The 221,292-nt window shown below is 58.7% G+C and carries 231 protein-coding genes, 1 tRNA gene and 3 pseudogenes (2 of these 235 cut by a window edge); 103 read left to right on the forward strand and 132 right to left on the reverse strand.

Translation table 11 applies throughout. The features are described 5' to 3' along the window. On the reverse strand, positions 1-709 hold the 5' portion of the coding sequence (locus ACO079_RS08845; RefSeq protein ID WP_421789361.1) for an aspartate-semialdehyde dehydrogenase. It extends 308 nt beyond the left edge of the window; 709 of the gene's 1,017 nt are visible here — the first part of the coding sequence; the start codon lies at positions 707-709; its stop codon lies beyond the left edge, outside the window. Between the two features lie 65 nt (positions 710-774). Here ACO079_RS08845 and ACO079_RS08850 point away from each other — a divergent pair, with 65 nt between their 5' ends. Continuing rightward, a complete protein-coding gene (locus ACO079_RS08850; protein ID WP_421789363.1) occupies positions 775-930 on the forward strand; it encodes a hypothetical protein in 156 nt (51 codons plus the stop codon). Positions 931-1,068: 138 nt separating this feature from the next. On the opposite strand, the gene ACO079_RS08855 is transcribed toward ACO079_RS08850, so the two are convergent. Next, on the reverse strand, positions 1,069-1,425 hold the full coding sequence (locus ACO079_RS08855) for a hypothetical protein (protein WP_421789365.1): 357 nt from the start codon (positions 1,423-1,425) through the stop codon (positions 1,069-1,071). 226 nt (positions 1,426-1,651) lie between these two features. Between ACO079_RS08855 and ACO079_RS08860 the strand changes: the two genes are divergently transcribed. Beyond that, positions 1,652-1,867 (forward strand): cold-shock protein, encoded by a 216-nt coding sequence (locus tag ACO079_RS08860; protein WP_420435037.1) that lies wholly within the window; start codon positions 1,652-1,654, stop codon positions 1,865-1,867. A gap of 62 nt (positions 1,868-1,929) precedes the next feature. On the opposite strand, the gene ACO079_RS08865 is transcribed toward ACO079_RS08860, so the two are convergent. Further along, the gene (locus ACO079_RS08865; RefSeq protein WP_421789366.1) at positions 1,930-2,901 is read right to left on the reverse strand and encodes a glycerophosphodiester phosphodiesterase family protein; all 972 of its coding nucleotides are present in this window, start codon (positions 2,899-2,901) and stop codon (positions 1,930-1,932) included. Positions 2,902-2,964: 63 nt separating this feature from the next. On the opposite strand from ACO079_RS08865, the gene ACO079_RS08870 reads away from it, so the two are divergent. After that, positions 2,965-3,492, forward strand: a complete 528-nt coding sequence (locus ACO079_RS08870; protein ID WP_421789368.1) for a hypothetical protein — start codon at positions 2,965-2,967, stop codon at positions 3,490-3,492. Here ACO079_RS08870 and ACO079_RS08875 read toward each other — a convergent pair. Together ACO079_RS08875 and ACO079_RS08880 are read right to left on the reverse strand one after the other, a co-directional pair. Next, entirely contained in the window at positions 3,489-3,794 is a 306-nt protein-coding gene (locus tag ACO079_RS08875; RefSeq protein WP_421789369.1) for a hypothetical protein, read from the reverse strand. The genes ACO079_RS08870 and ACO079_RS08875 overlap by 4 nt on opposite strands. Positions 3,795-3,882: 88 nt before the next feature. Further along, positions 3,883-4,071: a hypothetical protein gene (locus tag ACO079_RS08880; RefSeq protein ID WP_421789371.1), complete on the reverse strand. Its 189-nt coding sequence runs from the start codon at positions 4,069-4,071 to the stop codon at positions 3,883-3,885. A 151-nt stretch (positions 4,072-4,222) separates the two neighbouring features. Here ACO079_RS08880 and ACO079_RS08885 point away from each other — a divergent pair, with 151 nt between their 5' ends. Both ACO079_RS08885 and ACO079_RS08890 read left to right on the forward strand, forming a co-directional pair. Further along, positions 4,223-6,163, forward strand: a complete 1,941-nt coding sequence (locus ACO079_RS08885) for a transglycosylase domain-containing protein (protein ID WP_421789372.1) — start codon at positions 4,223-4,225, stop codon at positions 6,161-6,163. 80 nt (positions 6,164-6,243) lie between these two features. Further along, positions 6,244-7,923 carry a hypothetical protein gene (locus ACO079_RS08890; RefSeq protein WP_421789373.1) on the forward strand — a complete coding sequence of 560 codons (1,680 nt, stop codon included), beginning with the start codon at positions 6,244-6,246 and terminating at the stop codon, positions 7,921-7,923. Here ACO079_RS08890 and ACO079_RS08895 read toward each other — a convergent pair. Then, entirely contained in the window at positions 7,920-9,044 is a 1,125-nt protein-coding gene (locus ACO079_RS08895; RefSeq protein WP_421789375.1) for a PQQ-dependent sugar dehydrogenase, read from the reverse strand. The two genes, ACO079_RS08890 and ACO079_RS08895, sit on opposite strands and share 4 nt — an antisense overlap. 64 nt (positions 9,045-9,108) lie before the next feature. Between ACO079_RS08895 and ACO079_RS08900 the strand changes: the two genes are divergently transcribed. Further along, positions 9,109-9,561, forward strand: a complete 453-nt coding sequence (locus tag ACO079_RS08900; protein ID WP_421789377.1) for a hypothetical protein — start codon at positions 9,109-9,111, stop codon at positions 9,559-9,561. Between the two features lie 41 nt (positions 9,562-9,602). Here ACO079_RS08900 and ACO079_RS08905 read toward each other — a convergent pair whose 3' ends face one another. The 4 genes from ACO079_RS08905 to ACO079_RS08920 all read right to left on the reverse strand — a co-directional run bounded on the left by ACO079_RS08905 (position 9,603) and on the right by ACO079_RS08920 (position 12,433). Continuing rightward, positions 9,603-10,088, reverse strand: a complete 486-nt coding sequence (locus tag ACO079_RS08905; protein WP_421789378.1) for an SRPBCC family protein — start codon at positions 10,086-10,088, stop codon at positions 9,603-9,605. Then, positions 10,081-10,416 (reverse strand): ArsR/SmtB family transcription factor, encoded by a 336-nt coding sequence (locus ACO079_RS08910; RefSeq protein WP_421789380.1) that lies wholly within the window; start codon positions 10,414-10,416, stop codon positions 10,081-10,083. Before ACO079_RS08910 ends, ACO079_RS08905 begins: the two co-directional genes overlap by 8 nt. Positions 10,417-10,502: 86 nt before the next feature. Beyond that, positions 10,503-11,726 carry a polyhydroxyalkanoate depolymerase gene (locus ACO079_RS08915; protein WP_421789382.1) on the reverse strand — a complete coding sequence of 408 codons (1,224 nt, stop codon included), beginning with the start codon at positions 11,724-11,726 and terminating at the stop codon, positions 10,503-10,505. A gap of 56 nt (positions 11,727-11,782) precedes the next feature. Continuing rightward, on the reverse strand, positions 11,783-12,433 hold the full coding sequence (locus tag ACO079_RS08920; RefSeq protein WP_421789384.1) for an SCO family protein: 651 nt from the start codon (positions 12,431-12,433) through the stop codon (positions 11,783-11,785). 111 nt (positions 12,434-12,544) lie between these two features. Between ACO079_RS08920 and ACO079_RS08925 the strand changes: the two genes are divergently transcribed. Both ACO079_RS08925 and ACO079_RS08930 read left to right on the forward strand, forming a co-directional pair. Further along, positions 12,545-13,870 (forward strand): ActS/PrrB/RegB family redox-sensitive histidine kinase, encoded by a 1,326-nt coding sequence (locus tag ACO079_RS08925; RefSeq protein WP_421789386.1) that lies wholly within the window; start codon positions 12,545-12,547, stop codon positions 13,868-13,870. 18 nt (positions 13,871-13,888) lie between these two features. Further along, positions 13,889-14,437 (forward strand): ActR/PrrA/RegA family redox response regulator transcription factor, encoded by a 549-nt coding sequence (locus tag ACO079_RS08930; RefSeq protein ID WP_421789388.1) that lies wholly within the window; start codon positions 13,889-13,891, stop codon positions 14,435-14,437. Here ACO079_RS08930 and ACO079_RS08935 read toward each other — a convergent pair. After that, positions 14,434-14,880, reverse strand: coding sequence for an MmcB family DNA repair protein (locus ACO079_RS08935; protein WP_421789389.1), 447 nt, complete (start codon positions 14,878-14,880; stop codon positions 14,434-14,436). The genes ACO079_RS08930 and ACO079_RS08935 overlap by 4 nt on opposite strands. An 85-nt stretch (positions 14,881-14,965) precedes the next feature. Between ACO079_RS08935 and ACO079_RS08940 the strand changes: the two genes are divergently transcribed. Further along, positions 14,966-15,358 (forward strand): metallopeptidase family protein, encoded by a 393-nt coding sequence (locus ACO079_RS08940; RefSeq protein WP_421789391.1) that lies wholly within the window; start codon positions 14,966-14,968, stop codon positions 15,356-15,358. 45 nt (positions 15,359-15,403) lie between these two features. Continuing rightward, positions 15,404-16,120 carry an NAD-dependent deacylase gene (locus ACO079_RS08945; protein ID WP_421789393.1) on the forward strand — a complete coding sequence of 239 codons (717 nt, stop codon included), beginning with the start codon at positions 15,404-15,406 and terminating at the stop codon, positions 16,118-16,120. 12 nt (positions 16,121-16,132) lie between these two features. Here ACO079_RS08945 and ACO079_RS08950 read toward each other — a convergent pair whose 3' ends face one another. Then, positions 16,133-18,352, reverse strand: coding sequence for a patatin-like phospholipase family protein (locus ACO079_RS08950; protein ID WP_421789395.1), 2,220 nt, complete (start codon positions 18,350-18,352; stop codon positions 16,133-16,135). 165 nt (positions 18,353-18,517) lie between these two features. On the opposite strand from ACO079_RS08950, the gene ACO079_RS08955 reads away from it, so the two are divergent. Further along, positions 18,518-19,813 (forward strand): hypothetical protein, encoded by a 1,296-nt coding sequence (locus tag ACO079_RS08955; protein ID WP_421789397.1) that lies wholly within the window; start codon positions 18,518-18,520, stop codon positions 19,811-19,813. 45 nt (positions 19,814-19,858) lie between these two features. Then, on the forward strand, positions 19,859-20,170 hold the full coding sequence (locus tag ACO079_RS08960) for a DUF1475 family protein (RefSeq protein WP_421789398.1): 312 nt from the start codon (positions 19,859-19,861) through the stop codon (positions 20,168-20,170). On the opposite strand, the gene ACO079_RS08965 is transcribed toward ACO079_RS08960, so the two are convergent. Genes ACO079_RS08965 through ACO079_RS08975 form a run of 3 tightly spaced genes read right to left on the reverse strand, consistent with a single transcriptional unit; the run spans position 20,167 to position 22,981 of the window. Further along, positions 20,167-20,562, reverse strand: a complete 396-nt coding sequence (locus tag ACO079_RS08965; RefSeq protein WP_421789400.1) for a DUF1801 domain-containing protein — start codon at positions 20,560-20,562, stop codon at positions 20,167-20,169. The two genes, ACO079_RS08960 and ACO079_RS08965, sit on opposite strands and share 4 nt — an antisense overlap. Then, on the reverse strand, positions 20,562-21,569 hold the full coding sequence (locus tag ACO079_RS08970) for a peptidase M14 (protein WP_421789401.1): 1,008 nt from the start codon (positions 21,567-21,569) through the stop codon (positions 20,562-20,564). The genes ACO079_RS08965 and ACO079_RS08970 overlap by 1 nt, the downstream gene beginning before the upstream one ends. After that, positions 21,557-22,981: a glutamate-cysteine ligase family protein gene (locus tag ACO079_RS08975; RefSeq protein ID WP_421789403.1), complete on the reverse strand. Its 1,425-nt coding sequence runs from the start codon at positions 22,979-22,981 to the stop codon at positions 21,557-21,559. Before ACO079_RS08975 ends, ACO079_RS08970 begins: the two co-directional genes overlap by 13 nt. A gap of 237 nt (positions 22,982-23,218) precedes the next feature. On the opposite strand from ACO079_RS08975, the gene ffh reads away from it, so the two are divergent. The 11 genes from ffh (at position 23,219) to rplS (ending at position 30,916) form a co-directional block, all read left to right on the forward strand. Continuing rightward, on the forward strand, positions 23,219-24,748 hold the full coding sequence (gene ffh / locus ACO079_RS08980; protein WP_421789405.1) for a signal recognition particle protein: 1,530 nt from the start codon (positions 23,219-23,221) through the stop codon (positions 24,746-24,748). Between the two features lie 41 nt (positions 24,749-24,789). Beyond that, on the forward strand, positions 24,790-25,254 hold the full coding sequence (gene rpsP / locus ACO079_RS08985; protein WP_421789407.1) for a 30S ribosomal protein S16: 465 nt from the start codon (positions 24,790-24,792) through the stop codon (positions 25,252-25,254). 41 nt (positions 25,255-25,295) lie between these two features. After that, the gene (gene rimM, locus ACO079_RS08990) at positions 25,296-25,802 is read left to right on the forward strand and encodes a ribosome maturation factor RimM (protein ID WP_421789409.1); all 507 of its coding nucleotides are present in this window, start codon (positions 25,296-25,298) and stop codon (positions 25,800-25,802) included. A gap of 61 nt (positions 25,803-25,863) precedes the next feature. Further along, on the forward strand, positions 25,864-26,478 hold the full coding sequence (locus ACO079_RS08995) for a hypothetical protein (RefSeq protein ID WP_421789410.1): 615 nt from the start codon (positions 25,864-25,866) through the stop codon (positions 26,476-26,478). Continuing rightward, entirely contained in the window at positions 26,475-27,098 is a 624-nt protein-coding gene (locus ACO079_RS09000) for a hypothetical protein (RefSeq protein ID WP_421789412.1), read from the forward strand. The genes ACO079_RS08995 and ACO079_RS09000 overlap by 4 nt, the downstream gene beginning before the upstream one ends. Before the next feature lie 136 nt (positions 27,099-27,234). After that, complete coding sequence (locus ACO079_RS09005) at positions 27,235-27,855, forward strand: hypothetical protein (protein ID WP_421789413.1); 621 nt, start codon at positions 27,235-27,237, stop codon at positions 27,853-27,855. Next, a complete protein-coding gene (locus ACO079_RS09010) occupies positions 27,852-28,469 on the forward strand; it encodes a hypothetical protein (RefSeq protein ID WP_421789414.1) in 618 nt (205 codons plus the stop codon). Before ACO079_RS09005 ends, ACO079_RS09010 begins: the two co-directional genes overlap by 4 nt. 86 nt (positions 28,470-28,555) lie before the next feature. Next, positions 28,556-29,143 (forward strand): hypothetical protein, encoded by a 588-nt coding sequence (locus ACO079_RS09015; RefSeq protein ID WP_421789416.1) that lies wholly within the window; start codon positions 28,556-28,558, stop codon positions 29,141-29,143. After that, positions 29,144-29,767: a hypothetical protein gene (locus tag ACO079_RS09020; RefSeq protein ID WP_421789418.1), complete on the forward strand. Its 624-nt coding sequence runs from the start codon at positions 29,144-29,146 to the stop codon at positions 29,765-29,767. Positions 29,768-29,813: 46 nt separating this feature from the next. Continuing rightward, positions 29,814-30,524, forward strand: coding sequence for a tRNA (guanosine(37)-N1)-methyltransferase TrmD (gene trmD, locus ACO079_RS09025; RefSeq protein WP_421789419.1), 711 nt, complete (start codon positions 29,814-29,816; stop codon positions 30,522-30,524). After that, a complete protein-coding gene (gene rplS, locus ACO079_RS09030) occupies positions 30,521-30,916 on the forward strand; it encodes a 50S ribosomal protein L19 (RefSeq protein ID WP_421789420.1) in 396 nt (131 codons plus the stop codon). The genes trmD and rplS overlap by 4 nt, the downstream gene beginning before the upstream one ends. Before the next feature lie 73 nt (positions 30,917-30,989). Here the strand turns inward: rplS and ACO079_RS09035 are convergent, their stop codons facing one another. The 6 genes from ACO079_RS09035 to ACO079_RS09060 all read right to left on the reverse strand — a co-directional run bounded on the left by ACO079_RS09035 (position 30,990) and on the right by ACO079_RS09060 (position 35,217). Then, on the reverse strand, positions 30,990-31,550 hold the full coding sequence (locus tag ACO079_RS09035) for a hypothetical protein (RefSeq protein ID WP_421789421.1): 561 nt from the start codon (positions 31,548-31,550) through the stop codon (positions 30,990-30,992). A 40-nt stretch (positions 31,551-31,590) separates the two neighbouring features. Beyond that, positions 31,591-32,205, reverse strand: a complete 615-nt coding sequence (locus tag ACO079_RS09040; RefSeq protein WP_421789422.1) for a hypothetical protein — start codon at positions 32,203-32,205, stop codon at positions 31,591-31,593. An 18-nt stretch (positions 32,206-32,223) separates the two neighbouring features. Beyond that, positions 32,224-33,498 (reverse strand): dicarboxylate/amino acid:cation symporter, encoded by a 1,275-nt coding sequence (locus ACO079_RS09045; protein ID WP_421789423.1) that lies wholly within the window; start codon positions 33,496-33,498, stop codon positions 32,224-32,226. Between the two features lie 61 nt (positions 33,499-33,559). Then, positions 33,560-33,868, reverse strand: coding sequence for a hypothetical protein (locus ACO079_RS09050; protein ID WP_421789424.1), 309 nt, complete (start codon positions 33,866-33,868; stop codon positions 33,560-33,562). Positions 33,869-34,046: 178 nt separating this feature from the next. Beyond that, the gene (locus ACO079_RS09055) at positions 34,047-34,580 is read right to left on the reverse strand and encodes a carboxymuconolactone decarboxylase family protein (RefSeq protein ID WP_421789425.1); all 534 of its coding nucleotides are present in this window, start codon (positions 34,578-34,580) and stop codon (positions 34,047-34,049) included. Between the two features lie 85 nt (positions 34,581-34,665). Beyond that, positions 34,666-35,217, reverse strand: a complete 552-nt coding sequence (locus ACO079_RS09060) for a peroxiredoxin (RefSeq protein WP_421789426.1) — start codon at positions 35,215-35,217, stop codon at positions 34,666-34,668. Between the two features lie 139 nt (positions 35,218-35,356). Here ACO079_RS09060 and ACO079_RS09065 point away from each other — a divergent pair, with 139 nt between their 5' ends. Continuing rightward, a complete protein-coding gene (locus ACO079_RS09065; RefSeq protein WP_421789427.1) occupies positions 35,357-36,256 on the forward strand; it encodes a hydrogen peroxide-inducible genes activator in 900 nt (299 codons plus the stop codon). 72 nt (positions 36,257-36,328) lie between these two features. Here the strand turns inward: ACO079_RS09065 and ACO079_RS09070 are convergent, their stop codons facing one another. Continuing rightward, on the reverse strand, positions 36,329-38,533 hold the full coding sequence (locus ACO079_RS09070) for a prolyl oligopeptidase family serine peptidase (protein ID WP_421789428.1): 2,205 nt from the start codon (positions 38,531-38,533) through the stop codon (positions 36,329-36,331). Positions 38,534-38,616: 83 nt separating this feature from the next. On the opposite strand from ACO079_RS09070, the gene dapF reads away from it, so the two are divergent. From dapF to ACO079_RS09110, 8 genes are all read left to right on the forward strand, one after another. Next, positions 38,617-39,435 carry a diaminopimelate epimerase gene (dapF, locus tag ACO079_RS09075; RefSeq protein ID WP_421789429.1) on the forward strand — a complete coding sequence of 273 codons (819 nt, stop codon included), beginning with the start codon at positions 38,617-38,619 and terminating at the stop codon, positions 39,433-39,435. Continuing rightward, entirely contained in the window at positions 39,432-39,896 is a 465-nt protein-coding gene (locus ACO079_RS09080; RefSeq protein ID WP_421789430.1) for a YtoQ family protein, read from the forward strand. Before dapF ends, ACO079_RS09080 begins: the two co-directional genes overlap by 4 nt. Next, positions 39,893-40,435: a DUF4166 domain-containing protein gene (locus tag ACO079_RS09085; RefSeq protein ID WP_421789431.1), complete on the forward strand. Its 543-nt coding sequence runs from the start codon at positions 39,893-39,895 to the stop codon at positions 40,433-40,435. Before ACO079_RS09080 ends, ACO079_RS09085 begins: the two co-directional genes overlap by 4 nt. 34 nt (positions 40,436-40,469) lie before the next feature. Beyond that, positions 40,470-41,783 carry a tRNA (N(6)-L-threonylcarbamoyladenosine(37)-C(2))-methylthiotransferase MtaB gene (gene mtaB, locus ACO079_RS09090; protein ID WP_421789432.1) on the forward strand — a complete coding sequence of 438 codons (1,314 nt, stop codon included), beginning with the start codon at positions 40,470-40,472 and terminating at the stop codon, positions 41,781-41,783. After that, a complete protein-coding gene (ftsY, locus tag ACO079_RS09095; protein WP_421789433.1) occupies positions 41,780-42,721 on the forward strand; it encodes a signal recognition particle-docking protein FtsY in 942 nt (313 codons plus the stop codon). Before mtaB ends, ftsY begins: the two co-directional genes overlap by 4 nt. Further along, positions 42,718-43,563 carry an EamA family transporter gene (locus ACO079_RS09100; protein ID WP_421789434.1) on the forward strand — a complete coding sequence of 282 codons (846 nt, stop codon included), beginning with the start codon at positions 42,718-42,720 and terminating at the stop codon, positions 43,561-43,563. Before ftsY ends, ACO079_RS09100 begins: the two co-directional genes overlap by 4 nt. A 19-nt stretch (positions 43,564-43,582) precedes the next feature. Then, positions 43,583-44,266 carry an inner membrane-spanning protein YciB gene (locus tag ACO079_RS09105; protein WP_421789435.1) on the forward strand — a complete coding sequence of 228 codons (684 nt, stop codon included), beginning with the start codon at positions 43,583-43,585 and terminating at the stop codon, positions 44,264-44,266. Positions 44,267-44,354: 88 nt separating this feature from the next. Beyond that, on the forward strand, positions 44,355-44,927 hold the full coding sequence (locus tag ACO079_RS09110; RefSeq protein WP_421789436.1) for a MarR family winged helix-turn-helix transcriptional regulator: 573 nt from the start codon (positions 44,355-44,357) through the stop codon (positions 44,925-44,927). On the opposite strand, the gene ACO079_RS09115 is transcribed toward ACO079_RS09110, so the two are convergent. From ACO079_RS09115 to ccmA, 6 genes are read right to left on the reverse strand one after another with little or no spacing between them, the layout of a single operon-like run. Then, positions 44,924-45,445 carry a DsbE family thiol:disulfide interchange protein gene (locus ACO079_RS09115; protein WP_421789437.1) on the reverse strand — a complete coding sequence of 174 codons (522 nt, stop codon included), beginning with the start codon at positions 45,443-45,445 and terminating at the stop codon, positions 44,924-44,926. The genes ACO079_RS09110 and ACO079_RS09115 overlap by 4 nt on opposite strands. Next, complete coding sequence (gene ccmD, locus ACO079_RS09120) at positions 45,442-45,600, reverse strand: heme exporter protein CcmD (protein ID WP_421789438.1); 159 nt, start codon at positions 45,598-45,600, stop codon at positions 45,442-45,444. The genes ACO079_RS09115 and ccmD overlap by 4 nt, the downstream gene beginning before the upstream one ends. Then, positions 45,597-46,325, reverse strand: coding sequence for a heme ABC transporter permease (locus ACO079_RS09125; RefSeq protein WP_421789439.1), 729 nt, complete (start codon positions 46,323-46,325; stop codon positions 45,597-45,599). The genes ccmD and ACO079_RS09125 overlap by 4 nt, the downstream gene beginning before the upstream one ends. Positions 46,326-46,382: 57 nt before the next feature. Continuing rightward, positions 46,383-47,237, reverse strand: coding sequence for a DUF3298 domain-containing protein (locus ACO079_RS09130; protein WP_421789440.1), 855 nt, complete (start codon positions 47,235-47,237; stop codon positions 46,383-46,385). A 28-nt stretch (positions 47,238-47,265) separates the two neighbouring features. Beyond that, a complete protein-coding gene (locus ACO079_RS09135; protein ID WP_421789441.1) occupies positions 47,266-47,931 on the reverse strand; it encodes a heme exporter protein CcmB in 666 nt (221 codons plus the stop codon). Then, positions 47,928-48,584, reverse strand: coding sequence for a heme ABC exporter ATP-binding protein CcmA (gene ccmA / locus ACO079_RS09140; protein WP_421789442.1), 657 nt, complete (start codon positions 48,582-48,584; stop codon positions 47,928-47,930). Before ccmA ends, ACO079_RS09135 begins: the two co-directional genes overlap by 4 nt. An 85-nt stretch (positions 48,585-48,669) precedes the next feature. On the opposite strand from ccmA, the gene acnA reads away from it, so the two are divergent. Beyond that, entirely contained in the window at positions 48,670-51,348 is a 2,679-nt protein-coding gene (gene acnA, locus ACO079_RS09145; RefSeq protein ID WP_421789443.1) for an aconitate hydratase AcnA, read from the forward strand. 24 nt (positions 51,349-51,372) lie between these two features. Here acnA and ACO079_RS09150 read toward each other — a convergent pair whose 3' ends face one another. After that, entirely contained in the window at positions 51,373-51,741 is a 369-nt protein-coding gene (locus ACO079_RS09150) for a DUF6768 family protein (RefSeq protein ID WP_421789444.1), read from the reverse strand. Further along, positions 51,734-52,279, reverse strand: coding sequence for an RNA polymerase sigma factor (locus tag ACO079_RS09155; protein ID WP_421792937.1), 546 nt, complete (start codon positions 52,277-52,279; stop codon positions 51,734-51,736). The genes ACO079_RS09150 and ACO079_RS09155 overlap by 8 nt, the downstream gene beginning before the upstream one ends. A gap of 142 nt (positions 52,280-52,421) precedes the next feature. Here ACO079_RS09155 and ACO079_RS09160 point away from each other — a divergent pair, with 142 nt between their 5' ends. Next, entirely contained in the window at positions 52,422-53,162 is a 741-nt protein-coding gene (locus ACO079_RS09160; RefSeq protein WP_421789445.1) for a DUF1223 domain-containing protein, read from the forward strand. On the opposite strand, the gene ACO079_RS09165 is transcribed toward ACO079_RS09160, so the two are convergent. The 5 genes from ACO079_RS09165 to ACO079_RS09185 are packed head-to-tail and all read right to left on the reverse strand — an operon-like array spanning position 53,159 to position 57,861. After that, positions 53,159-53,539 carry a VOC family protein gene (locus tag ACO079_RS09165; RefSeq protein ID WP_421789446.1) on the reverse strand — a complete coding sequence of 127 codons (381 nt, stop codon included), beginning with the start codon at positions 53,537-53,539 and terminating at the stop codon, positions 53,159-53,161. The genes ACO079_RS09160 and ACO079_RS09165 overlap by 4 nt on opposite strands. Then, positions 53,536-54,564, reverse strand: a complete 1,029-nt coding sequence (locus tag ACO079_RS09170; protein ID WP_421789447.1) for a hypothetical protein — start codon at positions 54,562-54,564, stop codon at positions 53,536-53,538. The genes ACO079_RS09165 and ACO079_RS09170 overlap by 4 nt, the downstream gene beginning before the upstream one ends. Further along, positions 54,561-56,390: a GldG family protein gene (locus tag ACO079_RS09175; RefSeq protein WP_421789448.1), complete on the reverse strand. Its 1,830-nt coding sequence runs from the start codon at positions 56,388-56,390 to the stop codon at positions 54,561-54,563. The genes ACO079_RS09170 and ACO079_RS09175 overlap by 4 nt, the downstream gene beginning before the upstream one ends. Beyond that, positions 56,387-57,136 carry an ABC transporter permease gene (locus tag ACO079_RS09180; protein ID WP_421789449.1) on the reverse strand — a complete coding sequence of 250 codons (750 nt, stop codon included), beginning with the start codon at positions 57,134-57,136 and terminating at the stop codon, positions 56,387-56,389. The genes ACO079_RS09175 and ACO079_RS09180 overlap by 4 nt, the downstream gene beginning before the upstream one ends. Then, positions 57,133-57,861 carry an ABC transporter ATP-binding protein gene (locus tag ACO079_RS09185; RefSeq protein WP_421789450.1) on the reverse strand — a complete coding sequence of 243 codons (729 nt, stop codon included), beginning with the start codon at positions 57,859-57,861 and terminating at the stop codon, positions 57,133-57,135. The genes ACO079_RS09180 and ACO079_RS09185 overlap by 4 nt, the downstream gene beginning before the upstream one ends. A gap of 326 nt (positions 57,862-58,187) precedes the next feature. Here ACO079_RS09185 and ACO079_RS09190 point away from each other — a divergent pair, with 326 nt between their 5' ends. Next, positions 58,188-58,517 (forward strand): DUF2794 domain-containing protein, encoded by a 330-nt coding sequence (locus ACO079_RS09190; protein ID WP_421789451.1) that lies wholly within the window; start codon positions 58,188-58,190, stop codon positions 58,515-58,517. 62 nt (positions 58,518-58,579) lie between these two features. On the opposite strand, the gene ACO079_RS09195 is transcribed toward ACO079_RS09190, so the two are convergent. After that, positions 58,580-59,344 (reverse strand): Bax inhibitor-1/YccA family protein, encoded by a 765-nt coding sequence (locus ACO079_RS09195; protein WP_421789452.1) that lies wholly within the window; start codon positions 59,342-59,344, stop codon positions 58,580-58,582. 190 nt (positions 59,345-59,534) lie between these two features. On the opposite strand from ACO079_RS09195, the gene thpR reads away from it, so the two are divergent. Next, positions 59,535-60,077, forward strand: a complete 543-nt coding sequence (gene thpR, locus ACO079_RS09200) for an RNA 2',3'-cyclic phosphodiesterase (protein WP_421789453.1) — start codon at positions 59,535-59,537, stop codon at positions 60,075-60,077. Here the strand turns inward: thpR and ACO079_RS09205 are convergent. From ACO079_RS09205 to mutM, 12 genes are all read right to left on the reverse strand, one after another. After that, on the reverse strand, positions 60,074-60,526 hold the full coding sequence (locus ACO079_RS09205; RefSeq protein ID WP_421789454.1) for a methyltransferase family protein: 453 nt from the start codon (positions 60,524-60,526) through the stop codon (positions 60,074-60,076). The genes thpR and ACO079_RS09205 overlap by 4 nt on opposite strands. Positions 60,527-60,544: 18 nt before the next feature. Next, positions 60,545-61,234, reverse strand: coding sequence for a histidine phosphatase family protein (locus ACO079_RS09210; RefSeq protein ID WP_421789455.1), 690 nt, complete (start codon positions 61,232-61,234; stop codon positions 60,545-60,547). A gap of 103 nt (positions 61,235-61,337) precedes the next feature. Continuing rightward, entirely contained in the window at positions 61,338-61,766 is a 429-nt protein-coding gene (locus ACO079_RS09215; RefSeq protein WP_421789456.1) for a hypothetical protein, read from the reverse strand. 68 nt (positions 61,767-61,834) lie between these two features. Then, a complete protein-coding gene (gene gyrB / locus ACO079_RS09220) occupies positions 61,835-64,255 on the reverse strand; it encodes a DNA topoisomerase (ATP-hydrolyzing) subunit B (protein ID WP_421789457.1) in 2,421 nt (806 codons plus the stop codon). A gap of 145 nt (positions 64,256-64,400) precedes the next feature. Continuing rightward, positions 64,401-65,018 (reverse strand): LysE family translocator, encoded by a 618-nt coding sequence (locus tag ACO079_RS09225; protein ID WP_421789458.1) that lies wholly within the window; start codon positions 65,016-65,018, stop codon positions 64,401-64,403. Between the two features lie 10 nt (positions 65,019-65,028). Beyond that, positions 65,029-66,159 carry a DNA replication/repair protein RecF gene (gene recF, locus ACO079_RS09230; RefSeq protein ID WP_421789459.1) on the reverse strand — a complete coding sequence of 377 codons (1,131 nt, stop codon included), beginning with the start codon at positions 66,157-66,159 and terminating at the stop codon, positions 65,029-65,031. Beyond that, positions 66,156-67,274: a DNA polymerase III subunit beta gene (gene dnaN, locus ACO079_RS09235; protein WP_421789460.1), complete on the reverse strand. Its 1,119-nt coding sequence runs from the start codon at positions 67,272-67,274 to the stop codon at positions 66,156-66,158. Before dnaN ends, recF begins: the two co-directional genes overlap by 4 nt. Before the next feature lie 156 nt (positions 67,275-67,430). Continuing rightward, positions 67,431-68,849: a chromosomal replication initiator protein DnaA gene (dnaA, locus tag ACO079_RS09240; RefSeq protein ID WP_421789461.1), complete on the reverse strand. Its 1,419-nt coding sequence runs from the start codon at positions 68,847-68,849 to the stop codon at positions 67,431-67,433. A 373-nt stretch (positions 68,850-69,222) separates the two neighbouring features. After that, the gene (gene rpsT, locus ACO079_RS09245) at positions 69,223-69,489 is read right to left on the reverse strand and encodes a 30S ribosomal protein S20 (protein WP_421789462.1); all 267 of its coding nucleotides are present in this window, start codon (positions 69,487-69,489) and stop codon (positions 69,223-69,225) included. Between the two features lie 114 nt (positions 69,490-69,603). Continuing rightward, a complete protein-coding gene (locus ACO079_RS09250) occupies positions 69,604-70,380 on the reverse strand; it encodes an enoyl-CoA hydratase (protein ID WP_421789463.1) in 777 nt (258 codons plus the stop codon). 122 nt (positions 70,381-70,502) lie between these two features. Further along, positions 70,503-71,378: a TraB/GumN family protein gene (locus tag ACO079_RS09255; protein ID WP_421789464.1), complete on the reverse strand. Its 876-nt coding sequence runs from the start codon at positions 71,376-71,378 to the stop codon at positions 70,503-70,505. Positions 71,379-71,485: 107 nt separating this feature from the next. Continuing rightward, the gene (mutM, locus tag ACO079_RS09260) at positions 71,486-72,349 is read right to left on the reverse strand and encodes a bifunctional DNA-formamidopyrimidine glycosylase/DNA-(apurinic or apyrimidinic site) lyase (protein ID WP_421789465.1); all 864 of its coding nucleotides are present in this window, start codon (positions 72,347-72,349) and stop codon (positions 71,486-71,488) included. Positions 72,350-72,396: 47 nt separating this feature from the next. On the opposite strand from mutM, the gene ACO079_RS09265 reads away from it, so the two are divergent. The 5 genes from ACO079_RS09265 to ubiB all read left to right on the forward strand — a co-directional run bounded on the left by ACO079_RS09265 (position 72,397) and on the right by ubiB (position 76,793). Next, positions 72,397-73,164, forward strand: coding sequence for a class I SAM-dependent methyltransferase (locus ACO079_RS09265; protein ID WP_421789466.1), 768 nt, complete (start codon positions 72,397-72,399; stop codon positions 73,162-73,164). A gap of 87 nt (positions 73,165-73,251) precedes the next feature. Then, positions 73,252-73,602: a YciI family protein gene (locus tag ACO079_RS09270; protein WP_421789467.1), complete on the forward strand. Its 351-nt coding sequence runs from the start codon at positions 73,252-73,254 to the stop codon at positions 73,600-73,602. Between the two features lie 3 nt (positions 73,603-73,605). Then, positions 73,606-73,947 carry a YciI family protein gene (locus ACO079_RS09275; RefSeq protein WP_421789468.1) on the forward strand — a complete coding sequence of 114 codons (342 nt, stop codon included), beginning with the start codon at positions 73,606-73,608 and terminating at the stop codon, positions 73,945-73,947. Continuing rightward, positions 73,937-75,163, forward strand: coding sequence for an RNA polymerase sigma factor (locus tag ACO079_RS09280; RefSeq protein ID WP_421789469.1), 1,227 nt, complete (start codon positions 73,937-73,939; stop codon positions 75,161-75,163). The genes ACO079_RS09275 and ACO079_RS09280 overlap by 11 nt, the downstream gene beginning before the upstream one ends. A 61-nt stretch (positions 75,164-75,224) precedes the next feature. Further along, positions 75,225-76,793 carry a 2-polyprenylphenol 6-hydroxylase gene (ubiB, locus tag ACO079_RS09285; RefSeq protein WP_421789470.1) on the forward strand — a complete coding sequence of 523 codons (1,569 nt, stop codon included), beginning with the start codon at positions 75,225-75,227 and terminating at the stop codon, positions 76,791-76,793. Here ubiB and ACO079_RS09290 read toward each other — a convergent pair whose 3' ends face one another. Then, on the reverse strand, positions 76,794-77,204 hold the full coding sequence (locus ACO079_RS09290; protein WP_421789471.1) for an MAPEG family protein: 411 nt from the start codon (positions 77,202-77,204) through the stop codon (positions 76,794-76,796). 96 nt (positions 77,205-77,300) lie between these two features. Between ACO079_RS09290 and coaBC the strand changes: the two are divergent. Together coaBC and dut are read left to right on the forward strand one after the other, a co-directional pair. Next, positions 77,301-78,499: pseudogene (gene coaBC, locus ACO079_RS09295) on the forward strand (bifunctional phosphopantothenoylcysteine decarboxylase/phosphopantothenate--cysteine ligase CoaBC). Between the two features lie 23 nt (positions 78,500-78,522). After that, the gene (gene dut / locus ACO079_RS09300) at positions 78,523-78,975 is read left to right on the forward strand and encodes a dUTP diphosphatase (RefSeq protein ID WP_421789472.1); all 453 of its coding nucleotides are present in this window, start codon (positions 78,523-78,525) and stop codon (positions 78,973-78,975) included. Here the strand turns inward: dut and ACO079_RS09305 are convergent. After that, positions 78,972-80,255, reverse strand: a complete 1,284-nt coding sequence (locus ACO079_RS09305) for an ATP-dependent DNA helicase (RefSeq protein WP_421789473.1) — start codon at positions 80,253-80,255, stop codon at positions 78,972-78,974. The two genes, dut and ACO079_RS09305, sit on opposite strands and share 4 nt — an antisense overlap. Positions 80,256-80,325: 70 nt before the next feature. Here ACO079_RS09305 and ACO079_RS09310 point away from each other — a divergent pair, with 70 nt between their 5' ends. After that, entirely contained in the window at positions 80,326-81,075 is a 750-nt protein-coding gene (locus ACO079_RS09310) for a HesA/MoeB/ThiF family protein (RefSeq protein ID WP_421789474.1), read from the forward strand. Positions 81,076-81,143: 68 nt separating this feature from the next. Here ACO079_RS09310 and ACO079_RS09315 read toward each other — a convergent pair whose 3' ends face one another. Further along, on the reverse strand, positions 81,144-83,171 hold the full coding sequence (locus ACO079_RS09315; RefSeq protein WP_421789475.1) for an alpha/beta hydrolase family protein: 2,028 nt from the start codon (positions 83,169-83,171) through the stop codon (positions 81,144-81,146). A gap of 83 nt (positions 83,172-83,254) precedes the next feature. Further along, positions 83,255-84,169 carry an MBL fold metallo-hydrolase gene (locus ACO079_RS09320; protein ID WP_421789476.1) on the reverse strand — a complete coding sequence of 305 codons (915 nt, stop codon included), beginning with the start codon at positions 84,167-84,169 and terminating at the stop codon, positions 83,255-83,257. 111 nt (positions 84,170-84,280) lie between these two features. Here ACO079_RS09320 and ACO079_RS09325 point away from each other — a divergent pair, with 111 nt between their 5' ends. From ACO079_RS09325 to ACO079_RS09340, 4 genes are all read left to right on the forward strand, one after another. Continuing rightward, complete coding sequence (locus tag ACO079_RS09325; protein WP_421789477.1) at positions 84,281-84,805, forward strand: SH3 domain-containing protein; 525 nt, start codon at positions 84,281-84,283, stop codon at positions 84,803-84,805. Between the two features lie 108 nt (positions 84,806-84,913). Beyond that, positions 84,914-85,447, forward strand: a complete 534-nt coding sequence (gene fabA, locus ACO079_RS09330; RefSeq protein ID WP_421789478.1) for a 3-hydroxyacyl-[acyl-carrier-protein] dehydratase FabA — start codon at positions 84,914-84,916, stop codon at positions 85,445-85,447. A gap of 23 nt (positions 85,448-85,470) precedes the next feature. Next, a complete protein-coding gene (gene fabB / locus ACO079_RS09335) occupies positions 85,471-86,685 on the forward strand; it encodes a beta-ketoacyl-ACP synthase I (RefSeq protein ID WP_421789479.1) in 1,215 nt (404 codons plus the stop codon). An 18-nt stretch (positions 86,686-86,703) separates the two neighbouring features. Next, a complete protein-coding gene (locus ACO079_RS09340) occupies positions 86,704-87,522 on the forward strand; it encodes an enoyl-ACP reductase FabI (RefSeq protein ID WP_421789480.1) in 819 nt (272 codons plus the stop codon). Between the two features lie 77 nt (positions 87,523-87,599). On the opposite strand, the gene ACO079_RS09345 is transcribed toward ACO079_RS09340, so the two are convergent. Together ACO079_RS09345 and ACO079_RS09350 are read right to left on the reverse strand one after the other, a co-directional pair. Further along, a complete protein-coding gene (locus tag ACO079_RS09345) occupies positions 87,600-90,059 on the reverse strand; it encodes a prolyl oligopeptidase family serine peptidase (protein ID WP_421789481.1) in 2,460 nt (819 codons plus the stop codon). A 119-nt stretch (positions 90,060-90,178) separates the two neighbouring features. After that, positions 90,179-91,390, reverse strand: a complete 1,212-nt coding sequence (locus tag ACO079_RS09350; protein ID WP_421789482.1) for an acyltransferase family protein — start codon at positions 91,388-91,390, stop codon at positions 90,179-90,181. Positions 91,391-91,574: 184 nt separating this feature from the next. On the opposite strand from ACO079_RS09350, the gene ACO079_RS09355 reads away from it, so the two are divergent. Next, positions 91,575-92,426 (forward strand): LytTR family DNA-binding domain-containing protein, encoded by an 852-nt coding sequence (locus tag ACO079_RS09355; protein ID WP_421789483.1) that lies wholly within the window; start codon positions 91,575-91,577, stop codon positions 92,424-92,426. A 60-nt stretch (positions 92,427-92,486) separates the two neighbouring features. Here ACO079_RS09355 and pnp read toward each other — a convergent pair whose 3' ends face one another. The 8 genes from pnp to rimP form a co-directional block, all read right to left on the reverse strand. Continuing rightward, positions 92,487-94,628 carry a polyribonucleotide nucleotidyltransferase gene (gene pnp / locus ACO079_RS09360; protein WP_421789484.1) on the reverse strand — a complete coding sequence of 714 codons (2,142 nt, stop codon included), beginning with the start codon at positions 94,626-94,628 and terminating at the stop codon, positions 92,487-92,489. A gap of 37 nt (positions 94,629-94,665) precedes the next feature. Then, the gene (gene rpsO / locus ACO079_RS09365; RefSeq protein ID WP_421789485.1) at positions 94,666-94,935 is read right to left on the reverse strand and encodes a 30S ribosomal protein S15; all 270 of its coding nucleotides are present in this window, start codon (positions 94,933-94,935) and stop codon (positions 94,666-94,668) included. Between the two features lie 34 nt (positions 94,936-94,969). After that, positions 94,970-95,923, reverse strand: a complete 954-nt coding sequence (gene truB / locus ACO079_RS09370; RefSeq protein WP_421789486.1) for a tRNA pseudouridine(55) synthase TruB — start codon at positions 95,921-95,923, stop codon at positions 94,970-94,972. Continuing rightward, entirely contained in the window at positions 95,924-96,349 is a 426-nt protein-coding gene (gene rbfA / locus ACO079_RS09375; RefSeq protein WP_421789487.1) for a 30S ribosome-binding factor RbfA, read from the reverse strand. A 74-nt stretch (positions 96,350-96,423) separates the two neighbouring features. Then, positions 96,424-98,991 carry a translation initiation factor IF-2 gene (gene infB / locus ACO079_RS09380; RefSeq protein ID WP_421789488.1) on the reverse strand — a complete coding sequence of 856 codons (2,568 nt, stop codon included), beginning with the start codon at positions 98,989-98,991 and terminating at the stop codon, positions 96,424-96,426. Between the two features lie 121 nt (positions 98,992-99,112). Beyond that, the gene (locus ACO079_RS09385; RefSeq protein WP_421789489.1) at positions 99,113-99,712 is read right to left on the reverse strand and encodes an RNA-binding protein; all 600 of its coding nucleotides are present in this window, start codon (positions 99,710-99,712) and stop codon (positions 99,113-99,115) included. A gap of 14 nt (positions 99,713-99,726) precedes the next feature. After that, positions 99,727-101,439 carry a transcription termination factor NusA gene (gene nusA / locus ACO079_RS09390; RefSeq protein ID WP_421789490.1) on the reverse strand — a complete coding sequence of 571 codons (1,713 nt, stop codon included), beginning with the start codon at positions 101,437-101,439 and terminating at the stop codon, positions 99,727-99,729. After that, a complete protein-coding gene (gene rimP / locus ACO079_RS09395; protein WP_421789491.1) occupies positions 101,436-101,966 on the reverse strand; it encodes a ribosome maturation factor RimP in 531 nt (176 codons plus the stop codon). The genes nusA and rimP overlap by 4 nt, the downstream gene beginning before the upstream one ends. A gap of 227 nt (positions 101,967-102,193) precedes the next feature. On the opposite strand from rimP, the gene ACO079_RS09400 reads away from it, so the two are divergent. Beyond that, complete coding sequence (locus tag ACO079_RS09400) at positions 102,194-102,745, forward strand: YHS domain-containing (seleno)protein (protein WP_421789492.1); 552 nt, start codon at positions 102,194-102,196, stop codon at positions 102,743-102,745. Here ACO079_RS09400 and trmB read toward each other — a convergent pair. The 13 genes from trmB to ACO079_RS09465 form a co-directional block, all read right to left on the reverse strand. Further along, entirely contained in the window at positions 102,742-103,431 is a 690-nt protein-coding gene (trmB, locus tag ACO079_RS09405) for a tRNA (guanosine(46)-N7)-methyltransferase TrmB (protein WP_421789493.1), read from the reverse strand. The two genes, ACO079_RS09400 and trmB, sit on opposite strands and share 4 nt — an antisense overlap. Then, entirely contained in the window at positions 103,409-104,575 is a 1,167-nt protein-coding gene (gene metK / locus ACO079_RS09410; RefSeq protein WP_421789494.1) for a methionine adenosyltransferase, read from the reverse strand. Before metK ends, trmB begins: the two co-directional genes overlap by 23 nt. Before the next feature lie 99 nt (positions 104,576-104,674). Next, a complete protein-coding gene (locus tag ACO079_RS09415) occupies positions 104,675-105,097 on the reverse strand; it encodes a helix-turn-helix domain-containing protein (protein ID WP_421789495.1) in 423 nt (140 codons plus the stop codon). A gap of 103 nt (positions 105,098-105,200) precedes the next feature. After that, the gene (gene lnt / locus ACO079_RS09420; RefSeq protein WP_421789496.1) at positions 105,201-106,823 is read right to left on the reverse strand and encodes an apolipoprotein N-acyltransferase; all 1,623 of its coding nucleotides are present in this window, start codon (positions 106,821-106,823) and stop codon (positions 105,201-105,203) included. Beyond that, a complete protein-coding gene (locus tag ACO079_RS09425) occupies positions 106,820-107,677 on the reverse strand; it encodes a hemolysin family protein (protein WP_421789497.1) in 858 nt (285 codons plus the stop codon). Before ACO079_RS09425 ends, lnt begins: the two co-directional genes overlap by 4 nt. Next, positions 107,670-108,164, reverse strand: coding sequence for an rRNA maturation RNase YbeY (ybeY, locus tag ACO079_RS09430; protein ID WP_421789498.1), 495 nt, complete (start codon positions 108,162-108,164; stop codon positions 107,670-107,672). Before ybeY ends, ACO079_RS09425 begins: the two co-directional genes overlap by 8 nt. Then, positions 108,124-109,149: a PhoH family protein gene (locus tag ACO079_RS09435; protein WP_421789499.1), complete on the reverse strand. Its 1,026-nt coding sequence runs from the start codon at positions 109,147-109,149 to the stop codon at positions 108,124-108,126. The genes ybeY and ACO079_RS09435 overlap by 41 nt, the downstream gene beginning before the upstream one ends. Further along, positions 109,146-110,519 carry a tRNA (N6-isopentenyl adenosine(37)-C2)-methylthiotransferase MiaB gene (gene miaB, locus ACO079_RS09440; protein ID WP_421792938.1) on the reverse strand — a complete coding sequence of 458 codons (1,374 nt, stop codon included), beginning with the start codon at positions 110,517-110,519 and terminating at the stop codon, positions 109,146-109,148. Before miaB ends, ACO079_RS09435 begins: the two co-directional genes overlap by 4 nt. A gap of 82 nt (positions 110,520-110,601) precedes the next feature. Beyond that, positions 110,602-111,024, reverse strand: a complete 423-nt coding sequence (locus ACO079_RS09445) for a Fur family transcriptional regulator (RefSeq protein WP_421789500.1) — start codon at positions 111,022-111,024, stop codon at positions 110,602-110,604. A 55-nt stretch (positions 111,025-111,079) separates the two neighbouring features. Further along, positions 111,080-111,511, reverse strand: a complete 432-nt coding sequence (gene rimI / locus ACO079_RS09450) for a ribosomal protein S18-alanine N-acetyltransferase (RefSeq protein ID WP_421789501.1) — start codon at positions 111,509-111,511, stop codon at positions 111,080-111,082. Next, entirely contained in the window at positions 111,508-112,164 is a 657-nt protein-coding gene (tsaB, locus tag ACO079_RS09455; protein ID WP_421789502.1) for a tRNA (adenosine(37)-N6)-threonylcarbamoyltransferase complex dimerization subunit type 1 TsaB, read from the reverse strand. Before tsaB ends, rimI begins: the two co-directional genes overlap by 4 nt. Positions 112,165-112,215: 51 nt before the next feature. Next, the gene (locus tag ACO079_RS09460; RefSeq protein WP_421789503.1) at positions 112,216-112,767 is read right to left on the reverse strand and encodes a NifU family protein; all 552 of its coding nucleotides are present in this window, start codon (positions 112,765-112,767) and stop codon (positions 112,216-112,218) included. Between the two features lie 69 nt (positions 112,768-112,836). Then, a complete protein-coding gene (locus ACO079_RS09465) occupies positions 112,837-113,313 on the reverse strand; it encodes a universal stress protein (RefSeq protein WP_421789504.1) in 477 nt (158 codons plus the stop codon). A gap of 53 nt (positions 113,314-113,366) precedes the next feature. Between ACO079_RS09465 and ACO079_RS09470 the strand changes: the two genes are divergently transcribed. Further along, positions 113,367-113,963 carry a hypothetical protein gene (locus ACO079_RS09470; RefSeq protein WP_421789505.1) on the forward strand — a complete coding sequence of 199 codons (597 nt, stop codon included), beginning with the start codon at positions 113,367-113,369 and terminating at the stop codon, positions 113,961-113,963. Here the strand turns inward: ACO079_RS09470 and ACO079_RS09475 are convergent. From ACO079_RS09475 to mutS, 5 genes are read right to left on the reverse strand one after another with little or no spacing between them, the layout of a single operon-like run. After that, positions 113,960-114,451, reverse strand: coding sequence for a copper chaperone PCu(A)C (locus ACO079_RS09475; RefSeq protein WP_421789506.1), 492 nt, complete (start codon positions 114,449-114,451; stop codon positions 113,960-113,962). The two genes, ACO079_RS09470 and ACO079_RS09475, sit on opposite strands and share 4 nt — an antisense overlap. A gap of 50 nt (positions 114,452-114,501) precedes the next feature. Continuing rightward, the gene (gene trpS, locus ACO079_RS09480; RefSeq protein ID WP_421789507.1) at positions 114,502-115,530 is read right to left on the reverse strand and encodes a tryptophan--tRNA ligase; all 1,029 of its coding nucleotides are present in this window, start codon (positions 115,528-115,530) and stop codon (positions 114,502-114,504) included. Positions 115,531-115,563: 33 nt separating this feature from the next. Further along, complete coding sequence (gene murJ / locus ACO079_RS09485; RefSeq protein WP_421789508.1) at positions 115,564-117,126, reverse strand: murein biosynthesis integral membrane protein MurJ; 1,563 nt, start codon at positions 117,124-117,126, stop codon at positions 115,564-115,566. Between the two features lie 3 nt (positions 117,127-117,129). Further along, positions 117,130-119,943, reverse strand: coding sequence for a [protein-PII] uridylyltransferase (locus ACO079_RS09490; RefSeq protein ID WP_421789509.1), 2,814 nt, complete (start codon positions 119,941-119,943; stop codon positions 117,130-117,132). 37 nt (positions 119,944-119,980) lie between these two features. Then, positions 119,981-122,704 carry a DNA mismatch repair protein MutS gene (gene mutS, locus ACO079_RS09495; protein WP_421789510.1) on the reverse strand — a complete coding sequence of 908 codons (2,724 nt, stop codon included), beginning with the start codon at positions 122,702-122,704 and terminating at the stop codon, positions 119,981-119,983. 86 nt (positions 122,705-122,790) lie between these two features. Between mutS and ACO079_RS09500 the strand changes: the two genes are divergently transcribed. After that, entirely contained in the window at positions 122,791-125,064 is a 2,274-nt protein-coding gene (locus ACO079_RS09500; protein ID WP_421789511.1) for an NADP-dependent malic enzyme, read from the forward strand. A 5-nt stretch (positions 125,065-125,069) separates the two neighbouring features. Here ACO079_RS09500 and ACO079_RS09505 read toward each other — a convergent pair whose 3' ends face one another. The 7 genes from ACO079_RS09505 to rsmI form a co-directional block, all read right to left on the reverse strand. Continuing rightward, the gene (locus ACO079_RS09505; RefSeq protein ID WP_421789512.1) at positions 125,070-126,413 is read right to left on the reverse strand and encodes an AmpG family muropeptide MFS transporter; all 1,344 of its coding nucleotides are present in this window, start codon (positions 126,411-126,413) and stop codon (positions 125,070-125,072) included. A 15-nt stretch (positions 126,414-126,428) separates the two neighbouring features. Next, positions 126,429-128,264 carry an ATP-binding protein gene (locus ACO079_RS09510; RefSeq protein ID WP_421789513.1) on the reverse strand — a complete coding sequence of 612 codons (1,836 nt, stop codon included), beginning with the start codon at positions 128,262-128,264 and terminating at the stop codon, positions 126,429-126,431. 52 nt (positions 128,265-128,316) lie between these two features. Next, on the reverse strand, positions 128,317-129,852 hold the full coding sequence (locus tag ACO079_RS09515) for a YifB family Mg chelatase-like AAA ATPase (RefSeq protein WP_421789514.1): 1,536 nt from the start codon (positions 129,850-129,852) through the stop codon (positions 128,317-128,319). Between the two features lie 148 nt (positions 129,853-130,000). Then, positions 130,001-130,948, reverse strand: coding sequence for a glutathione synthase (gene gshB, locus ACO079_RS09520; protein WP_421789515.1), 948 nt, complete (start codon positions 130,946-130,948; stop codon positions 130,001-130,003). Positions 130,949-130,963: 15 nt separating this feature from the next. Further along, positions 130,964-131,629 (reverse strand): BON domain-containing protein, encoded by a 666-nt coding sequence (locus ACO079_RS09525; protein ID WP_421789516.1) that lies wholly within the window; start codon positions 131,627-131,629, stop codon positions 130,964-130,966. 60 nt (positions 131,630-131,689) lie between these two features. Next, positions 131,690-132,079, reverse strand: coding sequence for a YraN family protein (locus ACO079_RS09530; protein ID WP_421792939.1), 390 nt, complete (start codon positions 132,077-132,079; stop codon positions 131,690-131,692). Continuing rightward, on the reverse strand, positions 132,073-132,969 hold the full coding sequence (rsmI, locus tag ACO079_RS09535; protein WP_421789517.1) for a 16S rRNA (cytidine(1402)-2'-O)-methyltransferase: 897 nt from the start codon (positions 132,967-132,969) through the stop codon (positions 132,073-132,075). The genes ACO079_RS09530 and rsmI overlap by 7 nt, the downstream gene beginning before the upstream one ends. On the opposite strand from rsmI, the gene ACO079_RS09540 reads away from it, so the two are divergent. Next, a complete protein-coding gene (locus ACO079_RS09540) occupies positions 132,968-134,305 on the forward strand; it encodes a penicillin-binding protein activator (RefSeq protein WP_421789518.1) in 1,338 nt (445 codons plus the stop codon). The two genes, rsmI and ACO079_RS09540, sit on opposite strands and share 2 nt — an antisense overlap. Before the next feature lie 4 nt (positions 134,306-134,309). Here ACO079_RS09540 and hemW read toward each other — a convergent pair whose 3' ends face one another. Both hemW and rdgB read right to left on the reverse strand, forming a co-directional pair. Continuing rightward, a complete protein-coding gene (hemW, locus tag ACO079_RS09545) occupies positions 134,310-135,452 on the reverse strand; it encodes a radical SAM family heme chaperone HemW (RefSeq protein WP_421789519.1) in 1,143 nt (380 codons plus the stop codon). Next, entirely contained in the window at positions 135,439-136,050 is a 612-nt protein-coding gene (gene rdgB / locus ACO079_RS09550; RefSeq protein WP_421789520.1) for an RdgB/HAM1 family non-canonical purine NTP pyrophosphatase, read from the reverse strand. Before rdgB ends, hemW begins: the two co-directional genes overlap by 14 nt. 341 nt (positions 136,051-136,391) lie before the next feature. Between rdgB and ACO079_RS09555 the strand changes: the two genes are divergently transcribed. Next, positions 136,392-136,934 carry a DUF2975 domain-containing protein gene (locus tag ACO079_RS09555; RefSeq protein WP_421789521.1) on the forward strand — a complete coding sequence of 181 codons (543 nt, stop codon included), beginning with the start codon at positions 136,392-136,394 and terminating at the stop codon, positions 136,932-136,934. A 13-nt stretch (positions 136,935-136,947) separates the two neighbouring features. After that, positions 136,948-137,175: a helix-turn-helix domain-containing protein gene (locus tag ACO079_RS09560; RefSeq protein WP_421789522.1), complete on the forward strand. Its 228-nt coding sequence runs from the start codon at positions 136,948-136,950 to the stop codon at positions 137,173-137,175. A gap of 147 nt (positions 137,176-137,322) precedes the next feature. Here ACO079_RS09560 and rph read toward each other — a convergent pair whose 3' ends face one another. After that, positions 137,323-138,033: a ribonuclease PH gene (gene rph / locus ACO079_RS09565; protein ID WP_421789523.1), complete on the reverse strand. Its 711-nt coding sequence runs from the start codon at positions 138,031-138,033 to the stop codon at positions 137,323-137,325. A gap of 118 nt (positions 138,034-138,151) precedes the next feature. Between rph and hrcA the strand changes: the two genes are divergently transcribed. From hrcA to ACO079_RS09590, 5 genes are all read left to right on the forward strand, one after another. Beyond that, positions 138,152-139,222 (forward strand): heat-inducible transcriptional repressor HrcA, encoded by a 1,071-nt coding sequence (gene hrcA / locus ACO079_RS09570; protein WP_421789524.1) that lies wholly within the window; start codon positions 138,152-138,154, stop codon positions 139,220-139,222. A gap of 20 nt (positions 139,223-139,242) precedes the next feature. Continuing rightward, positions 139,243-139,905 carry a nucleotide exchange factor GrpE gene (gene grpE, locus ACO079_RS09575; protein ID WP_421789525.1) on the forward strand — a complete coding sequence of 221 codons (663 nt, stop codon included), beginning with the start codon at positions 139,243-139,245 and terminating at the stop codon, positions 139,903-139,905. Between the two features lie 8 nt (positions 139,906-139,913). Further along, the gene (locus ACO079_RS09580; protein ID WP_421789526.1) at positions 139,914-140,261 is read left to right on the forward strand and encodes a hypothetical protein; all 348 of its coding nucleotides are present in this window, start codon (positions 139,914-139,916) and stop codon (positions 140,259-140,261) included. 110 nt (positions 140,262-140,371) lie between these two features. Next, on the forward strand, positions 140,372-141,862 hold the full coding sequence (locus tag ACO079_RS09585; protein ID WP_421789527.1) for an FMN-binding glutamate synthase family protein: 1,491 nt from the start codon (positions 140,372-140,374) through the stop codon (positions 141,860-141,862). 102 nt (positions 141,863-141,964) lie between these two features. Further along, positions 141,965-143,089, forward strand: coding sequence for a hypothetical protein (locus ACO079_RS09590; RefSeq protein WP_421789528.1), 1,125 nt, complete (start codon positions 141,965-141,967; stop codon positions 143,087-143,089). Here the strand turns inward: ACO079_RS09590 and ACO079_RS09595 are convergent. Beyond that, positions 143,086-143,700, reverse strand: coding sequence for an alpha-ketoglutarate-dependent dioxygenase AlkB (locus ACO079_RS09595; protein ID WP_421789529.1), 615 nt, complete (start codon positions 143,698-143,700; stop codon positions 143,086-143,088). The two genes, ACO079_RS09590 and ACO079_RS09595, sit on opposite strands and share 4 nt — an antisense overlap. A gap of 259 nt (positions 143,701-143,959) precedes the next feature. Here ACO079_RS09595 and dnaK point away from each other — a divergent pair, with 259 nt between their 5' ends. Together dnaK and dnaJ are read left to right on the forward strand one after the other, a co-directional pair. Then, complete coding sequence (gene dnaK / locus ACO079_RS09600) at positions 143,960-145,885, forward strand: molecular chaperone DnaK (RefSeq protein WP_421789530.1); 1,926 nt, start codon at positions 143,960-143,962, stop codon at positions 145,883-145,885. Positions 145,886-145,941: 56 nt separating this feature from the next. Continuing rightward, positions 145,942-147,111, forward strand: coding sequence for a molecular chaperone DnaJ (gene dnaJ / locus ACO079_RS09605; protein WP_421789531.1), 1,170 nt, complete (start codon positions 145,942-145,944; stop codon positions 147,109-147,111). A gap of 6 nt (positions 147,112-147,117) precedes the next feature. Here dnaJ and ACO079_RS09610 read toward each other — a convergent pair whose 3' ends face one another. Continuing rightward, positions 147,118-147,756 (reverse strand): TetR/AcrR family transcriptional regulator, encoded by a 639-nt coding sequence (locus ACO079_RS09610; RefSeq protein WP_421789532.1) that lies wholly within the window; start codon positions 147,754-147,756, stop codon positions 147,118-147,120. Between the two features lie 186 nt (positions 147,757-147,942). Between ACO079_RS09610 and dapB the strand changes: the two genes are divergently transcribed. Then, positions 147,943-148,758, forward strand: coding sequence for a 4-hydroxy-tetrahydrodipicolinate reductase (dapB, locus tag ACO079_RS09615; RefSeq protein ID WP_421789533.1), 816 nt, complete (start codon positions 147,943-147,945; stop codon positions 148,756-148,758). Positions 148,759-148,817: 59 nt separating this feature from the next. Beyond that, complete coding sequence (locus ACO079_RS09620) at positions 148,818-149,432, forward strand: helix-turn-helix transcriptional regulator (protein WP_421789534.1); 615 nt, start codon at positions 148,818-148,820, stop codon at positions 149,430-149,432. A gap of 6 nt (positions 149,433-149,438) precedes the next feature. Here ACO079_RS09620 and ACO079_RS09625 read toward each other — a convergent pair whose 3' ends face one another. From ACO079_RS09625 to ACO079_RS09640, 4 genes are read right to left on the reverse strand one after another with little or no spacing between them, the layout of a single operon-like run. Next, entirely contained in the window at positions 149,439-149,903 is a 465-nt protein-coding gene (locus tag ACO079_RS09625; RefSeq protein ID WP_421789535.1) for a VOC family protein, read from the reverse strand. After that, the gene (locus tag ACO079_RS09630) at positions 149,903-150,466 is read right to left on the reverse strand and encodes a hypothetical protein (protein WP_421789536.1); all 564 of its coding nucleotides are present in this window, start codon (positions 150,464-150,466) and stop codon (positions 149,903-149,905) included. The genes ACO079_RS09625 and ACO079_RS09630 overlap by 1 nt, the downstream gene beginning before the upstream one ends. A gap of 9 nt (positions 150,467-150,475) precedes the next feature. Further along, on the reverse strand, positions 150,476-151,411 hold the full coding sequence (locus ACO079_RS09635) for a methylated-DNA--[protein]-cysteine S-methyltransferase (protein WP_421789537.1): 936 nt from the start codon (positions 151,409-151,411) through the stop codon (positions 150,476-150,478). Continuing rightward, on the reverse strand, positions 151,359-151,901 hold the full coding sequence (locus ACO079_RS09640; RefSeq protein WP_421789538.1) for a DUF2244 domain-containing protein: 543 nt from the start codon (positions 151,899-151,901) through the stop codon (positions 151,359-151,361). Before ACO079_RS09640 ends, ACO079_RS09635 begins: the two co-directional genes overlap by 53 nt. A 41-nt stretch (positions 151,902-151,942) precedes the next feature. Between ACO079_RS09640 and nth the strand changes: the two genes are divergently transcribed. After that, positions 151,943-152,641, forward strand: a complete 699-nt coding sequence (gene nth, locus ACO079_RS09645) for an endonuclease III (protein WP_421789539.1) — start codon at positions 151,943-151,945, stop codon at positions 152,639-152,641. Here nth and ACO079_RS09650 read toward each other — a convergent pair. After that, entirely contained in the window at positions 152,638-153,105 is a 468-nt protein-coding gene (locus ACO079_RS09650; protein ID WP_421789540.1) for a DUF6438 domain-containing protein, read from the reverse strand. The genes nth and ACO079_RS09650 overlap by 4 nt on opposite strands. Before the next feature lie 66 nt (positions 153,106-153,171). Next, positions 153,172-154,059, reverse strand: coding sequence for an ATP-grasp domain-containing protein (locus ACO079_RS09655; protein ID WP_421789541.1), 888 nt, complete (start codon positions 154,057-154,059; stop codon positions 153,172-153,174). A gap of 102 nt (positions 154,060-154,161) precedes the next feature. On the opposite strand from ACO079_RS09655, the gene ACO079_RS09660 reads away from it, so the two are divergent. From ACO079_RS09660 to hslV, 3 genes are all read left to right on the forward strand, one after another. Further along, positions 154,162-155,160, forward strand: coding sequence for an adenosine kinase (locus tag ACO079_RS09660; RefSeq protein ID WP_421789542.1), 999 nt, complete (start codon positions 154,162-154,164; stop codon positions 155,158-155,160). A 241-nt stretch (positions 155,161-155,401) separates the two neighbouring features. After that, positions 155,402-157,501 carry a putative bifunctional diguanylate cyclase/phosphodiesterase gene (locus ACO079_RS09665; RefSeq protein WP_421789543.1) on the forward strand — a complete coding sequence of 700 codons (2,100 nt, stop codon included), beginning with the start codon at positions 155,402-155,404 and terminating at the stop codon, positions 157,499-157,501. Positions 157,502-157,567: 66 nt separating this feature from the next. Then, complete coding sequence (hslV, locus tag ACO079_RS09670; protein WP_421789544.1) at positions 157,568-158,125, forward strand: ATP-dependent protease subunit HslV; 558 nt, start codon at positions 157,568-157,570, stop codon at positions 158,123-158,125. On the opposite strand, the gene ACO079_RS09675 is transcribed toward hslV, so the two are convergent. After that, positions 158,122-158,553, reverse strand: a complete 432-nt coding sequence (locus ACO079_RS09675; RefSeq protein ID WP_421789545.1) for a VOC family protein — start codon at positions 158,551-158,553, stop codon at positions 158,122-158,124. The two genes, hslV and ACO079_RS09675, sit on opposite strands and share 4 nt — an antisense overlap. 85 nt (positions 158,554-158,638) lie before the next feature. On the opposite strand from ACO079_RS09675, the gene hslU reads away from it, so the two are divergent. Beyond that, entirely contained in the window at positions 158,639-159,943 is a 1,305-nt protein-coding gene (gene hslU / locus ACO079_RS09680; protein ID WP_421789546.1) for an ATP-dependent protease ATPase subunit HslU, read from the forward strand. Here the strand turns inward: hslU and ACO079_RS09685 are convergent. From ACO079_RS09685 to ACO079_RS09695, 3 genes are all read right to left on the reverse strand, one after another. Continuing rightward, a complete protein-coding gene (locus ACO079_RS09685; protein WP_421789547.1) occupies positions 159,933-160,490 on the reverse strand; it encodes a Smr/MutS family protein in 558 nt (185 codons plus the stop codon). The genes hslU and ACO079_RS09685 overlap by 11 nt on opposite strands. After that, complete coding sequence (locus ACO079_RS09690; RefSeq protein ID WP_421789548.1) at positions 160,487-161,578, reverse strand: murein transglycosylase A; 1,092 nt, start codon at positions 161,576-161,578, stop codon at positions 160,487-160,489. Before ACO079_RS09690 ends, ACO079_RS09685 begins: the two co-directional genes overlap by 4 nt. A 94-nt stretch (positions 161,579-161,672) precedes the next feature. After that, positions 161,673-162,275, reverse strand: coding sequence for a Tim44/TimA family putative adaptor protein (locus ACO079_RS09695; protein ID WP_421789549.1), 603 nt, complete (start codon positions 162,273-162,275; stop codon positions 161,673-161,675). Between the two features lie 164 nt (positions 162,276-162,439). Here ACO079_RS09695 and secB point away from each other — a divergent pair, with 164 nt between their 5' ends. Beyond that, complete coding sequence (secB, locus tag ACO079_RS09700; RefSeq protein WP_421789550.1) at positions 162,440-162,958, forward strand: protein-export chaperone SecB; 519 nt, start codon at positions 162,440-162,442, stop codon at positions 162,956-162,958. Between the two features lie 22 nt (positions 162,959-162,980). Here the strand turns inward: secB and dnaQ are convergent, their stop codons facing one another. Genes dnaQ through ACO079_RS09725 form a run of 5 tightly spaced genes read right to left on the reverse strand, consistent with a single transcriptional unit; the run spans position 162,981 to position 166,536 of the window. Then, entirely contained in the window at positions 162,981-163,673 is a 693-nt protein-coding gene (gene dnaQ / locus ACO079_RS09705) for a DNA polymerase III subunit epsilon (RefSeq protein ID WP_421789552.1), read from the reverse strand. Continuing rightward, the gene (coaE, locus tag ACO079_RS09710) at positions 163,666-164,292 is read right to left on the reverse strand and encodes a dephospho-CoA kinase (RefSeq protein WP_421789554.1); all 627 of its coding nucleotides are present in this window, start codon (positions 164,290-164,292) and stop codon (positions 163,666-163,668) included. The genes dnaQ and coaE overlap by 8 nt, the downstream gene beginning before the upstream one ends. After that, positions 164,289-165,125, reverse strand: coding sequence for a shikimate dehydrogenase family protein (locus tag ACO079_RS09715; RefSeq protein ID WP_421789556.1), 837 nt, complete (start codon positions 165,123-165,125; stop codon positions 164,289-164,291). The genes coaE and ACO079_RS09715 overlap by 4 nt, the downstream gene beginning before the upstream one ends. Then, positions 165,122-165,709 (reverse strand): nucleoside triphosphate pyrophosphatase, encoded by a 588-nt coding sequence (locus ACO079_RS09720; protein WP_421789558.1) that lies wholly within the window; start codon positions 165,707-165,709, stop codon positions 165,122-165,124. The genes ACO079_RS09715 and ACO079_RS09720 overlap by 4 nt, the downstream gene beginning before the upstream one ends. Beyond that, positions 165,706-166,536: a pyruvate, water dikinase regulatory protein gene (locus tag ACO079_RS09725; RefSeq protein WP_421789559.1), complete on the reverse strand. Its 831-nt coding sequence runs from the start codon at positions 166,534-166,536 to the stop codon at positions 165,706-165,708. The genes ACO079_RS09720 and ACO079_RS09725 overlap by 4 nt, the downstream gene beginning before the upstream one ends. A gap of 452 nt (positions 166,537-166,988) precedes the next feature. Here ACO079_RS09725 and hemE point away from each other — a divergent pair, with 452 nt between their 5' ends. The 5 genes from hemE (at position 166,989) to ACO079_RS09750 (ending at position 171,727) form a co-directional block, all read left to right on the forward strand. After that, positions 166,989-168,017 carry a uroporphyrinogen decarboxylase gene (gene hemE, locus ACO079_RS09730; protein WP_421789561.1) on the forward strand — a complete coding sequence of 343 codons (1,029 nt, stop codon included), beginning with the start codon at positions 166,989-166,991 and terminating at the stop codon, positions 168,015-168,017. Then, positions 168,014-169,051 (forward strand): ferrochelatase, encoded by a 1,038-nt coding sequence (gene hemH / locus ACO079_RS09735; protein ID WP_421789563.1) that lies wholly within the window; start codon positions 168,014-168,016, stop codon positions 169,049-169,051. Before hemE ends, hemH begins: the two co-directional genes overlap by 4 nt. Further along, a complete protein-coding gene (locus ACO079_RS09740) occupies positions 169,044-169,508 on the forward strand; it encodes a CopD family protein (protein ID WP_421789565.1) in 465 nt (154 codons plus the stop codon). Before hemH ends, ACO079_RS09740 begins: the two co-directional genes overlap by 8 nt. A gap of 316 nt (positions 169,509-169,824) precedes the next feature. Next, a complete protein-coding gene (rho, locus tag ACO079_RS09745; RefSeq protein ID WP_421792940.1) occupies positions 169,825-171,090 on the forward strand; it encodes a transcription termination factor Rho in 1,266 nt (421 codons plus the stop codon). Between the two features lie 10 nt (positions 171,091-171,100). After that, positions 171,101-171,727: a glutathione S-transferase family protein gene (locus tag ACO079_RS09750; RefSeq protein ID WP_421789567.1), complete on the forward strand. Its 627-nt coding sequence runs from the start codon at positions 171,101-171,103 to the stop codon at positions 171,725-171,727. A 3-nt stretch (positions 171,728-171,730) separates the two neighbouring features. Here the strand turns inward: ACO079_RS09750 and ACO079_RS09755 are convergent, their stop codons facing one another. From ACO079_RS09755 to ACO079_RS09765, 3 genes are read right to left on the reverse strand one after another with little or no spacing between them, the layout of a single operon-like run. Then, positions 171,731-172,645, reverse strand: coding sequence for a glycerophosphodiester phosphodiesterase family protein (locus ACO079_RS09755; protein WP_421789569.1), 915 nt, complete (start codon positions 172,643-172,645; stop codon positions 171,731-171,733). Further along, positions 172,584-173,504, reverse strand: coding sequence for a glycerophosphodiester phosphodiesterase family protein (locus ACO079_RS09760; protein WP_421789571.1), 921 nt, complete (start codon positions 173,502-173,504; stop codon positions 172,584-172,586). Before ACO079_RS09760 ends, ACO079_RS09755 begins: the two co-directional genes overlap by 62 nt. Before the next feature lie 9 nt (positions 173,505-173,513). Then, on the reverse strand, positions 173,514-174,212 hold the full coding sequence (locus ACO079_RS09765; protein WP_421789573.1) for a dienelactone hydrolase family protein: 699 nt from the start codon (positions 174,210-174,212) through the stop codon (positions 173,514-173,516). A gap of 81 nt (positions 174,213-174,293) precedes the next feature. On the opposite strand from ACO079_RS09765, the gene ACO079_RS09770 reads away from it, so the two are divergent. The 6 genes from ACO079_RS09770 (at position 174,294) to ACO079_RS09795 (ending at position 180,187) form a co-directional block, all read left to right on the forward strand. Beyond that, complete coding sequence (locus ACO079_RS09770; protein ID WP_421789575.1) at positions 174,294-174,530, forward strand: DUF6489 family protein; 237 nt, start codon at positions 174,294-174,296, stop codon at positions 174,528-174,530. Positions 174,531-174,537: 7 nt separating this feature from the next. Then, complete coding sequence (gene mnmE, locus ACO079_RS09775) at positions 174,538-175,857, forward strand: tRNA uridine-5-carboxymethylaminomethyl(34) synthesis GTPase MnmE (RefSeq protein WP_421792941.1); 1,320 nt, start codon at positions 174,538-174,540, stop codon at positions 175,855-175,857. A 103-nt stretch (positions 175,858-175,960) separates the two neighbouring features. Beyond that, complete coding sequence (gene mnmG, locus ACO079_RS09780) at positions 175,961-177,823, forward strand: tRNA uridine-5-carboxymethylaminomethyl(34) synthesis enzyme MnmG (protein WP_421789577.1); 1,863 nt, start codon at positions 175,961-175,963, stop codon at positions 177,821-177,823. Further along, complete coding sequence (gene rsmG, locus ACO079_RS09785) at positions 177,824-178,462, forward strand: 16S rRNA (guanine(527)-N(7))-methyltransferase RsmG (RefSeq protein ID WP_421789579.1); 639 nt, start codon at positions 177,824-177,826, stop codon at positions 178,460-178,462. Between the two features lie 4 nt (positions 178,463-178,466). Further along, positions 178,467-179,309 (forward strand): ParA family protein, encoded by an 843-nt coding sequence (locus tag ACO079_RS09790; protein ID WP_421789581.1) that lies wholly within the window; start codon positions 178,467-178,469, stop codon positions 179,307-179,309. Next, positions 179,306-180,187 (forward strand): ParB/RepB/Spo0J family partition protein, encoded by an 882-nt coding sequence (locus tag ACO079_RS09795; protein ID WP_421789583.1) that lies wholly within the window; start codon positions 179,306-179,308, stop codon positions 180,185-180,187. Before ACO079_RS09790 ends, ACO079_RS09795 begins: the two co-directional genes overlap by 4 nt. Here ACO079_RS09795 and ACO079_RS09800 read toward each other — a convergent pair whose 3' ends face one another. After that, positions 180,188-180,550 (reverse strand): hypothetical protein, encoded by a 363-nt coding sequence (locus tag ACO079_RS09800; protein WP_421789585.1) that lies wholly within the window; start codon positions 180,548-180,550, stop codon positions 180,188-180,190. A 57-nt stretch (positions 180,551-180,607) separates the two neighbouring features. Further along, entirely contained in the window at positions 180,608-181,564 is a 957-nt protein-coding gene (locus ACO079_RS09805; RefSeq protein WP_421789586.1) for an ABC transporter ATP-binding protein, read from the reverse strand. A 78-nt stretch (positions 181,565-181,642) separates the two neighbouring features. On the opposite strand from ACO079_RS09805, the gene ACO079_RS09810 reads away from it, so the two are divergent. From ACO079_RS09810 to polA, 4 genes are read left to right on the forward strand one after another with little or no spacing between them, the layout of a single operon-like run. Beyond that, positions 181,643-181,831 (forward strand): zinc-finger domain-containing protein, encoded by a 189-nt coding sequence (locus ACO079_RS09810; protein ID WP_421789588.1) that lies wholly within the window; start codon positions 181,643-181,645, stop codon positions 181,829-181,831. Between the two features lie 4 nt (positions 181,832-181,835). Further along, positions 181,836-183,317 carry an SLC13 family permease gene (locus ACO079_RS09815; RefSeq protein ID WP_421789590.1) on the forward strand — a complete coding sequence of 494 codons (1,482 nt, stop codon included), beginning with the start codon at positions 181,836-181,838 and terminating at the stop codon, positions 183,315-183,317. Between the two features lie 54 nt (positions 183,318-183,371). Continuing rightward, complete coding sequence (locus ACO079_RS09820) at positions 183,372-183,770, forward strand: hypothetical protein (RefSeq protein WP_421789592.1); 399 nt, start codon at positions 183,372-183,374, stop codon at positions 183,768-183,770. 42 nt (positions 183,771-183,812) lie between these two features. Next, entirely contained in the window at positions 183,813-186,590 is a 2,778-nt protein-coding gene (polA, locus tag ACO079_RS09825) for a DNA polymerase I (RefSeq protein ID WP_421789594.1), read from the forward strand. Here polA and ACO079_RS09830 read toward each other — a convergent pair. Beyond that, positions 186,587-187,024 carry a hotdog fold thioesterase gene (locus ACO079_RS09830; protein ID WP_421789596.1) on the reverse strand — a complete coding sequence of 146 codons (438 nt, stop codon included), beginning with the start codon at positions 187,022-187,024 and terminating at the stop codon, positions 186,587-186,589. The two genes, polA and ACO079_RS09830, sit on opposite strands and share 4 nt — an antisense overlap. 50 nt (positions 187,025-187,074) lie before the next feature. Further along, positions 187,075-187,827 carry a hypothetical protein gene (locus tag ACO079_RS09835; RefSeq protein ID WP_421789598.1) on the reverse strand — a complete coding sequence of 251 codons (753 nt, stop codon included), beginning with the start codon at positions 187,825-187,827 and terminating at the stop codon, positions 187,075-187,077. A 141-nt stretch (positions 187,828-187,968) separates the two neighbouring features. Between ACO079_RS09835 and ACO079_RS09840 the strand changes: the two genes are divergently transcribed. After that, positions 187,969-188,385: a DUF1330 domain-containing protein gene (locus tag ACO079_RS09840; RefSeq protein WP_421789600.1), complete on the forward strand. Its 417-nt coding sequence runs from the start codon at positions 187,969-187,971 to the stop codon at positions 188,383-188,385. A gap of 6 nt (positions 188,386-188,391) precedes the next feature. Here the strand turns inward: ACO079_RS09840 and ACO079_RS09845 are convergent, their stop codons facing one another. Continuing rightward, complete coding sequence (locus ACO079_RS09845; RefSeq protein ID WP_421789602.1) at positions 188,392-188,874, reverse strand: hypothetical protein; 483 nt, start codon at positions 188,872-188,874, stop codon at positions 188,392-188,394. Between the two features lie 166 nt (positions 188,875-189,040). On the opposite strand from ACO079_RS09845, the gene ACO079_RS09850 reads away from it, so the two are divergent. The 3 genes from ACO079_RS09850 to ACO079_RS09860 all read left to right on the forward strand — a co-directional run bounded on the left by ACO079_RS09850 (position 189,041) and on the right by ACO079_RS09860 (position 192,868). Beyond that, positions 189,041-190,531 (forward strand): flavin-containing monooxygenase, encoded by a 1,491-nt coding sequence (locus tag ACO079_RS09850; RefSeq protein ID WP_421789604.1) that lies wholly within the window; start codon positions 189,041-189,043, stop codon positions 190,529-190,531. Beyond that, a complete protein-coding gene (locus tag ACO079_RS09855; protein WP_421789606.1) occupies positions 190,528-191,361 on the forward strand; it encodes an SDR family NAD(P)-dependent oxidoreductase in 834 nt (277 codons plus the stop codon). The genes ACO079_RS09850 and ACO079_RS09855 overlap by 4 nt, the downstream gene beginning before the upstream one ends. A gap of 127 nt (positions 191,362-191,488) precedes the next feature. Next, positions 191,489-192,868 carry a class I SAM-dependent methyltransferase gene (locus tag ACO079_RS09860; RefSeq protein ID WP_421789608.1) on the forward strand — a complete coding sequence of 460 codons (1,380 nt, stop codon included), beginning with the start codon at positions 191,489-191,491 and terminating at the stop codon, positions 192,866-192,868. Here the strand turns inward: ACO079_RS09860 and ACO079_RS09865 are convergent. Both ACO079_RS09865 and ACO079_RS09870 read right to left on the reverse strand, forming a co-directional pair. Then, complete coding sequence (locus ACO079_RS09865; protein ID WP_421789610.1) at positions 192,865-194,028, reverse strand: cystathionine gamma-synthase; 1,164 nt, start codon at positions 194,026-194,028, stop codon at positions 192,865-192,867. The genes ACO079_RS09860 and ACO079_RS09865 overlap by 4 nt on opposite strands. Before the next feature lie 18 nt (positions 194,029-194,046). Further along, complete coding sequence (locus ACO079_RS09870; RefSeq protein WP_421789612.1) at positions 194,047-195,417, reverse strand: pyridoxal-phosphate dependent enzyme; 1,371 nt, start codon at positions 195,415-195,417, stop codon at positions 194,047-194,049. 191 nt (positions 195,418-195,608) lie between these two features. Here ACO079_RS09870 and acs point away from each other — a divergent pair, with 191 nt between their 5' ends. The 3 genes from acs to ACO079_RS09885 all read left to right on the forward strand — a co-directional run bounded on the left by acs (position 195,609) and on the right by ACO079_RS09885 (position 199,104). After that, a complete protein-coding gene (gene acs / locus ACO079_RS09875; protein WP_421789614.1) occupies positions 195,609-197,576 on the forward strand; it encodes an acetate--CoA ligase in 1,968 nt (655 codons plus the stop codon). 108 nt (positions 197,577-197,684) lie between these two features. Further along, complete coding sequence (locus tag ACO079_RS09880) at positions 197,685-198,350, forward strand: hypothetical protein (RefSeq protein ID WP_421789616.1); 666 nt, start codon at positions 197,685-197,687, stop codon at positions 198,348-198,350. Between the two features lie 67 nt (positions 198,351-198,417). Then, positions 198,418-199,104, forward strand: coding sequence for a hypothetical protein (locus tag ACO079_RS09885; RefSeq protein ID WP_421789618.1), 687 nt, complete (start codon positions 198,418-198,420; stop codon positions 199,102-199,104). A 15-nt stretch (positions 199,105-199,119) separates the two neighbouring features. On the opposite strand, the pseudogene ACO079_RS09890 reads toward ACO079_RS09885, so the two are convergent. Together ACO079_RS09890 and ACO079_RS09895 are read right to left on the reverse strand one after the other, a co-directional pair. Continuing rightward, positions 199,120-199,775 (reverse strand): annotated as a pseudogene (locus ACO079_RS09890) (sodium:solute symporter family transporter); the annotation flags it as partial. Positions 199,776-200,160: 385 nt separating this feature from the next. After that, the gene (locus ACO079_RS09895; protein WP_421789620.1) at positions 200,161-200,727 is read right to left on the reverse strand and encodes a TetR/AcrR family transcriptional regulator; all 567 of its coding nucleotides are present in this window, start codon (positions 200,725-200,727) and stop codon (positions 200,161-200,163) included. A 138-nt stretch (positions 200,728-200,865) separates the two neighbouring features. Between ACO079_RS09895 and ACO079_RS09900 the strand changes: the two genes are divergently transcribed. From ACO079_RS09900 to proA, 6 genes and pseudogenes are all read left to right on the forward strand, one after another. Beyond that, positions 200,866-201,567: a type 1 glutamine amidotransferase domain-containing protein gene (locus ACO079_RS09900; protein WP_421789622.1), complete on the forward strand. Its 702-nt coding sequence runs from the start codon at positions 200,866-200,868 to the stop codon at positions 201,565-201,567. A 173-nt stretch (positions 201,568-201,740) separates the two neighbouring features. Beyond that, positions 201,741-201,944 carry a carboxymuconolactone decarboxylase family protein gene (locus ACO079_RS09905; RefSeq protein ID WP_421792942.1) on the forward strand — a complete coding sequence of 68 codons (204 nt, stop codon included), beginning with the start codon at positions 201,741-201,743 and terminating at the stop codon, positions 201,942-201,944. 76 nt (positions 201,945-202,020) lie between these two features. Then, positions 202,021-202,701 (forward strand): cupin domain-containing protein, encoded by a 681-nt coding sequence (locus tag ACO079_RS09910; RefSeq protein ID WP_421789623.1) that lies wholly within the window; start codon positions 202,021-202,023, stop codon positions 202,699-202,701. Further along, positions 202,698-203,375 carry an SDR family NAD(P)-dependent oxidoreductase gene (locus ACO079_RS09915; protein WP_421789625.1) on the forward strand — a complete coding sequence of 226 codons (678 nt, stop codon included), beginning with the start codon at positions 202,698-202,700 and terminating at the stop codon, positions 203,373-203,375. Before ACO079_RS09910 ends, ACO079_RS09915 begins: the two co-directional genes overlap by 4 nt. Next, the gene (locus ACO079_RS09920; RefSeq protein ID WP_421789627.1) at positions 203,375-204,469 is read left to right on the forward strand and encodes a flavin monoamine oxidase family protein; all 1,095 of its coding nucleotides are present in this window, start codon (positions 203,375-203,377) and stop codon (positions 204,467-204,469) included. Before ACO079_RS09915 ends, ACO079_RS09920 begins: the two co-directional genes overlap by 1 nt. A gap of 122 nt (positions 204,470-204,591) precedes the next feature. Next, positions 204,592-204,879 (forward strand): annotated as a pseudogene (gene proA, locus ACO079_RS09925) (gamma-glutamyl-phosphate reductase); the annotation flags it as partial. Positions 204,880-205,036: 157 nt separating this feature from the next. Here the strand turns inward: proA and ACO079_RS09930 are convergent. The 6 genes from ACO079_RS09930 to hemC all read right to left on the reverse strand — a co-directional run bounded on the left by ACO079_RS09930 (position 205,037) and on the right by hemC (position 210,275). Further along, a tRNA-Thr gene (locus ACO079_RS09930) sits at positions 205,037-205,112 on the reverse strand. Positions 205,113-205,185: 73 nt separating this feature from the next. Then, positions 205,186-205,845: a uridine kinase gene (udk, locus tag ACO079_RS09935; RefSeq protein WP_421789629.1), complete on the reverse strand. Its 660-nt coding sequence runs from the start codon at positions 205,843-205,845 to the stop codon at positions 205,186-205,188. Next, positions 205,842-207,281 carry a heme biosynthesis protein HemY gene (locus tag ACO079_RS09940; RefSeq protein ID WP_421789631.1) on the reverse strand — a complete coding sequence of 480 codons (1,440 nt, stop codon included), beginning with the start codon at positions 207,279-207,281 and terminating at the stop codon, positions 205,842-205,844. The genes udk and ACO079_RS09940 overlap by 4 nt, the downstream gene beginning before the upstream one ends. Next, a complete protein-coding gene (locus tag ACO079_RS09945; protein WP_421789633.1) occupies positions 207,278-208,555 on the reverse strand; it encodes a hypothetical protein in 1,278 nt (425 codons plus the stop codon). Before ACO079_RS09945 ends, ACO079_RS09940 begins: the two co-directional genes overlap by 4 nt. Positions 208,556-208,611: 56 nt before the next feature. Further along, positions 208,612-209,310 carry a uroporphyrinogen-III synthase gene (locus ACO079_RS09950; RefSeq protein WP_421789634.1) on the reverse strand — a complete coding sequence of 233 codons (699 nt, stop codon included), beginning with the start codon at positions 209,308-209,310 and terminating at the stop codon, positions 208,612-208,614. Between the two features lie 8 nt (positions 209,311-209,318). Continuing rightward, entirely contained in the window at positions 209,319-210,275 is a 957-nt protein-coding gene (gene hemC, locus ACO079_RS09955) for a hydroxymethylbilane synthase (RefSeq protein WP_421789636.1), read from the reverse strand. A gap of 23 nt (positions 210,276-210,298) precedes the next feature. Here hemC and tsaD point away from each other — a divergent pair, with 23 nt between their 5' ends. The 3 genes from tsaD to ACO079_RS09970 are packed head-to-tail and all read left to right on the forward strand — an operon-like array spanning position 210,299 to position 212,757. After that, a complete protein-coding gene (gene tsaD, locus ACO079_RS09960; protein WP_421789638.1) occupies positions 210,299-211,429 on the forward strand; it encodes a tRNA (adenosine(37)-N6)-threonylcarbamoyltransferase complex transferase subunit TsaD in 1,131 nt (376 codons plus the stop codon). Further along, complete coding sequence (locus tag ACO079_RS09965) at positions 211,426-212,427, forward strand: NAD(P)H-dependent glycerol-3-phosphate dehydrogenase (RefSeq protein WP_421789640.1); 1,002 nt, start codon at positions 211,426-211,428, stop codon at positions 212,425-212,427. The genes tsaD and ACO079_RS09965 overlap by 4 nt, the downstream gene beginning before the upstream one ends. Then, the gene (locus tag ACO079_RS09970; protein WP_421789641.1) at positions 212,428-212,757 is read left to right on the forward strand and encodes a Rieske (2Fe-2S) protein; all 330 of its coding nucleotides are present in this window, start codon (positions 212,428-212,430) and stop codon (positions 212,755-212,757) included. Here ACO079_RS09970 and ACO079_RS09975 read toward each other — a convergent pair. From ACO079_RS09975 to ACO079_RS09985, 3 genes are all read right to left on the reverse strand, one after another. Further along, on the reverse strand, positions 212,754-213,824 hold the full coding sequence (locus tag ACO079_RS09975; protein ID WP_421789643.1) for a Kelch repeat-containing protein: 1,071 nt from the start codon (positions 213,822-213,824) through the stop codon (positions 212,754-212,756). The two genes, ACO079_RS09970 and ACO079_RS09975, sit on opposite strands and share 4 nt — an antisense overlap. Then, entirely contained in the window at positions 213,817-214,560 is a 744-nt protein-coding gene (locus ACO079_RS09980) for a creatininase family protein (RefSeq protein ID WP_421789645.1), read from the reverse strand. The genes ACO079_RS09975 and ACO079_RS09980 overlap by 8 nt, the downstream gene beginning before the upstream one ends. A 70-nt stretch (positions 214,561-214,630) precedes the next feature. Continuing rightward, positions 214,631-215,158, reverse strand: a complete 528-nt coding sequence (locus ACO079_RS09985; protein WP_421789649.1) for a hypothetical protein — start codon at positions 215,156-215,158, stop codon at positions 214,631-214,633. A 143-nt stretch (positions 215,159-215,301) separates the two neighbouring features. Here ACO079_RS09985 and ACO079_RS09990 point away from each other — a divergent pair, with 143 nt between their 5' ends. Next, complete coding sequence (locus tag ACO079_RS09990; protein ID WP_421789651.1) at positions 215,302-216,099, forward strand: class I SAM-dependent methyltransferase; 798 nt, start codon at positions 215,302-215,304, stop codon at positions 216,097-216,099. Positions 216,100-216,241: 142 nt separating this feature from the next. On the opposite strand, the gene ACO079_RS09995 is transcribed toward ACO079_RS09990, so the two are convergent. After that, on the reverse strand, positions 216,242-217,003 hold the full coding sequence (locus ACO079_RS09995) for a DUF3800 domain-containing protein (protein WP_421789653.1): 762 nt from the start codon (positions 217,001-217,003) through the stop codon (positions 216,242-216,244). A 95-nt stretch (positions 217,004-217,098) separates the two neighbouring features. Between ACO079_RS09995 and ACO079_RS10000 the strand changes: the two genes are divergently transcribed. Beyond that, positions 217,099-218,772: a tetratricopeptide repeat protein gene (locus ACO079_RS10000; RefSeq protein WP_421789655.1), complete on the forward strand. Its 1,674-nt coding sequence runs from the start codon at positions 217,099-217,101 to the stop codon at positions 218,770-218,772. Here the strand turns inward: ACO079_RS10000 and ACO079_RS10005 are convergent. From ACO079_RS10005 to rlmN, 3 genes are all read right to left on the reverse strand, one after another. Next, positions 218,769-219,473: an extensin family protein gene (locus ACO079_RS10005; RefSeq protein ID WP_421789657.1), complete on the reverse strand. Its 705-nt coding sequence runs from the start codon at positions 219,471-219,473 to the stop codon at positions 218,769-218,771. The two genes, ACO079_RS10000 and ACO079_RS10005, sit on opposite strands and share 4 nt — an antisense overlap. A gap of 71 nt (positions 219,474-219,544) precedes the next feature. Beyond that, the gene (locus tag ACO079_RS10010; protein ID WP_421789659.1) at positions 219,545-220,402 is read right to left on the reverse strand and encodes a GNAT family N-acetyltransferase; all 858 of its coding nucleotides are present in this window, start codon (positions 220,400-220,402) and stop codon (positions 219,545-219,547) included. Continuing rightward, positions 220,399-221,292: the 3' portion of a 23S rRNA (adenine(2503)-C(2))-methyltransferase RlmN gene (rlmN, locus tag ACO079_RS10015; RefSeq protein ID WP_421789661.1), read on the reverse strand. 258 nt of this gene lie beyond the right edge of the window; the window shows 894 of its 1,152 coding nt (coding positions 259-1,152); the start codon falls outside the window, past its right edge; its stop codon occupies positions 220,399-220,401. The genes ACO079_RS10010 and rlmN overlap by 4 nt, the downstream gene beginning before the upstream one ends.

A 221,292-nucleotide genomic window follows, 5' to 3' on the forward strand; every position in this document is an offset into this window, starting at 1 on the left:
GCACACGGGCACAGCTGGCGATGACTTTAATGGCCGGGTCGAGGATTTTCTGCGTCTCATCGACCATTTTCTGTTCTTCGGCCGTCACCCCGCCTTTCAGCAAATCGCCAATGCGCGGAATGACGTTGAAGGCGATCTGCTTGGAGAACGCGTCTTTCTCGACCGGGTCATTGACGAAAATGCCCCGGGTTTGCGTCCACAACTCGTCCATCGCCGCCTGCCCGGCTCCGGACACCGATTGATAGGTAGAGACCGACGCCCGCTTGATGGTCGCCAGATCATGAAGCGGTTTGAAGGCGACCATCATCTGAATGGTCGAACAGTTCGGATTGGCGACGATGCGTTTGGTCTTGGCCTGATCAAGCGCGTCCGGATTCACTTCCGGCACCACCAGCGGCACGTCGGGATCCATGCGGAAGGCGGAGGAATTATCCACCACCATCGCCCCGGCCGCGGCAATTTTCGGCGCCATCTGGCGTGAAATATCCGCACCGGCCGACATCAGGACGAGGTCAACCCTGGAATAGTCGAAGGTTTCAGCATCCTTGATCTTCAGATCCCGGTCGCCATACGACACTTCAACACCCAGCGATTTGCGGCTGGCCAGCGCATGCATCTCATCAGCCGGAAACAGGCGCTCTTCGAGAATGGTCAGCATTTCCTTGCCAACTGCGCCCGTCGCCCCCAGAACCGCGACTTTCAATCCCATCGAATTACCTCTACGTCTCGTTATCCGCGTCGCTTATACGCGATTGCCACCATATGGGGAGGCCCATGCTGGACGTCATCCTGTTTCTGCTGCTCATTCTTATCCTCGCAGGTTTGATCGGGGGTATTCTCTATTTCGCGCTTGGCCTGCGCGAAAAGACGATCAGTGAACTTGAGGCCAACAGCTCGGTGCAGAAATCAGATGACGAGGCAAAGGAGTAGGGTCTGTCCCCCTATCCGGCACAGAGCGCAGGTTTTAAAAAAGCACACGATGGAAGTCTGGCACCTTATCGGCATTGCCCTGAATGTGGCAATTTTCGCGGGCCTCTGGCTGATTGATGTCAAGCCGGGTCGCAAGCGCTAGCCATTGGCCGGATCCTCATCGTCCGGATTGTTTTGCCCCCGCGCCGATCGGTACAGCGCCCAGACCGCATAGAGCGCCACAATGGCGATAATGATCCATTCCAGCAGCGAGCCGCCTAGAAAGACCGGGCGGGTAATTCCGTCCAGCCCGGAGAGGTTTTGAATCCACTGCGACTCCATGCGCTCTGAATCAAATCCCACAAACACGGCCAGCCCGATCAGCACCGCGGCAACCAGGCCGGCCAGCCGCATCATGGCGGTTGGACTGATGCCCTCCCGGGATTTGCGGGCGCGTTCAATCCGCACCCGCTGATGACGGTCAAGAAAGCCACGTCGGCGGGGGGATTCGGGCATCTTGTATCTCCGATTGCACTCGGGGTGGAATTCAGGCATATAGCACGCGCACGGGCGGCCTGTTCAGGCCCGGCGGAAATACAGACTGTTTTATATCCGCGGCTTGAATTTCGAGCCCATAAGACTTCCGACTTTCCCCGATTGAGCATGTGCATCGTCTTGCCGGGACGCTGGCAGGGCACTTTGCGAATGCTGTGGACGCACAGCGTTTCGAGGAAGGTCCTCTATCATGGCCACAGGTACGGTCAAATTCTTCAACCACTCCAAAGGCTTCGGCTTCATCACCCCGGACGAGGGCAGCGCCGATGTGTTCGTTCACATCTCTGCCGTCAATGCTTCGGGCCTGCCGGGTCTGGAAGATGGCCAGAAGGTCACGTTCGACACCGAGCCGGACAAGCGCGGCAAGGGTCCCAAAGCGGTGAACCTGCAATACGCAGAGTAATCGCGGACGTTTATCGTTTGCGGAAGCGGCCATCGGGAAACCGGTGGCCGTTTTCTTTTGCCTTACATGTCATCGCGCACGCGCACAGCCGTCGCCGGATAGTCGGTGAACACCGCATCCACGCCCAGCGCATAAAGCGCCCGCAGCTCGTCCTCGACGGTTTCACCCACATGAGGTTCGCGATCATCGCGTACCGTCCAGACATGCACATCCAGACCCAGCGCATGGGCTTGTTCCAATAGACCGGTCGAACTTCCATTCGGGTTCAAAAGCAGCGCCTTGTTCGCGCCCAACCCATCCGCAAATTGCGCCACAGCATCGAGCGGGTACCCGTTCATGTCATAGCCCGGCTCATCGGGCGACGAATACAACATGGCGAGGGTCAGCGGCGTCACGGCATTCATGCGGATCAGGAATCCGGCATCAAAGGATTGCACCACAACCGGCGCATCCGCATCGAACAGGCCAAAATCGAGAAGCGTCTGATTAAAGATCGGCAACGGGTCCAGCCCCATCGCCGCGAACTGTTCCGGCCATTTCACTTCCGGCTCGATCGGGATCACGCAATCACAGTCCGCTTCGGCCTCATCAATGAAGGTCAGAAACTCCTCGAAGGTTGGAATGCGATATTGCCCATTGAAGGATTGATCCCGATTGGGTTGCGGTTGCGTAGCACGAAGCCGACCCAGCTCTTCAGCGGTGAAGTCAAACACCCACCAGTCCGACCGGCCATTCACCTCCCGGCGGCGGTTAGCGAACTCCTCGACCTCGGCGACATTGGTCGATGCGGACAGAAACGGATCATGGCGCACAACCAGCACACCATCGGCGGTGACCACCAGGTCCGGTTCGATCACATCCGCGCCCTGTTCAATCGCCAGCGCATAGGCTTCCAGCGTATGTTCCGGCAAATCGCCGCTCGCCCCGCGATGCGCGATCACAAGCGGCGCGCCGCCCGAACGGGTGTTCCAGTCCGGACCGCCATTCGAGCAGCCGGCTGCAATCAATACTGCCAATATCACCAAAGTGCGCATTTCGCCTCTCCCCAACCGGTTCAGTGGAGGTTAGCGTGAGTTTGAGACAAAGAGGAGACGCCAATGGCGGATACCCCCCGGTTTGACAGGCTGGCCGCAGCGGCAGCGCGATATGGCGAAGCCAGTCTCGACAATTATGCGCTCGTCCGATCCCTTGCCGAGAAGGTATCCACCGGATTTTGCCGCTATCTTGGAAGTGGAAAGAAATGTGTCTTTCTGGTTCCGGCCGAAGGGCCGTTTGCCCCGGTTGATCACGGGTCGGGCGCGTTTTCAGTCTCGGGCAAGGGCTTTCTGCCGCTTGCCCCGATCAAGTTCGGGCTAGCGGTCCGGGTCTCGGACACCGGGGATTGGATCCGCATCGTGCTGGCGGCAGAAAAACAGGGGCCGGATCTGGATGTGTCGATCATTGGCGGCCGCGATTTCTCATTCCGCCTGCCGGTCGAAGACGAACGGCTACAGGATTTTTTCGCCGTCCTGTTTGAACATCTGACCGACTGGTTCAATGACCGGGCCGATCATTATGCCGATGGCAGCTATGGCGGTGGCGGCATGGGCTTTGAATTTATCCACGCAGATGAGGATCAGGTTTAATCTGGAAGCGATTCGCCCTGCTGTGCGGTCGTGGCAAAGGGTTCAAATTGGACTTGCAGCCAGCTGACAGCATCGGTGAAAGCCGGCGGTTCGAGCCCCGTGGCGCTTGCTGTTGCCAGCCCGGCTGAGGCGACGCCGCCTAACAGGCCCGTCATCAGTCCACGCCGCCGGATCGCCAGGCCAAGGCCGCGCCGGACCATCGTGAAGAGCCATTGAGACCCGAACAGGCGGACGGCGCCGCCGATCATCAACGCAAGTCCGGCCGAAACGCCCGCGAGCATCAAGATTGACGTCAGATCCATAAGGACCTCCCCGTTTTCTGCGGAGACCACTTAATCAGGTAAGAGCTGAGGCCAGGCTGAAACCGCCGGTCAGCTGGCATTCATCGGATCAAAACTCTTCCGGCCAGTCGATCGGGTCGCGATTATCCGGCTCACTGCCGGTGCAGTAGGGCCAGTTCGCATCTCCCGGGCCTTCTCCTTCGCAGGTTGCCGGACGGCCTTCATAAATCGCAACGCAACCCGCCACGCCAAGTGCACCGGCAACCGCCAGAAGACGAAAAAGAACACGCATTTTCATGGGACACCCCCTTCTCGCCAGACTGCGCCAGCCTGACGGATTTGGCAAGAAATGCGGCATGCAGCAGCGCCACATTCACGCCACCTTAACGCCGTCAGGCGATCAAGCTGATAGTGTTTAACCCTGAGCCCGGAATGGGAAGGGATTTAATTTGAGCCGCCGTAAACCCCCCGCGCCCTGGCGCAAACGATCCGCTCCGCAGCGCAGCACACCCGCTCGCCGCATGGGGTCGGGATTTGGCTGGGCCCGGCTGGTGTTCTCGGTCCTGCTGATCGGGTTTCTGGGCGCATCAGCCTTCCTGGTCGCCATTACCCGAGATTTACCGAACGTCTCCGAGCTGGAATTGAGCCAACCGCGCCTGGGCGGCGAGGTTTATCTGGATCGGGATGGACAGGTCATTGCGCGCCGGGGCGCCAGCCGCGGGGCGTCGCTGAGTGTCGACGAATTGCCCGACTATCTCGTCGATGCCGTGCTGGCTGTTGAGGATCGGCGCTTCTACGATCACATGGGGATCGATCTGCGCGGAATTGCTCGCGCCATGCTGGCGAATTTGCGCGCCGGACGCGTTGTCCAGGGCGGATCCACCATCACCCAGCAGCTGGCGAAGAATCTGTTCCTGAGCTCGGAACGCACCATGGTCCGCAAGCTTCAGGAAATGGTGCTCGCCTGGCAGCTGGAACAGCGGTTTACCAAAGACGAAATTCTCGCGCTTTACCTGGACCGGGTTTATTTCGGCGCCGGCGCCTATGGCGTGGAAGCCGCCGCGCAGCGCTATTTCGGCCGGTCCGCCCGCGAGGTCTCTCTTGGCGAGGCGGCACTTCTGGCCGGGCTCTTGAAAGCGCCTTCCCGTTTTTCACCTGCCAGCGACCTGGAACGGGCCGGCGCCCGCGCAACGGTCGTGCTGGATTTGATGTATCAGACCGGCCGGATCACTGAAGACGAGCGGATCAACGCGGCTGAGACCCCCATCCGTGTCGCCCGCGCGGCGTCTACGCCAGGGTCGGGATATTTCATCGACTGGATTGGTGAGGACGCCCGCGAACTCGCGGGTGACCGGGAAACCGACATCGTTGTTTTCACAACACTTGATATTGATGCACAGCGGGCCGCGGAACGGGCCATTACCGCCATAATGACCGATCCGGAACAGGCGCGGGGTGCCGATCAGGCCGCGCTCATTGCGCTTTCAGGAAACGGCGCGGTTCGCGCCATGGTCGGTGGGGTGGACTACGCCACCAGCCCCTATAACCGCGCGGTGCTGGCTCAGCGCCAGCCGGGATCGGCCTTCAAGGCCTTTGTCTATGCCGCTGCTTTTGAAGGCGGGCTCCGCCCCGAAGATGTTCGAGATGACTTCCCCATTGCTTGGGGCAACTGGTCGCCGGAAAATTACAATGACGAGTATCTGGGCCCGATGACGCTGGAAACCGCCTTTGCGCGCTCCTCTAACGTGGTGGCAGCACGGGTTGCGGAAGAAACCGGTCGCGGTTTCATCGCACAATTGGCTCGAAGACTGGGCATTGAAAGCAATATCCGCGTCGACCGGTCCATGGCTTTGGGGTCTTTCGAAGTCACCCCCATCGAGCTGGCGACGGCCTATACGGCCTTTGCCAATGGTGGCTTCCGCGCCCACATGCATGCCATTGAACGGATCGAATCCGTCGACGGAGACATCCTCTGGGAGCGGGAGATTCCCCTGGATGAAACCGTTCTGGACCAGCGTACCCTGTCCTGGATGCGGCAGATGCTGGAAACCACGGCACGCAGCGGCACCGCGCGTCAAGCCAGCGTGCCCGGCCTGGTAACCGGTGCTAAAACCGGCACAACGAATGATAATCGCGATGCCTGGATTGCCGGTTACACCGGCGGTCTGACCGCGGCGGTTTGGGTCGGCAATGATGATTTCTCTCCCACCGACCGGGCTGCGGGCTCCGGGCCGCCAGCGGCGATCTACCGGGCCTTCATGAGTGAAGCTCCGCAGGAAGCCAACGTGCCGGCCACCTGGTCCGAGCCGGCTCCCCAGACCACTGAAGAAGAGGAGCGGCGTGATCCGATCTCCTCGCTGCTATCAAGGATCGGTCTGGGCGAAGGATAGCCATGCTGCCGTCATTTTTCGCTGGCAGTTAAAGACAACACCGGCTTCAATGCCGACATCAAACCGACCGGGGAATATCCATGAAACATGCATTCACCCTTTCTGTGGCCGCGATCGCACTTGTGGCGTGTGGCAATGACTCGCCTTCCGGAGAAGTCACGATCACGGAAGTCGATGAGGCCACGGCAGCCAGCGCGCTCGAAGCGCTTTATCTGGCGGAATCCGGCCAGGGAGCGGTCAGCTGGGACAGCCGCACGTTCGAGGATGGCGTCTACACATTCACCGGTCTGACTTTCGTGCTGTATGAGGGTGATCAGGATACGCCTGAAATTGCCGTAGAGACCGAAGCGACGGAGCCGCCGCAGCAAGGTCCGAAATCACGTCAGGATCAAACCGTCACCCTGGACGCTGCCGTTTCGGTGACGGCAGACACCATGACACTCGCCGGACCGCGTTTCGATGCCGACGGCAATGTGATCTTTGATCGTCTCGCCATTTCAACGATCGGCATTGGCGTCAATGATGACGATACAGATGGCAGCATTGGCCAGGTCGTCATTGAACAACCCAATGCAGCCATGGTGATGGCCGTTGCCGAAAGCTTCTCGGGCGAAGAAGGCAATGACGGCGATAGTCCGCAAGACTGGACCTATGGTCTTTTGACGGTTGAAGGCTTGTCTCTGACAGGGACCGAGGACGGGAATACGTTCACGGTCGGCTTCGACCGGTTCGCAATCGAGGACCTCGGTAATTATGCGGTCGGCCTGTTCGAGCTGACCAATTTTGCCATCAATGGCGAAGACGATGAGGTCGGAATCATCGAGCTTTCACTCGATGAGGTCTCCGCCTCGAATATTGGGGAGGCCATGACCTATCCATTCGTCGCACAGATGGCGCTGGCGGGTGCCGCCTTCTCGGCGGACGTACCCAATGAGGATATCACTGCCGACATTCCGGAAGTGCCGGAAGATTTCGATCCGCTCAATTCTTTTGAAAGCGCGGCAATCCGGGGGCTTGATGCCAATATTGGCGGGGTCGTCATTACCCTGGATGAGCTGACAGCCTCCACACGGAATGACGGCGGAAACCTGGTGTCGGAAAGCGCCATGACGCCGCTGATTATTGCCCCGGACACGAATTACACCCTGGGGGCCCAGATGGCGCTGGGCCTGGGCCTTATGGGCTACCAACAGCTGGAATTCGTCTCCGCCGGCGCATCGGTCTATGAGCGCGAAGCGGATCGCGGCTACACAACCGGCGAGAATTATTTCGAGATGCGCGATGGCTTCCGCGTGGAGGTTGAAAGCGATGTGTCCGGCATTCTCGCTTACTCGATGCAGGCCCTGCAAATGGGCTATCAGGCCGAGCCTGATCCGTCCCAGGTGATGGCCATGCTGGAACCGCTGGTGCTGAATAGTTTCGTCTTCCGCCTGGAGGATCTGTCATTGCTCGACCGGGCGCTTACAGCCGCTTCCGCGACACAAGGCGTGCCAAAGGAAACGCTGCGCCAGCAGGCAGGTGGCATGATTGCTCTGGCAACGCTGGGCGCACCTGCGGAGATTCCGCGTCCACTGCTCGCGGAATTCTCGCCCGCCATGACCAGCTTCATTGCCAATGGCGGCAGCGTCGAAGTCCGGATTGCCCCCGAGACGCCACTGAGTGTGGGCGATCTTGTGGCACAGGCCGAGGCGGGCACCATCGATTATGAGGCAGCGGGGATCACCATTTCAGCGATCCCGCCTGATACAACAGACGACTAGCGCGACAGGCGCAAGACCCGGCCGTTTGAGCCATGATCGGTCAGAACGTAAACGCTGCCATCGGGGGCGGTACGGACATCGCGGATGCGCGATTCCTCTTCGCCCAGCGTGACGATCTGGCCGGCGGGCTCGCCGTCTTCCATCTCGACAATGCGCAGATGGCCGGACACCGTATTGGCATCTCCATTCTGCAGAGCGGCGATGAGCAAATCTCCATTCCACTCCGGGAACATGTCGCCGCGATAGAGCGTCATGCCGGCCGGAGCGATAGAGGTTTCCCAGACATGGATCGCATCGCGCATGCCCTCATGGGTGCGCAAAGGCGTTATGACCGCGCCTGAATATTCGGTGCCATAGGTCACGACCGGCCAGCCAAAATTCACGCCCGGCTCAACGATGTTGATCTCATCACCGCCGCGCGGACCATGCTCGTGGGAAATGATCCGGTTGGTTTCAGGGTCATAGATCATGCCCTGCGGATTCCGGTGCCCCCAGGAATAAACACCCGGCGCGCCATTCGCGATTTCCGGATTGTCCGACGGAATGGCCCCATCGGCATTCAGGCGAATGGTGGTGCCGTAATGATTGGACGGGTCCTGGGATTGCTCGCGATAGCGCGAGCCATCGCCATAGCCGACGATGAAGGTGCCATCCGGCAGGAAGGCCAGGCGTCCGCCATAATGACCGCCCGTATCATTGCCGATATCGCTGGTAAAAATCGTCTCGACATCGTGGAAGACCCCGTCTTCATACCGGGCGCGGCTGATCGACAGGCGGCTATCCTCGTCAGTACCTGTGGCATGGGTGAGATAAACCAGCTGATTGGTGTCAAAGGCCGGATGGAGCACCACATCCATCATACCGCCCTGACGGGTGGAATGCGCTGCCGGCGCGCCCGCGACCGGCGCATCCTGAAGGCCCTCAGATGTGATCAGGCGCACCGCACCTGTCCGCTCGGTGACCAGATAATCCCCGTTCGGCAGAAATGCGATCGACCAGGGATGTTCCAACCCGGCCGCAACAATATCCACGCTGCCATCAAAGGGGGTATTCTCGAACGCGTCCTGAGCCGAAGCGGCGCCAGCAAAAGCAGAAGCAAGTAAAGCGGTACGAAGCCACATGGGTGTTATCCTTCAAGCTGTGCTCTAGTTTGCATCTTAGATAGCGCAGGATCGGAATTTTGAAATGGCAAAACTGACTAGAATTCTCATTGCCTATATTCTGGCCACTGTGACGGCTGGGTTGTGCACCAGCGTTCTGGCAACGCAGATCGCCATGCAAAACCTGATCGATCTGGGTGCCAGCATTCCCTTGTCCGCCCGGTTTCAAGCAACCCGGGATGACCTGGCCGGCTTTGCCTTTGCCTTTATTCTCGTCACTGCGATCGGGTTTTTACTGGCCCTGCCTTTGGCGCGGTGGACAGCGCATCTGATTGGCGGTTTTCGTTCAATGGCATTTGTTTTGGGCGGTTATCTGGGCAGTGCTGCGGCACTCACTGCTGTGACCCTTCTGCAGTATCAATTGCTGGGCGATACGGTCGTCCCGTCCATAAGTGAGCCTGCAGGAATTGCCTTCGCCGCGATTGGCGGAGCGCTGGGGGGGTGGGTGTTTTCGGTGATTACGAGAGCCAGACGCTAAGCCGTGATATCAACCCGCCAAACCTTCTGTTCGATCAAGCGTTAGTTCGATGATGTTGCCAGCGTGACCAGTTTATCGATTGCCTGGTTCCAGCCACCTTCCCCTGCGCTACCTTCCGGCACACCGATATGAGTCATTTTCATGAGCGTTCTGCCATCTGCTTCCGACAATTCCACTCTGACTTCGGTAAAGTCGGGCGTTCCTTCTGGCATGCCCATGCTTGCGGGCGGGATCAATGTTCCATCCGCTGTACACATCGCTTCGGTATAAACCAGCCTGCTGGGCGCAGAGACTTCTTTGTAAATTCCCGTGAACCACATGGCCATTACCCCGTCAGGCCGTTGCATCTCCATGCCAATCTTGCGTTTGCCGCCAACCCTGACATCCATCTCCACCACAGGGATCGTTATACCCTTCGGTCCATACCAGCGCTTGAAGAGATCAGGATCGGTCCACATCGCCCAAACAGTTTCAATTCTCGCGTCGATTTCACGTTCAATCTGCACCCAGGATTGCGATTCACTCATTGGCTAATTCCTCGATTTTTCGAATTTCCTCGCCCATGGCATCAAAACGAGCCTGCCAGATCGGACGGTATTTTTCGGCCCAACTTGCAACACCCGCCAGCGGCGCGGCGTTCATAGTGCAAGGTCGGAACTGCGCGTTTTTCCTGCGCGAGATCAAGCCCGCCCGTTCAAGGACACGAAGATGCTTCGATATAGCCGGCAAGCTCATATCAAACGGTTTTGCCAACTCGTTTACCGTGGCATCACCTTCTGCCAACCGCGCAAGAATTGCGCGCCTTGTGCTGTTCGACAAGGCGGCGAAAGTGGTATCGAGTTCCGCATCAGTCATGACGAGGCTATATTAAACCAATAAGTTAATTAATCAACTGGTTTAGTAAATTGATTAAAACATCCTGACGAAAGTCCGAGGCCAGACTAGCCGCCATGCTTGGCCATGAATGACTTCATGCGCGGAGCGATTTCGTGTTCAAACCGCCGCCCGTTGAAGACGCCATAATGACCAACTTTGGGCTGCACCCAATCGACCTGTTTGGATTTAGGGATATTGGTGCACAGCGCATGGGCGGCCTGGGTCTGACCGACGCCGGAAATATCGTCATTCTCGCCTTCAACCGTCAAAAGCGCGACATCTGTGATGGCGGACGGATCCACCTTGCGGCCGCGGTGCTCCAACAGGCCGCGCGGCAGTTTGTGCTCCTGGAACACATCGCGAATGGTCTGCAGATAAAACTCCTCGGTCAGATCCATGACCGAGAGATATTCATCATAAAAGGAGCGGTGCTTCTCAGCATTGTCGCCATCGCCATCCACGAGGTGATTGAAGAACTGCCAGTGCGCATCGACATGGCGCTCCCAATTCATCTGCATGAAACCCGACAGCTGAAGGAAGCCCGGATAGACCCGGCGCAAAGCTCCGGGATACGGGGCGGGAACCGTATGAATGGCGTTCTTCTCGAACCAGTCGAAGGGCTTTTCTTCCGCCAGCTTGTTGGGCACGGTCGGGGACAGACGCGTATCGATCGGCGACCCCATATAGGTCATCGAGGCTGGCCGCATCGGATCGTCGTCCTCTGCCATCAGCGCAATGGCGGCCAGCGTTGGCGGGCCGGGTTGGCAAACCGCCACCACATGCACGCCTTCGCCAATCGCTCGGATCATGTCTGCGACATGATCGATGAAATCATTGAGGTCGAAGCGCCCTTCAGACACCGGCACCATGCCGGCATCCGCCCAGTCTGTGATGTAAACCTCATGATCTGGAAGAAAAGCCGAAACCGTTCCCCGCAAAAGCGTAGCGTAATGCCCGGACATGGGCGCAACAAACAGAACTTTGGGCTGATCTTCCGGCGCGTTGAGCCGCTTGAAGTGAATCAAATCACACCACGGCGACGACCAGACACTTTCCGTTTCCACCGGCACAGCGACACCGTCGATAAGCGTAAAGGGCAGGCCCCAATCGGGTTTGCCATACTTTCGCGTCATCGATTCGAACACGTCAGCCGCCGCCGCAGTCGCCCGTCCGGCCAACGTGTCGCCCATAGGGTTCCACGGAGCTCGCAAGGTTCGCCGCGTTGCGTTGGCTGCCGCCCGCCATGGTGTCATGGCCAGCCGGCTGAGCTCATACATGGAGTAGAGCATAAATTGTCCTTTCCCCTGCGCCTGTCCCGGGCCCAGTCCGTAAATCTCTCCCCGGATTATCCCGGGCTTTCCTCAAGGAAGTCTTGTAATCCCTGTGCCAGCCGTGCTGGCGGTGTCCCGTGCGAGAACACGCTGTGAAATTCCCCGTTCCGGTCCATCAAATAGATCAGCGACGTGTGATCCATCGTATAGGTGTCCTCCGGCGCGCCTTCCTCCAATACACGGCGGTAGACCACCCGATAGGAATTCGCGACGTCCGCGATCGCCTCCGGCGTACCGGTCAAACCAATCAGATTCGCCGGAAAGGCAGGGCTATCGATATACATTGCCAGCTGTTCCGGCGTATCGCGCTCCGGATCCACAGTGATCAGAATGTTCTGAAAGTCATCACGCTGGTCTTCCGGCAATTCATCCAGAGCCGCTGCCATGACCTGCAAGGAGAAAGGGCAGATATCCGGGCAATAGGTAAAGCCGAAATAGATCAGCATGGGGCGGCCCGCAAAATCAGCCTCGGTGACTGTCGCACCGGTGTGGTCAACCAGCGTGAACGGTCCGCCAACATCGGCGCGGCCCGACGTCACCACGTCTCCGGACCGGACCGTCTGCCGTGGTTCAAATATCATCAATCCGGCAAACACCAGAACCAACACGCCCAGCCCCGCCACAAGCGGCAAAGCCCATATTGGCAATCCGGACCTACTCTTCACGCAATCCTCCAGAACAGGGAGGGGGAAGATGAACCTGTCTGGCAAATTGTGCAATGCAGCAACTACACCCGGCTGGTCAGCGCCATGAAGAGCGCGATATAGGGAATAACCATGTCGAACGCATATGATCTGACCCAGAATGCCCCGCCGCCCGGCGTGGCGCCTTTTTTCGGACGGGTCCGGCTGCGCACGCTCATCGTGCTGCGCTGGCTGGCCGTGGCCGGGCAGGGATTTACCTTGCTGTTCGTCAGCCTGTTGCTGGGGTTCGAGCTGCCGCTGATCATGTGCGGTATTGTTGTCGCGGCGAGCGCCTTTCTCAACATCGTTCTGGTGATCACGCGCGATATCCAGCGGCTCACCTCACATCATGAAGCCTTTGTACAACTCGCCTTCGATGTGTTGCAGCTCAGCCTGCTTCTGGTCCTCACAGGCGGATTGCAGAACCCGTTTGTGGTTATGATCGTGGCACCGGTCACCATCGGTGTGGCCGCGCTTCCGCCCCGTTATGCGCTTGGCATCGGAAGCCTGGCACTGCTCGGCATGATCGCCATGGCCAGCTTTGCCTTGCCCCTGCCCTGGGTCGATGGCGAAACCTTGCAACTCCCGCTGCTTTACGAGGCGGGGTTGGGCATCGCCTTTGTGATCGCGGTTGCCTTCACCGCCGCCTATGCCTGGCGCATTGGCCAGGAAGCAAGGCGCATGGGGGCTGCCCTGGCCGCAACCCAGGCCATTCTCAGCCGGGAGCAGAAATTGTCGGCTGTGGGATCGCTCGCTGCTGCGGCCGCTCACGAGCTGGGCACGCCCCTCGCCACCATCCAGCTGACGGCCAAGGAAATTGCCCGCGATGCCAAAGATGAGGCATTGAAAGAAGATGCCGAACTGCTGGTGTCCCAGTCCAAGCGCTGCCGCGACATTCTCCAGCGCCTGTCCGCCCAGCGCGAGGCCCGTGACAAGGTACATGACCGCATCGGACTGCGTGATGCGCTGGATGAAGTTTGCGCCCCCGTTAGAGGGCTCGGTGTGAGCATCACGCTGAGAACCGACGGGGAAGGCTCCGAACCCATGCTCAGCCGGCTACCGGAGATCCTTTATGGCCTCGGGAATCTTGTCGAGAATGCCGTCGAATTTGCAAGAGACAAGGTCGTGATCGAAGGCGAATGGACCCACGACACCGTCCGCGTAATCATCAATGATAATGGACAGGGTATTGCACCTGAAATCCTTGGCCGGATCGGTGAACCCTATATATCCCTGCGCAACGGTCAGGTTGGTGGCGGTCTGGGTCTGGGCACCTTCATCGCCATCACGATGATCGAGCGCCTGGGCGGCGGGGCCCGTTTCGCCAATGGCGGCGAATTGGGCGGGGCGCTCGTCCAGATCGAATGGCCGCGTAACCGGGTGGAAGCCGGGAGCGAAGCCGACTATGAAGATGTTTAAGTACAATAGGTTGAACACATGACCGATACGCCTCTCGACCTCCCGGAAGACAAATCTCTCTTGATCGTGGACGATGATGCGCCATTCAGAACCCGTCTTGGCCGCGCCATGACCAGCCGCGGCTTCATCGTGTCTGCGGTCGGAACCGTCTCGGAAGCGATGGAAATCGCCCGTGGCAATCCACCGGCCTTCGCCGTCGTGGATTTGCGGCTGGAAGACGGCGACGGGCTGGACGTGGTGAAAGCTCTCCATGCCTCCAGAGACGATTGCCGGGCCGTCATGCTGACGGGGTATGGCAATATCGCCACCGCCGTGGCCGCCGTTAAATCCGGCGCGATCGATTACCTTGCCAAGCCGGCGGATGCCGACGATGTGGTCAAAGCCCTGCTTTCACCGGGCGACAAGCCTGCCCCGCCAGACAATCCGATGTCGGCTGACCGTATCCGATGGGAGCATATCCAGCGCGTGTTTGAGCTCTGCGATCACAATGTCTCTGAAACCGCGCGCCGCTTGAACATGCACCGCCGCACCCTTCAGCGTATTCTGGCAAAGCGCGCGCCGCGTTAGGGCTCGCCCAGCCGGCCCAGCCGTTCAGCAGCGGTGCGGGCAAAGCGCAACATGACCGATTTACGCCGCGCCGCATTGATGGGGTCGTGCGGACTTTCCCGCACGATCGCCGCGCCAAACCCGTCCGCAATGATGAGGCCGGCCTCATTGGGCAAAACATCCTGCGGAAAGCGGTCGGAGACGGCAAAATAAAGCCGGTCACACCAGCCCCAATATTCCATCCACTTATTGTCCGCCCGGAAATCCGCCATGCCGGACTTGATCTCCACCACCGTCATTTCGCCCTTCGGGCCGATTGCAAAGAGATCCGCCCGGCGTCCGGTCTTTAAGGAAAATTCGGGGATGGCGATATAGCCCATATCGTAAAGCAGGCGCGCCGCCCCGCGCGTTAACAAGCGCGCATCGTCAATCGCCGGATTGGCGGCAGAAGCGAGCGGAGCCATATCCATCCCGGCACAATGTTCCACATGTGTTCCAAAATCAAGCGAGCGTCTGGTATTTGGCTCCGCGCCTCCCAATTAAGTCCCCATGCACGCCCTTCCCGATATCGACACCTTCGCCGATCTGGCCGAACAGGCCTTCAACGAGCTGCCGGCACCTTTCCGGCTTATGTGCGGCAATGTCTCGATCCGCGTGGCAGACTTAGCGGACAAAGATATTCTCGATTATTTCGGGATGAGTAATCCCTACCAGCTCTCGGGCCTGTATCATGGGGTCGATCTGACCCAGAAATCCTTTGGCGACCCTATGGTGTTGCCGGATCAGGTCTGGCTCTACCGCCTTCCGATCCTGGCCGAATGGCAGGAGCGCGGCGATGTCAGCCTGAAATTTCTGATCGCCCATGTTCTGGTGCACGAGATCGGGCATCATTTTGGTCTATCCGATGAGGACATGCATGAGATTGAAGAGGCGGCAGGGTAAGACAAGATGGTTGGCGTCGGCCCTGGACGCCGTCAGACTGATCCCATGACACCCTCTCTTTTCATCCTCACCGGGTCGGGCATCTCTGCGGAATCCGGGCTTGGCACGTTTCGCGATACCGACGGCATCTGGGCGAAGTTTGACTGGCAAGAACTGGCCAGCCCGGAGGGGTTCGCCGAAGACCCCATCGCCGTGCATGAGTTCTACAATCTCCGCCGGAAGGGCCTCCTCGACGCGTCACACAATGCGGCCCACACCGCCCTGGCCCGGCTGGAGGCGGCCTGGATCAGGCTCGGCGGTAAGTTTTCGCTGGTCACGCAAAACATTGATGATCTGCACGAAAGGGCCGGGTCAGAACGCCTGATCCACATGCATGGCGAATTATTGAAATCCCGCTGTAATGCCTGCGGCGACCTTCAGGATTGCAGAAGCGACCTTGCCATCACCCAATCCTGCACCGCGTGCGGACGCGAAGGGACGTTACGGCCGCACGTCGTCTGGTTTGGCGAAATTCCCATCGGCATGGAGGAAATCGCCGACCGGCTGGCAACCGTCACGCACTTTGCCGCCATTGGCACTTCCGGCGCCGTCTGGCCCGCAGCCGGCTTTGCGCAAGAGGCCGCGCGAAACGGCGCCGAAACCTGGGAGCTGGCGCTCGACCCGGGTGAAAGCGGGCATAATTTCGCTTTCTCGCGCTATGGCAAAGCGACGCAGACCGTCCCCTTCTGGTGCGAGGAAATTCTCAAAAGGGCCTTCGGATAAGATCCGATAGCATCAGAATTCGCGTCCGATATACAGAAATATCGTCCGGTCATCATTGTCCCCAATTCCGACACCAAAGAAGGCCGGACCTATGAGCGTATTTACGGCAGCGTACCCCGTCAGCGAGGAGGTGTGGCCCACGAATATACTGCCGTCCCCGAGGTCCAACTCGAACTCGCCATATTCCGCCAATAGACCCACCCAGATCGGGATTGCTCCGACCGCATCAGAAGGCGTGAGGCGGCGATAGGTCTCCAGCGCAACCAGGGTATAGTCATTATTCGGAAGTTGGCGTTCACCAATAGCCGTCAGATTCCGGAAACCACCCAGGAAGAAAAGGGCTTCAAGATTATCGCCGTGATTGTCGGTTTGCCCGCCTTCCAGCCGGACCAGCCCGCCCCAGCGGCCAAAACCGAAGGCCTGCTCGCCACGGAGCTGATATCGCTCGAAATCGCCCTCCTCGATATCAGCCGACGGTTCTGCATCGATATTCCTCACCAGCCGCGCATCCGCAACGACACGGTGGCCGCTGGTCGGGAAATCGGGGTGATCAAGCGTATCGAGCTCAAAAGCGACACCCACTTCCCCAGAGACAAGGTCGATATCCGTGCTGTCTGGAATGAGGGCGAACCGCGTATCATAATGGGCATCACGATAGACCGCATTGAGCGTTATATTGCCCCAGCGGCCGAAATCCCGGCCGACACTGGCACCCGCGAACCATTGCGTGGCCCAGTATTCATCAAGGCGGAGACCGGCAAAATCAAGCGGGATGGGTTCGCCGCGATAGCCGCCATGCAAATCGATGAAAAACCGCCCGCCACGGCCCAGCGGCTGATGCCATTCCGCACTGGCTTCGATTTCCGACCCGATAGCCCCATTCAGCGAGAATTGCGCCCCGGAGGCGTTGGCAGGCGAGCGCGTATAGCGGGCCCGGAGAATATAGCGGGAATCCTGGTCAAGCGTGCTAGCGAGCGTGATCCCCGCCTGAAACAGGTTGCGCCCGAGCGGACGCTCTTCGGTGCGCAGGGTGAGCGTACCATCGGCCTCGAAACCGGCATCAATCGCACCGAATGTGTCCAGTCCGGCCACCTCGATCAGACCCTCGCGTATATCCGCGCGGGAGACCGTATCGCCCGGCTCGATCCCGAAACGGTCGGCGATCATGGCATCGGAAACAATCGTTTCATTCTCGACATTGATGGCGGTGACAAGGCGGGCGCCGCCCGCGGCCCGCGCATTCAGGGCGTCCGGCCGGTCCAGGGCCGGCGCGGCAATTGCGGCGATCTCTGCCATGCGCGGACGGAAGGGTTCGGCGGCCACCAGACCGCTGTCAAAACCCTCCCCCGCACGCTCGAAGGCGCCAGTCGAAAGGCCCGTCAGATCCGGCCGGATCAGAATATCGCGCTCGGACAGCAATTCAGCCTGTTCCGTCCGGTTCAACCAGACCTGCACCTGGACCAGTTGCTGGGCAACTTGAACCACGGAAGGACGGGCCGGAGGCTCTCCCGGCTCGACGGTGGTGTCGACGACAATGATGATGTCTGCGCCCATATCGCGGGCCACATCGACGGGCAATTGCTTGGACATGCCGCCATCAATCAAAAGCCGACCATTAATCTCCCGCGGATCAAACAACCCCGGCACGGACATCGACGCCAGCATGGCCTCGACGATATCGCCCTCGCCCAGAATAACCGCCTGACCGGTGCCCAAATCGGTTGCCACGGCCCGATAGGGGATGGGCAGATCGTCAAAATCAAAGCTCGGCGGTGCTTCATCGAGGAGATCACGGTAATAGCCCTGCAGGCCCCGCAGCGTCGTGACGCTGGACGGCAGGATCAGGCCGTTTTCGCCCCAACCGGCGACATAGTCGGAATAATACTCGTCCTGACGGTCCTTCTCGCGATAGGGCAGGTCTTCGCGGCTAAGCGTATTGGTAATCAGCTGCGGCCAGTCGGCGGCTTCAAACTCGGCGCGCATTTCATCCGGCGTATACCCGGCGGCATAGAGCCCGCCGACCACCGAGCCCATGGACGTGCCGACAATGCAGTGCACCGGAACGCCTTCTTCTTCCAGCACGCGGATGACGCCGATATGCGTGTTCGCAAAGGCCCCGCCCCCGGACAGAACCAGGCCGATATCCGCCCCGTCGGCATCGTCATTGTCACACGCCCACACCGGTGTCGTCAGACACAACCCCGCAACCAATCCCGCCAACACTCGCTTCATGGTAAACTCCCCCTGCCGGGAGATTAGCCTTGCAACACAAGGAGAGAAAACCCGAAAAGAGAGGGCAGTAGGGATTTTTCGTGAGGAATATCAGGACAAGCTGCGGGAGCGGACCCACCGCAATCCCTCAAGACACGCAAAGCAACCCTGGCTAGAGTTTGACCCATGGGGATTGTTTCGTTTCTGCTTCGCGGATTGATGCGGTTGGGGGTGTCGCTTTTGATTCTCGCCGGGGCTTTAAGCCTGATTGGGCTCTTCATTTTTTATGATTTGAACCGCGTTTATCCTGACCAGAGCCATTTCTTGAGAAATGTGAACGCTGATGCCAGCGACACGCTTTACGACCTTGAATATGGTTTGGACTGCGACCGTATTCTGGCCGATTTAAACCGCTATGCAGAATTAGGGGCCGGAAACGCCTGGATTGCGGCGGCAGCGCTGGATGAGTCAGGCGAATGCGGAACGATTAGCGGCAGCAATGCCGGATCCGGTTTGGCGATCAACTCTGACGTCTGGAGATCGAACGGCACAGCCGATCGCTTTCGGCGATACATCAACCGGGCCATATATGCGACCGGCCTGATGGGCGATCCGCTGTTCTGGGCCCGACGCGATGCGCTATTGCCCTGCCGCGACATTATCGGCCCAATTCCAAATCCGGTTCTGTTCGAAAACAATCTCTGGCTGGCGGATTATCGCGAGATCCGAGAACGGAAAATACAGTTCCACCTCGAATGTAATCACGCACTATACGAGCTGGGTATATCCTACATTGATCATGCAAATGCCGATATCAGAGCTCAGGCTGCCTCATTAATTCGCATGGCGTCCTGGCGAGACCATCCTGAAGCAGTTTGGTGGATGGTTCGAGTTCTTCCGACCCTCGATTATGAAGGTTTGGGGTTTATAGAAAGCGGCACCGGGATGCGGATTCCATCAGATTGCGCAGCTCTGGAGGACGAGTATGGCGATCAGGAAGTCATCAGGCAGCTCGCCGCCGCCGGACATCCTCAAGCCACAGCGGAATGGATCGCGCGTGGGCCGCTCACGGACGCGGAACCATACGCCCTTTGCATCTACGATAACCAGACCGCCTTAGAATCCCGGCTTTGGCGGGGCGGCTACGACACGCCGTTCTGGTATGCCGTTACGGCATTCAGATCGCAAAGTGACTTGGCAATTGAACGCGTTCGATCTTTCGAACCGGCATTAAGCGCAGATTGTGTGTTGCTGGCCCAGCAGATTGGTGCGGAGCTTCATAGCTTGCCGGAACGAATTTTGGACGACTTACCCGACCTGCGGCAGATGATACTTGCTACGACTGAATGCCAACCCGAGGGGTTAAGGGACGAGTCTGCCTATCATTCAGACGCTTCACAGGGCCGGGTCGGATACAGCCCACCAGAATTGGTGCGGCTTCCTAGTTACGAGCCCATCTTCCGCCGCGTTGAACCTGAATAATCCAACACTTCGCCCGCCGCGTATTCCTATAGAAAGGAGACGCCCATGATCCTCTCAAGACTGTTGGTTGCCATCGGCGCATTCGTGCTGGGTGTTCTGATCTGGCTGGCCATCACACAGGGCGATTTTGGTGCCGCTGGTGGCTGGCTGACGAGCGATCCCTGGGGCCGGGTGACGCTGTTTGACCTTTATCTCGGCTTCTTCTTCCTGGCGCTGTTCATCGCGTTTTTTGAGAAAACCTGGTGGCGGGCCGCCATCTGGATTGCGCCTTTGCCGATCCTGGGAAACATCTGGGCAGCGATATGGCTGGTTCTCGCCTTGCCCGAACTGGCAAGGCGGTTGCGGGCACGCGGCTAGCTCAGTCGTTCCAGACGGCCCTTGCGTTTGACGATATTCTTGTAATCCCACTGAACTTCGCGGGAGTCTATAAGCCAGGCTTGCAAGCTGTTCCGATCAATCTGGTCTGGGTGAGTAAACCGCGCTGACGCAACTTTGAACGAACCATCCGGCTTGAGTCCGGGTGTTTGGAAGGACTGCCCGCTCCAGAACATCAAGCGGATACAGTCTTTTAGCTTCCCATACCCGACGATCGGATTGTCGTTCAGAAACCACACAGGATGCGCATGCCACATCTTGCTTTCGGCACCCGGCAGACCGCGATCAATTTCCTGGCGCAAGGCGTCGCATATGGCACGGTCAGTTTCCGATTGCGCCAGATGGTAATCTTCGATCGTGCTCGGTTTTTCCATTATCCCGTCCGCTCCATCAGATAGCCCAGGCAATCGGCGCGGATGGCGTCTTCATTGACCGTCAGCATGGAGGGGGTGAAATCGCGCTTCAGCACCAGCCGGTCACCCTCTCGCGAAAAGCAGATGTCGGTGACGTCCTGACCCGTCTCGGTTTCCACCCGCAAAGGCGTGCCACCATTCAATAATCGCGCAAAGGTTGAGCCCGCCGGGCGTTCAAAAAAATTCCATTTCTCCAGACTGGCCGGAAATTCGATATCCCCCGGCGCGCCATGTTCAAATGTCATGGCCGCGTCTGGCGAGATCAGCATCCGGCCCTGAACAGTATAGACATCCAGCGGCCGATCCGGTGCCCCGCGCCAATGGTCCAGATGAAGGACATCCAGCACGAGGTTGAACGCCGCCTCTTCATTCGCGGCCACGCCGGAATGGCCGCATTCGGCCGTGATCGCCGGGCAGAAAGCCGACATGGCTTCCGAACACGTGCCGGGCGGATTGTGGGTCAGCATGGCATGCGGAGAAAACAGGCTGTTGAGCTGTAAATGCGCGGGATCATCGGTGTGCACCAGCGCATAGAGCGGGTTCGCCCCGGTATTATTGTGCAGATCAATCGCGGCAAACGGGTTTGCGGCTTTGACGATCTGCTTCACCTCATCGGCAAGGCGGTGTTCGGGCGTATTCCCGCCCCCCAGCCAGATGCGGTTATAATCGGGGCGGCCCGGCACCATTCGGGTTTGCAGCTCGGCGGCGCGGACATTGCCGATAAAAATGATCAGGGAACGCGGTAGAGGATGATGGGCCATCCAGGCCTGCAGCTTCTTCAGAGCCTCCCAGCCCACCGTCTCATTGCCATGCACCAGAGCCGAGACGAATAGTGGCTGCTTGTTGCGGCCCTCCAAAGTGATCAGCGCGCTTTCAGGAAACAGGCTGCGTACATCTTTGGCCGCCGTGCGCGCCATCGCGCCGGGCAAATGATCCAACCGGTCCAGTCTCAGCTCTAGATCCGCCATGTATGTACCGGCCGTCCCTGTTGTTGACGTTCATAATAGGCCGCAACCAGACCCTGGAAATCCCGGCCATGGCAATTCACCCAGCCGCGCTGCCAGGCCGCGCCATTCTGACCGGTTTTGGCCCGGCCACTGATGGGCTCTAATATGGCTTTGGCTTCATGAGCCGGCACGCCATTCGCGATCAACCCTTCTGTGGCTTGATCGGCCAACAGGTCATGGATCAGCCGTTGAACGTCATGGGTTTCTCCATCCAGCCAGGTTACTTTCGCACCCAGCCCCCGGCGCGCGCAGGCATAGAAATTCGAGCGGGCCACCGCGAATTTCATCTCGCTTTCCGGCGGGGTTTCGGCCGCCGCCAGATAACGCGTCAGCCCGATAAAAAAGGCCGCATTGGCCACCATGTCTGCCGGGGTCGGCCCGGCGGGTGTGACCCGGTTTTCGATCCGCAGATGCGGCGTGCCATGGCAATCCCCACCCACAATCGGCCGGTTCCAGCGCCACAGCGTGCCATTCTGAAGTTTGAAATGGCGCAGCTGCTCAGCCTCGCACTCCTCAATCAGTGGCAAAAGCGGATCATGGCCGTCCAGATTTTCCAGAAACAGCTCCATAAAGCTGTTACGCAGCCAGTTCGCGCCAAAAGTGACCCGGCCCACCTTTGCGCCATCGCGGCTGCGGAAACTGTCGATCCCGATCGCCTGTTCAAATGCGGGGATGCGCGTTTCTTCCCACAGGCGGCGGCCATAAAGGAAGGGTGAATTCGCCGACAGCGCGGTTAAAGGCGCAGCGACCAGCTGGGCCGCATTATATTGGCGTGCCTCCTCACCTGGATTGATCGAAAGGTGGGTTTGCAGCGAGGTACACGCCGCCTCGATCATCAAATGGTTCTGGGCGAGTTCCAGTTTTTCCCGGCGCGCAATCTCGACCTTTGTCGGCGCACCGCGCACCTCCATCACCCGCTCGTTCAGCGCCCTATAGCGATTGGTCGGCGTCATGGTGTCGAGCGACATCATGTCCTGAATGAGCGTCGGAGCCATGCCGATCATCAAGGGTTTTAGCGACAGTTGATCAGCGGCCTTGGTGCAATCCGCCCACAGGCTGTCGATCTGATCTTTCAGCCTGGGCAGACCACCGGGCAGATGATGCGGATCCAGATTAAGCTCGAAATTGAACTGGGCGAGCTCATGCGTAGCGAGGTCTTCATTCAGCGTGTCGAGAAATTCGCCATTCTTCGGCGCCGGCAGCCAGTTCTCATCGACCAGCCAGGCCTCAACCTCCGCGCCGATCATCGGTGGATCAAAGCGCTCGAACTTGTCCTGCTTGTAACAGCCGGACACCAGACCGGTTTCCGCGCGCAGGCGCTTTACGAAAGCCTGCTCGTCAACATATTCCCGGTTTTCTACTTCCTGACCCATCACACCTCCTGACATTGAGGCTAGCGCGCGCCTCGCCCGCCTCGCAAGCGCCTGATTGCCGCATTTCTTGACTTTTCAGCGGGCGGCGCGTATTGCCCGCCGCTCACACATGCAAGTCGGGAGACTTGCCTTGACCGGTGCAAGACATCGGCGAGGTCCCGCGGTCGGCGAAGGCTCGCTCACCGGGGTGGTAATCCCTATGTCTGCATGTGAGCAGAAGCAGGAGACGGCGGACACATGTTCGACGCATTGACAGAACGGCTTACCGGGGTTTTCGACAAACTCACCGGGCGCGGCGTCCTCTCGGAAAAGGACGTTGATGCCGCCCTGCGCGAGATCCGCGTTGCGCTGCTGGAAGCCGATGTCGCCCTGCCCGTGGTCAAGGACTTCGTCAAAAAGGTCAAAGACCGCGCCATCGGCGAAGACGTCATCCGCGCCGTCGCGCCGGGCCAGCAAGTTATCAAGATCGTCCATGACGGCCTGGTCGACCTACTGGGCGGAGAGGGTGAACCGGAAGGACTGTCCCTCACCGGTGAACCGCCCGTCGTCATCCTCATGGCCGGTTTGCAAGGCTCGGGTAAAACCACCACCTCGGCCAAGCTGGCGCGCCGCATCCAGACGCGTGAAAAGAAAAAAGTCCTGCTCGCCTCGCTCGACACGCGCCGCCCGGCGGCGATGGAGCAGCTCGAGCAAATGGCCAAACAGGCCGAAGCCGGCTTCCTGCCGATCGTAAAAGGTCAGGGTGCGGTTGATATCGCAAAGCGTGCTCTGCAGGCCGGACGCCTGCAAGGCTATGATGTGGTCATCCTCGATACCGCAGGCCGCACCTCCATCGATGAAGATCTGATGGCGGAAGCCAAGGCAATCTCTGATGCCGCCAATCCGCGCGAAACCCTGCTGGTCGCTGATGCGCTGACCGGTCAGGATGCCGTAGAAACCGCCCGCCGCTTTCACGAACGCCTGCCGCTGACCGGTCTGGTCCTGACCCGGATGGATGGCGATGGCCGCGGCGGTGCTGCGCTCTCCATGCGCCACGTCACAGGCCTGCCGATCAAATATGTCGGTGTTTCCGAAAAGGTCGACGGGCTGGACGCGTTCGACGCCAAACGCATGGCGGGCCGTATTCTGGGCCGGGGCGATATTGTCGCCCTCGTCGAGAAGGCAGCCGAAGACGTCGACAAGGAAAAGGCCGAACGCCTCGCCCGCAAGATGGCGAAGGGCAAGTTCGACATGGACGACCTCGCCGATCAGCTCAAACAGCTTCAGAAAATGGGCGGTCTCGGCGGTGTGATGGGCCTTCTGCCCGGCATGAACAAGAAGATGCAGGCGCAAGCCGCTGCCGCTGGCATGGATGACAGCATGCTGAAAAAGCAGGCCGCCATCATCTCTTCCATGACCAAGCAGGAGCGCAAGAAGCCGGAATTGATCAAGGCCTCGCGCCGCAAGCGGATTGCCGCTGGTGCAGGTGTCGGCGTGCCGGAGGTCAACAAGCTTTTGAAAATGCACCGCCAGATGGCCGACATGATGAAGAAAGTCGGCAAGAAAGGCCCGAAAGGCCTGATGGCCGGCATGACGCCGCCCGGAGGCATGGGCGCAGGTCCCGACCCGATGCTGCTCGAGCGCATGAAAAATAAATCCGGCGGCGGTGAACAACTGCCCGGCCTCAGCGGCTCCAACGAAAATTCCGGCGGCTCCACCCTGCCCGGCCTGGGCGGCGCGCCCCAGCTTGGCCCCGACGGCCTGCCGATTGGTTTCGGTAAGAAATAAGTTTCAACCCATTAATCGTTTAACACCCAAGGAAAACCAACATGTCCCTGAAAATCCGTATGTCCCGCGGCGGTTCCAAGAAACGCCCTTATTATCGCATCGTTGTGGCGGACTCGCGCATGCCGCGTGATGGCCGTTTCATCGAGAAAGTCGGTTCTTACAACCCGATGCTTCCCAAAGATGCCGAGCGCGTAAAGCTCGACATGGAAAAGATCGGCGAATGGTATGCCAAAGGCGCGCGCCCGACCGATCGCGTTGCCCGCTTCATGCATGAAGCCGCTCCGGACACCTATGCCTGGGAACGCGGTAACAACCCGCAAAAAGCCAAGCCGGGTGCGAAAGCGCAAGAGCGTCTCGCCGAGAAGGCTGAAAAAGAAGCCGAGCTGAAAGCCGCTCAAGAAGAAGCCGCTGCTGCACCGGCCGAGGAAGAAGCCCCGGCCGAGGAAGCCGCCGCGGAGGAAGCTCCGGCTGAAGAAGCGGCCGAAGAAGAGAAAAAAGAGGACTAGATCCTCTTGGCAAACTTCGCGGCAGCCACGACCGGCAGGTGATGGGAAACAAACTCATCACCATTGCCCGTATAAAGGGCGCACACGGCGTGAAGGGCGAAGCCCGGCTTCAGTCCTTCACCGCCGAGCGCGAGGCCTGTTTTACCTATGGCCCGTTTCTCAACGAGGCGGGCGCGCCTTTCCTGACCCCTGTCAAATGGCGGCCGGTGAAAGACGGCTTTGTCGTCACTCTTAAAGAAAACCTGTCCCGCGAAGAGGTCGACTCTTTGCGCGGTACGAACCTCTATGCCCCGCGCGAGGCCCTGCCTGCACCGGACGAGGATGAATTTTATATCACCGACCTTCTGGGCCTGACTGCCCTTGACCAAAGCGGCCAGCTCGCCGGGAAAATCGCCGCCGTTCAGAATTTCGGCGCGGGTGATCTTCTGGAAATTGACGGACCGAAAGGCCGCTTCTTTGTGGCATTCACCCGGGAGGCCGTGCCCGCTGTCGACATCGCCGCTCGCACCGTCACCATTGTTCCACCGGATCTGAGCGAAGACGGCTAGTTTCCGATTATGCTGGACCTGTCCAACTGCCCGGCTAAACTTGCGCGTGCGGGAGGTGGACATGATCGAATGGATGCTGGCAATGGCCTTTCTGGGCGAGGGCGTTTCCGCTTCCCTCCCGGATCAGGTGACCTGTCACACCACCTATTCGCTACGCCGGCATGGTGCCATTCGAGCGCGAGCGGCCTGTCCGGATGTGCCGGGGCAGGACTGGCTGGAAAGGACCACGCGGGATCAGGTGAATATGGCGCAGATCCGGCGCCCGAACGAAAATACCATTTGGGAAGTCGGACAGGAAAACAGCCGCCTGAGCGAGACAGGTCAGGTCAGCTATGCGCGATATGAAGTGGACGGTGAGACCTACTGGGCTATTCAGCCGGGAGCCATCTCCCTGCGGGCTGCGCGCTATCCGGAACCGGCCTTCGTGAACGAATGGAATGCGGCCTGTGTGGCACATTTTCGTGTCGTGAATGGCCGGCCAGGCAATGCCTGTGTTGCATGTAATGCCGAAGATGTTCCCAGCCATTTCCGGCGGTCGATGCGCCAAGCGGTATACAGCTCGATCTATGTGAACACAGAAACGCCCATTGATATTGTCTACCGCTTCGTGTTCTCGCTCGATGAGCGGCCGGTGCCGGAATTTCCAGATACGCCCGATTGTCAGGAGGCTGAATGACGATGCTGGCTTTGATAATCGGCACCTTGATGGCGCAGGGCGTTCCAGTAGAGGCATCCTGTTCTCTTGAGCTTGTCCAGTCCGGCGCGTCACGTCATGGCGATATTGCGCTTCGCGCTCACTGCCCTGAAGGCCTGCCAGGATTACAGTCTGCGGCCGATCGCGCGCTGGGCTCTCTGGATCTGCGGGTGCGGAGCGGCAACGCCACTGCCGCAGCCGAACAAGTTCATTTCCTGGAGACCGCTCAGGGGTGGCAGGCCGGGAGAGGTCAGATCATCCTGTCTGCCGGTCTTGATTATCCGCTCGATTGGCTGGCTGTCGCGGAGGACACCGTCACTTGCACCTGGGGTGCCCGGCCCAGCCGCGAAGGCGTGCCGCGGCGTACGAATGTCCGGTGTTATACCCAAGCCACGGTGCGGCGTGATGATCTGGTCAGGCCTGCGGTCGACGCCATTGAAACCGCCATTGAAGCGACGCGTTTCCTGCCGACGGAAGACCCGTATTGCCATGAGGCACATCTGCGCATTCTTCCGTCGGGCAATGGAATTGAGCTGGGTCTGATCACATCCGTGATCCCTGAGGGCTCGGAAGCACAACGCTTCGCTTCCATGTGCGACTAGTCTTGCACACGGCGCCTGCCAATGCAGGGATCGGGAAAGCTGGCGGACTTGCTCCGGCCCACCCGAAATCCCTTGAATCTCAGGCCCGGATCAACCTTAATAAGGCCCATCAGCAAATCGGGTTCTGCTTGTTGCAATGATCATTGAGTTTATTTTCGCGCTTGCCTTCCTGGGTCAGGAAGAGGCTGCGCCTGTGCCGGAACGGATAACCTGCCATGTCCGGTATCTGATGCGCCGTCATGGTGCAATCCGGGCCCGGTCAGAATGCCCGGATGTGCCGGGTCATGACTGGCTGCGCTGGACCACGAGCGATCAGGTGAATATGGCGCAAATCCGCGTGCCGCATACGGATTTCGCTTCGGAAATGTCCGGGCGCAGCGAGAACCGCCGGGATAGCGGACAGGTCACCTATACCAGCTATGAAGTTGATGGCGTCGTCTACTGGGCCATTCAACCCGGTGCGATCACCTTGCGCGAGCCTGACTATCCGCTGGGCGCGAGTCCGAGTGACTGGATGGCCTCCTGCATTGCGCGGTTCGATATCATCGACGGACAGGCCGAGAATATTTGTACCGCTTGCAATGCTGACGCCGAACCTGGCCTGTTCCGCAATGCTATGCGCGAGGCCATCCATGGCTCTGTGCTGGTGAATACCGAACAGCCCGGCGAAATCATCTACCGGTACGCTTTCACGCTGGACGAGCGTCCGGCCCTGTCCTTCCCGGAAACGCCAAGCTGTGGCGGAGGCGGACAATGATCGGGATCATTCTCAGCCTTGTGCTGGTTCAGGAAACGCCGGCGCAAATCGACTGTCCGATTGATGTCGGCCATGACCCGGAGGCGCGTCCGCCTGTTATTCAAGTCATCGCCAACTGTCCGGCAGAGTTTGACGGCCTGCAATCGGCTGCCGATGCCGCGATTGAGGATCTCAACACCCGTGTCTTTTCCGATCACCCGCTTGTGGTCCCAACCCGGCTGGCTTTTGTAGAAACCGATGCCGGCTGGGCACCGGTTGAAGGCCAGGTTCTGTTGACGGTCCCGCTGGAGTTTCCGCATGACATGCTTGAAAACTCTGGCCAGTCCATCACCTGCACCTGGAGCGCGCGGCCCGACCGGCGCGGCGTGCCCGAACGGGTTGAGACGCGCTGCTTCAGCGATGACACCGCACGGCATGAACATATCATTTCCGCGGCTCTGGACGCGTTGAATGACGTGCTGGATGACACGCGGTTTCTGCCCACAAATAGCCGCTATTGCCATCAGGCCGAATTACGAATTCAGGCCTCGGGTGAAGGCGCAGAGTTCGGAGTGATGCCACAATCAGGACGGATCACCGCGCCGAGTGGCCGGTTTGCGTCCATATGTGACTGATGTCGACTGAAGACAGTCGAGCAGGCCGTTTCTGGATCCACCCGCCGGATGCCGTGTGAGAAGATGAGCTGAATCGAGAAAAGACCATGATCGCCACTCTTTTTATTTTGTCAGTGTCCCTCTCGGCGCCACCTGAAGCCGCACAACCGGCCGATACGGTCTATTGCGACAGCGTGTTTCAAACCCGTTCAGGCCGGACCCAGCGCGTTCAGGTGACCTGTCCGGAGGTGGAAAATCAGGAGAGCCTGATCCGCCAGACAAGGCGTCAGGTCCAGGATGCCCGCTCGGTCCTACGCGATCTATCCATCCGCGATGTGCCGGGACGGGTGCATTTCGTGCGCGTGGAAACAGAAGACGGGGTGGACTGGCAGGTTCAGCCCGGTGTGATCGCGCGGATCAATGCCTATTATCCGGCCAACCCGGTGCGGGCGAACGTGCCGGGCGCCTGTACAGCGCGCTATGACATTATCGATGGCGAGCCGGAAAACATCTGCATCCGCTGCCGCGCCAGTGATTTTCGCGGCGATTATATCCGCGAAATGCGGCGCGCCATCCGGCGGTCATTCTTTGTCGATACCGACACCGAGGTTGAACAGATCTACAGCGTCGAGTTTCCTCTGCCGGAGGCCGCCTCACCCGGCATTCCCGACGTGCCCAGTTGTGAGGAGGATTAGATGATTGCCGGGCTGCTCGTTGCTTTGCTGACCCAGACTTCGACCACCATTGAATGCGCCGTTAGCGCGGACATAGATGAAGGCCGACGTAGCAGTGCAATCTTCTCCCTATCGGCTGATTGTGGCTCCGCTGACCCAGAAGCCCAGATTGCTGCACAATCTAGCCTTGACCAGATCGACTTGTCGGAACGATTTGCAAACGGCACCGGCGTCGCGCCCGCAATTGTAATGACGAATTCAGACGGGCGGTGGGCACCAGCGCCAGGCCAATATGTCACTTACCGGCATGTCCAGATTCCTCCACGGATAGTGGAGCGGGGCTATCGACATTTGGCTTGCTCGATCGCAGCGCGCCCCGACAGCGGCGGACGGTTGGCTGATCTGCAAACCTATTGCCTGGTCGATGGGGCCGACCGGCATAACCGGTTGATCGTCAGTGGTGAGCGAGCTCTGGCGGACGCTTTATCAGACGCACGTTTGCTGCCGACGGACACCGCTTATTGCATGGCCGACGAGATTAGCGTGTCAGCCGCCGTTATCTTCGTGGAACGGGGCCGACGCTATTCCGAACAGGAAACCCAAGCCCCTCCTGTCTCGCTACCCAATCTCTGTACACCCGACTAACCCCCGACTCGCCAAGGCGCATTCCGCCTGCTAAACGCCGCCTCCCATGTTTACCGCCAGTGTTCTCACCCTCTTTCCAGAGGCCTTTCCGGGCCCTTTGGGCGTCTCCCTGATCGGGGCTGCGCAAAAGAAGGGATTATGGGCGCTAGAAACGGTGGACATTCGGAAATTTTCCCGTCATAAGCACGCCTCCGTTGACGATACGCCTGCTGGCGGCGGGGCCGGAATGGTCTTGCGCCCGGACGTAGCGGCAGCGGCAATTGATGCGGTGCACGCCTCAGGTGATGAGGAACGGCCGTTGATTTACATGACCCCGCGGGGCCGCCCCCTCACCCAATCCCGCGTCAGGGAATGGGCGGACGGCCCCGGCGTAGTCGTGTTTTGTGGGCGTTTTGAGGGCCTGGATGACCGGGTCGTCAAAGCGCGCAAGCTGGAGGAGATCAGCGTCGGTGACGCGGTTCTCGCCGGCGGTGAAGCGGCCGCGCTCTGCCTCATTGAGGCGTGTGTGCGCCTGATCCCCGGAGTGTTGGGGGATCCGGCCTCGGCCGAGGAAGAAAGTTTCGAGGGTGATCTCCTCGAATATCCGCACTATACGCGGCCGCGCGTGTGGGAGGATGAGGAGATCCCTGAGGTGCTGTTATCCGGTGATCACGGGGCTGTGGCCCGCTGGCGCCGGGAAATGGCCGAGCAGACGACAAAGGAAAGGCGGCCGGATTTGTGGGAACGCTATATCCGGAAGCAAGGAGACAACCGATGAACCTCATCGAGAAGATTGAAAACGCTGAAGCTGCCCGTGTACTGGGCGAGAAATCTCACCCTGATTTCGATCAGGGCGATACGCTGAAAGTCCATGTTCGCATCAAGGAAGGCGAGCGTGAGCGGATCCAGGTGTTTGAAGGCGTGTGCCTGGGCCGTTCCGGCGCTGGCCTGCAGGAAAGCTTCACAGTTCGCAAGATTTCCTTCGGTGAAGGTGTGGAGCGCGTCTTCCCGGTTCACTCTCCGAATGTCGACAAGATCGAGATCGTCCGCCGCGGTTCTGTCCGCCGCGCCAAGCTTTACTATCTGCGGGGCCGCCGTGGTAAATCTGCCCGGATCGCCGAACGCACCACGGGCCGTGGCATGCAGAACGGCCGCGCCAAGAAAAGCTAAGCGCATTTCAGCAGCATATGGTTGAAAGCCCGCCTTTCCGGCAGGCTTTTTTCATGGCGAACATGACCCGCCCCTAAATACCGGAATCCTCGAACAGAGGCTGAACCGGCGGCCCGATCCGATGACGGGGCCGGTCTGTACACACTTGATCAGATGCCGCGTTGTGCAGCGTCAGCGCATAATCAAGCTGACCATTGGCGACGATTAATCTGCGGCTTTCTTCCGTGTTCAAAATACCGGCTTCAAGCGATTCACAGGCGGAATGAAAGTCCGATATTCCGCCTGTAGACAGGCGCTGATAAGCCTCGTGCTGGAGCGCAGCGGGAATGCTGAGGATTTTCGGATCTGCCCACTCTGCCGGCTCACACACCGCCCGGGCCAGTTCAGCCGCGATTAAAGCGTCGCTCGCTGTTGCAAGCGCCAGCGCGGGCTGTGCCTCCAGGTCGCGCTGCGCCGTTCGCGCCAGGTCGACAGATACGCCCTGCAAGGCGCTACAGCTGCCTACAGGTTCTGCAAGATAGACCGGCACGGCATTATCGCCGGTGTCCGGCGTTGCGGACGGCAGGACGATCCAGATGCCCGCGACAATCGCGGGAAACGCCGCAGCGGCAAGCAGAAACCGCACCCATCCCATGGTGCAACGCTATTTCGCGATTGGGGCAGGAAGGTGGCAGCTAGTCGCGGACCGGGCACATGTCGACGCGTTCGCGCGTCTGCGCTGGAAACCGCGCCATCCAGCAATCCTCAAACACCGAGCAATAGCAGGCGTCGATTTCCAGTTGATGGCGTACACGATCAAGGGACAGCCAGATTTGATGGCCAACCGGCTGGGAGGTGGCATCCGGTTGTCGGAAGGTGATGTAATCGACGCTTTCCTGCGGGGCAAAAAAGCGACCTTCAACAGAGTCAAACAGAAAGGCCATTTGCCGTTCGCGAAAAGCGTTGTGAATAAATGAAAGGCGCTCTTCAGGCGGCACGCTTTCAGGGACACAACACTGTGAAAGGAAGACAGACGTATCGCGAATTTCTTCCCCGTTCCAGGACATCTTCAGGTGCCGCAGCTCCGCCGGACCAATTCCCGTATTGGTGAAGTTGAGCGTCATTACCCATTCATCGCGCTCGTAAACATAATTGCCTGACCCGTACTGAATGACTGGCAAGACGCTGGCTTCCAGCGTCTGACGCTGCACACGGCTTTGCTCCACCGCCACAAATAGAGAGACAACCGAGATAACCACCACGCTGACCGCAACGACCAGCTCGATGATCCGTGTGGTGGTCAGGCGCATAGGATCGGCTCCTATCCGTTAGATCGTCGCTGGATCGCGGAAGGTTTCCTCATCCAGCTCACCTTCCCACTTGGCAACCGTTGTGGCAACGGCCGCATCGCCGGTCACATTCACAACCGTGCGCGCCATATCCATGATCCGGTCGACGGGTAGAATAAAGCCAACGACCAGGGCAATCTGTTCTGGTGTCGCTCCGAAGGTCGACAACACCGTCGCTAACAGGAAAAGCGAGGCGGACGGAATACCCGCCGCCCCGATTGACACCACAGCTGCAGTGATTGCGATCATCGCATAGTTCGCCAGGGTCAATTCTATCCCGAAGGCCTGAGAGGCAAAGAGCGCCAGAATGCCCAGATAAAGCGCAGTTCCGTCCATATTGATGGTTGCGCCAAGAGGCAGGACGGAGCCGGCCACGCTGCCCTTGATGCCCAAATTGCGTTTGGCATTGGTAATCGTGACAGGAAGCGTTGCGGAACTTGAAGAAGTTGAAAAAGCCACCGCCTGAGCGTCGAAAATTCCACGGAAGAAGCGTATTGCCGGCAACCGCAATACGACCTTGATCAATCCCCCATAGACAATCAGGCCATGGATGAAGAGGCCGATATAGACGGTCAGGATCAGCCAGAAGATCGACTGGAAGGCCTCAATGCCATACGCCACAGTCGTATAGGAAATCAGTGCGAACACGCCAAAGGGCGCGGCTTCCATGATGATGGTCGTAACCTTGAGGACGACGTCAGACGCGCTGTCGAAAAACTTGCCAACGACTTCGCCTTTCTGGCCCGCCACCAGGATGCCAATGCCGAATAGCAGAGCAAAGAAGATGATGGCGAGGATATTGCCCTCGGCCATGGCCGCTGCCGGGTTCTGGATAATCATCAATATCTGATCCCATCCGGACGGCCGCTCTTGAGAGATGGCCTCAGGGGTCGCCACGGACAAAGCCTCTGCCGCGCCGGCACCAGGCTGCATAATGGTTCCCACCGTCAAGCCAATGATGTTCGCAAAGAAGGTCGTCGCCAGATAAAGCCCAATAGTGAGCACGCCGAGCGTTCCCAGCTTGGCAGGCTCCTTCATGGCCACCACACCCGCCACGAGCGTGGTGAAAATCAGGGGCACAATCATCATGCGGATCAGAGCGATGAAAATATCACCGAAAGGTGCGATGTAGGATTCCAGAAATGCTTCCGCGCTATCCGGCATGATTTGTTGAAGGGCCAGCCCGAACAGCACGCCCAGCACCAGCGCACCCATTACCCGCTTCCACAGCGTAATGCCAAACCACCATTTCATGAGCTCAGGCCTCCCCGCCTCCGGTCTGTTGCCCGGCAGACTAGGCGAGGTCTAGGCGGCGTCAATGACGGCTTGCCGCCCCCAACAGCTTTGCACCCGCGACAAAGGCTGTGATCAGGAGAAAAACAGCGCCGGCCAACAAGGCCAACACGCCAAGGCCGCCTGAAGCCGGAACCAGCACAGCTGCCATTAAAAGCAGGGCAATCGCCGCCTGAACCAATAGGCGCGGCCAGCCGACATCCTCATAAGAATTGGCCCGCCGCATGGTGTTACGTGAGAAATAGTGACGTGATTCCGCTGCCTCCCCGGCATCGTGCGGGTTGTGTCCATCCGGATACGGTGGGTTGGGCAGGTAAGGAATACGAACCATAATTAGTGACTATACGGACTTTTTTTATAACGTCAAAAATACCGGCCAGGCACATTGTTTTATGAAAAGAAACAGGAATTTAAGATTTGCCTTCAATCGTCAAAAAAAATTGATCAAAATGTAAAAAAGGCGGCCCAAGGACCGCCTTCTTCAGTGTTTTGAATCACTTGAGACCCACTCAGGCGGCGGCAGCCGCCTCAGCGCGCAAGACCGCCGAAACTGCGTTTACCGTCGAGGCAATCCGTACAGCCGCCTGAACCTGCTCGGCAGACATGCCGTGCTTGCGCAATTCCGCTTCGTGGCTGTCGATGCACATGCCGCAGCCATTGATGGCAGAGACGGCCAGCGACCACAGCTCGAAATCGGCTTTGTCGACGCCCGGATTGGCGATGACATTCATGCGCAGCTTGGCCGGCAGGGTTTTGTAATCCTTGGCCGAGGCGAGATGGACGAAACGATAATAGACATTGTTCATGCCCATGATCGCCGCGGCGGCCTTGGCAGCATTCTTGGCTTCATCAGAGAGCGCACCTGCTACCTCGGCTTCAATGGCCTTTACCACGGACGGCACGCCCACAGCGTGGGCAGAGGCCAAGAAGGTGCCCCACTTCTTGTCATCATCCAGCACGGTTTCACGCGCCAGGCTCGACAGGTTCAACTTCAAATCCTTGGCATATTCCGGCAGGTCGTTTTTCAGCGTATCGAGGCTCATCTTGTGTCTCTCCGATCAAATAACGGAAAGGCGCACCGGGCTATGGGGGAGGGGCCCGGTGCGCCTCCGGTCAGGTCGCGATGGGTTACGCGGCCAGAGTTTCACCGCCCACGGCGCGGTTACAGGGGCAAAGCTCGTCGGTCTGCAGCGCATCAAGCACGCGCAGCGTATCGTCCGGATTGCGGCCCACATTCAGGTTCGTGATGTAGACGTGCTGGATGACATTGTGCGGATCAACGATGAACGTGCCACGATAGGCAACGCCCTCGTCAGAACGCACACCCAGAGCGTCCGTCAGCGAACCGGTGGTGTCAGCAAATTGCCAGATCGGCAGCTTGTGCAGATCCGGGTGATCGCGGCGCCAGGCCAGCTTGCAGAATTCATTGTCGGTCGAGCCGCCCAGAACCACGGCGTCGCGGTCGGCAAACTCGTCATTGAGATCGGCAAAGGCCTTGATCTCGGTCGGGCAAACGAAAGTGAAGTCCTTCGGATAGAAGAAGATGATCTTCCACTTGCCTTCAAAGCTGTCCTGATTGACCGGCTCGAATGCGCTCTCGCCGTTCTCTTCGTGCTCCATAAAGCCCGGCTTGACGCCAACAACTTCAAATTCCGGCAATTTTTCGCCAATTCCCATCATGATGACTGACCTCGTCTTTTAATCGTTTGAATAGCTGTTCAAGGAAAATTTCCCTCGAGCGACGCGGGACATAGGGCTCAGCTAATGATAAAGCAAATGAATTGTTTTTGTCTCAGATATAATTTATGTCGATAACACCATGAGTCAGACGATTCTCCTCCCCACCCTGCGCCAGCTGCGTTTTCTGGTGACCCTTGCCGAGGAAGGTAATTTCTCGCGCGCCGCCGAGGTCTGCAGCGTGACACAGCCGACCTTGTCAGCCGCCATCAAAGAGCTGGAAGCAACATTGGGCGTCATTCTGGTGGAACGCGGGGCTCGCGGTGCAGCTTTGACCCCGGCCGGAGAAGCCGCGGTCGAGCGCGCCTATACGACGCTGGCCGAAGCCGAGGATCTGGTGCAGGCCGCCCGCGCCGCCGGTGAACCTTTAAGCGGTCCGTTCCGGCTAGGCGTCATCCCGACGATTGCGCCCTTCCTCTTGCCAAGGCTCTTGCCGGTCGTCTCGGCGGCACACGAAAAGCTGCAGCTTTATTTGCGAGAGGATTTGACCGCCCGCCTTCTGGAGGGCTTGCGCGCCCGCACTCTGGATGCCGCGCTGATCGCCCTGCCGTATGACGCGCCGGGTATCGAAAGCGTGGCCGTAGGCGGCGATGAGTTTCTGTTTGCCGCCGCGCCTCATCACCGGCTCGCGCAACAGAGCTCCATCTCTCCGCGCGATCTGGACGATGAAAAACTGTTGATGCTGGAAGACGGGCACTGCCTGCGCGATCATGCGCTGGCGGTGTGTTCAGCCTCGGCGACGCGCACAGACTTTGCCGCGACCAGCCTGCACACGCTGGCCCAGATGGTGAAATCAGGGCTTGGCGCCACGCTCCTGCCGCGCCTGGCGGTCGAGGGCGGTGTGGCGGACGGGCTGGGTCTGGATGTGAAACCCTTCACACCTGCCGTCATCGGCCGTGAGATCGGCATAGCCTGGCGCAAGGGCTCGGCGCGCGAAGCGGAAGCCCGGCTGATCGCCGGTGTGGTGGAAGGATTGCTTTAAAAAAAACCCCGGAGGCGAACCTCCGGGGTTTCTCATTTGCGTCAACGAGAGTCTGACTTTCGCCAGCTTGCCCTAATCCATCAGCTGCTGCGTCAGGAAGGTGTAGAGCATCGCATCCCGGCGGGCGCTCTCGGCCAGATTGGCCGCAGAAGAGTGACCGCCTTCCGTGTTTTCATAATAGACATAAGGATGGCCAAGGCTCTCGAGGAGATGCGCCAACTTCCGGGCGTGGCCCGGATGCACCCGGTCATCCTTGGTGGAGGTGTAGAGATAAATCTCCGGATAATCGCCGTTTGCATCGACATTGTGATAGGGCGAGATCGAGCGCAGGAATTCGCCCTCATCCGGATTGTTCGGATCGCCATATTCACCCATCCAGGACGCGCCTGCAAGCAGCATATGATAGCGCAGCATGTCCAAAAGCGGCACGGCCGAGACCACGGCATTCCACAAATCCGGACGCTGCGTATACATAACGCCGGTCAACAGACCGCCATTCGACCCGCCATAAACGCCCAGACGGCGCGGGGTCGTCAGACCGGTATCGATCAGGTCTTCTGCCACCGCGATCAGATCATCATAAATGCGCTGGCGGTCCATCTTCAGGCCCGCCTGGTGCCAGGCGGGACCGAACTCACCACCCCCGCGAATATTCGCGACCACATAGGCACCGCCGCGCTCCAGCCAGAGACGGCCACGAACGCCCGAATAGCTCGGCTGAATAGAGACCTGAAAGCCGCCATAAGCATAAAGCAGCGTCGGTGTTTCGCCATTCATTTCGGTGTCGCGATGACGAACCACGAAATACGGAATCATCGTGCCATCAGTGGATTCCGCTTCCAGCTGTTCCACGACGAGGTCTTCATCATTGAACCAGGTCGGAGCCGAGTCTGCGACCGTGACCGTTCCTTCTTCGGCGTTAACCACATAAAGCGAATCCGGCGTCAGAAAGCCTTCAGCGTTGAGGAAGGCCAGATCGTGCTGCGCGCTGGTGCCGAACAGGCCCAGCGTCAGGTTTTCCGGCGTTTCAATCTGGCTGGACGACCACTCCGACCCGTCAAAGTCAAAGCGCCAAAGCTGGCCGGTGACATTGTCATCGATCTGGATCAGCACGGTGCCATTGGAAATGCCAACGCCACCAATCGACTGGCGCGCGCCTGGTACAAACACTGTCGCCACATCGCCGATCTCACCGCTTTGCGTGAACTCGCCCATGTCAAACGACAGGAGCGCGCCCTGCGGATAGGTCTCGCCTTCGCCGCGATCCCATTCCTCCTCAAGGGTCAGAAGAAGCTGATTATTGTAAAGACCTGTCAGGGACGACCGTGCCGGGATTGGCAGGCTGACCGGCTCACTATCCATTGGCAGATACCACCAGGTGGTTTCGAAGAAAGTGTCTGCCTCCGACGCCATCATGTAGACATTGTCGGCATTGTCTTCGACGCGGAACGCCCAGACGCCAACGTCCTCGCGGTCACCGCGCAGGATTTCTTCTGCGTCTTCCATCGACGTGCCACGTTCCCAGCGATAGACGGAAACCGGATAACCAGACGTGGTCGAATTTTCGTCCGTTGTTGCAAATCCGTAGAGCACAGTGTCTTCATCGACCCAGCTGATCCCGCCCTTGGTTTCCGGCGATCCAAAGCCGCCGTCAACAAAGCTGCGGCTTTCCATGTCAAATTCGCGGCGGACGGACGCGTCCTGGCCGCCATCGGACAGAGTGATAATGCAACGATTAAAATCCGGGCCGAGACAGTTGGAGCCCTGCCAGACCCAGTTGACGCCTTCTTCTTCAGCGACCGTGTCCAGATTCAACACAACATCCCAGTCAGGGGCATCGGACAGATAGCTTTCGAGGCTGGTCCGGCGCCACAGGCCGTGCGTGTTTTCCGCATCGCGCCAGAAATTCCAGATATAGCCATTCTGATAGGATCCGTAAGCAATACGGTCATTGCTTTGGTAGATTTCCAGCGCCGCGTCGTAAAATCCCTGATAGCGCTCATCGCCCTGCAGGCGGGCGAATGCTTGCTCGTTTTGCCCCTCGACCCACTCCAGGGCGCGTTCGCCTTCGACCTCTTCCAACCAGACCCGAGGATCGTCCGCCGGGTCGATCTGCACAATGTCAGGCTCGGCAGAAGCCGTTTCGGTTTCCGGCATTTCTGTTTCGTTCATATTGGTTTCCGGTGTCTCTGGCGCTTCCGGAGTTTCCGGTGTTTCAGGTGAGCACGCGACCAACAGCGCACCAGCGGCGGTCGCGGTCAAAAAGCGTTGCAGCATCAGGTTCTCTCCCCACATATTGCTGGGTGTATCCCTAGCGCGCAGACGCCGGGATTCAAGTGAAACCGTGTTAGGAAACTGCCATGCGCGCTTGTCTGATGAACGGAACGGGCAACAGGTTTCTTCTGATCGATGGCCGTGACCATCAGACAGCGCCGAGCGCTGGTGTCACGCGCGAGCTGGCGAAACACCATGCATTTGACCAACTGCTTTATCTGTCCGGCAGTATTCACGGCGATGCGCGCTATAGGATATGGAACCGCGACGGCAGCGAGGCTGGCGCCTGTGGCAATGGCGCAAGATGCGCGGGGTGGTTCCTTATGCAGGACACAGGCAAACCGGAAATCTGGCTGGATGCGCCTTATGGAGTCACCCGCGCTGAAGCGGCAGGTGATGCTTCGGTGCGTGTAGATCTTGGCCCCGCCCGGACAGGCTGGCGTGACATACCGCTCGCCCGGGAGATGGACACCATCGCTCTGGATTATAGCCTTGAGGCAGGCGGTATGCGTCTGGAATCACCGGGCGCAGCATCCATGGGCAATCCCCATATCGTGTTTCCGGTCGAAACACTGGATGGTCTGCCCATCGCAGAACTGGGCCCAAAGGCAGAACACGATCCACTTTTTCCCGAGCGCGTGAATGTCGGCTTTATGGAAATCCATGACCGGGACCATGTTTCGCTGCGCGTCTGGGAGCGTGGGGCCGGCCTGACGCTGGCTTGCGGAACCGGGGCGGCAGCCGCCGTTGTCACAGGCCATCGCAAAGCTCTTCTGGACCGGAAGTGCCGCATCACTGTTGACGGCGGCGAGTTAATGATCGACTGGCGCGACGACAATTCCATCTGGCTCGAAGGTGCGGTCGAGCTGGAAGAAGAAATCGAACTGGACGAGGAAAAACTATGAGCGAAGCCATCTGGACCGTGTATCTGTCCGGCGAAATTCACACCGATTGGCGCGAGCAGATCATCGCCGCTGCTAAAGCAAAGCAATTGCCCGTGGAGTTTGTCTCCCCCGTGACGGTTCACACGGATTCAGATGATTGCGGCGCGGTGATCCTGGGCGAAGAAGACAAACCCTTCTGGCGCGACAATAAGGGCGCGAAGATCAACGCCATTCGTACCCGCACGCTGATAGAACGCTCCGACATCGTCGTGGTCCGCTTTGGCGACAAATACCGGCAATGGAATGCCGCCTTTGATGCCGGTTATGCCGCCGCCCTCGGCACGCCACTGATCACGCTGCGCGATAACGCTTTGACCCATGCGATGAAGGAGGTCGATGGAGCAGCGCTCGCCACCACGACCGAGCCGTCACAGGTCGCGGACATCCTCGGTTACGTCATCACCGGGCATCTCAATCGGTGAGCAAAACCGCCTATCAACGCGTCCTCGGGCCGGCCTGGAATGAATTGCCGGCGATGACCCGGCGGCTCCATTCCCCGGACCCGGTTGTTGTGTTCGAGGGCAAAGCAGATATCCGCCGCACACTTAACCCATTGGCAAATTTCGCGGCGGATCTGATGGGCCTCCCGAAATCCGGTACGAATGTCCCTGCCCGGATTACCGTGACCCGGCATGATCACGGGGAAACGCTGAACCGCGACTATGGCGGGCGCGTTTTCGAGACCCACCAAACCGTTGAAAAATGCAACGGTCAATTTGTACTCAAAGAGCAAGTCGGCCCGTTTATTCTGACGCTGCAGTTGATCGGGCATTCAGAAGGCATTGATTTCCACCTTCAGCATGCAACGCTGTGGGGCCTGCCTCTTCCGCGCTGGCTGAGTCCTGCTGTCAGCGCGCGGGAGCGGGCTGACGGGGACGCACACCTCTTTCAGGTAAAATCCGCGCTTCCCTTGATCGGTGAGCTTGTCAGCTATGAAGGCCGCCTGACCGAGATCGCTTGACCGCAGGGCGGGTTTTCCCCACTTAGGCCCCTCAATGAGCGCGGTTAAGACCCATATCCCTGATCCGGATACCAAATCCCGGACCGAATACCCGGCTGAGAATACGGTGCTGACTTTCGGCTGCCGCCTGAATGCGTGGGAAAGCGAAGTCATGCGCGGCCATGCTGCGGCGGCGGGTCTGTACGGAGCGATTCTGGTCAACACCTGCGCCGTCACGAACGAAGCCGTGCGCCAGGCGCGTCAGGCGATCCGCCGCGCACGGCGCGAGAACGCCGACGCGCCCATCATCGTCACCGGTTGCGCCGCGCAGATCAATCCGGGTGAGTTCGCCGACATGCCGGAAGTCACCAAGGTGATCGGCAATGCGGAAAAGATGGTGGCCGAGACCTATCAGCCGCATGTCCTTCTGGGCGGTGAGAAAAAATCCGTTTCCGACATCATGCAGGTACGCGAAGTCGCCAATCATCTGGTTGAAGGCGTGGACGGTAAGGCCCGCGCCTTTGTTCAGGTTCAACAGGGCTGTGATCATCGCTGCACTTTCTGCATCATCCCTTATGGCCGGGGCGACAGCCGCTCGGTTCCTGCAGGTGATGTCGTCGAACAGGTCAAAACGCTGGTCGGAACCGGTCATCAGGAGGTCGTGCTGACAGGCGTCGACCTCACCAGCTGGGGAACGGATCTGCCCGGCGCGCCAAAGCTGGGCCGTCTGGTGCAGGCCATTCTGACGCAATGCCCGGACCTGCCGCAGCTGCGCCTGTCCTCCATTGATGCCATCGAGATTGACGAACCGCTGTTTGATGCACTGGCCAATGAGACGCGGATTGCGCCCTATCTGCACCTGTCCTTACAGGCAGGCTCGAACATGATCCTCAAACGCATGAAGCGCCGCCATTTGCGCGAGGATGCGATTGCCTTGTGTGACCGCCTGCGCGCCATCCGGCCTGATATTGCCTTTGGAGCGGACCTCATCGCTGGTTTCCCGACCGAGACTGAAGAGATGTTTGAAGACACGCTCGCCCTCGTGGATGAGTGCCATCTTGCCTATCTGCACGTCTTTCCGTTCTCGCCGCGCGAAGGCACACCCGCGGCGCGCATGCCACAGCTGGACCGGAGCCTGATCAAGGAACGCGCGGCCCGCCTGCGCGAAAAAGCCGATGCAGCCCTGAACCGGCACCTGACCGGCATGGTGGGGTCGATTCAAAACGGCCTCGTTGAAAAACCCGGCTTTGCCCGCGCGCCAAACTTCGCTGGTATCCGGCTGGAAAACCGCACCGCCCGAGCCGGGGCCATGCTGCCCATCCGCATTACCGGCCATGATGGCAAAGAGCTGATCGGAGAGCCCGCATGAGCGAGGGTGAAAAGAAAAAAGGCTTCTTCTCCCGCCTGGCCGCCGGGCTGAAACGCTCGTCTAGCGGCATCGCCGACAGCGTCACGGCTGTCTTCACCAAGAAGAAGCTGGATTCCGAAACGCTGGAAGAGCTGGAAGATGCGCTGATCGCGGCAGATCTGGGCTCACTTGCGGCCATGCGCGTGACCGAACGCTTGGCGAAAGACCGGTTCGACAAGGAAGTCACCGATGAGGAGGTGAAAACCGTCCTCGCCGAAACCATCGCGGAAACACTTTTGCCGCTTGAAGCGTCTCTAGACATTGGAACGACCACCAGACCCGAAGTGGTTCTGTTTGTCGGCGTGAATGGCTCCGGCAAGACGACCACGCTCGGCAAGATCGCCGCGCAGCTGAAGTCTGCCGGAAAGCGGCCATTGTTGGTGGCCGGAGACACCTTCCGCGCGGCCGCCGTTGAACAGATTGCGGTCTGGGGTGAGCGCACGAACTGCCCCGTTGAAAAACGCGATCTGGGCGCTGATGCGGCAGGTCTCGCCTTTGATGCGATTGATCGCGCGCGCCGGGAAAACCTCGATGCCGTGCTGATCGACACAGCAGGCCGACTTCAGAACCGCGCGGAATTGATGGACGAGCTTCGCAAGATTGTGCGGGTCATTTCGAAGATCGATGAAACTGCGCCGCACAAGGTGATCCTTGTGCTCGACGGCACGGTGGGTTCCAATGCGCTTTCCCAGGCTGAGGCTTTTCTGGAGGCCGCAAATGTGTCCGGCCTGATCATGACCAAGTTGGACGGCACAGCTAAAGGCGGCGCACTGGTTCAGGTTGCCGAGAAATTCGCCTTGCCCATCCACGCCATCGGCATTGGCGAAGGCATAGACGATCTTCAATCCTTCGATGCCAACGCCTTCGCGAGGGCGCTGGCCGGGCTGGACGACGCGTGAGCGTGGAATGGGCCGGTGCCGCGGCGATGCTCGGCTCGGCCTTCTGCCACAGCTTTGTCGGCCTTTTGACCAAACAGGCCAAAGACAAGCTGGTCTTCCGCTCTGTCCTGATGCTGATCGCGGCGGCGGTGTTTTCACCCGCACTCTTCCTGTTTCCTGTCCCGCCCGTTGAAGCCTGGCGATTCCTGATCGCGGGCATGGCCATCCATTTCGTCTTTCAAATGGCGATGATTTCTGCGTTTCAGCGCGGGGATATGAATCTGGTCTATCCGGTGATGCGCGGGGCAGCCCCGGCGCTCGCCGCAATCGCCGCCTTTGTGATCCTGCAGGAAAGCCTGTCGCTCATCGAGATTGGCGGGCTGGCACTCGCGACTTTGGCCATTCTGGGTTTTTCCTGGCCGGATAAGACCCGCATTCCCAAAGCCAAGGCGCTCGGCTTTGCTTTCCTCGCAGCCAGCATGACCGCGCTCTATTCGGTAAATGATGCCTCTGGCGTTCGCGCCACCGGCAATGCGCTCAGCTATGTGGCCTGGTTTTTCCTGCTCACCAGCCTGCCCATTCTGATCACCGCCCTTCTCCGGCGCGGCCGGGCCTGGCCAAACATTGCCCGGCAGGAATTGAAGCGTGGCTTGATCGCGGGAACGGTGGGCGGCCTGTCCTATGTCTTTGCGCTTTATGCCTTTTCGATTGCGCCGGTTGCGCCCATGGCCGCCATGCGGGAGACCTCGATCGTGTTCGGCGCCATCCTCGCCGCGCTGGTTTTGAAAGAACCTTTCGGCGTGCGACGCAGCGTTCTGGCAATCCTTCTTGCCGCCGGGCTCGTAATACTCCAAGTCGGATAACCCAAAAGGAGCCGTCATCATGAGCCAAGCGAAATCCGCCACCGGACAGGGCGCGCAATTGCTGACGGATGTCGGCCCGGTCATCGCCTTTATTCTTGTCTATAATGTCGGGCGTAATTTCGTTGGCGATCAGGCGATCTACTGGGGCACTGGCGTCTTCATGGTCGCGGTTGCCATTGCCCTGGCCTATGCCGCCATGGTTCAAAAGCGCGTGCCGCCGCTTCTATTAATCTCGGCGGTGATCGTGATCAGTTTTGGCGCGCTGACGATTTTCCTGCAGGATCCGATATTCGTCTACGTCAAGCCGACGATCATCAACCTTCTATATTCCTTCATTATTTTGATCTGTTTCGCGTTCGGATTCAATGTCTGGAAGCCGCTCTTCGGGTCCATCTTCGAACTCCCTGACCGTATCTGGTGGATCCTGGCCATCCGCTGGGCGCTTTTCTTTCAACTTCTGGCCTTCATCAATGAGTTTCTCTGGCGGCATATCAACGATTCCATCGTCAATGAATCCTCGCGCTGGTTCCCAAATCTGGCCTGGAGTGAATCCATCTGGGCCAATGGAAAGCTGGGCATTATGGCGCTCACCTTCATTTTCGCCATGTCGAATGTCCCGATCTGGATGAAGCACCGCCTTGATGAAGACGAAGACGACGGCGAAGGCGACGCGGCTGACGAAGTGGAAAATTCCGGCCGATAAGGCATTATCCGCCCCCGGATGAATGTCATTGATCCGTGATCTTGTTCGGCTATGGTCGGCGTCGCCCTGAGGGATTGCGGAGGCGGACATGGCTGAAGATGATGGCTTCGACCTGTCGGAATCACCCGGCCATCTGCTGCATCGTGCCCAGCAATTTGCGGCCGAACGATTTGCCAAAAACCTGTCTGCCGGTGACCGGCTGACCCAGCGTCAGTTCGCGGTGTTGGCGGCCACAGCCGCCCATGAAGGCCTGACCCAGACCAAGCTGGTCAAAAAAACCGGGATTGACCGGTCCACACTGGCCGAGCTGGTTGCCCGAATGGCCGGGCGCGACCTGCTCCGCCGCGAAACCGTCGCTGGCGATGCCCGCGCCAATGCGGTCTACCTGACCGGGGACGGACGCGCCGTTTATGAAAGAGCCCTCGAAGGGGCCCGCCTCTCAGACGACGCAATCCTGTCATCGCTGCCGAAAAACAAGCGGAAAAGCTTCCTCTCCACCCTGAGAAAAATCGCCACGACGATTGAGGAAGACGAAGCCAAGGCGAAAGCTGAACGCAAGAAGGCCAAAGAAGCCGCCAAAAAGGCGAAAAAGAAGGCCAAGAAGAAAGCCAAAAAAGCCAAGAAGAAAGCGGCTAAGGAAGCCGCTGGTGACAAAAGCTAGGCGCCATCTTCCAGTGCCGGGCGGATGACCCGGCGAACCACATCATCTGTTAGAAGGCCGGTCCATCTGGCGCGGATAATACCATCCGCACCAATCACGAAGGTTTCCGGCGCCCCTGTCACGCCCAGCTCGATTATCGCCTCCCCAAAAGGATCCAGCACAACACCGGAGAAGGGATTTCCAAGGCGTTGCAGGAAGTCTGTGGCATTGGCTTCGCTATCCCGCCAGGCAATGCCGTAAATCGGAACGCCCTCGCCGGCCAGCTCCATCAGAACCGGGTGTTCCACCTCGCAAGGCGCACACCACGATCCCCAGACATTCAAGACATAGGCTTCGCCGGTCAGGTTTTCGGGAGCGAAGCCGGGAAACCCCGCCGGGGCATCCAGCGAAAACGCCGGGACAGGCTCTCCAACAAAACGGTCCGTCTGGGTGGCTTCCGTCCGGGTTAAAAGCGCATAACCAAGCATCCCGGCGAGCCCGAACAGGATAATGACCGGCAGAAGTCGCAGCCCGTTCATGACTCGGCCTCATCCTCTTCCCGGGCGAGGCGTTTCTTCGCATTGGCCCGTTCGCTGAAGATAAACACCAGAAGGCCCGCAACGCCCAGCGCGGTCAGCGCATAGGAGGCCCAGACATACGCCATAAAAGCGCCGGGCTCGATGACTCCACTCATGCTTTGGCCTCCCGCAATCGCTGCAGATTGTCGGCCTTGCGCGACATGATCGCTGTGCGCATCCGGTAAAGGATCATCCAGGTCGCCAGCAGTGTGAAACCGAGCGCCATGAGCGACAGGGGCAAAAGCTGGCTGCCATGAATGGACGGGCCATCGGCTCGGAAAACCGTTGCGCCCTGGTGCAAAATTCCGTCCCACCAATCGACGGAAAACCGGACAATCGGAATGTTAATCACCCCCACCATGGCGAGGATCGCGCCAGATCGCGCTGCCAAGCGGTCATCTTCGATCGCGGCGCGCAACGCCATATAACCCAAGAATAGAAGGAACTGGATCAGCATCGAGGTCAGGCGGGCATCCCACACCCACCAGGTCCCCCAGGTCGGCTGCCCCCAGATCGCTCCGGTCGCCAGGCAAAGCGCGGCAAACACCGCGCCAACCGGTGCAATCGCCACGGCAGCGACATCCGCCAGATTATGCCGCCAGATGAAGTAAATGAAGCTGGCAATGCCCATGCCGAAATAGAGCGACAAGCCCAACCAGGCGGAGGGCACATGCACATACATGATCCGTATCGTATCGCCCTGGAAGCGATCGACCGGTGAGTTGAACAAGCCAAACCACAGCCCAACTGCAATCAGGACCAGCGCACCCCACCCGCAAACCGGGATGGCGATACAGGCAAAGCGCTCGAAGCGCTGCGGATTGGCCAGATAGGTGAACATGTCGGGGGAGGCGTTAGCCCTCCTGTTTCAATCGCGCAAGCGCCAGCTTGCCGCAGATCAGTCGTTACCGGGCTCGGAAACCGTCTCCGGCTCAAGTTCGTCACCCGGTTGTGTCAATATGGTCCGGGCGGGTGCGCCGGCAAACACGGACCGCCAGCTTTCTGATAGGTAGGAATCGAAAGCGGCCAAGGGCACAGGCACATCATAGCTGCCTTCGGCATAGGATCCGATCTCATAGGGTTCAAAGTGGAAAACAAGACCGGCGGCCGCTTCTCCGCTTTCATTCGGCAGCAGCGAAAAATCCGGAAACGCGCCCGGCTCGGCCGCCAGTGACGATAACCAGGTCTCACGCTCGACGCGTTCGTCAAAGCCCTCACCCAGACGATCGCGCTTTATGGCCATCAGTTCCCGGTAGAGCGCATAAAACAGCGCTGTCATAGCCGGACCATCGATGGCCGTGTCATTCAGAATTTCCGATAGAGTAATGGGCGCAAGTTCATCGGCGCGCGTCACGACAGCGTCGACGGCCTGGTTGGGGTGCGCACCGCCGGTGTAATAGGACGCGCGGCGGACCAGGCTGATAACGTCCGGGTTGGCGAAGGCGATTTCGATCGTCACATCCTGAAAATAGCCGTTCCAGCTCCATTCCGGTGCGTCCGCCATCCAGCGGGCATGATCCTCGACAGCCTGTGCCGCGAAATCTGCAAGCACGCCGAGCTCGTCATTCCGCACGACGGTCTGGATCGCCGGGTGAGAATCCAACCCGGAATCGATTTCAATGCTGGCTTCATACACATCGGAAAACTCTGCTTGGATACGCTCCGGTTGCGGCTCGGAAACGGATCCAGCATCTTGAGCCCATGCAGCTCCGGAAAGGGCAGCAAGAAACAGAAATGACGTTGTTCTCTTCATAAGAATTATCCAACCATGCCTGATGCGACTATTCCAGCCGCGCCCGCAATGCCGCTGCAATCGCGAAAGGCGCGAGGGCGGTCAAAAACAGGCTGACAGCAAGCGTCAGAAGCACGTTGGCCATCGCCGCAGGATCACCCTGCAGGGAGGCCCGGCCCGCCGTCGCCGCGAACACCATCAGTGGAATCGCCAACGGCGCGGTTATCAAAGCAATCACCAACCCGCCGCGCCGCGCGCCTGCGGACAAGGCCGCCGCAATCGCGACCAGGAAAGCCAGCCCCGGCATGGCCGCCATCAGTGCCAGTGCCAGAAATCCGGCCGGCTGCACCGGCAATCCAAAGGCCATTGCTCCGCCCCAGCCCAGAAGAGGCAGGGGCCACAGCCGCGCCGCTCCGTCGCCCAGTACTTTGGCCATGGCGATGACAGAGAGCGGCAGGCCGGCCAACGCATAGGCTTCCAGCGTCCCGTCCGAAACATCTTCGCCAAACAGGCGCTCGGCCCCCTGCAAGACGGCAAGCAATGCGGCAAAACAGATAACACCGGGCCCCGCCGCCAGAAGCGTTTCGGGGCTTTGACCAATGGCCAGAGGGGCTAACGTCAGACACGCCACCAGAAAGGCCGCCGGAGCGGCAGGTCCGCCGCCGCCCGCGAAAGACAAGCGTGCCTCACGCAGAAACACCGCAGCCAACCTCATCGCACCAGCTCCCGTGTTTCGGTATCCGGCCAATCCAGCGATTGGTGAGTTGCCGCAATGACCAGACCTCCGCGTGCGCGATGATCCCTTACCGCCTCCGCCAGACGCTGACGGCCGTCTTGGTCCAAAGGCGCAACAGGTTCGTCCATCAACCAGACCGGGCGTCCTTCCACCAGAAGGCGCGCCAACGCCGCCCGGCGCTTTTGTCCTTGCGACAACCGCCGGGCAGGCCGGTCCGCAATCGCCCGTAAGCCCATAGCCTCCAGAGCCGGCAGAATAGCTCCGGTCCCCTGATGCAAACGGTTCCAGAATGTCAGTGACTGTCGCGGTGTCTCATCCGGCTTCAAAGCGTTTTCATGCGCAACAAAGCTGCAGAAGCCCGCTGCGGAACTCAGGGCCGGAACATCATTGAAGATGATCTCGCCGCTCGCAGGCCGCAGCAGTCCGGCAAGTGCTCGCAGAAAGGTCGTCTTTCCGACCCCGTTGCGGCCCACCAGCACAAAGGCGCCGCCCGAGTTCAGCTCCAGCGAAAGGTCTGAAAACAAGGGAATTCCGCCACGCGCCAGCGTGACGCGATCGACCCGGATCGAAACAGGAAGATGATTGGAAAAGCCCATGAGGTGCGATTTCGCCCGGTGAATGAGCCCGGTCAAGCATACAACGCCCATTGAACGCATTGCAGGCAAGCCAAAGCAGGTCTAAAACGCGGCCAAACAGACCTAATAAAGGATGCTCCTCATGGCTTCACACGACAGTTTCAATTGCCGCCGCGAACTTGAGGTCGAAGGCAAGTCTTATGTCTATTTCGATCTCAAAGAAGCCGAGCGCAATGGGCTGGATGGAGTGTCTCGCCTGCCAGCCTCGCTCAAAGTGCTATTGGAAAACCTTTTGCGCAATGAGGATGGCGTCACCGTCACCCGATCCGACATTGAAGCGATGGCGCAGTGGGTAAAGGACAAAAAATCCAATACCGAGATCGCTTATCGGCCCGCCCGTGTCCTGATGCAGGATTTCACTGGCGTTCCGGCTGTCGTAGATCTGGCTGCCATGCGCGATGCGGTGAAGCAGCTGGGTGGCAATCCGGAGAGCATCAACCCGCAAGTTCCAGTCGATCTGGTCATTGACCACTCCCTTATGGTCGATGTGTTCGGGTCTGACGATGCCTTCAAGAAAAACGTCGAGCGCGAATACGAACGCAATGGCGAGCGCTATAAGTTCCTGAAATGGGGTGCCAGCGCGTTTGATAATTTCCGGGTTGTTCCGCCCGGCACCGGTATTTGTCACCAGGTCAATCTGGAGTACCTCGCCCAGACCGTCTGGACGAAAGACGAAAACGGCGAAACCATCGCCTATCCCGATACGCTGGTTGGCACAGACAGCCACACAACCATGGTCAATGGGCTTTCCGTGCTCGGATGGGGCGTGGGCGGTATTGAGGCTGAAGCGGCCATGCTGGGCCAGCCGGTTTCCATGTTGATCCCGGAAGTCGTCGGATTCAAATTGACGGGTAAGCTGCCAGAAGGCGCCACCGCGACGGACCTCGTCTTGACCGTTGTCCAGATGCTGCGCGCCAAAGGTGTGGTTGGAAAATTCGTCGAATTCTTTGGCGACGGGCTGGATCACCTCTCCCTCGCCGACGAGGCCACCATCGCCAACATGGCGCCGGAATATGGCGCGACCTGCGGCTTCTTCCCGACCGATCATGAAACGCTCGGCTATTTGTCTGAAACCGGGCGCGACCCGAATCGCGTCAAGCTTGTGGAAGCCTATTCCAAGGCGCAGGGGCTTTTCCGGCCTGAATATGAGGCCGATCCGGTCTTTACCTCGACGCTGGAGCTCGACCTGTCGACAGTTGTCCCATCGCTCGCGGGGCCAAAACGTCCGCAAGACAGGGTTCCGCTGGATACAGCGGCTGATGCCTTTGCCGTCACCTTGCATGAAGAGTTCGACAAGCTGTCCGAAGGCCACAAGCGTGCCAAGGTCGAAGGTACCGAGTATTCCATCGGTCATGGCGATGTCGTGATTGCCGCCATTACTTCGTGCACAAACACCTCCAACCCGGATGTCATGCTGGGCGCAGGCCTGCTGGCGCGCAATGCGCTGAAGCGTGGGCTGAAAGTCAAGCCCTGGGTGAAAACCTCGCTGGCGCCGGGTTCGCAAGTTGTCACCGACTATCTGGAACGCGCCGGCCTTCAGGATGATTTGGATGCCTTGGGCTTCCAGCTAGTCGGTTATGGCTGCACCACATGTATTGGCAATTCCGGTCCTCTGCCGGAGCCGATTTCCAGAGCGATCAAAGAAGCAGACCTTGTCGCAACCTCGGTTCTTTCGGGCAATCGGAACTTTGAAGGCCGGATCAGCCCGGACGTCCGCGCCAACTATCTGGCGTCGCCGCCTTTGGTAGTGGCCTATGCACTGGCCGGCTCGATGAATGTCGATCTCTACAATGATCCGATCGGTTATGACGAAGAGAACGAGCCTGTCTTCCTGAAAGAAATCTGGCCCAGCAATCAAGAAATCCGCGAAGCGGTAAAGGCCGCCGTGACGCCGGAAATGTTTGCCTCGCGTTATGCCGACGTGTTCAAGGGCGACGACATCTGGGCTGGCATCGAGGTGACGGGCGGAGAAACCTACGCCTGGGACGGCACCTCGACCTACATCCAGAACCCGCCCTATTTTGAGGGCATGACCATGGAGGCCAAGGCCCCCGCCAGCGTCAAGGACGCACGTATACTTGGCCTGTTTGGGGATTCCATCACCACTGACCACATTTCCCCGGCCGGCGCGATCAAGGCCGACAGCCCGGCGGGCACTTATCTGCAGGAGCGTCAGGTCGCGCCGCGCGATTTCAACTCGTACGGCTCACGCCGCGGTAATCATGAGATCATGATGCGCGGCACATTCGCCAACATCCGCATCAAGAACCAGATGTTTGACGGTGTGGAAGGCGGTTACACGAAAAAATGGCCGGGCGGCGAGAAAGCCGACATTTATGACGCGGCCATGGATTACAAGGCGGCCGGAACGCCCTTGGTCGTTATTGGCGGTAAGGAATACGGCACCGGCTCTTCGCGGGACTGGGCCGCTAAGGGCACACGCCTATTGGGTGTGAAAGCAGTGATCACCGAAAGCTTTGAACGGATTCACCGCTCCAACCTGATCGGCATGGGCGTCTTGCCGCTTCAGTTCGAAGGCACGGGTTGGGACGAGTTGGGCATGACGGGTGATGAAGAGGTGTCCGTTGCGGGCATCGAAACGCTCAAGCCGCGGGAAGTGCTGGATGTGACCATCACTTTTGCCAATGGCGAGACCAAGACGGTCAAGGCCCGGGCGCGTATCGACACCGAAAACGAGCTCGAATACTACAAGGCGGGCGGCATTCTGCATTATGTCTTGCGCCGCCTCGCCGCAGCATAGGGAAGCCGGTTCCGGGGCGCAGCTCTAGACTGCTGCGCCCTTTGAAACCAGCAACTCGATACGTTTGACCTCGCGCAACATTGCGAGGTGATTCATGCGCATCCAGAACCAGATTTTTGTGAGTCCAACCGATAAAAGGGCGCACCAAACCCCGGTGGCCCAGAGGATCAGCTCTCGTGTGCTTTCAGCTCCAAGCAACTGGACAAAACAGTAAATGGCGAGCCCGAAAATTATGAAGGACATGACAAAGGCATACGCCGTCCAGAATTTCAGCTTGCCCTGAAACGCGTTGCCCATTTGCTGGAACAGGCCAGGTTCATCATCCAGCCGGCGCAGAAACGCCTCATCTTCCTCGCTGAGCGACGCGCTCAGCCTACTTTGAAAATCACTCATTGTGGGTCTCCTTTCCGAGAGAATGTTTGAGCGCCGATCGCGCCTTGAAGAGCCGGGATTTTACCGTGCCAACGGGAACGCCCGTGGCCGAAGCGATTTCAGAGAGGCTTAATTGTTCGCCAAAATAGAGCGTTGCGGTGATGCGTTGGGTATCCGGTAACGCCGCAAACGCCTGATTCAGGGCTGCGCGATCATCCCCCACGGAGGTGCCGGCAGGCACTGTTTCGGCCTCCAGCTCTGCCGTGCGGGAGCGATCCCGGATATGCTTGCGCAGCCGATCAATACATTTGCGCGATAAGATGCCATAGGCCCAGGCCGGAAATCGGGACGGGTCGTTCAATCCGATCCAGCCGCCGCAAATGCCGGCCCATGCTTCCTGAACGGCCTCCTCTGCCATCTCCACGTCATGCAGCATTCTTTGCGCGGACTGTAGCAGCCTCGGATACCATCGGACGGCCAGCCTTTCCGCCGCCCGCATATCTCCTGCGCGCGCATGGATCAGCAAAAGCTCATCATATATCCGTTCTGCATTGGGCACCGGCAATCGGCCTCCAGTTTGCTTGTCTGAATAGTTAGTCGCCGGAAAACCCTCGAAGGTTCATTTCATGTTGGCAGAATGTGCAGTATCCGTCACAGCGATGTGATTCGCGAAAGGACGGGAAGCCCCTTATCTATTCAGCATGCTAAGCGGATTTATCAGCCTGATCTTTGCTGGCCTGCTGGCCGGGCCGGTCGATGAACCGGATACAGAGCCTGCGCGCCCGGTTTTGATCGAGCTTTATACCAGCCAGGGCTGCCCGCTTTGTCCGGCCGCAAATGAATATCTTGGACATCTGGATGCCCGAGAAGATGTCGTCGCGCTCTCTTTCAGCGTGGACTATTGGGACATTTATGGCTGGGAAGACACCTATGCGCGGCCAGAATTCGTTGACCGCCAACGCGCCTTCAAGCAGCGCCTTGGTTTTTCCCGCATCTACACGCCACAATTCGTGATCGATGGCGCTCTGGAGGCAGGTGGATCTCAACCGGACAGCCTGCTGTCGGATATCGCAACGCGCCGTATGACACTGACCGACACAATCGAGATCAACGTCAATTATCATGGCGGCGGAAATTTCACGATCGACATTGATGGGCACGCTCCCTTCGATGAGGCTGCAACCGTCTACGTCGCCGCTTACGCCCCGGGCTGGCGGTCGGTGGATGTTTCAGCAGGCCGCAATGCAGGCCGGGATGTGCGGGTCTACAATCCGGTCACGGCCTTGTTCGAGCTGGGTCAATGGACAAGCGGTGCCGATAGCTATGGCGCAGCGCTGCCCGAGAGTCGCGCGGGCGTATTCTTCGTGCAGGGCGGGCCCGGCGGTCCCATCTATGCGGTCGCGGATTTCCGCCGCACGATGGACGAGGCATCCGACCGCTAACCGCCGGGTTTAACGCGCCAGGGCGGATCAATGCGGTTTTCCCCCGCAAAATACAGCTTCCAGCGGTGACCATCCGGATCCCGGAAGCTGGCTTCCCGCCAGAGCCAACTCTGGTCTTCCGGCGCAGTCTCGAACATGATCCCTTTCGCCTTCAGTTCATTGTAGGCTGCGTCCGGGTCGTCGCTTTCGAGATACAGCGTCGCTCCGCCTGGCACCACCGCTTTTGAAACATGGAGCGAAAAGGTCGTCTCGCCTGAAGGGGCCAGAAACCGGCAATAATGCGGGCTGTCGACCAGAAGCCTGAAACCCAGCATCAGATAAAATGCCTTTGACCGATCAAGGTCAGAGACGTCCAGCGTGATCTGATTGAGCCTCACGGTGTGTCGGGCTCCGGCGAGCGCATGGCGATACCGTCGAGCGGGCGCGTGAACCGGCTTGCTGCCAGGTCGCTGATAGCAAAGGCCCAGCCATCTGCACGCTCATTCACCTGAATGGCTTGAGGCCGGGCCGCATCGGTTTGGGCGATCGCCTGCAGCGTAACCCAGTCGCCCGAAGCATCCGTCCTCAAAACCCGCACTGAAACCTCAAGCCCGTTTATCGTTGTGGTCCGGTGAACTGCCAGAGTTTCACCACGAATCTCGGCGCGTGGCCGGGCATCCTGAAACCGGATCCGGCCCAGAACGGTGGCGACCCCATCTCCTGCACCCGGCGAAACCAGCGACCACTCACGCGGTGAAACCAGCTCGAACTGATCGGCGCTGAGACGCAATCGCTGCAGACAAAATGGTTCGCCATTTTCTGGTTGGACACAGGCTTCCCGGATTGAATCGCGGCCGAGAGAAAGAAAATCGAGCTCCATCCAGTTCGCGGCACTGGAAAATTCCGGCAAAAACCCACGCGCCAGCCAGCTTTGTTGTGTGTCAGCCTGCCGGACATAGACGTGCCCATCCGCTCTCTGACGGCCGATTACGAGGTCTGCCACGACCCTTTCATTGGCATTTCGGGCCACAATGCGAACGCCATTCCCGCCGGTTTCCGGCGATCCTAGATCCAGACGATCAAGCCAGCTCTCCAGCCGGGTTCGTTGCGCAACCGGTTGCAGCGTTGCCAGCCCGTTTAAAAGCCGCTGCGCCAGTTCTGCATCTGCGGGATAGCCGCCGCGAGAGACGAGGGCCCAGCCTTCAATTGTGCGTTCAAGGATAAGGCTGTCGTCACGGGAGGAGATATGCAGATCGTGCACTTCATCTGTCCGGTTGATAAGACCAGGCGAAAGGCTTTCAGGTGGCGCGGCCAGGCTTGTGGATCCACCGGGCAACACAAGAACAACAAGCCCGGCAATCAACACTCCAAAGCCTGCAACAGCGCCAATCAGCGCCTGGTGGCGGCGATACAGCGCGCTCATGATAGCGTCTCCCGTTGACGCCAGACCCCCACTGACACACCTGTCAGCAGGATCAGGATCGGTGGCAGCCACATCGTCCAGAAGCGCAGGGCGCGTTCCAGACCGTCTATTGTCGACCGGAAGTTCCGTTCGATATCGCGCAAACCGTCACGCGCAGCGGCCATTTCAGCCTCAAGCGAAGTGATCCGTGCCTGAAGGGCATCGCGCGTCAGCGGCGCCTCCTCTCCCGGCCAACCGGTCAACAGGCGGTCCAGCTCGGCCTGAATTTCTGCGGCTCGCGTTTCCAGAGCCGCTTGTTCATCGGCATAGGCCGCTTCTGCCCCGGCCCGGAGTGCGCCGACGCGGCTCATCGGCCGCGAGGAGGACGGCAGGGATCTGAGTTCCAGGAGAGCGGGATCTCCCAGAGCAAGATCGACGAGATTCAGGAGAAGTGCGGGATTATCGGCAACAACAGACAATCCAAAGCTCGCGTCCTGGCGCAAAAAATAGGGGTCATCGAGCCAATCAGCGTCCGCGACAATCACGACATCGCCCATCCTTCGCGACGTGGAAAGGTGTGCCGCATTGGCGCGAGGCGGCGTATCCCCGAAAGCGCTCGGAAATATCCCGCTCAACCGGATGGCAAGTACGGGCGGCGATCCTGCTGGCTCATAGTCTTCTAGAGTTGCCGCGGGCGATGGGTTGGTCGCGGCAACCCCCGCCTCCATCAGCGCGCCATCGGCGCTGGTTCGTGCGAGAATTCTCACGCCCAGCCCGTCGACAGGGCGCAATTGTATATGCCCCGGCGATCCGAAATTCACACTACGCTGCAGGGCCGAAGTCGCCAGATCGTCTTGCGAGAATTCGGAAGATCCTATGGCAAACCACAAGGGATAGTTGCGGACCTGGTTACGGCCATCCTCGGTGATCTGTACCGGCAAACCAAGCGCCCGGTCCATGGCAACCTCATCAGGCGACACCTCCACCCCCCACGCATCCAGAAGCGTATCCAGCGTCGAAGATCGCCGGGCGCCTGGGGGCGGCAAACCGTCGGACCCCGGCCGGAATGCGGCCAGTGCCAGCGGGTCAAGCGCAAGGATCATGCGCCCGCCGGACAAGGCAAACTGGTCGAGCTGATAGATCTGATCATCGCTCATCCGGGGCGGGTGGATCACCAGCAAGGCGTCAACATCCGGCAGCTCCCTAAACCCGGCAGCGACCCATTGAACCTGATAGGCCGAGGATAACTCCTCCACGATATGGCTGGGCCGTGCGCCGAGCGTGTTGGGTTGGATTGGCAGGCTGGTCAAAATGCCAAGCCGGCCACGATTGTCCCGGGAAAGATCTGCGAGAGAGCGGGTCAGGTCATATTCAAGCAAGGCTTCCCGATCGGACGCAAAGCTGGCGAGCACCTGCCGGTCATCGACAGCATTTTCCGCCACAAGACCAAAGAATATCCGGTCGCCTTCGCCCGCCGGTGTCGGCGTCAAACCAGCCGCCAGAGCCGCTTCCTCGTCTTCAGAAAAGGGCTCCGGGTCGATCTCGGTGAGAATAATTCGGCCATTGGCCGCATCCGTATAACTCTGCAGCAAACCGCGGACGCGTGCACCATAGGCCCGGACGGCTGGGTAATCCGCCGCTGTGCGCCGCGAATAGTAGAACGTCCAACGGACCGGCTCCTCAATGTCTTCGATCACCAATTGCGTCCCATCCGACAGCCGGTAAAGACCGCTTTGCGTGGTATCGAGCCGGGCACCGGACAAGAGATTGGCTGCCAGCAGGTTTAACCCGACGAGCCCGGCCACCAACGCCGCCAGCAACACAATGAGATGGGTCGTCCGGGTCATCGGCCCGCCTCCCGGCTCAAGCCAGCCTGCATACCTGCCCCGGTGACCCCCAGCGCAATCAGAGACAGGAAATAAATCACATCCGGAAGGCTGATGACGCCGCGCTCGAATGCGGCAAATCGCTCAAGCACGCTGGCATAGGCGATGGCTTCCACCACAAAGGCCGGCGCGGCACCGGACAGGCTTTCGGTGACCAGCGGCAAGCCGGACATGGTCAGAAAAAGCGCCGCAAGCACCGATAAAACGAAGGCTGTAACCTGACTGCCCGAAGCTGCCGACAGCGCCTGACCGATGGCCAGATAGGAACCGGCCAACAGAAAAGCGCCAAAATACGAAATCAGAATGGCGACATTATCAGGCGATCCCAGATAGTTCACCGCCACCCACATCGGGAAAGTTGCCGCCAGGGCTGCAGCGGCGACCGTCCAGGCCGCCATGAATTTTGCCGTCGCAATGGAACCGATGCTGACCGGCAGGCTCAAAATGATTTCCAGCGTGCCACGGTCGCGTTCTTCCGCCCAGGCGCGCATCGCCAGCGCCGGCATCAAGATCATCAGCAGCCAGGGCAAATAGGCAAACAAGGGGGCCAAATCCGCGCGATTCGTGTCGAAAAACCGCCCTACATTGTAGGCGAACGCCGGGGCGGAGAAGGCAAAGGCCGCGAGGAACACATAGGCCAGAGGCGTGGTAAACCAGGCCCGCATTTCGCGGAAATATATCGCGATGAAACCCCGGCTCGACGTCATGTTGCCGGCTCTTCATCACGGGTCAGGGAACGGAAAGCGTCATCCAGCCGTCCGCTGCGAGCGCGAGCTGCGAATTCATCGGGAGACTCATCGGCGCGAAGCTGACCCTCGTGAATGACGATGACTCGGCTGCAGACTGCGGGCACTTCTTCAAGAATATGGGTGGAGACGATGATGGCTTTGTCTGCCGCCATGTCGCGGATCAAGGCCCGCACATCATGTTTTTGATTTGGGTCCAGCCCGTCCGTGGGTTCGTCGAGCACCAGAAGCGGCGGATCATGGGCAATTGACGCAGCCAGAGCCGCCCGCCTTTTAAAGCCTTTCGAAAGGGTCCCGATTTGTTGGTCCGCCGCATCGCCAAGACGCGCCCGATCTAGCGCCAGGTTGACGGCCTTTATTTTATTCACACCACCAAAGCCACGCGCCGCCAGGCAGAAAGCAACAAATTCGCGGGGCGTCATCGTACGATAAGCCGGTGCGCCTTCAGGCAAATAGCCCAGCAGGCCCTGCCCGGCCCGGCGTTTGTCCAGCATATCATGGCCGCCAACTTTCACCCGGCCACTGTCAGGCTCAAGCCGCCCGGCAATCATCCGCATCACAGTGGACTTGCCCGCCCCGTTCGGGCCGAGAAAGCCCAGAACTTCACCGGTCGAGACCTTAAAACTGACTTTGTCGACCGCAGTGCGGCGGCCAAAGGTTTTGACAAGGGAGTCAACACTCAACATCCGGCGGCTAGGGCCTCTGTGCTTTGATCGGCAACAGGAAATAGCGATAGCTTGCGTCGCGCCACTTGGCCAGACAACACAGAAAATCAGGTTAATCGAAGTGTGCCGGCCGGAAGCAGATCTGCAGATCCGGGGGGCTGGGGGGGCTGTCTGAAACCTGGATCATGCAGTGATCGAGCGCCACCCGGCCGACGATTTCAGGCTCGTGTGCGGATAAGGCCTTCCCAAGACCGAAATTTGGCGGCTTTGTGGCAGTGCGTGAACAGTTTGTAACGCAGGGTTTGTTAGATTGACCCCGACGTGAAATCAAGAGGAGCTATTCGCCTATGGGGGGAATTTCGGCTTCGGCCCATGCCGCGCCTGTCATGTTTGAGCGAAAAGAGCTGGATGCCATCCTTAGCGTTTATGGGCGGCTGGTCGCCAGTGGCGATTGCAAGGACTATGCGATCGACGGCCTGTCGGACCGCTGCGTGTTTTCCATCTTTCGCAGGGCCAGCGAGTTTCCGCTCTATCGGATCGAAAAGACACCCGCCAATGCCCGCCGGCAGGGCGCCTGGAAAATTCTCGCCCCGGGTGGTGCAATCCTCAAGCGCGGCCATGATCTGGTTCATCTCCTGAAATTCTTCGACAAGCGCCGCTTTCAGGTCATCGACTGAGGCACAAAGAAAAACCCCGGCCACAAGGACCGGGGTTTTGTTTTAACTGATGCTGTCCAAACCTATTCGCGCCCAAGCAGAGACATAAGGATCTGGAAGATGTTCACAAAGGCCAAATAGAGGTTTAGCGCCCCCATATTCGTCATCACAGCCAGCGAACGATTGTCGCCCTGATAGGCGTAGTAAGACGCCTTAAGCGATTGCGTTTGCCACGCCACAATGCCGGCCATCAAGCCCAGGAAGACGATCTGGATGATCAATTCGATTCCTTGAGACTGGAAGATGAACACGTTCAGCAGACTGATCGCAATCGCGCCCCAGGCGGCCATGAACAGGAAAGAGCCAATGCCCGAAAGGTTGCGCTTGGTCGTGTAACCCCACAGCGACAAGCCAAGGAAGGCGGATGCGGTAATCACAAAGGCTTGGCCGATCGTTGCAAAACTGGCGGTAATCGACGTTCCGCTGGCGGACTCAACCGTCAGGTTTTGCTGAGCGATAAAGACCCAGACGCTAAGGCCCATGCCGATCAAGGTCACAATCGACCAGTAGAGCACGGCCGAACCCATCGGGGATGGGCGGCGCATGAAGAACATGGAGCCGAGCAGAAGGACGATTGGGCCAAACTGGACGACATAGAGAAGCGGGGTCCCCAGCACGAGCTGGGTGAGCGGCGCGACCGTACCAACGGCGTAAGCCAAAGCAGCCGACAGGACGAGGCCAAGGCCCATCTTGTTGTAAACGCCCAGCATAAAGCTGCGCAGGCCCGCATCGACGGACATGTCCATCGTGCCGGCGGTGTTTTGATAACCTTGATAAGAGTCGTTCATCGCTTCTTGTCTTCCTTGGTCAACGCAAAAGGGGCTCTGCCAACAAGGCACAACCCGTTCGATGCAAATATCATGTGTTACAGGCGTTCTGACAAGGGGAGACGGCGGCAAATCGAATCCCCCCTCATGCTATGAAACCCTCTGCAGAGGCGGGGTTAAACCCGTAACAAAATGTGTTCATCTTGATCGAATGTCCTTGCGCCTGTTTGCTGCCCTGCCCGTGCCCACGCCACTGGCCGACCGCTTGACCGGTCTTCAAAAGGGTGTGCCCAGCGCAATATGGCGGCCCGCCAGCGCCATGCACATCACCCTTCGCTTCTTTGGCGAGATTGACGAAGCAAAGGCCGAAGAGCTGGACTTCGAGCTCGGCCAAATCCGCTGCAAGCCGTTTGATCTGGCCATCAAGGGCGCGGGCAGCTTTGGCCGCTCGGAGCCGCATGCCATCTGGATGGGGATCGAAGCGCACCCCTCTCTGATCCTGCTGGCAAAAGCTTGCAGCCGGGCGGCGCGGCGCACCGGGCTAACCCATGAAAAACGCGCCTATATCCCGCATGTCACCATGGCTTATCTGGGCCAAACCGATCTCGACCGGGTCAACGCCTTCGAACACCGCCACGCCCTGTACCGGAGTCCCGTCTGGACCGCAGACCGGTTCTACCTCTATTCGTCATGGCAAGGCGGACGCGGGGACAACCCCTATCAGATCGAGGCTGAATACCCGCTAACCGGCTAGATCCACCGGCGGACCTTCTCGCAATAGGCTGTATAGGCCGCTCCATAACGCGCGCTGAGCACGTCTTCTTCCGGCCGGATCTGCAAGCGATTCAGCGTCGCAATGAAGACCGGGACCGTCGCGAGCGCAAACACATCCTGCATCCAGGCAATTGCGCCCAACAGGACCAATGCCATGCCCAGATACATCGGATTACGCGTGAAGCGGTAAATGCCCGTCGTCACCAAGGTGCGGGTCTTGTCGATCGCATGCGGGCTGACAGTCGTCTCGTGTTTGCGAAAGGCGATCACGCCAAGCACCGCAATAAGCACGCCTATTCCGCCAAGAAGAAGGGGGGCGAGCAGGTGTGCATTTCCGAGCAACACGTCAAACGGGGAAAAAAGATCGATGCCATAGGCAACGGCAATATAGAAAATGAGAATGATCGGCGGAGGAATGACCGGGCGCATAGCCAGAGCCTGCCGTGCCTATTCTGCCACGTCAAACACGCCTTCAAGCACAGTCAGTTGCCACACTCCGTCAATACGATGGAGCCAGAAAATATCGCCATAATCTGCCGAGCTTAGCCGCCCACTTTCACATAGCGTCCCCGCCAGCGCGTCTTCGCCAGCGATTGCGCCGACCCAGCCGCAAGTCGTGTTGGAATGCTCCGCCACGAGAGTCCAGCGGGCATCACTCGATGACACATCCACCTGTGCATCCGCGCGAGACCGATCGGCCTCACCGCCGCCGCACAAAGCCGTCGCGCTCGGAGCGGCGGCATGTTGCTCAACCGGTCCAGCCGCCAGCGCCGTTTCATAGGTCCGGCAAGCGCTGGACGAATAGACTGCGTCAAAATCTTCTGGTCCCAGCAAGGTATCGAGCCGCGTCACCATGGCTTGGCCAGCAATTCCCAATGGGCAATCGAGCGCATTGCAATCTTCCGAAACTTTGCGCGCATGGCGGACGATCAGCACGTGCCGGTCGGCAGCGATCAGACGCGGGCGATCTGCATCGCCGGTCAGCGACAGAAGCTCCGCCCGGTCGAAGCACTCCTGCGCGAGCACAGGGGCGGAAAGCAGCAAGCCGGCGAGCACGGTTAGCGCTGCAAAAGCGGCGGTTTGCCAATAGGTCCGGTGACCGGTGCGCACACGCGCGAGGGATCTGATCCGCTTCACCAAATTCTCCTGAAACACGAAGCCTGACGGACATAGCAAAGCCTGCCCGCCGAGTCGCGTTTCGATCGCATGACAATGGGGTCAGATTAGAGCGAACGGACCGTCAAAAACCGCTATTCAATCGAGGCACGAAGCCGAAGCGGCGTTTAAAAACCCGGCGCTCGGATTCAGCCTGCTCGAACGGAGCCGGAGTGGTCGCACAGCTGAAATAGCGCGCTTGCGGGTGGTCCAGCTGACCATGGCGCTCAACTTCGCTGAGGAATTCAGCCCGCAAATCCTTAACGCCGGCGATATAAACCACGTCCACCTCACGCTTTGCGCTGAGTAGCATGTAGACACCCGGATCATCGGGCACTTCCTGCGCATAACCGGCGGTCAGCGGCAAAATTGGCGTCCAGTGCAACGAACTGCCGGTTTGGACACGCGGCGGCGGGCGTTCTCGCAGCGTATCTTGCGTACGCCGCGCGACCGGCTTGGGCCGCGCCGGGCCTCTGGCCGGTTGCGTTACGCCGCGTTTTCCAAAACCTGACATCAAATACCGCTCTGACACCTTGCTCAAAGGATGAAGCGTAACGCGCAGAGGTAAGCAGGACTTTAAAACTACACGTCCACCTCAGCTTCCAGCGCATGCGTGGTGATGAAATCACGCCGCGGCTCAACAAGATCGCCCATCAGCTTGGTAAAGAGATCATCCGCCTCGGCCAGTTCTTCGATCTTCACCCGCAGGAGGGAACGCGCATCCGGATCCAGAGTTGTGTCCCAGAGCTGGTCTTCATTCATCTCACCCAGCCCCTTGTAACGCTGGATTTTCATACCCTTGGCCCCAGCTGCGGTGACCGCCGCCATTAACTGACTGGGTGTATGGATAAGGGCCTCGCCTGACTTGGTCTGGAATGTGGCCGGACCGGCAAAATCCTTGGCAATCGCCAGCGCACGATCCGACAAGCGGCGCGCTTCCGGTGATTGCCGCAAACTGTCCTCAAGAACCGCTTTTTCCGTGACGCCCCGCACTTCGCGGGTGAAGACAAGATGGTTGTCGTCCGAAACCGCTGCTGTCCAGTTGTCTTCGCCCTCTTCCGCGAAGCGATTGAGGATAGCGGCCGCCCGGTCGGCGGCCTCAGCCGAAACGTCCGGCACCATCGCCCCGGCCAGCGCCGCGGCCTCCGCAGCAAAGACCGGCGCACGCGGTGCAATCCGGTCCAGCGCCAGCTTGACGAGACGGGCCTTTTCAACCCGGTCCGCCAGGTCCGCTCCGGCTATGGACGAGCCATTGGCCAGTTTCAAAAGCGCGTCTGAACAGCCTTCCTCAATGAGGTAGGCATCCATTTCCGGCTGGTCCTTGATGTAGCGCTCGGATCGGCCGCGCGAGACCTTATAGAGCGGCGGCTGGGCAATATAGAGATGTCCGCGCTCGATCAGCTCGGGCATCTGGCGATAGAAAAAGGTCAATAAAAGTGTCCGGATATGGGCCCCATCCACATCAGCATCCGTCATGATGACGACCTTGTGGTAGCGCAGCTTGTCCATATCCAGCTGATCACGACCAATACCAGCGCCCAGCGCGGTGATAAGCGTGCCAACCTGCTCGGACGACAACATCTTGTCGAAACGCGCACGCTCGACATTCAGGATCTTACCGCGCAGCGGCAGGACCGCCTGATATTCCCGCGCACGGCCCTGCTTGGCTGAACCGCCGGCGGAATCACCCTCGACGATGAAAAGCTCGGACTTTGCCGGGTCCTTCTCCTGACAATCGGCCAACTTGCCGGGCAAGGAAGCAATATCCAGCGCCGATTTACGCCGGGTCAGCTCCCGCGCCTTGCGGGCAGCTTCGCGTGCCGCCGCCGCCTCGATGATTTTTGAAACAATACTTTTGGCTTCGTTGGGATGTTCTTCAAACCACTCCGAAAGCGTCTCATACATAACGCCTTCGACCGCCGGGCGGACTTCAGACGACACCAGCTTGTCTTTGGTCTGAGACGAGAATTTGGGATCCGGCACCTTGACCGACAGTACGCAGGTCAACCCTTCGCGGGCATCATCACCCGTAATGGAAACCTTGGATTTTGCCGCCAGACCGCTCGCCGCCGCATAGGTGTTGATCACGCGCGTCAGCGCGCCCCGGAACCCGGCCAGGTGCGTGCCGCCGTCTCGCTGGGGAATGTTGTTGGTGAAGCAGAGGACATTCTCGTGATACCCGTCATTCCATTCCAGCGCCGCCTCAACGGTGACGCCTTCCCGCTCGCCCGTCACCAGAACAGGTGGTTTGAAGAGCGGCTGTTTGGCGCGGTCGAGATGCTCGACAAATGCGGCCACACCGCCTTCATAGAAAAGTTTTTCTTCATACGCTTCACCGCCACGCTCATCGCGGAAAATAATCAGCACGCCGGAATTCAGGAAGGCCAGCTCCCGCAAGCGGTGGATCAGCGTATCCCGCTTGAACTCGATATCGCTGAAAATTGTATCAGATGGCATGAAACGGACTTCTGTGCCGCTCAGGGGCTTTCCATTGTCGCGTTTGGGCGCATCGCCGAGCGTTTTCAGATCTTCGCCGTTTTCCGGATCGCCCATGAGAAAGCGCATCTCATGGACTTTACCTTCGCGCCAGATCCGCAAATCCAGCCACTCGGACAGCGCATTGACCACCGACACGCCGACGCCATGAAGTCCACCCGACACCTTGTAGGAGTTCTGGTCAAACTTTCCGCCCGCATGCAGCTGGGTCATGATCACCTGCGCGGCAGAGACCCCTTCTTCCTCGTGCGTATCGACCGGAATGCCGCGGCCATTGTCGGACACGCTGGCAGACCCGTCCGCATGCAGGGTGACTTTGACCTCATCAGCATGACCGGCCAATGCCTCGTCAATGGCATTGTCGACGACTTCGTAAACCATGTGATGGAGCCCGGATCCGTCATCGGTATCGCCGATATACATGCCGGGGCGCTTGCGGACGGCATCAAGACCCTTCAGGACCTTTATGGAGCCAGCCGCGTATTCCTGATTCTGATTTTCTTCCATGCCTCAAGTTTAGCTGAATCGGTGTAAAAACACCATCTTTGCGCTACATTAATTTGGCTACATTTATATTATTTTTTCAATAGGTTAAAACGATTCGATGATCCCCGGTTTCTCGGTCTGACAAAAATCTACAAAAAACGGGTTTTTACCGCAGAATCAACAACACAGCGATCCCCAGCATGACGAACGCGGTCAGAGCGTCTGACCAGCGTTTAACGCCCTTTTTCTGCAGCCAGGAACGGGCTCTGTGCGCCAGCCCGACATGGACACTGGCGGTCAATAGATACATGGCCAGCATGATCGAAACCATGGCCAGATAGGCGCTCGAATTGACCTCGCTGAGGTCAAAAAAACTGGGCAAGAGCGTAAGATAGAAAATGATCGGTTTGGGATTGGTCAGGGGCATGGCGATGCCGGCCAGATAGGTCGCTGCAAGGCCGAGACGTGTCGGCTTGCGCAATTCCGCAACCTGGGGATTTCGGAAAGACCGAAGAGCTGTCCAGGCAAACCAGAGGAGGATCGCAACACCAATGGCCTTGAATACAACACCGAACGGCCCGACCTCGTCCGCCACGGCGGTCAGGCCTGTAACAGCAATCGTGAACCAGAAGATATCGCCGGTGATAATACCGCCGCCATAAACGAAACCATGCAACGGACCGGCATCGAGCGTCCGCGCCACCATGGCGACATTGCCGGGACCCGGCGTGAAGAACAGCACCAGCAGAGCGGCGGCAAAAAGAGCGTAGGTTTCAAACTGCATGGAGCCGCATCTAGACCTGAACAGAGCCGTTTTCGACAGCCAGCACCTGCCCCCGATTGCCGAACGCCGCAAACAGGCCGGCTTCCACGCCTGTTAGCCAGGCCTGTGCACCCAAGCCACAAATGGCATCGGCGAGCCCTTCTCGCCGTTTTTCATCCAGATGCGCACACGCCTCGTCCAGGAGGAGGAGCGGCATCGCACCGCTGCGCTGTGACAACGCATCGGCCTGCGCGAGTACCAAACGCAGGATCAAGGCCTTCTGCTCCCCCGTCGAGCACAACCCCGCCTCCTGCTCTTTTCCGCGATGGCGGGCGGTCAGATCGCTGCGGTGCGGTCCTCGGGTTAGCGTCCGGCCCGCCGCGCCATCCCGATCACGCCCCTCCGCCAGAGCTGTCATCAACTGATCTTCAGCTTCCTGAATGCCGGCACCGGCGGCCAGCGCCGCCTCTGTCAGACCATCCAGCGCAAGATCGGCTTTGGGAAATACGTCGTCCGCGGCCGCATCAATAGCGGCCTGAAGCCGCGCCAGCGCATGCAGGCGCCCGGATGCCAGGCCCACGCCGTGCTGGGCCATATCGGTCTCGATGGCATCCAGCCAAGCAGGGTCTGTCCGGCCACTCTCCAGCAGCTTCTGCCTGCGAGAGCGGAGCTTCTCATACGCGTTCAGCGTTTCGCCATGAGCCGGATCGTTCGCGGCCACCAGCCGGTCGAAAAAGCGCAGGCGGTCTGCGCGCGGACCTGCAAACAGCCGGTCATGTTCCGGTAACAGGGCAATCATGGGCAGATGCCGTGCCAGATCGGCGCGCGAGGCCGGCTTGCCATTCATGCGGGTTTGCCTGCGCCCGCCCTCCAGAAGGCCGGACGCGAAACTGATATCATCGGCCTCGGCGGTCACGGCCTCGGCATAGACCGCCCAGGATGCCGCCATCTCATCACCCGAGCGTCTTAATGGTTCGGTGGTTTCGGCACCACGTAGCCCCCGCCCTGGCGCCAACAGGGAAATCGCCTCCAGGATATTGGTTTTGCCCGATCCGTTGGGCCCGGCCAGACAGACCGGTCGTCCATCAAGGTCGAGGTCGAGCGTCGCAAAATTCCGAAAGTCAGTGAGCCGTAACCGGCGGATCGAACTCGCGAGGATCACACGCGCAGCGGCATCAGCACGTAAAGGGAATCCGGATCACCAGAATCCGTTACAAGCGTCGGTGACGCGGGATCGGCAAAGTGGAAACGCGCCTCGTCACCTTCAATCTGGCTGGCCACATCGAGGATATAACGGGCATTGAAACCGATCGCGAAACCGCTCTCCTCGCTTTCAACCGGCACCTCTTCAACGGCCTGTCCGGATTCCGGATTATTCACCGCCAGGGTAAGCGTTCCATCATCAAGCGAGAGCTTCACAGACCGTGATTTTTCAATCGAGATCGTTGCGACACGGTCTACGGCTTCGGCGAAGCGCTTGTTTTCGAGCACCATCATTTTCTGATTATCGCGCGGAATGACCCGCTCATAATCCGGGAATGAGCCGTCGATCAGCTTCGACGTCAGCACCGCGCGGCCAAGGCCAAAACGGATTTTCCCATCAGACACGGAGACCTGAATGCTCTCACCACCATCTTCCAGGAGGCGCCGGGCTTCCTGAACCGTTTTGCGAGGCACGATGACCGCCGGCATGCCTGCCGCGCCATCCGGCAAGTCACACTCTGACAGTGCAAGGCGGTGACCATCTGTCGCCACAGCGCGGAGCGTCTTGCGTCCGCCATCTTCAGCAGCATGCAGGTGAATCCCGTTGAGATAATAGCGCGTCTCTTCGGTCGAGACGGCAAAACGGGTTTTATCGATCAGCTGGGCGAGTTGCTCATTATCCAGTTGAAAACTGTGTTGCAGATCTTCTGCCGGCATCATCGGAAAATCGCCCGGTGGCAGAGAGGGTAGCGAGAAGCTGGACCGGCCGGCCTTCAGATTTAGGCGCGGATCATCACCATCCAGCTCAAGGGTGACATCTGCACCTTCCGGCAATTTTCGCGCAATTTCATAGAGCGTGTGCGCCGGGGCCGTCGCCATACCTTCCCGGTCGATATGGGCGTCAGCACTTTCCTGAATCTCGATGTCCAGATCGGTTGCCGCAAAACTGGCGCCACTGGATCCTGCTGTGATCAGAACATTGGACAGGATCGGAATGGTGTTCCGGCGTTCGACAACGGCCTGAACATGGCCGAGAGCTTTCAGCAAAGCTGCGCGTTCGATCGTGAGTTTCATGTCGTTTCCGTTGTTCTGCCAGTCGGGCCGGGTACAAAGCCATGTGCGACAGAGAAAGGAATCGCCTCATCCCCGGGGCAAAGAGCATAGCGAAATTTTGCGAAGTGCAACACGCCCCGGCCCGCCGGATTACAGCGGGCCGGAATAGAGCGTCATCTAGCCGCGAAGTTCCTGTGAGAGCGCGTCGATCTCGTCTTTCACCGGATCCCCGGCATCAATCATCTCGGTGATTTTATTCACAGCATGAATAACCGTTGAATGATCACGCCCGCCAAAGCGGCGGCCGATATCCGGCAGCGACCGCGTTGTCATCGTCTTGGCCAGGTACATCGCAACATGGCGCGGTTTCACAACCGTCTTGGTCCGGCGTTTGGACAGAATGTCGGTCACTTTGACGCCGAACCGGTCGGCGACGGTTTTCTGGATCAGGTCGACAGTGATCCGGCGTTCGGAAACGATCGAGAGTTCGCGAAGCGCCGCTTCAACCGCTTCCATGGTGACCGGCCGGCCCAGCAAGGCCGTGCGCCCGATAATATTGTTCAGCACGCCTTCCAATTCGCGGGCGCTAGCGGTCATACGGGCCGCCAGAAAATCGCGCACATTCTCAGGCACATCGAGATCAGGGTAATGGCTCATCGCCTGGGCGATCTTGCAGTCGAGAATTTTTCTTCTCAGGTCGAGATCCGGCTTGCGCAATTCGCAGGCAAATCCGCCCTTGAGGAGGGACGCGAGACGTTTGTCCGTGACCTGCAAGTCTGCCGGCGCAAGGTGTGAGGCAAGAACAACCTGTTTTTCCTCTGCGACCAAGGATGCAACCGTGTGCAGAAACTCATCTTCGGTTTTGGGCTTGCCGGCAATGAAATGGACATCGTCGATTAACAGCACATCGACTTGGCGAACAGATTCCTTAAAGCTGATCGTATCTTTCTTGCGCATGGCCGAAACAAAGCTCGATAAAAACTCTTCGGCTGTAAGATAAAGCGCTTTGCGGCGCGCTCCGCCCAATTCGACAGAATGAGCGATCGCGTTCAGCAGATGTGTTTTGCCCACACCATAATCGCCATAATAGAAGGCCGGATTGAACGGAGATGGTGACGCATTCACGATCGAGCGAGCGGCGGCGGATGCCATTTCGTTCGATGGCCCCACCATGAAGGTGTCAAAGGTAAAGCGCTCGCCAACCGCGCGAGACTTCTTGTCGTTGGCGGTCTCGATCTCATCGGCCATTTCTACAGGTGCTGGCGTCACAGTCGACGGAACAGACGCGCGGCCGAGATCCTCTTCCGACAGGAGCGTCAAGCCACGGTCTGCAGGATCCAGCTGGGTCCAGAGCGCCTGCAATCGCGCGCCAGCATGATCCTCGACCCAATCCCGGTAGAACCGGTCCGGTGCAATCACCAAAAGCCCGCCATTTTCATCTTCCCGGACTCGCAGACGCGCCATATTCGAGGAAAAAACCGTTTCACCATACTCCCGGCGAAGGTGCGCGCGCACCTCTTTCCAGACAGCCCCCGCAGTCTTCATTTCTTCCACCTTTTCCAGGGAATTCAGCGCATGGCCAGATACTGCAGACATGACCCCCATCACCCTCTTATTGGGCCCCGTTGATTGGACCAAGTTATTGTTTTTTCAGACAATACTATCCCGCACCCTGGACATGCACATGTCCAGCGGTGGCGCAATATTTGATCCGCATGGGGATAACCGCCTGTTGACCCCAAGACTACTCAGGGGCGGGTTCCGGTCAACAAAACTTTCCGCTTGATTCGCGTGATTCTTCTCTTGACACGGGAAAATGCTTTGAAGCTCAAAAATTTGGCGGCTGCGATAAATTGCACTTTCTGCCGACCCGTTTTCTCTGCGATTTTTCCGCCGGGGGCGGATAAAAAAAACGCCCGCAGCGGCAGGCTGCGGGCGCGTTACTCGATTCTTTTTTTAGAGTCAGGGGCTAAGCTGACATCGCCTTCACGCGGGCCGACATGCGCGAGATTTTCCGCGACGCGGTGTTCTTGTGAAACACACCTTTGTTGACCGCGCGCATCATCTCGGACTCTGCCTTGGTCAGCGCGTCCTTGGCTTTCGTTGAGTCACCGGCTTCGATCGCGACGTCGACTTTCTTGATGAAAGTCCGCACGCGAGAGCGGCGCGATTTATTGATCGCAGTGCGGCGGGCAAGTTTGCGCACCATCTTTTTCGCTGAGGCTGTATTCGCCATAAGGCTCGTCCGTCTGTCTTAATTCACACCATTTGCGCGCTGATCGGTCGTCCGATCGCGCGTGAGGCCGGGCGTATACGCGCCGCGCATCATTCCGTCAACTGGTCACACACCCTATTTATGCTTGAAATGCGCTGAACGTTTTTCGGCGAACGCGGCCATACCCTCACTCTGATCTTCGGTCGCGAACTGCGATTGGAAGACGCGGCGTTCCCAGCGAACCCCTTCGGTCAGGCCGATTTCAAAGGAGCGATTCACCGCTTCTTTGGTCATCATGGCGATCGGCAGCGATTTCGATGCAATTGCCTCGGCCGCTTCCATAACCGTGCTGATCAACTCATCCGTCGGAACAATCCGGCTGACCAGCCCGGCGCGCTCGGCTTCCTTGGCATCCATCATGCGGCCCGTCAGGCAAAGATCCATCGCCTTGGCTTTGCCGACGGCCCGCGGCAGTCGCTGGGTGCCACCAGCACCCGGCATCACACCAAGATTGATTTCCGGTTGGCCAAATTTCGCGGTTTCCGAGGCAATAATGAAATCACACATCATCGCTATCTCGCAGCCCCCGCCTAGCGCATAGCCGGACACAGCCGCTATGATCGGCTTGCGGAAACGGGCCACCGCCTCCCAGGTTTTCTCGAAAGGGTCATCCATGTAGAGGCCGACAAAGTCCTGGCTGACCAGCTCCTTGATATCCGCGCCTGCGGCAAACGCCTTCTTTGAACCTGTCAGAACCACACAACCGATACCGTCATCCGCTCCGAATTTGGCGAGCGCGTCCGCGACTTCAGTGGTCAATTCGTCACAAAGGGCGTTCAAGGCTTCGGGGCGATCAAGCGTGATCACGCCAACCCGGCCTTCGGTTTTTACCTGGATGGTGTTGTAACCCACGTGAGGTCTCCATTTGAGCGCGGTCCGGCGACCGCTGAAACTGCGAGCGCGCCGCTATAACGCAAAGCAGCATCGGGGTCACCACCCCGATGCCTTATGTTTTTGCAATGCAGGCTTCTGGTCTACGGCCCGCTGACCTCAATGCCGCGCTCGCGCAACAAGGCAATTACACCTTCTTCACCAGGTAAATGACCTGAACCGACCGCGATAAAGGTCGTTCCAGAACCCTCGAGCATAGTTTCGATCTCATCGGCCCAGCGAAGATTGCGCTGCACGATGATAACGTCGTGCACTTCCGGCGCTTCAGCCCGCATCTCGTCATTCATGACCCGGTCAATCTCGGCCTGATCACCGTTCGCCCAAGAGGTCACAAGATCGTCCAGCTGTTCCGGAGCGGCCTCGAACTCGGCCATGGTCTGCTCCAGGAGCCGGACTTCGACATCCTGAGGCATATTCGCGAAGAAGCCGATTTGTTCCTCAACAGTTTCGAAATACGCCAGTGTTTTGCCGGCTTCGCTCGCCAGCGGCCACAGCGTGGATTCGACACCGGAGGCCGGATCATAGCCAGAGACGATAATAAAGCCGACGCCAAGCTGGATCGTCGCCATCCAGGGCCGCAATGGTTCCAGAGCAGCGCCGGAGGCCCCCACCTGCGGCGCGAACGATTCGATCCGCGCCCAAGTGTCTTCATTCACCAGCGAGGACAATGTCGTCCCGGCCGGGTTCAGCGCATTCGCCATAACCAGCTGCTGCATGGCTGCCGCTTCAGCCGGATCATTCACCGGGGCTTCGAAATAGACCGTATCTGCGGCATTGAACGCCGTCATGATCTCATCGGTCTGCCAGTCCATGCCCGGGCGTAGAATGTGAACTGTGCCGAACACATATATATCGCTGTCCTCGTCCTCGATATGCCAGAGGGAGGGGCCGGCAAAGGCGCTGCCCGCCAGAAGAGCGGTTGCGACCAAGCCGCCGCCAATCGTTTTCATCAAACTCATTTTTGTCCTTCTCCAGTCCATAAGAGCTGCAATCGACCAAGCACGATTGGATATGACCGAACTCTTTCGGCGCTAAAACCGGGAACAAATCCCGGGCGGTCCCCCTGCTATCGCTGACAGGTGGGGCAAAAAAATGTCGAACGGCCTGATTGGAGAATACGCTGAACCGTGCCCGTGCAATCCGGGGCCAGACACGGTTCACCTTCGCGGCCGTAAACCTGAAAGCTGTGCTGAAAATAACCGAGCTCACCCTCAGCAGAGGCAAAATCCCTCAGGCTGGAGCCCCCGGCCTCGATCGCTGCCGCGATCACCTGCCGGACGGCTTGAGCGAGGCGCTCCGCGCGTTGAGGTCCCAGAGTACCCGCCAGGCGGCGGGGGGAGAGACGGGCGTGATAAAGCGCCTCACAGACATAGATATTGCCCAGACCGGCCACCAGACGCTGATCCAGCAGAGCCGCTTTTAGCGGCGTCTTCTTTCCCTTCACCTGGTCGCGCAGGAAAGGGCCATTAAAATCATTGGCGTTCGGTTCAGGACCCAAACCCGCCAGAAACGGCACGGCCTCCTCATTGCCGGTTTGAAAGAGGGTCATGAAACCGAACCGGCGCGGATCGTTGAAGATTATGTGCGCCCCGCCCTCCATCTCGAAGACAACATGATCATGTTTCTCCGACGTGCCCGGCGCGTGCGCGAAGTCACCGGGTTTTTCGGTATTTTGATCTAGATGGATTGTGAACCGGCCCGACATGCCGAGATGCGCTAGCAGGGTTTCGCCGCTGCAGAGCCGAAACAGTAAATATTTCGCCCGGCGGTCCAGCCGCTCGATCCGCGCGCCGGTCAGGCGTTCGGCAAAGTGGTCCGGAAACGGAAACCGCAAATCGGACCGCCGGTTTTCTGCTTTCAGGATTGTGCGGCCCGCCATCACTGGCTCGAGGCCACGGCGGACGGTTTCAACTTCAGGAAGTTCGGGCATGATGTCGCGCTGGTTTAGGTCTGGTCATTGGCCTATTGTCCGCCACCATGACTGATACGCAATCGAGAACCACATCCTTTGGCTTCCGCGAAGTCCCGACCGGTGAAAAGGCCGGCCTGGTACGCGGTGTCTTTGATAAATCCGCGCGCCGCTATGATCTGATGAATGATCTGATGTCTCTGGGCATTCACCGCGCCTGGAAGGACATGACGATTGAGCGCGCCAATCCGCAACCCGGTGAAAAACTGATCGATGTTGCCGGAGGCACGGGCGATCTGGCACGCGCCTTCATTGCCAAGGCCGAACAGCGCCGGAAGACCCGCAGTGGTGAGCCTGCCACGGCGATTGTCTGCGATATAAATGAGCAGATGCTGCTGGCCGGGCAAAAGCGCGGTGATGATGAAGGCATCGACTGGATTGTCGGCGACGCCGAGGACCTGCCCTTTGAAGACAAGAGCGCTGATTGCGTCACCATCGCCTTTGGCATTCGCAATGTGACCAATCGCGACAAGGCGCTGGCCGAGATGCGCCGGGTTCTGAAACCGGCCGGACGTTTCCTATGTCTGGAGTTTTCCCGCCCGACCACGCGGGCGCTGGAACGCATTTATGATGCCTGGTCCTTCAACGCCATTCCGCGCCTGGGCGAAGCCATCGCCAAGGATCGCGACAGTTATCAATATCTGGTGGAATCGATCCGGCGCTTTCCCAATCAGGACGCGTTTGCTGACGAGCTTCGCGTTGCGGGTTTCGGTCAGGTCGGCGTGACGAATTATTCCGGCGGCATCGCCGCTCTGCACACAGGGTGGCGAATTTAATTTCGCAAGCCTGTCGAAATCGGCCAGTCTCATCCGTCTTGAAGATGTCCGGGCTTTTCCGGACGCTTCAGATCGGGAGACCCGAACATGCAATACGCCATCCTCTTTTATGAAAGCTTGGAGGACTTCAAAGCGCGCGACGACAAGGCGAACACCGCCTATTGGCCGGGCTGGAGCGCTTATTCCAGCGCGGTCGGTCAAAGCGGCAAGCTGGCCAGTGGTGCCTGCCTGCAACCACCTCAGGCCGGCGCAACGTTGAAAGACGGCACGGTCCATGACGGGCCTTATGCGGACAGCAAGGAACAGCTGGGTGGGTTCTTCATGATCGAGGCAGATAGCCTGGAAGATGCCATGGAAATCGCCTCTCGCGCCCCGGCCGCCAGCACGGGTGCGGTAGAAGTCCGTCCCGTTTTGCCCATGACCAATTCGGAGGGTTAACCCATGAAATTCACACTGTTACTCCATGATGATGAAACCCGCTGGCTCTCCATGAGCGACGCCGAACAGGAAGCCGTGGTTGGCGAGCATATGGCGTATTCGGAAGCCCTCGAAGCATCCGGGGCCTTTGTGTCCGGCGAACCGCTCGACCCCGCCGCGACCTCGAAAATCGTCACGACGAGCTCGGTTGAAGACGGTCCTTATGCGGACTCCAAAGAACAGCTGGGTGGCTTCTATGTCATCGAGACGGCCACGCTGGAAGAAGCGCTGGACTGGGCGCGTAAATGCCCAGCGGCGAAAACCGGCAAGGTCGAGGTGCGTCCCGTTCCGGACTATGGCGGATAGAACGGCAACGGATCCGGCTCGGGCGGCTGAAACCGCCGCCCGCAATGCCTATGGCCGGATCCTCGCCCTTCTGGCCAGCCGGTGCGGCGATCTCGCAAAGGCTGAAGACGCCCTGTCCGAAGCCTTTGCCAGAGCGCTGGCCCGCTGGCCGGAAAGCGGTGTGCCGGACACCCCTGACGCCTGGCTGCTGACAACCGCGCGGCGGATTCTGATCGATGAATATCGACATCACCAGACCGCCGATGGTGCACAAGCCGATCTGATCACCCTGATGGAAACCTCGGAAACCCTTCTGGAGAAATGCGATGCCATTCCCGATGAACGGTTGAAACTGCTCTTTGTGTGTGCCCACCCCGAGATTGATCCGGCCTTGCGCACACCGCTCATGCTCCAAACCGTTTTGGGATTGAACGCGGAGCGGATTGCCGGCGTCTTCCTTTTGAAGCCCGGCACGATGAGCCAGCGGCTCGTCCGCCTGAAAACCCGTCTGAAAGACGGCGATATACCCTTTGAAGAGCCGGATCGGGACCAATGGCCGGAACGGCTGGATGTTGTCATGGGGGCCATCTATGCCGCCTTTACAGCCGGTTGGGATCAAACCGACGGGCAAGGACTGGCCGACGAAGCGCTGTTTCTGGCCCGGCTTCTGGCGCAGCTCGCACCCTACGAAGCAGAGGCCGCAGGTCTTCTATCGCTCATCCTACATTGCGAAGCGCGGCGGCCTGCCAGGCGAGATAGCGCAGGGCAGTTTGTGCCCCTGGATCAGCAGGACACCGCGCTCTGGGACGACGGACTGATCGCAGAGGCCGAGCGCACTCTCGGAACGGCCTTGCGCATGGGGAGAGTGGGCCAGTTTCAGCTCGAAGCCGCCCTGCAGTCCGCTCACAATGCGCGAAAACAGACCGGACAAACAGATTGGGTCTCCATCGTAGCCATCTATAATCGCCTGCTGGCAATCAGCCCGACCTTGGGCGCCATGATCGGGCGCGCTTCAGCTATTGGAGAAGCAGTGTCCGCTGAAGCCGGCCTGAAGGCGCTCGAAGAGTTGCCGCCTGACCGGGTTGCACAACACCAGCCCTATTGGGCAACGCGTGCGCATCTGCTGGCACAGGTCGGTCATAACGATCCGGCGCGCGATGCCTATGAGATCGCTATTGGCCTGACCTCGGATTCCGCCGTCCGCGCCTTCCTGATGGATCGCCGCAACGCGCTTTAGGCGGCTGCGACCGCATACCACGCTCGCCTTCGCGTCATGTGCGCACTAAACCTCCACTCCGATGTTTCATACCCTTGCCTCCCTCGCCCGTCTGGCGCGCGCCGGTTTCACGCTGGCGCGCTATGACGCCATTTTTCCGCGCGAGTATCAGGAGAAGTTTCCGCCTGCCCTGAAGGCGTTTGCGGGGTTTACGCGCCTGATCTCGCGGCGCGGCGAAGCGGACAATCCCGGCGAGCGACTGGCGCGGGCGCTGGAAAAACTCGGCCCGTCTTACGTCAAGTTCGGACAGGTTTTGGCCACACGGTCCGATATTGTCGGTGAGCGTTTTGCGCGCGGGCTTTCGCGCTTACAGGATCAGATGCCCGCTTTTGACCAAGAGGTTGCGATCGCAACCCTGGAGAAAGAGCTGGGCGGCGCCCTTGCAGATCATTTCACTGAGTTTGGCAAACCGCTGAATGCGGCTTCAGTCGCGCAGGTTCACCGTGCAACAACCATCGAAGGTGAAGACGTCGCGGTAAAGATTTTGCGGCCCGGGATCGAGCGTCGGCTGGCACGCGATATTCGCGCCATGCAGCTGGGCGCTGCACTTGTTCAGCGATTTGTGCCCGCCTCCAAACGGCTGGAGCCGGTTAAATTCGTGGATACGGTCGCTCGCGCCACCGAGCTGGAAACCGATCTCCGCCTGGAAGCGGCAGCGGCATCTGAACTCGCAGAGGCAGCCGCTCTGGCGGATAATTTCCGGGTCCCGGAGATTGATTGGGCGCGCTCGTCTAGGCGCATCCTGACAACCAGCTGGATCAAGGGTATTCCATTAACCGACCCGGACCGTCTCGACGAAGCCGGCATTGACCGCGAAGCGCTCGCCAACACGTTGACCCGCGCCTTCCTGACAACCGCAATGGAAGCAGGCGTATTTCACGCCGACATGCACGCCGGAAATCTGTTTGCTGATACCGATGGCAATCTGTGGGCCGTTGATTTCGGCATCATGGGCCGCATCGGGCGCAATGAACGCCGCTTCCTTGCCCTCATCCTGCACGGCTTTTTAACTCGCGATTACAAGGCCGCCGCCGAAGCGCATTTTGATGCCGGCTATGTGCCGGGCCGTCATTCCATTGACGACTTTGCTTCGGCCCTGCGAGCGGTTGGCGAGCCGATCTTTGGTAAAAGTGCGGATGAAGTCCCGATGAGCCGCGTGCTGCTTCAGCTCTTCGAGATCACCGATCTGTTCGACATGCATCTTCGTCCCGAGCTGGTCATGCTTCAAAAAACCATGGTCCAGTCAGAGGGTGTCGCCCGGCAACTCAACCCGCAACACGATATGTGGCAGGCCTCTGCGCCTGTGGTCGAAAAGTGGATGAAGCGCGAACTCGGCCCGGAAGGTCTCGCTCTGGACCTGCTCGAAGATTTCAACCGGCTGCGCTCCAGCGCGCGCAAAATCCCAGGCATGATCGAGGATTGGGCCGAAGCGGGCTCTCGCCTGCGGTCCGGTGAGGTCAGGCTGGATGATAACAGCCTCGACCGGTTGGCCGGGCGCGACCGGCAAAGCCGCCCCTGGCGCTGGCTGGGATATGGATTGCTGGCGCTTGCCGCCGGGGCTGCAGGCGCCAGCCTGATCCAGCTCGTCTGATCAGAGCGCCAGCGCGAAATTCACCCACATCCAGACGAGAATGATGGCCGAGATACGGTGCGCCAGAAAGCGCAGACCCATATTATTGATTGTCACATGGATCACCGTGTGCAGATAGCGCAGCCCGACAAACACCCAGGCCAGCATGAGCTGCAGGCCGGACACTTCGATTTCGCCCGCCAGATGAAACGCAATCAGCGCATAAAACAGCACCGGCATCTCCAGCAGATTGACGAAGTTCCGGCCGATATTGCCGATATAGGCGGGTGGCGGTGCGCCGGTTTTGGTCAGCGAGTATTCGCGCGATAGATCGCCTTTGGAATTCGCGATTATGCCGACAATCGTCAGCAGAAAATAAACAAACAGCGTCAGCCCGGCGAGCGCCGCGGCGGCGAGTAAAATAGATGGCATATCAGCCTCCCCTTATGTCCGGATCGAACGCTAGCGTGCTTTGCCCTCCCATCGCGAGCAAAAACGCGCTAGGAGAAGCGCTCCAGGGAGCAAGCCATGGCGAATAAAAGTGTTTTGCTGATCGTGGGCGGCGGAATTGCGGCCTATAAATCGCTGGAATTGATCCGCGATCTTTCACGCCGCGGCATTGCTTCGCGCTGCATTCTGACCTCTGCCGGAGCGCAATTTGTAACCCCGCTCAGCCTTAGCGCCCTGTCGGGTGAGAAGACATACACGGATCTTTTTTCCCTGACCGATGAAGTCGAGATGGGCCATATCGAACTATCCCGCTCCGCTGATCTGGTCGTGGTCGCGCCTGCTACCGCAAATCTGATCGGCAAATGCGCCAACGGCCTGGCCGATGATCTGGCGTCCACGGCTTTGCTCGCGACCGACAAGCGGGTCCTGATGGCACCCGCGATGAATGTGCGCATGTGGGAGCACGCCGCTGTTCAGCGCAATTTCGAGACGCTCAAGAAGGACGGCATTCACTTCGTTGGCCCGGAAGTGGGCGATATGGCGTGTGGAGAACACGGTATGGGCCGCATGGCCGAACCGGCTGAGATCGCCGACGCCATTGAAGGTCTCCTGTCCCGGACGTCGGCATGACATCGCTTGACGGGCGGAAAATCATAGTCACGGCCGGGCCAACGATCGAGCCAATAGACCCGGTCCGCTTTCTATCCAACCGGTCCAGCGGAAAGCAAGGCTATGCCATCGCCTCAGCGCTCGCGCAGCTTGGCGTAGATGTCCGCCTGGTTTCCGGCCCGACCTGTCTGGACTGTCCCGAAGGCGTTGATCGCATAGACGTTGAAAGCGCGCGCGAAATGCTGGCGGCAGTCGAAACCGAATTACCGGCGGACGCCTTTATCGCCGTAGCCGCCGTTGCCGATTGGCGGCCCGCCGAAACGAGCGAAAGAAAAGCCGAAAAGTCCGCGAAAGGAACCACCCTCGAACTGGTTGAAAATCCGGACATTCTTTACAGTCTTGCCAACCATGCCACGCAACGCCCGTCGCTGGTCATCGGCTTTGCGGCCGAAACCCATGATGTGATCGAACGCGCACGGGCCAAGCGCCTTCGCAAGGGCTGTGACTGGATCGTCGCCAATGATGTGTCTGGCGATGTGATGGGTGGTGCAGAAAACGCGGCCACATTGATCAACACGGCTGAAGAAATCAGCTGGTCACGCGCCGCCAAGCAATCAATTGCGGAAAACCTAGCGGCGGCAATAGACGCTTACTTTGCCAACCGCTAGGCATTGGCACACGGGAGGGCGTCATGAGCATCATTGTTCAGGTATCACCGCTGGAACATTTTAACGGGCTGGAATTGCCGCGCTATCAAACGGCCGCGAGCGCCGGGCTCGACTTGCCCGCGGCAGTACCCGAGGACGATCCCATTACGATTCCGCCCGGCGAGTTTTGTATGATTCCCACAGGGCTTGCGATTGCCTTGCCCGATGGTTTTGAAGCCCAGATCCGCCCCCGCTCAGGCCTGGCGGCCAAATTCGGTATTTCCATCGTCAATTCGCCCGGCACGGTCGATGCGGATTATCGTGGTGAGATGAAGGTCAACCTGATCAATCACGGCAAAGAGCCCTTCGTGGTCAATCGCGGCGAACGCATTGCCCAGATGGTGGTTGCCCCGGTCACACATATCGAATGGGCACCCGTCGCTCACCTGGATGAGACCGCACGCGGCACGGGCGGGTTTGGCTCAACCGGCGTCTAAATCAGTGCGTCGTGACAAAAGGCGCTGACATCATGGATGCGTGGATCAACGACCAGATCGCGTGGGCTCAAAGCCCGCGACAGGCGAAGGCCTTCCAGAGACCGCGCCCGGGACAGCGCCACATAGGCCTGTCCATGGGCGAACATGCCGCGTGAAAAGTCGATATAGACTTTCTCCAGCGTCAGCCCTTGGGATTTGTGAACCGTCATCGCCCAAGACAGGCGCAAGGGCATTTGCTTGAACGCCCCGACCACCGATTTGTCGATCGATTTCTTCGCTGCATCATACGTATAGGAATACCGCTCCCAGGCCGCCGGTTCGATGCGGTGCGTATCTGCTCCGGTGCGCACGCGAACCGCATCATCTTCCAGCGCGGCGACCTCTCCCATCGTACCATTCACCCAGCGCCCTGACGGGTCATTTCGGATCATCATCACACGCGCACCCACCTTCAGGATCAGAGGGTCATCCGTCGGATAGAGCCGCGGATCAAACTGACCTTCCGTACGGGACGAATAGGCTTTCATCTCGCCCGGCAGGGCATTGAGACGCGCCGTATTGATGTCATGCGCCGCCTGATTGGTCGGCGTCAGTACCACATGACTGGCACTGGCGTCGAAGCCGGTGGCTTGCGTGACGCGCTCATTAAGCAGGGCGGCCTCCCGGCCACTGACACGCGCTTCGCGGACTGCCGCCAGAATATCGATGAAGTCCGGATCGGATTGCCGGAAGACGGTATCGAGTTCGATCCGCAGGAAGCCCGCTTCCCGGAAGCCCGGCGCATTGAAGAAGAACGGCCCGCCATAAACCTCATCAAGATACTGCGCGATTTCGCCATCCACGACCGGCGGAAGCTGGGCCAGATCACCGACCACTATCATCCGCACGCCGCCAAAGGGTTCGGCGCTGTCGCGGTGCATGCGAAGCGAGCGGTCGATCGCCGCCATCATATCCGCGCGCACCATCGAGATTTCATCGATAACCAGCGTTTCCAGCTCTTTCAGAACGCGCGCATGGCGCAGGCGCTTCACGTCCTGTGGCTCGATCAGGCGCGGCGGCAGCCGGAAGAAGGAATGAATGGTCTGACCGCTCGCATTCATCGCGGCCACACCGGTGGGTGCGACGACGGCGGCCTGGCCCGCCTGCGTCTCCAGAAATCTCCGCAGAAGCGTGGTTTTGCCGGTTCCCGCCCGCCCGGTCAGGAAGATATGCGCCCCGCCTTCATTCAGCTGGCGCAATGCCGGTGTTGTTGGGTCGGAGGACGGGGCGGGAACAGTCATGAGCGCAAACTGACCTGATTGCTGCCCCAGCGCCATAGGCACATGACGCCAGCAATGCTAACCGGGCGGAATGCAGGACGATGAAATTGAACGCTATGCCCGCCATCTGGTGTTGAAAGAAATTGGCGGCCCAGGTCAGCAAAAGCTGAAAGCCGCCTCCGTGGCCATTGTTGGCGCAGGCGGGCTGGGCGGCCCGGCAGCACTCTATCTCGCCGCAGCGGGAGTGGGCCATATCCGCCTGATCGATCCCGACACGGTCAGCCTCGACAATCTGCAACGCCAGATCCAGTTTACAACAAGCGATGCCGGTGAACCGAAGGTGGCGCGCGCGGCAGCAAGCCTCTCAGCCCTCAACCCGCATATTCGTGTCGAGGCCATAGATGTGGCCTTCACGCCGGACACGGCTGACGCGCTTTTGAACGATGTCGATCTGGTGCTGGATGGTAGTGATAATTTCGAGACCCGTTTTGCCGTGAATGCCGCCAGCCTTAGAGCGCGGGTTCCGCTTGTATCCGGCGCAGTGGGCCGGTGGACAGGGCAGGTGGCCGTCTTCAATCAGGCGTCCGAAAGCGCCTGTTACCAATGCTATGTTTCCGAAGCTCCACCCGATGCGGAAACCTGTGAACGCGTGGGCGTTGTCGGGGCTCTTACCGGGGTGGTGGGCTCGATGATGGCGCTGGAAGCGATCAAGCTGATCACCGGCGCGGGCGATCCGCTATCGAACCGGATATGGCTATATGACGGACTATCCGGCGCAAGCCGGACAATCCGCCTGTCAAAAGATCCGGCCTGTAAAGCTTGCCGCGACAGAAGTGTATAGATCTGCGCGCAGAGTGCTGCGGCTCCAGACAACCCGAGTAGAAGTGCGTTTATGGCCAATCTGACCTGTCAGTTGTCCGCGAAAACGTCTTCATACTCGCCCCGGTCCGGGCCGATGGTCCGATCCATCAACTGGCGGGTGAGACGCAGAATCGAGCGCATATCTGCCCGCCTTGAGAATGAATGATCCGCCCGGTCATAAATGGCGAAGTCATGAACAATCCCTGCCCGATCCAGCGCGTCGGCCATAATCTCGGATTGCCCAAACGGGACGATGGCATCCCTTACCCCATGTGCGATGAAAACCGGCGCCGTAAACGCGCTTGCCAATTCGGTTGGTGACGTCGCTTCGAGGCGATCACGGTCCCGCCTTGGGTGACCGATCGATTGCTCCCAGTATTCACCCGCAGCGTCATCCTCGTCCTGCCAATGTTCTACAAAAGCGCGCAAGTCTGTGACCGGTGCCACCGCAAAAACGCACTGGAACCGGTCGGCAGCTGCAACGCCACCCATCAGGGCCGCATATCCGCCATAGCTGAAGCCGCCGATGCAGACACGATCTGCATCCGCGTATCCCCGGTCGAGAATGTGCGAGAGGGCGTCCATCAAATCCGACTGCATCAACCCACCCCATTCGCCATAGCCAGCTTCTGCAAAGGCCCGCCCGAACCCGGCGGACCCCCGGAAAGCGGGCTGCAGGACGGCATAGCCCGATCCAGCATAAAACTGGGCAAGCAAATCAAATCCGTAATAATCGCGGGCCTCAGGACCGCCGTGCGGCAAGAGAAGCAAGGGGGTGTCCTGACCGAGGCCATCGCGAGGCACCGTCAGATACGCAAAGAGCGGCATCCCGTCTGAGGCCGTGTATTCAATGATCCTGACTTCGCTGAGCCGCCGGTCTCTGAGGCTGGGCCGATGCGAACGAAGGTGAACTATTTCATTCCTGGAAGCATCGAACAGGTAAACAGCGCCGGGCTCGTCAGGGCCGGATACGGTGAAAATCATTCGGTTTCCACGAAATGCGTCCGGCACGATAAGGGTGTCCTCGCTGAACTCACTTCGAATACGCTCGAAATGTGGCCGCAAATCCTCGTCAAGGATCACGACCTCATTTGTCCTGTCGCTTTGGACATAGCCTAACAGCGCCCGTGATCGCGTATCGACGATGGTCCGGGTAATGTCGATTCCATCGGAACTTGCGACGGGTTGACCAAATGTGCTTGCGGCGAGATCGAACGGGTAGACGCCGACAACATCCTGACCTTCCGGGCGTCCGAAAACATAAATGCTCGAGCCGTCATCGCCATGGCCGGCAAACTCGAACTCCGGCGGAGCTTCGGCAAGTTCATTGGTGAGATAACTTGCGGTTCGCTGCCATCGGCGCTCGCCGGGTGCACGCGTATGGACCTGGAAGCGGCGCCCATTGCTTAAAACATCAACGCGCATCACAGCTTCACCACCAGACCCGCTGAACCAATACCCCGTGTTATTGTTTCCGCGTTCTATGTTCTCGGCATCGCCAGTGAACACATTCACGCGCCATAAATCGAGATTGTCGCCCCTGAAAGCCGGCATCAGGACGTGGTTCGGGTCGGACTCCAGTAGATCGGTGATCCCTGTCCAGAAGGCGTTGTTGACGTTCCGGAATACGTTGTCCCGCTCATTCTGGAACATCGCAACCGGCTGGGACGTGTCATATGGATCGAAACTCAGCGTCCGGAACACAGGAACGCTTACCCTGTGTCCGCGGTATTCGACATAGCCCATGGTTTCGATCACGATCAGCAAGCGCTGGTCATTGGCCCAGACCATGTCCCGGACGCTGAACTCCGAGAGGTCGGTCAAAGAAACCTGATCCCGGCCGGGGGAATCCAGATCAAAAATCGCAAGATTACCGCCGGACGCCCCCGCTGACCGGTAATCAACGAAAGCAAGATAGCGTCCGCTTGGTGACAGAATTGGCGAGGTCTGGTTTGCGGTTCTGAGAAAATGATCCGGGGACATCCGCGATTCAAAGCCCTGCGCCACGGCAGGCGCGTTGGCCATGCTTTGAATAAAGAGCATCGCCCCCAGAAAATTGAATAAAGAAAAGCGCATAAAGCCCCCCGTGCAAGGAGGCAGTCTAAAGGTAAAATTACCGCACTTTCAATGCCAGATTGAGCGCCGTATTCGTGTTGGTATTATGGGCTGCAAGGTATCGCGCGCGGATTTCCGTCTTCCCCGGCAGCGTCAAAATACAGCGTCGCCACCATGCGCGGCGTGCAGATAAATCCCCAGGTCCAGTCGTCGTGATAATCCGCAAGCGGGTCGGCGGCCAGAACTTCCGGCAAGCTCATTCCCGCCTCGACCATGGGCGAGATAATGGCACGCGTTTCTCTTATCATCTCAGCCGACGCCATGATGTCGTCACGCGTCGATAGCGGGCCATGACCGGCGATGACCTGCGTCTCTTCATCGGTCATCTCATAGGCGGCTTCGAGCGCAGCGATAAAGCCATCGACCGTACCACCCGATTGCAGGTCGATGAAGGGGAACCAGCCGGAAAAGAGAATGTCGCCCATGTGAAGCACATTGGCGTTTTCAAAGAAGACGATCGCATCACCATCGGTATGTGCATCCGGCAGGTGAATAGCCCGCACGGTTTCGCCATTCATATGGAAATGCAGGTCTGATCCGAAGGTCAGAATGGGCAGGAAGCCCTCGCGGTCAGCCTCTATGAATTCAAGATCAGATTCTTCGATTCTTGTGCGGATATTGTGGTGGGTCGCAATCGTCGAACCTGCGTCATGAAAGTGAGGGTTCGCGCCGATATGATCCCCATGCCAATGCGTATTGAGCACAAAGCGGGGAATGCCCTCCCCGGCAATGCTTTCGATTGCGGCTTCGATCTGCGGCCCGGTGCCCGGCAGCTGATCATCAACGAGCAGGAGGCCATCATCGCCGACCAGCAGGCCCAGATTTCCGGCAACACCCGTCGACAGCATGACGACGCCGCCGCGCAACTCTGTGATCTCGAAGTTCAACTCGCGTGCTTGCTGCGCCTGCGCAGCTGCACTGGCGGCCAGCGCTGAAACAGCCGCAATCCATACTTTCATGTCCCTGCCTCCCTGTTGGCAGATTAAAGCATAAGCCGGTTTATCGCGTGCGTCAGGAAAATCTCACTGTTTTTACCGGGTGTTCACCCCGTTGGCCGCATCTGGACAGCCATGAAAATCTATCGCCTCGTCCTTGCCATTATGGTTATCGCCTGCCCCACACCGGCCCTGTGGGCACAGCAGGCCGATACGCCGTCCGGCTTTCCGGTTCCGCGCTTTGTTTCACTGAAAGTGGGCGTGGCACATGGCCGGTCGGGGCCCAGTCAGGACCATCCCATTGCCTGGCGCTATGTACGCGCAGGCCTGCCCTTGCGTGTCACAGCTGAAGCGCCCGGCTGGCGGCGGGTGGAAGACCCGGATGGCGAAGTGACCTGGATGCACCAATCGCTGCTATCGGGCCGCCGGACGGTCTACATTCCGGTCGGGACCGAGCTGCGGATCCGGCCCGATGAAGAGGCGAATATTGAAGCCATTGTTGAGCCGGGCGCAATCCTTGATCTCGAGCGCTGCGCCGAGGGTGGTGCCGTCTGGAAGCGCAGGGGCATCATGGTTGGGCGCCAGCCGATCAGATCTGGGGAATTTTGCCGGCCGATCTGGGTCTTGAAGACGGTGCAGAACACAGCCTCGCTGCCTTGAGTGCGCCGCCCCCGCATGATACCGCTCAGCGCTGAAAGCGGTGGATATCTGACGGCTTGATCTTCCGTTCCAAATCATAATGCGGACCGTCACCGCACGGGATAACATATGACTGAACGTCCGAACGCGCTTTCGTACGAAGACTTGCTGCGCTCTGCCAGCGGAGAGCTCTACGGGCCCGGCAATGGCCAGCTGCCTGCCCCGCCCATGTTGATGATGGATCGCATCACCCACATCTCTGATGAGGGCGGAAAATATGGCAAGGGCCAGGTTATCGCAGAGCTCGATATCACCGACGACAAATGGTTCTTTGAATGCCACTTCCCCGGCGACCCGGTCATGCCGGGCTGCCTTGGTCTGGATGCCATGTGGCAAATGGTCGGCTTCTGGCTGGTCTGGGAAGGCAATCCCGGCAAAGGCCGCGCTTTGGGCTGTGGCGAGGTGAAGTTTACCGGTCAGGTCACGCCGGACGTAAGGCTGGTTCGTTACGAAATCGACATCCGCAAAGTCATCAAGCGCGGCCTTGTGCTGGGCGTCGCCGATGCCCGCCTGCTCGCCGATGGCCGTGAGATTTATAGTGCCAAAGACCTCAAGGTTGGCCTGTTCAAACCCGAGGATCTCGCCCGCCAGCAGGCTGGCTAGGTCAACTCATCAGGGAGTTTTTCATGCGCCGTGTTGTGATTACAGGGTTGGGCGTCATTTCCCCCATTGGCAACAATGCCGAAGAAGTCTCCGCCTCTCTGAAAGCGGGTAAATCCGGCATCCGCTTCATGCAGGATTTTGCCGACCATAATTTCAAATGCCAGGTCGGCGCCAAGCCTGACATCAACCCGGCCGACCATGTCGACAAGCGCGTCTACCGCTTCATGAGTGAAGGCGCAGGCTGGTGTTATATGGCGATGGAACAGGCCATTGCCGCCTCCGGCATCGCCGAAGCTGACATCTCCAACCCCCGCACCGGCATCATCATGGGTTCCGGTGGACCTTCGGCGGGTACGATTGTTGGCGCCGCTGACATCACCCGCGATAAAGGCCCGCGCCGCATCGGCCCCTTTGCCGTGCCCAAGGCGATGAGCTCGACCGCCTCAGCCACACTGGCCACACCGTTCAAAATTCTGGGCGTGAACTATTCCATCACCTCGGCCTGCACGACCTCGCTGCACTGCGTGGGCGCGGCCGCAGAGCAAATCCAGTGGGGCAAGCAGGATGTGATGTTTGCCGGTGGCTGTGAGGAAATCCACTGGGCGCTATCGAACCTGTTTGACGCCATGGGCGCCATGTCGACCAAATACAACGACACGCCAGAACACGCCTCACGGGCTTTCGACAAAGACCGCGACGGGTTTGTGGGCGGTGCCGGGGCAGGCGTTTTCGTTCTGGAAGAGTATGAGCGCGCGAAAAAGCGTGGCGCGCCGGTCCTGGCCGAGATCACCGGCTATGGCGCCACGTCTGATGGCCATGACATGGTCGCACCCTCAGGTGAAGGCGCGGTGCGCTCCATGAAGCTGGCCATGGAAACCGTTTCGGGCGGGATTGACTATCTCAACCCGCATGCCACCGCGACGCCGGTTGGCGATATCGCCGAGATGAAAGCCGTCAAAGAGGTCTTCGGCGACAAGGCCCCGATGATTTCAGCGACCAAGTCCATGACCGGTCACTCGCTAGGTGCCGCAGGTGCGCATGAGCTGGCCTATACGCTGCTTATGATGGAAGGCGGCTTTGTCGCCCCGTCGATCAACGTGTTCAATATGGACCCGGATATCGCGGCTCTGAACCTGCCGATTGTCACCGAAGCGCGCGAAGCGACACTGAATACCGCCATGTCGAATTCCTTCGGCTTTGGTGGCACGAACGGCACCGTCGTCGTCTCCAAAGTCTAGTTTAAACGAGGTTGTCTCATGTCTGATACCGTTTTCCCCAAGGGCGATCTGATGAAGGGCAAGCGCGGCCTCGTCATGGGCGTCGCGAACAAGAACTCGATTGCCTGGGGCATTGCCCAGCAGCTTTCAGCGCAAGGCGCAGAACTGGCCTTCTCCTATCAGGGTGAGGCACTGGAAAAGCGCGTGCGGCCACTGGTGGAAAGCCTGGGCGGTGAGCCTTTCATGCTCTCAGCGGATGTCACCGATGATGCGTCCATGGATGCCTGCTTCAAGGCGCTGGAAGACAAGTGGGGCACGATTGATTTCCTGGTTCACGCCATTGCTTTTGCGGGAAAGGACGAACTTGTCGGCTCTTTCACCGAAAATACCACACGTGAAGGCTGGCGCCGGGCGATGGAAATTTCGGCCTTCTCATTCGTAGACGCCGGTAAACGCGCCTCGAAACTGATGCCCGATGGCGGCTCCATGGTGACCCTTACTTATCTCGGCTCGGAACGTGTTGTGCCGTCGTATAATGTCATGGGCGTGGCCAAGGCGGCGCTGGAAGCCAGCACGCGCTATATGGCACGCGATCTCGGCCCGTCTGGTATTCGCGTCAACGCGCTGTCGGCGGGCCCGATGCGCACGCTGGCCATGGCCGGCATCACCGGCGGTAAATCCCTTATGAAAACCGGTCGCGACTGGTCAATGATGAAGGAAGACACCCGTATGGAAGGTGTAGCCGGGGCCGCGCTCTATCTCCTGTCTGATTTGGGACATTCCTGTACCGGCGAAACCCTGCATGTCGATGCAGGTTTCCACGCCGTTGCTGTGCCCAGCACGGATGAGGATGAGTAGGGGTAAGCCCAAGCCCTAAAGACAAACCCCGCCGGATCGCTCCAGCGGGGTTTTTCTTGGCCGTTAGCTGACTGGGCCTATTGCCCTGCGCCATCACCTGACGGTTCCGAACGGGTGCGCGGATCATCTTCCGGCAACACCCAGGTGTTTAGCCAGTCGATGGATTCCGCCAGCACATGCAGAACGCTCTCGCGTCCGCGATAGCCATGGCTTTCATGAGGCAGCATCACAAGCCGCGCCGTTCCGGCATTGCCTTTCACCGCTGCAAACATGCGTTCGGACTGCATGGGGAAGGTGCCGGAATTATTGTCCACCTGACCATGGATCAGAAGGATCGGCTCATTGATGTCATCGGCATGCATGAAGGGCGACAGTTCGAAATAGGTATCCGGAGCCGCCCAGAAAGTCCGGCGTTCTGACTGGAAACCAAACGGCGTCAGCGTGCGGTTATACGCGCCCGAGCGGGCAATCCCTGTACGGAAGAGGTCACTCGCCGCCAGGAGGTGCGCCGTCATGAACGCCCCATAGGAGTGACCGGCAATCGCGACACGATCCCCATCACTGATGCCCCGGCGAACGGCTTCGTCAATTGCGGCTTCCGCCGACAGCACCAGCTGCTCGATGAAGGTGTCATTGACCGTTTCCGGGTCATCCCCCACCACCGGCATGGTGGCGTTTTCCAAAAGGGCATAGCCCTGCGTCACCAGAAAGCGCGGGCTGGTCCCGGCCACGCGGGTAAATTGATGCGGTGAGCCCCGCACCTGACCGGCGGTGGCGGCATCATTATATTCCAGCGGATAGGCCCAGATCAGAAGCGGCAACGGACCGTCACGCTCCACATCATAGCCGGCGGGCAGATACAGCGTGGCCGACAGCGAGACGCCATCTTCCCGCTCATAGGTGATCAGCTCGCGATAGATGTCGTTGAGCTGCGGGTGCGGGTTGGCAAACTCCGTGATGGCCCGCACCTCACCGTCGCCATTCAGGCGCACATTCGGCGGCGTGATCGGGTCCTGATAGGACGTCAGGAAGGCCGAGCCATCCGGCTCCACCAGGCCAATCACGCTCTCAAGATTGTCACCGGAATTGCGCCACAGCTCTTCCGCCTCGAAGGTTTCAAAGCTGACGCGGTTCAGGAAAGGCCGGTTGCCCTCCGGGGTCGCGCCCGTGCCGGTAAAGTAAAGAAATCCGTCCTGAACTGCAGCAACAGACCGGCCAAACTCATTCCGGACGGTCTGGGGCGAGCCCGGATCGGCATAGCTGTCCTGCAGATTGCGTTCTTCTGCCAGGCGTGGCTCTGCACCCGGATTGGCGAAATCAACCACCCAGCGGCGGACAATCCGCGTATCGCGATCATATTCCACCGCAATTGCTGTTTCGCCTTGCGAGGTAAATTGCGCGCCGAAATAACGATCTTCCGTACGCACCACCTCAACCGGCTCGCCATCAAAGGGTGCATCCAGCATCCAGACACTGTCGCGCTGGTCTGCCTCCACGCGAGGGTCGCCACCGTCCAGAGCTTCCGCCCAGACGACACGCGCCGGATGGGAGGCCTGCCAGCCGACATTACGACGGCCGGAAATCACCCCGCCAATCGGTACATTATCGGCGATCGGCTGTTGGGCGATCTCGGCAATCTCATTGCCGTCCAGATCAATCACATAGGTGCGGTCGGCAAAGCGCGACCACGGCACATCGTAGGAGAAGGGCTGGAGCATTTCCCCGATCAGGATCATCTCCCCACCCGGGGCCGGATCAGCGGAATAGAAAAAGCCCGGCTCACCCACAGGGCGCGCACGGCCGCGGCGGACATTCACAGCCACCAGCTGGGATTCTGCCAGCCAGGCAAACAGCGCCGCATCATGGGCATCTTCCAGAAGGTCCTGATAGGTCCGCACCGGAGCTTCATAGCCGCCGGCTTCCTGAATCACCGGACCCGCCGGAACCAGCGGACGTTCAGGCATGGGGCCGCGATTTGCCGGAATGGTATTGACGAGAAGAGTTTCGCTGTCCGGCATCCAGCGGATCGGATCGAAGACGGCATTCACGCCTTCGGCAATCACTTCGCGGGCGCGAGCGCGCTCCATATCCGCCACCCAGACCGAAAGCGTATCGCCTTGCGTCACGACGAAAGCGGCATAGCGGCCATCCGGCGACCAATCAAAATTCGATAGGCCGACATCTTCCGGCAGATCAATCTCGCGCTCTTCACCCGTCGTGACATTAATCACTGACAGGCCAATCGCCGTGCGCGGCCCATGACGGCCATTCGTCACCGCATCGAGCCGCATACCGGCCAGGCGTTCCATCGGGCGCGCCAGTTCAGACACTGGCGGCAGGCTTTCGCGATGGATCAAGAGCAGGTGCTGGCGGTTCGGCGAAAACGTCGTCCAGGGCGCGTTCGGCGCATCGACGATGTCGACGATATCCTGAGGCGGCAACCGATAGGCTTCGTCCTGCGCCATGGCGGCGCTGCCCAGCATCAAACCAAAAGCTGCCAAAGCGCCCGTGATGGAACGCGCTGTCTTACCGATCATGAAATCCTCCCAAAAAAGACGGGCCCGCTCAGAAATAGGGCGGGCCAGTCCGTTCGGCGACAGTTTAACCGGGGATTGGGTCTGGCGTCCTGAAAAATCGGTAATGATTGAACGCTGGACTATTCGGCGGCTTGCGGGTGCGGTGTCGGTCTTGTGTCGGCACGCAGCTTCAATCCCAAAACCGGCCGCAGAGGCGGGATCCGGCGGATGAGCTCAAAGCCAATTATGCAACCACCAATCGTGATCCCGGTCACCAGCGCAAATTCCAGCGGCCCACCCAACGCCATGCCGGTCAGCCATTGGCCCGCCACAACCGTGATCGTCTGGTGCAAAATGTAATAGGGAAAAATCGCCTCGGTCAGATAACGGCGGGCCGGCCCATCGCGATTCAGGAATTTATGCGCCAGCGCCGCCAGAGTCAGGATGATCGTCCAGGAATAGACCACACGCGCAATCCGGGCGGCCCACAGCCAGGCTTCATTCTCAACAGCCCGGTCCCAACTCATATAGCTGAAGAAGAGACCCGCCATCGCGATCAGCGTGACTGCCCCGGTCAGGGGAAGGGCGCGATAGACGCCTGCCCACATGTCCCGGTTCTTCGCGATCAGATATCCATAAATCAGGAAGGTGAGGCTGTTGGCGTGATTGGCCCAGTCATCAAACAGGGCATGGGTGGTTGGAAACTGCGGGACCAGCACAAGGCGATAGATCAGGAGCGGGACGACCGGCAGGGCGATCAACAGGATGGGTCCCATAATCGGGCGCGCAAGCAGGCGTCCAAGAGCGGCCATGGCCTTGCCATCTGCCACCCATCTCAGAACCGGCAAAAACGGCACCAGAAGCAGGGAGTAAACAAAGAGATAGACCACATACCAGAGATGATTCCAGGTCGGCGTGTGGACGCTCCAGGGCCCGCCCCATTCGCCTGCATAAGATCGGTAAAACTCAAGAAAACCGCCGGAAAACTGACCCGTTCGTGTCACCTCGACATAAGTTTGCGGTGCCACGATCACATACATGCCGAACAGAATGACCGGGAAGAGCCGCCAGACCCGGTCGCGCCCAAAAGACAAGCTGCCCAGCTTGTCCGACAGGAAGCGGATCGCCACGCCGGAAATGAAGAAAAGCAAGGGCAACCGCCACGGGCTTGAGAGCCACATGAAGGGCTCGATGACATCAGTCTGGTAGGCACTCGCTGCGTGCCAATCAGCTTCGGTGTAGAAAACGCCGATGTGATAGAAAATCAGCAGCCCAAAAGCGAGAATCCGCAGCCAATCGAGATCGTGACGGCGGGTGAAAACAGCACTTGGATTAAGAGGGGTCGAGGACATGATGTGGCGCTCCGGCGATCAACCCGCCGAATGAAGCCGAAAACGCAAAATGCTGCGACAAGCCGGGGATTGATGACGGCTATTGGGGTCAAACAGCTGCGTGGAAGGGGTGAAAGGCGGCAGGCGGGGGCGAGCGGCAGAGCCTGGTCTTGCCAGTTAATCGACCTATGGCAGACTTGACGCCATGAGCGATACGGACTTTCAGCGCGAACAGGAAGCCGAAGCCCGGGTGGGCCGTCAGGCTTTTCTGGTTTCGGCATTGATTGTGTTGATGGTCTGGATCATCAGCTCAACCTCGATCCTGATCGAGCGCGACCTCGCGGGCATCGAGGCGCCCTGGCTGGAACCCTGGATACGCGAAGGCACTAGCCCGCTTATCATCATTCCGCTCTTTTTTCTGATCCGCTGGATCGAAAAGCAGGGCCCGATCAGTCCGAGCGTCTGGAAGCGGTCGCTGATAATCCACATTGGCGGGAGTCTCGTTTTTGCCGCGATTGTGATTGCCTGGATGGCGCTTTTTCGCGCAACCGCCTGGCCCTTGCTCTTCGGGCGAAGCTATGACCTGTTCAATGATACGCCGGGCCTCGTCTTCATCTATGAATACCGTAAACTCTTGCCGGCCTATTTTGGCCCGCTCGCCCTGATCTATGTCTTCCGTGAGTTTGAAATGGCGCGGCTGGAGCTCGACGCGGCGCGCCAAGAAGCACGCTCCACCCAACGCCTCACGCTGAAATGTGGCGGCCGTCAAATCTATATCGAGGCCAACGGCTTCATGAGCGCCAAGGCCGCCGGTAACTATGTAGAAGTGCGCACGCCGACGGGCGAACATCTCGCCCGCATGACCCTCGCAGAACTCGAAAAACAGTTGACTGAAGCGAGTGTCGATGCGGTCCGCGTGCACCGCTCCTGGTTGGTCAATCAGGCAGCGATTACCGAAATCTCGCCGACCGGCGAAGGGGATGTAACGCTGACCCTCTCAGATGGGTCGCGCATTCCCGGCAGCCGCCGCTATCGGGACCGCTTGAAGGCGGCGTAGAAAAACCCCGCCGGATCGCTCCAGCGGGGTTCTTGGTTTCAGCAAAACTGAGACAAAAGGCTATTCCTCTTCGTCAGAGGCTTTTTCTTCTTTTTTGATCTCTTCGCCAGACTCCTGATCGACGACTTTCATCGACAGGCGAACCTTGCCGCGATCATCAAAGCCCATCAGCTTGACGTAGACCTCATCGCCTTCGGCGACGACGTCTTTGGGATGACCAACGCGCTCATTCTTCATTTGAGAAACGTGCACGAGGCCGTCTTTCGGACCGAAGAAGTTCACGAAGGCACCGAAGTCCATCACTTTGACGACCTTGCCTTTGTAGATCTCGCCCACTTCCGGCTCCGCAGTCAGGCTGTGGATCCAGTCGAGTGCCGCGCGGATGGATTTGCCATCCGGCGAGGACACTTTGATGACGCCGTCATCATTGACGTCGACCTTGGCACCGGTGACTTCCACGATCTCGCGGATCACCTTGCCGCCTGTCCCGATCACATCGCGGATTTTGTCCGTCGGAATGGTGATCGTTTCGATGCGCGGTGCGTACTCGCCGACTTCTTCACGGGCCGTGCCAAGCGCTTCATTCATCTTGTCGAGAATGTGCAGGCGGCCGCCCTTGGCCTGATCCAGCGCCGTTTTCATGATGTCTTCGGTGATACCAGCAATCTTGATGTCCATCTGCAGCGAGGTGACGCCTTCGGTCGTACCCGCCACTTTGAAATCCATATCGCCGAGATGATCCTCATCCCCGAGAATATCGGAGAGAACCGCCACACCGTCCGGATCCTTGATGAGACCCATCGCGATACCCGAAACCGGGCGCGTGATCGGCACACCGGCATCCATCATCGCCAGAGAAGCACCACACACAGTCGCCATGGAAGACGAGCCGTTGGATTCGGTGATCTCGGAGACCAGGCGGATGGTGTAAGGGAAGCTTTCCGCATCCGGCAGAACGGCGCGAACCGCACGCCAGGCCAGCTTGCCATGGCCAATTTCACGGCGGCCCGGAGCCAGACGGAAGCTGGTTTCACCCACCGAGTAAGGCGGGAAGTTATAATGGAGCATGAAGCGCTCCTTATAGGTTCCCGTCAGCGCGTCGATGAACTGCTCGTCTTCACCCGTGCCCAGAGTCGCCACGACCAGACCTTGCGTTTCACCACGCGTAAACAGCGCAGACCCGTGCGTGCGCGGCAGAATGCCGGCTTCAGAGACGATGTCGCGAACTTCGTCCAGCTTGCGGCCATCAATCCGCTTGCCGGTCTTGATGATGCCGCCGCGAACGATGGAGGATTCCACCGATTTCAGCACATCACCGAGGACCACGCCCGGAATGCCGTCCGGATTTTCTTCGCTTTCGCCCAGAGCTTCCTTGGCCTTGTCTTTCGCCGCACCGACCGCTGCATAGCGCTCGGTCTTGTCGGTGATGGTGTAGGCGGCAGCCAGATCGGCTTCGACCAGCTCGCGAACCTTGGCTGCGACGTCGGAATGGTCTTCCGGCGCAAATTCCCAAGGCTCTTTGGCCGACTTTTCAGCCAGCTTTATGATTGCGTCCAGCACCGGCTGGAACTCTTTCTGGCCGAACATGACCGCGCCGAGCATGATGTCTTCGGCCAGCTCTTTGGCTTCGGACTCCACCATCATCACGGCGTCATGCGTGCCCGCGACCACCAGGTCGAGCTCGCTGTTTTCCATGTCATCAACCAGCGGGTTGAGAACATATTCGCCATCGATATAGCCCACGCGTGCCGCGCCGATCGGACCCATGAAGGGCAGACCGGAAATGCAGAGCGCCGCAGATGCGCCGATCATGGCGACCACATCCGGGTCATTTTCCATGTCGTGCGACAGAACCGTCAGCATCACCTGGACTTCATTCTTGAAGCCTTTCGGGAAGAGCGGACGGATCGGACGGTCGATCAGGCGGGAGGTCAGCGTTTCCTTTTCAGTCGGCCGGCCCTCACGCTTGAAAAAACCGCCAGGAATCTTTCCGGCGGCAAAGTATTTTTCCTGATAGTTGACGGTCAGCGGGAAAAAGTCGGCTCCCGGCTTGACGTTTTTGACGCCAACGGCGGTCGCCAGGACCGTCGTTTCGCCATAGGTGACCATGACAGCGCCGTCCGCCTGGCGGGCGACTTTGCCGGTCTCGAGGGTCAGCTCACGGCCGCCCCATTCAATTGTTTCTTTGTGAATTTCAAACATCTCGTACGTGCTTTCATCCCGTCTCGGATAAAAAGATCTAGCGGCGCAGACCCAACTTCTCGATGACCGCTTTATAGCGGGCTTCGTCTTTTGCTTTCAGATAGTCGAGAAGACGGCGGCGCTGAGACACCATCTTAAGAAGGCCACGACGGGAGTGATTGTCCTTCTTGTGGGTTTTGAAGTGTTCCGTGAGGTTGGAGATACGTTCCGACAGGATCGCGATCTGAACTTCCGGAGAACCGGTATCGGCCTTGCCTTGGGCAAACTCGTTGATAAGCGCGCCTTTGCGCTCTTGCGTAATCGACATCGGATTTCCTTTCTTCGCCCGCTTAGGGCATTGGTCAGTTGTGATTAAACACCCGGGACGGCTGAAACTTGCCGGCCTGGGCCTCGCCAAGAGCGACCGCCATCTCCCCGCACATCGCAACCGCTATTCGAGACCCGTCTTTGCCGGAAATGTCTCGGGGGCGTCGAAGCGCGCGAAGCTCCTGCGCAATGCGCGGAAGCAGGACGATGGCACGTCCCTGGCGAATTTGAGTGGCTTCATCCTCGGTTATGGCCAGCGCCGGGATGTCGTCCAGCGCGGTCTCAACCGGGGCAAGCCCCTCAAAAGCGCGGCCCTTATGGGCCAAATCCGCCAATTCGTCCAGCGATATGGCAGAAGTTTCTTCAAACCCGCCCACGCGGGTTCTTCGCAGGGCCGAGATATGCCCTTCCGTGCCGAGTTCAAACGCCAGATCGCGCGCCAGGGAGCGCACATACGTGCCCTTGCCGCAATCCATTTCAAAGGCGGTTTCATCCGCCGATAGCGTATCGACAATCTCCAGTCGCTCTATGCGGACCGGGCGGGGATCAAGCTCGACCTCGACACCGTCACGCGCCAGATCATAGGCCCGCTCGCCCTTCACCTTGATGGCAGAAAATTTTGGTGGCACCTGATCAATCTCGCCAATGAAATCCGGCAGGATCGCTTCAATCTCATCTCGTGTCGGCCGGATGTCGGAGGTCGCGGTGACCTCGCCTTCCGCATCGAGCGTATCAGTGGTCACGCCCCAGCGAATGGTAAAGCGATAGGTTTTATCGCCTTCCTGTGCGATCGGGACGGTCTTGGTCGCTTCCCCCAACGCGACAGGCAACAGCCCTGTCGCCAAAGGGTCGAGCGTACCGGCATGACCGGCTTTCTTCGCGTCGAAAATACGCCTGACTTTCGACACCGCCTGCGTAGAAGTCACATCCAGTGGCTTGTCCAGCAAGACCCAACCATGAATGTCCTGGCCCTTCTTGCGGCGGCCCATCTAGTCGTCGACCTCATCCGCCAGACCCGGGTCGAGATCGCGTTTGACGGAAGGTTGGGCTAGCAATTCATCAATGCGGCTGGCTTGATCAAACCGGTCGTCGGCCACAAAGCGAAGCTCGGGCGTAAACTTCATCTCGATCTGCTTGCCCAGCCGGCCACGTAGGAATCCCGCACACCGGTTCAGCCCACCGGCCACAGCTTCGCGATCACCTGCGCCCAGCGGCGCCACAAAGACCCGTGCGGTCTTCAGGTCCGGCGCAGCCCGCACTTCAGTGATGGTCACATCCACGCCCTGCAGGGCAGGGTCGCGCAATTCCTCACGTTGAAGAATCTCCACCAGCGCATGGCGCACCAGCTCACCGGCCCGCAATTGTCGCTGCGAAGGCAGTTTTGCGCCCATTTGGGGAGAGCCGTGACGGGTCATTTATATCTCTTTCCAGTGCGCCGGGATCGGACCGAGGGCACCGCTTTTCACGTTGATGCGAAAGGAGCTATGGATCAGAGCGTACGCTCGACTTCTTCGACCTCGAAGCATTCAATCAGGTCGCCCTTCTGAATGTCTTCATAATTCTCGAACGCCATACCGCACTCTGTCCCGGCGCGCACTTCCGGCACTTCATCCTTGAAGCGCTTCAGCGTCTTCAGCTTGCCCTCATGGATCACCGTGTCATCGCGCAGAAGACGCACGCCCGAGCCACGCTTCACAACGCCCTCGGTCACCTGACAACCCGCCACCTTGCCAACCTTGGAAATATTGAACACTTCCAGGATTTCGGCGTAACCGATAAAGGTCTCGCGTTTTTCCGGTGCCAGCATGCCTTCCAGCGTGCCTTTGACGTCGTCGATTAGGTCATAGATCACCGAATAATAGCGGATCTCAACGCCTTCCTGTTCGGCCAGGTCGCGTGCTTGCTTATTGGCACGGACGTTGAACGCAAACACCGGAGCGCCCGAGGCTTTCGCCAGCAGGATGTCCGACTCATTCACACCACCAGCGGCCTGGTGAATAACCCGCGCCTGAACTTCTTCATTCCCGATCTTTTCAAGCGATTGCGTGATGGCTTCAGCCGAGCCCTGCACGTCCGCTTTTACCACCAGCGGCATTTCCGACACATCACTGGTCTTCAACCGCGCCAGCATCTGTTCCAGCGACGCGCCACCCGTCCCGGCAGCGGCCGCAGACTGACGCTTCTGGCGTTGGCGGTAGTCCACAATCTCACGCGCGCGCGCTTCATTGTCGACCACGGCGAATAATTCACCCGGTTCCGGAGCCCCATCGAGACCCAGAATTTCGGCCGGCTGTGACGGGCCTATGGATTTCAGTTGCTGGTTCCGCTCATCAATCAGCGCCCTGACACGACCCCATTGAGCCCCGGCGACAACGATATCGCCGCGCTTGAGTGTGCCGCGTTTAACAAGAACGGTGGCCACAGAGCCCCGGCCCGGTTCGACCTGGCTTTCCACCACAACGCCGTCAGCCGGACGGTCCGGATTGGCTTTCAGTTCCAGCAATTCCGCCTGCAGCGAAATAGCGTCGGTCAGCTCGTCCAGGCCGGTTTTCTTCAGCGCCGAGACTTCAATCGCTTGTGTCTCTCCGCCCATGCTTTCGACGATCACCTCGTGTTGCAAAAGGTCGGTCAGGACTTTTTGCGGGTTCGCGCCTTCGCGGTCCATCTTGTTGACGGCCACAATGATCGGCGCTTCGGCCGCTTGGGCGTGTTTGATGGCTTCAACGGTTTGCGGCATCACGCCATCATCCGCAGCAACCACAAGAATGACGATATCGGTCGCCATTGCACCCCGAGACCGCATCGCGGAGAAGGCCGCATGGCCAGGCGTATCCAGGAAGGAAATCCGGTCGCCCGATTTCAGCTTCACCTGATAGGCACCAATGTGCTGGGTGATACCGCCCGCTTCCCCGGCGACCACATCGGTTTCGCGCAAGGCATCCAGCAGCGAGGTTTTGCCGTGATCGACATGGCCCATCACGGTCACAACCGGCGGACGCGGCTTTTTCGTGTCTTCCGGATCGTCTTCCTCGATGAAGCCTTCTTCAACGTCGGATTCCGATACACGTTTCGCGATATGCCCGAAATCTTCGATGATCAGCTCGGCTGTATCGAGATCAAGCACGTCATTCACACGGACCATCTGGCCCTGCTTCATCAGATATTTGACGACATCAGCAGCCCGCTCAGCCATCCGGCTGGCAAGTTCCTGCACGGTAATCACTTCCGGCAACACGACTTCGCGCTGGATCTTCTCGCGCTCACCGCCTTCCTGGCGGCGCTGTTTTTCGCGCTCGCGGGCGCGGCGCACAGAGGCCAGCGACCGCTGACGGTCTTCATCTCCATCCAGAATGTTCTGGATAGTCAGCTTGCCTTTCTGACGGCCGCGGTCCGGTTTGGCGCGTGCCTTGTCCGGGGCTGACCGGCCAGGGCCGGCGCCTTTCTTTTTCACCCGGCCACCCATGCTTTCCAGCATGTCGTCAGGAGACGGCGGCACTTCCCGGCCGCGGCTGGACTCTTTTTGTTTCGGCGCTTCACGGCGAGCAGGGGCCTCGGCATCCGCCTTGGCGGCAGCCGCTGCAGCTTCGGCTTCCACCTCTGCTTCACGCTTGCGGCGCTCGGCCTCTTCAGCCTCCTCGGCTTCGCGGCGCTGTTTTTCTTCCAGCAGGCGCTGTTCTTCTTCCGCCCGCTGTTTGCGCTCAACCTCTTCAGCCTGGCGCTTTTCTTCTTTTTGGGCCGCTTCAGCACGCGCACGCTGAATGGCGCGCTGACGCGCGACGAGCTCTTCCTCGGAAAGACCCAGCTCACGTGCCTTAGCCGCCAAAGCGGACTCGTTCTTCTTTGGCGCAGCGCCAGAAGCCGCAGGCTTGGCGCCTGGCGTATTACCACCCGCGCCGCCGGATTGCGGCGTAACTACACGCTTGCGCTTTTTCTCGACCACGACAGACTTGGACCGTCCGCGCGCAAAGCTTTGCTGCACGGTTCCGGAACCGCCCCGGCTCAAGGAAAGCGGTCGGCGGCCTGATCCACCCTGATTTCGATCGTCACTGTCGCTCATGCGAACCCTTATACCACGGCCTGATACGCGGAATAACCACCGGCGGCCATACGACCGGTGTCCCTCTTCCAAGTCCACCAAGGCTTGAAGGCCCGCTAACCTAGCCAGCTTCCGCCTTGATTCAACCACTCTTCTCCGCTTGCGCGCCCGGATCGAGTTCCCGGAAGCCCGCAAGCCTGTTCATCACGTATCCGAACGACCGCGCTTGCGGACTTTCGGCCAGAACGGCATGGACAACATGATCGCGCCCCAATGCCGCTCCCAATTCTTCTGCCGCGAAACATCCGCAAACAGGAACACTGCCCCATTTTGCAAATGTCAGCCGGTCAAGCTTTGACCGGCCATCCGCCGCACCATCGCTGGCCTCTAGCCGCCAGGCCGGACGGTTGGCTTTGATCGCCAGCCTTGCGGCATCCATGCCCACCGCAAGCTGGCCTGACCTCCGCAACAGGCCCAGCAGCGACAGGGCCCGCTGAGCCAACCCGGCATCAACCTGATCTGCCAGACCCGCCAACGCCTTCCCGCCTTTGAGCGCCCGCGACAGATGACCCTTGCCAACCGCCGTCTCCACGCTCTGTCGGTCTGCCTCAACCCAGGCACCCCGTCCCGGAAGCTTTGAGGCCAGATCAGGAACAATTCCGCCTTGCGGATCGATCACAAACCGGATCAGCTCTGTCTCGGGCCGGGTGTCCCGGCTGATCAGGCCGCGCCGCTCGCGCATATGTCAGCCTCGCCCTAGCTCTTGTTCTCGCCTTCTCCGCTCTCAGCCGGCGCATCGAAATCAACGCCCAGCGCGGCGGCCTCGGCCTCCAAAGCGTCAAGATCCATATCGGCGATATCAATCTCACCGCCCTCTTCACCCTCGGACTCCTCGGGTTCCGGCTGAGGCAGATCTTCTTCGGAAATCCAGCCAGCCGCGACGCGGGCTTTCAGGATCAAAAGCTCGGCGTCGTCCTGAGACAGCTCGAACGATTCCAGAATACCCGGCTCGCGCACGCGCTCGCCATCACGGGTCTCAAACCAGCCGCGCAGATCATCGGGTGTGAACCCGGCAAGGTCGTCTGCAGTTTTCACGTCATTTTCGCCCAGTGCGACCGCTATTTTCAAATCGACGCCATCAATCTCCAATAGCGCATCTTCAACGCCCAACTCTTTACGCTTCGCGTCTTGCTCGGCTGCGACCTTGTCCAAATGCTCACGCGCCCGCGTCTGGATCTCGACGGCCGTATCATCATCGAAGCCTTCGATAATGGCGATCTCGCCCAGCTCGACATAGGCAAGCTCTTCAACGCTCTCGAAACCTTCGGTCGCCAACAGCTGCGCGATGACTTCATCAACGTCCAAAGCTTCCATGAAGGTCGCCGTCCGCTCGGCAAACTCTTTTTGCCGGCGCTCGGATTCTTCCTGCTCGGTCAGGATATCAATCGACCAGCCAGTCAGTTGCGAAGCCAGACGGACATTCTGACCACGGCGGCCAATGGCCAGTGACAATTGGTCATCCGGCACCACGACTTCAATCCGCTGATCGTCTTCGTCCAGAACGACCTTGGCGACTTCTGCCGGCTGCAGCGCGTTCACGATGAAAGTCGCTGGATCCTGGTTCCAAGGAATGATGTCGATCTTCTCGCCCGCCAGTTCAGACACAACGGCCTGAACCCGCGAGCCACGCATACCGACACAAGCGCCCACAGGGTCAATCGAGCCGTCATTAGAAATGACCGCGATTTTCGCGCGCGAACCCGCATCGCGGGCCACGGCAGGGATCTCGATAATACCTTCATAAACTTCCGGTACTTCCTGCGCGAACAGCGCGGCCATGAAGTCCGGATGAGCACGCGACAGGAAAATTTGCGGACCGCGCACTTCGCGGCGCACATCATAGATGTAAGCGCGGACGCGGTCGCCATTCTTCAGGTTCTCGCGCGGGATGCCATCATTACGGCGGACAATACCTTCGGCGCGGCCCAGATCGACAAACACATTGCCATATTCAACACGCTTGACGATGCCATTGATGATCTCGCCAACGCGGTCCTTGTATTCCTCAAATTGACGCTCACGCTCGGCATCACGGACTTTTTGCGTGATGACTTGCTTGGCCGTCATGGAGGCCACACGGCCAAACTCAATCGGCGGCAATTCTTCAGAGAAGACCGTGCCGATCTCGGCATCCGCTTCCAGTTTTTTTGCCTCGCCCAGGCTGATTTCCTGGGATTCGTTTTCAACCTCTTCGACAACCGTCGTGCAGCGGGTCAGCGACATCTCACCGGTTTGCGGGTCGATCTTGGCGCGAATGTCCAGCTCGGCCCCATAGCGAGAGCGGGCGGCCTTTTCGATGGCTTCCTCGATCGCTTCTATGACGATGGATTCATCAATCGCCTTTTCCTGAGCCACGGCTCGCGCGATGGCGAGCATTTCGGTCTTGTTTGCGCTGACGCCGATATTCATGGCGTATCTCCACTGTTGTCGCTGGGCTGGCGGGTGGCCAGATCAGCCTTGATCAATTCATCGGTCATGACGAGCTTGGCATCCGCAATCCACTCAAAAGGAATGAGCGCGGTCTCGTCTTCATTGGGCAGATCAATCAGCACCGAGTTGTCCTCGAAGCCGGCCAACATGCCAGTGAATTTCTTGCGGCCCTCGACCAGACGGTCGAGTTCCAGCTTGGCTTTAAAGCCAGCCCAACGCTCGAAATGCGCCGGCGCGGTCAAGGGCCGATCGATACCGGGCGAGGAAACTTCCAGATTGTACTCGCCTGAGATCGGGTCCTGTTCCTCTAGAACATCGGACAGCGCGCGGGACAGTTTCGCGCAATGCTCGACGTCCATTGTGCCGTCGGAATTCTCGGCCATGATCTGGACGGTCTGCTTTTTGCCTGACTTCACCCGGATACGGACGATTTCCATGTCCAGAGCCGCCGCAACCGGCGTCACCAGAGCATCGATCGCTTCATCCTGAACCGTGCGTGTCCGCAAGACCTTGCCTCTCATCCGGCCAACAAAAACGGCGGCCCCGAACCGGAGCCGCCGACAGATGTTATCCAACATCAATCGAACGTGATGCCAGCCATATACGCTTGATGGGCTTTGAGTGCAAGGCAGCGCTCACAGGTCAAACACTCGAACGTGACCGCCGACCGTCTTGCATGTCATCAGTATCCCGGCGATTTGCGGGCCACATCTGGACCGGGAAGGACAAGATCATGATGAAGACCCTGCAACTGGCCATTCTGGCAATTTTCGTATCTGCCGCGAACGCGCAGGCTAACGACGCAAGTTACGCCCCCATCAGGATTGACGGCACGCAACTGAACCGCGCCGAGCAATACATCAGCGAGAGCGGCGTGGCGCTTCATGGCTACGATACGGTTGCTTATCACTCCCTTGGCGAGGCCACGCCCGGCCGCGCCGATATCTCTGCGACCTATAATGACGCCTTGTGGTTCTTTTCGACCCAGGCCCACCGGGCGGCTTTCCTGGCCGATCCGGCACGATATGGGCCCGCCTATGATGGCCACTGCGCCTTTGCGGCAGCCCATGGTGCAAGGGCAGCCGGCAATCCACTCAACTGGACCATCATCGATGGCCAGCTCTTTTTAAATGTGAACCCGAACGCCCACCGGTTGTTTCTGGAGGACGCAGAGAACTTCATTGATCGCGGCGTCGCGTATTGGAACGATACAGACGAACCACTCTCAGCGGCTGATCGTGCGCGTCCGCTCAGCAATGTCAGGGGCGAGGTGACAGCGGACTAGCACCGGATGAATTCAAAAAAGACTGGGATGCAATCTCCGAGATTCTTGGTTTCATACCGCGTCGTAAGATGATCAGCTGGCGGCTGGCGCCAGTCATCAGCCTCTCGCGCCTGCCAGGCGAGTTGATCATTCTGACGCAGCACGAAAAGCGCGTGATCGGCATAGGATTTGACATCCGTTGCCACACGTAACTGCCCGCTAGGCCTTAGCAACCGCGCAAATTCAGCGGTCGTGTCGTCCTGGACAAGCCGGCGCTTCGCATGGCGCGCCTTCGGCCATGGGTCCGGGAAGAGTAGATAGATCCGGTCCAGGCAAGCATCCGGCATCCGCGCCATCACATCGCGGGCATCGCCCTCCATCAAACGGACATTGGTCAACCCAGCCTCGTTGATCTGGGTCAGCGCCTTGGCCACCCCGTTTATGAAGGGTTCAACGCCGAGAAAGCCTGATTCCGGATTGCGCGCCGCTTGCCCGCTTAAATGCTCGCCGCCGCCAAAGCCGATTTCGAGCACATAACGGGACTTTCCCGGTAACAGATCGTCGGGGCTCACATTGCCGTCCGCCGGAATAGCAATAGTCGGCAAAAACTCGTCCACCAGCTTTTGCTGGCGCGCGGACAAGCTACGCGACTTCGTCCGGCCAAATGTACGGAGAGGTTTGGCCTCAGGCGAGGGATTTGAGCTCATCGACCAAGTCCAGCTTCTCCCAGGAGAAGCCGCCATCGTCATCCGGATTACGGCCGAAATGCCCGTAAGCCGCCGTACGCGCATAGATCGGACGCGACAGACCCAGACGCTCCCGAATGCCCCGTGGAGACAGGTCAGCGATCTGCATTAGCGCATCTTCGACTTTGGCTTCTTCCGCCTGACCCGTTCCATGGAAATCAACATAAAGCGAAAGCGGCTTTGAGACGCCGATCGCATAGGAAACCTGGATCGTGCACTTGTTGGCCAGGCCAGCCGCAACGACATTTTTTGCCAGCCAGCGGCAGGCATAGGCCGCCGACCGGTCAACCTTGGTTGGATCCTTACCCGAGAAAGCTCCACCGCCATGCGGGGCCGCCCCCCCATATGTGTCGACAATGATCTTCCGACCCGTCAGGCCTGCATCCCCATCCGGTCCGCCAATCACGAAATTGCCGGTCGGGTTGACGTAGAACTCGTCTTCCGGCGGGAACCAACCCTCCGGCAATACGTCCTGCACAATCGGGCGGACCAGCTCCCGGATATCCTCCGGCGAATAGCCTTCCGTGTGCTGGGTCGAGACAACGACCGAAGTTACACCGACAGGCTGGCCGTTCTCATACTTCAGCGTCACCTGGGATTTTGCGTCTGGCTCAAACTCGGGCCGGGCACCGGTTTTTCGCTGCCGCGCCATTTCTTTGAGGATCTGGTGCGAATAGAGAATGGGCGCAGGCATCAACACATCGGTTTCATCTGTGGCATAGCCGAACATGATGCCCTGATCGCCCGCGCCTTCATCCTTATTGCCGGACGCATCCACGCCCATGGCGATATCTACAGACTGCTCGTGTAGATGGTTTGAAAACTCGGCGGTGCGCCAGTGAAACCCGTCCTGCTCATAACCGATGTCGCGGACAGCGGCGCGTGCAACAGATTCGATCTCGTCAGAACTGATCGGCGTTCCGGCGCGAACTTCGCCTGCAAGTACGATACGGTTGGTGGTCGTCAGCGTCTCACAAGCCACCCGCGCTTCCGGATCCCGACCCAGATACAGGTCAACCACGGCATCCGAAATCCGGTCACAAACCTTGTCTGGATGACCTTCTGACACACTCTCGGATGTGAAAATAAATGATTTGCGGCCCACAGTGCACCACCTTTCATATAAAGATGTCTTTATATGATGTGCCGCTTACGCGCTTCTAGCCGGAAGCGCAACCGATCACGTGAGTCTCGCGCAGTAATATCAGGACTTGCCGTTTTTGGCCTCGTCCTCGTCAGCAAGTGACCGGACCAGTTCCAGCACGCGGCGGCGGACTTTCGGTGTTTTAATCCGCGAAAAGGCTTCCGCAAGCGCTACCCCATCCGCACTTTGAATGAAGTCATAGACGACCGGGCTTTGGCCGCCTTCGGCAACACCCGCAGCATCTACACCGGCGAGGCCATCAAAGAAAAAGTTCACCGGCACATCAAGCACTTTGGATAGGCTGAACAAGCGGCTGGCACCGATCCGGTTCGCCCCCCGCTCATATTTCTGGACTTGCTGAAAGGTCACACCCAACTCGTCGCCGAGTTTTTCCTGGCTCATCTTTAAAAGCTGCCGCCGCAACCGGACGCGCGATCCTACGTGCGCATCAATCTGGTTGGCTTCACGCGGGTTTCGTTTCATGGCCGCTCCCCCGATATGTCAAGTTTGTTACAATTCCCCCCCACCTGAACTAACCGAAAAATTCCCCAAGACTAGTAATATTTACAGATTCGGCTGCCAAATCCTAAGTCTGACGTTGATTACGCACGACTACTGCACAAATCGTCAGTATACTTAAAATATAGATCACCCAGAAAAATAAACCTTTAGTCATCAGATAAATTGTCAGTGGGCCGCTCTCTGGCAACCGAACATCCGTTACCCCTTCATAACGCCGGTCAATGTCAATCACATTACGGCCAAAAGGATCGATCACACCGGAATATCCGCGTGACGCCGCCCGGATCATGGGCAAACCGGTCTCGATGGACCGGTACTGGGCAATATTACGATGTTGAACCGGCCCCGCCGTTGGTCCGAACCAGGCATCATTGGAGATGTTCAAAAGCCAATCCGGTCGGCTTTCACCCCCCGGAACAATCCCGCTGAACACAACTTCATAGCAAATGAGGGGCAGGAAGGGCGGCGCGTTGGCATCAGACAAGGCTGCAAACTCAATACCGGGTGAATAGCCCGCGACAAGCTCCTGCAGGGTCTGAATGCCCAATGAGGAAAGCAACCCGCTCAAAGGGACATATTCGCCGAACGGGACCAGCCTGACCTTGTCATAGAGCCCCAACACCCTCGGGCGCTGGCCGGTGAACTGTATCGCGACAAGCGAATTGAAATACTGAAACCCACCCTCCGCTGCCCGCTCCCGGCGGGGCGTTCCGGCCAGTAGGACCTGATCCTGTGTGAGGATTTCCGTCAATGCGGCAATGGACGTGCTGTCTTCGATAAGGAATAGCGGCAGGGCTCCCTCTGGCCAAACCACGTGAGTAACCTCGTCAATGCCTTCCGCAGCGGTAAGCTCCAGATAACGCGTGCGCACCAGCGCCTCACCGCCCTCTGCCCATTTTTCACGCTGGTCAATGTCAACATCAACAAGGCGAAACACGAGATCTTCATGATATGCCACCTCCGCTGAATTCAGGCGGTGTGTGCCTGACGCATAGAGGCTGGCCAGAACCAGCAGGCTGATCAGAAATGGCAACCGCCGCTGGAGTTCGTTGCCGGGACCAGCGAGGGCTGCCGGGCTGGCAAACATCAACAGGGTCAGGAAACTTAATCCCCAGGTGCCGAACCACGCTGCTGATTGGGATACAGCCCCGCCAGCTTCAAAGACATGCGCCGGTAAATTCCAGGGAAATTGCGTGAAAGGTAAACCTTTCACAGACTCAGCCGCCAGAAAGAGGATCGCGAAAGCCAGAACCCGGACAGGACCTGACAGGCCAAGGCGAACATAAATGGCCCCGGCCGCCGCCCAGAAAGCCGCGAGGAAAGCAGCCCCGCCAATCGCAACAAGAGGTCCAAAATAAATAAACGCGCCGCCGCGATTCCAGAACGCGAACGCCACCCAGAAAACACCCGCTCCGAGATAGGCCCATGAAAACAGAAACGTCCGCCAAGCGGCGGAGCGAGCGGGCTTTTCCTCGTCGCGACAGCCATCGAGCAGCCAGATCAGCGCCGTCAGACCCAGCGCCAGCGCCGGGAAGAAAAATAGCGGAGCCGCAGACAAACCCGCAAAGAGCCCGAGAAAGATCAACGCCAAGGCCCGTTGACGGCGAGTGAGGTTTAGCAGATCTGCGCGCAGGCGGGAGGGCTTAAGCCGATCTGCCAGAACGCGCGCGCGATCCGCCCAGCTCATTCAGTAAGCCCGCCGGGCTCGCTTTCTGACGCGGTACTTCGCCTCCGGATTCTCAACCGCTTGATGCGGCGGGGGTCTGCATCCAGCACCTCGAAATCGAACCCGACTGGATGCGGAATAACCTCTCCACGCTCCGGGATGCGGCCGGCCAGCGTAAATACCAGCCCACCCAGCGTGTCGACATCTTCGTCAATCTCGGGATCAATCACCGGCCGCCCGGCAATCTGTTCCAGTTCACGGATCTCGGCACGCGCATCTGCCACCCAAACCCCCTTGCCTTTTGGCAGGACATTCGGCGCGGCTTCATCATCATGCTCGTCTTCAATGTCGCCCACAATCGGCTCGAGCAAATCTTCAAGCGTTACGAGCCCGTCCGTGCCGCCATACTCATCGACAACCAATGCCATATGGGTGCGGCGGGCCTGCATTCTAAGCAACAGGTCGATCGCCTTCATTGACGGCGGCGCAAACAGCAATGGCCGCTTGATTTCGTCAAGAATGCGCTGGTCCGCCCAACGCTCCACCGGGTCTGAAACAAACGGTACAAGCCGGGCCATGACATCCTTGATGTGGGCCACGCCCAGCGGGTCATCCAACGTCTCCCGATAAACCGGCAAGCGCGAATGCGCGGCGTCGGCGAAGGCCGGAATCAACTCACCCAGCGGCGTGGAAATATCGATCCCGATAATGTCCGCCCGCGGCACCATCACATTATCGACCAGCAAGTTGTCGAAATCGCGGACGTTTGCGGCAAACCCGTTGGTTTCTTCCGCCGCCGGCAGGGAATCTTCCGAACCGTTCAGCAAACGCGCCAGCCGCGCACGCCAACTTCGGCTGCTGTTGTCGTCACCCATTGCCGCGCTCCTGATACGGATCGGCAATATTCAGTCGCTTGAGCGCCCTGCGCTCCAGAGCTTCCATTTCTTCTGCTTCCACCTCCGTCTGGTGATCATGACCCAGCAGGTGCAGGAAACCATGTATCACCAGATGTGAAATATGATGAGATACCGGAATAGACTTTTCTTCGGCCTCGCGAAAGACCGTTTCGCGGGCTAGGGCAATATCTCCAAGCTGGCCGCTCATGGTCGTTGCCGCCGGAAAAGACAACACATTTGTCGGTTGATCTTTTTGCCTGAAGGCAGAATTCAGCTTCAGCACGGCCGCATCATCGGCAAAGACCACACTCAGGGCACTGTCCACTGGCCGCGTTTCCTGCTCTGCGGCAACAATCGACGCTGAGGTCAGCCGCCTTAACTCTTCCGCCTCTGGCCAGCCGCCGGCCTCAACCAAAATGTCGATCTCAGCCATTTCGGGCCTTATCCTCGGCATCACGGCGCTCATAGGCATCCACAATCCGTCCAACAAGATTATGCCGGACAACATCCTGTCGCTCGAAACGGATGATTTTTACAGCCTTGTCGCCCTTCAGGATCTCAAGCGCCTCCGGCAGGCCTGACGGCTGGCGGTGATCAAGGTCGGTTTGTGTCGGATCGCCCGTGACAATCATGCGAGACCCTTCACCTAACCGGGTTAACACCATGCGCATTTGCGCGCGGGTCGCATTCTGGGCCTCATCGACGATGACAATCGCCCGATTCAGCGTTCGCCCGCGCATGAAGGCGAGAGGCGCAACCTCGATGCGTTTGTCCTCACGCATTTTCTCCATCTGTGTACGGCCCAGCGCATCGCTCAACGCATCCCAGACAGGCAATAAATAAGGGTCGACTTTTTCGGCCAGGTCACCAGGAAGGAAGCCAAGTTTTTCACCCGCTTCAACGGCGGGCCGTGTTATAATCAGACGATCCACCGCCCGCAGCGCCAATTGTGACGCCCCGTAAGCGACCGCCAAAAGCGTTTTGCCGGTCCCGGCAGGCCCGACCCCGAAAATGAGATCGCTGCCTGACGGATCATTTAAAGCCCGGATGTAATCGGCCTGCCGGGCCGTGCGGGCCATAAAACTGGTTCCGCGCGGGACCCGGATCACGGTTGAGTCAGCTTCCCGCGCTTGTACATCATCATGATGGAGAACCGAGCGGACATCGGCTTCATCGCAGGACATCTGCTTTTCAAGCCGGTTATAGAGACGGTTCAGAACCCGTTTCGCTTCCAGACGCGTTTTCGGATCCGGCCCGGAAATCTGGATTTGACCTCCGCCGGGCGCCGACAGGCGTACGCCGATTTCCTCTTCAATGAGCAGAAAATGCCGATCCCCGGCACCCGCCATCATGCGCACGCGCGCATCGTCGTCGAACTCCAGAAGCTCGACAGGTGCGGAGCGCGGCTTGACCGCGCGGGATTTCGACTTTCCGGATCGCGTCTGGGTCAAGCCGCACTGGCCTTTGCGTCTAGCTCGCCGGTCAGGGAGTTGCGGGTCGACCCTGTGATTGCCACCTCGGCAATCCGGCCGATCAGATGATCCGGCGCATCACAATGAACAGCCTGCAGATAAGGTGAACGGCCGTGAAGTTGCCCGTCTTCGCGGCCTTTGCGTTCGAACAGGACCGGTATGCGGCGTCCAATCTGCGAACCATTAAACGCGGTCTGCTGATCTTCCAGCAGAGCCTGAAGACGGGTCAGGCGTTCAGAAGCCACCGCTTCATCAACCTGCATGGGCAAGGACGCGCCCGGCGTGCCTGGGCGGCGGGAATATTTGAACGAGAAAGCCGAGGCATAATTGATCTCGCGAACACCCTGCATCGTCGCTTCGAAATCCGCATCGGTTTCACCTGGAAACCCTACAATGAAATCGCCGGAAATCGCGATGTCAGGCCGCGCTGCTCGGACTTTCTCGATCACGCGGGCATAGGATTCGAATGTATGCTTGCGGTTCATGGCGTGGAGAATTTTGTCAGAACCTGACTGCACCGGTAAGTGCAGATAAGGCATCAGACACTCTAGCTCGCCATGTGCCGCAATGAGCTCATCATCCATGTCATTGGGGTGCGAGGTCGTGTAGCGGATCCGGTCCAGCCCACCGATCATCGCGAGATGCCGCAACAGGCGGCCCAGGCCCCAAACGCCATCAGCCTCGTGACCAGCTGGCGGCTCGCCATGATAGGCGTTCACATTCTGGCCCAGCAACGTGATTTCCCGCACGCCTTTGGACGCAAGTTGCCGCGCCTCAGCGACAATCTGATCAACCGGCCGTGACCATTCTGCACCACGCGTATAGGGCACCACGCAGAAGGTGCAAAACTTGTCGCATCCTTCCTGCACGGTCAGAAACGCCGAATATCCGGCGACTTTCCGGTTACCCGCCAGCGCATCGAATTTTTCGACTGGTTCGAATTCTGTTTCCAGACGTTCACCGCGGGACCGATGGGTTTGAGCGATCAGTTCGGGCAATTTATGATAGGTTTGCGGGCCGACGACGAGATCAACGACCGGAGCCCGGCGCATGATCTCTTCGCCCTGAGCCTGCGCCACACAACCGGCGACGGCAATCGTCATCGGCGCGCCGCTATCGGCTTTTTCTTCCTTGAGAGGCCGCAGCCGGCCCAATTCAGAATAGACTTTTTCGGCAGCCTTTTCACGGATATGACAGGTGTTCAGAATAACCATGTCGGCCCCATCCGGCTGTTCGGAGGGCTCATAGCCGAGCGGAGCGAGCACATCGCGCATGCGCTCACTGTCATAGACATTCATCTGACAGCCATAGGTCTTGATAAATAGCTTCTTGCGCGCAGGCGCCATCACAGATCCGTTCAATCGAAAAAGAGCCGCGCGTTATGATCGATATGAGCCCGGTTCGCAAGCCCGGCCTTGGAAACCGGTAGAACTAACCCGACTTCTTGTCGTCCAGCGGAACGGCGTACAGCTCGAGACGGTGATCAACGAGACGGTAACCCAAGCGCTTCGCAACGGCGTCCTGTAACCGCTCGATCTCTTCGTCCACAAACTCGATGACCTCGCCCGAACGCAAATCGATCAAATGATCATGGTGATCGTCAGTGGCTTCTTCATAGCGCGCGCGCCCATCGCGGAAGTCGTGCCGCTCGATGATGCCGGCCTCCTCAAACAGACGTACCGTCCGGTAAACCGTTGCCAGCGAGATGCGATCATCTTCGGCTGAAGCACAGCGGTGCAGTTCTTCCGCATCCGGATGGTCTTCGGCCAGAGACAGGACGCGCGCGATCACACGGCGCTGGTCCGTCATCCGTAACCCTTTTTCGACGCAGAGCTTCTCGATCCGATCCGGCATGCTCATTCCCTGTCTCAATACCCCTGCAAGACATAAGCGCTTGATCCGGATTCGTCTATCGGGGGAGTGCCTTTTCCATGATCCGCGCATCGGATCCGTCCGAGTAATAATTCGCGCGCCGGCCAGAAGGCTCAAAACCAAGTTGCTCATAAAGCGCAATGGCGGGTGCGTTCTGATCCGACACTTCGAGAAAAAAACGCGTGCAGCCACGCGACAAACTCTCGGCTTCCGCCTGTTTGACCAGCGCACGGCCCAACCCATTGCCGCGGGACGCCGGGTCAACCGCCAATGTCAGGATCTCCGCTTCATCGGCGACGCAGCGCACCAATATGAAACCGGTTAAAGAGGCATCGCCCCATTTCAGGGCAAAAACACCGGGCTGTGCGATCAAGGCCGCGAACTCCATGCCCGACCAGCCACGCGGAAAGCATTCCGCATGGATCGCGGCCAATATTCCGCATTCGGATTTTGCGGCCTCCTGGATCATTCTGGTGAACGGCCGCCGGGCAGTTTGGCGTCTGGCGGGCGGGCATAGAACGGCTTGGGGCGATCAAACGGAGGTTTTGCGTTTTCGGCAATATCGAGCAATACATTCAGGCCGGGCGGAGGCCTTACCGGACCGCCATCGACAAGATGCGCGCCTGTACCCACAAGGACGGCCGCATTCGAATCTCCAACTGAGTTTCTCGCCTTTTCATCAAGCGCCTTGGCCTCGGCGATGGTTCGGGTCGCCGCTGCCGATCTTGAGCTTGTCCGATTAAATACCTGGCTGACAATTTCTCCGCGTTTGGCATCATGATGAACAATTATGGGAACATCCGGCCCCGGAGCAATCGACTGCGCCCACCAGTGCAGATTGGAAATCCCGACGCAATCTGCATCCGCCGCCAGCGACAACCCCCTTGCGAAGGCCACACCCACGCGCGTTCCAGCGAAGCTGCCGGGACCTGTGGTAACCCCGATGCGATCCAGATCGCCGGGTTTCAGTCCGGCCTCCGCAAGAATCTCCTGAACCATGGGGGCCAGGCGTTCAGCCTGGCCGCGCGCCATATCTTCGCTGACACAAAGATCGGTCCGCCCCGGCACGCGCAAAGCTGCCGAACAGGCGAAGCCCGTCGTATCCATAACCAGTAATCGCATCGCCACAGGCTTTAGAGGATTGCAGTTGCCGCGTCGATCACAGCCTGGTGTCTAACCGACCGCAACAACCTCACGGACTTCCGGGACATAATGTTTCAGAAGATTCTCTATGCCGGATTTCAGCGTGAAAGTTGAGGAGGGACAGCCTGAACACGCACCACGCATGACCAGCGCAACCACGCCGGTCTTTTCGTCAAACCCTTTGAAGATGATATCGCCCCCATCCCGTGCAACGGCCGGCCGCACGCGGGTATCGATAATTTCCTTGATTTCTTTCGCCGGACCGCTGTCTGCATCAAATTCGGTGTCGCCGGCATCGGCTTCGAACAGCGGAGCGCCGGACTGCATTACATCCATGATGCCGCCAAGAATGGCCGGCTTTATATGCGGCCAGTCGACTGTTTCGTCCTTGGAGACCGAGATGTAATCAGCTCCGCAAAATACGTTTGTAACTCCGTCCACGGCAAACAGTTCGCGCGCCAATGCGGAGCCCTCCGCCTCTTCCGGCGTCACGAACTCCCGGGGGCTTTCCGGTGCCACGTCACGTCCGGGCAAAAACTTGATCGTATTCGGGTTTGGGGTGGGTTCTGTCTGAATGAACATTATCGATGCGCCTACGGGTCAACACGGGACCCTCAAATGGCGCTTCCCGGGACGAACCGCAACCCCTGATCAGGTAAGGTCATCAATCGCGTCGCGGGAAAGTCCACCCGGCACAACGGTCACCGGTATTGACCGGTTCCCGGTCAAGCCGCGGCCACGGCCCAGCGCCGCCACCAGAGGGCCCGGGCCCTCGCCTGCCTCCGAAGCCCCCAGGACCAGGATGGAAATCGTGCAATCTTCTTCAATCAGCTTCGACAAAGCATCCCTCATCTCGTCTTCTCGCAGGATCAGCTCCGGGCGCTCGCCCATGACGGCCTCTGCGTCCTCGGCCAGCATATCCAGCAACTCGGTCGAGTTTTCTTCCGCTTCGCGGCGCATCGTCTCGGATACGCCGATCCAATGATCGAAATTTGAAGGCTCGATCACAGACAAAAGAACCAGGCCACACTCGGTGGCTTTGGCTCGTTTGGCGGCAAAATAGAGCGCGGTCCGGCACTCTTCGCTCTGGTCGGCAATAACCAGAAATTTGCGGCGATGATCGCTCATGACGCATAGGATTGGCCTGACAGAATGGATTCGTCCAGCTAGGAATGCCGCTCATGAGCTCCGCCACCTACACAGACAGGCGCAATGCCGCCTCGGCAGAACAGACGATTTCCATCGAAGCTGAACGCATTAGTGTCGCAGAAAACGGAACGCGCAAGCGCGCCATCCGTTTCGACGAAATCACGCAAATTCGCCTTGGCGTCGAGATGGCAGGACGCGATAGTCAGGTGGTCTGCCGCATTGCTGGTCATGATGGCACCCGAATTGTCTTCGGGTCTCGAGCCTGGAAAAGCGTTGGCGTCTGGCACAATCAGGCCGACACCTTCCGCAACTTCAATACCGCACTGCATCAGGCTCTAATGCCCTTCCGGGACGGCATTGAGTTTGTCGAAGGACAACCGCTCTGGTTCGGCTATGCGATGTCGGCCATGGGGTTGGCGATTGCCTTGCTGGGCTTCGGGTTCGCAACCTATCTCGCGCTTGAAGAAAATCCGATCTGGTTAGGCGGCGTTCCGGGCGGCCTGCTGGGTCTTTATATTGCCTGGATGTTCCGTCCCCGCGCGCCACAACCCTACGATCCTGAGCTTTACACAACCGACAAACCGGTTAGTCCGGAAACGCCGACGCCAGCAGGGAAAGGAAATGGCTAGAGTGGCGCTGACGCCTGGACATTGAATGTGACCGGAATGTCACCGCCGTTCTGAAAGACCAGCACGCCTTCAACGGTCTGGCCCTCGGATACTGTTTCGAGACCGAAGACCATCAAGTGCAATCCGCCCGGGACAAAGGCCAAAGGCGCATCATCTTCGATTAGCCGCGCGCCAACCTCCCGCATCTGCATAACTCCGGCATCATCCATGAAATGGCCGTGAAGCTCGACCCGTTCGGCGCCCTCAATCCGGGCACTCAACAATAGGTCCGCGTCTCCTTCAGCCAGCTCCGCCTGAAAATAGGCGGCCGTCACCGTACGTCCGCCCAGATGTGGCCGCAGCCAGAGGTCGCTGACAATGATCTCCACTGCCTGTTCGGCAACGGGTCCCTGCGGTGCAATTTGCGCCGCCAGCTCAGCCTCCGCTGACATCTCGTCTGACGATGGCGAACAGGCCAACAAGCCCGCGGCCAGGGTGATCGGAAGCATTTTTCTCATCTTCGAGCCTTTTTATCCCGTTCCGGCATCGAGGCGGCGACCTAGCCCCAATAGCCGATTATCTGGCGCACTTCCTTCATCACCGGAGCCGCGACGGCGCGGGCGCGATCTGCGCCGTTGGAGAGAATGCGGTCAAGCTCAGCTGGATCATCCATCAAGCGTGAATACTCATCTGCAACCGGCGCCAGTTTCGCGACGGCCAGCTCAGACAGTTTCGGCTTGAAAACCCCGAACCCCTGTCCGCCGAATTCCGCGATCACCGTCTCTGTGGTTGAGCCTTCCAGCGCGGCGTAAATCCCGACCAAATTGGCCGCTTCCGGACGGCCCGTCAGGCCCTCCACCGACTCTGGCAAAGGTTCTGGATCGGTTTTCGCCTTTTTGACCTTGCGGGCAATCGTCTCAGCATCGTCCGACAGATTTATCCGCGAAAGATCAGAAAGATCAGATTTCGACATTTTCTTCGATCCGTCCTTCAAGGACATGATGCGCGTGCCCGCGCCTTGAATAACCGGCTCTGGCAACGGGAACACACCGTCGCAATTAAAGTCCCGCATGAAGCGGGCCGCGATGTCCCGGGATAATTCCAGATGCTGTTTCTGATCCTCGCCCACCGGCACATGGGTGGCTTTGTAAACCAGAATATCGGCGGCCTGCAGGACCGGATAGGTGAAAAGGCCAACGCTGGCGCGCTCCTTGTCCTTACCGGCCTTGTCCTTGAACTGGGTCATGCGTTCCAGCCACCCCAGCCGGGCGACACATTGGAACACCCAGGCCAGCTCGGCATGTTCCGGAACCGCCGATTGCGCAAACACAGCCGATTTTTCAGGATCGACACCCGAGGCGATATAGGCCGCCGCGGCGCGCCGGACCGCATCCGGCAATGATTTGGGGTCATGCGGCATGGTGATCGCATGAAGGTCCACCACACAATAAAAGCACTCCGCGCCGCGATCCTGTAGCGCCACCCAGTTTACAAGTGCACCCAGATAGTTGCCGAGGTGCAAACCCCCGGTGGGCTGCATGCCAGACAGGATTCTTTCAGGGCCGGAATAGGAAACAGGATCGCTCATGGGAAACTCTTGATGGGCAGACAGTGGCGGGGTTTAGCCACGCCTGAAGGCATTGCGCAACTCTGATACTCTCAAACCCCGTAGAGCGAGGGCAAACACCAGATAAATGATCCCGCCAGCTGCGGAGGCGAGGATGGCGGCCAACAGCCGCGAGCCTAACGCCATCTCGACGATTAACGGCCGGGCAAACTCCAGTCCCGCCATCACTCCGCCGGCCACAAGGGCGGCATTGACGAGGCCGGGCAGGGCAGAGAAAAACCGCTTGTCGGGCGAAAATCCGCCCCGGCGCGCCAGGAAGACAGCCAGAAGCGCCGCGTTCACCCAGCCAGCCAACGCGGTTGCACCAGCCAAACCCACATGGCCCCGATCCGGCGCAAATTCTCTGATCCAGAAAAACGCTGCAGCCCCGATCACGACGTTCAACACCATCGACACGGCAGCAAATTTCATCGGAGTGGCGGTATCTTCCCGCGCAAAGAATCCCGGCGAAAACACCTTGATCAGCACAAAGGCGGGCAGGCCAACAGCAAAGGCCTGGACGGCCAGTTTAGTCGCCACGGCATTCTCGGCTGTAAACGCGCCGCGCTGGAACAGACCCTCTACCAAAAGGCCGGGCATGGCGATGAGTGCCGCAGTGGCCGGTAAGGTCAGCGCCATGGAAATTTCCAGCGCGCGATTAAGCGTATCTTTCGCTCCCGCGTCATCTCCAGCGCGCAACCGTTTGGACAACATGGGCAGCAAGGCCACGCCCATGGCAATCCCGATGACACCCAGGGGCAGCTGATACAACCGGTCGGCAAAATAGAGCAGCGCCACCGCCCCGTCCTGCAAGGTCGCAATCAGCTGGCTGATGACGATATTGATTTGGGTGACACCGCCTGCGATGGCTCCCGGCACGCCCAACCAGATCAGGCGTTTCACCTTCGGGGTCAGGCGCGGAACACGCAATGCAAGCCCAATCCCTGACCGCCGGCAGCCCCAATAAAGCATCGCAGCCTGAACAACGCCGGAGACCGGCACGGCAATCGTGATCCACAATCCTGTGGTTTGCGGATCATCAGGCGCCAAAAGCAGAACCGCGACCATAATGACATTGAGCGCGATCGGCGCGGCAGCGGACAGGGCGAACCGGTCATGCGCGTTTAGCGTACCGCCCATCATCGCCGTCAAGGACACGAGGAGCAGGTAGGGCATGGTGATCTGGGTAAACAAAACCGCCACGCCAAAAAGGCCCGGATCATCCAGAAAGCCGGGAGCGATAACCCGCATGATCCAGGGCATGAAAATCTGGGCCAGAACGGTCAGCGCGGCCAGCACGACAATCATGACAGATAAAGTATCGCGGGCGAATGTTCTGGCCTCCGCTTCGCCATCGCCTTCAAGGGTTCGCGAATAGAGCGGAACGTAAGCCGAATTGAAGGCCCCTTCGGCAAAAAACCGCCGGAACAGGTTGGGGAAGCGGAATGCGACAACGAAGGCTTCGGCCACCGGGCCCGCGCCCAGTGCGGCGGCGAGCAGCATTTCCCGAATAAAACCCAACACCCGGCTGATCGCGGTAAAACCGCCAATCACGAAGGTAGAGCGAAGCAGTTTCATCAGCTATCGGCCTGCGCTCGCGCGAGCCCGTGCAAGGCCGCGAGACTTCGCACTTTCTTCAACACGCTCCTCCTCTTCAGCTAGCACAGCCATCAACCCCGCCTTCACCGTTTTGATGTCATCGGCATCCTTCAGCTTCCTGCCGTCTTTCAGCACGTAGAAAACGTCCGTCGCCCGCTCGCCATAGCCATCAATCCGGGCTGACTGCAGCGCGAGGCCGGCCGTGGACAACACCTCCGAAAGATCTGCCAATAATCCGGGACGGTCCCGCCCGGACGCTTCGATCAGCGTCGCGCTTTGAGCGCCATCCGGCTCGATCGATACGGACGGCACAACCGAGAAAGCGGCCGCCCGCCGGGTCAATCTCCGTGAAGGCTTGGCGACATTCCTCGATTTGGCGCCCGAAGCCGCCCGGCGCACCCGTTCTGCCAGCGCATCTCTGGCACGTTCCCGATCCAGCCCATATGGCTGTCCCGCTCCGTCCTGAACAAAGAAAACATCGAAGGCCTCGCCCGATGCGGTGGTCGACACCTGAGCCCCCACAACATTGGCGCCAAGGCTGGCAAGCATAGCCACAACATCCGCGAACAGATGTTCGCGGTCCGGCGCAATCAGCATCACTTCCGTTGCTGCGCGGCGCTTGTCGATCCGTGCTGCTGCCGCCACCAGATCACCACGATCGCGTGCCGCCCGCACAAAAGCGGCATGGCGCAATCGGTCCGCTTCGGAAAAAGACAGCCAGTAGCTATCATCAAGGTCCCGGATCCAGCGGCCCGCGAAATCGGCATCCACACGCGCCAGCTTGTGAAAAACAACGCTCCGGGCTTCATCCGCCTGAGTGCGTAGCAGATCACTCACTTGGGACTCGCCCTCCTGACTGGATTGGCCATCAAGAACAGTGATCGTGGCCGAATAGAGGTCGCGAAGAAGCTGGCCCTTCCAGCCATTCCAGATGCCCGGACCGACCGCCCGGATATCAACGACAGTCAAAAGCGTCAGAAGATACAAACGCTCGATCGATCCGACTTCTTTTGCAAAGTCATAGACCGTACGCGGATCGCCTATATCGCGGCGCTGGGCCGTATCGCTCATTAGAAGGTGCGAACGCACCAGCCAGGCCACAAGCTCAACTTCTTCTCTGGGAAGCCCCAAACGGGTGCAGGCGGAGCGGGCCTGAATTGCGCCCTCCTCACACTGATCACCCTTGCCCTTGCCGGTGTCATGTAGAAGCGCAGCGAGATAGAGCGCACGCCGGTGCTTGATCTTGTGGATGATGTCGCTGGCGGTTGGATGATCGTCCTTGAGTTCGCCCTCTTCGATTTCCCGCAGCAAGGCAAGAAGTTGGAGCGTATGCTCGTCAACCGTGAAGCGGTGATACATGTTGAATTGAGTGCGCGCGACAATGCCGCCGAACTCCGGCAAGAAGGCCCCCAACAGCCCGGCCTCCGTCATTAACCGCAAAACCAGATGCGGTGCCGACGAATCCAAGAGGATCGAGAAAAACACCCGTACAGCCCGCGGGTCAGACCGGAAATCCTCATCAACCCGGCGGATATTTTGTCCCACTGCGGCAATCGCGTCAGGGTGCAAATCCACGCCCATGGCTGACGCTGCCCTGAACAGCCGCAGCAAAAGGACCGGATCGGAATTGATTTCGGACGGATCGATAAAGTCGAGCCGGCCATCAACCAGCTTGAAGGCCTCATCGACCGGCGCTTGAAGACCCTCAATCTCCGGTAAGAACCGGGCAAGCCCGCGCGGTTTGGCCTTGCGATGGTCCGCCTCCAGTTTGGCGCAAACCAACCGGGTCAGGCTGCCCACATCCATAGCCGTCAGGAAATACTGCCGCATGAAGCGTTCAACGGCGCTTTCCGCCTCGGCATCGTCATATCCCATCCGCTCGGCGATTTCAGGCTGGATATCAAACGTCAGGCGGTCATCCCGTCCGCCCACAATGGCATGGATATGAAACCGTACCGTCCAATAGAAATCTGAGGCCCGCAGATATTTTTCGACATCGGAAACCGTGAGGAGGCCCGCCGACACCCACCGCTCGAAGGCATCCGCCCCATAAAGAAACTGCGCCAGCCAGCGCAGCAGTTGCAGGTCGCGCAGCCCGCCTTTGGATTCCTTCAAATTCGGCTCGACCGTATATCGCGAGCGGCCGGTTTTCGAAATACGGCTATCGCGCTCCCGAAGTTTGGCTTCCACAAAAGCTGCCCCGGTGGCCTCGGCCTCGGCCCGCAAAGACTGCCGCAAGGATTCCGTCGGCGCGGTATCTCCCGCCAAATGGCGCAGCGACAGGAGCGATGTCCGCTCGCCAATGTCGTCGTTGGCAACCGAGAGGGTTTCCTTGACGGTTCTAACTGCGCCGCCGCCCACATCTATGCCGCTATCCCAGAGCACGTAGATTATTTGCTCCAGAAATTCGGATTGTGATGACCTTGCCTTTGCAGGCTTGAGGAACAACAGGTCAATATCGGACCGTGGGGCGAGTTCACCCGCACCGAACCCGCCAATGGCCACCATCGATATGCCCTTCGCAGCATCGCCAGACTCTGATGCGAGCGAGTCAAAAACGGCAACCAGAACCGAGTCCATAACACCGGAGAGGAAGCGGGCGGCTTCCAGCCCGCCAGAGCGCTTGTTCAGCCTGGCAAAAGCTGACGCGCGGCCCGCGTCGATGGCGGATTTGATCTTGGCAATGGCCGCAAGCCGGGCAGGAGGATTACGCCAGCCCTTATCACCGAGTGCCGCAGCCAGTTCGGCACGAAGTTTGAGGCCATCGAGGGGCGCAGGAAGGGCAGACACCAACATGAACTGGCAAACTAGACCGCGCCGCGTTAAGCGTCACCTACCCTTCACGGTCACCTTCATCCGCGTCAGACAAGCGCTTAAGCTCGTACAGGCAATCAAGTGCATCGCGGGGGCTGAGCGCATCCGGGTCCACTAATTTCATTCGCTCGGCGACTGCGGAAGGTTTCGGACGCTCGACGACAGGCGCCGCAGAGAAAAGCGGCAACTCTGCCAGGGCCGCTGCCGGGGCATCTTCACTTTCCAGCCGGTCGAGAATGGTCCGGGCCCGGGCGATGGCCGCATCCGGCAGTCCCGCCCGGCGGGCCACTTCGATCCCGTAGGACCGATCAGCCGGCCCGTCGGCGACCTGGTGCAGAAAAACCAGCTCACCTTTCCATTCTTTTGCTTTCAGGCTGACATTTCCGGCCGCCTTCAGATCGTCTGCCAGCCGCGTCAGTTCATGATAATGGGTGGCAAAGAGCGCCCGGCACTGATTGACCTCATGAAGGTGCTCGGCGGCGGCCCAGGCAATCGATAGCCCGTCAAAAGTCGAGGTCCCCCGGCCGACCTCGTCGAGGATCACAAAACTGCGGTCACTGGCCTGATTGAGGATGGCCGCTGTTTCGACCATTTCATTCATGAAGGTCGACCGGCCACGCGCGAGATCATCTGCTGCACCAACGCGGGAGAAAAGCCGGTCAGCGATACCAATTCTCGCGCGTAAAGCCGGCACATACAATCCGGCCTGGGCAAGAATGATCATCAACGCATTCTGCCGAAGATAGGTTGATTTACCGGCCATGTTGGGTCCGGTCACCAGCAACAACCGCGCTCCCGATGAATCCGGAGCCGCCAGCACGCAGTCATTTGGTGTGAACCCGGCTTCGCCATCTTTTCGCAGGGCTGCTTCAACTACCGGGTGGCGCCCGCTTTCGATCCGGAAATCACTGTCCTCGCTGAGCTCGGGCCTAATCCAGCCCGAACTCCGGGCCAGTTCGCCAGCAGCCTGGCTGACATCGACCTCGGATAACGCGCGGGCAATCTTCCGAATCAGGGCGACTTCCGCTTCGACCCGGTCCCGGAACCCGGCAAAAGCCTCCTTTTCCAACGCAAGAGAGCGATCAGCAGCGCCAGCAATTTTTGCTTCCAGCTCGCCGAGTTCGGGAGTGGAAAACCGGACGGCATTGGCCATGGTCTGACGATGAATGAAAGCCTCATGCGCTATCAGCGCATCGGCCTGTTTTGCGGTTACCTCAATGAAATAGCCCAGCACATTGTTGTGCTTGACCTTTAAATTGCTGATGCCTGTTTGCTCGGCATAGGTCTTTTGCAGCGCGGCGATCAGCTTGCGGCTCTCATCACGCAAGGATCGCGCTTCATCCAGGGCGGGCAGCCAACCAGCCGCAATAAATCCCCCATCGCGCACATAGAGGCCCGGCGTTTCTACCAGCGCGGATTCAAGATCGCCGATCAGCGCCTGCAGGTCACCTTTCGTGCTTCTGGACAGCGTTTCACAAAGGCGGGTCAGACGGTCTGGGAGATCCAGGCTGTGCGCGGGTGCCAGCACAGCCGCGAGCGCGCCGGCCTGTCGCAATGCGTCTCTCAGAGCGGCAAGATCCCGCGGACCGCCACGCAACAACAGAAGGCGCGAAAGTGCGCGCTCCGGGTCGCCTGCGGCCTTCAGCTCCTCGCGAATCTGACGGGCGGCCGGCAGGTCGAGGAAATGACTGACCGAATTCAACCGATCATTGATCTCATTAAGGTCCGTAGAGGGCTGGTTCAAGCGCGCCGCCAAAAGGCGCGCGCCCGGCGCTGTGACCGTTTTATCAATCGCTGCCAACAGTGAACCCCTGCGCTCTCCGGCGAGCGTGCGGTCAATTTCGAGGCTGGCACGAGTGGCAGGATCAATCAGAAGGCTGCCGCCGGTCTTGATTTGCCGTGGAGGTGCCAACTTTGCCGGCGCGCCAGCCTGCGCCAGCTCCAGATAATCCAGAAGCGCTCCGAGAGCGGCGTTCTCTGCCGCGGAAAAATCGCCAAACCCGTCCAGGGAATCGACATCAAACCGGTCCTTCAATCGCCGAACGCCCGCGCGCGCATCAAACTTGGCCCGGGCCAGCGGCGTCAGGCGCTGGCTCGATATCCATTGTGAGGCTTCTCCAAAATAATCCTCGGCGATCAGCAATTCTGCCGGGTTGAGCGCGCCGACCTCCGCAGAAATCTGGGAGGATGATACGGCCGACACGGCAAAATCACCGGTCGACACTTCTGCCCAAGACAAAGCAAACCCGCCATCCGGTGTTTGCGCCAGAGCAGCAATCCGGTTGGAAGCTCGTGCATCCAGCAGGGAGTCTTCAGTCAGTGTCCCGGCTGTAACGATCCGCGAGAGCCCGCGCTTGACCGTTTTGGCCCCCCGGGCCTTGGCGCTAGCCGGGTCTTCCAGCTGCTCCCCGACAGCAACCTTGAACCCGGCCTTGATCAGACGTGCAAGATACGCTTCGGCGGTGGCGGCAGGCACACCGCACATTGGAATGGGTTCGCCCTGATGCTGTCCGCGCTGGGTCAGCGCAATATCCAGTGCATCCGCCGCCCGCTTGGCATCATCGAAAAACAACTCGTAGAAATCGCCCATACGGTAGAATAACAACGCGTCCTTGGGTGTTTCCTCACGCAAGGCGAGGAATTGCGCCATCATTGGCGTGGCACCCTCCGGATCCGGAAAAGTGCGATCTGTCAGGCTGGGCTCGGTCATTTGACCGGCGAAATTGACGGGGATTCGCGGCATTCGCAAGCGCGTATGACGCTTGCGTCAAAAGGCGGCCTTGATAGGCTCACCAGCGCCTGTCCAATCCGCCCTTTCAGGAAGCCCTCATGTCCGATCGCACCAGCCCCGTTGCCGACGAAGATGCGCTGAAATTCCACAAGCAACCAACACCCGGAAAACTGGCGCTTCAACCCACCAAGCCCATGGCCACCCAGCGGGATTTGTCGCTGGCCTACTCGCCGGGCGTGGCCGCACCGGTGAAGGCCATCGCGAACGATCCGGACAGTGTTTACGAGTATACGTCTAAAGGAAATATGGTCGCCGTCGTGTCCAATGGAACCGCCATTCTCGGCCTTGGAAATCTCGGCCCGATGGCGTCCAAGCCGGTGATGGAGGGCAAAGCCGTCCTGTTCAAACGCTTTGCCGATATTGATGGCATGGACATCGAAATCGATGAGGCGGACGCCGAGCAATTCATCGAATGCGTCGCCCGGTTTGGAGAAACCTTCGGCGGGATCAATCTGGAGGACATAAAAGGCCCGGACTGTTTTATTATCGAGCAGAAACTACGCGAGCGGTTGGACATCCCGGTTTTCCATGACGACCAGCACGGCACAGCCATTATCGCAGCCGCTGGTATTATCAATGCCTGTGAAATCACAAAACGCGACATGTCCAGGCTGAAAGTTGTGGTTAACGGCGCGGGCGCAGCGGGTATCGCCGTGCTCGAGCTTCTCAAGGCCATGGGGGTCAAAGCCGAGAACTGCATTCTATGCGACTCACGCGGGCCGATCTATCAGGGTCGCGAAGACGGGATGAATCAGTGGAAGGCGGCCCATGCCGCGCCGACCAAGGCCCGGTCGTTAGCCGACGCTTTGAAGGGGGCCGATTGCTTCCTTGGGCTATCTGTTGCGGGCGCAGTGGATGAGGACATGGTCCAGTCCATGGCCAAAAACCCGATCATTTTCGCCATGGCCAATCCAGAACCGGAGATCCGCCCGGAGGTGGTCCGCAAAATCCGCCGGGATGCGATCATGGCAACGGGGCGGTCCGATTATCCCAATCAGGTCAATAATGTTCTGGGCTTCCCTTACATTTTCCGGGGCGCGCTGGATGTCCGCGCCCGGACGATTAATGAGGAAATGAAAATCGCCTGTGCCCGGGCCCTGGCCAATCTGGCTAAGGAAGATGTACCCGATGAAGTCGCTGCCGCCTATCACGGCCAACGCCCGACCTTCGGTCGTGATTATATTATTCCCTCGCCGTTCGATCCGCGCCTGATTTCTTATATTCCACCCTATGTCGCACAAGCGGCCATGGACAGCGGCGTCGCCCGCAAACCCATCACAGATATGAAGCTCTACAGAGAGTCGCTGGCGCGGCGTCTCGATCCGACAGCCGCCCTGCTTCAACGGATTCAGGGCGCCGTCGTTGGCAAGGGTAAGCGCGTTGTGTTTGCCGAGGGCGAAGAGCCGTCGGTGATCCGCGCTGCCTATGCCTTCAAAACCCAGGATTTGGGAGAGCCAATTCTGGTGGGTCGGGAAGAACAGACCCGCGCGAACATGCGCCTGGTCGGCGTTCCGGAAGATGCACTTACCATCGTCAATGCACGCCTGTCTGAACGAAATTCAGACTATGCGGCATTCCTCTATGAACGTCTGCAGCGGGGCGGTTTTCTGAAACGCGACGTGCAGCGCCTCGTCAATAATGACCGCAATGTCTTCTCTGCCTGCATGGTCAAAATGGGTGATGCGGATGGCATGGTCACCGGCGTAACGCGGAATTATGATGCAGCGCTCAAGGATGTGGCCCGCGTTCTGGACCCCGCTGAAGGGGAACGCGTGATTGGCATGTCGATCGTGCTGGCCAAGAACCGCACGCTTTTCATTGCCGACACCAATGTCACTGAATTCCCGGATTCTGACGCGCTGGCAGATATCGCCTGCGAGGCCGCAGAAGCCGCCAGCCGGTTCGGCTTTGATCCGCGCGTGGCCTTTCTCTCCTATTCAACTTTCGGAAATCCGGCGGGGCAGCGGTCAGAGAAGTTACAGGCGGCGGTCCGCTTGTTGGATGAGCGCAAGGTGGATTTTGAGTATGAAGGCGAGATGGCGGCCGATGTTGCGCTCGATCCAGCGCACAAATTGCTCTACCCGTTTTCGCGCCTGACAGGCCCGGCCAACGTCCTTGTGATGCCGGCGATCCACTCGGCCTCTATTGCAACCCGCCTGATGGGAGCTGGCGCGGGTGCGAATGTGCTGGGGCCGATGCTTCTGGGGTTTGAAAAATCGGTTCAGATCGCCCGGCTGGGCGCACCTGTGACAGAGATTGTCACCCTGGCGGCTCTTGCCGCCTACGATCTGTCACCGGAAGCGGCGGAGTAGCCGCTTCACGCCTCTGTTTGACGTTCTTCGAATTTGTGCTTGCCGGTTGCCGCATCCGGCCCCAGAGACATGATGAACACAAGGAGAAGCCCAGCCGGTAGCGTCCAGGACGCGGTTATCAGGAAGAAGTTCACATAGCCAACCGCATCGGCCAGCACGCCCGAAAAGCCGGACAGAAATTTAGCCACAAACGCATAGAAAGAGCTGATCAGCGCATACTGGGTGGCAGCGTTTGCTGGATCAACCAGGCTGGAAAGATAGGCGATAAAGACGGTGGTCACGAATCCGCCAGCAATGTTATCGCCCACAATTGCAATGGTTAGCCTCCCGACATCTTCAGGGCCCGCTGTTGCCGCGAGCCATGCATAGGCCCCATTCGTGATCAGGGTAATGATCAAGCCAATCACCAGAGCGCGCATCAAGCCAAACCGAAAGGCGGCCACACCGCCGACAAATAATCCGAAAATGGTGGCGGCGAGGCCCGGCCCGCCCTGAACGCCGCCCACAATGGCGCGGTCAAATCCGATGTCCGCATAGAGCGGGCTTGCCATCACACCCATTGTGAAATCGGACATGCGATAGATCATGACCAGAAGGATTACCGGGATGAACCATCGTCCGAGCCGGCCGAGAATTTGCTTGAACGGTTCCCAGACGGCACGGACGACTTTCATCCCGAAAGATCCTTCGAGATCGCGTGATCCTGCACCAGCCGCCGGTTCTTTCATGAAGAATACAAGCACTGCCGAGATCGCCATCGCCGCTGCCATGGCCAGAAATGAGGCCGACCAGTTCGCCCATTCCGAAATTGCCAGACCCAGACCTGAGGTCATGTAGGCAACGCGATATCCGAGCGAGTAGGCGGCTGCCATATTGGCCTGCATTCGGTTCGGCGCGGACTCGATACGCCAGGCGTCAATCGCCACGTCGAGTGTAGCGCCCGAATAGGACAAGAGGATCGCACCGATCGCGACGGGCAGAAGGCCTTGTGTCGGGTCTGTTTGGGAAATGATCGTCAACCCGATCACAGTGCCCGTGATAGCGGTAACAATCCAGGACCGCCTCGGGCCCAACATGGAGTGGAGGATCGGCACCTTGATTCGATCAACGATCGGCGCCCACAGAAATTTGAACGTGTAAGAGAGTGTAACCCAGTAGAAAAAACCGATCGTCGAGCGCTCGATTCCAGCATCTCGCAGCCAGAAGGAAAGTTTCTGGAAGACCATGTAGAGCGGCAGGCCTGATGCAAATCCGAGGATGAGCATGGAGAGCATGACGGGCGTAAAATAAACGAGGACAGTTTCTCGCCAACTGCGCTGGCCGTTGCCATTCACCGTCATGTCAGTCATCGGCCTGTCTCCTGCCTATCCGGAGACGACCCTGAAACGGTTTTGCGCTTTCGACAAGCTAAGTAACGTGGTTGTCAGGGTTTCCGGATCCACCGGCTTGGTTAGAAACGCATTCATACCGGCCTCCAAACAGGCCCGTCGATCAGTCTGTGATGTATTCGCGGTCAATGCAATCAGCGGTAATTCCACGCCCGCGTCTCTGGCCGCTTTGGCCACTTGAGGGCCGTCCATCTCCGGCATTCGCAAATCAATCAGCGCGGCCTCTAGGCCACCAAGTTTCAGGCGTTCAAGCGCTTCCACGCCGTTGTGTGCGCGCTCCGTTGAGGCGCCAAGCCGTGTCAGCGTGCGCTCTGCAATGAGGGCGTTGACGGGGTCATCTTCCGCGATGAGCACACGCAATCCCGATAGCGGCCAGCCTTCGCCTTCAAGGCGGCCATTATCGTCATTGGCGCGCGGCAGAGTTTCGCCGACAAAGCGCTCCAGGCTGCGGCGTCGCACCGGCATGACCAGCCAGCCATTTGCACCGGTAGGCGGGTTGTCCCGGATAGAATCTTTCTTTGCCGGTTCGGTCAGAATGAGCGTGCGCCGGCCGCCCGCGCTCGCGGCCCTGTCCGCCCAGGCCGCATCAAGCAAAAGCGTGTGGTCGTGAGCCATATTTATCCGGTCTGGTTGCGCCACAGATTGCGCCTCGCCTCCCAACGCTCGCACCTGTGCCGACAAGGCCTGACGGGTCACCTCGGACGGTGAGGCTATTGTCACCGTATGGCCGGCAAGCGGCCGTTCAATCCGGGCGCCTCTGCGAACCGGTACCGGCAAGGCTGCCCAGAAAGTCGCGCCTTCACCCGGCTGGCTTTCCAGGCCAATTTCGCCATTCATGGCTTCGACCAGCTTCTTGACCATGGCGAGGCCAAGGCCCGCCCCGGATTCGCTGGCTTGCGCCTTGCCCGCACCGCGCTCGAAATGATCGAAAATCTTGGTTTGATCCGCGGCATCCACACCCGGCCCGGTGTCCCGGACCGTGATAATCAAACGGGCACGGTTCTCCCGGTCGATATCACCGGAGAGCTCAACCCACGCCCCCCCTTCCTGCGTGAACTTCACGGCATTCCCGAGAAGGTTGAACAGGATCTGGCGCAGCCGGCCCGTATCGGCGAGCACCTCCTCGGGTGCGCTTTCTTCGATCACGGATGCGATGGCGAGGCCTTTTTCAGCTGCCTTTGGCGCCAGGAGCTCTACAGCATGCCGTGCCAGCTCGGCAGGCTTGATCGGCTCGGGCCTGAGATCGACATGCCCGGCTTCCAGACGCGACAGGTCGAGAATCTCGTCGATCAAATCAAGCCCGTGCATCGCGCTATCGGCCACAGCCCTGACATACTCACGCTGATCCGGTTGGAGCTCTGTCATCGCCAACAGATCAGCGACGCCCTTTACACCTGCCAGAGGGGTTCTCAACTCATGCGTGACCGAAGCAAAAAACCGCGTGCGCGCATCTTCCGCCTGACGGCGCTCCTCATCGGCATCCCGCTGGTCGGTGATGTCACGGCCAATGGCGATTGAGCCGCCGGTTTCAACATGACGTTCTTCCCATTCCACCCAACGATTGCCATTGCGGGTGCGCATGAGTGCTTCAAAGCGCCGCGTGCCTTTTGCCGTCGGCGCTGCAGGCGCCACAGCAAACCAGCGCCCGGTCCAATCCGAACGCTTGCCGCCAAAAGCCGACAAAAACGCATGGTTGACGAATTGCACGCGGCCATCAGCCGCCCGCAACAGCGTCAATTCTCCCGCCGCATCGAGGGCGATAAGAGCAGCATCCGCTTCGGCAGGCGGGGTGAAGGCCGGTGTCTCTGTCATGACCGATGGTTCAAGCACAAACCGGTTAAGGAAGCGCTGCCATCAGGCCGGGCTAGTGGGCCATTTGCGCCGGTTGTGAAAGGCCGCTGCCGGCAGAGCTCGGAGCCGCACGACGCAAGGAAAGCGCTTCGGCGATATGGACCCGCCGCACACCGTCCGACCCGTCCAGATCCGCGATCGTCCGGGCCGCTCGAAGAACACGGTGATATCCACGCGCGGTAAGGCCCATTCGCTCGGCAGCCTGATTGATCAAGGTCTGGCCGCCGCGGTCGGGTTCTGCGACATGATCGAGCAGATCGGCTGTCAGCTGGGCATTCAACCGGCCACGCTCGGCCTGAGCGTCGCGGGCGGCTCCGACGCGGGCCGCAGCTTCTGCGGTGCCCTCCACCGGTGGCGGCAGGGCGAGATCTGCTGGCGTGACCGGCGGAACTTCGACATGCAGATCAATCCGGTCCATCAACGGTCCCGAAACACGGGCCTGATAATCGCTGGCGCACCGCGAACCACGCCGGCAGGTTTCCCCGTTCGCGCCTGCCCAACCGCAACGGCAAGGATTCATCGCCGCAATCAGCTGAAACCGCGCCGGATAGGTAATATGCGCATTTGCGCGCGCGACCACGATTTCCCCGGTTTCCAGCGGCTGGCGCAGGCTATCGAGGACCTGGGGGTGAAATTCCGGCAACTCGTCGAGAAACAAAACCCCGTGATGGGCCAGAGACGCTTCTCCGGGCTTGGCTTTCTGTCCGCCGCCGACCATCGCCGCCATCGAGGCCGAATGGTGCGGCGCGCGAAACGGCCGTGAGCGGGTCAGCCGCCCTCGCTCCAGAAGGCCAGCCACGGACTGGATCATCGAAACATCGAGCAATTCTTCCGCAGGCAGCGGTGGCAACAGGCCGGGGAGGCGTGCCGCCATCATGGATTTGCCCGAGCCCGGCGGCCCGACCATAAGAAGATTGTGACCGCCCGCCGCCGCTATCTCGAGCGCCCGCTTGGCGCTTTCCTGCCCTTTGACGTCTTTGAGATCGAGGTCTGGCCGGGCATCAATCAGATCTCCCGGCACGGGGCGCGAAAGCATTTGCCGGCCTTTGAAATGATTGACCAGCTGGATCAGCGAGGCCGGCGCGAGAATGGACAATTCACCCCCGGCCCAGGCCGCCTCGGGCCCACAGGCCTCCGGGCAGATAAAACCCAGATCATGCCGGCTGGCCGCCATCGCCGCAGGCAGGGCTCCGGGAGCGGCATTGATCGATCCGTCCAGACCCAGCTCACCCATGGCGAGGTGATCTGTTACCGCATCTGCGGGGATCACCTCCATCGCTGCCATCAGGGCGATTGCAATCGGCAAGTCGAAATGCGCCCCCTCCTTGGGACGGTCCGCGGGAGAAAGATTGACGATAATCCGCTTGGGAGGCAGCGACAGACCAATAGCCGCAAAGGCAGCCCGGACGCGTTCACGGCTTTCAGCAACCGCTTTATCGGCCAGCCCCACGACCATAAAGGCCGGTTGTCCACCGGCAAACTGGGCCTGCACATCGACGCGCCGGGCTTCTGCCCCTTCAAAGGCGATACTCGTGGTTCCAGCTGCCATTCTTGCCCCTTCTGCTTACCCGGAATGTTGATTGCCGGATCGTAAGCGCCTGTCAGCACGGGGTATCCTGCGGTTTGCGGAACACGCCCGATCAAAACAAGAACATTATAGGAACGAAAATGGCGTGTGAGTCAAGGTTGTAGGAGAATTAGCCGCCTAACCGCCGGTCGACCGCATCCCAGAACAGGGCTGCCGCATCGACGCCGGAAAACCGTTTCAACTCCTGAACCCCGGTGGGCGAGGTCACATTGATCTCGGTCAAACGGTCACCGATGACGTCGATTCCAACCAGGACGAGGCCGCGTTCTTTCAGGATCGGGCCAATAGTATCGCAGATATGCTGGTCGGCGGCGCTCAGATCGGCCGCCTCGGCTTTTCCACCCACATGCATGTTGGACCGCGTTTCTCCCGGTTGCGGCACCCGGTTGATGACGCCGACCGGATCCCCATCGATCAGGATGACACGGCGATCACCTTGCGAAACATTCGGCAAGAAGGCCTGAGCGATGATCGGTTCCCGGTTCATCCCGAAAAACATCTCCAGGAGTGAGGCGAAATTGCTGTCATCCGGTTTCACGCGGAATACGCCCACGCCGCCATTGCCATAGAGCGGTTTAAGGATGATGTCGGTGTATTCCTGACGAAAAGCGCGGATCGCGTGCTCATCCCGCGAGATCAGTGTTGGCGGAATCAGCTCTGGGAATTCGAGCGGGACAATTTTTTCCGGATTGGACCGCACCCATTTGGGGTCGTTCAGAACCAGTGTGGAGCCTTCAAGAAACTCCAGAATATGACAGGCCGTGATGTAGGACATGTCAAAGGGTGGATCCTGGCGCATCAGGACGACATCGATGTCGGCCGCGAGATCGAGTGTTTCGCGATCTCCCTCGATTCCCGGCTGACCTTCGACACGTTGCACGGTTGTCGGGCGGGCGCGCGCCGTGACCTTGCCTGCGTTCCAGGACAGGTGTTGCGGTTGATAGGACCACAGGCTGTGACCCCTGGCCTGGGCCGCCTCCATGAGCGCAAAAGTGGTATCACCCTTGATGTTGAAGGTCGAAACCGGGTCGGTTTGCACCGCGATACGAAGGCTCATTCGCGCAGTCCTGACTTAATCTATCGGTGTGACAGGCGCAGTGCGTACATCTTCCGGGGCCTCAAGAGAAGGCAGATCGGCATTGGCCGGAACCGGTTCGCCCCCGCAGGCCGCGGCCTGGCGTTCGCCGCGCGCAACCGGCGCGGCGCTTTCACCCACGACACGGACCAATGCGACAACATCCGTGACGCCTTCCACCAGCGAGGCGTGCTGGGCGGCGCGCTCCAGTTCGCCGCGTGTCCGTGCGATCCCAAGCAGATAGACCCGGCCATTTTCAGCTTCGACATTGAAATTGACGCTTCGTACACTGCGGTCCCTCAAAAGCCGGCTGCGCACCTGCTGCGTTATCCAGCCATCCCGTGCGCCATCGCGCAGCCGCGAAGGGTCTGAAACCAGCACCTCGTTTTCAACCGCGCGGACTGCGAGGGCTGACCAGGCCAGACATTCTGCATAGCGGCGATCATCCTCGCGCGGCACCGTCCCGGTCAACAAGGCCAGCCCGTCTGTTACTTCGACATCGACACCCTGCAACGCATAGCCCTCGGCCCGCGTCATAGCCGCCTTGATGGAAAGGGAAGCGTTTGTATCGTCCAGATCCCGTCCGATTGAGCGTTCTGGCTGCACCGCAGCACAGGCGGCCAGGACAAGGGTGAGAAAGACAATAAAAAAACGGACAATCATTACTAAAAACTCCGGCCAGGAGACAGCCCGCCGCGACTCTAATCGGCCAAATGATTCCGTTCAATTAATGTCCATCACATCGCGGCCCTCTGCGATGAAAAACTGGCGCTCATGGTGCGGAAGCCGCCAGGGCCGCATAATCATCAGATCATATCGGATGAACAGGCCGGACAGCTCCGGTTTGCGCCCCACGAAACTTGCCGCTCCGCGGACAAGGCGCTGCTGCTGATGCCAGGAAATGGATGCCAGACCCGCCTCCAGTGTGGCGCGGGCTTTGACTTCGATGATAGCCAGAATCTCGCCTTTCCGCGCCACCAGATCAAGCTCTCCCATCGGCGTTTTCGCGCGCTGCACCAGAATGCGATAACCTTTCAACGAGAGCCAAAGCGCCGCCCAGAATTCTGCGCGCCTGCCCCGGGCTTCCGCAGCTCGGCGATCTCGGCTCAAAATGACGTGTCCTTCATGCGTTGCGCGCGCTGATAAAGCTCCCGCCGGCTCAGCCCTGTGCTGTCCGCCATCAAGGCTGCTGCGCCCTTTACACCAAGATCGGGAATGAGCTGTGCAAGCTGGCGATTGATCTCTTCGTCCGTGAGCGTTTCAGCTTCCCCGGGTCCGATTAATAGGGTTATTTCGCCTTTTGGCGGGCCCGCCTCCAAATAGTGGGCTGCAAGTTCTGATGCGTTTCCACGGCGGAATTCTTCGAACTTCTTTGTCAACTCCCGGGCCATCACCACGTCGCGGTCCCCAAGCACGGTTGCAACATCCTGCAGGGCCGCCGTAATCCGGGGGCCTGTCTCATAAACAATTAGGGTTCCGGGTATTGTCTCGAATGTCTTCAGTCGCGATCTTCGCGCGCCGGTTTTGGCGGGCAGAAATCCACCAAAAAAGAACGCATCACTGGGAAGGCCGGCGGCAGCCAGCCCGGTCAGAAGCGCGGAGGCCCCCGGCAAGGCCCGGACCGCATGGCCCGCTTCAACGGCCTCTTTTACCAGCTTGTATCCAGGGTCGGAAACAAGCGGCGTTCCGGCATCGGAGATTAGGACGATGGCCTCACCCGCATCCAGCGCCGCCAGAATTTCCGGCCTGACGGCTGGGCCATTATGGTCGTGATAGGCCAGCAATCGCCCCGCCAACCCGTAGGCTTGCATCAGCTTGCGGGCGTTTCTTGTATCCTCGGCATAAATCCGATCCGCGCCCGCCAGCGCATCCAGCGCGCGTAGCGTGATGTCGCGAAGATTGCCTATGGGGGTCGAAACAATGTTCAGGCCCGGCTCCGGTGGTTGCGGTGCGGGCAGGTGGCGTTTAGCTTCGCCGGAACGGTTTAAAGGCGGATTGCTCATGTTGATCGCTGTATCTTTGCGTGCCTTGCGCAATTTCCCAAGAGGGCTTCTCACGCGGCTGGTAGTTGGCGGTACGGCGATTTCGCTGACAGCTTGCGCCACGACGGCCGCACCGCCTCCCGCGCCGCCGCCCTCTCCTCCGCCCGCGGTCGTCATCGAGCCGGAGATTGACCCCACACCGGTGCAGGAACCTGAACCTGTCCGTCCCCGAGGGGTCACGCCGCGCCATCTGGAAGGACAGGAAGTCGTCCGGGCTGCGCTGCTCTTACCGTTCAGTCATCCCAATAGCGCGGCGCGAACCGAAGCCAACAATTTGTTGCGGGCCGCAGAGTTGGCATTGTTCGAGCACGGACCCGAAACGCTGATTCTGATCCCCAAGGATACGGGCGGAACAGCTGAAGGTGCCCGCGAGGCAACGCGCGCAGCCATTGATGATGGAGCAGATCTGATCCTCGGCCCGCTGTTCGGGGATGCCGCACAGGCCGCGGGTCGTGTAGCCCGCCGCCATGACATTCCTGTCCTGTCTTTTTCGACCAACACCTCCATTGCCGGAGATGGTGTCTACCTTTTGAGTCTTCCACCGGAGCAGGAAGTTGCGCGCGTGACGCAATATGCTTCGCTTCGCGGCGTTGAGCGTTTCGCTTTTATAGGTCCCGGCGGGGCGTATGGATCGACGGTTCGGGATGCGCTATCAGACAATGCAGAAATGAATGGCGGTTATCTGGCGGCCGAAGAAAGTTATGTCGGCGGGGTTGAAGCGATGACGTCGGCCGCCCGGCGATTGGCCGAACTGGGCTTTACGAGCCTCGAAGCTGAAGAAGCGCTCGAATTTCGCGCCAGCGAATGGGAGCCTTCGGTAGATGCACCGTTTCAGGCCGTTATGCTTCCGGAGGGCGGAACCCGGCTCCGGACGCTGGGGCCGCTGCTTCCCTACCATGAGATCGATCCGCTGGTGATCCGTTTTCTTGGAACGGGGCTCTGGAACAATGAGGAATCACGGCGCGAACCGGTGCTGCATGGCGGTTGGTTTGCCGGACCTGATGCCGAAGCGAACGGCGCTTTCATTCAAGCCTTTGAGGCCGCATTCGGTGATGAACCTTCGGGCATCGCCAGCCATGCCTATGATGGTGTGCTGCTCGCGGTTTTCTTCGCCAACAATGACGGTGTCAGCCGCCGCGCCCTGGAAGACCCGGAAGGCTTTTATGGAGCAAACGGGCTGTTCCGTTTCCGCTCGGATGGCCAGATCGAACGCGGGCTTGCCGTTTTCGAGGTGCGCCGCAACGGCTTCCGGACCATTGATCCGGCCCCGCGTCAGTTTGAACCGGCCGCCTTTTAAGCTGTCAGGGGCAAAGTGCGTTGGCGATACCATCGGCCAATAACCTGCCGTCGCCAGTCAAACGGATCTGTTCCCCCTCCCGGACGAGCCAACCTTCATTTATAAATCCGGCGGCTTGCGTTTCATCGATATTGCAGCCGGTCAACGCTTCAAGATGGCTGAGCTTCAATCCATCCGATATGCGAATGCCCATCAGTATTCGCTCTCGCGCTTCGTCCAGCGGTGAAAGCGTTTCGGCCGATCCGCCAATCCCCAACGTCAAAACGTGCTGGCAATAATCCGATGGGCGGAGCTCCGCAGCGCTCGAAACCCGCCCGCCAGATGTATGGCTACCGATCCGCCCGTGAGCGCCGGGCCCGATGCCGATCCAGTCGCCGCCCTCCCAATAAAGCCGGTTATGGCGGGAGTGATGGCCTTTTCGACCATGATTTGAGATTTCATAGGCTTCCAACCCGGCCTCTGCGCACAGCGCCTGCGTGATCCGATACATCTGTTCGGCATTTGTTTCGCCGGGCGGCACCAGATCGCCACGCTCGGCGCGTTTGGCGAAGGCGGTACCTGGCTCGATCGTCAACTGATAGAGCGACAGATGATCAAGACCCAAGGCCAATGCCGTGTTTAGCTCTTTTTCCCAGTCAGGTGGTGATTGCCCTTCCCGGGCGTAGATCAGGTCAATCGATACGGACGCAAACGTGTTCCGGGCAATTTCGAGCGCAGCCCGCGCCGCAGCGCCATCATGGTCCCGGCCAAGCGATGTGAGCGCTTTGTCCTGAAAACTCTGAACCCCGAGGGACAGCCGGTTGATGCCCGCCGTCTCATAGTCAAAAAAACGGTCATGGTCGTTCGGATTGGCTTCAAGGCCGATCTCCGCGCCCTCCACAAAACCAAAAAGGTCGCCTGCCGTGTCGATCAACCGCGCGATCTGGTCTGCTTTCATTAAAGACGGTGTGCCCCCGCCAAGATGAAGCGAGACCAGCTGGCGGTTTGGCGTGCGGTGCGCCCAACCTCTTAGATCGTCTAGAATGGCTTCGAACAGGGTGTCGTCTGCCCCACGCGACTTATAGACGTTGAAGTCGCAGTACGGGCAGATGCGCGCGCAATAGGGCCAGTGGACATAAAGGCCGAGCGGAGTGTCAGTCTGAGCCAAATTCTGCCGCCATGAGTTTCGCCAGGGCTTTCGCACGATGGCTATGGCCAGCCTTTTCTGTCGCGGTCATCTCTGAAAAGACCCGTTCATCCCCGTGCGGTTGGAAAACCGGATCATAGCCAAATCCGCCCTCACCGCGAGGCGGCCAGACAAGCTGGCCCTCCACTCGCCCTTCGTAGAAGCGCTCATTTCCATCCGGGAAAACCAGAGCCAGAACACAAATGAAGGCCGCGCTGCGATCACTCGCCCCACTTGCAGCCAGCTCGTCCTCAATGCGTTGCATCGCGCGCATGAAATCTCGCGGCTCACCGGCCCAGCGGGCCGAATGAATGCCCGGTTTTCCATCCAGTGCTGCAACGCAAAGGCCAGAATCATCGGCCAGAGCAGGCCGGTTTGTCGCCCGGCAAGCCGCCCGCGCCTTTAGCAGAGCATTACCGGTAAATGTGGATTCCGTTTCATCGGGTTCAGGAAGTGAAAAATCTGCAGCAGACTGCAAATTTATCCCCTGAGGCGCGAGCAAACCTCTTATCTCATTGATTTTGCCTGTATTATGTGACGCCAGGACCCATGAATTTGCCTCCGGCATGGCTGGATTCATCCTCTAATTTTATCGGATTTCGAAAAATTAATATCGAAAAACGATATTTTCTGCTTGCAAGCCTCGAACTTTCCGTTTATCGATAAATCACGGACGGCGAGATGATCGTCCGAATAACAAAACAACTGGTCGATTGAAACGTAACAAAGGAGAAAATAAAATGGTCGGGTCCAATAATGGTGTAGCACGTGCTTTTGTCGCGGTTACGATCAATGCGTTCCTCATCATCGCTGTCGGTGCTGGCGTCGTTGCCGCTCTGACTCCGGCGATCGCATGAGGCTAGAACGGTCCCGGCGATAGCGGGAAGCATCGCCGGGGGCCGAGAAGGGGCAAGGGATAACATGGAGGCTGTCAAGCCAAGCCCGATGATCGGGGGCCTGAAATGGCTACTCGATATCGTCTGGTACCTGCTCTGGGCCCTGCTGACTGTCACTGCAGTTGGCTTCCTCGGTGCCACCCTTGTTTTTCTGGCTCAGCTATTTGGCTGGATTCCTGAATCTGCTGCCGAATCGCTGAGGAGTGTAATTGATCTGGTGATTATGCTGCCGCTCGTTGTGGCAGAAATCCTGGCTCTGATGGTGATCGTTCACCGGCTGAGATTGATTGTCAGAACGCTGATCTCAGGCGATCCTTTCGTCCCGGAAAATGCGGGGCATTTGCGGATCATCGCCATTGCGATTGCCGCCTATCAGACTGTCAGATACGCCGCTCAGGGATTGATCGCTATTTCGCTGGCAGTTTTTGGCTATCAAATCGGTGGCGTCGAACTGGCCCGGTTCGATCTTAATCTCGGGTCGTGGTTTGCTGTCGCCGCCCTCCTGGTTCTGTCCGAAGTGCTCCGCGAAGGGGCCCGGATGCGCCAGGAACAGAAATTGACGATTTAGGGAGGCGCGCACCATGCCCATTCGCGTCACCCTCGACAGGATGCTTCTCGAGCGCCGCATGTCTTTGACAGAGCTGTGCGATCGGGTCGGCATCACCATGGCAAACCTGTCCATCCTCAAGACAGGCAAGGCCAAAGCGGTAAGGTTTTCGACGCTGGAAGCATTGTGTCAGGAGCTGGATTGCCAGCCCGGCGATCTGCTCAGCTTCGATGAGGATGAAGACGGAGACGGCGAAAGCTGAGCCGTCAAACGCACACCCCGGACGGGTCCCCCGCCGGTTGGTGAGGAAGCAGCGGGAGCGGGCCTGATTGGTATATAGCCCCTTCCCAAGAGCACCGATCGGGCCGTTCCCAGCCCCCCAGCGCGCTCCCGTTGTTTCCTTTTTCCGTTATAATACAGAATTCTGGATTTCGCCTAGCTCCGCGATGCCTTTGCGCGCCAGAGCGAATAATTCGGTGAAGGAAACCTCGGGCAATGGCTTGTCTTCCGCGGTCGCCTGAATCTCTACAATGCCACCTTCAACGGTCAGGACGAAATTCGCATCCGTCTCGGCCCGGCTGTCTTCTTCATATTCGAGATCCAGGCGCGCTGTCCCGTCGATGACGCCGCAAGATATGGCCGCAACCTGCCCATAAACGGGATCCTTCCCCAGAACGCCTTCTTCGACCAACCATTGCATGGCCAGCTTTAGCGCGACCCAGGCCCCCGTAATCGCTGCCGTCCGGGTGCCGCCATCCGCCTGGATCACATCACAGTCGAGCGTGACTTGCCGTTCACCAAGAGTTTTGAGATCGACAACAGCCCGCAGGGAGCGGCCAATCAGGCGCTGAATTTCCTGGGTCCGGCCGGATTGTTTGCCTGCTGCGGCTTCCCGGCGCCCGCGCGTGTGGGTGGCGCGGGGCAGCATGCCGTATTCAGCCGTCACCCAACCCTTGCCGGAATTGCGCATCCAGGGTGGAACATTCTCCTCCACCGAGGCGGTGCAAAGCACATGCGTATTTCCGCATTTGATCAGGCAGGAGCCCTCAGCATAGGGCGAGACCCCGGTTTCAATCGTGACATCCCGCAGCGCATCCAGCGCTCGTCCATAAGGTCTCATTGGTTTAATCCCCGCTTCGATGGGCCGGGGTCTATCGCGGCAAACCAGCGCCGTAAACCGGCGATGACGGCGGCAATCGATTGAACGCACGCCTGCCATATCCTAAGTGAGAAGCGCCATGGCTACGCCTTCACATTCCACGCCAAACCTAAGTGATCTTGATGAGCGCTCCCGAATGATCTTCCGCGAGATCGTCGAGGCCTATCTTGATACCGGCGATCCGGTCGGATCGCGCACGCTCTCACAGCGGCAGGGCGTGGGGCTGTCGCCGGCCTCGATTCGAAACACCATGTCGGATCTCGCCGCGATTGGGTTACTAACCGCCCCCCATCAAAGCGCGGGCCGATTGCCAACCCATGCCGGGCTGCGCCTGTTTGTGGATGGGTTGCTGCAGGTAGGTGAACCAGCCGAACAGGATCGGCAAACGATTGAATCGAGCATTGCGGGAAGTCAGCGCCAAGTGCGCGACGTTCTTGCAGAAGCGTCTTCCGCTTTGGCCGGGCTGGCGGGCGGGGCCGGGCTGGTCACCTCACCGTCGCGGGAAATTGCTCTCAAACATGTCGAGTTTGTTCCGGTTTCGGCGCATGAAGCCCTGGCCATTCTGGTCGGCGAAGATGGCTCGGTTGAAAACCGCATGATGGTCGCCCCGGCCGGCCTGCCAGCCTCGACCCTCATTGAAGCCGGAAATTATCTTTCAGCGCGCCTGAAAGGCCGGACACTGAAACAGGCGTCAGAAGAAATTCGCCAAGAACTTGCCCAGCGCAAGGCCGCGCTGGACGAAGCGGCCAGCGGACTCGTTGAAAAAGGACTGGCCGAATGGTCAGGCGGCGAAGATCGCGCTTTGATCATTCGCGGACAGGCTCAGCTGCTCGACAACATCGCAGCGGCTGAAGACCTCGAGCGCGTGCGTATGCTGTTTGACGAGATGGAGCGCAAGGAAGGCCTGATCTCCCTGCTCGACAAAGCGCGGGACGCCGAAGGCGTGCGGCTGTTTATCGGCGCCGAGAACCCGCTTTTCTCCCTGTCGGGTTCAAGTGTGATTGTGGCTCCCTATATGGACAGCGAACGCCGCATCATAGGGGCGCTGGGCGTGATTGGACCAACCCGGCTGAATTACGCCCGCGTCATCCCTATGGTCGATTACACCGCCCGCGTGGTTGGGCGCTTATTGGAAAAACCCGGCAACTGACCGGGACAAGAGGACAGGACATGTCGGACGAAAAAGACGATCTCCCCATCGAGGACCGCATCGAAGATATCGAGAAAGCCGAGGCGGAGGCTCTGGCAGAGGCTAAAGCCGCTGACGCGCAATCAGAAGAGGCCAGCGAACCCACACCGGAGGATGCGATCCGCGCCCTTCAGGCCGAGCTGGACGAAACCCGAGATCAGATGATGCGTCTGGCCGCCGATGCCCAGAACACGCGCCGCCGGGCCGAAAAAGACGTCAGGGATGCGCGCGCTTACGCCATTTCCGCCTTTGCTGGCGATGTACTGGGCGTGGCAGATAATCTCTCCCGCGCCCTTGAAGTGGCACAAAGCGAAAATCTGGAGGGCCCGGCCAAGACCCTCGTGGACGGCGTCGCGCTGACGGAAAAGTCGCTTCTCTCGGCGCTCGAGCGCCATGGGGTGAAGAAAATTGACCCGGAACCCGGAGACGCCTTTGATCCCAATCGCCATCAGGCAACCGCGCAAATTCCATCGGAACATCCCAATGGCAAGGTCGCATCCCTGTTCGCGCCCGGCTATGTGATCGGCGAGCGCACGCTGCGCGCTGCCATGGTCGCGGTCTCTGCCGGCGCGCCGGCGAACGCCGAACCCGCCAATGATGGCGAGAAGCCCGAGCCGGGGGCCGGTCTGGACGTGAAGGCTTAATTGGTCCGATGTCGCCAGAAGCGGAACTCTTCTGGCTTCGCCTCATACACACAATAATCTTCGCTGCTTGTCTGGTAGCGTTAGGCGTTCTGATTGTTTTTGCTGTCAGCGGTCTTTGGCGATCCGCGGCGGTCTGGGCGCTAATCGCGCCCTTCGCGATTTTGACGGGTCTGATTCTGAATGGCGGACGATGTGTGCTGCAAACCCGGGCGCAGAAGCTTTTGGGTCTTCACGGTCGTTGGGCCCGGGATATTTTCTTCCTGCCGGAGAGCTGGGCGATCCGCGTCGTAGAAGTCTTAGCACCGCCTTTCACGCTAGCCGTCGTCGGAACGCTCACCCGCCTCGCATTGACGTGATCTTCTGCTGACGCGATCTGGCAAAAGTGTCAGAGTCCGTGATCGGATTTTTGCTCGCCAGCGCTCCTGCCCCCTGCCATTGTGCCGGCAATCAGGGCCGGGAGGGCAAGATGCTTCCAAATTGGGCAATGGATGCGCTGAGCATTCTCACACAGTTTTTTATTCTCGCGATCGGGTTGGGCGTGCTGGTGGTGCTCGTCATGTATGCCCGCGATGTTAGCCAGAAGCGGGATGCCATCCGGAGGAACTACCCGGTCGTCGGCCGGTTCCGCGGACTGTTCACGACGCTCGGTGAATTTTTTCGGCAGTATTTTTTCGCACTTGATCGCGAAGAACTCCCTTTTAATCGCGCTGAGCGGGAATGGGTTTACCGGTCTTCCAAAGGTCATGGCGGAACGATTGCCTTCGGATCGACTAAGCCCCTGACCCCTGTTGGCACAGCGATCTTTGTGAACTGCCCTTACCCGGTTCTTGAGGAGGACACAGCAAAAACCCAACCCTTGCGCATCGGCCCCTTTACGCGGCAGCCCTATGATGCGCCTTCCTTCTTCAACATTTCGGGCATGAGCTATGGTGCTTTGTCGAAACCGGCCGTACGAGCCCTGTCCAAAGGGGCTGGGAAGGCCGGAATCTGGCTAAACACTGGCGAAGGCGGTCTTGCCCCCGCCCACCTTGAAGGCAAGTGCGACATCGTCTTCCAGATTGGCACGGCAAAATACGGCGTGCGCACAGAGGACGGCCGCTTGTCAGACGAAAAACTGGCGGAAGTGGCTGGGCATGACGCCGTTAAAATGTTCGAGGTAAAGCTCTCTCAAGGAGCGAAACCGGGCAAGGGCGGCATATTGCCAGCCGCCAAGGTCAGCAAGGAAATCGCCGGTATTCGAGGCATTCCGGCAGGTCAGGCCTCTCATTCGCCCAACCGCCACCCGGAAATCGACAGCAATGAGGATTTGCTCGATATCGTCGCGCATATCCGTGAGGTTTCCGGCAAGCCGGTTGGCATCAAATTCGTGGTCGGCGCCTATGGCTGGATTGATGAGTTGTGCGAGGCGATTCTGGCACGGGGCGAAGATAGTGCGCCGGACTTCTTCACCATCGATTCCGGCGATGGCGGCACGGGCGCAGCACCGATGGCCCTGATGGATAATGTCGGCCTGCCGATCCGCGAAAGCTTGCCCATGGTGGCGGAAATCCTGCGCAAACACGGGCTCAAACAACGCATTCGGATCATCGCCTCCGGCAAGCTGTTGATTCCGGCGTCCGTGGCCTGGGCGCTGGCTTCAGGCGCTGATTTTGTCCAGTGCGGCCGGGGCTTCATGTTTTCACTGGGGTGTATCCAGGCCCTCAAATGCCACAAGAATACCTGCCCGACCGGCGTCACCACGCACAAGAAATCGCTGCAACGCGGCCTCGTACCAAAGGACAAGGCTGAAAAAGTCGCGGAATACGCCAACACGATCCGAAAACATGTCGAGATGATCGCGCATTCCTGCGGAGTAAAAGAGCCACGAAAACTAAAACCCATGCACGTCCGGATCGTGCAGGAAGACGGGCGCTCCATCGCGATGGATCAGTTGAATTTCATTCCGCCGGGTTCGTAGGCGCACTCAAACACAAAAGACGGCGGTAACTTCGCCTACCAGATTGACGTTGAGTCGCTGGTTTTTCCCGTATAGATTGTTGACTTAATGCGGGAGGAAGGGATGCTTAGAGCGATTATTTCCGTGCTTGTTGCGTTCTGCACAAGCGCTTGTGGGTCTGTCATTCATTCAACATCCATCGGCGCAAATAGGCAGGGAACAGCCTTTCAAGTTTACGCGCTGCCTGAAACGGCGATTAGTGCCGGTTTTGCTAACGTAAAAAACGGGCCATGGACGGTGACGGTTTCAGCAACGAACAGGCCAAGTCGGGATGTCCATGATTGGTATCGTTTATATCATACCGAACACCTTCTATTCGGCGACAATTTTACGCTTACCGTAGCTGGAGGTTTGCTGACGACCGCCAACAACGCTTCGACCCCGGACGCCGTAGCGGCCATAGAAAATCTTGGAAATCTAATTCAAACGATTGAATCACTGACTGCATCAACTAGTGCAGAGCCCGTCGAAGCCGTTGCAAGCTATCTTGCGGAACAGCGGCGCATTTCTTACTCATTGGGCTATCAGCTTTGGCCTGCACAAACCGCGTGTAGTGTCGAGAACCACAGCTTGAGTGTCTGCACAGTCCAAATCGGATTTGCCACCGCCGTGTTTCAGCAGGAATGCACCAACCCGATTGAGAATTTACCCGGGAATCTCCTAGCGGAGGGAACTTGTAACGATTCCGGCAGAAGAAACGAAACCCGCGCAATCGGTCGCGTAACCATGAACCTAGCGTCCACCGGGACATTTCAATCATTGCGCGAACAGATCAGGCAGTCCTACCTAACAAGGGGTGGCAGGCCCACACCAACATCCAATGGCATTCGTTTTCGCGTGACCGCGCCAATGGAAATACATTCAAATTTCGCGTGCAACCGTATTTCCAACGGATTTTCGGTTTCATTTCCATCGTTCGAAGCGGCTGCAGCTGCCCATTGTACTCGGCTTGCAAATCTCGAACAGTTTGCAGCGGTCAACAATCCTGTTCAGGTCGTAAATGTTGTTGTGCCCGGCGGATTTTACACGACAGACATCACACGAAATATATTTGGTGCAAGAACGACAAACTTGACGTTTAGCGAAGGTGTTTTGACCTCCGTGCATTTAGAACAATCTGCAACCGCTGCAGCGGCTATTCTTTTGCCGCTGACAGCGCTTGGCTTTTTTGTCGCCGATAATGACTAACCCGGAAGCGTCACCCGGCGCATGGTGAGATTCAAGCGCCCGCCCATGGGCACCAGCGTCGATGTGCCTCGGTAGATCCGGTCCACGCCGTGATAGCAACGGCGGGACTCACCGCCGAGCACGACCACATCGCCTGAGGAGAGCTCCAGCGAATGGGTCTTGCCTTTGCGCGTCGGCCCGCCCAGCCGGAAACGCGCCTTATCGCCCAGCGAAACGGAAACCACAGCCGCATCCGTGGCCTCTTCATCCCAATCAATATGAAGGCCCATCTTCGCGTTTTCGCTGTAATGATTGACAAGACAGGCCTCGAAGGGGGCAGGGTAGTTGGACACCTCCTGCCAGAGCTGGGTCAATAATGCGGGCGGGTCGGGCCAGGGCGCACCGGTTTCCGGGTGCGTTTCCTCGTAACGATAGCCTTTTTCCTTATCCGTCACCCAGCCCAGCGGACCGAAATTCGTCATGTCCACGCTCAATGGCTGACCGGTTCGGGGCATCCGGGGTTTAAAGAAGGGGGCTATTTGCGCTGCCCGAATAACAGCGTCAATGAGCCCGGCTTGTTGCGCGCGGTCAAAATATCCCGGCAGGAAGCGGAAGCCTTGGGGAAGGGTCATTTCGATCTACCTAGCGCAGCGAAGGATTCGGGCCACCTGATTATTGCATCAACCGCCTGAATTGATTCGCGTCTCGCCCTTGCGGGTAGCGGCCTGCCTCCCTATCTCCGCTGGCGAGCCGGGTTTCCGGCAATTGGATCAATGATGAAGCGGGCGGCAGGGCCCGGAAGCAAGGGGGATTTCATTAAGCCGGACAGCGCCTCGGGCTGGTCCGCGCCTCTGTGACATCCCGCCCAAGAAAAACGGAGACGAAAACGTCATGAGCAAAGTGATTGGTATCGACCTGGGGACCACAAACTCCTGTGTCGCCGTCATGGATGGCGGAAACCCCAAAGTGATCGAGAATTCTGAAGGGGCGCGCACAACGCCATCTGTTGTCGCCTTTACCGAAGACGGGGAACGCTTGATCGGACAGCCGGCCAAGCGCCAGGCCGTGACAAATCCGGAACAGACCTTCTTTGCCATCAAGCGCCTGATTGGCCGCAACATGTCCGACCCCATGGTCAAGAAGGACGCCGACATGGTGCCCTACAAGATCGTGCCTTCGGAAAATAATGACGCCTGGGTTCAGGGCCGCGACAAGAAGTATTCCCCTTCGGAAATCTCTGCCTTCATCTTGCAGAAGATGAAAGAGACCGCGGAATCCTATCTTGGCAGCAAGGTGGAACAGGCCGTCATCACGGTTCCGGCCTATTTCGATGATGCCCAGCGCCAGGCCACGAAGGACGCTGGCAAGATTGCCGGTCTGGAAGTGCTGCGTATCATCAACGAGCCGACCGCGGCTGCGCTCGCCTATGGTCTGGACAAGGGCGAAAATAAAACCATCGCGGTTTACGACCTCGGTGGCGGTACGTTTGACGTTTCCATTCTGGAAATTGGTGACGGCGTCTTCGAGGTAAAGGCCACCAATGGTGATACCTTCCTGGGCGGCGAGGACTTTGACCTCCGCATCGTCGATTATCTCGCCGACGAATTCAAAAAAGAAAACTCGATTGATCTGCGTCAGGACAAGCTGGCCCTTCAGCGCCTGAAGGAAGAGGCCGAGAAAGCCAAGAAAGAGCTGTCCTCGGCCAGCTCTTATGAGGTGAACCTGCCTTTCATCACGGCTGATGCATCCGGTCCAAAGCACCTGACCATGAAGCTGTCCCGCGCGAAATTGGAAGCGCTGGTCGAAGATCTGGTCAAGCGCACTATCGATCCGTGCAAAAAAGCACTGAAAGATGCGGGCCTGTCGGCAGGCGACATTGATGATGTCGTGCTGGTCGGCGGTATGACCCGCATGCCGAAAGTCCAGGAGGCTGTGCAAGGCTTCTTCGGCAAGGAGCCGCACAAGGGTGTGAACCCGGATGAGGTGGTGGCCATGGGTGCTGCCATTCAGGCAGGCGTTTTGCAGGGCGATGTCAAAGACGTGCTGTTGCTGGATGTGACCCCGCTTTCGCTGGGTATCGAGACGCTGGGCGGTGTGTTTACGCCGCTGATCGAGCGCAACACAACCATCCCGACGAAGAAGTCCCAGACCTTCTCGACCGCCGATGACAATCAGCAGGCCGTGACCATTAAGGTTTCGCAAGGCGAGCGTCAGATGGCAGCAGACAACAAGCTGCTAGGTCAGTTTGATCTGGTCGGTATTCCGCCCGCGCCGCGCGGCATGCCGCAAATCGAGGTGACCTTTGATATCGATGCCAATGGCATTGTGAACGTCTCAGCCAAGGACAAGGCAACCGGCAAGGAACAACAGATACGTATTCAGGCGTCTGGTGGACTTTCTGACGATGACATTGAGAACATGGTCAAGGACGCCGAGGCCAATGCCGAAGCCGACAAGAAGCGCAAGGAGTTGGTCGAGGCCCGCAATAATGCGGAAGCTCTCCTTCACCAGACCGAGCAACAACTTGAAGAGTTTGGCGACAAGGTCAGCGACGAGGTGAAAGCCGAAATCACCACAGCCTCTGACGAGCTGAAAGCCGTCAAGGATGGTGAAGATGCTGCCGACATTCAGGCCAAGACCCAGGCCTTGGTTCAAGCGGCCATGAAGCTGGGTGAGGCCATGTATGCCGCTCAACAGGCGGAAGGCGGCTCGGATGACGCGGGTGATGCCCCGTCTCAAGACGAGGATGTGGTAGACGCCGAATATTCCGAAGTCGACGGTGAAGACACCGACAACGACAAGAAAGAAAGCGCCTAGGCGCACGTATCAGCGCTCCGCTCGGGCGGAGCGCTGGCCTTTCCGGGACAAGTGCCATGGCCAAGCGTGATTACTACGAAGTTCTGGGCGTCGACCGCAGCGTCGATGAAAAGGCGCTGAAAAGCGCTTACCGGAAACTTGCCATGCAGTATCATCCGGATCGCAATCCGGACGACAAGGAGGCCGAGGCCCGTTTCAAAGAAGTTGGCGAGGCTTACGCTATCCTGTCCGACCCGGAAAAACGCGCCGCCTATGACCGCATGGGACATGCCGCCTTTGAAGGCGGTATGGGCGGCGGACAGGGTCCGTTTGGCGGACAGGCCGGCGCCGCCGATTTCGCCGACATATTCGAGCAGGTGTTTGGCGGTGCCTTTGGCGGTATGGGGGGCGGTCGTGGCCGTCAGCGAGGCGGGCCCGCACGCGGTTCAGACCTTCGCTATGATCTTGAAGTCAATCTCCAGGATGCCTTTGCCGGCAAATCTGAAACCCTGAAAGTCCCAACAAACCTCACCTGTGAGCGATGTGACGGCAACGGGGCGGAGCCAGGCACGTCGCTTGAAACCTGTCCGCAATGCGCGGGCGCGGGTGTCGTCACGGCTGGAAACGGCATGTTCCGCATTCGCCAAACCTGCCCGCGGTGTGGCGGTCAGGGTAAGACCGTTACTACGCCTTGCCAGGCGTGTGATGGCGTAGGGCAAGTCCGCAAGGTTCGCTCGCTCAATGTCGATATTCCGGCCGGCGTCGAAGATGGAATGCGGATCCGCCTGGCGGGCGAAGGCGAAGCCGGGGCCAAGGGCGGCCCACGCGGTGATTTGTACATATTTGTTTCCATTCGCCATGATGAATTGTTCGAGCGCGACGGCCCCAACCTTTATTGCCGCGCCACCGTACCCATGGTGACAGCCGCGCTTGGAGGGTCGATCTGCTGTCCCGTTATCGATGGCGGCAAGGCTGAGCTTAAGATCCCGGCGGCCTCGCAAACCGGAAAACGGATGCGCTTGAAAGGCAAGGGCATGCCTCGCCTGCGGGGAGGGCCTCGCGGCGATATGATTGTCGAGCTTTATGTCGAAACACCGCGAAACCTGACAGATCGGCAAAAAGAATTGCTCGAGGAATTCTGTGATCTATCCGGCGGAAACTGTAATCCCGAATCTGAAGGCTTCATGGGCAAAGCCAAGCGTTTCTGGGATGATCTGACCAGCGAAGACGGGCGTCCCAACGCCTAGAATGCATCAAGCCGACGGCGCGGTAAGGTACCAGAGCGCCGCTTTCTGCAAATCCGAGACAAACACGCGTCGGCCAGCTTCATCCGTGTTTTTGCTGGCCTGGAACAGTGCCGCATCTCGGCTGAGGCCCATCACCATTTTCATGAGAAATGCGGCGGCCGGGGGCGCAAAATGCGGCGGCTTAATCTTGAGAACAGACAAGGTGTTGGCTGTGTCATCGATCACTTCTGGCGGAAGTTGGGCAAGCCCTGCAGGCCGCCCGGCCAATCGCGATAGCAAAGTCTGGTTGTCATAAGCGTGCGTTTGACTGGTTTGCGCGACGCTTCCGATCCAGCGGTGCACATCGCGATGGCGGCGGGCCTCGCGATTGAGCTCCATTAACATTTGCGACAGGCTCGAGATCCGGTCAGAATACAGCGCATCCAACGCCGCTGCCTTATCGGAAAAGCGGCCATAGAAAGCGCCAACGGACGACTTTGCCTTCTTCGCAATATCCGCAACCGTAAGGCGGTCGACGCTGCCATCCTGAACGGATTTCTCGAGAACTTTGAGAATTCTCTGACGGGTTGCCCGGCTGCGCGCCTGCATAGCGGGCCGCACGCCCAGCTCTTTCGCGACCCCAGTATTTTCCACAGAGGCTTTCATGTTCTCGTCGTTAACCTTTTTTAAGTTACGAAAGTTCAGTAGATTAGCTCATATCTTAATTTCGAACCAAATTCTAGTTCTGTAATAGGGGGGACACGTCTCGCGCGAAAATGTACGCGGCATTAACCCTAATTTGGGAGAGTCTGCCGGCTCTATGAGCGAGAATCGGGTGCGGGAGGAAAGCAGATGACGATTAAGGTCTGTATTGCGGGTGTTGGTGGCCGTCTCGGCAGCGCCATCGCCAGAGAAGTTTTGCTCGACGAGCGCTTTGAGCTCGCCAGCGGAGTGGTGCGTTCCGATTCAGGTTATACCGAACAGGATCTTGGAGAGATCGCCGGCGCAGGCTGGGTCGGGAAAACAGCCGTCGTCAGGCTAGAAGATGCGCTGGACGGTACCGATGTTGTCATCGATGCCTCGACAGCCCAGGCCAGCGGCGCGATCGCCCGCCGTTTAACAGAAATGGGTGGACCGGCTCTGGTGTGCGGCGTGACGGGGCTTGGCGTTGAACAGACCGATGCGTTGCGCGAGGCGTCCAAAGTTTTTCCTGTTCTCGCCGCGCGAAACTTCTCCATCGGCCTGACGCTCGTTGAAATGCTTGTGTCCATGGCCGCCAGCGGCCTCCCGGTGGAGCGTTGGGACGCCGAAATTTCCGAAACCCACCATCGCGACAAAACAGACGCCCCTTCAGGAACGGCGCTGGCGCTGGGGGAGGCGGTAGCAAAAGGCCGCGAGCAGATTCTTGATATGGTGGCAGAAAAGGGCCGTTCGGGGTCCAATCAACGGCGCATGCCGGGTGCCATTGGATTCTCGTCGCAGCGAGGCGGCGGAATCGTGGGCGAACACGTGGTGGATTTCCTTTCGAGCAACGAAGTTATTTCGATCGGTCATCGCGCGCTGGACCGGCGGGTTTTCGCACTTGGGGCGCTCACAGCAACGCTATGGCTGATACGCCAGAAACCCGGGCTGTATGCCATGAAAGACGTGATCGGAGGCCAACCCTAGAGAGTGCTTGACCTTTCCCTCAATGCTGCGCATTAGAGTCTGGTGCGTCAGGAGGTGACATGAGCCGCGCCCGCCGCCTTGTAGAGATTGTCCGTGCTTTAAAACAAGCCGCACCCGGATCTTTGACCGCTCAACACATCGCGGAGCGTTTCAGCGTATCTGAACGTACAATCTACCGCGACATGGCGAAACTGATCGATTCCGGCATTCCGATCGAAGGGGAGGCCGGGCTGGGCTACATGCTGGCACCAGATGAAGGGCCGCCCCCCGTTTCCATGACATGGCGCCAGGCGCAGCTTCTTTGGCGAGGCGCCCGCCTGATGGCGTTAACAGCGGATGAGGACGCAGCCCTAGATGCCAACGCTGTTCAATCGCGGCTGGAAAAAGTCCTGGGCGAACAAAGACTCGCCCGCACCCGGTCACAGGCGCTTTTGTCACTTACTGACAACTTGCGCCCAGTGCCGGCGATTATGGATGCTTTGAAGCGCGCCCTTGATCAGGATAATAATATTCGGATTCGCTATGTGGAACTTGACGAAAGCGATGGTGAATATATCGGACGCCCAATGGCGATAACCCCCGTCGGAGATATATTTATCCTAACGCTGTCAACTCCTGACGGGCTGGTTCATCTGCGAATTGAGCGGATACGCAAGTTGACACTGCGGAGTTAGGGGCGGCTACCAGCTCCCCTCATTTTCCATGGAAACCCAGGGCTCCTCAGGGGGCAAGGCCTCGCCAGCCTGCAGCAATTCGACGGAAATATCGTCGGGTGATTTGACGAAGGCCATTTTTCCATCCCGGGGTGGCCGGTGGATCGTATAGCCCAGCGATGCCATTCGCGCGCATGAGGCATAAATGTCCGCGACGCGATACGCCAGGTGTCCGAAATTGCGCCCGCCCGTATAGTCCTCGGGATCCCAGTTATGCGTAAGCTCAATGGTCGGCAAACCGGCCGGAATGGGGCTTTCATCACCGCTGAATCCGCCGCGCCTCATATCATCTGGGCTTGCCAGAAAGATCAGTGTAAACCGCCCGGCCTCGGCATCGACCCGCCGAATGACCTCGAGCCCAAGCCCCTCACAGAAAAATTTCAATGACTCATCTACATCGCTGATGCGGATCATTGTGTGCAGATATTCCATCAGGGTGCCTCCTGGTTTTTACGTTCCGCTGCGATCAATTTCGCTCGCTTGGCCCATTTTGGCCGCGGACGTTTGATCTCGACATCATCAAGGGACTCCCCCCGTGCACGCATCAAGGCGGGCTGGAAGGGTTCCGGCGCACGTGCGTGGTGAAAACGGGCGGCGACAAAACCGCAAAACGCCCACGACGCGACCAGGCCGAAGAACATGTAAAACATCCAAGGGTAATACCCGGGCGCGAAAACATCACCTGCGCCCAGTGCCGCGGTGACCCAATTCCAGAAATAAACCAGCCCCATGACCGCAGGCGCTGTAATCAGGATAGCAGCGATCAGAGCCGCAGCCGCATAGAGTGTCCAGCGCGGGCTATATCCGCCCAGATATATGCGGACGAACTCGGCTTCGCTGACGCCCTTGATCGTTTGCGCGCGATCGGTTTGCCGCCCGGCATATTCCTGCCTGGCCTCCTGACGCAGAGCGCCAGCCGCAATTATCCAGCGGATGCATAGGGCCAGCGCAGCCAACAGCGCAAAAATCGCAGCGATCAAGAACGGGTTGATCATGCGCCAAATCTAGGCGCTCACGGCCTCATATGCCAGCATGGCCCGCTTGCGATTCACACCCCAATGATAGCCGGTTAGCCGGCCATCAGATGCCAGAACCCGATGGCAAGGGATAAGCCAGCTTACAGGATTGGCCCCAACGGCCGCCCCAACAGCGCGCGACGCCTTGGGGGTGCAAACCTCGGTCGCGATGTCACGGTAGGTGACGGTTTGGCCGGAAGGAATGGTCAATAATGCTTTCCAGACTTGCCGCTGCCAGGGCGTCCCATAGAGCGCCAGCGGCAAGGATTGTCCCCGATTGGCGAAAATGCGGTTCGACCAGTCCAGGGCATCGTCATCATTCCGCTGATAACTGGCCGCCGGGTAACGGTGCCGGAGGTCTGCCATGGCGGTTTCAATATCCGGGTCGGCAAATGCCAGAGCGGACAGGCCGCGCGGCGCGATCAGAAACACGCCTTCGCCGAAAGGCGTTGGCGCTGCGCCCCAGACAAAGGACAAGCCCCGGCCGCGCGATTTTGCCTGCCCGGGTGTCACCGATTCATGGGCAATGAAAAGATCATGAAGGCGGCCGGGTCCGGATAATCCCGCTTCGAAACTGGCATCAAGAATATTTGCGCCGCCCTCGATCGCATTGCGAGCAGCAGAGTGAGCCAGCGCCCCAACATATTTCTTGGGGCTGACCCCCACCCAGCGCGTGAATATGCGTTGGAAATGATGAGGGGATAGACCGGCGGCCTTGGCTGCAGTTTCCAGGTCCGGATGGTGGCGCCAATGATTGCCCAGAAAGCTCAGCGCTTCGCTGATCCTGTCATAGTCGCGTTCGGCGGAGTAAAGGTCATAAGCGGTGTCGGATTCGGTCATCGTCATGTGCTGACTGTCGCGCGGGATCACCTCAAGCGCCACCCGCTTCTTGCGGTAGGGCGCGTTTGGCCCGGAAAAGTGCATTCTGTATGGCCACGCCCAGCTCCGGGCGCTCTGGCGGGCTGAGGAAGGTGCCAACAATCAGCCGCTTTCCCGATACCGACAGCTCAATCGCTGCATCATGAAGGCCGGGTTTGTGAACTTTAACCCGCGTCCAGGCCATGGGCAGTTCATAATGCCGGACCGCGCCATTCGCGTGTTGACGATGGATCAGTATCCGATCGCTCGAAATCCGGATGATCTCGCGGCGGCGGCCATCCCGATAGCTGATTTTGAACGCCAGCCAGACCAGAATCACATCAAGGCCGAAGAAAAACGGGATCGGCCAGGCCCCCATTCGCCAATAGATCACACCCGCAGCGAAGCTGACGGCACACATGATCGCCATCAACGCGATAAAACCGGGGTTTCGCAAAGACCGGTTCGGAGCCAGAACGGCATCCATAAAAAGCTCGCCCCTCATCTCCTCGGGCAATCCGTCAAAAGCCGGAAAGGTTTCAATCGCATCCGTCATTCCGATAGATACTAGCCTGATAAATTTCCGCAGAAAGCAGGATGACAGTTTGCCGCGCACCGCGCTATGGCTTCGTCATGCCGCGAAAGAAAAAACCCCCACCCTTCACGACGGAAGAAGCTGCGGATCTTTATGCCCGGCTGGCGGAAGTGCGCCCCGATCCGCGAACCGAACTTGAATACTCAAGCCCCTACACGCTTGTGGTTGCCGTCGCCCTTTCAGCACAGGCAACCGATGTAGGCGTGAACAAAGCAACAAGAGGCCTGTTTGCGGCAGCCGACACACCCGAGAAGATGATCGCCCTGGGCGAGGATGGCATACGCGAGCATATCAAGACCATTGGCCTGTTCCGCAACAAGGCCAGGAATGTCTATGCACTCTCGAAAATGATCCTCGAAGAGTTTGGCGGCGAGGTGCCGCGCACCCGCGAAGCGTTGGAAAAACTTCCCGGTGTTGGCCGCAAGACGGCCAATGTGGTGATGAACGAAGCGTTCGGCGAACCCACCATCGCGGTGGATACGCATATTTTCCGGGTTTCAAACCGGACCGGAATGGCGCCGGGAAAAAATCCGCTGGACGTCGAGTTGAAGCTCGAGGCGATCACGCCGGAACCTTTCCTGAAGGGAGCGCATCACTGGCTCATCCTTCATGGACGGTACACTTGCAAGGCACGCAAGCCGGATTGCCCGAATTGCGCCATTGCCGATTTATGCCGCTTTGAAGATAAAACGGTGGCCTAGCCCGGCTGCACGATCGATTGATAACCGAAGCCGTCACGCAAACCGTCGCGCAGGTCCCGCATCACCGGGTTCCGGCACCCCGTATACCAGACCACGGTATGGCTGCCGCGCCGCGTCGTCCAGGTAACCGTGAAAGGTGGCAGATCGGACAATTCAGGACCGGGGCAAAGCTCGGGATTATTAAAAGTAATGTCCGACGGCAGGTTGAAGAAGTCCGCATCAGATAGAAGCCGCGCCATATAGGCGTAAGAGCCTTCTGAAAGCGCGCCCTCCGTTAGGCCGTTCACGCGGGTGAACCTTTGACCATTCAAAACATATCGGTCATCCGGGCTGAGCGTCAGGTCATAGATCGGGCAGGAACCAAAACAGGCACCTTCGGAAATTTCAATCCGGTCCGATGACCTGCCCGTTGTGGCGCAGGCCGCAAGAGCAAAAAATGAAATGGAGAGCAAAAAAGCGCGCATCAAGAACGTCTCCGGTCAATTTTCACCAACATGCACCACAATCGCGGCCTTGTCATGACGTTCGTTTCAAGCGGCTAACAAACGGTCAAGCGATGCCGCAAAATGGGCTCCAAGAAACGGCCCCTGCTCGGGGTAGAAATAGGGTTCGATCAACTCGAGCTCCATGACCTTCCATCCGCGATCTGCGCCGCGCATTAAATCTACGCGGGCATAGAGAAGCGCACCTTCGACAGCATCTAGCGCAGCTTGAGCGACCTCCAGCGCATCGGCGGGCGGATCGGTCGCGGTTTCGTTGGCGCCGTACATGGATTGCGTGCGGTAGTCACCGTGTCTGGGACGCTTGACGAGGCCATGCGAAAAGACCCGATCGAAAAAAAGCAGCGTCATCTCGCCCTCGGTTTCAGCCGCTTTCAGAAAAGGCTGGATCAGACAGGCTGCCGGCGGACGCTCTTCAACAGGCGGCAGGGGGCCGCCCTTGCGCAGCCGCACCTGACGCCAGGCGCTGGCGCCAATGCGAGGTTTTGCAACAATGTCCTCGGCGTCGAGTGCCTCAAAAGCGGCGAGCAAGGTGTCATCATCTGCCCGGTCGGCCCAAAGTGTGGGGATGGTCGGGACCCCCTCTGTTTCGAGATCCCGCAAATAGCCTTTGTCACTGTTCCAGCGGATCGTAGCCAGCGGATTTAACAAGGGACGCAAACGTGCAAACCGGTCAAGGGCAGACAGAAACGCTTCCGGCTTTTCCATATAATCCCAACACGTACCCACAATGATGGCTTCGAAGGCTTCCGGGTCAAACCCTGGATCGTCCCAGATCACCGCCTCCAGAGAGATCGCCCGCAACCGGCAGGCGGGTTGTAAAGCTGCAAATTCGAGCGTGTGTTCCCAGGCATCCGTACGGGCTTCTGGGAGGCCCTCAATCATGCAGGCGGCAGTAAGAAAAGCGATCCGTCTCATGAAGGGAGCGCCTAGCGCGATGCCGTGCAGCGGGCAAGCTTGCAGCGCCGCGCTGGCCGGGCTAAGGCCCGACCGACAGCGCGGATCATAAGGGTAGGCGAAATGACGGATGCAAAATTCGATATCACGGGCGTCGGCAATGCAATCGTTGACGTCATTGCGCCTTGCGATGACGCCTTTCTGACCGAACAGAATATCGAGAAAGGCGGGATGACCCTCATTGATGAGGTCCGCGCCAAACAGCTCTATGATGAGATGGCGCCCGGACAGGAAGTTTCCGGTGGATCTGCCGCAAATACGCTTGCGGGAATTGCTGCTTTCGGGGCCCGCGGAGCCTATATTGGAAAAGTCGCAGACGATGCCCTCGGAGAGATTTTCCGGCATGATCTGAATGCGGCTGGCGTAGACTATACGACGACGCCACTGGTTGGTGGTGCCGCCACAGCACGCTGCCTGATCAATGTAACGCCGGATGCCCAGCGATCGATGTCCACGTTTCTGGGAGCCTCGGTCTTTTTCTCTGAAAGCGATATCAATGCGGAAAAGATCGCGACCGCCAAGATTACGTATCTGGAGGGGTATCTGTTTGATCGCGACGAAGCCAAACAGGCTTTCGTCCGGGCCGCCGAGGTCGCCAAGGCCGCCGGAAGGCTGACCGCTCTGACACTGTCAGACAGCTTTTGCGTCGACCGGCATCGCGCCGCTTTCCGCCAGTTGGTGCGCAATCATGTCGACATCCTGTTCGCCAATGAGGCTGAATTGATCTCGCTTTATGAAGCCGACAATTTTGATGGGGCTTTGGAAAGCGTGAGGGCCGAAACCCGGATCGCCGCGGTGACGCGCTCCGAAAAAGGGGCGGTCCTGATTGACCGCGGACATGTCGCTTCAGTCCCGGCTGTTCCCGTCGAAAAAGTCATCGACACGACAGGTGCAGGCGATCTGTTTGCAGCCGGCATGCTGACCGGGTTGGCCAAGGGGTTGAGCCTGGAATCATCTGGCCAACTTGGTGCTATAGCGGCGGCAGAAGTGATCTCACACTATGGCGCGCGTCCGATGGCGGACCTGAAAGCGCTCGCGGCGCAAGCTGGTATCGAGCTCTGACCCGATCTCACATTAAGTGAGCTGACTCGGGAGATCAGCAGAGCAACACCTGCTTGCAACCTGTTAACGAAAACTGATTCCCTTTTTAACGGGGTTTCAAACCCTTTCTGCCAGTGTGCCATCCGAAAAGAACACAAATAACCCGGGTGGTTGGGGATGAAAGCTTACAAATCAAACAATCGGGCGTGCCCGAAATTCTGTAAGCCGGTCCTGGCCCGGAACACCTGATCAAGGGCGCTCCATGGCACCGCTTCACAGTCTGATTTCCCGCTTCATGCGCTCGCTGGTGATGAAATTCACCGTAATGACGGCGCTGTTGATGATCGTCACAGCTGCGCTTCTCATGGTGATCGAAAACAGTAGCGATCGGCGCGAGAATGAAGCGGTCCTGATCGAGCGCGCCGGCATGAAAGCGCAAATTCTCGCGCTGAATATTTCAGACGATATCATGGCAGAGGACACAACTCGCCTGCAAAGCAGGATTGCCAGCCTGATTGAACGTGCCGATGTAGAGCAGGCCTTTATTACCGACGCACGCCGCCGGATCCTGGTCCATAGCGACCCGGCCAATCTGATCGATTCCGGACGCGCTGCTGACCCGCTTGTGGTTATGGCGCTGGGTTCAGGCGAAACCCGCCACGAAATCCGCAGCGAAACGCTTCATGTTGCGGCACCCGTCTATAGTTCCGCAAACCGTCTGATGGGCGTGGTCTACACACAATCTTCCATGCTGGGACTTCGCGCCGAGGCAAATATCGCCATGCGCCGCCACATGCTTACCGCATTGTTCGCCTTGTTGGTGCTTCTGCCAGTCGCCGCCGGTCTGGTTTATGCATCGTTGCGCCCGATTTCCAAGCTCACGGAAGCCGCAAGAACCGCTTCATCCAAGTCTCTGGATGTGCGCATCAATGTCAAAACCGGGGACGAGCTTGAGGTCCTGGCCAATGCGTTTAACCGCATGCTGTCCCGGATCGATTCCAACCTGAAGCGCATTCACCGGCTTGCCTATGTCGATCTGGTGACCGAGCTTCCAAACCGGGAGCGGTTCCGCAAGGAAGTCGAGCGCGTAACCGGCAAGGCGGCAGAAACCGAATCCAGCGGTGCAGTTCTGTTTCTCGATCTCGACCGGTTCAAGCGCGTCAATGACTCGCTTGGAATGGGAGAGGGCGACAGGTTGCTCGAACTGGTTGCTCGCCGCCTGCGTGAAACCGCCCGCGGATTTGACCTGGCGCATGGCGGCCGGGGCGAGCCGTCTCTGGTCGCGCGGCTTGGTGGCGATGAGTTCACGATTCTCGTGCCGCAGGTTGACAGCGTTTCTGATATTGCGCGCTACGCGCAACAGATCATTTCCGCGATCAGCCGGCCATTTGATATTTCCGGGCACCAGGTCTTTCTGGGTATCAGCGTCGGGGCGGCCGTTTTCCCGCAGGATGGGGCCGAACCCGAAAGCCTGCTGCGCCATGCCGATCTCGCCATGGCACACGCCAAGCAATCGGGCGGTAACACCGTCAAATTCTTCGAACCTTCGATGAACCAGTCGGCCTTTGAGCGGCTTGTTCTTGAAAATGAGCTCCGCGATGCCGTCAAGAATGACCAGCTGGTGGTCTACTATCAGCCGAAAGTCCGGATGAGCGATGGGCTTGTTGAGGGGTCCGAGGCGCTCGTCCGCTGGAACCATCCAACATCCGGGCTCCTGACGCCAGGTCACTTTATCGAGGCAGCGGAAGAATCCGGCTTGATTGGTGAAATTGGTGACTGGGTCATGCGTAAAGCCTGTCAACAGGCCGCAGAATGGGCCAGCGAGGGTCTGCGCTTGCCGGTGGCAGTCAATGTATCGGCCATTCAGTTCGAGCGGCCGGGATTTGCCGACAGTGTAATGGAGATTTTGGAACAGACCGGTTTGCCGCCGGAACTGCTCGAGATCGAACTGACTGAATCCATTGCCATGCGCGATCCGCAACGCGTCATCGATCAGGTCCAGCCGCTTCGGGACCGCGGCGTGAAGTTCGCGATTGATGACTTCGGAACCGGGCACTCCTCCTTGTCTTATCTGACAAAAATGCCGTTCGACGTCTTCAAGATTGACCAGAGCTTTGTGCGCTCGATGGCGCAGGATCCACACGCCCGGGCGGTGGTGGAAACCATTCTGGCTCTGGCAAAAGCGTTGAAGCTGAAAACCGTTGCTGAAGGCGTTGAAACGACCGAGCAGCTGACTGCGCTGCGTGAAGAGGGCGCCACGCTGGCGCAAGGTTATCTCTTCTCCAAACCGGTGCCCTGCGAGGACTTCGAAGCCTATGCGCGCGCCAGCCTTGCCGATGAGATTCGTGCAGCAAGCGCCTGACGCCTGAGCTTGACCTCACAAAGCTGACCGCCAACTCTGCGCTTGAAACCGCGCGGAGCTGATCTTGTGAGCGACAACAACGACCCCACCAACTGGCATGGCACAACCATTCTGGGCGTTCGGAAGAACGGCAAATTCGTTTTAGCGGGTGACGGGCAGGTCTCGGTCGGCCCGACCGTCATGAAGGGCAATGCCCGAAAAGTGCGCAAACTGTCCGATGGAAAGGTGATCGCCGGATTCGCAGGCGCGACGGCCGATGCATTCGCCCTGTTTGAGCGGCTGGAAGCCAAGCTGGATCAACATTCCGGACAGCTCGCTCGCGCCTGTGTAGAGCTCGCCAAGGACTGGCGTACGGACCGCTATTTACGGCGGTTGGAAGCCATGCTGATCGTCGGTGATAAGGATGCGACTTTCCTTTTGACCGGGTCGGGCGATGTTCTGGAACCCGAAGATGGTGTCGTCGCTGTCGGGTCAGGCGGAAACTATGCGCTCGCTGCCGCACGGGCTCTTGTTGACTATGAAGACGATGCCGAAGTGCTCGCACGCAAAGCGATGGCGATCGCGGCACGGATCTGCGTTTACACAAACGAAAACCTCACCGTTGAGGTTATGGAAGCGGGCTAGCGCGCAAAAATCTGCGCTTCGTTCCGGAATGTCTTGAACTCCAGCGCATTCCCGCTCGGATCGATGACGAAAAACGTGCCCTGCTCGCCGGGTTGACCCTCAAAGCGTACATAGGGCTCGATCAGAAAATCGGCGCCACCTGCTTGTAGTTTTTCAGCCAACGCCTCCCAGTCTTCCCAATCCATAAGCAAGCCGAAATGCCGGACGGGAACCTTTTTGCCGTCAACATCATTGGCGATGGCCCCGCCGCATTCCTCCGGCGCGTAGTGCGCGACAATCTGATGGCCAAACAAATCAAAATCGATCCAGTGACCGGGGTCTTCCCGCCCCTCCGGACAGCCAAGAAGACCCCCATAGAAGGTGCGGGCTGCCTCCAGATCATGAACCGGAAACGCCAGATGAAATCGGGGGCGGTCTTTTGTGCTCATGGAAAAACTCAGCGGCTTGCTTTGTGGTTTGCGCCCTTAAGGCCTACATCAGCGTCAGACATAAACCGGAACACCGGACCTGCCCATGACTGATTTCTCTCCGCGCGAGATCGTTTCCGAGCTCGACCGCTTCATTATCGGCCAGAAAGACGCCAAGCGCGCGGTTGCCATCGCGCTGCGCAATCGCTGGCGGCGGCGGCGGCTGGAACCGGGTTTGCGTGAGGAGGTGACGCCGAAGAATATTTTGATGATTGGCCCAACTGGCGTTGGTAAAACCGAAATCTCCCGGCGGCTGGCCAAGCTGGCAAAAGCGCCCTTCTTGAAGGTTGAAGCGACAAAATTCACCGAAGTCGGCTATGTCGGCCGCGATGTGGATCAAATAGCCCGCGACCTGGTTGAAGTCGCGATTGGCCTGGTGCGCGACGAAAAACGGGATTCGGTCAAAGCGCGTGCGCACAAGACCGCCGAAGACCGCGTTTTAAAGGCGCTCGTCGGCCCCGGTGCCAGCGAAGCCACCAAGGAAAGCTTCCGCAAGCGATTGCGGGACGGCGAGCTTGATGACAAGGAAATCGAGGTCGACCTTGCGGATACCAGCTCGCCTTTCCAGCAATTGGACATGCCCGGAATGCCGGGCGGGGCTGGCGTCCTCAATCTGTCCGATATGCTGGGCAAAGGGTTTGGCGGCCGCACCAAGCGGATCCGGACCACCGTACGCGAGGCCTATGAGCCCTTGATCGCCGAAGAAGCTGACAAGCTGATTGATGATAGCGCAATCGCGACTGAGGCCATCCGGCTGGTTGAGAATGATGGTATCGTTTTTCTGGACGAAATCGACAAGATCACCGCCCGGTCTGATACCAAGGGCGCGGATGTCTCACGGGAAGGCGTGCAGCGCGACTTGCTGCCACTCATTGAAGGCACAACCGTCGCCACTAAGCATGGCCCGGTGAAAACGGATCATATTCTATTCGTCGCGTCCGGTGCCTTTCATGTGGCGAAACCCTCAGACATGCTGCCGGAATTACAGGGCCGTCTACCCATCCGGGTCGAGCTGCGAGCCCTGACCAAGGATGATTTCAAACGCATCCTCACAGAGCCTGAAGCCAGCCTGATCAAGCAGTATACGGCCCTGATGGGCACAGAAGACGTCACGCTCGAATTCTCCGACGGTGCGATTGATGCACTGGCGGAATTGGCCGCCCAGGTCAATGAAAGCGTGGAAAATATAGGTGCCAGGCGCCTGCAGACTGTGATGGAAAAACTGGTCGAGGAGATCTCGTTTACCGCCTCGGACCGGGCCGGTGAAAGCATTGCCATTGATGAGGATTATGTCCGCAAAACCGTGGGCGATCTCGCTGGCAATGCCGATTTGTCGAAGTTTATTCTTTAGCGCCCGGGTTACGGATCGTCACGTAGTAGGCCCCCTCACCGCCATGGCGTTGGTGCGCCCGCGCATAGCCCGACACCAGATGGCGGAGTTCCGGCTCTGCCAGCCAATCCGGCAGGCGTCGTTTTAAAATTCCCGGTGCGGATTCCCCTGGCACCCTGGGACGGGCGCTGGCTTTGCCTTTTCCCGTAATCACCAGCACTAACCGGTAGCCTCTTGATCGGGCCCCATGCAGGAAATGTCCCAGTGTTGTGCGGGCATGATCCTGGGTCATGCCATGCAGGTCGATACGTGCATCGATTTCAATCCGTCCCCGGCGTAAACGGCGTTCGGCAGATCGATCCGCAGGGGCTGGTTTGACGCTGGGTTTTTTTGGAAGCGGTTTCAGCACCGCCCGGCTTTCGCCCGTGCCCGTCGATTGATGTTTTTTGGGAGCGATTGAAGCCGGCTCCGCCTCAACATCAGCGGGCGCCGGGTGCAAGGGCGTCACGGATTTTGTTACCTGCCGCCAGATCTCGCGTTCTTCCGGCTTGAGGCGCCGGCGATTCATGCGGGCGGAGTGAGACGGGCCGCGACCGCATGCGGCAACAGGATAATCCATTCCGATTGCGAGCGCGTGGACCCCGCGCGGCGTTCAGCTGTTTCGCCCCAGCCATAAAAGAGATCCCCCCGCATTGGCCCGCGGATCGCCCCGCCCGTATCCTGGGTAACCAGAAGCCCCTGCCACCCCGGCTCATCGGGTAGATCCGCCGAGACGATCACAGGCACGCCATAGGGCAGAAAAGCCGGATCAACCGCGATGGACCCCATTGGCGTCAGCGGCAGATTAGCCGCACCGCGCGGGCCCAGATTCGGGTCCGGCAAAGGCTCGAGCCCAAAAAAGACATAACGTGGATTTACGGCAAACAGCTCGGCGGTGGCTTCTGGTCCGTTTTCATTCAACCAGGCTTCAATGCCGGATTTTGACGCCGCATGAAGTTCCAGCTCTCCGCGCTGGACTAGTTCCCGGCCAATACTGGCATAGGGCCGGCCATTATGGGCCGCAAACGCAGCGCGAACCGTTTCGCCATCGTTAAAAACCAGCCGGCCAGATCCCTGGATTTGCAAGAAGAAAACATCAATCGGCCGGCCCCAGGCCAGAGGTTGGCCTGCATTGCTGGCCTCGATCTCGGCGCGCTCACGATAAGGCACGAACCGGCTGCCCTCTGCGCGCCCGACCAAACGCTGACCCGAAAACTCTTCAGAAAACGCTCCGAGATCGGCGATCAGCAAATCCACGGGACGGGACCGGATCGGCTGGGTGTACTCACCCTCTGGCAACCGGCGGACGAGCACCTCCGGTTCATAGTACCCGGTCAAAAGTCCCGATTCAGCTTCCAGCGACCTGACGCGGACCGGCTGGAAATGGGTTTCAAAGAAGCCTCGTATGTCATCGCCTGACCGCTGGGCGCAGACCGGCTGCCAGTCCGCTAGCGTTCCGCCAATTTCGGTGCGCGGCGAAAGCGGCAGGCCGCCGGGCGATTGGGCGATTTGAACGCAGGATCGAACAAACGCGTTGTAGGCGGGACCCAAATCCAGATCCGTCCAGGTCTCAATATCTGCCCAGTCGAGCGCCTCAAAGATGAGATCGGATGACACCTGTGTGCCGTCAGACAGGTCTTCTACCGGGGGAGGCGGGTCGGGTTCCGTTTGTGGCGAACAGGCCGCAAGGAGCAATCCGAGCGCTAAAACGCTAAGCCGTACGAACCCCGGCAAGGCGCCAGTTCGGGTCCTGGCTGTCGGCTGATTTTTCAAAGGTCCAGACCTCCTCAACCGTGGTCAGGCGCGTCAGGTCGCCGGATACACGCTCGCCATCCTTGTTTTTTGTTTCGGTGGCAATATCCGCTTTGAAGCGGACTTTTACCTGCAGCACACCGCCGTCGCGCACAGAATCGACAATCTCGGATTCCGAAATCCGTTCGATCTCAGTGGTCGTGGTCTCGTCCCGCCCTTCACGATCGGAGATCGCCTTTTCATAGCGGGCAAAGACTTTTTCACTCAGCAGCGGTTCAAGACCGGCGCGGTCACCTTTGGCGAAACCTTCCACAACAAGCGCATAGGCTTTCTTGGCACCCTCCAGAAATTGGGCCGGATCCATATCCACAACCCAACGCGACGTGTTGGTGCCTTCGGCCAGAGCAGGCGAAGCGTCTGCCGTTTGAGACGCATCCTCATTCGCGGGGGAAACCGGACGCAAATCCGGTGTATGACCGGTCTTGCGGCCCAGCACGGTGAACAGGCGATAGCCAAAGAATGCGGCAGCGCCAGCAGCAATGAGAAGCGTGATCAGTTCCATTACGGAATATCCGGAGCTTTCGTTGACCCTAACATAGGGTGATCAGGCGAAAGTGTCAGCCCGCAGCCTGTGTCTTGCTCAGTCTTCACGCACATGTTAGGCGCGCGCCTTCACGTTTTACCGGTTTAAATGCCGGTCGCCCCAATTCAGGCTGGAGAGAAAACATGGCCGATACGCCGGAAACTGGCGCTGTTCCGCCCCAAGGAAACCCGCAGGACCTGCCGCAAATGCGAATCCTGGCTCAATACATCAAGGATCTGTCCTTTGAGAACCCTGGTGCGCCGGCAACCCTTCGGGCTAATCAAGCCCAGCCAAACATTGATATCAATATCGACGTCCAGGCGCGGGGTCTTGAAAATGACCAGTATGAAGTTGCCATTATCATGTCAGCGCGTGCCCAGCGTGGCGAGGATACCGTCTTCATCTGCGAGCTGAATTATTGCGGCCTTTTCGAGATGAAGAATTTCAATGATCAGGAACGCCAGCCCATGCTGTTGGTTGAATGTCCGCGGATTATCTTCCCCTACGCGCGCCGTGTTTTTGCTGACGCGACCCGCGATGGTGGATTCCCGCCGCTGATGCTGGAGCCGATCGATTTTGCCGGGCTCTACCGTCAGCAACTGGCCAAACAGCAGGCCGCTGCCGGTCAGCAACCGCCAAACGGCGACGCCCCGGTACAATAACGCCGGAAACGAAACGGGCGGCCTAGAGCCGCCCGCTTTTTATCCAGATCGGATTATCGCCCAGCGTTTCTATGAACGCCCGGTGCGCAGCATCCTCTTCAGGCGAAAGGCGGGACAACAGAGCATTCGTTCGTGAGGGCCGGGAGGGAAACTGGACGGGTCCGCCTGCCTCTCCAGCATCCCCTGCCAGGTCCAGCGCGCGTTCGCGTCCGCCATTAAGTTCCAGATAAACATCCGCCAGCAGTAAGGCATCGATAATCGCGCCGTGCTTGTCGCGGGTTTCGAGTGAAATTCCAAACCGTTTGCAGAGCGCATCAAGAGACGCGTGTGCGCCTGGGTATTTCTTGCGGGCGATGACAACCGTATCAACCCAGCGATCATTTTGAATGACGGGCTTGCCCACTCGCTCCAGCTCCATATTGATGAAGCCGCGATCAAAAGGCGCATTGTGCGCAACCACATTCGCGTCACCGACAAAGGCCAGAAAATCGTCGGCCACATCGGCAAATAGGGGCTTGTCAGCAAGGAATTCAGCGGTCAGCCCGGTGATCTCGGTAACCTTCTCGGGTACGCTTCGCTGTGGGTTTACGTAAGAATGCCAGGTCCGGCCAGTCGGGATAAAATCCTCGACCTCCACACATCCCAGCTCGGTGATCCGGTCACCCGTTTGCGGGTCCAGACCCGTGGTTTCGGTATCAAAAACAATTTCACGCATCGGCATTTTTACTTGGCTGATTTGCCGATTTCTTCAATTTCCCGATCAGTTCTTCCACAGCTTTCTGCGCAAATTCCAGGCCTTTGGACGTATCGATCAAGAAATCAGCGCGGGCACGTTTTTCCGCATCGGGTGTTTGTTGGGAAAGAATATAATCGAATTTTTTTTCCGTCATGCCCGGCCGCGCAAGCACGCGTTCGCGTTGGATTCCTTCTGGCGCCGTGACCACCAGAACACCATCGACCAGGCCATCACCCCCGGTTTCAAACAAGAGGGGAATATCAAAAACAACGAGATCATGTCCCGCTTGCGCGGCTTTTTCGAGGAAGGCCTCCCGCCGCTCCGACACCAGGGGATGGACAATGCGGTTTAACACCTCGAACCGGGACGGGTCTTGAGCCAAGAGAGCGGAGAGGCGGAGACGGGACACAGCGCCATTCTCGATGGCCTCCGGGAACACGCTTTCCAGTGGGGCCACAGCGCCGCCGTCCTTTGCATAGAGGTCATGGACAATTGCATCGGAATCAAAAACCGGCACGCCGGCATCGGCGAACATGGAGGCGGTCGTGGACTTTCCCATCCCGATCGATCCTGTCAGGCCGAGCTTGTACACTTTCATTCCACCAGCTCTTGCCGGAGGACATTCAAGACGTCCTCATCACCCGGAACGGGGCAATTAAACAGCGTCTTGAAGGACGGCCGAGCCTGACCCAGAAACATGGGCAAGCCGTCAATAACCCTATGAGCTGAGTCCGCAGCCTGCTTTAAAAAAGGCCGGTTCGCAGGCGTATATAGAGTATCAAACGCAACGGTCTTTTCCGGAATTTGCTCCCAGTTGAGTTCGGGCTGGCTCATCCCATCAAGCCCCAGAGACGTTGCGTTGATGATAATGTCAGTATTGGCCGCAAGCTTTTGCCTCGCCTCCCAGCGCTCGGCTGCGAAAGTCCGGTCAGTTCTGGCGAGTGCTTCAGCAGTTTCAAAAGTGCGGTTGACAATGACAACTTTATCCGCGCGGGCCTGGCGGCCAGCCTCACATACTGCACGCGCGACGCCGCCGGCACCCAGGACCAGCAATTTGGCCCCTTCAAGGGTATAACCGGCACTATCGACCGCATAACGAATCCCTTCCACATCTGTGTTGAAGGCATGGATCCCATCCGGGGTAAATCTAAGTAGATTGGCCGCGCCGGTTCTTTTGACCGCCTCGCTCTGAAAATCTGCTGCAGCTGCGGCCATGGGTTTGAAGGGAAGCGTTACATTCAGCCCGGCTAGCCCGGAGCGGGACAAAGCTTTGATATCTGTGATGCCCAAAACGGGTTGGGCGGGCAGGGCGATGTACGCGGCATCCAGCCCGGCTTTCCGGATCCACCGGTTCATCAAGAAGGGCGAAAGAGAGTGCGCGATTGGGAAGCCGATGACACCGGCTATTCGTGTCGTCCCCGACAGCTTCATACCGGTATCACGCCTTCATCCCGCAGCAGCGACAAAACCGGCAATAGCGGGAGGCCCAGAATGGCATAATAATCGCCATCAACATGTTCAAAAAGCTGAGCGCCAAATCCTTCATAGGCATATGCACCGACACTTTTTGTCAGTTCATCGCCCGCAGATGTCAGGTATTGATCCAGAAACGAATCTGTGAATTCCCTGACGCTTAGATGGCTGTCCTGTTTGTGTCGCCAGATTGTCTGGCCATTTCGTACTGCGACCAGACCGGAATGCAGGGTATGGGGTTTGCCGCGCAACATTAAAAGCCGGTCACGCGCCTCATCGGTTGATTTCGCCTTGTCATACAGCCTGCCTTCCAGACTGAGAATCTGATCGGCTGCCAGAATAAGACCTTCATTCCCTTTTGAAACCGCACCTGCCTTGGCTTCGGCGAGCTGAAGGGCCAGGTCCGCCGGATCGCCGCCGGACCATTTCTGCTTGATGGCATCCTCATCAACGCCGGACATTTGCACGTCAAAACCTATCCCGGCGTTTCGGAGAATCTGCTGGCGGATTTCGCTTCCCGAGGCAAGGATCAGCCTTGTCATTGAGCTTTCGCCTTCCGCTCATTTATCAGGTTCAGGATTTTCGCGGCGGTTTCCTCAACTGACCGGCGCGTCACATCAATCATTGGCCATCCATGACGCGCATAGAGCCGCTTCGCGGCAATGATTTCATCCTTAACGGCACCATCATCGACATATTCTGTATCCCGACCTTCATTCAATGATAACAGCCGGTTGCGGCGGATTTGAACAATGCGTTCAGGAGACGCTGTCAGACCAACAATCAAAGGGTTCTGCAAGGCTTCAATTCCCTCCAGGCGGGTAGCACCTTTCACAAGAGGGATATTGGCGGCTTTCACACCACGATGGGCCAGATAGATGCAGGTCGGGGTTTTGGATGTCCGGCTCACACCCAGCAGGACGACATCCGCGCCTTCCAGATTTCCGCCCTGACCATCATCATGCATGATCGCGTAATTCAAGGCCTCAATGCGCTTGTAGTACTGGGAATCAAGCTCATGTTGCGCGCCGGCCCGGCTGGAAGGCGGCAAAGCGAGATAGCCTGACAAGGTCGCGATAATTGGATCAAGAATAGCGATGGCCGGAACGCCGATGCGTTGACAATGCTCCTCCAGCCGCTGGCGCATATCAGCCGAGACAATGGTGTACATAACCACTCCTGGCGAGCGTTCGATCTCCTCAAGCGCTTTGTCCATTTGCCGGGGCGAGCGAACCAGCGCGTAGAGATGTTCGATGACATCCACATCATCGAACTGCGCCACAGAGGCGCGCATCACCTCGCCCAGCGTTTCTCCGGTCGAGTCGGAGACGAGGTGAACATCAAACTTCCGGGGCTCTTTTGCAGGCATGATCGCAAACAGGGGCACAGGGGTTAATGAAGTGTTAACAACTACGCGCGTCGTTAACAGGTTGGGCACGACGCCCGGATTGGGGCAGATCATCGGGGATTACCAGCTCGATTGTCCAATGATCTTTCACAGCCCGGTTCAAGCGTGGAAAACTGGCCGGAAAGTTAAGACAATTCACGCTAATCCCCCGGAAATTGCCCACTTGTTGGCGTTGTATGTCCACTAATCATATGAATAAATTGGATTTTTCACGTTTTCCAACATACAAACAGAATAAAGTTCTGAAATTAAAGAACAGCTCATATTCATGTGGGTTTTGGGGTTGAATCGGTTTCCCCCACTACCGTCAGCGCCAACGACTCTCTCAATCTTTAAAAATAAATTAGAAGAATGATAGGTCATGTGGTTAACCCGCATTGCCATCATACGGCTTCGCAACTAACCCTCTCGACATGAGCAAGATTTTACTCGATGTCCTGAACGGCAATCCAGTAAGCCCCCCACCCGTATGGCTGATGCGGCAGGCCGGGCGCTACCTGTCGGAATACCGCGAGGTCCGTGCCACCGCAAAAGACTTCATCGATTTCTGCCTGTCTCCCGATAAGGCAACAGAAGTCACCTTGCAGCCGATCAGGAGATTTGGCTTTGATGCGGCGATCTTGTTTGCAGATATCCTATTAATTCCAATGGCTTTGGGAAGAAAGGTCTGGTTTGTGGCGGGCGAAGGTCCACAACTTGACCCTTTGTCAGCAGCCGACATCGAAAATATGGAAATTGGCGATGTCGAAGGACTACTTGGTCCGGTCGGTCAGACCGTCAAGAATCTCTCGGTCAGCCTGCCAGATGAAACCGCGCTGATCGGATTTGCCGGTGCGCCCTGGACCGTTGCGACATATATGATCGAAGGCGGGGGTTCGAAGGACCGCTGGAATGCCCGGCGCATGTATTGGGAAAATCCCGAAGCCATGGCGCGCCTGCTTGATCTTCTGGCTGATGCGACCATCCGATATCTAATCATGCAGGCAAAAGCCGGCGCTGAAGTCCTGAAAATCTTTGACAGCTGGGCGGAGGGTTTGCCGCCACCCATGTTTGAAGATGTTGTCATCCGGCCAACGCGCCGGATCGTTGATGGGCTCCGTGAAAATGGCGTCAACGTTCCGGTTATCGGATTCCCCAAGGGTGCTGGACCAAATTATGTGACCTATGCGCGCGAGAGCGGTGCTAATGCGCTGGCGCTTGATTACGGGTTGAACACACAATGGGCGCTGGATGCCCTACCCAAGGACATGCCTTTGCAAGGTCAGCTGGACCCGGCAGTACTGCGCGCTGGAGGATCTGCGCTTGACGTGGAAGTCGACCGCATCATCTCCGCTTTCCGCGAGCGTCCACATATCTTCAATCTCGGACATGGCATTACGCCGGATGTCCCGGTTGAACATGTTGAACGGCTCGTCTCGCGGATTCGAGGCGGAAAGAGATGACACGCAAAATTGCAGTGGTTTTGTTCAATTTGGGCGGTCCAGACGGCCCGGACGATGTGAAGCCGTTCTTGCGAAACCTGTTCCGTGATCCTGCGATTATCGGTGCCCCTGGCCCGATCCGGGAGTTCCTTGCCTGGCTGATTTCTACAACTCGGACACCAGAAGCAACTGAAAACTATGCCAAAATGGGGGGTGGATCGCCCTTGCGGCCGGAAACGGAAAAACAAGCCGATGCGCTGATTGCCGAGCTTGGTGCGCGGCAGCCCGACACTGAATTCAAAGCTTTTATCGCCATGCGGTATTGGCACCCCTATGTGGAAGAAGCCGTCCGCGATGTAGCCTCCTGGAGCCCGGATGAGGTGGTCTTGCTACCGCTCTATCCGCAGTTTTCGACCTCAACGACCGGATCATCCCTGACCGGATGGAAAAAAGCGGGCGGTGGTGAAGCCCGTACGGTGTGTTGCTACCCGCAAGCAGAAGGATTTTTGCAGGCGCATGCAGCATTGATCCGGAACAGCTGGAAACAGATGGGCGAGCCCAGGGATGTTCGCGTGCTTTTATCGGCTCATGGGTTGCCCGAACGGACGATTGAGCAGGGAGATCCCTATCAATGGCAGGTGGAAAAAACCTGTGAAGCAGTCATGGCGCACTTGCCGGAAATCCCGGACTGGCAAGTCTGTTATCAATCGCGTGTGGGCCCGCTGAAATGGATCGGGCCTGCAACGGAAGAATCCATCGAAAAAGCGGCTGATGACGGCAAGGATATCTTGCTGACTCCAATCGCCTTTGTGTCCGAACACATCGAGACCCTTGTTGAACTGGACGAGGAATATGCCGAGTTTGCAGAAGAAAAAGGCGTCGAGCGATATGTCCGCGTACCTGCGCTGGGACTTGCCGGCGCCTTCATCGACAGCCTGGCGGATCTGACACTTGATGCGCTGGAAGGAAAGTCAGGTCTGAAACCGCCTTGCGGGAAACGCATCTGTCCGTCAGGATTTGGGAAATGTCCTAATCCTGTTCTGGCGAATGTCTGATTTTATCCTGAGCTCTTACGACTGGCTGCGTGGCTTTCACATCCTGACGGTCATAGCCTGGATGGCGGGTCTGCTCTATCTGCCGCGACTCTTCATCTATCACTGCCAGGCCGAGCCCGGTGGCGAGCTCGATGAAACCCTGAAACTGCAGGAGTATCGCCTCCTGAAATTCATCATGGACCCGGCCATGATCGCGACCTGGGTATTTGGGATTTTACTGATCTGGTCGAACGCGGAACGGGCGGGGGGCTGGTCGATTTTTCTGGCCTGGGACTGGGGCGTAAAGTTCGCCTCCATTGTATTGATGACCGGGCTTCACCATATCTTTGCCAACCGGCAGGCGCGTTTCGCCGCCGGAACAAATGACTGGCCACATCGCAAATTCCGGATTTATAATGAAATTCCGGCAGTGATAGCGATTATTATTGTGCTCATTGCCACGGTCGCCTTGCGCTAAGTCAATCTTGACGAACCCGGTGGCCTGTGTCACTCGTCAGGAAAGTTTCGTATCCGCGAAATTCCTTCTCCCGGTGTGCGCTTCAACCGAGCGAACCCGGCGACCCTGACAAATCCGTTTGACCCTTGTCTGCCTGCAGGTGGATTGCGAGTCAGGCCGGTTCTTCAAATCTGATTTCAAGATCAACCCAGCGAGTCCCATGTCTGATACAAATAATGAAAACCTGACGGATGACGACGATCTCGACGATGAGTCAGAGAACGACGTCGAAGAATCCTCGAGTGAACCAAAAACCTTGCCGCCTCAACTGGCAGGCATGGAGCGCATGACGCTTCAGGAGTTAAAGGCCAAGAAGCCAACAGAATTGCTCCAGATCGCAGAAGCGCTTGATATCCAGAACGCTGCCACCATGCGCAAGCAAGGCATGATGTTCGCCATATTGAAAGAAGTGGCGGAACGCGGCGTCGAGATTTATGGCAACGGAACGCTGGAAATCCTTCAGGACGGGTTCGGTTTCCTGCGGTCGCCTGAAGCCAACTATCTGGCAGGGCCGGACGATATTTACGTTTCGCCAAACCAGATCAAGAAGTTCGGATTGCGCACAGGTGACACCGTGGAAGGCGAAATCCGCGCGCCGCGCAATGGCGAGCGCTATTTTGCCCTGTTGAAAATCAGCGCCATCAACTTCACCGATACAGATGCCGCGCGCCATAAAGTCCATTTCGATAATCTGACGCCGCTCTATCCCGAGGAACGGTTCGTGCTCGAGCTGCCGGATCCGACCAAGAAAGACAAAACCGGCCGGGTCATCGATATCGTCTCACCGATCGGAAAAGGTCAGCGGGCCCTGATTGTGGCGCCGCCCCGCACCGGTAAGACGATGATATTGCAGAATATAGCGCACGCTATCGAGACCAATCACCCGAATTGCTATCTCATCGTTCTGCTGATCGATGAGCGTCCGGAAGAAGTGACGGATATGCAGCGGACGGTGAAGGGCGAGGTCATATCCTCGACCTTCGATGAGCCGGCCACCCGCCACGTCCAGGTCGCAGATATGGTGATCGAAAAAGCGAAGCGCCTCGTCGAACACGGCCGTGATGTTGTGATCTTGCTCGATTCCATTACGCGCCTTGGACGCGCCTACAACACGGTTGTGCCGTCTTCGGGCAAGGTGTTGACCGGTGGCGTGGATGCCAATGCGCTGCAACGTCCGAAGCGTTTCTTTGGTGCCGCCCGGAATATTGAAAATGGCGGATCGCTGTCGATTATCGCAACGGCGTTGATCGATACTGGATCGCGGATGGACGAGGTTATCTTCGAGGAATTTAAAGGGACCGGTAACTCGGAAATTGTTCTGGACCGCAAGGTGGCGGACAAGCGCGTCTTCCCGGCCATCGACATATTGAAGTCAGGTACGCGGAAAGAAGAATTGCTGGTCGACAAGGTGGATCTGCAAAAAACCTATGTGCTCCGCCGGATTCTCAACCCGATGGGGGCTCAGGACGCCATCGACTTCCTTCTGTCCAAACTCAAGGAATCCAAGACCAATTCGGATTTCTTCGACAGCATGAATACGTAAGGGATCGATTATGCCCTCGCCCGATATCACGCTTTACTACGCTCCGCTGACGCGGGGCGTCCGGCCCCGCTGGGTGATGGAGGAGATGGGGATCCCTTATAAGCTCGAGCGGCCGGAATTCGTCCATGGACGGGTTGGTGGCGAAGCGTTCAAGGCGATCAACCCGCTGCAGAAAATTCCGGCGATGCGGGACGGCGATCTTTTGATGCTGGAATCGCTGGCCATGATGCAATATCTGACCGGCCGGTACGGACCGACCGATCTCGTCTTGTCACCCGACGAGCCGGATTATGCCCGATATCTGGAGTGGCTGCATTTCGGTGAAGCGACCATGGTGATGGCCAACAGCCTGATGTTGGCTCACACAATGTTATTGCCGGAAGACAAGCGCAATGAATCGCTCGCCCGATGGGCTAAATCTGAATTCAACAAGCAAGCTGAACTATTGACCAATCGCGGGCTCGAGGGCCGTGAATGGCTGGCCGGCGAAAGATTGACGCTTGCTGATATGTCCGTGGTTTACATCTTGCTCCTGGTGAAACTTGCAAAACAGTTCGACGGCGTCCCCGATGAGCTGAAGGACTATTTCAAGCGCGTGACAGCTTTGGACAGCTGGAAGCGGGCGACAGCCGACTAGGCGTTAGTCCACCGGGCAATACCGGTCCCACCGCCCGAAAACGGAAAGAGCGGCTGCGGGATCCGAGGAAACCAGCAGCTCGATATTCCGCTCGTCGATATATGAATAGTCAATCGTGCCGCCTTGTTCGCCTGGAAGATCGTGCATGGCGGTTTCAATACTCTGTCCACCCAGAAAATATTGAGTACGGGCATCGGGGATGCCATAGCCGATCCAGCTGATCAGCGTATCGAAATCAAGCTCACTATTGAGGACTTCATAGCGGTCGGAGAAGGGAAGCAGGATCGCGATATCGCGCGATAAGCTCTGCACGATTGCGGCACCGTCCTCTTGTGCCACCTGAATGAGGGTGCGGTGCTCCATTCCCGCTTCCAATACCAGACGGGCGATGCGTTCCGGCGCGAGTCCATTCAGATCCAGGTGAAGATAGAGGTTCAGCTCACCGGCCGTCGAAAACGCGTCACTCATAGTCGGGATTCGCTGATGCGTGCGGCGGCCATCTGCATCAACAAGAATAAGCGAACGCAGCTCAACGAGAGAAGAATTGGCGACAGGGCCCGAACCGGTGGTTGTTCGATCCAGCGTCAAGTCATGGAGGAGAATGATCTCTCCATCTCTGGTTTCTCTCAGATCAACTTCAACAAAGGCGGCCCCGATCCGCGCCGCCTCATGAAACGCCGCAAGCGAATTTTCTGGAATACCCGGCGCAAAGCCCCCTGCGCGGTGAACGGAAACCAGCGTTATATCGGCGTCACGCGCGCATTCGAGCAATGCGGGAATGGAAGGCGGCTCGGTTGTAACCTGAAACCAACCGGCGAGGATCAAGGCGCTCAGCATGGCAGCCGGTGGCCCCGCATCAATTCGAGGCGCCCGCTGCGGGACAGGTTTGAAGCAAATCTGTTCCGGTTGTGTTGCCATCGAGTGCCCTGGAAGCGGCCGGCACATCATCTACGCTGATCACCTCGGCGCCGTTGGCCGCCATCTGGCGGTAGTCAGCCTGACCTTCCCGCTCTGCACGGAAGTCGCCATAGCTGGTCTCGATCCCAAGCATTGTCAGTTCTTCGTCCAGCGTAGTGTCTCCATCCCCCAAGCCCAACCAGGCCGTTATTCTGCTGAGGTCGACACCTGCTTCACGAAGCGTCTCGACATCGTCCAGGGAACGGATTCCGACCGAGATCATAACCTCAGACAACCTCTGATGAAGCGCTATGGCATCTTCCAGCGAATAGGTGATGATGATCGAGCGATCAACGGCATCTTCAGCTTCGAGTACGTCGGCGATCGCTTCAAAGCTTGCCGGGCTCTTCCGGTCAATCTGAGCGATCCCACGCCCATCAAGCGCGGCCAGCGCATCCGCGAGTGTTGGAATCGCCTCCCCGGTTGGATTGCCATTGAGGTCTATCAATTCGAGATCGGAAAGCTCATCGAAGGCACGATTATAGAAGACCCCGGACCCGGTAGTCGTCCGGTCCAGAAGATCGTCATGCATCAAAAACAGAACCCCATCGCCGGACCGCGTGACATCCAGTTCGATAAAGACCGCGCCGTCGTCCAGCGAGGCGTTTAAAGCGGCCACGCTGTTTTCGGCAGCACCGGGCCTGTCGCCGGCGCGATGCGCTTGCAGAAGTGTAACGCGCTGTTCGCGCGCACAATCAAGGTAAGCGGAAAGATCGACGTTGTCGAAACCTGACTCACCAGAGCCCGGATTTGAAGCATCTTCGCCTGAACACGCGCTAAGAGCGATAGCAGATGCGGTAACAAGAAAGCTGCGAAGCATGGAAAACCCTTATCCGAGATGAGTTTGAAGGAAGGCGCGCGTGCGCGTGTTGGCGAGATCTGCAGCCTCGGCATCGAAATGCGCCCCGCCCTGGCGTGCGAATGCGTGATCCTGCCCGGGATAATCGTGAAGGACGACATGAGAATTCCCATCAAGGCCGTCATGCATGGCTTTCTGGGCTTCTGAATCGACAAACTGGTCCTTGCCGGCAACATGCAACATTAGCTGGCCTGTTATATTATTATTTTCATTCATGAAATTAGGAATATTGACGCCATAATACCCAACTGAAGCATCCGCATCAGTGCGGCAGGCGGTGAGATAAGCCAAGAGGCCACCAAGGCAGTAGCCGATGGCGCCGACCTTGCCATTTCCGGCGTTATCCCGGCGTGCATGATCCACGACAAGTGCGATATCCTTTAAACCCAGTTCGACATCGAACTTAGCGAAGAGATCAAAGGCTTTTTTCCACTCTTCCTCGGATTGATCCGTGATGTCGATATTGGGTTCAATGCGCCAGAAGAGGTCCGGGCAGATGGCGACAAAGCCCTGACCGGCAAGATCATCGCAGATATCCCGCATGACCTGATTGACGCCAAAAATCTCCTGCAGCACGACAATAACAGCGCCCTGGCCGGATTCGGGGGTCGCGCGATAGGCGGAAAAATCGCCATCAGGCGACGGGATCGTGATCGTTTCTGCCGGCATGGGGCGTCTCCTGTTATTGCGTTTCATTTGGTTCGCAAGACAAGATATAAACATGGATTATGACAACAAGAGAGGCCAGCCATGAAGGTGAAACTGGATATTGATTGCACCCCGGCGGAAGCGCGTGCCTTCTTCGGCCTGCCGGACGTCAGCAAGGTCAATGATGTCATGGTCGAGGAAATGACCAAGCGCATGCAGGAAAACGTTTCCTCGCTGGATCCGGATGTGATGATGCGCAACTGGATGTCGTTTGGCGGGCAGATGCAGGATCAGTTCATGGCGCTGATGCAGCAGGCAGGTCAGGCCAAAAAAGACTGATCCCATGATACGCGATACCATCTTCGCCCTGGCCACACCGCCGGGCCGGTCGGGTGTGGCTGTCATCCGGATTTCCGGTCCGGACACAATAGCCATCGCCTCGCAAATGGTTGCCGGCGGTTGGCCCGCCCCCCGCATGGCCAGCCTGCGCCGTTTTGGAGAGGAAGGCGGCCGGCCCATTGATGAGGGGCTTCTCCTTTGGTTTCCCGGACCTCATAGCTTTACGGGTGAGGACTGTGCAGAATTTCAGGTCCATGGGGGTCCAGCCATAATCGAGGCAATGACCGACCGGCTGGCCGGGCTGGGTGCCAGAGCCGCCGAGGCCGGCGAGTTCACCCGCCGTGCCTTCGAGAACGGACGGCTCGATCTCACCGAGGCCGAAGGTCTCGCCGATTTGATTGACGCCGAAACCAGCGCGCAGCGGGAACAGGCCTTCGCCCAGATGACGGGCGTGCTCCGTTCACTTTACGAAGGATGGCGCCAGCAGCTCTTGTCCGTTTTGGCTTCGATTGAAGGTGAGATCGATTTTCCGGATGAAGACGACGTGCCGGAGGCTTTGGCCCAAACCGCCAGCCCCCTGCTCGATGGCCTAATCGGCGAGCTGGAAGCGCATCTGAAAGATGATCATCGCGGTGAGCGAATCCGGGAGGGATTCAACATCGCGATCATCGGGCCGCCCAATGCAGGAAAGTCCAGCCTGCTGAATGCGCTCGCCGGTCGCGAAGCAGCCATTGTCACGGATATTCCCGGCACGACGCGGGACATTGTCGAGGTGCGCATGGTGCTCGGCGGCTTTGCGGTGGTGGTGGCGGATACAGCAGGGCTCCGCGACACGCAGGATGTCGTCGAAAGTGAGGGGGTGAAGCGAGCCCTGACTCGTGCTGACTCTGCTGATTACGTCGTTGGCGTGCTGGATGGTGCTCAGCCCTGGAGAGCGGAATTCTTAGAAATTCTTGGTAAATCAGACCTGATTGTGGTTAACAAGTCCGATTCAGATCAGTCGCTGACTCTCCCTGACTCTATAGTGGCGTTGTCGCTTTCGGTGCGGACGGGCGCAGGCGTGTCTGAGCTAGAAGCGCGTCTGACACGAATTGTCAGGGAGGCGTTGACGGCGCGGGAAATGCCGGCATTGTCGCGCGCGCGTCATCGCCAGAAAGTGGGGGCCGCTTTTGCGGCGCTAACGCGCGCAAATGCTCAATTGTTTGAGCCCGAGCTGGCAGGCGAGGATGTGAGGCTCGCGGTGCGCGCGCTGGAAGGATTGACGGGCCGGATCGATGTCGAAGACGTGCTGGGTGAGGTTTTTTCGCGCTTTTGTATCGGCAAATAGATGTTTCACGTGAAACAAGGGATCGAAAAAGGCTCGACTCTCGTTTGCGTGCGCCTTACATAGCGCGCCCAAACTTAGGAATTACAGAAGGACTTGCGCTGCAATGACGGCCAAGTGGAATGTCATCATTATCGGGGGCGGGCACGCGGGCTGTGAAGCCGCCGCGGCGTCCGCGCGCCTGGGCGCAAAGACGCTTCTGCTGACCCACAACTCGGCCACGATTGGCGAAATGTCCTGTAATCCGGCCATTGGCGGGCTCGGAAAAGGCCATCTCGTGCGTGAGATTGATGCCATGGATGGCATTATGGGCCGCATCGCGGATGCATCGGGCATTCAGTTTCGTCTGCTCAACCGTTCTAAAGGCCCGGCCGTTCGTGGACCGCGGACTCAATCAGACCGGCGCCTTTATCGGGAGGCCATGCAGGCCGAGCTGGCGAATACGCCGAATCTGACCATCGAAGCCGCATCTATAGAAGACATTCAGGTGGATGCTTCCGGCCGGGTCGTTGGCGTCGTGGCCGAAGATGGGCGCGCGTGGTCTGCCGCTGCGGTCGTTCTGACGACCGGAACCTTCCTTAAAGGGGTCATCCATCGCGGCCTTGAGCGAATTCCGGCAGGCCGGCATGGCGAGAAACCAGCGATAGGACTGTCGGATCGGCTTTATGGTCTGGGAATGCGCATGGGCCGTCTCAAGACGGGAACCCCCGCCCGGATCAAGAAAGCGTCGATTGATTGGGCGGGTCTGCAAGTGCAACCTGCTGATGATGCGCCAGCACCGTTTTCCTTCCTGACACGCGAAATCACTGTACCGCAGATCGCGTGTGGCATTACCCACACCACGCCGAAAACTCATGCGATTATTGCCGCGAATCTGGATCAGTCGGCTGTTTATAGCGGCGGAATATCCGGCCGCGGGCCGCGCTATTGCCCGTCCATTGAGGACAAGATCCACCGGTTTGCCGAGAAGGACAGCCATCAGATCTTTCTTGAGCCGGAAGGTCTCGACAGTGATCTCGTTTATCCAAACGGCATCTCGACCTCATTGCCCGATGAGGTTCAGCTCGCATTCTTGAAAACCATCCCAGGTCTCGAGAGTGTCGAGGTGGGCCGGTATGGTTATGCCATCGAATATGATTATGTCGATCCGCGAGAATTAACGCCATCGCTTGAAGTCAGGGCGGCACCCGGTCTTTACCTGGCCGGCCAGATCAATGGTACGACCGGATATGAAGAAGCCGCTGCTCAGGGTTTGATGGCCGGATTGAACGCGGCGCGCGCCGCAGGCGGATCGGACGCCATCACCCTCAGCCGCTCTGAAGCCTATATTGGCGTGCTGATTGACGATCTCGTGACTCGAGGTGTCAGTGAGCCTTATCGCATGTTTACCAGCCGGGCCGAATACCGGCTAAGCCTGCGCGCAGATAATGCGGATCAACGCTTGACTCCTCTTGCCATCTCGCTTGGCGGTGTTTCTAAGCAGCGCAGCGAGGCCTTTGAGTCTAAGCATCTTCAGCTCACCGCAGGCCGTGAACTTCTTAACCGACTCTCCCTGACACCGCCGGAGGCCGCGAGGTTTGGCCTGTCGGTTAATCAGGATGGCCGCCGCCGGTCAGCAATGGAGCTGCTGAGCTATCCGGACACGGCCTGGAGTGATTTGGTGCCGATATCCGATGAGCTGGCGTCCGTTGAGCCGGAGATCGTAAAGCAATTGGAAACCGAGGCGGTCTACGCGAATTACTTGCAGCGCCAGGAGGCTGATATTCTGGCCTTCCGCCGGGATGAAGCCATCCGGATCCCCGGCGATCTCGACTATTCGGCCATTGGGGGCCTGTCGAACGAGGCCCGGGAGAAGCTGACAATGGCCCGCCCCCAGACTCTTGGGCAGGCCGGGCGGCTAGAGGGTGTTACACCAAGCGCCATCACGGCAATTCTGGCGCACATCAAATCCCGCCGGAAGGCCGGCTGAGTGGTTACAAGCGCGCAGGAGTTCCAGAAGGCGACGGGTGTTTCACGTGAAACACTCTCAGCGTTCGAGGATTGGTATGCTCGCCTGTCAGCCGCAAATGCTCATACTAATCTCGTCGGGCGGTCCACGCTCGGTGAATTCTGGAGCCGGCACGCGCTGGACGGGTTTCAACTGATCGATCTGGCGCCCGGTGACGGCAAAAACTGGCTGGATTTCGGGGCTGGCGCCGGCATTCCCGGCTTGGCGATTGCGCTCGGCATGCGGGATCGTCAATGGGCTGGCGCTCATGTGACTTTTGTCGAGTCTATCGGCAAGAAAGCCCGATTCATTTCGGAATGTGTGGATGCGCTGGCCTTGAAGGCTGAGGTTCACAACGCCCGAGTCGAAGCTTTGCCTCAGATAAACAAATTTGAGGTCATTACGGCGCGGGCGGTTGCGGCACTACCCAAACTCCTCACCTATGCATATCCATTGTTGAAAAGTGCGGGTATTTGCCTGTTTCCGAAGGGCGAACGCTACCGCCAGGAATTGACGGATGCCCGTAAATACTGGACCTTCGAGGAAGAGATTCACCCAAGTCGGACCAGCGACGCTGGAGTCATACTTCGGCTTCGCAATATCAAACCCCGGAAGGGCTGACACCGTGCCGAACACCGCCGCAATCAAGCCGCCAAAAATAATCGCCATCGCCAACCAGAAAGGCGGCGTCGGCAAAACCACAACGACCATCAATCTGGGAACGGCGCTTGCCGCTATTGGCAAGCAGGTCGTCATTCTCGACCTTGATCCCCAGGGCAATGCGTCTACCGGGCTTGGAGTTCCGCCGGCCGACCGCAAAGTCACGACTTACGACGTGTTGGTGGGCGAACAGCCGCTTGAGCGCGCGCTCGTGGATACGCTGGTTCCGGGGCTTGCCCTCGTGCCGTCCGATCCGGACCTCTCTGGAGCCGAACTGGAATTGGCCTCTGCGCCCCGCAGGTCTTACCGGATGCGCCATGCCATCGATCGATTGCGTAAGCGCTTGGCGGATGCGGGTCATCATTGCGATTATGTTTTGATTGATTGCCCACCATCATTAAACCTGTTGACCGTCAATGCTTTGACATCCGCTGACTCTGTTCTAGTGCCGCTGCAATGTGAGTTTTTCGCGCTGGAGGGTCTGACCCAGCTGATGCGGACGGTCGAGCTGGTCCGGACCAATCTCAACCCCAAGCTCGCCATGCAGGGCGTGGTCCTGACCATGTTCGATGCCCGCAATAATCTCTCGGGTCAGGTTGAAGCGGATGTGCGCGAGTTTTTCGGTGATCAGGTTTATAAAACACTCATTCCGCGCAATGTGCGTGTGTCTGAAGCCCCCTCCTTCGGCAAGCCGGTTTTACTGTACGATCTCCACTGCGCGGGCAGCCAGGCCTATCTCGCGCTGGCCAAAGAAATCGTGCAACAAGAAAAGCGCCAAGCCATTGATAATAATAAGGTTCCAGCATGAGCGCCGAACGAACACGTGGGCTTGGCCGGGGTTTGTCGGCCCTCTTAAACGATGGCGAGGTCGCGGCTTCAGACATTGAGGCCGTCGCAGGGATCAAGACGCTTCCAATCGAAGACATTCATCCCAACCCAGACCAGCCCCGCCGGCGCTTTAATGAGGCGGACCTGGTCTCACTGGCCAATTCGATCGCTGAAAAAGGCTTGTTACAACCCGTCCTGGTTCGGCCCTTGCCTGATGGCGGGGGGTATCAGCTGGTCGCCGGAGAGCGTCGCTGGCGCGCGGCACAACGCGCCCAACTTCACGATATTCCTGTTCTTATTCAAGAGTTTACAGACCGTGAAACTCTGGAGATTGCAATTGTCGAAAACGTCCAGCGCGCGGATCTCAATCCGGTTGAGGAAGCACGCGCCTATCGTCAGCTGGTTGACCGGTTTGAGCATACCCAGGATGAGATCGCGCGGGCCGTCGGCAAAAGCCGCAGCCATGTCGCCAATTCAATGCGATTGCTTGTTCTGCCTCCCAGCGTTCTGGATCATCTGGAAGCGGGCCGCCTGAGCTCGGGTCATGCGCGGGCGATTGCCACCGCGGACAACCCGGCGGAGCTAGCGGAAACCATTATCGCCCAGGGGCTGAATGTTCGCCAAGCTGAGCAACTGACACGGACGCCAAAACCAAAAAAGGCACCAGAGACCAAGGCCGCGAAACAGCAAAAAGATGCCGATACCCGCGCGCTCGAGCGGGATCTATCAGAAAAGCTTGGACTATCCGTGGAGATCAACCATGGCGAAGGCCCGAACGCCGAAGGCGGTGCGGTGACAATCCGCTATGCTGAACTCGGTCAGCTGGATGAAATTTGCCGACGTTTGAACGCGAGCTGATCAGCCGATCGCGCCCAGATCACCATCAGTGTCATCATTCGTGTCACGGCGGCGGCCGCCCAGATCATCCGGTTCACTATCGTCACGCCGGCGCCGGTCGCCGGCCAAGCCAACGCCGGTCAGGCCGAGCCCAATCGCGCCAGGATCGTTATCGTCTCCGGCTTCCCGGGACCGAAGCGATTTAGGGCCAAGAATCCACGCATAGAGCAAGACACAACCAATCGCCGAAACACCCAACAGTATAATCGCGGCAATCCAGCCATTCTGGCCCTGGGGTTCCAGAAACTGCGTGCAGAAAAACACCAGGAAAACGAATAATCCCGCTGATATCAACCCAGCAAACAACCGCTTTAGCATCCGCATGTCGATCTCCCTTTGATCGCCAGCATGTTTTCAAGAAGCGGCCAAACCAAGGCAAAACTATGCGGCGTCACCCTTGTCCTGATAAGTCAGCGACATGAAGACGTCTTCCAGATCTGGTTCTTCGGTTCGCAAATCTGCAATCCGGGCCCCGGACTCATTGTACTTCTCTATGATTTCGGCAACCGATTGCTGGCCGAACTTGTAAGAGATGGCGAGGCTGCCCCCATCCCGGATCTCGGCCTCAAACCCGGCCAAGGACTTCGGCACCGCTGCGAGCGGTTCGACCGGATCGATGACTAATGACTTGGTATCCATCCGCTTCAAGAGCGCATCCTTTGGTTCGCAGGCGACGACTTCACCATGATCCACAATGGCGATCTCGTCGCACAGCTCTTGCGCTTCTTCGAGATAGTGAGTCGTCAGGACGATCGTTGTACCGGCGGCATGCAATTCGCGGACATATTCCCAGAGCTGACGGCGAAGCTCGATATCCACGCCTGCGGTCGGTTCATCGAGTACCAGGATCGGCGGATTATGCACCAGCGCCTTGGCCACCAGCAGGCGGCGCTTCATGCCGCCAGACAGCTGGCGCACATAGGCATCGCGCTTATCTGTCAGACCCACCGCAGCCAGGATTTCCTCGGAACGCCGCTCGGATTTCGGCACGCCATAGAACCCGGCCATCAGCTCCAGCGTTTCATAGGGTGTGAAAAACACATCCATATTGATTTCCTGGGGCACAATTCCGATGGCCGCACGGGAATCCCGCGGTTCCTTGTCGATATCCCGGCCCCAGATGACGCCGGTTCCGGAAGTTTTATTCACTAGCCCGGCGAAGATATTGATAAAGGTCGACTTTCCCGCCCCATTCGGCCCTAGTAACCCGAAGATCGATCCCCGCTTTATGCGCAAGGTCACGCCTTTCAGCGCTTCTTTCGGAGGGGTCGTTTTGGTGCCGCCATAGGTCTTGCGCAGATCAATGGCTTCAAGGGCATATTCGGGAAGGTCGGTCATAAACAAGTCTGCATTGACGGCTAGGTGAGAGCCCAATAACTATGCCCCTCCACAGCCCCTGTCTATCGGAGCCCTGACATGAGCGCGCCACTTCCGCCTGAAACCATCATTACGGATCAGCATCGCGTCTCCTGCGATGGCGGCGGTGGGGCGTTGGGCCATCCTAAAGTTTATTATGAGATCGACCGCGATACCGGTTATGTCGAGTGTGGATATTGTGACCGGCGTTTCGTCCTGAAAAACGGTCCGGCTGACAAAGCCGCATAAGCCTTTGGCCCGAAGCCGCGCGCAAAATATTGGCCTGGTCATTGGCGTTATTCTCGCCGTCGGCCTGCAATTCGTACCCATTCCGGAAGGCGTCAGCCGCGAAGCCTGGCTGCTCGCCTCGCTCGCCTTGATGATGGCGACCTGGTGGGCGACAGAAGCCATTCCGATTGCCGCAACGGCGTTGGTCCCGCTCGCTTTGTTTCCGCTGCTGGATATTCAATCAATTCGCGATACGGCCAGCCCCTATGCCAGCCCCATCGTGATGCTCCTGCTAGGCGGTTTTATCATCGCCTTGGCGGTCGAGCGCTGGAATCTACATACCCGGATTGCGTTGAATGTGGTGAAGATATTCGGCGGACGGCCTGCGCTGCTGGTCGGTGGCTTCATGACGGCGGCCGCGCTCTTGTCCATGTGGATTTCCAACACGGCCACCACCATCATGATGATCCCGATCGCACTGCGCGTGGCACAGGAAGTCGGCAAGGAAGGTCATGCCAGCCCGCACTTTCCCGTCGCCCTGGCGCTGGGGGTGGCTTATGCGGCCTCGGTTGGCGGGGTGGGTGTGTTCGTCGGCACGCCAACCAATCTGATCGCCATCGGCTTTCTGGAAGCAGAGTTTGGCCGCACGATTGATCCGCTCACCTGGTCGTTGATTGGCCTGCCGGCAGTGATGCTCTTCCTGCCGATCATGTGGTTCATCCTGACGCGCATAGCCTTCAAACTTAAAAGCAATGTCGATAGCGCTGCTGCCCGCCGGATCGTCCAGACGGATCTAAAGTCGCTGGGCAAGATCACCGCGCCAGAAGCGCGCGTCGCCATGCTCTTCGGCGTTGTGGCCGCGCTCTGGATGGGACAGGCCTATCTGTGGAATCCGCTGCTCGGCTGGGTCGGAACGACGCTCGACCTTTCGATAGAGCTGGGCGTCTCCAACACGCAAATCGCCATGATGGGCGCCCTTTTCGCCTTCCTCATTCCGGCCGGCGCGCAAGGCGCAGACAAGGGCCGGATGCTGATGGATTGGGAGGATACCGCCCGCCTCCCTTGGAATGTTATTGTGCTGTTTGGAGGCGGGCTGTCATTGGCCGCCGCGCTCACTTCTACCGGTTTGGCGGATTGGCTCGGCACGCAGATGAGCTTCCTCGCCGCCTTCCCGGCGCCCCTGCTAATTTTCTGCCTCGTCCTGATGGTAATTTTCCTGACCGAACTGACGTCCAACGTCGCGACCACATCGGCCTTCCTGCCGGTACTGGCTGCCATGGCCGCAGGAGCCGGCTTCCCGGCGGAACGCCTGATCGTGCCCGTCGCGATTGCGGCCAGCTTTGCCTTCATGCTGCCTGTCGCAACCGCGCCCAATGCGATTGTCTATGCCTCCGGCGCGGTCACGCAGGGCCAAATGATGAAGGCAGGCGTCCGTTTGAACCTTGCCGGGGCAGTCGTCATCGCCGCTTTGGGCGCCCTGCTGGGACCGGTGGTGTTTCCGGGATAGCCGGCTGATAATTGCCTGGAGTTGACCTCGGTATGGAGTGAAAGGCCGTCCGCGTTGCCAGATTTCTTGTTCGTGCTGGCCAGGCTTGGCGTTTATGCCTCCGGCCTTTGGCTCATCGCCGTCGCTGCACTGATGGCGTTTGCGCCGCACACGGCCCTGCGTGGGCTGGCCGCCATGGGCTCTACGCCTTCAATCCACTTTGGCGAGCATGCGCTGCGGGGCTTGGCGGGTCTGGCACTGGTTGGGGCGTCGGAGGCGTCGCGATTTCCGTCTGTTTTTCTCATTTTTGGCCTTTTCCTTGTACTCAGCTCGATCCTCATCATTGTTGCCCCTCGACGCTGGCATCATGCCTACGCAAACTTTTGGGCTCAGCGTTTGCCTGCCTGGTTGATCCGGTTGTTGTCCCTGCTCACCGCAGCTTCGGGGCTCGCCCTTATATGGGCGGCGGGCTAACCTTCCCCGGATTGAACCAATCCTGCATTACGGAGCCCCTTCATGGCCGTTACCCGCCCCGTCGACGAGACCTCCCATATCTATCTGATTGACGGGTCGGGCTATATTTTCCGCGCCTATCACGCGCTGCCACCGCTGACGCGTTCTGACGGCACGCCGGTCGGCGCGGTGCAAGGCTTCTGCAACATGCTGTGGAAGCTGCTGGAAGACCTGAAAGGCGAGGATGAGCCCAGTCATCTGGCGGTCATTTTTGATTATTCCGGCAAGTCTTTCCGCAATGATATCTATCCAGACTACAAGGCACATCGCCCGCCCGCGCCGGAAGATCTGGTGCCGCAATTTTCCATCATCCGGGATGCCACGCGTGCTTTCGGGACCCCCTGTATCGAGATGGAGGGATTTGAGGCCGATGATCTGATCGCCACCTATGCCCGTCAGGCTGAAGCCAAGGGCGCAAAAGTCACCATTGTCTCTTCGGACAAGGATCTGATGCAGCTGGTGGGTGATCGCGTCACCATGTTCGACACAATGAAGAACAAGCGCATCGACCCGGACGGCGTGGTCGAGAAGTTTGGTGTGGGCCCGGACAAAGTCATCGAAGTCCAGTCTTTGATGGGGGACTCAACCGACAATGTACCCGGTGTTCCCGGAATTGGCCCGAAAACCGCCAGCCAGCTGATCGAGGAATATGGCGATCTGGAAACGCTGCTATCGCGTGCCGAAGAGATCAAGCAGAACAAGCGCCGCGAAAACCTGATCGAATTTGCCGATGCCGCCCGCATTTCCAAGGAACTCGTCACCCTGAAAACCGACGTGCCGGTCGAAGAGGGGCTAGACGCGTTCGGCACCGAAGAACCTGACGCGGAGACACTTGTCGGCTTCCTCAAGGGCATGGAATTTCGGACCATCACTCGCCGCGTAGAAGAGGCGCTGGGCGCGCCAGCTGGTGATGAAACCGGCGATGCGACAGCCCCGATTGATCGCTCGAAATATGCGTGCGTAACAACGCTTGCCGATCTCGAAAAATGGATCGAGGCCAGCTATGCGGCCGGCGTTATTGCTGTCGACACGGAAACCGACCGCCTGTCCGCCGTGGCATCAAATTTGGTTGGCGTGTCCCTGGCCACCAGGCCGGGAGAGGCCTGCTACATCCCGCTCGACCATGGCACCGCCGGGGATTTGCTGGGCGGAGGCGAGCGCCCGGACCAGATCCCGATGGATGAGGCGATTGCTACGCTGAAACCGCTGCTGGAAAGCCCCGCGGTTCTGAAGGTCGGCCAGAACATCAAATACGATCTCGCCGTTCTGTCGCGCTCCGGCATCAATGTCGCGCCCTATGACGACACCATGTTGTTGTCCTACGTGCTGGAAAGCGGCCTGCATGGCCATGGCATGGATGCGCTGTCCGAATTGCATCTCGGCCATGCGCCCATGGCGTTCAAAGAAGTCTGCGGAACCGGCAAAAGCCAGATCAGCTTCGCCGAAGTGGATCTGCCCAAAGCGACCGAATACGCCGCTGAAGATGCCGATGTGACCCTGCGGCTGTGGGAAATCTTAAAACCCAGCGTGCCGGGCAAGGGCAAGGCGACCCTCTATGAAACCATCGAACGGCCCATGCCAAAGGTCTTGGCCGATATGGAACTGGCCGGTGTGAAGGTCGACAAGGCCCAGCTGGCGCGCCTGTCCTCTGATTTTGCTCAGAAAATGGCCGAGCATGAAGACCGCGCACACGAGCTGGCCGGGTCGAGATTCAATCTCGGCAGCCCCAAACAGCTGGGCGAAATCCTTTTTGATGAGATGGCGCTGCCCGGTGGCAAGAAAACCAAGACCGGTGCCTGGAAAACCGATGTCTCAGTGCTCGAGGGCCTCGCCAATGAAGGGCATGAACTGCCCAAAGCCGTGCTCAGCTGGCGCTCTGCCGCCAAGTTGAAATCGACCTATTCTGATGCGCTGGGCGAAGCCATCAACCCGGACACCGGCCGGGTACACACCTCTTTTGCTCTGGCTGCCACGACCACCGGTCGGCTGGCGTCGTCCGATCCGAACCTGATGAACATCCCGATCCGCACCGAGGAAGGCCGCAAGATCCGCGAAGCCTTCATCGCTGAACCGGGCAATGTGCTAGTGGCGGCTGATTATTCCCAGATCGAACTGCGCCTGCTGGCGCATATCGCGGATGTCACCGCCCTCAAAGACGCCTTCAAACGCGGCGATGATATTCACGCCATGACGGCGTCGGAAATGTTCGGCGTGCCGATTGAGGGTATGGACCCGATGGTCCGGCGGCAAGCCAAGGCAATCAATTTCGGGATTATCTACGGTATTTCAGCCTTCGGCCTGGCTAACAATCTCGGCATCGAACGCGATGAAGCCAGCGCTTTTATCAAGAAGTATTTTGAAAAGTTCCCGGGCGTCAAAACCTATATGGATGGCAAGCGCGAGGAGGTAAAAGCCAAAGGCTATGTCGAGACGATCTTTGGCCGCCGCGCGCACCTGCCCTCCATCAAGGATAAGAACCCGAATATGCGCCAGTTCGCCGAGCGTCAGGCGATCAACGCACCCATCCAGGGCTCGGCCGCCGACATCATCCGCCGCGCCATGATCCGCTTGCCGGACGCGATTGAACGCGCCGGTCTGGACGCGCGTATGCTGTTACAGGTGCATGACGAGCTGGTCTTTGAAGTACCGGAACATCAGGCAGAGGACCTGATTGGTCTGGCCAAGGAGGTGATGTCCGGCGCAGCCTTGCCCGCGCTGGATATTTCGGTTCCGCTGGAAGTCGATGCGAATGCCGGATCGCACTGGGGCGAAGCGCACTAGGCCCTGCCCTGTTTGATGATCGCCATCGTGCAGCGCGAGAGGCAGACCAGCTTGCCCTTTTCATTGGTAATGCGGATCGTCCAGACCTGAGAGGTGCGGCCCATCGTCTCATTCTTGGCCTCGCCATAAACCCAGCCTTCGCGGACGGGGCGGACATGATTGGCGTTGATCTCCATGCCAACAGCGGCATGGGTTTCCGGGTTTACGGTGCAGAATGCCCCGACCGAAGCCAGCGTTTCGGCGAGGGCGACAGATGCGCCGCCATGCAACAAACCAAAGGGCTGGTGTGTGCGGTGATCAACCGGCATTTTGCCCCGGACCCAGTTATCGCCGGCCTCGGTGATCTCAATGCCGATAGCATCCGCCATGGTTTGACGGTCTGAAAAATTCACCATTTCCAGCGGAAAACGTCCGCCATACCAGATGGCCGCCATGTCAGGCTCCATTACAATCTGGACGAGGATTTAGGCGGGCAGGTGGCCGATTACCAGCGCGCGATAAAGGAAACGGCGGCAAACTCCTCCGTTTCATCCCACTTGTCCGGGCCATAGCGATAGGCCCAGTCCCGGCGGACATAGGCAAAGGCCACGTCAGATTGTGGATTCAGACGATAAGCAATACCTGCCTGCGCATCGCCAATTGAGGTGTAGGGCGTGATATCAATCGCTTGAAGCGGCCGGCCCATGTCCTCGGCATCATAGATCAGGGCCTGCCGTTCGGCGGCTGCGAACAGGAACCAGCGCGAGTTTGGCCCCTCGCCATCGCCAATCCGCACCTGGGCGCCGACCCGCGCCTCGGTTCCCTCCGGGGTGACGGCGACACCGGCATAGGGCGTGACAATCGTATCTGCATCTTCTGCCACAACCGGCGCAGCGAGCCGCACGCTGGTTGTCACCCGCGGCTCATTGGCGGCCGATACGGGACGCTGAAAGGCGGCTTCCTGGGTGGTTTCGCCTTCGATCACCAGCGCGGCCGGCCCGGGCAGGTCTGCCAATGTAAACCGCGTCGCGCCCGAGCTGAAATCGCTGCCATAGGCATCTCGAACACTCATAATTGCGGTTGCGGTTCGGGCCGTTCCCTCGGAAACTTCAAAAGTCGAGCTTGTGTCAAAAGACGCCAGAACAGCGGCTTGCGGATCCCATCCAGGCTCCATTGAGCCGACAGGCCCGACCAGACCGATTAAAAGACCGGCCATGGCCACACATCCCGCAGAGAAGAATTCTGTCGAACGCCGCATCTGTTTCCCCTTAACCATAGGTTAACAGGTGTGAGCGGCGCCGTCACCCAAAAACACGCATGTCCCTGCTTCCCGTGAGGCGCGAAGCTGTTAGCATCATTGCACTTATTGGATTAATCCACGATAGATCGGAGACCCCCAATGGCCTTTATTGATCCCACCCGAGCGGCATTTGAGGGCTTCAAATCTTTGCCTCGTGATCACCCGATCGATATGCTGAACCTGATCCGGCTGCGGCAGAAAGCGGATTATCCGGATGGCCGCGATCTCTCCGGAGCAGATGCTTACGCGCTATATGGAAAGCAGAGCGCCCCGGTCTTTCAGCGAGTCGGCGGCAAAATTATCTGGCGCGGCAAACCACAAACCATGCTGATCGGACCAGAGGAGGGTCTATGGGATATCGCATTCATTGCGCGCTATCCAGATGCAAATGCCTTTTTACAAATGGTGACGGATCCGGCTTATCAGGCCGAAGCCGTTCCGCACCGTCAGGCAGCCATTCTGGACTCGCGTCTCATCCGGCACAAAGTTTCTCAAGGTAGCGATCAGTTCGGTTAGGTGGCCTTACTTGGGCCCCGCAAAGGGGTTCCGGGCTCCGCTCTGCAGACAGGACTCCAGCGCAGGCAAAGCTCGTGAGGAATTTGTCAACGCAAACTGGAAATCGGCCTGTTGCGCATTGATGTAGAGAACGTCTCCATAAATCAGGGCGTTTTCCAGCGTACTGTTTGGCACCCAGTCATAGTCAATCACCAGCGTTTCGGTCCCGTTCGCCCGCGCAGTTACGGACTGGCTGAAGCGATTGTCGATGCGCAGGGACAAAGAATACCGGTCATTCTCATTGAGATACCAGGCTTCATTCTGGAGTGCGATCCGGAAAGTGTCGCGGGAGCGGACAAAGCCCAGCTCGATCCCGCTGCGATAGGGAATGGAAACCGAGCACACATAGACACCTTCACTATTTCTTGCGCCGCGCAGCTCCCAACCATTGATATCAACCGGCCCGTAGGATTGTACGGCGGCCAGAATCAGAAGGCTCGTCAAACTCATTGGTATTCCCCCAGATTTCCCGCTGATGAGATTAAGACGGTCGGCAAGGGTTTTTAAAGCCCCTTTTTGCCAGGAAGCCGGGTCATGCCCGACTTACGGTGACACCTATTTGACCTGTGAGCCCGCACAGGCATAGTGAACACCGTTCACCGCTGGGGATTGAGAGATGGCGGAATCCGAAGTTGATGTTTTGATTGTCGGAGCGGGTGTCTCAGGCATTGGCATGGCGCACCATCTAACCGAGCGCTGCCCGGGTAAAACCTATCGCATTCTCGAAGCCCGCGATCAGATTGGCGGCACCTGGGACCTCTTCCGCTATCCGGGGATCCGGTCTGACAGTGACATGTACACGTTCGGTTATGCCTTCAAGCCCTGGGTGGATGGCAAGGTGTTTGCCGACGGTCCCGCCATCCGGAATTATCTAACCGAGACGGCTGAAGATGCCGGCATGATGCCGCATCTCAGATTCGGCAGGAAAGTTGTTTCTGCCGATTGGGATTCCGGTACCGCCCGGTGGACTGTGAAGGTCAGGGCCCCTGATGGTAACGAAGAGCATACCGCGAAATTCCTGTTTCTAGCGTCTGGCTATTATTCCTATGATCGGGGCTATCTTCCTGAATTTGAGAGCCTTGAGGATTTCAAAGGTGATTTTATCCACCCTCAGGAGTGGAATGAGGATTACGACTACACAGGCAAGAAGGTCATCATCATTGGTTCCGGGGCCACGGCAGTTACACTTTTGCCCGCCATGGCTGGCAGAGCGGCGCATGTCACCATGCTGCAGCGCTCACCTACCTATATTGCGGCCCGCCCCACAGTAGACCGGACGGCAAATTTCCTACGCAGGGTTCTGCCCGCAAAATGGGCGTATGGGATCACCCGGTATAAGAATATTTTCCAGACCATTCTGATTTTCCAGATGGCACAGCGTTTTCCGGAGTTTGTGAAAAAGGCTGTGATGAAGGAGGCTCAAAAAGCGCTGGGTCCCGATATCGATGTCGAGCAACATTTCGCGCCAGCCTACAAGCCTTGGGACCAGCGTTTTTGCGCGGCTCCGGATGGAGATTTCTTCGCACCCATTCGCGATGGCCAGGCTTCGGTTGTCACCGCGCAAATAGACCGGTTCACAGAAACCGGTATTCAACTGAAAACCGGTGAGCATCTAGAGGCCGACCTCGTCATTCCTGCAACAGGTCTGAACCTTCAGCTGATGGGTGGTATCCTGACGCGCGTGGATGGAAAGATGGTCAATGTGCCGGATCATGTCGTGTATCGCGGCATGATGGTCAGCGACATTCCCAACTTGGCCATGGCGTTTGGCTACACGAATGCCTCCTGGACGCTGAAGATCGATCTGACCTGTGAGCGGGTATGCCGGACCATCAATCATCTCGATAAGGTTGGGGCAGATTTTGCTGTCCCGATCGCGGATCCGGACATGCCGCGCGAACCTCTGAAGCTGCTCGATTCCGGTTATTTTCAGCGTGCCCGCGATCAATTGCCGATGCAGGGACCAAAAACGCCCTGGCAGGTTCATATGAATTATATCGCGGATATGATGGCCATTCGATTTGGGAAAATTGATGACGGCGCCATGCAGTTCATAACTGCGCGGGATCACGTATCTGAAACCCGCCTTCCCGAGGCCGCAGAATGAGCCGTCTGGATCTCGCCGGAAAAACGGCTGTGGTAACCGGGGCGGCCAGCGGTATCGGTGAAGCGCTGGCAAAAGCGCTGGCCGCACGTGGATGCCATCTGGCGTTGGCCGATATCAATGAAGACGGCCTCAACACAGTCGCGGAAGCCTTGCGTTCAAATGACCGACGGGTGACCGCCACGGTGCTGGATGTGTCTGACGCAGAAGCTGTGAGTACCTTTTCCGAAGAGGTCCGCAATACGCATGGCGAAGCCCAGCTCTTGTTCAATAATGCCGGTGTCGCGCTGGGCGGGTTCTTCGATCAGGTCACGCCGGAGCAATTCGATCGGGTGATCAATATCAACCTCAATGGCGTTGTGTGGATGACACGGGCTTTCCTGCCCTTGATGAAAGCATCCGGTGAGGGCCAGATTACCAATATCTCTTCCATTTTCGGCGTGATTGCCCCGGCGGGCCAGACGGCTTATAGCGCGGCCAAGTTCGGGGTGCGCGGCTTCTCTATGGCGCTGCGGCATGAGCTGATGGACACCTCCATTCGGGTGACAACCGTGCACCCCGGCGGCGTGGCCACGAACATCGCCAAAACCGCAGCCCGTGGCGTGGGCGTGTCTGATGAAGAGTTCGAGATCGGCAAGAAGGTTGCGGATCAATCTTTGGTTATGCCCCCGCCAAAAGCTGCCGAAATCATCCTGCGGGGGGTAGAGCGGCGCAAGCCCCGCGTCTTTGTTGGCCGTGATGCTCACGCGCTGATGTGGATGGAGCGCGTGTTGCCGACGCGATACTGGGCCCTCCTCCAATCGCGCCTGGATCCTTTGCGCAAGCCGGGCTAGCGCTATGCAGGCCAGCCTGACAATTCATTGGGCCGATGGCACATTATCCCATCGCGATTGCCCCCTCTGCAGCGCTGAAGGCCCTCATCCCCACAGGCTGACCGTATCGAAGCCCCGCCTCGATATTTTGGCAGACTATTTCAACTGTGAGTCCTGCGGCGGCCTGTTTGCTGACCCGTTCGCCTATCCGGACTATGGCGAGGACTACGGTGTTTCCGACTATCTCCGTTACTATCTGGAACTCGGCGCGGGGTTTGAAGCCATGGCGGCTCCGCTGGAACGCGTGCTGACGGCAGTGAGGCCGAAATCCTTTCTTGATGTCGGATGCGGCGTGCCGGTTATGGCCGGTTATCTTCAGCAGGCATTCGGGCTCGACGTGCAGGCGCTCGACCCATCAGAATATGCCCGTGAAGGCGGTGAAGCCCTCGGGGTTTCTGTCCTGCAGGGACATCTGGGCGATGACGTTCTGGCAAATCGGACATTCGACCTGGTCTTTGCCAGCGAAGTGGTCGAACACGCCGAAGATCCGCAAGACTTCCTGAACAGGCTTGCCGCTATGGTGTCGCCTGGCGGCATGGTGGTTATAACCACGCCTGATGCCGCTTGTGTGGAACCGGGCCTTGATGCGTTGACCACGCTCGCGATCGCCTGGCCGGACATTCACCATGTCTGCCATTCCAAACCCGGATTGGAAGCAGCCTTAACAAAGGCAGGATTCGCGTATTCTGAAGTCTTTTCTGAGGGCCACAGCCTTATTGCTTTTGCCTCCCGGGAAAAATTCTCACTTGGCGGGCCACCGGAGTCAAAATTGCCGGCCTATCTCGCTCAGCCCTTTTCGGGCCTGCCGGCTTTCGAGCGGGGCAATCTTTATCGGCGGTTGCAGAACGCCGTGGCTCACGGTCAATGGGACAGGGCGGCGAGCCTGACCTCGCGTCTCAAGCGGCGATTGAAGAAAGAATTCAGCCTCGAGTTTTCAGATGCAAAGAGCCTGGCGGACAAGATATTGGAGGGGGGTGGCGACCAATCATTGACGGCACTCCCGTATTTCGCACCGCTTTTGCCGTTCTATTTGGCTATGGTTGATTTTTTGGGTCCCGACCGGGATCTTGCGGCCGCGCGTCTTGGCTTGCAGGCGCAGATTTCACTCTGCGAAAAATTTCAGCACGACGACCCACTCTGGTGGAGCGAGCTTGGCCACATCTATTCACAAGCCCGCTTTAATCTCGGCATGGTCTGCATGATGCAGGAAAAATGGGGTGACGCCGAAATCGCGCTGTCACCTGCCGATCCGCCGGCCGGCTCTCTGGCGGCATATGGACGAAACGATCCTGTTCTGGCGCTGATGGCTGCCTGCCAGCGCGCGTTCGCAACCGCCAAGAACGGCGACAAAGCTGCGGGCTTCAGGCAAGCCGAAGAAGCCCGATCGCGCGCCGGCAGCTTGCCGGATCCGGCTGTGATTACGGGTCTGGCCGATACGATTCAAAGGCAGATAGAAGCGTTGTCTTAGGCCTTGGCGGCCGCATCCAGCGCTTGTTCGAGATCGGCAATCAGATCGCTGCCATCTTCAATACCGCAGGACAACCGCACCAGCCCGTCATCAATGCCAAGCGCGGCGCGCTTGTCCGCATCGACCGAGGCGTGGGTCATGATCGCCGGGTGTTCGACCAGCGATTCCACTCCGCCCAAACTTTCGGCGAGCGAAAAGATTTTCAGGGATTCCAGGAATTTCCGGGAGGCGGGAAGGCCGCCCTTGAGGGTCATCGTGATCATCCCGCCAAAACCGCGCATCTGCTTGGCGGCAATATTGTGCTGCGGATGGCTTTCCAGCCCCGGATAGATGACGCGATCGATTTCACTGCGCTGGGTCAGCCAGTCGGCAATGGTTTCAGCATTGGAGCAATGCCGATCCATGCGCACATGCAAGGTCTTCGTTGAGCGTAAAAGCAGGAAGCAATCCATCGGCGCCGGAACCGCGCCGACAGCGTTCTGGACATAATAAAGACGGTCTGCCAGCTCGCGATTTTTAACTACCAAAATTCCGCCGACCAAATCGGAATGCCCGCCCAGATATTTGGTGCAGGAATGCGAAACGATATCAGCCCCGAGCGCCAGCGGGTTCTGCAAATAGGGCGAAGCAAACGTATTATCCGCCACGCACAAAGCCCCGCCATCATGGGCGATCTGCGCCACCGCAGCGATGTCTATGACTTTCAGCGTCGGGTTCGTTGGCGTTTCCAGCCAGACCAGCTTGGTCTTGTTCGTCATGGCCGCGCGGGTGGCGTCCAGATTGGTCATGTCGACGCGCGAAAACTCTATGCCCAGCTGATTGAAGACATTGTTGAACATGCGGAAGGTGCCGCCATAAACATCATCGCACAGCAACACATGATCGCCCGTTTTTAGCAGGTGAATACAGGCCGCCAGGGAGGCCACGCCAGAGGCAAACGCAATGCCATGCTTGCCGCCTTCCAGGCTGGCAATATTGGCCTCAAGCGCGGTCCGGGTCGGGTTTGCGGACCGGGAATAGTCATAATTCTGGATGAACTCGCCCGGGCTCGTCTGCACATAGGTCGAGGTCTGGTAGATCGGCGTCATGATGGCGCCGGTCGACGGGTCGGGGGCCTGTCCGGCGTGGATCGCGCGTGTCGCAAAACCGTGATTGGACATGAGATTTCTCTTTTTTGCTTACTGGCCTTTCGAGGCCATGTGTTCGATCAGGTCAATGGGCGAAATGATGCCGGCGACCTTGCCATTATCGATGACAACCGCGACCTCGTCTTTTTCAAACAGGTAGAACAACTCTTCCAGCCGCGCTTTCGGATAGATCAGACCCGAAATCCGCTGGGCGGCTTGCTTTGCGGGCGAGGAGAGCTTCAGATCGCCATCGCGCAATCCGGCGAGAATGTCGGATTCATGTACAATAGAGGTCAGGCTGCCTCCATCAATTATGGGGATCTGCGAGACGCCATGTGTCCGCATAAGGCTAATGATTTCGGAGATTTTCTCGCCGGCTTCTGCGGTAATCGGTGCAAGATTTTTCTCTTTCAGCACATCCTCAACCAGGCCAAGGTCCGGCGCATCGCCCATGAAGCCATGCTGCTCCATCCATTCGTCCGAGAAAAACTTCGAGATGTAACGCGAGCCCGAGTCGCACAAGGTGACGACTATCGTCTTGTCCGGACCCAGTTCCTTGGCCAGCTTCACCGCGGCCGCGACAATGGACCCTGAAGACCCCCCGGCAAAAAGGCCCTCTTCGCGGACCAGCCGGCGGGCCATGTCAAAGGATTCCTTGTCATTGACCTGAACCATGTCATCAACGGCCGAGAAATCCATCGCATCGCAGGGAATATCCTCGCCAATGCCTTCAACCGCATAGACATAGGCGGTCGGTAATTTGCCGGTTTTGAACAAGTGATAGTGAACAGAGCCCAGAATATCCACGCCGACCACTTTCACATTCGGCGCGTGTTCTTTCAGATATCGCCCAACGCCTGAGACCGTTCCACCGGTTCCGGTTGCGCCCATGAAGACGTCAAATTTACCTCCGTCGGTTTGCTCGAAAATCTCTCGCCCCGTCGAGTGGTAATGCGCGTCGATGTTCCAGGCGGTGTGATACTGGTTCACATAAAAAGCGCCCGGTGTTTCCTCGGCAATCCGCTTGGCTGTGTTCACATAGTGATCCGGGCTATCGCCGGGCACATCTGTAGGCGTAATCACCACCTCGGCACCATAAGCCTTCATGGAGTCAATTTTTTCCCGGCTCATCTTGTCCGGCAGGGTGAAAATGCACTTATAGCCCTTCACCGCAGCTGCCATCGCCAGAGACTGACCGGTATTGCCGGATGTGTTTTCGACAATCACCCCACCCGGCTTCAACAGGCCTTCCTTCTCAGCCTGTTCGATGATGTAAGGCCCCATCCGGTCCTTGATGGAGCCTGATGGGTTCATGTATTCGCATTTGGCCAGAATGGTCGCCGCGCCTTCGGGAACCACCTTGTTCAACTTCACCAAGGGCGTATTGCCGATGGCGTCAATAATGTTGGGATAAACGCGCATGTAGGGCTCCCGGCGCTGAGGGCATAGTTGAGCCCCGTCCTATTTTGATGCCGTTTGAAAGTCCATCTTTGTGGCTGTTGCTCGTGCGCCTGTATCATTCCCCCAACTCTACCGACAAGCCATCTTGAAGCCCTGCCGCGAATGGCGTTCACTCCCGTAAATGCCCGATAGCGGCGAGCAGGGAGAACGTCATGTCAGAACGGGGACATTCCGGAACCGCACCAGCGCTTGTGCCGGTTCCAGACCATTACGAGCCGCATTCGCAAACCAGCCGCGCCCAATACGAAGAGCGCTATCGCCGATCGATAGAGGAACCGGACGCTTTCTGGATGGAGGAACTCCGCAGGCTCGACTGGGTCAAGACGCCAACGGAAATTTCCGACGTCAATTGGGACCCGGACAAGCTGTCGATCAAATGGTTCGCCGATGGCGTTCTGAATGTCTCTTATAATTGTATCGACCGGCATCTTGAGAAGCGTGGGAATGACGTCGCCCTGATCTGGGAAGGCGATAATCCCGGCCTCCACAGCGCCATCACCTATCGCCAGCTTCACAATCATGTCTGCCGCATGGCGAATGAGCTGAAACACATCGGTGTCAAAAAGGGTGATCGGGTGACGCTTTACATGCCGATGATCCCCGAAGCGATCTACGCCATGCTCGCCTGTACGCGGATCGGGGCAGTCCATTCGGTTGTGTTTGGTGGTTTTTCACCTGACGCATTGGCTGGGCGGATCAGCGATTGCGAGTCCGAATTCGTCATCACCGCGGATCAGGGCGTACGCGGCGCCAAGCCGATCCCGCTAAAAGACAATGTCGATAAAGCCATCGAGATTGCGGGCGGCGTAAAGGCGGTGCTTTGCGTGCGGCATACAGGCACCGATATCAACTGGGTCGAAGGCCGCGATTTCTGGCACCATGAGCTGGCCCTGGAGGTCAGCTCTGATTGCCCGCCCGAGCCGATGGAAGCCGAAGACCCGCTCTTTATTCTCTACACGTCCGGCTCCACCGGAAAACCCAAAGGCGTCATGCACACGACGGGCGGTTATCTGCTCTGGGCGGCGCTGACCTTTGACACCGTCTTTGAGGTGAAGCGAGGTGAAGTCTTCTGGTGCACGGCCGATATCGGCTGGGTGACGGGTCATACCTATCTGACCTACGGGCCGTTGGTGAATGGCGTGACAACGCTGGTGTTTGAAGGCATCCCGACCTATCCCGCCGCCGACCGTTTCTGGCGGGTTTGCGCCAAGCATCAGGTCAATGTGCTTTATACCGCCCCGACCGCTTTGCGCGCTCTGATGCGTGAAGGCGATGCGTGGGTTGAAGGGCATGATCTCTCCAGCCTGCGCCTGCTCGGGACGGTTGGTGAACCTATTAATCCAGAAGCCTGGTCCTGGTATCACCGCGTTGTTGGCGGTGGGCGCTGCCCGATCGTCGATACCTGGTGGCAGACGGAAACCGGCGGCTGCATGATTACGGCCTTGCCCGGGGCGCACGATCTGAAACCCGGCGCAGCCTCCAAGCCCATGTATGGGATCGAGCCGGCGCTGGTCGATAATGAGGGAAACTTCACTGAAGGCGAGGGCGAGATTTCAGGAAACCTTGTGCTCAAGCGCTCCTGGCCGGGCCAGATGCGGACCGTCTATGGCGATCATCAGCGTTTTGCCGAGACTTATTTTTCAACTTACCGCGGGCTTTATTTCACCGGCGACGGCGCGCGCCGGGATGAGGATGATTACTGGTGGATCACGGGCCGCGTCGATGATGTGCTGAATGTGTCTGGCCACAGGCTCGGAACGGCCGAGATCGAAAGTGCGCTCGTGGCACACCCTGATGTCGCTGAAGCTGCTGTCGTGGGCTATCCGCACGATATCAAGGGCCAGGGCGTCTATTGCTATGTCACGCTGAATGCCTGGCTTGAGCCGACCGAAGAGACGGACAAGGAATTGAAAGCCCATGTCCGCAAGGAGATCGGGCCCGTGGCGACCCCTGATATTATTCAGTTTGCGCCGTCCTTGCCGAAAACCCGCTCAGGCAAGATCATGCGGCGCATCCTCCGCAAGATCGCGGAGAATGATTTCGGCTCGCTGGGAGACACCTCGACCCTGGCCGAGCCCGGCGTGGTCGATGACCTGATTGCGAACCGGCCATCGACCTAGGGAAAAACCCCAGAATTCCTGTGTGCGTTAGCGCCGCAAGCGGTTTTGCTGGCGTTTTCAGGGCTTATGTGTAGGGAAACGCCAGATTTACTTCTGGAGACCTGCGCTATGCGCTTCATTCCTTATCTGATCGGCGTTTTCATGCTCTCGCCCCTCTTCATCTGGGCCGGGCTGTGGATGGCCTTTCCGGGCCCGAAACCGGGCATTACGGACGCGCCCCTGATCGCTTCGCTGATCGCGATTTCTATTCCGCTCGTTCTGTATCATTATGTGGCCGGCTTGGCCTTTGTTGCCAACTCCATGGAAAAGCACACCGGTGAAGTCCGGCCAAGATGGGCACCGGCACGCTGGTTCCAGGCGGCGATGGCGCCCCTGACGATACTCATCACGCTGGCGGCTGTGTTCTGGCTTCCCAGCCAGGAAATCGGCGCCGTTTATACCGCCCTTATTGGTGTGTGTGGCTTCGTCATCACCTTCGGTCTGATCAAGGCAGAAGGCGGCAAGGGCGCGCTGAATGTCCATGCCACACTAGCGGCGGCCGGCAATGCGACCGCCAATAGCATCAAATCGGGCACCTTGCGTCTGCCACTGGTCGGGGCGCTTTTGCGCGAGATTGACCGGAATCCTCACCGCGCCGCACCTTTCGTGCTGGCTAACCTGGCCCTTGGGACAGCCGTTTTTGTCTGGATTTTCGGATTTGTCGCCCTTGTGATTCCAGCCATGTTGGCGGTTCCGGTCGCCTTCTATCTCATGCTGACCCTCGCGACAGACTAACGCGCCAAACGCCCCTAGCGCATCGGCTCCACAAAGATAGAGTGGGACCGATGACAAGGGGACCGGCATGTTGAATTTTGCAAAGCCTGTACTGTTGCCTCTCTTTGCGGCGGCGGGTCTTGGCCTCGTGGCTTGCGGAGGGGCAAATACTGTAGAGACCGGCGGACCACAACCTGCCGACACAATGACGCTTCCGGTAGAATACCGGGTCGCGTTCATGTCTGGTCATGTGGAAGCCGGTCTGGCGCTCTATCGCGCCGGCGCACCGGACCAGGCCGCGCCCCACCTCTTGCACCCGGTCTCTGAGACCCACGCCGCTGAACGGGATGGCATAGATGCCCTTGGATTTCGGGCGGAGGTTTTCGAGCAGGTGTCCGAGGCGCAGGAAAGCGGCCGGCCCGCCTCCGAGATTGAACCTCTATTGGACGCCGCCGAAGCCAACCTGGCGCTTATGCGGGACAATGCAGGCGGAGATCAACGCGCTATTCTTTCCTATTTGATGGACGTTACCGAAGTAGAATATGCGATCGGTGTGACAGATGGTGCCGTGACAGATCCTGGGGAATATCAGGACGCTTATGGATTCAGCGTCGTCGCGCTGAATATAGCGCATTCGCTTGGCAATGAGGCCCTGATCGCCGAACTGGAAGCCCTCACCGGGCTCTGGCCGGAAACCGGCCCGCGCGCGGACTCAGTACCTACGCCGGTCGATGAACTCAATGCACAAATCGTGCGGGTTCGGGCGACGCTTTAGTCCAGCTGCCCCTACCTAATTGGCCATTTCCGCTTCAACTTCATCATGAGTGTCCTCAACGGACTTTTCTGGTCCCGGCGAGAGTAGGCTGACAACGACAATCGCAACAAAGCAGACGATGAAGCCCGGCACGATCGAATATAGCCAGTCATTCAGCGGCGTGAGGCCCGCCTCGGTCGGCATCAGCGGCACATAGGTCCAGATCAGAACGGTTGCCGTTCCGGTCACCATGCCGGCCAGAGCGCCCCAACGCGTCATCTTTTTCCAGAACAAGGAAAGAATCACAATCGGTCCGAAGGCGGCACCAAAACCGGCCCAGGCATTGGATACCAGTGTCAGCACATTGCTGTCAGGGTTCCAGGCGAGGGCAATTGCGACCAGAGCCACGGCAATGACGGCGGTACGCCCCACCATTACCAGTTCCTTCTGGCTCGCCCCCCGGCGCAGGAAAATTTTGTAGAAATCTTCGGTCAACGAGCTGGATGAGACGAGATCGTCGACATGATGGCGGCGAGGATCGCTGCCAGCAGGAAGCCACCGATAAACGGGTTGAAGAGAATTTGCGACAGCACAATGAAGATGGTCTCGCCGTCAAATTCGCCATCGACGAGATAGTTTTGCAGGATACCGTTTTGGTTTACCCAGGCCAATCCGATCAGGTCGGTTGCCATGGGCGGCTTTTTTCTGCGATGGCTTGAGCGGCAAAAGGCTGAGGCTAACCGCTCCTCCTCCGCGTTGGCAGCGTCGTCGATCTAAAGCGGCTCTTCGGGCGCAAGCTAGAGTTTCCGGAGGATCTGGCCGACGGCGAAATCCGCAATCAGCGGGTCAAAGACATGCTTGCCCAGCTGAATTGTCGCCCTTACTTCGCCCTGCCGAGCTGGGCCATCTCGTAACGCAAAACGCAGCACAAGTGACTGGCCCGCTTCGTACGCTTTTTCGCTCTAGGATTTAAAGCCCCAATCAGGCTAAAGTGCCCACGCAATAATTAGCGATCAAGCCGAAGTTTAGTGGCCCAAGGTGGGGATCAAAGCCTACGAGCCGGGACTTACGACCGCCTCAACACTGCGCTTGCCCGCATGACGCGATTACCCGCGATAAATTTCGACCGGCCTGCGCAAACAACTCGCGATCCTTGGATGTTGAAGCGATAATTATCGCCCCTTCCAGGGCAGCTACGGTGAAACCGGCAAAGCTCTTGTCTAGCCCGGGGTAATGTTTGGCAAAGAGCTCGGCCAGCCACTCGTGGTTCATCGCGAAGAACGCACTGGTCTTTTGCGTCATGGTAGGTGGCAGGCCAATCGACTCTGCACCAAGTATACCACAAAGGCAGATCGACTCGTCCAGGACCAGCGCTTGATCGTAAAGGCCAATGTAAGCGTCAATCGCAGCTGCCGGGTCGTCCGTTTCAATTTCATCAAGCGCCGCCTTAAACCGTTCCGTGTAAGCGTCGATTAGTGCTTCGCCCAAGTCAGCTTTTTTGGGGAAATGGTAGTGCACGCTCGCGCTTTTCACGCCGACGTCATTTGCCAATTCGCGAAAGCTCATCTCGGCGAATCCGAAAGCTCTCACACGTTTTTCAGCAGCCCGAAGCAACTGCTCTCGCATTCCGGTTGTCTTACTCATCATCTTTCTCACGACTCTTTACCTATCACTAGATAGGGGGTTGACGACCCAGAAAGCAAGACATAAATAGCGCGACACCTATCTACCGGTAGATAGAAATTCGATGGAAGCCATCTTAGAAAATGAAAGGAATAGAAAATGGCCTACCAAAACATCCAAAAACGCGTCCTGCTCGTGATGTCATCGCTCGACACGATGGGCATTTCCGGCAAGCAAACCGGCACCTGGTTTACTGAGCTTGCTGCACCCTATTACATCCTCACCGAGGCTGGGTTTGAAGTCGTCTTCGCTTCTCCCGATGGCGGCGAAGCGCCGATCGATCTGCTTTCGATGAAGGCGCCATACACAACTGAGTACACCGAGCGTTTTGCAGAGGACGACGTAGCTCTTTATGCCGCTCGCAACACTCGCCGCCTGCGCGACATCGACTATTCGACCTTTGATGCGGTGTTCATCCCGGGTGGTTATGGCCTCATCTGGGACCTCGCTTCAGATAGCCACCTAATTAAGCTGATCCGCGATTCCTATGAAAGCGATCGTCCGGTTGCAATGGTCTGCCACGCACCTGCTATTCTGCGCGATGTGAAACTGTCGACCGGCGAATATCTCGTCAACGGCAAGAGCCTTACCGGCTTCAAGAACGACGAAGACACCGAGGTTGAGCTGCTTCACCACCTGCTCTTCTCGCTCGAAGACGAACTTGTCGGCCGCGGCGCCAACTTCATCAAGAAAGCCAACTGGGAGCCAAACGTGGTTGTCGATGGCGCTCTGATGACTGGTCAAAGTCCAGCTTCGGCACCCCCTCTTGCTGAAGCACTGCGCGATACGCTGGCTGGCTAAGCCAAGCTTGGAACTGGGAGCGCCTCACGGCGCTTCCAGTCCGGAGTTCGAAAAAGGGCCCTTGTCATGTTGATAGACGCTGCACAGCGTGTTGATATTCTCGGAGGGAATGCTGCGGCAACCCCTGCAAGAGCTTTAAGGCTTTCGATCAGGCGGCGCTCGCTGATCATGCGATCACAAAAAAGCGCAAAGAGCGGATCGCCGTGGCCGCAACACTTAACGCTCAGCGACCGTATTGCATCCAGATCCACAGTACTGCCTCGCAAAATGCAGGCGTGAGCGAGGAACAACTCGCTAAAGTCACCTTCGTCGCAGCCACTCACCGCGCAGGTGGGGCCGTAACGCATCGCCGCCACCTGATCTCTGGGAAATCATAACGAATCCGGGTGACACGGCCGCAAGTGCTGGCGCCTTCCGGAAGTACCAAACAAGAATGTTGAAGGAGCCGAAAAGTTGTTGATCAATGCCAATTTAGACAGCCGCGCGATAGTTCATGTGGCTCAGGAACCCTGGATCGCGTCACCGATGCAAGGCGTCGATCGCCGAATGCTCGACCGGATCGGAGATGAAGTGGCGCGCGCTACGAGTATCGTGCGTTATGCCCCCGGTAGCTCCTTTTCCTCTCACACCCACACAGGGGGCGAAGAGTACTTCGTGCTTGATGGCGTGTTTCAGGACGAGCATGGAGATTTTCCAGCGGGCACCTATGTTCGCAATCCGCCGACTTCATCGCACTCACCCCGCTCGGACAATGGCGCGACGATTTGGGTCAAGCTGTGGCAGTTTGATCTCGCAGATCGGCATCAAATGTCGGTTGATTCCACCACACAAACTCCTGTTTGCATCGCCCGGGGTGTTTCTGAAATCAAGCTCTACGAAGACAATCGCGAGAATGTTCGGATTGAAATCTGGAACCCGCAAACTCCGATCAAAAACGATGACCATCTTGGGCTTGAATTACTGGTCCTTGAAGGCAGTTTCACTTTCGATGGCGAAGCATTCGAAAAGCACTCATGGCTCAGACTCCCACCGGGCGATAACTTTGCGGCAAAATCAGGACCTGATGGAGCACGGCTGCTGATCAAATCGGATCACTTGGCCGGCCCGCAATTGGCCTCAAAGGACAGGTCATGACCCACAAACCTGTCGCTCTTGTCGCCGGTGCTGGGCCGGGTTTAGGTCAATATTTGCTCCGCTTTCTGTCTGAGCATGGCTACAACGCATTTGGCTTCAACCGCAGCGTTCGGGCGAACTTTCATCAGACGGTCGTAGTTGACCTGGCTGACGAAAGGCGCGTGAAGGCGGCAGTTCGAGACATCCACTGTGCGGCGGGCGTACCCAGACTGGTCATTCACAATCCAGCGTCTTTGCTGATTGCACCGTTCGCTGAAACCAGCCCAGGCGAGTTTGAGAAGGTATGGCGCTCAATGGTGCTGTCGGCAGTGCATGTGGCGCGAGCGACGTTGCCCACCATGGCTGAGATGGGTGGCGGCACGTTCGTCGCTACTGGTGCTACTGCATCATTGCGCGGCGGGAAGAACTTCAGCGCCTTTGCTTCTGCCAAGTCAGCCCTTCGCACTCTAATGCAGTCTCTGGCCAAGGAGTATGGTCCTCAAGGTGTCCATGTCGCTCACGTAGTGCTCGATGGCATCCTCGATACGCGGGCGAGCCGCAAGCTTCACGGCCTAGAAGTCGAGCGCGTGCTCCAACTGAAAGATGTCGCCCTAGCCTATCTTTATATCGCAACCCAACCGCGGTCGGCTTGGTCGTTCGAAACCGATCTGCGACCGATGGGGGAGAATTTCTGATGCAAACTGATGTTCTCATCGTCGGCGGAGGCCTGTCTGGCCTTTCCCTCGCTGACCGCCTCGAACGCGATGGTCGCGACTGGCAATTGCTCGAAGCAAGTGATCGTCTCGGTGGACGCATATACTCCCTTGATATTCAGGGTCAAAAATTTGACTTGGGGCCAGCTTGGTTCTGGCATGGCCAACCCCGTATCGCTCAAATGATTGAGAGAGTTGGACTCAAGCCATTCGAGCAATACTCCAGTGGCGCAATCCAGATCCAGGATCGCAGTGGAGAGGTTCGGTCGCATCAAGGATTTTCGCCGATGCAGGGGTCAATGCGTTTAGGCGGAGGGATGGTAAGCCTTATTGAGGCGCTCGCAGGCATGCTTCCGGTAGACAGAATCCATCGGGATCACCCCGTCAGCCAACTCACAAAATCCGCCAACGGGATTGTTGCTCGCTTCGAACATGGCTCGATCCAAGCCAATCAAGCGGTTCTTGCCATTCCGCCGCGTCTTGCAGCAAGCACACTCAAATTTGAACCAGCACTGCCTGAAGCGGCAACCAAGGCAATGGCCGCGACTGCAACCTGGATGGCTGGGCAAGCAAAATTTATAGCTGCCTTCGACAGGCCGTTCTGGCGCGAGGCCGGATATTCTGGGGACGCCCTGAGCCAACGCGGTCCACTGGTAGAGATTCACGACGCGTCTCCAGCGGAAAACGGTCCATATGCATTGTTTGGATTTGTCGACGTGCCTGCAAATGTCCGCGCAGCCAATCGTGCGCGACTAGTGGAAATGGCTAAGGGGCAACTTGTCGATTTGTTCGGCGAAGAATTGAGCCATCCCTTGGAAGTAGCGCTGCAAGACTGGGCTCAGGTCTCGACAATTGCTACATTGGCCGATCGCAATGGCCCCGGTCATCATCCGACCTATGGCTATCCCTACAGTCTAAGGGACCTTTTCGACGGTCGGCTCATATTCGGTGCGAGCGAAATGGGAAACCAGTTTGGCGGATTTCTGGAAGGTGCAATAGAATCAGCAGAGCAGGCCCATGCACTCTTGCGCGAGCCCGCCAACCCAGGACGCAGCGGCGTAGTCAGTCCTTGGTGAAAAGAATGCCAGGTGACTCCCTTGGGCAGCGAAGAACCTGTTTTGAAGCTCGCAATTGGGACTACCGTGAATCCGGCGATCTGCTTGATGTACGAACAACGTGATTTGGAATGTCTTCAGCGGCACCACCGCTGGGTGTCATCGGCATGATCTATGAAAGCCTTCCGAATGTTGGTGCGGACGCTGGTGCGCTTGGCCTGAGATCCTGCAGTACTGTGATTCAGAGAGGTGGGTCAGTGAGCCTGAACTCAACGCGCGTGATTGTAGAATGCCTTGCCGAAGGGCTGCGGGCAGCGGACTTGCCGGAAGATTGTATCCAAACGGTCGATACGCCCGACCGCGATGCGGTAAGGGCGCCGCTGACAGCGGTCGGCTTGGTCAATCTTGTCATTCCGCAGGGTGGCAACGGGCAGACTCGTCCTTAGAAGTGTTCGGTTCCGTCAATTTCGAGTGTCGGTGAGACAGCCTTGAGCACATTTCATACGAGCGCAGCACTGAGCGCGCTTTATGCGAACATGGGAGCAGACGCCCACGTAATTGAAGGGCTCAACGGAAACTTTAGGGAAGTGGTGCCGCTTACGTGACTCGAACACGTGACCTACGCATTACGAATGCGTTGCTCTACCAGCTGAGCTAAAGCGGCGCCGGATTTAAGGCGGCGGAACCTAACCGCAAGCTTCAAAATCCGCAATATCCCAATTGCGCCTTTCTGAAGGCTAGGTCGGATCCGCCAGAATCGCTTTGATTTTGGTTGCCGCCGGGGCGGCCAGTTTCTCAAAAGATGGCGAAAGGGCTTCCAGCTCCGGACTGGCGGCAGCCGCGTCATTGGTCACCACCAGATCAGCCGACGCCTTGCCTGGTTCGGTATGGGCCAGATGCATGGGCCGCACCGTGCGTAGATATTGTGTCACCACCGATTCCAGGCTGCGACCCCGCTCGCGTACATCCCGCAACAGCCGCCGGGCGAGACGGATATCCGAGGGCGCGTCGACATAGATCGAAAAGTCATAGAGATCGCGTAGGTCCGGATCGGCGAGCACGTGAATGCCCTCGACGATTATGATATCGGCCGGCTTGATATCGCGGGTCGTTTCCAATCGGCGGTGAGTGACGAAATCATACATGGGGGCCTTTATCGCCTTGCCGGATTTCAGCGTTTGCAGTTGTTTCGCCATCAATTCATGATCGTGCGCCGTAACATCATCAAAATTAAAGCGCGCTGGATCAAAGCCCGGTTCATCCGCATGATCGCCATAATACTCATCTTCCGCGATCAGCCGGGTTTCATAAGGCTGCAACAGGCGGCGCAGCGCATCGGCATAGGTCGTTTTACCGGAGGCGGACCCGCCGGTGATGCCAACAATGATGGAGCTCATTTCTCATCCTCACCAACGCCGGGGTCATCGGGAGGCCGCGGCGCGTCGTAAAAGTCCGGAGACTCACCGGCTTTCCGGGCGGGTTTTGGCGCTTCCAGCAAGGCGTTCTCCGGTACGGCGCCAGCTGCCAGCTCAAACCGCTCATAGCGCGGATGGGTCAACCGTCCTTCATCGCCATAAACATAGACCATACGCTTCCAGTCTTCCGGCGAGTAGGCAAAAGCGCGGCCATCCCCGTCAATGTCCGACCAGTCGGCCTCGCCAGGCGCATGAGAGGCGCGCGTCATCCAGCGGCGGGCTTCTGCGTCATTATCTTCTTGCCGGGCCAGCCGGGCGGCCAGCGCACAAAGCCGCGCAGACGGCGTGCCCATGTTCAACAAGGGCTCTAGCGCTGATCGTGCCGCCCCGGCCTGGGATTCATCCAGTGCCGTTTCTGCCAGAAGAAGCTTCGATTCCCGATGATCGGGGCGCAGCGTCACCAGCTGGCGCAAGCGCTCGGCGCGTTTGGCCTTGGTGTCGGATTTGCGCAAATCGCCCAGCGCACGCGCCAATGCAGGATGAGGCACCTGCAGCCAGGCCGCCTTGATCATGTCTTCGGCTTTTTTGTGCTTGCGGGCCGGGGCGAGCAGGCGCGCAGCCAGCACGACTGCGGGGGCAAACCCCCGCGAGGCCGTAACGGCTTTCTCCGCCAGAGCCCGCGCTTCGGCCGGTTCGCTGGATTCTTTTTCCTGAGCCTGGGCCGTCAGCAGAACCGCCCGCCTCCGGCTGGCCTGATCCGTCGGGATGCGCCGCCGCTTTTCCCCTTCGGACAGGGTTTCCAGAGCGGCTTGCCAGTCACCCTGGGCCACCTGCGCATCAAACAGCGCATCAAAGGCCCAACCCGCAGAGCGAGAGGCTTCAAAGGCCGCCTTGGCGTGTTCGGCGGCCTCGCCATGGGCGCCGCGGCCATAAGCAATCTGGGCCAGGCCACGTTGCGCGACGAGGCGGGATTTGGGATCCTCCAGCATCGCTTCATAGTGGGCTTCTGCGCCCGGTAAATTTCCCGCGGCCTCTGCTGCTCTTGCTGCCAGCAGGCGCGACAGGGCAGGCCGGTCAAGCAGGGCATCAGCTCTTGCGGCTTGCCGGACAGCCACCTCGCCCTCTCCGGCAGCGGCGGCGATCAGCGCATTTTCCAGCGCATCAAAGCCTTTTTCCTTGCGGCGCCGTGTCTGGAACCTCGTGAAACGGTCGGGGGCTGTCCAAAGAATAAAAATTCCCCAGACCACAACGAACAAAAAGAAAGTTCCCAACAACAAAACGGCTAGCGCGAGCGCAAAGTGCATTCGCCATTGAGCGCCTAGAAAGTCAATTTCAACGGAGCCCGGATTCAAGGTCAGAAACCATGTAAGCGCACAAGCGGCAATGATTGCGGCAACAACGAAGATGAGGCGGATCATGTTGGATCAGCTCCTTGTGCCGCGGCCTCTTCGGTCAGAGCATTGCGGAGCTCTGCGAGCGCACCATTTACCGCAAGCCGGGCCTGCGCCTGAACCAGCCAGGCCTGCGCAGCCGCTAAAGCCTCACCGTCCAGCTGTTCAGTGAGCTGCACCGCTGAAGCCAGATCGCCCTCGTCCAGCTGCTCGGTCGCCAGTGCCACAATTGCCAGCGGGCTCGTTTCACTGCCCTCACTCGGACGCACTTCGATCAGGCCAAAGAACACCCGATTGGTACCGATGGCATTCTCGATCGCATCGCGCGGATAGGATTGGGCCAGATTGTCTTTCGTAGGGATGCCGGAGCGGGCATGGTTGGCCAGCGCTGTGAGCGCCGGGTGGTTGCGCCACAACCGGGAAAGAGCCGCACGTTCCGCTTCAAAGGACTGGCTTGTACCAGCGGCCTCCACCAGAGCCACTAAAGCGAGGGATCGGGCGGCCAGCTCGCGGCCCTCACTGCCGCTGGCGGCTTGCTGGGTAAGCCCCTGAGAAAGCGATGCTTCAAGGGCAGCCATCCGAGCTTCAATCGCGGACAGATCAGGCGCGGGTGTTTCTGCCGTTTCAAGTGCCAACAGCCTTTCCTCGAGCAGGCTGGGGTAAAATAAGTCCGGATCAGCCCGGGTTTCAAGCGCCTCCAGCCGGGCTTCGATGCCCGTCAGATCAACCGATCCGCTGTCTGCCAATGGCCCGGATTCCAGTGCAATTATGCGGGCCTCAAGAGCGGCCAGCGCTTCATGGCTCCTACCGGATTCGCTGTCATCATCTGCCTCATCCAGCGCAGCGATTTCCTCTTCCAGCCGGGTTAGACCTGCTTCCAGCGCGATCACACGCACCGGAACGGTTGGATCACCGCCGGCCTCGATGCCACCCGCTTCCAGAGCGGCAAGGCGCTCCTCTATGGCTGATAGATCTACCGAAACGGAATCGGATACCGGGGCAGATTCCAGAGTCGCTAAGCGGCTTTCCAGATCCGAGGCATCAAAAGCCGCAGGTGGCTCCGTGTCCTCCAGCGCGGCTAATCTTGCTTCTAAGGGCGACAGATCAACACTTGCAGACTGCTGCGGGCCATATTGCCAGAACAACCAGGCCCCGCCCGCCACCCCGACAATCACGGCGATCAGAAAGATAATTATATAGACCGAAATGCCGCCCCGCTTTTGCGGGCGGTCATCCTCGCTGCTGTCATCAGCAGGTTCAAATTCGGCATCAACCGGTTCGGGATCTTCTGTGTCGCTCATACCGTTTCAGCCCGTGGCTGATTCTTCTTAACGAATCCATGTTGGCCCGCACTTTTCTACACGTCAAAGCCAAGACGGTTCAGCATGTCCTCTTCGGTGGGCGCTTCGGCTATTCTGACTGCGGCCCAATCTGAGCTCACCAGCCCTTTCGCGGCGGCCTCGCTGATCGCGACGGCAATGACGGTATTGAGATAATCGCTGAGATCGGCATCTTCGACCAGAGCGGTAAAGGCGATTGCAGCACGCGGTGAGTGGAAGAGAGCGACGGCCAGCTCACGTTTGCGAATGACCTCTTCAGCGGGCTTGGGAAGCGCTTTTGCCGCGACCGCCTCGTATATAACCGCTTCATCCACTTCAAATCCGCTCGCCCGGAGGCTGCCCGCCAGATCGCCTGCAGTGTGCGCGCCACGCAGGTGGAGAAGGCGATGCCGGCCAGGTATCAACTGGGCCTGACAAAGCGCGATGAGATCGCCGACATCTCCTCCTGCGGAACGGACTTTTGTAAAGCCCGACGCCTCCGCCTCGGCTGCAGTGGCGTCGCCGACACAAAAAGCGGGCAATTCGGTCTCGCTGCGGCTGGACAGCCAGGATCGGACGGCATTCGGACTGGTGAATACAAGCGCATTGGTCCGGTTCAGGCCAACCTCGATTTCATCCGGGAATTCAATGCGGAGCAACGGAGCCAGAATGGGCTTTGCGCCTCGCTTTTTCAGCTTCTCGACCGTACGGCCGGCGCCGGGCTCAGACCGGGTCACCAACACTTTCATGAAGCGGCGATGACCTGTTCCAACAGATCGCCCGCGTCGGACCGGATCTGTACACCGAGCGTCAGGCCCGTTTCATAAGCATCATCGATCGAGCCCTCCTGGCGGCCTGCCCAGCGATGCTTGCCGTCCGGCGTCAGGGCCTCCCCGCGGATGGACAGCTGGCCGTCCTTTATCGTGGCATGAGCGGCCAGTGGCGTACGGCAGGACCCGTCGAGCGCTCTGAGAAAAGCGCGTTCCGCCGTTACAGCAATCTGGCTGGCTGCATGATTGATCGCGGCGATTGCTTTTGCCGCTTCTTCATCATCCTCGCGGATCATGACGCCAATCGCGCCCTGACCCACGGCTGGCAACATGCTGTACGTTTCGCACGGAGCCAGCTTGGCCTGCTCCCGGCCCAGCCGCCGCAATCCGGCCCGCGCCAGGAAGGTGGCGTCAATCTCCCCGGAGGCCAGCTTGCCAAGGCGCGTATCCACATTGCCCCGTAGCGTCACAACATTGAGATCTGGGCGTTGCGCCAGCGACTGTGCCTGACGGCGCAGGCTGGCAGTTCCCAACGTGGCGCCCTGCGGAAGATCCGCCAGTTGAGCGCTTCCGCTGGCGGTCAACAACACATCGCGCGGATCCTCGCGCTCGAGGATTGCAGCCAGGGTCAGACCAGGCGGCAATTCCGTCGGCACATCTTTCATGGAGTGCACGGCCAGCCTTGCGTCCTTGTTCAACAAGGCTTCGTCGATTTCCTTGGTGAAGAGGCCTTTTCCACCGGCCTCCAGAAGGGTGCGGTCGGTCAGCTTGTCGCCGGTCGAGACCATTGAAAGTATGGGCAGGTCAGCCTCCGCCAGCTCATGGGCCGCCATCATCAGCGTCTGCACGTGATAGGCTTGGGCTAAAGCGAGTGGCGATTTCCGGGTGGCGATCGGCAGGGGTAAGCGCAAAGTCACGTTGCGTTGGTCCATCAAGGCAGAGTATCGAATATTTCATGCAGTTAGACACCTCTGATAGCCCAAGGCAAGCAGGCGCGCTCACCGTGCTGGGTCTGGAGTCCAGTTGCGATGAATCAGCGGCGGCCATTGTCCGGCTGGACGGGGCCGGTCGCCCTAGCGTCCTCGCCGAGACGGTCCGCAGCCAGGATGACATCCATGCGCCTTTTGGCGGCGTGGTCCCGGAAATAGCCGCGCGCGCCCATGCCGAAATTATGGACACGCTGGTCGAACGGGTGTTGGCCGAGGCGGGCTTGGGTCTACCCGACATGGATGGAATTGCGGCCACGTCGGGTCCCGGCCTGATTGGTGGGGTCATGGCGGCCCTGATGACAGCGAAAGGTCTGGCGTTGGGAACGGGAAAACCGCTTCTCGCAGTCAATCATCTGGAGGGCCACGCCCTTTCACCGCGACTGAGCGAGCCTGTTGAATTTCCCTATTTGCTTTTGCTGGTCTCTGGCGGTCATACTCAATTGCTGATCGCAGAGGATGTCGGCTGTTATCACCGCCTGGGCTCAACTCTGGATGATGCAGCCGGTGAAGCGTTTGACAAGACGGCGAAAATCATGGGGTTGGGGTTTCCCGGCGGTCCGGCTCTGGAGCGAGCAGCCCGAAACGGAGATCGGGATCGCTTTGATCTGCCCGTGCCACTGAGTAACCGTCCTGGCTATGAATTTTCCTTCGCCGGATTGAAAACGGCGGCGCGCCAGATTTGGGAGGAATTCGACAACCCGACGCCTGCTGACATATCCGATCTGTCCGCAGGTCTTCAGCATAGAATTGCTCAATCGCTGGCAAATCGCTCCTCTAACGCCATGAATTATTTCATAGAGACATTTCCTGACACTGCATCGCCCACCTTTGTCGTTGCGGGCGGTGTCGCTGCAAATCAGGAAATCCGGAAGACAATTGAAACAGTGGCGACGGATCATGGTTTTCGCCTTATCGCGCCGCCCTTGAAATGGTGCACGGACAATGCGGCGATGATTGCCTTGGCCGGAGCCGAACATCTACGCCGCGGCGAAACGGATGGTTTGAACGCGCCTGCGCGTGCCCGCTGGCCATTGGATGAAGCCTCGGCCAAGCTTCAGCCTGTCATCGGTTCGGGCCGCAAAGGACCCAAGGCATGAGTGATTATCAATCGATCGGTGTTATCGGGGCGGGCGCCTGGGGGACAGCACTGGCGCAAACTGCCGCGCTGGCCGGACGCGACGTCACGCTCTGGGCGCATGAAGCCGAGGTCGCGAGGGCGATTAATGCCGACCATATCAACACAGTCTATCTGCCGGACGCCCCCTTGAGTGACGCGATCCGGGCGACAACCGATCTTTCGGACCTTTCGTCCTGCGGGGCCGTTCTCGCGGTTGCTCCCGCCCAGCATTTGCGAAACGTCCTTCGGGCATTTGCGCCTTATGCGCCGGAAGCTCTGCCCATCCTCTTGTGTGCGAAAGGTATCGAGCAGTCCTCGCTCAAGATGATGACGGAAGTCCTCGACGAGGAAATTCCATCCGCCATTCCCGCTGTCCTTTCAGGACCGAGCTTCGCGATCGATGTTGCGCGCGGCCTGCCCACCGCTGTCACGCTGGCGACCAAGTATCAGTCGCTCGGGCACGCCCTGATGGGGGCGATTGGCACGCCGCGCTTCCGCCCCTACTGGTCGGGCGACCTTGTCGGTGCGGAGATCGGCGGCGCGGTCAAGAATGTGCTGGCAATTGCCTGCGGGATTGTGGAAGGCCGGCAGTTGGGCAAATCCGCCCATGCGGCGCTGATTGCGCGGGGATTTGCGGAGATGACCCGGCTGGCGGTCGCCCTCGGCGGGCAGAGGGAGACTTTGTCCGGCCTGTGTGGGTTAGGAGATCTGGTCCTCACCTGCTCTTCGCCGCAGTCCCGCAACATGTCCTGCGGCATGGCGCTGGGGCGTGGAGAAAATCTGGAAAGCGTTCTCGCCGAGCGTAAAGCCGTCACCGAAGGCGTATCTTCCGCCCCCGCCATTGCGGCTCTGGCGGAAAAAGCCGGCATCGACATGCCGATCTGTCAGGCCATGCACGCCATCCTTTCCGGGACGATGAGCGTCGATGCGGCCATGGAAGAACTGCTGTCTCGCCCGTTTACGGTCGAGGGCGATTAGATGGAGCTGCCTCCAACAGGAACGGCGCTTGGCCGGGTCGAGGATCTGCCCGACCCCGGCGGACGGGTTGCGGAATGGGAAGGTTCTCCCCTCTTGCTCGTTCGCAAAGGCGAAGACATCCGGTGCTATCTCAATATCTGTCCGCATGCCGGTCGGGCGCTCTCGCTGCCGGATGGCCGTGTTTTCGTCCACAAGGGAGAAGACGTGATCTGCCCGGTCCATGGCGCGACCTTTAATGTCTTGAGCGGTAAATGTACGGGCGGACCTGCCGGCGATCCGCTGACAGGCGTCGACATCAAAGTGGTCAATGGCGCGATTATTGCGGCCTAATCTTCAAACCGGCTGTAAATCACGGCCGCACTGACCTCTTGACCCGCCTCCATGCCGCCCAGCGTCACGAAGCCATTATTCCACTCGATCAATCCGCGATGATCCATCATCGCCCTGACTTCGGTATCGGATTGGACAGCCTCAGTTCCGTCGGCATCAATCTGCAGGATTGAAGGGTCTGGCTCAGACGGCACACCATTATAGCCTACGCCATTGTAATTGTAGGGGTTGTCGGTTCCGCCCAGGATCATGAATCGGTCCAGCCGCTGAGACCCCACCATGGCCGCACGATAGCGCGGGCCGCCCTCAAGTTCGACTTGCGTCCAATCAATCTCGGCCAGGTTGCCTGGATTGATCTCGCCGCGCCAACAGGCGTCGTAAAGTTCGAATGTCCGGCGGGCGCCTTCTGCCGCTGGTGGGACGACTTCTACACCGCCACACACCAGCATGACATTGCCGATGACGCCGGCCGCATGGCCAAATACCGGAGAGCCAGGCCAATCCGTGGCATCGAACCATTCGTTTTCGGCAACATCATAGACCTGAACATTCGCCACATTGTCGTGATCATGCCAGCCAGAAACGAGATAGACATAGCGCTCCTGATAGACCAGCGCGACGCTGTCATCGACCGGCACGCGGATGTCCGCCAGGCGGGCATATTCCTCGTTGACAGGATCAAACCGCCAGGCTTCCGGCGTTGAGCGTTCGGAATTATCTGCTGCAACGGTGTAACCGCCGAAGATATAGATCTGGTCTCCCACGGTCGCGGCGATCGAGGCCAGCCGGCCAACCCTGTCCGGGAGCGGCGCGATTGAGCGGCAGTCACCCGCCGCCAGATCGCAGGCATAGGCATTGGCCGTAACATCTTCCCAGGTTTTTCCCGCGAGTAGACCGGCAAATGAATAGGCCATAAACCGCCCATCCACCTCGACGCCGGCGACCGCATTATTGCTTACAGGATGCGGAAGCTGGGCGATTTCGCCAGAACTGGGCACGACATCATCGCTGCTGCACCCTGTCAGCAGCAAAATCGCGGCAATGATTACAAGTCGCCGGCTAGTCATCCGAATTGAAGAAGGCCGTCGCTTCGGCAATCAGCGCATCTCGCGCGGCTAAAGTAATCGCCTCGCCTTTTTCAGGCGTCGCCTGGCTCGGATCAGATCCGATCCTGCCATCAGGGAAGGTCGCGCGATAATCCGCAGCGTCGGCAAAATCGCCGTCCGGTGCGATTTTCGGTGTCATCTTCACGTCTTTGATGGAGTCTGGATAGCCATAATAGGTCACCGCGACTTCTGAAGCCGTGGCGTGAGACCCATCTCCAACCGGAAAAGTGTCGCGGCAAATCTGCATGATGCCGGGAAGCTCCCACCAATTCCGGCCCTTCAGGCGATGAGGACAGCTTTCGCCGGAAAGTGACCAGTCGGAATAGCTTTCAGCGAACGCGGCCTGAATGGTGGCGACATTCCCGCCATGACCATTCAGAAAGTACAGGCGCTCAAACCCGTGACGCACCAGGCTGTCGATCCAGTCCTGCATGGCGGCCAGCATTGTGGACGGGCGGAGTGTGATCGTGCCTGCAAACGCCATATGATGCTGCGCGATGCCCACATTAAAAGTTGGCGCAACCAAAAGCCCCGACGCCTTGCTGGCTTCGTGCGCGATGATCTCCGGGCAGAGCGCGTCCGTACCCAAAAGCCCGTTCGGCCCGTGCTGCTCTGTCGAGCCGATCGGGATGATTATCCCCTTCGAGCGCTCGAGATAGGCTTCGACCTCTTGCCAGGTAGATTGATGTAAAAGCATGCCGGACTCCTTCAGGAAGGGAGCCCACCGCTACGCTTGAAGGCACAAATTGGCAAGGCGCACTTGTGTCTCAGCTCAACCCGGCACGCTGTTGATACCGGCGGAGATACGCCACCTGATCGGCACTGGCATCGCCTTCGACCGCGCCTATGGAGCCGAGCATGGACGAAAGGCTGGCAAGTGCTTCAGATCCGGCAGTTTTTGCGACAAAATCAGTCATCCGGGGAATCAGGTCATCCGGATCCGCAACATTGCTGGAATACCACGAAGCGCGGGCCAGCAATTCTTCACTCGCGGCCGCATCGACGTCGAACGCCCGCTCCATCTCAGCCCGTATGGTCTTCTTGTGTTCTGTAGTCACTTCGCCGCCGGCTCTTGCCATGCCCAGCAAAAGGATGGCCGCGGCCTCACGCGGGTCTTCAACCGATGAGAGGCGCTTGCGTTTCGCTTTGGACTGAAACCGCATCTTGCGCGGTAAATTGATCGCTGTTTCCGCAACGTCCTTTACAACCTCGGCCCCTTGCCGGGCCATGTTGATGCGCCAGGCGATCGCGCCGATTGCAGCGAGCAGACCAAGCAAGCCAAGAATGATGTGCATCGAAGCCTCCCCAGACCTGAACGCCTAAACTTTAGGTCACTCGTCCAAGGCTGGTCCAGCGATCTTGAGACGGTCCTTAAGAATAGACTTGTGATCGCCCGGCATTCAGCGAGGATGCCATCAAGACGAAGAAGGGGAACGCCATGAGTCGCGTGCTTGTTGTGTCTGCATTCGTTTTTCTGGCGGCCTGTTCTCAGGAAGCGCCGGAACAACAAACACCGCTGGACCCCGCGGCCGCGCCCGCCAGCTATATCATTGAGGCGGTGAATGATCGGGGCCGCCCGGAGGCCGATCTTGTGCGCGATGCCGGCCGGCACCCAGCAGAAATGCTGGCTTTCGCGGGCGTACAGCCGGGCTGGAGGGTTGCCGACCTCGGCGCGGGTTCGGGATATTATAGCCGGATTCTATCCACAGCTGTCGGGTCTGATGGAGAGGTTATTGCCGAGAATATGGACTGGATTGTGGATCGGTTCCCGGCCGCTGACGATGCAATCACCGCCTTTGCAGAGGAACGCGACAATGTCACCCGGCTGGTGTCGCCAATCGCCGGTATCCTCGATGGCTATGACAGCGAGCTGGATGCCGCATTCATGGTATTGATCTATCACGACCAGGCTTGGCAGCAGGACGGGTTTCACACGCCCACTCGCGAAGACCGGTTGGCGATGAATCGTTCGATATATGACGCGCTTCGGCCCGGCGGCGTTTTTCTGGTTGTGGACCACCATGCCATAGAAGGGGCGGCTGATACCGATGTTGACGCCTATCACCGCATCGAGGAGGCGTTCGTCCGGGAAGAAGTGGAAATAGCCGGTTTTGTTCTGGAGGCGACATCCGACCTCCTCGCCAACCCGGAGGACCCGCGGGATATCTCGGTATTTGATGAGACAATCAGAGGACAGACGGATCGGTTTGTTCTTCTGTTCCGGAAGCCCGATTGATCGCGACCGGGTTTCTGATATCTTCTATTTGCGAGCTGTAGACGGCTGGACGGAATCTTCCGGGCGGCCAGAAACGGTTAGGCATAGAGCGGGCGGCTGTCGCTATGCGCACGGGCCGCCCGTTTGCTTTTCCGGAAAACCCTCAGGCGTTTTCAATCACATGCGTGCCGTGCGGATGGGCAAGCGGACTTTTGATAATGGCCGGCTGCAATGCCTTTATAAAGCGCTCATGGCCCTTATTGCTTTTTACCGCCATGGACGGCGCTTCGGTCTGGTAAACCGCATAGGCGCACAAATCGGCAGCCTGAATCAGAAGGCTGCGCTTGGAGTCCTGATGCTGCGGCAATTCTATTACGTGTTTCAGCGGCTTGTTGATGATGCGCTTGCGCTTGACCAGCCAGCCATAGGTTTCCGCTACGGGCCGTTCTCGGCGTAATCCCCGCACCAGCTTGTCCAGTTGCGCACTCTGGGTTTTGTCCGCCACCACAAACCCCTGAGCGCCACCCCGCGCCCCCGAACGGGCCAGAAATCCATCAAAGCGGCCCAGTTGCGCAGACCACCCAGCCCGGAATACATCGGTTTCCGGGGCCAGGTTTTTCTTGCGAACCACGGTCAGCAAGATTCGAACGGACTTGATCGCGGCAATCCCTTTCAGCGCCGATTCTATCAGCGCCACACGCCGGTCATGATTGCCCGGCCCCTTGCGCATGATGGCCGACCCCCGCAATTCGTCAGAAGGTTTGAGCCCGTACTGCGCACCCAAAGACTTTCTCAGCTTGGTCAGGTCCGCTTCGATTTCATTCCATTTTTCCGATGGCGCGATCAGCCCGGCGAGCGCAAAAACAGGGCTGGAGCTGGCCTCCCGCCCGGTATCACCGGATTCATCCACATACATCAGATACATGACCTGCCCCCAAAGCGCGGACAGATTATAGTTAACACGTGTCGTGAGTACGACGGAAGCTGGCTCGCCTGTCGCGGGAAGGGTAAAGTGACCTGATGGGGGTTTGGACAAATATCAAATCAGGCGCAGCCAACTCAAAAGCATGGCTGAAACGCCACTGGGCACCGGCGGCGGCGGGGGCTGCCGTGTTGGCCACGACCCTGGGCTTTATCACCGATGTCGACAATTTGCTGACCGGGGGCCGTAGCCTATCGCAGGCTGAAGCGGCCACTCTGGCAGCAAGCGTCGCGACCCATCTCGAGGCGTCTTCGGTCGCGCGCGGTGGAGATTATGGCAGCAATTCCGATCTTGAACGTGTACTTGAGGGCCTGTCCAGGGCATCAGACCGCCGTGTCGTCTCGGCGCTAACAGCCTTGGAGGCTCGCGACTATGAAACGGCCTTCGAGGCGCTCGAAGACTCAGCACACAGGTTAGCCCGGCGTGACGCGGGCGCTGCGTCCGAGCGCTGGTTTGCTGTGGGGGTGGTGGCGGAGTCCGTCGATCCGCAACGTGCCATCTCGGCCTATGAGGCCGCGCTTGACCTTAATGCCACGAATGGGCGGGCGATGGACCGGCTTGGAAACGTGTTGGCCGAGTTGGGCAATGATGTTCGGGCCGAAACGCTCCACCGCCAGGCGCTGGACCTCGCGCTGGAAAATGAAGATGAGCGCGAACAATCGCGTGTCTATGGCAGCCTCGGGGGATTATTCTGGTTGCGCGGCGACTTCGAGCAGGCCGAGCAATACTATGCGTTGGCGCTCGAATTGGCGGACCTTAATGGCGATCTGTTCGCTGCCGCTCGGCATCTGGGAAATAGCGGGCTGATGGCAGAGGCCAATGGCGATGATGAATCGGCCGAACGATTCTATGAGCGAGCCATCGCCTTGATGGAACAAGCAAATGACCCAATCGGCATTGCTCTGGCACAAAACAACTTGGCGGGCATATATCGTAGTCGAGGCGAGCTTGACCGGGCTGAGGACCTCTATCGCCAGGCCCAGGCGACTTTTGAAGCCGAAAATCAGCCGCAGCGTACGGCGATGACCTTAAGCAATTTGGGCCGGGTCGCCGAAGCGCGCGGAGACTTTGACGCGGCGGCGCGGTTTTATCAGCGCGCCCTAGAACGCGCCCGCCAGCACCAGTATTTGCGCGCGATAGAGCGAGCGGCCCGGGATGCGGGGTGGCTCGCCTTCCGACGGAATGACATGGCGACGGCGCGCTCTTATGCGGATGAAGCCTTGGCAGCAGCCGAGCAAACGCCGGACCCGGCCATGGAGGCGGATGCGCTTCTGCTTTCGCTGGGGGTCGCAGCCTCAACCCAGGATGATGTCCTGGCACGGGATCATGCCGCACGAGCCATCGCCATTATTGAGACCCGCGATGTCGAGCCAGGTGCTTTTGCCTATATCCATGATGCGCTCGCCCTGTCGGCTTATTTTGCGGAGGAATTCCAGCGCGCACAGGAGCATGCCGGTCTGGCGCTGAGCTTTTACGAGCAAACGGGTGATGTGCCGAAAATGGCCGAACAACAATTGCGGCTGGGGTCATTGGCGTTTCAGTTGGGCGAGACCGAGCAAGGCTGCACCTATCTCGCCCAAGCCGAAGTGAGTTATGGGCGCTCGGGGTTTGTTGATCAGGCGAACCGCATGGTGGAGCGTCGAGAAAACGAAGGGTGTCCAGCTCGTGATATCGGCGGCGAAGGTGAGGCGGCTTCAACTGAACCGGGTTAGGAGCAAATTTCCCACGGGCCCATATCGAGATGAAAATGATCGGCATGGGCGTCATTGTATTCTGGACCCAGGACAGCGGTGAATATCCCACACGACCGGTCGCGCACCTCGACAAGAAAATCGGCCTCTGCGCCGCCATTATCCCAGCGATGCACGCCGACAATGCGGCCATCGGCGAGACGGAATCCGGAAATATCAATGGCGTTGGCATCGGCGTGCTGTGACCAGCGGCCTGCCTGGGAGAAGTTTTCCCGGCGGCAGTTATATGTGCCGTAGTGCAGGATTTCCGCGACTTCCGTGTCCAAATGCCGGGCGGCCGCCGGGGCAACAATCTCTCTTTCCCAGACATAAAGCGCGGCTGCCAATGCGCAGGTGGCCACCGGCGGTTCTGGATCGGCATAATCCAGATTGGAGGCGGCGATCGAAACGCCCGCCTGCCAGCGGCATTGAGGGGTGGAGGATTGCGCCTCGACTTGCGCATAGCTCATATTGGACTGATCCAGTGCCGCCATACAGGCTTGCGGGTCTTCGCGCAGCGCGCGGATTTGCTCGCTGGTGAAAGGCAGGATCGGTTCTTCAAGATCGGCTTCGCCCCAGGCGCTCGCCCCGTCCGGCATGGATTCAATGAAATAAAACACGCCCAGCACGCCTAGCATGGCGAACATGATGATCGCCCCGCGCAGCGCGATGTGAACCGACATGGGCCACCCGGCCCAGCTTGGCTCCTTGTGACGGGAAGGGTTTTGACGCGGATCAGACATCACAACGGCTTCTAAAGCGGGTCTTTGCGGCCTTTTTCGGGCGCAACGACCCCATAGATCAAACTATCGCGCACGCCAATATGGGTTTCCCAATTGGCTTTCAACCGGCCCTCATAGGTCAGACCCAGCTTCTCAATCAGCTTGATCGAAGCTGCATTATCCGGATCCACATCGGCCCAGATCCTGCGGAACCCGCGCATTTTAAAGGCGTGGTTTAACATTTTTTGTGCCGCTTCAAAGGCATAGCCCTGACCTTGCGCACCCGGGCGCTGCATGAAGCCTATTTCGGCCTGACCCTCATTCCGGTCCATCAGGATCACCCAGCCAAGCGCGTCCTCGGGCGCGCTTTTCAACGCAAAGACCCAACACTGAACGCCTTCACCCTCAATGTTCCAGCGCAGATAATCCCGCACCGCGGAAACATCTCCCAGCGCACCGCGCGACCACCAGGTCAGGTTTTTTGCATCCATAAGCGCCGGCGCGAGTGGTTCGGCATCCTCCAGCGTCATTGGGCGCAGGATGAGGCGGTCGGTTTCATACTCCGGCACCTGATGGCCGGTTTTGCGCTCCACCAACTCGTCAGCCGTTAGGGTCAGAACAATTTCCGGGAAGCGCTCTTCAATGCAGGCCTGCATGGTCTTGAAGCACTCCATAGAGAAGAAATCATGGGTTTCAAAACAAGTCTGCCGCGCCTCTTCGGACGGCCATCGCGCATAGGACCAGAAGAGGCCATCCGCGCCTTCATGCAGGCGCGCGCCATAGCTCGCGCATTTTTTATGGATCAGCTGTGTGCCCTCTATCCAGGCGTCCCGGAAGGCCTCTTCCATGCCCGGTTTGAGTTTCCAGTGATAAAGGACGGCGGAGGTCATCCGTTATTCTGAAGCGCCCGCCGCTCACTCGCCTTCAGTTTTTTGGACTCCGACCGCAGCTGGCCGCAGGCGGCGAAAATATCCCGGCCACGCGGGGTCCGGATGGGCGAGGCATAACCGGCGCGGTTCACGATTTCTGCGAAGGTCTCGATGGTTTCCCAGTCCGAGCATTCATAAGGCGAATTCGGCCAGGGATTGAACGGGATCAGGTTGATCTTTGACGGAATGCCTTTGAGCAACTTCACCAGTGCGCGTGCTTCGGCGGGCGTGTCATTGACGCCTTTCAGCATCACATATTCAAACGTCACGCGGTTCGAATTACCCAGGCTTGGATAGCTCTTGATCGCCTCCATCAGCTCGACAATCGGGTATTTTTTATTCAACGGCACCAATACATCGCGCAGATCGTCATTCGTCGCGTGCAGGCTGATCGCCAACATGGCATTCGTGCGCTCGCCCAACTCCTTGATCTTCGGCACCACGCCAGAGGTCGAGACCGTCATCCGGCGGCGGCCAATCGCCATGCCATCGCCGTCGGAAATGATGTCGATCGCGTCGGAAACCGCATCGAGATTATAAAGCGGCTCGCCCATGCCCATGAAGACGATATTTGTAATCTGGCGATTCTCGTTGGAAGTCGGCCATTCTTCCAGATCATCGCGCGCGGCCATGACCTGAGCGGCAATTTCCTGAGCCGTCAGATTGCGCACCAGAGGCTGGGTGCCGGTATGACAAAAGGTGCAATTGAGCGTGCAGCCCACCTGGCTGGAGACACAGAGCGCACCGGCCCGTCCGACATCGGGAATAAACACCGTCTCGCATTCCACGCCCGGGGCTAGCCGGATGAGGTATTTGCGCGTGCCATCGACCGAGACCAGCCGCTCGACGAT

The sequence above is a fragment of the Hyphobacterium sp. genome, assembly GCF_965228115.1.
In the GTDB taxonomy this organism is placed as follows: Bacteria; Pseudomonadota; Alphaproteobacteria; order Caulobacterales; family Maricaulaceae; genus Hyphobacterium.

What these genes read in the sequence shown, in the direction of transcription:
- ACO079_RS09830 (WP_421789596.1), bottom strand. Translation starts at nt 187,024, where the DNA reads ATGGCGGCCATCTGGTATGGCGGACGTTTTCCGCTGGAAATGGTGAAT.
- ACO079_RS09190 (WP_421789451.1), top strand. Translation starts at nt 58,188, where the DNA reads ATGGGGGGAATTTCGGCTTCGGCCCATGCCGCGCCTGTCATGTTTGAG.
- gshB (WP_421789515.1), bottom strand. Translation starts at nt 130,948, where the DNA reads ATGAGCCTTCGTATCGCGGTGCAAACCGACCCGGTTTCGACCTTCAAC.
- ACO079_RS08915 (WP_421789382.1), bottom strand. Translation starts at nt 11,726, where the DNA reads ATGCTCTACTCCATGTATGAGCTCAGCCGGCTGGCCATGACACCATGG.
- dnaQ (WP_421789552.1), bottom strand. Translation starts at nt 163,673, where the DNA reads ATGCGTGAAATTGTTTTTGATACCGAAACCACGGGTCTGGACCCGCAA.
- ACO079_RS09840 (WP_421789600.1), top strand. Translation starts at nt 187,969, where the DNA reads ATGGCCTTTATTGATCCCACCCGAGCGGCATTTGAGGGCTTCAAATCT.
- ACO079_RS09940 (WP_421789631.1), bottom strand. Translation starts at nt 207,281, where the DNA reads ATGATCCGCCTCATCTTCGTTGTTGCCGCAATCATTGCCGCTTGTGCG.
- ACO079_RS09945 (WP_421789633.1), bottom strand. Translation starts at nt 208,555, where the DNA reads ATGAGCGACACAGAAGATCCCGAACCGGTTGATGCCGAATTTGAACCT.
- ACO079_RS09630 (WP_421789536.1), bottom strand. Translation starts at nt 150,466, where the DNA reads ATGATCAACCCGTTCTTGATCGCTGCGATTTTTGCGCTGTTGGCTGCG.
- ACO079_RS09170 (WP_421789447.1), bottom strand. Translation starts at nt 54,564, where the DNA reads ATGAGCGCGCTGTATCGCCGCCACCAGGCGCTGATTGGCGCTGTTGCA.
- tsaD (WP_421789638.1), top strand. Translation starts at nt 210,299, where the DNA reads ATGCAGTTAGACACCTCTGATAGCCCAAGGCAAGCAGGCGCGCTCACC.
- ACO079_RS09695 (WP_421789549.1), bottom strand. Translation starts at nt 162,275, where the DNA reads ATGGAACTGATCACGCTTCTCATTGCTGCTGGCGCTGCCGCATTCTTT.
- acs (WP_421789614.1), top strand. Translation starts at nt 195,609, where the DNA reads ATGTCAGAACGGGGACATTCCGGAACCGCACCAGCGCTTGTGCCGGTT.
- ACO079_RS08890 (WP_421789373.1), top strand. Translation starts at nt 6,244, where the DNA reads ATGAAACATGCATTCACCCTTTCTGTGGCCGCGATCGCACTTGTGGCG.
- ACO079_RS09355 (WP_421789483.1), top strand. Translation starts at nt 91,575, where the DNA reads ATGAGCGATACGGACTTTCAGCGCGAACAGGAAGCCGAAGCCCGGGTG.
- ACO079_RS09305 (WP_421789473.1), bottom strand. Translation starts at nt 80,255, where the DNA reads ATGACTGTTCCCGCCCCGTCCTCCGACCCAACAACACCGGCATTGCGC.
- mutS (WP_421789510.1), bottom strand. Translation starts at nt 122,704, where the DNA reads ATGCCGCGAATCCCCGTCAATTTCGCCGGTCAAATGACCGAGCCCAGC.
- ACO079_RS09970 (WP_421789641.1), top strand. Translation starts at nt 212,428, where the DNA reads ATGGAGCTGCCTCCAACAGGAACGGCGCTTGGCCGGGTCGAGGATCTG.
- ffh (WP_421789405.1), top strand. Translation starts at nt 23,219, where the DNA reads ATGTTCGACGCATTGACAGAACGGCTTACCGGGGTTTTCGACAAACTC.
- ACO079_RS09915 (WP_421789625.1), top strand. Translation starts at nt 202,698, where the DNA reads ATGACCCACAAACCTGTCGCTCTTGTCGCCGGTGCTGGGCCGGGTTTA.
- ACO079_RS08935 (WP_421789389.1), bottom strand. Translation starts at nt 14,880, where the DNA reads ATGGCTCCGCTCGCTTCTGCCGCCAATCCGGCGATTGACGATGCGCGC.
- ACO079_RS09585 (WP_421789527.1), top strand. Translation starts at nt 140,372, where the DNA reads ATGCTTCCAAATTGGGCAATGGATGCGCTGAGCATTCTCACACAGTTT.
- ACO079_RS09445 (WP_421789500.1), bottom strand. Translation starts at nt 111,024, where the DNA reads ATGCCGGATCGGATCGAGAAGCTCTGCGTCGAAAAAGGGTTACGGATG.
- ACO079_RS08945 (WP_421789393.1), top strand. Translation starts at nt 15,404, where the DNA reads ATGACACCCTCTCTTTTCATCCTCACCGGGTCGGGCATCTCTGCGGAA.
- ACO079_RS09340 (WP_421789480.1), top strand. Translation starts at nt 86,704, where the DNA reads ATGTCTGATACCGTTTTCCCCAAGGGCGATCTGATGAAGGGCAAGCGC.
- dapB (WP_421789533.1), top strand. Translation starts at nt 147,943, where the DNA reads ATGACGATTAAGGTCTGTATTGCGGGTGTTGGTGGCCGTCTCGGCAGC.
- ACO079_RS09990 (WP_421789651.1), top strand. Translation starts at nt 215,302, where the DNA reads ATGAGTCGCGTGCTTGTTGTGTCTGCATTCGTTTTTCTGGCGGCCTGT.
- ACO079_RS08975 (WP_421789403.1), bottom strand. Translation starts at nt 22,981, where the DNA reads ATGGGTCAGGAAGTAGAAAACCGGGAATATGTTGACGAGCAGGCTTTC.
- ACO079_RS09500 (WP_421789511.1), top strand. Translation starts at nt 122,791, where the DNA reads ATGTCCGATCGCACCAGCCCCGTTGCCGACGAAGATGCGCTGAAATTC.
- ACO079_RS09080 (WP_421789430.1), top strand. Translation starts at nt 39,432, where the DNA reads ATGAGCGAAGCCATCTGGACCGTGTATCTGTCCGGCGAAATTCACACC.
- ACO079_RS08995 (WP_421789410.1), top strand. Translation starts at nt 25,864, where the DNA reads ATGATCGAATGGATGCTGGCAATGGCCTTTCTGGGCGAGGGCGTTTCC.
- ACO079_RS09490 (WP_421789509.1), bottom strand. Translation starts at nt 119,943, where the DNA reads ATGTTGGTGTCTGCCCTTCCTGCGCCCCTCGATGGCCTCAAACTTCGT.
- rph (WP_421789523.1), bottom strand. Translation starts at nt 138,033, where the DNA reads ATGAGACCTTATGGACGAGCGCTGGATGCGCTGCGGGATGTCACGATT.
- ACO079_RS09635 (WP_421789537.1), bottom strand. Translation starts at nt 151,411, where the DNA reads ATGCACTTTTCCGGGCCAAACGCGCCCTACCGCAAGAAGCGGGTGGCG.
- ACO079_RS09650 (WP_421789540.1), bottom strand. Translation starts at nt 153,105, where the DNA reads ATGCGCGCTTTTTTGCTCTCCATTTCATTTTTTGCTCTTGCGGCCTGC.
- rsmI (WP_421789517.1), bottom strand. Translation starts at nt 132,969, where the DNA reads ATGAGCAATCCGCCTTTAAACCGTTCCGGCGAAGCTAAACGCCACCTG.
- ACO079_RS09180 (WP_421789449.1), bottom strand. Translation starts at nt 57,136, where the DNA reads ATGACGTCGAGCCGGGGTTTCATCGCGATATATTTCCGCGAAATGCGG.
- ACO079_RS09310 (WP_421789474.1), top strand. Translation starts at nt 80,326, where the DNA reads ATGCAGGACGATGAAATTGAACGCTATGCCCGCCATCTGGTGTTGAAA.
- ACO079_RS08970 (WP_421789401.1), bottom strand. Translation starts at nt 21,569, where the DNA reads ATGGCGGATCTAGAGCTGAGACTGGACCGGTTGGATCATTTGCCCGGC.
- acnA (WP_421789443.1), top strand. Translation starts at nt 48,670, where the DNA reads ATGGCTTCACACGACAGTTTCAATTGCCGCCGCGAACTTGAGGTCGAA.
- ftsY (WP_421789433.1), top strand. Translation starts at nt 41,780, where the DNA reads ATGAGCGAGGGTGAAAAGAAAAAAGGCTTCTTCTCCCGCCTGGCCGCC.
- ACO079_RS09270 (WP_421789467.1), top strand. Translation starts at nt 73,252, where the DNA reads ATGCAATACGCCATCCTCTTTTATGAAAGCTTGGAGGACTTCAAAGCG.
- truB (WP_421789486.1), bottom strand. Translation starts at nt 95,923, where the DNA reads ATGGGCCGCCGCAAGAAGGGCCAGGACATTCATGGTTGGGTCTTGCTG.
- dnaJ (WP_421789531.1), top strand. Translation starts at nt 145,942, where the DNA reads ATGGCCAAGCGTGATTACTACGAAGTTCTGGGCGTCGACCGCAGCGTC.
- ACO079_RS09505 (WP_421789512.1), bottom strand. Translation starts at nt 126,413, where the DNA reads ATGACTGACATGACGGTGAATGGCAACGGCCAGCGCAGTTGGCGAGAA.
- murJ (WP_421789508.1), bottom strand. Translation starts at nt 117,126, where the DNA reads ATGAAACTGCTTCGCTCTACCTTCGTGATTGGCGGTTTTACCGCGATC.
- ybeY (WP_421789498.1), bottom strand. Translation starts at nt 108,164, where the DNA reads ATGAGCGCCGTGATGCCGAGGATAAGGCCCGAAATGGCTGAGATCGAC.
- dnaK (WP_421789530.1), top strand. Translation starts at nt 143,960, where the DNA reads ATGAGCAAAGTGATTGGTATCGACCTGGGGACCACAAACTCCTGTGTC.
- ACO079_RS09020 (WP_421789418.1), top strand. Translation starts at nt 29,144, where the DNA reads ATGATTGCCGGGCTGCTCGTTGCTTTGCTGACCCAGACTTCGACCACC.
- ACO079_RS09115 (WP_421789437.1), bottom strand. Translation starts at nt 45,445, where the DNA reads ATGAACGGGCTGCGACTTCTGCCGGTCATTATCCTGTTCGGGCTCGCC.
- rbfA (WP_421789487.1), bottom strand. Translation starts at nt 96,349, where the DNA reads ATGACCCGTCACGGCTCTCCCCAAATGGGCGCAAAACTGCCTTCGCAG.
- hemH (WP_421789563.1), top strand. Translation starts at nt 168,014, where the DNA reads ATGACACGCAAAATTGCAGTGGTTTTGTTCAATTTGGGCGGTCCAGAC.
- ACO079_RS08855 (WP_421789365.1), bottom strand. Translation starts at nt 1,425, where the DNA reads ATGCCCGAATCCCCCCGCCGACGTGGCTTTCTTGACCGTCATCAGCGG.
- ACO079_RS09065 (WP_421789427.1), top strand. Translation starts at nt 35,357, where the DNA reads ATGAGTCAGACGATTCTCCTCCCCACCCTGCGCCAGCTGCGTTTTCTG.
- ACO079_RS09225 (WP_421789458.1), bottom strand. Translation starts at nt 65,018, where the DNA reads ATGCAGTTTGAAACCTACGCTCTTTTTGCCGCCGCTCTGCTGGTGCTG.
- ACO079_RS09665 (WP_421789543.1), top strand. Translation starts at nt 155,402, where the DNA reads ATGGCACCGCTTCACAGTCTGATTTCCCGCTTCATGCGCTCGCTGGTG.
- ACO079_RS09035 (WP_421789421.1), bottom strand. Translation starts at nt 31,550, where the DNA reads ATGGGATGGGTGCGGTTTCTGCTTGCCGCTGCGGCGTTTCCCGCGATT.
- ACO079_RS09510 (WP_421789513.1), bottom strand. Translation starts at nt 128,264, where the DNA reads ATGACAGAGACACCGGCCTTCACCCCGCCTGCCGAAGCGGATGCTGCT.
- rpsT (WP_421789462.1), bottom strand. Translation starts at nt 69,489, where the DNA reads ATGGCGAATACAGCCTCAGCGAAAAAGATGGTGCGCAAACTTGCCCGC.
- ACO079_RS08880 (WP_421789371.1), bottom strand. Translation starts at nt 4,071, where the DNA reads ATGAAAATGCGTGTTCTTTTTCGTCTTCTGGCGGTTGCCGGTGCACTT.
- ACO079_RS09110 (WP_421789436.1), top strand. Translation starts at nt 44,355, where the DNA reads ATGGCTGAAGATGATGGCTTCGACCTGTCGGAATCACCCGGCCATCTG.
- fabB (WP_421789479.1), top strand. Translation starts at nt 85,471, where the DNA reads ATGCGCCGTGTTGTGATTACAGGGTTGGGCGTCATTTCCCCCATTGGC.
- ACO079_RS09175 (WP_421789448.1), bottom strand. Translation starts at nt 56,390, where the DNA reads ATGACCCGGACGACCCATCTCATTGTGTTGCTGGCGGCGTTGGTGGCC.
- ACO079_RS09675 (WP_421789545.1), bottom strand. Translation starts at nt 158,553, where the DNA reads ATGAGCACAAAAGACCGCCCCCGATTTCATCTGGCGTTTCCGGTTCAT.
- ACO079_RS08870 (WP_421789368.1), top strand. Translation starts at nt 2,965, where the DNA reads ATGGCGGATACCCCCCGGTTTGACAGGCTGGCCGCAGCGGCAGCGCGA.
- ACO079_RS09000 (WP_421789412.1), top strand. Translation starts at nt 26,475, where the DNA reads ATGACGATGCTGGCTTTGATAATCGGCACCTTGATGGCGCAGGGCGTT.
- mutM (WP_421789465.1), bottom strand. Translation starts at nt 72,349, where the DNA reads ATGCCCGAACTTCCTGAAGTTGAAACCGTCCGCCGTGGCCTCGAGCCA.
- rpsP (WP_421789407.1), top strand. Translation starts at nt 24,790, where the DNA reads ATGTCCCTGAAAATCCGTATGTCCCGCGGCGGTTCCAAGAAACGCCCT.
- ccmD (WP_421789438.1), bottom strand. Translation starts at nt 45,600, where the DNA reads ATGAGTGGAGTCATCGAGCCCGGCGCTTTTATGGCGTATGTCTGGGCC.
- ACO079_RS09045 (WP_421789423.1), bottom strand. Translation starts at nt 33,498, where the DNA reads ATGAAATGGTGGTTTGGCATTACGCTGTGGAAGCGGGTAATGGGTGCG.
- secB (WP_421789550.1), top strand. Translation starts at nt 162,440, where the DNA reads ATGGCCGATACGCCGGAAACTGGCGCTGTTCCGCCCCAAGGAAACCCG.
- hslU (WP_421789546.1), top strand. Translation starts at nt 158,639, where the DNA reads ATGACTGATTTCTCTCCGCGCGAGATCGTTTCCGAGCTCGACCGCTTC.
- ACO079_RS09125 (WP_421789439.1), bottom strand. Translation starts at nt 46,325, where the DNA reads ATGTTCACCTATCTGGCCAATCCGCAGCGCTTCGAGCGCTTTGCCTGT.
- nusA (WP_421789490.1), bottom strand. Translation starts at nt 101,439, where the DNA reads ATGAATATCGGCGTCAGCGCAAACAAGACCGAAATGCTCGCCATCGCG.
- ACO079_RS09770 (WP_421789575.1), top strand. Translation starts at nt 174,294, where the DNA reads ATGAAGGTGAAACTGGATATTGATTGCACCCCGGCGGAAGCGCGTGCC.
- ACO079_RS09280 (WP_421789469.1), top strand. Translation starts at nt 73,937, where the DNA reads ATGGCGGATAGAACGGCAACGGATCCGGCTCGGGCGGCTGAAACCGCC.
- rdgB (WP_421789520.1), bottom strand. Translation starts at nt 136,050, where the DNA reads ATGAATCCAGCCATGCCGGAGGCAAATTCATGGGTCCTGGCGTCACAT.
- ACO079_RS09415 (WP_421789495.1), bottom strand. Translation starts at nt 105,097, where the DNA reads ATGAAACGAAACCCGCGTGAAGCCAACCAGATTGATGCGCACGTAGGA.
- infB (WP_421789488.1), bottom strand. Translation starts at nt 98,991, where the DNA reads ATGAGCGACAGTGACGATCGAAATCAGGGTGGATCAGGCCGCCGACCG.
- ACO079_RS09215 (WP_421789456.1), bottom strand. Translation starts at nt 61,766, where the DNA reads ATGTCAGGTTTTGGAAAACGCGGCGTAACGCAACCGGCCAGAGGCCCG.
- rho (WP_421792940.1), top strand. Translation starts at nt 169,825, where the DNA reads ATGGAGCGCATGACGCTTCAGGAGTTAAAGGCCAAGAAGCCAACAGAA.
- ACO079_RS09845 (WP_421789602.1), bottom strand. Translation starts at nt 188,874, where the DNA reads ATGAGTTTGACGAGCCTTCTGATTCTGGCCGCCGTACAATCCTACGGG.
- rplS (WP_421789420.1), top strand. Translation starts at nt 30,521, where the DNA reads ATGAACCTCATCGAGAAGATTGAAAACGCTGAAGCTGCCCGTGTACTG.
- ACO079_RS08940 (WP_421789391.1), top strand. Translation starts at nt 14,966, where the DNA reads ATGCACGCCCTTCCCGATATCGACACCTTCGCCGATCTGGCCGAACAG.
- rimM (WP_421789409.1), top strand. Translation starts at nt 25,296, where the DNA reads ATGGGAAACAAACTCATCACCATTGCCCGTATAAAGGGCGCACACGGC.
- ACO079_RS09610 (WP_421789532.1), bottom strand. Translation starts at nt 147,756, where the DNA reads ATGAAAGCCTCTGTGGAAAATACTGGGGTCGCGAAAGAGCTGGGCGTG.
- ACO079_RS08875 (WP_421789369.1), bottom strand. Translation starts at nt 3,794, where the DNA reads ATGGATCTGACGTCAATCTTGATGCTCGCGGGCGTTTCGGCCGGACTT.
- tsaB (WP_421789502.1), bottom strand. Translation starts at nt 112,164, where the DNA reads ATGCGATTACTGGTTATGGATACGACGGGCTTCGCCTGTTCGGCAGCT.
- ACO079_RS08900 (WP_421789377.1), top strand. Translation starts at nt 9,109, where the DNA reads ATGGCAAAACTGACTAGAATTCTCATTGCCTATATTCTGGCCACTGTG.
- ACO079_RS09060 (WP_421789426.1), bottom strand. Translation starts at nt 35,217, where the DNA reads ATGATGGGAATTGGCGAAAAATTGCCGGAATTTGAAGTTGTTGGCGTC.
- ACO079_RS09070 (WP_421789428.1), bottom strand. Translation starts at nt 38,533, where the DNA reads ATGCTGCAACGCTTTTTGACCGCGACCGCCGCTGGTGCGCTGTTGGTC.
- polA (WP_421789594.1), top strand. Translation starts at nt 183,813, where the DNA reads ATGGCCGTTACCCGCCCCGTCGACGAGACCTCCCATATCTATCTGATT.
- trmB (WP_421789493.1), bottom strand. Translation starts at nt 103,431, where the DNA reads ATGAGCTCAAATCCCTCGCCTGAGGCCAAACCTCTCCGTACATTTGGC.
- ACO079_RS09985 (WP_421789649.1), bottom strand. Translation starts at nt 215,158, where the DNA reads ATGCACATCATTCTTGGCTTGCTTGGTCTGCTCGCTGCAATCGGCGCG.
- ACO079_RS09885 (WP_421789618.1), top strand. Translation starts at nt 198,418, where the DNA reads ATGTTGAATTTTGCAAAGCCTGTACTGTTGCCTCTCTTTGCGGCGGCG.
- ACO079_RS09055 (WP_421789425.1), bottom strand. Translation starts at nt 34,580, where the DNA reads ATGAGCCTCGATACGCTGAAAAACGACCTGCCGGAATATGCCAAGGAT.
- ACO079_RS09975 (WP_421789643.1), bottom strand. Translation starts at nt 213,824, where the DNA reads ATGACTAGCCGGCGACTTGTAATCATTGCCGCGATTTTGCTGCTGACA.
- ACO079_RS09185 (WP_421789450.1), bottom strand. Translation starts at nt 57,861, where the DNA reads ATGTTGAGTGTTGACTCCCTTGTCAAAACCTTTGGCCGCCGCACTGCG.
- trmD (WP_421789419.1), top strand. Translation starts at nt 29,814, where the DNA reads ATGTTTACCGCCAGTGTTCTCACCCTCTTTCCAGAGGCCTTTCCGGGC.
- pnp (WP_421789484.1), bottom strand. Translation starts at nt 94,628, where the DNA reads ATGTTTGAAATTCACAAAGAAACAATTGAATGGGGCGGCCGTGAGCTG.
- ACO079_RS09880 (WP_421789616.1), top strand. Translation starts at nt 197,685, where the DNA reads ATGCGCTTCATTCCTTATCTGATCGGCGTTTTCATGCTCTCGCCCCTC.
- ACO079_RS09010 (WP_421789414.1), top strand. Translation starts at nt 27,852, where the DNA reads ATGATCGGGATCATTCTCAGCCTTGTGCTGGTTCAGGAAACGCCGGCG.
- ACO079_RS09525 (WP_421789516.1), bottom strand. Translation starts at nt 131,629, where the DNA reads ATGATTGTCCGTTTTTTTATTGTCTTTCTCACCCTTGTCCTGGCCGCC.
- ACO079_RS09150 (WP_421789444.1), bottom strand. Translation starts at nt 51,741, where the DNA reads ATGAGTGATTTTCAAAGTAGGCTGAGCGCGTCGCTCAGCGAGGAAGAT.
- ACO079_RS09685 (WP_421789547.1), bottom strand. Translation starts at nt 160,490, where the DNA reads ATGAATCGCCGGCGCCTCAAGCCGGAAGAACGCGAGATCTGGCGGCAG.
- ACO079_RS09715 (WP_421789556.1), bottom strand. Translation starts at nt 165,125, where the DNA reads ATGAAGCTGTCGGGGACGACACGAATAGCCGGTGTCATCGGCTTCCCA.
- ACO079_RS09275 (WP_421789468.1), top strand. Translation starts at nt 73,606, where the DNA reads ATGAAATTCACACTGTTACTCCATGATGATGAAACCCGCTGGCTCTCC.
- gyrB (WP_421789457.1), bottom strand. Translation starts at nt 64,255, where the DNA reads ATGGAAGAAAATCAGAATCAGGAATACGCGGCTGGCTCCATAAAGGTC.
- ACO079_RS09320 (WP_421789476.1), bottom strand. Translation starts at nt 84,169, where the DNA reads ATGAAAGTATGGATTGCGGCTGTTTCAGCGCTGGCCGCCAGTGCAGCT.
- ACO079_RS09160 (WP_421789445.1), top strand. Translation starts at nt 52,422, where the DNA reads ATGCTAAGCGGATTTATCAGCCTGATCTTTGCTGGCCTGCTGGCCGGG.
- ACO079_RS09740 (WP_421789565.1), top strand. Translation starts at nt 169,044, where the DNA reads ATGTCTGATTTTATCCTGAGCTCTTACGACTGGCTGCGTGGCTTTCAC.
- ACO079_RS09590 (WP_421789528.1), top strand. Translation starts at nt 141,965, where the DNA reads ATGCTTAGAGCGATTATTTCCGTGCTTGTTGCGTTCTGCACAAGCGCT.
- dapF (WP_421789429.1), top strand. Translation starts at nt 38,617, where the DNA reads ATGCGCGCTTGTCTGATGAACGGAACGGGCAACAGGTTTCTTCTGATC.
- ACO079_RS09995 (WP_421789653.1), bottom strand. Translation starts at nt 217,003, where the DNA reads ATGTATCTGATGTATGTGGATGAATCCGGTGATACCGGGCGGGAGGCC.
- ACO079_RS09965 (WP_421789640.1), top strand. Translation starts at nt 211,426, where the DNA reads ATGAGTGATTATCAATCGATCGGTGTTATCGGGGCGGGCGCCTGGGGG.
- ACO079_RS08960 (WP_421789398.1), top strand. Translation starts at nt 19,859, where the DNA reads ATGATCCTCTCAAGACTGTTGGTTGCCATCGGCGCATTCGTGCTGGGT.
- mnmG (WP_421789577.1), top strand. Translation starts at nt 175,961, where the DNA reads ATGACGGCCAAGTGGAATGTCATCATTATCGGGGGCGGGCACGCGGGC.
- ACO079_RS09195 (WP_421789452.1), bottom strand. Translation starts at nt 59,344, where the DNA reads ATGAACGACTCTTATCAAGGTTATCAAAACACCGCCGGCACGATGGAC.
- ACO079_RS09725 (WP_421789559.1), bottom strand. Translation starts at nt 166,536, where the DNA reads ATGCCTGCAAAAGAGCCCCGGAAGTTTGATGTTCACCTCGTCTCCGAC.
- ACO079_RS09040 (WP_421789422.1), bottom strand. Translation starts at nt 32,205, where the DNA reads ATGCGCCTGACCACCACACGGATCATCGAGCTGGTCGTTGCGGTCAGC.
- ACO079_RS09625 (WP_421789535.1), bottom strand. Translation starts at nt 149,903, where the DNA reads ATGGAATATCTGCACACAATGATCCGCATCAGCGATGTAGATGAGTCA.
- ACO079_RS09795 (WP_421789583.1), top strand. Translation starts at nt 179,306, where the DNA reads ATGAGCGCCGAACGAACACGTGGGCTTGGCCGGGGTTTGTCGGCCCTC.
- ACO079_RS09765 (WP_421789573.1), bottom strand. Translation starts at nt 174,212, where the DNA reads ATGCCGGCAGAAACGATCACGATCCCGTCGCCTGATGGCGATTTTTCC.
- dut (WP_421789472.1), top strand. Translation starts at nt 78,523, where the DNA reads ATGAGCATCATTGTTCAGGTATCACCGCTGGAACATTTTAACGGGCTG.
- ACO079_RS09900 (WP_421789622.1), top strand. Translation starts at nt 200,866, where the DNA reads ATGGCCTACCAAAACATCCAAAAACGCGTCCTGCTCGTGATGTCATCG.
- ACO079_RS09130 (WP_421789440.1), bottom strand. Translation starts at nt 47,237, where the DNA reads ATGAAGAGAACAACGTCATTTCTGTTTCTTGCTGCCCTTTCCGGAGCT.
- ACO079_RS08950 (WP_421789395.1), bottom strand. Translation starts at nt 18,352, where the DNA reads ATGAAGCGAGTGTTGGCGGGATTGGTTGCGGGGTTGTGTCTGACGACA.
- ACO079_RS09515 (WP_421789514.1), bottom strand. Translation starts at nt 129,852, where the DNA reads ATGGCAGCTGGAACCACGAGTATCGCCTTTGAAGGGGCAGAAGCCCGG.
- grpE (WP_421789525.1), top strand. Translation starts at nt 139,243, where the DNA reads ATGTCGGACGAAAAAGACGATCTCCCCATCGAGGACCGCATCGAAGAT.
- ACO079_RS09465 (WP_421789504.1), bottom strand. Translation starts at nt 113,313, where the DNA reads ATGAGCGATCATCGCCGCAAATTTCTGGTTATTGCCGACCAGAGCGAA.
- ACO079_RS09540 (WP_421789518.1), top strand. Translation starts at nt 132,968, where the DNA reads ATGTTGATCGCTGTATCTTTGCGTGCCTTGCGCAATTTCCCAAGAGGG.
- ACO079_RS09865 (WP_421789610.1), bottom strand. Translation starts at nt 194,028, where the DNA reads ATGTCCAATCACGGTTTTGCGACACGCGCGATCCACGCCGGACAGGCC.
- ACO079_RS09805 (WP_421789586.1), bottom strand. Translation starts at nt 181,564, where the DNA reads ATGACCGACCTTCCCGAATATGCCCTTGAAGCCATTGATCTGCGCAAG.
- ACO079_RS09475 (WP_421789506.1), bottom strand. Translation starts at nt 114,451, where the DNA reads ATGCTTCCGATCACCCTGGCCGCGGGCTTGTTGGCCTGTTCGCCATCG.
- dnaN (WP_421789460.1), bottom strand. Translation starts at nt 67,274, where the DNA reads ATGAAACTCACGATCGAACGCGCAGCTTTGCTGAAAGCTCTCGGCCAT.
- dnaA (WP_421789461.1), bottom strand. Translation starts at nt 68,849, where the DNA reads ATGTCTGCAGTATCTGGCCATGCGCTGAATTCCCTGGAAAAGGTGGAA.
- ACO079_RS08925 (WP_421789386.1), top strand. Translation starts at nt 12,545, where the DNA reads ATGTCGAACGCATATGATCTGACCCAGAATGCCCCGCCGCCCGGCGTG.
- ACO079_RS09640 (WP_421789538.1), bottom strand. Translation starts at nt 151,901, where the DNA reads ATGACGGATGCGATTGAAACCTTTCCGGCTTTTGACGGATTGCCCGAG.
- ACO079_RS09980 (WP_421789645.1), bottom strand. Translation starts at nt 214,560, where the DNA reads ATGCTTTTACATCAATCTACCTGGCAAGAGGTCGAAGCCTATCTCGAG.
- ACO079_RS10010 (WP_421789659.1), bottom strand. Translation starts at nt 220,402, where the DNA reads ATGACCTCCGCCGTCCTTTATCACTGGAAACTCAAACCGGGCATGGAA.
- ACO079_RS09400 (WP_421789492.1), top strand. Translation starts at nt 102,194, where the DNA reads ATGATGAAGACCCTGCAACTGGCCATTCTGGCAATTTTCGTATCTGCC.
- ACO079_RS09920 (WP_421789627.1), top strand. Translation starts at nt 203,375, where the DNA reads ATGCAAACTGATGTTCTCATCGTCGGCGGAGGCCTGTCTGGCCTTTCC.
- ACO079_RS08850 (WP_421789363.1), top strand. Translation starts at nt 775, where the DNA reads ATGCTGGACGTCATCCTGTTTCTGCTGCTCATTCTTATCCTCGCAGGT.
- trpS (WP_421789507.1), bottom strand. Translation starts at nt 115,530, where the DNA reads ATGAGCGATCCTGTTTCCTATTCCGGCCCTGAAAGAATCCTGTCTGGC.
- nth (WP_421789539.1), top strand. Translation starts at nt 151,943, where the DNA reads ATGACAGTTTGCCGCGCACCGCGCTATGGCTTCGTCATGCCGCGAAAG.
- ACO079_RS09050 (WP_421789424.1), bottom strand. Translation starts at nt 33,868, where the DNA reads ATGGTTCGTATTCCTTACCTGCCCAACCCACCGTATCCGGATGGACAC.
- ubiB (WP_421789470.1), top strand. Translation starts at nt 75,225, where the DNA reads ATGTTTCATACCCTTGCCTCCCTCGCCCGTCTGGCGCGCGCCGGTTTC.
- ACO079_RS09835 (WP_421789598.1), bottom strand. Translation starts at nt 187,827, where the DNA reads ATGCGGCGTTCGACAGAATTCTTCTCTGCGGGATGTGTGGCCATGGCC.
- ACO079_RS09655 (WP_421789541.1), bottom strand. Translation starts at nt 154,059, where the DNA reads ATGAGACGGATCGCTTTTCTTACTGCCGCCTGCATGATTGAGGGCCTC.
- ACO079_RS08895 (WP_421789375.1), bottom strand. Translation starts at nt 9,044, where the DNA reads ATGTGGCTTCGTACCGCTTTACTTGCTTCTGCTTTTGCTGGCGCCGCT.
- ACO079_RS09105 (WP_421789435.1), top strand. Translation starts at nt 43,583, where the DNA reads ATGAGCCAAGCGAAATCCGCCACCGGACAGGGCGCGCAATTGCTGACG.
- ACO079_RS08955 (WP_421789397.1), top strand. Translation starts at nt 18,518, where the DNA reads ATGGGGATTGTTTCGTTTCTGCTTCGCGGATTGATGCGGTTGGGGGTG.
- ACO079_RS09555 (WP_421789521.1), top strand. Translation starts at nt 136,392, where the DNA reads ATGGAGGCTGTCAAGCCAAGCCCGATGATCGGGGGCCTGAAATGGCTA.
- ACO079_RS09325 (WP_421789477.1), top strand. Translation starts at nt 84,281, where the DNA reads ATGAAAATCTATCGCCTCGTCCTTGCCATTATGGTTATCGCCTGCCCC.
- ACO079_RS09425 (WP_421789497.1), bottom strand. Translation starts at nt 107,677, where the DNA reads ATGGGTGACGACAACAGCAGCCGAAGTTGGCGTGCGCGGCTGGCGCGT.
- ACO079_RS09345 (WP_421789481.1), bottom strand. Translation starts at nt 90,059, where the DNA reads ATGATCGGTAAGACAGCGCGTTCCATCACGGGCGCTTTGGCAGCTTTT.
- ACO079_RS09470 (WP_421789505.1), top strand. Translation starts at nt 113,367, where the DNA reads ATGAGCTCCGCCACCTACACAGACAGGCGCAATGCCGCCTCGGCAGAA.
- hemC (WP_421789636.1), bottom strand. Translation starts at nt 210,275, where the DNA reads ATGGACCAACGCAACGTGACTTTGCGCTTACCCCTGCCGATCGCCACC.
- ACO079_RS09800 (WP_421789585.1), bottom strand. Translation starts at nt 180,550, where the DNA reads ATGCGGATGCTAAAGCGGTTGTTTGCTGGGTTGATATCAGCGGGATTA.
- ACO079_RS09015 (WP_421789416.1), top strand. Translation starts at nt 28,556, where the DNA reads ATGATCGCCACTCTTTTTATTTTGTCAGTGTCCCTCTCGGCGCCACCT.
- ACO079_RS09720 (WP_421789558.1), bottom strand. Translation starts at nt 165,709, where the DNA reads ATGACAAGGCTGATCCTTGCCTCGGGAAGCGAAATCCGCCAGCAGATT.
- ACO079_RS09135 (WP_421789441.1), bottom strand. Translation starts at nt 47,931, where the DNA reads ATGAGGTTGGCTGCGGTGTTTCTGCGTGAGGCACGCTTGTCTTTCGCG.
- hemE (WP_421789561.1), top strand. Translation starts at nt 166,989, where the DNA reads ATGAGCAAGATTTTACTCGATGTCCTGAACGGCAATCCAGTAAGCCCC.
- ACO079_RS10005 (WP_421789657.1), bottom strand. Translation starts at nt 219,473, where the DNA reads ATGTCGGTTCACATCGCGCTGCGCGGGGCGATCATCATGTTCGCCATG.
- ACO079_RS09750 (WP_421789567.1), top strand. Translation starts at nt 171,101, where the DNA reads ATGCCCTCGCCCGATATCACGCTTTACTACGCTCCGCTGACGCGGGGC.
- ACO079_RS08865 (WP_421789366.1), bottom strand. Translation starts at nt 2,901, where the DNA reads ATGCGCACTTTGGTGATATTGGCAGTATTGATTGCAGCCGGCTGCTCG.
- ACO079_RS09560 (WP_421789522.1), top strand. Translation starts at nt 136,948, where the DNA reads ATGCCCATTCGCGTCACCCTCGACAGGATGCTTCTCGAGCGCCGCATG.
- ACO079_RS09315 (WP_421789475.1), bottom strand. Translation starts at nt 83,171, where the DNA reads ATGCGCTTTTCTTTATTCAATTTTCTGGGGGCGATGCTCTTTATTCAA.
- ACO079_RS09580 (WP_421789526.1), top strand. Translation starts at nt 139,914, where the DNA reads ATGTCGCCAGAAGCGGAACTCTTCTGGCTTCGCCTCATACACACAATA.
- ACO079_RS08930 (WP_421789388.1), top strand. Translation starts at nt 13,889, where the DNA reads ATGACCGATACGCCTCTCGACCTCCCGGAAGACAAATCTCTCTTGATC.
- ACO079_RS10000 (WP_421789655.1), top strand. Translation starts at nt 217,099, where the DNA reads ATGGGGGTTTGGACAAATATCAAATCAGGCGCAGCCAACTCAAAAGCA.
- fabA (WP_421789478.1), top strand. Translation starts at nt 84,914, where the DNA reads ATGACTGAACGTCCGAACGCGCTTTCGTACGAAGACTTGCTGCGCTCT.
- ACO079_RS09850 (WP_421789604.1), top strand. Translation starts at nt 189,041, where the DNA reads ATGGCGGAATCCGAAGTTGATGTTTTGATTGTCGGAGCGGGTGTCTCA.
- ACO079_RS09265 (WP_421789466.1), top strand. Translation starts at nt 72,397, where the DNA reads ATGACTGATACGCAATCGAGAACCACATCCTTTGGCTTCCGCGAAGTC.
- ACO079_RS09460 (WP_421789503.1), bottom strand. Translation starts at nt 112,767, where the DNA reads ATGTTCATTCAGACAGAACCCACCCCAAACCCGAATACGATCAAGTTT.
- ACO079_RS09005 (WP_421789413.1), top strand. Translation starts at nt 27,235, where the DNA reads ATGATCATTGAGTTTATTTTCGCGCTTGCCTTCCTGGGTCAGGAAGAG.
- ACO079_RS09255 (WP_421789464.1), bottom strand. Translation starts at nt 71,378, where the DNA reads ATGAGTTTGATGAAAACGATTGGCGGCGGCTTGGTCGCAACCGCTCTT.
- hrcA (WP_421789524.1), top strand. Translation starts at nt 138,152, where the DNA reads ATGGCTACGCCTTCACATTCCACGCCAAACCTAAGTGATCTTGATGAG.
- ACO079_RS08905 (WP_421789378.1), bottom strand. Translation starts at nt 10,088, where the DNA reads ATGAGTGAATCGCAATCCTGGGTGCAGATTGAACGTGAAATCGACGCG.
- rpsO (WP_421789485.1), bottom strand. Translation starts at nt 94,935, where the DNA reads ATGTCGATTACGCAAGAGCGCAAAGGCGCGCTTATCAACGAGTTTGCC.
- lnt (WP_421789496.1), bottom strand. Translation starts at nt 106,823, where the DNA reads ATGAGCTGGGCGGATCGCGCGCGCGTTCTGGCAGATCGGCTTAAGCCC.
- ACO079_RS09810 (WP_421789588.1), top strand. Translation starts at nt 181,643, where the DNA reads ATGAGCGCGCCACTTCCGCCTGAAACCATCATTACGGATCAGCATCGC.
- thpR (WP_421789453.1), top strand. Translation starts at nt 59,535, where the DNA reads ATGTCCTTGCGCCTGTTTGCTGCCCTGCCCGTGCCCACGCCACTGGCC.
- coaE (WP_421789554.1), bottom strand. Translation starts at nt 164,292, where the DNA reads ATGAAAGTGTACAAGCTCGGCCTGACAGGATCGATCGGGATGGGAAAG.
- ACO079_RS09595 (WP_421789529.1), bottom strand. Translation starts at nt 143,700, where the DNA reads ATGACCCTTCCCCAAGGCTTCCGCTTCCTGCCGGGATATTTTGACCGC.
- ACO079_RS09385 (WP_421789489.1), bottom strand. Translation starts at nt 99,712, where the DNA reads ATGCGCGAGCGGCGCGGCCTGATCAGCCGGGACACCCGGCCCGAGACA.
- ACO079_RS09855 (WP_421789606.1), top strand. Translation starts at nt 190,528, where the DNA reads ATGAGCCGTCTGGATCTCGCCGGAAAAACGGCTGTGGTAACCGGGGCG.
- ACO079_RS08910 (WP_421789380.1), bottom strand. Translation starts at nt 10,416, where the DNA reads ATGACTGATGCGGAACTCGATACCACTTTCGCCGCCTTGTCGAACAGC.
- ACO079_RS09760 (WP_421789571.1), bottom strand. Translation starts at nt 173,504, where the DNA reads ATGCTTCGCAGCTTTCTTGTTACCGCATCTGCTATCGCTCTTAGCGCG.
- ACO079_RS08965 (WP_421789400.1), bottom strand. Translation starts at nt 20,562, where the DNA reads ATGGAAAAACCGAGCACGATCGAAGATTACCATCTGGCGCAATCGGAA.
- ACO079_RS09870 (WP_421789612.1), bottom strand. Translation starts at nt 195,417, where the DNA reads ATGCGCGTTTATCCCAACATTATTGACGCCATCGGCAATACGCCCTTG.
- ACO079_RS09205 (WP_421789454.1), bottom strand. Translation starts at nt 60,526, where the DNA reads ATGCGCCCGGTCATTCCTCCGCCGATCATTCTCATTTTCTATATTGCC.
- udk (WP_421789629.1), bottom strand. Translation starts at nt 205,845, where the DNA reads ATGAGCTCCATCATTGTTGGCATCACCGGCGGGTCCGCCTCCGGTAAA.
- rimI (WP_421789501.1), bottom strand. Translation starts at nt 111,511, where the DNA reads ATGATCCAGGAGGCCGCAAAATCCGAATGCGGAATATTGGCCGCGATC.
- mtaB (WP_421789432.1), top strand. Translation starts at nt 40,470, where the DNA reads ATGAGCGCGGTTAAGACCCATATCCCTGATCCGGATACCAAATCCCGG.
- ACO079_RS09620 (WP_421789534.1), top strand. Translation starts at nt 148,818, where the DNA reads ATGAGCCGCGCCCGCCGCCTTGTAGAGATTGTCCGTGCTTTAAAACAA.
- ACO079_RS09895 (WP_421789620.1), bottom strand. Translation starts at nt 200,727, where the DNA reads ATGAGTAAGACAACCGGAATGCGAGAGCAGTTGCTTCGGGCTGCTGAA.
- ACO079_RS09350 (WP_421789482.1), bottom strand. Translation starts at nt 91,390, where the DNA reads ATGTCCTCGACCCCTCTTAATCCAAGTGCTGTTTTCACCCGCCGTCAC.
- ACO079_RS09755 (WP_421789569.1), bottom strand. Translation starts at nt 172,645, where the DNA reads ATGGCAACACAACCGGAACAGATTTGCTTCAAACCTGTCCCGCAGCGG.
- ACO079_RS09660 (WP_421789542.1), top strand. Translation starts at nt 154,162, where the DNA reads ATGACGGATGCAAAATTCGATATCACGGGCGTCGGCAATGCAATCGTT.
- ACO079_RS09290 (WP_421789471.1), bottom strand. Translation starts at nt 77,204, where the DNA reads ATGCCATCTATTTTACTCGCCGCCGCGGCGCTCGCCGGGCTGACGCTG.